The organism is Auritidibacter sp. NML120636 (assembly GCF_003185945.1).
GTDB lineage: Bacteria > Actinomycetota > Actinomycetes > Actinomycetales > Micrococcaceae > Auritidibacter > Auritidibacter ignavus.
Map to the genome: position 1 here is coordinate 1 of NZ_QHLO01000001.1, position 230,686 is coordinate 230,686.

Below are 230,686 nucleotides of genomic sequence, written 5' to 3' on the forward strand. Positions count from 1 at the left end.
TTCGCAGCGTTATTGCGGATCGCGGTGGTGTAGACCCAGCCGATGCGCACATCGGTGAAATTGACACTGCGCACAAATTCGCCTTTGAGCGTGGGCCCGCAGTGGGCCACCGTGTCGACTTCAAACAGTCCGGGTTCGTCGTCGAGCTCGTCACCGGCTTTACGAATCGTGATCGAATTGCGCAACAGGCTATCGGGTTTGGTAGCGGCTTTGCCTCGGATCGGGTCCTTGGCCCGCACCGGTTGCAAATACCGGTCAATCGTGGCAGCACTCATCGCCAATAACTCTGCTCGTACTGTGGCGCTGTAGCGGTTGTGACCGGCCACCAGCCCACCGTAGGCCTCCAGGCCTTCGAGCCAATCAGCCATCGAGGCAGCCAAATATTTGCCCGATAACCCACCCGAGACCGACCACACCGACTGCAAGACTTTCACGGCGTCATAGGAGTATTTGCGGGCCTTGGTCTTGCGCCGATCGATGACCGCCACCGTCGCGGTGGCCCGACCCTTAGGCTGAGCTAATCGGCGCTTGAGCTGCTGACGGGCATGATCCCGGTGCCAGCCAGTCAGCTCCACCACCGTATCCAGAATCTGACCCTTGACCTTCTTGGAAGCCGCAGCATACCTGGCCGCATAGTGCTTGGTGACTTCAATCCGAGTCTGCATCGAAACATCCTTATGCGTCATACCCCATCGTCGCCCCACCCCAGCCCACCGGTAAAGACATTTCGCGGGGAAACTACCTGAGGCACGGCCCCTGCCTACGCGGGGACTTTCTATGAGTCTCGTCGATCTCTGGATTTAGCCTGTGCTCGGCATGTAGAATCTCGTCATACCCTGCCAGTTGGTGACGCCCGTTAATCGAGGAGTGTGCAGTTCCGGTGAACATGTGATCTCCACTCAGCCCTGCTGAGAAGTGACCCAAGCTTCTACCCCCCGGAGATCACTATGCCCGCAATTGCCCTCGATGATGTTTCTTTTTCCTATGGCTCCCGTCTCGTCCTCGACCGTGTGAGTCTGCACGTTTCTGCCGGTGAGCGAGCCTTCTTAATCGGCCCGAACGGGGTCGGTAAATCAACGCTGCTGAAAATTCTGACCGGTGATCTGATACCCGTTTCGGGAGGAGTTGTTTCTGGCGTTGTTCCTCAGCGTATTCCCGATCCGGAGTCTTTCGACGGCAGCGTTGCGCAGTTCCTCGACTCGGCACTGGCACCGTTCAGGGAGCTGTTGTTGCGTTTTGAGCAAGTCACTGAGGCCATCGCGTCTGGGCAGGATGGTCTTGCGGGCGAGTACGATCAGATCCTCGCTCGGTTGAACGCGCTGGATGTATGGTCATTGGATTCACGCGTGAACGAGACTCTTGCCGGGCTGGGTCTCGTCGAACTGACTGGGTCTGGTGCAAATCGGATGTTGGTCAGACTTTCGCCCGGCCAGCGTGCGCGGTTGGAGCTAGCTGTGCTGCTGATCATCCGGCCTGAGGTGCTGATCCTCGATGAACCGACCAACCACTTGGACGGCGAGGCCATCGAATTCCTGGCAACTGTCGTCAATAACTGGGACGGTCCAGTGCTCGCCGCCAGCCATGACCGGGCTTTCATCGAGAATTCCGCCACCGTTATCTACGACATGGATATCACCGTGTGGCAGGAATTAGCCAAAGTAGACGGTGAGGAGCTAGTGGGCGTTTACCGCAACGCGGGCAACTACACTGACTACCTAGCCGCCAAGGCGACCGCCCGAGAGAAGCACCTGCAGATCCACGCCGCGCAACAGGACGAAAAGCGCGAGTTGCACGAGCACCGGCACGAGAGCATGAAGATTGGCCGCGGTGGTGTCCGGGTCGAAACAGCGGTTGGCAAGCAGAAGAAGTTCTTCACGGACCGGGCGGCAGCGACAGCGGTAAAGAGAACGCGTGCAGATGATGTTCGCTTGGAGCGCCTTGTCCAGCGCGAGGTACGAAAACCCCGTCACTACGATTTGGAGTTCCCCTCCCTCGAAACTGACCCTCGATCTGGTCTGGCCGTTTCAGCCAGGGACGCGACGGTGGTAGGTCGGCTTGCGCCGGTCACGTTCGATCTCAGCAGAGGCGAACACCTCCTCGTGACGGGGACAAACGGGGCAGGGAAATCAACCCTGCTGAGCTGGGTTGCTTCCGGTAACCCGCCGACCAAGGTGACCAGCAAGGGCACCATTACCCGCGATGAACCCGTCGGTCAGGTGCTGCAGAGGCTTCCAGCTGAGTCAGACCCAGGCTTTGAATCGCAGACGTGGAGGAACGGGGTTGGCTCGGCTGGGAAAGGAATCTTGCATCCGTCTATGTGGCGCACCCCAATTCCCGACTTGTCGGCAGGGAATCAACGCCGCGCCCAACTCGCAATCGCATTGGCCCGTCGTCCAACCGTGCTAATAATCGACGAACCTACCAACTACCTCGATTTGGAGACGATGGACGCGCTTGAAGAAGCGCTGCGCAATTGGCAAGGAACCCTAATCATCGCCAGTCATGACCGTTGGCTGATTGAACACTGGCACGGACGCCATCTCCACCTCAAGCCTATGCGCCAGTCACCATCAATATGAGAATTGGGAACCGTCATTGAAGCTTTGGCAGAGCTGATGGCTGCTGCTAAGGAGATGGGGGAGCTGGACGAATAGCCCCCTAAAGATTTTGTCGGACTGACAGGATTTGAACCTGCGACCCCTACACCCCTAGTGTAGTGCGCTACCAAGCTGCGCCACAGTCCGCCGCCACCCTTTAAAAAGGGCAACGGCGATAAGGGCGCTGATGAAGCCCGCGCAGATGAGTGTCATGACCAGTACGTAGGCGCAGGCCGATGGAAAACAGCATGAGGGTCACGCCGATGACGGCGAGAAGATCGAGGGACTCGACATGTTTCACACCCGCGGCATTGAGTGCGAAGCCGGAGGCGACGAACCCAATGAAGGGCGGCAGTCGCACGGCCCAGGCGATGAGGCCGCAGGCGAAGAGTGAATCGAGGAGACGAGCAGGTCCCGGAGATGGGGGGTCTTTTCGAAAGATTCTTCTCAAAACGGGAAGCTTCTTTTCTCGTATGGAGCGAAGGGGTAGTGCGTGGGGGAGTTCGATGCTTTGTTCGAGCGTAACCGGGTGGTGTCTATCCGTGGTGTTGCAATAGAAGACGAGACGGAATGTGCGTGTCCCGAGAATGTTTTTGGACAGTACGTTTACCGTAGGGATTTTAGCCCCAGGGAAGCATGCTCGGAGGGGTACAGCGAGGAAATGATTGATTGGGAGGTCCAAAGCAAGTTCGGTTTGTCCTTCTTCAATACCTCCCGGCTGAACTTGACCACCATTGCCAAGCTCGACGATCACGTCTACGACGCGCTGATGGACTACGTTGGCGCGTTTTCTTCCTCCGTGCGCGACGTGTTGGATGCCTTCGATTTCGCAGTGAAGATGAAGACCCTTGACACTGCGCACCGCTTGTGGCCGGTTGTGAAGCACTTCGCCACCATCGACATGAGCATGCAGGATCTGCCCGACGTACAGATGGGCGACCTGTTCCAGCACGTCATGTACAAGGCCTTTGACACGAAGGGTAACGCTGCGGGTGCGTTTTATACCCCGCGTGATGCGATCCGGCTGATGGTGGATATTCTATTCGCTTCCGACGACGTTGGCCTGACCTCCGACGGCGCTTCTCGCACTGTCTATGATCAGACAAATAGTTCTAGACGCAGACTCGAGGAAACTACCCAAACTCGGTGTTCCTCAAGTTTCTAGACGGCGCAGGATACGCGGGGGCTTTGCGTGGCGACCTTGGACACATGTTGAACTTCGAATCCACTCAGGATTTCATACAGGTTAAGTCAATCCTGGTGCGCTTACGCAGAGCACTTCAGCAGATTTGTTTCCTTACCCCTCGCGAAATCGAGCATGCAGTGATGCTCTCACCAGAAGGGGATTTACAAAGAGTCCAGCAGTACCTGAAGAGCGAAGGCTATCCCCCCGACGAGGTCGCTCGAGCCATTCAATCTGCAGTTGCTAGGGGAATCATCCGCCGTGAAACAAATCGGCTCGTCATCTCGTCAGAAAGGTTGCCGATCGCACGTAGCCTCCGTCTCCTAGATCTTGTCGTTCTTTCGTCAGAACATCTCGAGGTTCCGCTAGGGGGCTCAGAAACGGTCTACATGGTCCCTGGATACGGAGCCGACTTCGGCTGCACCCATAGAAAGCTGACTCAGAAGATTCAACTAGCTGGTACAAGCGCCTTATGGCCTGACGACACAGCCGTGCAGCAAGACCTTGAGTGGCTAATGGTCGAGCAAGTGCTTAGTAAGCACCCAATCGATGACGACTAGGTGGGTACGCCTCCTCTGCGCTGCCCGAGACTTCAGTCGTGTGGCGGTGAGCTCGGAATGTATCCGCTCATTCAATGGGCTCTTGGGTGCCCAAGCTCACCAGAAGAGAATTGACCAAGCGGTAATGAATCCAGAGTGGCTAGTCCGTTGATCATCGTTTTTCATGGCGTCGGCTTCTTTCGTGTTACGTACGAACACCATCTGATTAGGCTAATAGCAACTCGTTGACGGCGATACCATTCGGCGACTTCTAGGCCTTTTGGCGCTCCAAGAGCAGTCGGAGGTTTTGTCAGTTAATACTGCTGCGGCCAGCTGCTGCCCCGCTATTGTTGCGCGCGAAATCCCGACTGGTTCACCCCTCTACGGGCACCAGCCGAAGTGGAGGCGTGCCGGACACTCAGCGGTTCAGCAGGTTAATCTCCAAACGACGACGCCGGTACGAATTCCCAGGTCATAGCCGGTAATGACGCTATCCGATGGCACCACTCTGCACTTGGGTCTTGTATCCATCGTGATAAGTTGTGCGATGGTTATGTTTGATGTCGGATACATCCCGGTTTCTGAATATGAGGGTGAAACGGCAGACGACAAGGCGCGAGAGCGAATGAGATTGTTCCTGGACCAGTATCCCGAGGTTTAGACCGACTACTTAACACCTTGTTCGCTGAGGATTTCACGGAGCTTCGTGCGAGCGCGGTTAATGCGGGATTTGACGGTTTGAATGCCGATTTTTTGGTGTGTCGCGATCTCTTCGTAGGTGAGACCACCATATTCGCGCAAAATCAGGGCTTCCCGAAAGTCTTCCCCTAGCTGGGCGAGGCCAGCTCGGACGACCATGACGGTACTGACTTTCTCGTCGGCAGTGGGGCTAGTATCGGCCTGCGTCATCCCGATCTCGTCGTCGAGGACATCGCGTCGTGCACGAATAATCTGTCGGGCTGCGTTGGCGGCGATCCGGTATGCCCACGTTGAGAACTTGGCGCGCGGTTCAAATTGGTGCAAATTTCTCCATGCTGACGTTAGTGCATTCTGCATGGCGTCTTCAGCATCGTGCTGATTGCCAGTGATCGAATAAACCACTGCCCACATTCGACGAGAAGCGCCCTCGACCAAGGTGGCGAAGGCGCTTTCGTCCCGTGTTGAGCACGATGGATGAGATCGAGTTGAGCAGGATCAACAGGCATGAAGCTACTTTCTACAGCTGGGGGTCTGAAACATCCTCCTCGGACCACAGATCAGCGCTGTTGGCCATGTCTGCGTCTAAGTCTTGTTCTGGCACGGCGTCGTCAGGGACCAACTCGTCTTCTGGTTCAGGGGTTTCTGGGTTGGTCGCAACAGACAGCATCTGCTCTAGCTGGGAACCAGACAGTTCAGGGATGGCTTCAGGATCTCGATAATCCGGCAGGACGTACTCGTCGGTCTCGTCAAATTCATCGGTCAGGTCTGGGATTGCGTGATTACGTGGTGACATCGCTGATGTCCTCCTGAGACTCGAGCGTCGCTACTGTGTCAATAGTGCAATAAATGCACTGTCGAATTTGTTCCCGTATGTCTTACTGTGATGAAGAGGTCGTGCTAGACGATGACGTGCTCGCCTCGCTCGACGAGGAAGTTGACGACGAGTCCGTTGAGCTCCGAGAATCGTTCCGGTAGAAGCCGGACCCTTTGAAACTAACCCCCACGGAGCCGAATTTCTTGCGTAAGACGCCACCGCACTTGGGGCAGGCTGTCAGGGAGTCCTCGGAAAAAGACTGGTGAATATCAAAAGCATGAGAGCAGTCTCGACAAACATATGAATACACCGGCATAGTAAGGCACTCCTGATCCTGGCCCGAATGAAAAAAATAACGAGAAGATAACGTCGCTAGTTTACCCGCAGATTTCGCGTCTCATTTTTCGTGTCGGACACGGTCCAATGGATTCCAGCGGTGGTGACCGCGCCGTTGACGGGTTGATCGTGGTCATCGGTTGGAATCGGCGAGAAATCCGGGTAATACTCGTGCGAGAACACGGGACTGAGGGTTACGACAGGCTGATCGAGAGTCTGTGCAAGGTGGGAAAGAACACGGTCATAAAAGCCGCCACCCTGCCCCATGCGGTGGCCGTGAGAGTCCACGGCGAGCGCTGGAACCTGGATCGCTTCCACCTCGGTGAGAATGTCGTGATCAAAACGCTTGCCAACGGGCTGGCTGAGTCCTTTCAATTCGGTTTCTTCCAGCTCGACATCGGGAGTCCACACAGCCCACCGCATCGTGTGATCGGCGTAGGGAACCGGGACAATTACCTGGATCCCGCGCTCATGAAGTCCGGTGACGAACTCGGTAGTATCCGGCTCAGTGCCGTAGCTGATAACCGACGCTACCCGGCTAAACGGTGTTAAACCGGCATCCCGCTGTGCGTCGTACCAGCCCAATAACTGTTCGCAGATCAGGTGTGACTGTCGCAGACGTTCAGCGTTGCCCAGTGCGACACGGCGTTGTCTCATCAAGGTTCGGAAAGCTTTTTTGTCCATTCTCCTCCTTCGCTGGCTACTCGACCGCACCTAGCTGTCGTCTCCATTGTCTCACCTTCTCCCAGCGTGAACGGGAGCGAGCGTGATCTGCGGACATACTCGTGAGACCACTGATAGCGAGCTATGTACTGGGGCATCAGGGAGGGGTGTGTTCTACCATGGGGAAGGTGCAGATCTTTGAAGGCGTCTCGGCGCAATGGCCGGTCGCGTTGCGGTGGCAGAACCTCGTGTTGCGTCCTCTCAAACGACGCGACGGCGCCGAGTGGGATAGCGTCAGAGCTGCGAACGCCCAATGGCTTCAGCCGTGGGATGCTACCCATCCACCGGTATGGGGCGAAGCTGACCGATTGCCGACCTTTGGCCACATGGTGCGGGCGATGAATCGTGACGCCCGCGCGGGGCATTCTTTTCCCTGGGTGCTCTGTGTTCAACAACCCGGTCAGCACCATGCCCGAGTGGCCGGCCAAGTGGTGGCCGCGCCGGTACAGTGGGGTTCGGTCCGGTCAACCGCGTTGGGGTATTGGGTCGATCACCGCCTCGCCGGGCGCAATATTGTGCCTACTGCGGTTGCGCTGGCGATCGATTATCTGTTTGATCGGGTGGGATTACACCGGGTGGAGATCAATATCGTTCCGCAGAACATTGCCTCACACCGGGTCGTCGAAAAACTTGGTATGCGGTATGAGGGGTTGCGAAAAAACTATCTGCACATCAATGGCATGTGGACCGATCACGATAGTTTTGCCATCAGCACTGAAGAGTGGCCGTTAGGTGGACTTGTGGCCCAGTTACAGGCGGATTTTCCGCTAAAGCAGTGACACACCACCGGTGAATCACACCGGTGTGATTCTGGGCGAGTACTCTCAAAGAGTGGACCATCGGATAACCCAGCTCGAGGAATCCCTGTCGCAGGCGTTGGGATACCTGCCCGAGCTGCAGATTGCAACCTCCGTGGTGGTGGTGCTTGCAGTTCTGGTGTGGATGATCATGATGGGTCGTCGCGAAGACGTCCGAGTCCGCCGGCCGAAGGTGACCGCCACCGCTCCAAGGAGAATCATGGCAGAACAGACATCAACCCCGACGTTCACGATCCGGTGGGGGAGAACAGCAATTTTTGCTGTGGCCGTCTTGGCGACCCTGGTCTTCATCGTGACTGCTGTTGCCGGACTATTTGGTGCCGCTATGTGGGCCTGGGCCTTGCTGTCGCTTGTGGTCTCCGTGGCGTCCTTGGCCAGTCTGCGCGCCCTGGCGATCCGCGATCAGTACCGTCGGGCCGATGCTCAGCGTCACAGCGAACGGCCTGCCACGACGGTGGAAGCCGGATCGTCAGCTGACACCGACACCGAGCACGACGCTGATCGCACACCTGAGAGCTCGGCCAAGGTTGAGCACAACCATCCGGTCTTTGATCGTCAAGCACAGGCCGGTGCCGTAGCAGAGCGCACTACTGACGAGCCGGGCCGGTCTGAGGAACAGGACCACACCCCGCTGGTTGAGCTCAGGATCAAAGAAGCCCCGGTGCCGAAAAAGTCAGTCGCCCGCCGGGGTATTCCACGGCCGATGTATCTGGACGCTGCCGAAATCGTTCGCGAACAACCCGAACCGTTGGCGACCGAGGTTACTCCGCAACCGTCGGCCGATACGCACCTGAAAGACGGCGTTTCCCCGCAGTATCAGGCCAAGGTTACTGCCAAGGCCCACCGCAAACTCGACCTCGACAAAGTCTTGGATCGGCGCCGGGCGATCTAGTCTGGCGGGGACATTTGCCGACCGTCGCGAACCGATACGGCTGGGATTTGGTAGCCTAATCCGCTATGAACAGCCATGACTTGATTGAGCTCTTGCGCGATTATTGTGCGCGTAAGGGGTTTCGTCTCGATCGAGCCGCGGTGATTGACACCCAACGACGCGGGCCCGAGCTGACCTGGCTAATCGAAGGTTTTGTGGTGGACGGTGGCCGGGAGAGTCGCCGGTACTGGGGTATCACCACCGAGATCTTGCCGGTGGGTGTGGCAGAGATGATCACCGCAGACGATGGCACCGAATTGGAGCTCTGGGAGCATCCGGCTGACCCGTTGTTGCCCGGATTGAAACTGGCCAGTACTCCCAGTACCGTCCAGCAACGTTTCGAACACCTGGGAAAATTGCGGAGTCTGCGCATGGTGGCCTACCGTCCGTTGCGGCGCGCGGTGCTACGGGCGGATTTCCACCTCGGTCGAGGACTGGACCATAGCTTCTTTCTGAAGGTGTTGCCGGAAGGAGAAGCTGACCAGATCTACCAGAAGCATCTGGTGTGCGCAGACGCCGGCGTGCCAGTGGTGCTTCCCGTGGCTGAGCCGTCCCGCGACATCCTGGTCCTGGACGCCGGGTGCGGAATCTCGCTGACCGAACTGGTCAATTCGGGTCGTGGCGAGGCCTTCAGCCTGTGCGAACTGCGCGCGGTGTTGGAACAACTTCCCGACCAGCTAGTGGATCTGCCCCATCGTGCTTCCTGGGCCGAGCGGGTCAGTGAATTCGCGGTCGGGGCACAGCATCAGTTCCTCGGTCAGGCTGGCCGGATCGAACAGCTCAGCACCGAAATTCATCGCCGTCTGGATGCCACCGATCCCGGCCCCCAGGTTGCTGTCCACGGTGACCTCTATGAAGCGCACCTGCTGCTGGACCCCACCACCGGTGCGATCCGATCGATTCTCGACGTGGATGCGGCCGGACCGGGTCACCACATTGACGATTTGGCCTGCTTGATCGGTCACTTGGCGGTCTCTGAGACGAGCGTGACACTACACCAGCGCTGGCGCCTGGTCGAGACGTACTTCGACCAGCTCACACACCCAAACCTTATGGCCCGAACGGCTCCGTTTCGGGATCCGGTCGACGCCTCTGGGTTGGGTGGGCGAGCCGCCGCGGTAGTACTGAGCCTGTTGTCCACACTGTCCGAGCACGACGTCCAGGCGGCCGAGCAGCGCTTGGAGTTGGCCGAGCGACTCCTTGAGCACTCGTGAGATCAGCTACTCGATCAAGTTGCTCACGCTAGCACGTACTCTCATCACGACGATTCAGCGCCTGGGCTTCCAATTCTTCGACCCGCCGTCGGCTCTGTTGGGCGGCCATATTGTCTCCCGTGCGTTCCTGAGCTTCTGCCAAGCCCATCAGTGCAGCAATGCGGGCACCGGTATCCAGCGTCTCGGTCTCGAGCAACTGAGACAATAGGGTGGCCGCTTCGACCTCGCGATCCTGTTCCAGCAAGACGTGGCCGGCAAAAAGTTCCGCGCGGGCCGCGCCGTCGGGATCGTCGGCCGTGGTGAACAGATCGGCAGCGTTCAGCGCGGTGGCTACCGCGTTGACGCCGTTGTGCAACGACCAATACCCGCGGGCCTGAGTGTCCATGTAGTCAGCCTGATACCAGGTGGCCCCGGTATGCTGGGCAATCTCAATGGCCTCGTTGAGATGCAAAATGCCCTCATGATCGCCCTGGTCACACATTAAATGACCCAGCGCGTTCAGAGCCTGCGCCAAGACCATATTGGGTGTAGGCAGTTGACGGGCTACTGTCACGGCGTGCTGGACGGCGGTGCGCGCACGCCGGGGCTCGTCTTCGGTCGAATGCAGTGCGCCCAGGGCCAAATAAACGTGCACCGCCTCCTGGCGGGCCCCAGTCGATAGCATCAGCTCAATGGCCTGGTGCCAATGCTCGATGGCCTCCTGGGTCCGGTGTTGACGGCGCAGTGCTTGCCCTAAATCCACCAGCACCTGAGCCTGAGAGGCACGGTCGCCGGAGATCTCGGCTCGCCGGACCAGACCGGTGAGTACCTCTTCGGCGTCCTTATACTCCTCCGCCTCTAACAACTGATGCCCCAAGGCAAAGAGCAATCCGCCGGACTCGGGGATTTCGCCTTGCTCGGCTTCGGCCGCGGCAATCTTCCAGGCGGTGACTGCCACGGAGGTCTCGCCCAGCTGGGAGGCCATGGCAGCGCACAGCCCCGCTGCCGAGGCAGCGCCAGATCGGGCTCCGATCCGCACGTAGGTCTCGAGGGCTTGCACGGCGTACTCGGCGGCTAAGGCAGAGTCTTCCCGGTGGTGGGCCACTGCGGCCTGTACCATCCACATCGCAGCCCGAATCGCGCGGTGGCAACCGGTCGAGAGTAGCTCGCCGGCGGTAGCGGCAGCGGCGCTGAACTGTTCGGTCATCAAATAAACGTGGGCGGCAAACATGTGTGCAGTATCGGTCGCGGACCGGGAAACCACCAATCCCTCGTCGCGTCGCCATCGGATGACGTCCAGAGCCTCGGTAATCAACTCCAGGGCTTCCTCGGTGGCGTGTTCGCAGACCCGAATCGTTGCCAGGGCAATCAAGGCATCGGAGAGGACTGTGTCGTAACGGTGGCGTTGGAGCGCCTCCCGTTCGGTATCGACGACACCCTGCAGGACCGTGGCCGAGAACGAATCCGGTTCAGCAAACAACATGGTCCCCAGTTGCTCTTCCAGATCCGCTTGATGGTACTGGCCTACCGAACGCAATACCTCGGCACGTGCTGTCACATCTTGTTCGGCCCGCTGGGTCTCACCCAGCGAATGTAGCACGGAGGCCCGAGTGCGATAGGCAGCCAACCGTACCTCCGGTCGATCAGACCCCGGGGCGTGCTCGAGCTGAGTCAAGGCCTCTAAGCACTGTTCCACTCGCTGGGCGTAGGCGGCTTCTTGAGCTAGGTCCAACCAGCCACTGGCGGTATCGGCATGGTGGCGCACCAGATGGTGGACACGGCCGTGCAAGATATCGTCGAGTTTTCTGATCATCGAGAACGGAAGCTTCCGTCCCGAATCAGACGACGTCGTTTCTGCCATACTCCCAGTGTAGTAACTGTGGTGAGGTGTTGTGATTCAGCACGTGGTCGGGCGAAACCTTTAGACTGGTGGGCATGCCCCGTAGCCTCCGCGCGCTGTCGATCACTCTGGTAGCGGTGATGGGCCTGAGCGCCTGTGGCGATCAGAAAGCCGTCGATCCTGATCCTTCGGTCGCTACCGTCCGCGTGCTTGCCGGCCCGGACCCCCTGGATGAAGCCATGGCCGTGGCCACCGTGGAGTTTCTGAGCACCCGCGGTATTGCCGCTGAGCGCCATGGGTTGGAATCCAGTTCCGGGCAACAACTCTCGGAGGCGCTGGAAGCCGAGAACACCCTGGTCGTGGCCAACTCGGTGCAGCTGGTCGCCGCTGACGACCCCGAACAGGCCATGAAGGACACGTCCGGAGACGAATCGGTCGACTCGGCGGATCAGATCGTCAATTCCACATCCGCCGATATTCTGTCGACCTCAGAGGCCACCCTGCGTATCCAGCCGGTGGTTACCCGCGCCACGGCTGCTTACCACGAACTGGAATCAGCCGACGATCTGCACAACTCGGTTGACATCGACTCCGCTGTCTCGCCGGCTACCTCCTCGCAGAGCGCTGAGGAGTCTTCCTTGCGGTGTGAGCACCTACAGATGGGAACCGGTGCGCTGACCGATGAGCTGGTGGAGGTTGTGGCAGCCGAGCTGGAGCCCTGTGATCAGGGGTGGTCGGAACCACCACAGTCCTTTGCGGGATACCAGCAGGAGCTGGCCCGGTTACAGTCTGAACCAGATGCCCTGACGTGGCTGTACGCGCCCGATCCAGCCATCGCTGACCTGTCTTTTCGGGTGCTGGAAAGCCACGACTACCCGGAAGGTCGGATGTTGGTGATCGGTGACCCGGAGTCGATTCAAGCATCGGTGGAAGAACCACTCCATGAGCTCTACCAGGCGGTGAGCGGGGAAGAACTTGCCAACCTGAGCCGGATGGTGTACCAGGCCCGGCGGCCCGCTGAGGGATTGGACCTCGACGAGGCCTCAGCGGCGCGGTCGTGGTTGTCGTCAGCGGGTTTGCTGGAGGCCTCCGACATTTTGGACGAACCGTCCGCAGCACCCAGTACTCTCTAATCAACACAACCCCTTAGACCCTGGAGGTCGGTCCCGATGACACCAGCACGACCGCGTGAAATTCGCCAGTCATCCAAGTTGCATAATGTTCGCTACGATGTGCGCGGACCGATCCTGGAAGAAGCTCAGCGTCTCGAAGCCGCCGGGCATCGGATCATGCGACTGAATATTGGGAACCCGGCCCCCTTCGGTTTTGACGCCCCCGGGGCGATCCTGAAGGATATGGTCTCCCATCTTCCCCATGCCCAGGGGTACTCCGATTCTCAGGGTATCTACTCGGCCCGCACCGCCGTCTCGCAGTACTATGAGTCCCGTGGCATCCGGGATATCTCGGTTGATGATGTTTTCATCGGTAACGGGGTCTCAGAGATGATCTCCATGGTCCTCCAAGCCCTGATCGATGACGGGGACCAGGTACTGATTCCCGCGCCGGATTATCCGCTGTGGACCGGGGCCACCACGCTCTGCGGTGGTGAAGCCGTGCACTACCGGTGTGTGGAAGAGGAAGGCTGGGTCCCCGACACCGAGCACATCGAGTCTCTGGTCACCGACCGTACCAAGGCTCTGGTGCTGATCAACCCGAATAATCCCACCGGGGCGGTGTATTCGCGCCACGTACTAATGGAAATGGTCGAGATCGCTCGCCGGCACGGGCTGGTGCTACTCGCCGATGAGATTTATGAAAAGATTCTCTACGATGGAGCACGCCACATTAACGTCGCCGGGCTGTCTGATGATGTGCTCACCCTGACGTTCTCCGGGTTGTCGAAGGCGTACCGGGTGGCTGGATACCGGGCCGGTTGGGTTGCCGTGTCCGGGCCCAAATATCGCGCTCAAGACTTCCTTGAGGGGCTGACTCTGCTGGCCAATATGCGCATGTGCGCCAACGTTCCGGCCCAGCACGCGATCCAGACGGCGCTGGGCGGGTATCAATCCATCAACGACCTCATTCTCCCGGGTGGACGACTGCTGGAACAGCGCAACCTGGCCACCGAAATGCTCCAGGCCATCCCGGGGGTGAGCGTGCAACCGGCCCACGGCGCGATGTATCTGTTCCCGAAACTCGACCCTGAGATGTATCCGATTGACGATGACGAGAAGTTCGTGATCGACCTGCTTCGACAACAAAAAATCCTGGTCTCACACGGTCGGGCCTTCAATCTTGACACGACCGACCATTTCCGCTTGGTGACCTTGCCGGCCGTGCGTGATCTCGAAGAAGGCATCCACCGGATCGCCGAGTTTTTAGAGGGCTACCGCCACGGCTGAGTCCTACTCATCGGTCTCATCGGTCTCGTTGGTGCTGGCCGTCGTCTCGGACTCGGCACGGACCTGGTCAATGCGTTGCTGGGCCTCGGTCAGCCAACGTTGACAGTGTTGTGCCAGGGCTTCACCGCGCTCCCAGAGTTGTAAGCTTTCTTCTAGTTCCACCCCACCGGATTCCAGCCGGGTCACGGTCTCAATCAGTTCAGTGCGGGCCTGCTCGTAGCTCAGCTGGGCAATATCGGAGGTATCGGCGGTCGAGAATCCTTGTGTCATCATCATCCTTCGTCGTCTGTGCTGGGGTTGATTGAGGTGACTTCGGCGTGGAAGTCTCCCCTGGAGAGCAAAATGTTGACCGGGGTGCCGACCTGTAGCTGATCGGCCCGTCGAATCAAGCCCTGCTCAGCCTGCACCACCGCATAGCCACGGTTGAGTGTGGACTGCGGAGACAGCGAACGCACCCGAGCCATCACCTGCTCGACTACCTCTCGCTCGCGAGAAATCAGCTGACGCATCGCCGTCCGTGCTCGTGTCAGCACACCGGTGAGTTCCTCGTGGCGGGTGGTGATCATCGTTTCAGGATGCAGTAGCACCGGCCGGGAACGCACCGTAGCCAGGTGGGTGGCCTGCTCGGTGACGAGCCGCTGCACCGCAGCGGCCATCCTTAACCGGGCCTGAGCGATGCTCTCGGCCTCCACCGTCGCGTCGGGAACAATACGCTTGGCCGCATCGGTGGGAGTGGAAGCCCGCAGATCAGCCACATCATCGAGCACCGGACGGTCGGCTTCGTGCCCGATTGCCGAGACCACCGGGGTGGTCGCTGCCGCCACCGCGCGCACGAGCCGTTCATCCGAAAATGGCAGGATCACCTCTTCTAAGGCCCCACCGCCACGGGCTATCACGATCAGATCCACCCGCTCATCGGCATCAAGCTGGTGCAGGGCCTCGATGATCTCGGTGGGCGCCTGGGCGCCTTGGACGGCGGTGTGCACCACGGTGAATTCGGTGGCCGGCCAACGCAAGAGCGTATTGCGCATGACATCTTTCATCGCGTCGGAGTCTTTGCCGGTAATCAGACCGATGCGTGCCGGCACCAGGGGCAACGGTTTCTTCTGGGCAAACAGGCCTTCTTCGGCCAACGCGTGTCGCAAGCGCTCGACTCGGGCCAGCAAGTCACCGATGCCTACCGGGCGAATATCCTGGGCAATCATCGACAACCGACCGGTCTTGGTGTAAAAGTTGGGCTTCACCCAGGCCACCACACGCGCGCCCTGTTGCACTCCAGGATCCAGGTGCGAGGCCACATTGCGCCAGGCAGTGACCGGCAGGGAGATCTCGGCTTCAATATCGCGCAGTGTCATCCACGCATTGCCACGTACCACGCGATGCTCGATCAGCTGACCCTCCACCCAGGTCGCCGGGGCCCGATCAATATAGTGTTTGAGATTCTCCGACAGTAAGCGCACCGGCCAGGGGCGATCCGCCGAGGTCTGCGCCGCTGTGGCCGGTAGTGCAGGTTCATCGATCACCATGCGCTCACCACACAACCACCACTCACATTGCCTCCGTTACAGTAGTCTAGGGACGTCCCCCAGACTACTACCGCCGGGATAGAAGGACACCATGAGAACGCTTTTTGCCAGCATTTTTGCGTTGGTTATCGGCATCGTCACTGTGATCGGTTTGACCGGATGGCGAGCTGATGCATTGTTACACACCGCAGAACCATTACGGGAGATTTCTGGTGATGAGCAGGTGCTCGACGCGGTCCCGGCATTAGTGGCCGATCAGGTGACCTCGAATGCGGAATCCCAGTTGCCCTTCTCCGATGCGCTGGGTGGGGTGACCGAGAATTTTGCGTCCTTGGTAGTGGAGGACTCCCGGTTCGCTCAGGCGTGGGGCGAAGCCGTGGAGATGACCCGTCAGGACTGGGTTGAGGGGCTGCAACAGGCCTCCACCCCGGCCGAACCCGATGCCGGATACCTCTCGATCCATCTCACCCCGGTGGCCCAACTCGCCGGTGTTGTGCTGGGCGAGCAACTCGACCAGATTTCCCTGCTCGACGGTGTTGATCCCACTGGCTGGGTACCCAGCGAGTTGGTGATCGACACGCAAGTTCCTCCCTCAGAACTCATCTCGGCCGATGACCTGGTGTTGATCGAACAGTACGTGACTTACTGGCCACTGGTCCTGGGCGGGGCCGCGGTGGCCTTCGTCCTAGCGCTGTTGCTGGCCGCCCCCGGAGCCCGCTGGAGCGTCTGGCTGATTTCCGGGGCGGTGATTGTGCTTGGCGGAGTCACCTTGCGTACCGGCATCGGCCGGCTGGTGGACGACTCGATCGCTGCCACAGTCGAAGACGGCACCGTGGCGATAGTCGAGCCCCTGATGCATGCGTTCGCCAATTGGAGCTATCCCCAACTGAACGTGATGATGATCGGTGGCGCGGTGGTGGCCGGCGTGGGCTTGATCGGCGCGTTGATTGCGATGGGGCGCGAGACCAGTAGCGCCTAGTTCGTGCCCCGTTGCTGAACCTGCTAACGTGAGATAAATAACGTCAGTATTGACTAACGCCAGTATGAGAAGATGACAGGAATATGTAGCAACAGCGTGTGCGCTGGCGCGTGATGCGCTGAGGACCGTTGGGGGACAGTCCGATGAGTTCAGAGAAGTCGACACGTCATTACGCCTCGTCGCATTACACCAAGACTCAACACGCTTCGTCACAATATCCGTCCACGCAGTATCGCTCGACCCAGACCGAACTCTCTGAGGGGATGAAAGCTCCGGCGGACGGTGACTTGATGCGTCGGTTGATCGGACTTGGTCTCGGCATCGTGCTGGCACTGCTGGTGTACTTCCTGCTTCCCGCAGACACGGGAGTGTGGCCCCGGCTGACCGGTGCCACCGCGGTATTGATGGCCGTGTGGTGGATGACCGAGGCGATCCCGATTCCCGCCACCGCTTTGTTGCCACTGGTGATCTTTCCGGTGTTCGTTCCCGCCGAGGAAACTCCAGAGGGCGAGGGCGTCAGCTTTGATACGGTCGGGGCCAACTACGGCAATAATGTCATCTTCTTGTTCTTAGGTGGCTTCTTGCTCGCTCTGGCGATGCAACGCTGGAATTTGCACCGTCGCATTGCCTTGCTGGTGTTGCGCTCGATGGGATCAAATAGTTCGGCCTTGGTCGGCGGTTTCATGATCTCCACCGGTTTCCTGTCGATGTGGGTCTCCAACACCGCAACCGCGGTGATGATGTTGCCTATCGGTGTGTCGGTGCTGGTGCTGGTCAATCAAGTGACACAGGAAGGCGACGCCGAGGCCAGCGTGGAGTCGATGGTGAAAACGAAATTCGGCACCGCGCTGATGCTGGGCATTGCCTACGCGGCCTCCATTGGCTCGGTCAGTACCATTATTGGAACTCCGCCCAATGCACTGTTGGCCGCTCACATGTCCAGTAACGAGGACATGACCATTGGCTTTGGGCAATGGATGCTGGTCGGGGTGCCCTTGGCTGTGGTACTGATGCTGGCCACGTGGTTCATCTTGGTCAAGGTGCTGTTCAAACCCGAGATCAAGCACATTCCCGGTGGCCGTGAGATGTTGCAGAAAGAGTCGGAGAAACTCGGGCCGGTGAGTTCCGGTGAGCGCCGAGTGCTGATCATTTTTATTCTGGCGGCGGTGAGCTGGGTCTTCATCCCGTTGCTGTCGGAGTACGTGCTCGGCTTGGAAGATGCTTTCATCTCCGATGCTGGGATCGCCATTGCTGTCGGCCTGTTGCTATTCCTGTTGCCGGCCGGTCCGGACGCCGAGTCGGGGGTGCGGCTATTGGATTGGGAATCTGCCGTGGAACTTCCCTGGGGTGTGCTACTGCTCTTTGGCGGTGGCCTGGCACTGTCGGGTCAGTTCAGCGATTCCGGACTCTCGGAATGGCTGGGTGAACAAGCGACCGGTCTGAGCGGGATGAGCCTGTGGATCCTGGTGGCGTTGGCGGCCGTGGCGATTTTGCTCCTGACCGAAATGACGTCCAATACTGCCACCGCTGCCACGTTCTTGCCCGTAGCCTCCGGCGTGGCAATGGGGACCGGGGTGGAACCACTGATGCTGTGTGCACCCGTGGCGCTGGCCGCAACCTGTGCGTTCATGCTTCCGGTGGCTACCCCGCCGAACGCTATCGCCTACGGTTCCGGCTACGTCACCATCGGTCAGATGGTGCGAGGAGGCGTGCTGGTCAATATCGTCGCTGCCATCCTGATCACTCTAGTCTCGATGACCCTGCTGGTATGGGTCTTCCTCTAAAACCAGCTCTACAACCAGCCCTGGTCCCGGGCGTATCCGGCGGCCTGGGCGCGGTTCTTCGAGCCGGTCTTGCTGATTGCCTCCGAGAGCAGGTTCCGCACCGTCCCCGCGGAGAGGTGTAACTGCTCGGCAATGTCCCGGACTGAACGACCGGTCAGCGTCGCGCGCAACACGTCCTGTTCCCGGGAGGTGAGAGGGTTTTGCTGCGTGAGGGCCTGGACAGCCAAGGCCGGATCGACTACGGTCCGACCGGCCATGATCGACCGGATGGCTGCGGTGAGCTCCTCAGCGGGGGAATCCTTGACCATAAACCCCTGTGCCCCGGCATCCAGTGCGCGTTGCAAGTATCCGGCGCGACCAAAGGTGGTCAGGATCAGAATCTTGGCCTGCGTCTGCTCGCTGACCTGAGCGGCAGCGGCCAATCCGTCCGTGCCGGGCATTTCAATGTCGAGGATGGCCAGATCCGCGCCGTGGTCTGCAATGGCTTCCACCACCGAGGCGCCATCGGGCAGTTGTGCGACCACCTGAAGATCCTGTTCCAAATCTAACAAGGCCGCCAGCCCCTGACGAACCAGCGCCTGGTCATCGGCCAGCACAATCTTAATCGGATTCACTGACTCACCTCCAACACAGTGCCACGGTCCGAGGACGAGATGGTCAAAGTCCCCTTGGCTGCTTCGGCTCGATGGCGAAGCCCAGCCAGACCATATCCGGTGGTGGGACGAGTGATCCCGATCCCGTCATCGCTGACGCGCAACCGATGGGTGGTGATCTCAATATTCACGGTGCTCGCCTGCGCATGCCGGAGCACATTGGTGACCGCTTCACGCAGGCACCAGGCGAATAGTTCCGCGGTGGCCGGGGCGATCTGTCGCGGGATTTCTGTGGTCGTGACGTGGATTCCTTGGTTACGGAGCATCTCCAGTGCGACCTCCAACTGGTTGCCTAAATCCGGGGCTTCCAGAGTGGTGATCGCAGTGCGGACATTGCTAATGGAGGACCTGGCCAATCCCAGGATACTCTCCAGCTCCGCGCGGGCGGCCTGGTGGTCAGTGTCGAGCAATCGCATGGCTAACTGCGTCTTGACCGTGATGGCGGTCAGCGACTGGCCTAAGACATCGTGGACCTGGCGATCTAATTCTTCCCGTTGGGCGGCTAGTGCGTCTCGCTCCGAGACTTGGCGCTCCACTTCCTGACGTTCGACGACATAGCGGATGAAAAACAACATGAGCCAGGCCAAGGTCAGTGACAGCAGCAGGGGCCACCAGAGATCCATTTGGTCGCTGATCATCAGTAACGCTGTGCCGGCCAGTGTGGTCGAGACGAAGGAACCAATTGCCCCGGGAACAAGATTGTGCGTGAACAGCCACAGCGCTGCGACAAATGTCAGGCTCATCCCTGCATCCGCTCCGGTCAGCAACGCCACTGGGACCACGAGTAGACCCAGCACCAGGGTGTAGACAAGGGTCGTGGCGACCCGGGGGAGCAGTGGCCACGGGCGCGGATGGGTCAACATCCACAGATAGCACCCGGCGAACAGGACCAAGCAGGCGATGCCGGCGATCTTGGCCCACAGCGGATGATCTGACAGGACGACGCTCGTAGCCGGGATGAGCAACAGCGCGAGCCAACCGCCGCCGTAGCGCAGTTGTTCGCGTTGCTCGTCCCGACTGAGCTGATCTGGATACATCGACTCTTATCTTATCGGCGGGTAGAGCCTAGGGTGGACAGCCAGCACAAGCCGGCGAAAATCACCGTCCAGGCCAGGGAGATCCCCAGAATCCAGGCCAGGGAATCGGATTCAAACTCGCCGGTGACGAAAGCTTCCTGATCCAGAATGAGACCCTCAGCCTGGGGATAGTGAGCCAGCTGGCCGGTACCATACATTGGCGTGAAGCGACCGATCTCCAGCAGTGTTCCGCTCAAGGGTATAAACAGGTTACCGAGGAAGGCCAACACGACCAGGAAACCAGACCCAATGGCGACCGCGGACTGGGCACGGAAAATCATCGCCACGGCGAGCCCATAGAACACGAACGGGATGGTGCCAACAATGGTCAGTGCTGCCGTAGCTATCCAATGCCCCACTGTATCGAATTCCGCTCCCGTGGTGGCTCCTAGAATCAGAATCAGCGTGGTGGGCAGAATGGCCAAAATCATGCCCATCAGCATTTTGGACACCATAAACAAGGGGTTAGACAGCCCCGTGAGCGCTAACACTCGATTCCAGCCGTGTTGCTTTTCCACTACCGCGGAACTACTGACCGCCGTAGCAGCGATCACCGAACCGTAGCAAGCCATGGAGGTCATCACCCAAGCGGTCATATTGCCGTCGCCGAAGTTCAACTCGGCAACATCACCGGCCACCCCAAACATCAGGTACAACATGGCCGGTAAGACCAGGATGAAGAAGGTCGACTCCCACATCCGTAGGGACCGCCACGTGTCCCAGGCCAGGTAGTGGACGAAAATGCTCAGGGTGGACCGAGCTGGCGAACCCCCGTGTGAAGGTTTCGTGGTGGTGTGTGAAGCTATGGCGGTCATGAGGGGTCTCCTTCCAACAGGTTTTCCAGCCCGTGTTGAGTAATCTGAACGTTGGAAATCCATCCGTGATTTAGCAATTCGTTAGCCAGCTGATCGGACCGATCGGTTCGGATGCTGATCCGTCGTTTTGCTGGGTCCCAATCGAGTGCGGTTTTTTCCGGTAGTACCTCGAAGGGTTCTTGAGAGTGGCGCCATGTTCCCGTGATGGTGCTGGTGCCTCCGAGTTGGTCAGCCGGTGCGTCGGCGGTGATGGACCCAGATTTCATCACCACGATGCGGTCGGCGAATTCTTCGGCCTCTTGCAAATAATGCGTGGCAAAAATGATGGTTCCCCCACCACGCGCCCAGCTCGTCATCGAGTCCCAAAACCCTCGACGCGAGGTGATGTCCATGCCGGAGGTGGGCTCATCGAGTAGCAGAATCTCCGGGTCGGGAAGGATCGCCAGGGCGAACCGGAGTCGTTGGACTTGCCCGCCCGAACACTTGCCGACCTTGGTCTTCTTGAAAGCAGTGACCCCAGCCTTTTCCATCACCTCCGGTATCGGGAGGCTGTGTCGATGCAGACCAGCAATCATGCGTAGGGTCTCTTCGACCGTGAGGTCTTCCAATAGGCCTTTGGTCTGGAGCACGGCACCGATACGGCCACTGGCCTCAGTCGGCGGGCCTGCTAGGACCTTAACGGATCCGCTTTGTGGCGTGGTGTAGCCCAGAATCATATCGAGCAGTGTCGTCTTTCCGGCCCCATTAGGGCCCAACAAGGCCAGGATCTCGCCAGAATGAACACGCAGTGAGAGGTGGTCCACGGCGGTTAACTGGCCGAATCTTTTGGTGACATTTTCGATGTCGATCGCTGGAGTAGTCATGACATCCACTTTTCCGTACCGGCTCGTTGTGGTGCAGTGTCGCCGATCAGGACTCTCGAGTGACAAAAGTCAGTTCCACCACCGTGGGCGTTATCTGTAACCAGGTTATCTCCGCCGGCTCTGACAGCGGTAGGCTATGGGTGTGCCTCAGATCACTTCGGCTGTGTTGAGAAAGGACACCACGATGACTCACGAATCATCCAACATTTTGAGCGGCAAGACCGTTATTCTCTCTGGAGGGTCACGGGGTATCGGTTTAGAGATCGCCAAGAAACTAGCGTCCGACGGGGCCCAGATTGCTTTGCTGGCCAAGACTGCTGAACCTCATCCAAAGCTACCGGGCACGGTCTACACCGCAGCCGATGAGATCCGTGAGGCAGGTGGGAAAGCGCTTCCTCTCGTGGGGGACGTGCGTGAGGAATCCAATGTCGTCGAGGCAGTTAACAAGACGGTGGCTGAATTCGGTGGAATCGATATCGTCATCAATAACGCCTCCGCTATTAATCTTGAGCCTTCGGACAAGATCGAGATGAAACGGGTGGATCTGATGCATGACATCAATACCCGTGGGACGTTCTTGTTGACTCGGACGGCGTTGCCGTACCTGAAGAAGTCCTCCGACCCGCGGATCTTGACCCTGTCGCCACCGCTGAACACCTCGCCGAAGTGGCTAGGTGTAGCCCCGGCATACATGCTGGCCAAGTATGGGATGACCCTCGCTGCGTTGGGCATTGGCGCTGAACACCGTATCCCCTCTACCACGCTATGGCCTGAAACCACCATCCAGACCGCGGCAGTACAGTATGCCTTGGGCGGAGACGAGATGATGAAGGTCTCCCGCACGGCAGATGTATACTCGGATTCGGCTCATGCGATCCTGACTTCAGCACCGCAGAAGTACGCCGGAGCCACCGTGCTGTGTGAAGAGGTCTTGCGCGATCACGGCGTGACGGACTTTTCCAAGTACAGCCCGGGCGTGGATGAGAAGGACCTGCAAAAAGATCTCTTTGTGGACTAGATCAGATGAACGCTGTTCTTGGCCCTCACCCCGTCCTGGCGCTGATTGATTTTCAGCGGGTCTTCCACGACCCTGAGCTGGGGTGGGGGTGTCCGGGATACCTCGAGGCCGAGGCCCATGCTGGGCAGATCGCTCAAGCCATTCGCGCTCGCGGGCTGTCAGTGATCCGTACTCGATTCGTCCGTGATCCCCACGAAACCGGAAGTTGGCGGGCCTACTACGATCGCTGGAACCAATTTCGGCTCGATCCCGACGACCCGGTCTGGGATTTGACGAGCCCTTCGGATGACACCGTAGTGGATCGTCCCACGTTCGGGAAATGGACCGAGGGGCTTGAGCGCCATGTCGATCGCGATTCCGCATTAGTGGTGTGTGGTGTTGCCACGGACTGTTGCGTGCTCTCGACGGTATTCAGTGCCATCGATGCTGGGCAACGCGTCGTGGTGGTGGAAGATGCTTGTGCCGGAGCGACACCGGAACTGCATCGTGAAGCGATTCGTCTGATAGAGCTCCAATCACCGCATGTCACCACCGTCTCAACGAGCGAGGTGCTTCGGTTGCTATCGGCAGATCACTGAAGGAAATAGCCGTTGCGACGTAAGGTGAGGTCGGGAAGATGCCACGGAGCGGCGGCGTACCAGACACCGTCTCGATCGATCCGGGCAATACTCCATTTCCCTTGGTGAATTTCCGTGTGATGTCGCGAGCAGACCAGTGCGGCGTTATCGATTCGCGTTGCTCCGTGGTTTTCCCATTCCACGATGTGATGCACCTGGCACCAGGACGCAGGCATGGTGCATCCGGGGGCTGTGCACCCCTTGTCCCGTGCGACCAAGGCTCGGTGTTGGGCAGGGCTAAAGTCCCGGCGTTCTCGTCCGTAGTCCAGAATGTCGTTTCGTCCGTCGAAAAGTATCGGAACGATTCCCGCTTCACAGGCCAGCGTTCGGAGTCTGGATGGGTGAATGCTTCCGGTGAACTGTCCTTCAGATCTAAAAGCGTGTCCGTTTTCTCCGGGCCGATCCGGGCCATCTGACCCCGGTGGCTTTGATCTGAGGAACTGCTCGGCCCCGGTGCGAGGTTGTTCTGGTCGATACCGTTCGGGAAGTTGTTTGGAGAAGGTCTCGTAGTCCATGGTGACAAGGACCTTGGTGACCTGTCCGCGGGTATGCGCTAAACCGTTCTTTTTCTGTCCCACACCAATGCCTGCGATTAACACTGCCATGAGAGCTTCGAAGCTACGCCGTTTACGGGTTGAATGATTGAACAGAGCGTGCTCGGCATAAAGGATCTCTCGGGAATTTTCGTCGATGGCAGCTACTGCTTCGGGGTCGACTTGCGGGAAGTTGGCTTTGAGCGCAGTGGCGATAGGACTCTCAGGCACCCTGGTCTCTGGGTTTGCGTTTCCAGCACCAGCGCCACGATGATTTTTCAACACGGCGTAGTTATTGGCCGCGTGGTCCAAAGTTGACAATAGCTCTGCACTCAAGCCGAAAGCTCTGCCCCCGAATTCCACGCCACCGCCGGATAGTGGTCGCACCCAAAATTCATCCGTGGCCTTCTTGGGGTCGAGTTCTTCTTCGGGTGCGGGGCCATCTTCGTCCAAGTAGTAGGTGAGTGTTTGTAGCCGGTTTTTGCAGACTTTGCTGAACTCAGAGACGCTCATCGACGCTGCATCCTCAATCAGAATGGGCAAGATCGCATGAATGACCTCTGTGATACGCTCCTGATCAACCTGGCACTGGCGGCCGTAACGCTGGAGATCTTTGAGAAGCTTAATGAGCCGGTCGGCGTTATCAACACAGATGCGACCGGTACTGAATGCTTCGATGAGCTCGGGATATTGGACTGGCTGTGCCTCACCCAAGCCTGGCGGAGGAGCTGGGACCAGATATTCGCTTCGAGTTTGACGCCGTTTGAGATCGGGCTTACCCAGACCGAGTGCTTCGAGGTAGAAGATTCGCCCGTTTCCATAAGTCATTGATGAACCTGTGGGGACACCGAGCAGAGCTCGTTGATCCTCCGGGCTTCGTGTGGCCTGATGGGCGAAGGACAGTAGCCGAGTTTGAACGCTGGTGAGCAGGGTTGCTGATTGTTCAACGCGACGCGCGACCTCTGGGAATGCATTATGCGGTTCCTCTGGGGCGAGGAGATCTTCCGGTTCTTGAGGGTGTTGTGGTTCAGAGGAGCCAGCCAGAGACGTATTCCAGTCGGAGACTTCTGCGGCACGAGACCAATGCGCGAACATCTCATAACTGTCCTCGGCATCCAATTTCGCGTTAAAAGCCGATAGCAGTTGAGTGAGCCCGTGAGCGAGCTCGCCTAAGGAGGCTTGATCGGCGGCTTGCAGATCAAGGAACGCGGTGATGTCCGGGCCGTGCGGTGGGGCTGAACTGGCGGTGCGCACCATGTTCGACTCCTCCTTTCTTGCCATCCACTCTATAGAACAGATATGCCAAGATAAGGTGAGATCGAGTGAATTGTGGAGAGTGACTAGAATAAGCGTTCTATATCCATGAGGGTGGGGCGAGACGGTGTGCGCTGACAGTATCTCGACAGTTGGCGGGTTGTTCCCTTGTCGTTAAGAAAAAGCCGGGGTGGCGAATCCGTGAGGACTCTCCGCCCCGGCGCGGTTCGGTGCCAGGTTGTCGACCCGGCGACGAGAGAGGCTGTTACTGGTCGCCCTTGATCAGATCGGAAGCCCGCTCACCGATCAGGTAGATGGTGATGTTCGGGTTCACGGCCACGATCTGAGGCATCACCGAGGCGTCGGCAACGCGCAGGCCATCGACACCCTTGACCTTCAGGTCCGAGGTCAGCGGTGACATCTCGTCATCGTCAGCACCCATGCGGACACTGCCGGCCGGGTGGTAGACGGTGTTGTGGGTCTTGTGCACGTAATCGGCGATGTCTTCATCGGAGGTGACATCTTCGCCCGGGAACAGCTCGCGCCCTTTGAACTGGGCCATGGCCGGCTGATCCATGATCTTGCGGGCCAGTTTGATGCCTTCGACGGCCACGCGGGTATCGTGGCCTTCTTCGTCGGTGAAGTAGCGGGGATCCACCTTCGGTTTGTCCCGATAGTCCATCGAACGTAGGCGAACGGTACCGCGCGACTTAGCGTGGGTGATGTTCGGGGTTAGTACGATGGCCTCGTCAGCGGTGGGGTAGCCCTGACGGCGGGTGTGCATATCGAAGGGGACCGAACCATAGTGCATCATCAAATCGGGCAGATCGTGCTCACCGGTGGTGTCCTTGAAGATGCCGATCTCCCACCACTGAGTGGCCTCACGGGTCATGGTGACGTTGGACTCCCAGGAGATGACAGCTTCGGGGTGATCCTGCAGGTTCGAGCCCACACCGGGGGAATCCACGACCACGTCGATGTTGAATTCCTTGAGGTGCTCGGCTGGGCCAATACCGGACAGCATCAGCAGCTTCGGCGAGTCGATCGCACCGGCGGAGACGATGACTTCGCGGTCGGCACGCATGGTCTTCAACCGGCCGAAGGCGTTGTCTTCATACTCGACCCCAACGGCTTTCTTCTTGGACCCGGCAACATCGTCGAACAGCACCCGGGTGACCCGATGGCCGGTGAAGATGTGCAGATTCTCGCGATCCATGTTTGGGTGCAGGTAAGACACAGAGGACGAGGCACGGGTGCCGTCCTTCTTGGAGTTGATCTGGAACCAGCCGGCACCATCACCGACGGTGTCGGCGGAATTGTGTTGCACGGTGGGCAGCCCGGCCTGTTCGGCAGCTTCGAGGATGGCCACACCGACCTGATCTTTGGGTGGGACGTTCATGATCTCCACCGGACCGTCGGAGCCGTTGTGATCATAGTCGTTGTCGTTGGTTTCCATGCGCTTGATCAGCGGACGCACCTCGTCGGGGCCCCAGCCGGCGGCACCCATCTCCACCCAGGCTTGCAGGTCTTCTTTGGGCGGGTGGAAGGCGATGCAGGAGTTGTGCGAGGAACAACCGCCCAGTACCTTTGCACGGGCGTGGCGCATGAAGCTGTTGCCAACTTCCTGTGGCTCGATGGGGTAGTCCCAGTCAAATCCGGATTCCAGCAACTCTGGCCAGCGGTTCAGGGTCAGCACCTCGTCGTGGCCCTGGTCGGTGTCGCCACCTTCCAAAAGCGCGACCTGAATGCTGGGATCTTCGGAGAGTCGAGCGGCGATCACGGCACCGGCGGAACCGCCGCCGACGACGATGTAATCAAAGTGTGGATCGGTATGGTCAGCCATGAATACTTCCTTCACTTCTTCGGTTGGGTGGTCCAATGGACCGGGATCAAAGAACCGGGATTTTTAGTGGCGAGGGAACCAGTCGGCCGGGGCCGGCTCGGTGTTGTGGTAGATGTGCTTGGCCTCGACGTACTCACCCAAGCCCATCTGGCCCAGTTCCCGGCCGATGCCGGAGCGCTTGAACCCGCCCCACTCGGACTGCGGGACGTAGGGGTGGTAGTCGTTGATCCAGATCGTACCGTGACGCAGAGCGCGGGAGACACGGTTGGCGGTCCCCATATTTTGCGTCCACACGGCCCCAGCCAGACCATATTCGGTGTGGTTGGCGATGGCGACGGCTTCTTCTTCGGTGGTGAAGGTCTCCACGGTGATGACCGGGCCGAAGCCTTCTTCGATCACCGCGGGGTTCTCCTGGGTGCAGTTGTCCAAGATGGTGGGAGCATAGAAGAACCCGTGCTCGTGCTCTGCACCGCCCCAGTGGCCACCCACGCGTAGGGTGGCGCCGGCTTCCACACCACGCTTGACGTAATCGGTGACCTTCTCGCGGTGTTCGGCGGAGATCAGCGGACCGGTCTCGGCATTCTCGTCGAAGGGGCCGCCCATCACGATCTTTTCGGCCCGGGCAACCAGCTCGTCGACGAACCGATCGTGGATGGACTCTTCCACGATCAATCGGGTGCCAGCCGAGCACACCAGCCCGGAGTCCAAAAACGCTGCGGTCAGGGCGTTGTCGACGGCGGAGTCAAAGTCGGCGTCGGCGAAGACCACGTTGGGGTTCTTGCCGCCCAGCTCCAGGGCGACCTTCTTGACGGTCTTGGCAGCTTCTTGGGCGATCGTGGTGCCGGTCTTGAGCCCACCGGTAAACGAGACCATGTCAATGTCGGGGTGAGAAGACAGTGGGGCACCGGCGACCGCACCGGAGCCGAGCACCAGGTTGGCCACGCCGGCCGGCAGGCCGAGCTTGTCGTAGACGTCGATGATCAACATGGTGGTGTGCGGGGTCAGCTCGGCGGGCTTGATGATGAAGGAGTTCCCAGCGGCCAGGGCAGGGGCCATCTTCCAGGCGGCCTGTAGCAGCGGGAAGTTCCAGGGGGTGATCATCCCCACGACGCCGACCGGCTCGTAGACCACGCGGTCGATCACTGAGGCGTCGCCGGTGTCGACCAGTCGACCCGGGTTGGCATCGGCGATCTTGCCGAAGTAGCGATAGCAACCGATAATGTCGTCCATATCGCCTTCGGCCTCGACCAGGCGCTTGCCGGTATCCAGGGCTTCAGCCCGGGCGAACTCGTCCTTACGTTCGGTGATCGCATCGGCGACCCGAAGCAGGAAGTCACCGCGTTCGGCGGCGGGCACTGAGCTCCACACTCCGGAGTCGAAGCAGGCGCGGGCGGCGGCGATGGCTTCTTCCACGTCGGCGGTGGTGGCTTCAGAAACCACATCCACCTCGGTGCCATCGGCCGGGCAGATCACGGTGCGGGTACCGCCGTCAGAGGCTGGCTTCCATTGACCGTTGATGTACAGGGTTGTCGGTTCGGTTGTGCTCATAGAGTGTTACCTAGCCTTGCGGAATCCGTCGGAGATGGTCAGGAATTTTTGGAGTTGGTGTCCTGGGCGCTGGTGGGCTCAGGAACCGGTACCTGGTCAATAGAACTCGTATCAGCTTGGTCGGTGTCGTTCCAGGTCTCGGGGGTGAAGGTCTCATCGGCTGGTACCGGTGCCCCGTCCTCACCGGCCATGGACATGTACGCCATGTGGGTGTCGTAGGAATCCAACACGTCGGAGATGACCTGGTCCTTGCTCAGACCGTAAATATCACGCCCGCGAGAGCCGGTATTGGAGAAGACCTCCAGCTTGAAGAAGACCTCCTGAACGGTGCGGATGTTGGTGGCGAAGCTCGGCACAGGGTATGCGACCGGGTAGGCCTGGTACTTGAAGTCTTCCTGATCGGTGAAGTGCACGACCAGATCCACATAGGGTAGCCCATGCTCGGGGTGCTGGCCACGGTGGCACTGGACATCTCCGCCCAGGGCCTCGATTTCGGCGGCGACCTCTTCGATCGCCGGAGCAGCGACGGTGTTGACGTACTCGGTCAACTGCTTGTGGCTGGCGAAGCTCATCCGATGACGCAAACGTTGCTGCCACTTGATGCGCTCACCGGACTGGTTCGTGCGCGAGGAGAGCGCGGTGGGTAGCGCCCGGGCCTGCGACAAGGCGACCAGGCGTTCATGCCGCAACATCTTCCACAGGCTGTACATCACCAGGTAGAGCATGATCGACAGCGGGAGACCCACGATCACGGTAAAGGCCTGAAGCGTGTAAACGCCATCAATAAACAGCATCGACAGGGTCAGTGCACCGGTGACCACCGCCCAAACGATACGCAACCAGCTGGGGCCGTCGGAGTCGGCCATGGTGGCCTTTGAGGTCATATTGGCCATCACTAGCGAACCGGAGTCTGCCGAGGTGACGTAGAAGAACAGGCCGGTCAGCACGGCCAATCCGATCGTGAAGAGCGAGCCCGGGTACTGCTCCAGCAGGGTAAAGAACCCAGATTCGGGAGTGTTGTAGGTCTCTTCGAGGAAGGTGGGATCGGACTGGAAGAAGCCCAGCGCGGCGTTGCCCAGGATGGAGACCCACAGCAGGATGAAGGCAAAAGGAATCAGTAGCACGCCGACGACGAATTCGCGTAGCGTGCGACCGCGGGAAATACGCGCCAGGAACAGGGCAACGAACGGCGCCCAGGCGATCCACCATGCCCAGAAGAACAAGGTCCAGTCGGCCATCCACTGATCAGCGGGTAGCTCAGGTGCCTGACCATCGGTGTAGGCGAAGGTGTTCATCAGCATCGAGGGCATGGACGAGAAGAAATCCCCGATGTTTTGGACCAGGGCGTTGAGTAGCTGGGTGGTGTTATCGGCAATCAGTATCCAAGCCAGCAGAGCGATGGCCAGGTAGATGTTCAGCTCGGAGAGCAGGCGAATACCCTTATCCACACCGGAGACGGTGGAGACGATGGCGATCAGCACCGAAATGGCCATCAGTGCGATCTGTACGGTCATGGACTGGGGGATGTCGAACATGGCCGACAGGCCGTAGTTCAAAAACACCACGCCAATACCTAGGGAAACGGCAATACCGGAGATGGTGCCGATCGTGGCGGCGATCTCGACGGTGTGGCCCACCGGGCCGTGGATGCGTTTGCCGAAGATCGGGGCCAGCGCCGAGCGGATACTCAGCGGCAAGTGGTAGCGGTAGGCAAACAGGCCGAAAGCCATACCCAGAAGTGCGTACATGGCCCAGCCGGGGATGCCGTAGTGGAAGATGGTCCAGATCGGGGCCATCCGAGCGGCCTCTTCAGATTCGGGAGCGACATCCGGGGGAGTCAGATAGTTCGTGGCCGGACCGGAGATGCCGAAGAACATCAGGTCCACGCCAATACCGGCGGCAAAAAGCATGGCCGCCCACGTGAACATATTGTATTTCGGGCGGGCATGGTCCGGGCCGAGCCGGGTATGTCCGGACCGGGTGAGCGCCACAATCAGTACGAATACCACAACGATGGCCGCGGTGAGTACGTAGTACCAGCCAAAGTTCTCCGAGACCCATCCCATGGCCCCAAAGATGGCATCTTCGGCGGTGGATGGCCAGATCGATGCAAACAACACGAAGGCAACCAGGATGATCAGGGCGCCCCAAAAGACCGGCCAATTGACCTTTGACGGTGCGGAAGAGTCGGAAAGATCGTCTTCTGGTGACTGTTGTGCTTCAGTCACTGAAGTGGCGGCTGACATGCAGTCGGACCTCAACTTTCTGTGGTGTTGTGTCCTGCGACCCCGGTGGTACCTTGCCCTGAGCCGGGCACGCAGGTGATCGAGTATGGATAAGCGACACACAACCGCCGAGCGTGATCGATGAAACGCAAGCACAGCCGATCTGTCTCGACGGTAACCTACGTTAGGCTACTCTGACCGAATAACGCCCTCAACATCTCACCAGCGGTTGCGATATGACCTTGACCACGGGTCTTGGCGAGCGGGACATATCATGCCTGGAGACGAAACCGCGACGCGGTAGAGTGATACACCGTGGCTTTAACTATTGGATTCGTCGGACTTCCCAACGTGGGGAAATCAACCCTGTTTAATGCACTCACGCGACAGACCGTGCTAGCAGCGAATTACCCCTTCGCGACTATTGACCCGAACGTGGGCGTGGTCAACCTCCCCGATCAGCGCTTGTACCAGCTGGCGGAGATGTTTCACTCGGAAAAGATTCTGCCGGCCACGGTATCGTTCGTGGATATCGCTGGAATCGTCAAAGGCGCCTCGGAAGGCGAGGGGCTGGGTAACCAGTTCTTGGCCAATATTCGTGAAGCTCAGGCCATTGCCCAGGTGGTGCGGGTCTTCGAGGACTCCGATGTGGTTCATGTCGACGGACAGATCAACCCGACCTCCGATATGGAAACCATTAACACCGAGCTCATCCTGGCGGATTTGCAGACTCTCGAGAAGGCTATTCCTCGAGTGGAAAAAGAAGTCAAAGGCAAGAAACGCCCGCAGGCGGAACTGGATGCCATGGTGGCGGCCCAGAAGGTGCTGGAACGTGGCGAGACGATCTTCTCGGTCATCGAGTCGGAGAAACTTGATCTCGAGGCGCTCAAAGAGCTCAATCTGCTCACTGCCAAGCCGTTCATCTACGTGTTTAACTCCGATGAGACGGTCCTGAACGATGAGGCCAAGAAAAAAGAACTAGCTGAGCTGGTCGCGCCGGCGCAGGCAGTCTTCTTGGATGCCAAGTTCGAGGAAGACCTGGTTGAACTGGACGAGGAAGAAGCCCAGGAGATGCTGGCCCTGAACGACCAAGAAGAGTCAGGACTGGACCAGCTAGCACGCGTTGGTTTCGACACCTTAAAATTGCAGACCTACCTCACCGCCGGCCCGAAGGAAGCCCGGGCCTGGACCATTAACCAAGGAGACACCGCTCCACAGGCTGCCGGCGTGATTCACACTGATTTCCAGCGGGGCTTCATCAAGGCCGAGATCGTCTCCTTCGACGATTTGATGACGGCCGGATCAATGAACGAGGCCAAGGCTGCCGGTAAGGTCCGAATGGAGGGCAAAGACTACATCATGCAAGACGGCGACGTGGTCGAGTTCAGGTTCAACGTGTGATCGGCGCTCTCTGCGATGATCCGAGCACCGCCCCGGTTGCCTCGTCATGAGAGGACCGGGGCAGTGCCGTACTTGGAGGGCCCTCGCCTCTGTCGCGGTTGCTAGGTGCTCTGCTATCATGATTGATATCAGAGGAGGTGTTCGCAGATGTCATCCATCATCGTTCGCGGTCTCGACGACGCCGTGAAGCAGCAACTCGCTGCACAGGCGAAGGAGCACGGTCGGTCGATGGAAGCCGAAGTTCGCGCCATCCTGACCAAAGCTGCACGCCGGCCGCACATAGGAATCGCTCTGCTGGCAGCCGCGCAGGATGTCGGGGGAGTCGAGGAGCTACCGATCCCGGTGCGCGATGACGTCGCGCGGGCGGTGGACTTCGAGTGATCATCCTCGACACAAACGTGATCTCGGAGATCTTTCGACCCTTGCCCGAGCCACGCGTAGCGGACTGGCTCACGTCCCTGGAGGGTGACGTAGCCATCACGTCCGTCACGCTCGCAGAACTGCTGGCAGGTTTGCGGCGGTTGCCGGATGGTCGGCGCAGAGATGCGCTGACCAGACGAATTGACGTGGCGCTCGCACCGTACAGGGGCGGCCGCGCTGTGTTGCCGTTCGATGACGTGGCCGCCGACCGCTATGCCGACGTGCTCGTGGCTCGAGAGCGCGCGGGAGCGCCGATCAGTACCGCCGACGCGCAGACCGCCGCGATCTGCCTGGCGCACGGAGCAACCTGCGCTACGCGCAATGTGAAGGACTTCCAGCACACCGGCGTAGAACTGGTGGATCCGTGGAAGGTCGATGCGTGAAGCATCATTCGATTGAGGTCATCGCCCATCAGCAACGCACTGAGGCAGATCTGGCGTGAGCTTCGAGAATTCTTCGGTAGTGAGTATCTCGAGGAGTTCGGAGAGTGGGATCCGCAGCAGTCCTACGGCTACGCGTCACATGATGTCCACGTCAGGGCACGGGCCGAGAACCGCGTCGTCGACCACGTGGGATGGGTGCGCGGCGAGATCGCTGTCGGTACGGAGGTCGTCGCGATCGTGGGAGTCGGCGGTGTCTTGATCTGCGCTGACGCAAAAGGGGTGCGTCTCGGGGGTGAGCTCATGGGGTGGGCTGAGCAGTCGGTGCGGGATCTTGACCAACTCGCGTTCGACTACTTGTGCTGTCGAGAGCAAGTCGTCCCGTTCTACGCTCCATGTGGTTGGCCTCGGATCTATGCCCGCGAGAAGTCGATCGGACGTGACGGCGAATCTGTCGTGGATGAGCTCGGCCCGTCGATCCTCATCCTGCCAATCGCCCCGCTCGAGTCGTGGCCAAAGGGCGACGTCGACCTGCGCGGACGGGCTTTGTAGTCGCTGACTGCAGATGGCCGTACGTGCCGGAATGCGGTCGAGTTCCGCTTTAACGTGTAGCGGATCAACCACCGGTGCGAAGAAGTAGCGATGGCGAACGAACGGATCACCGACCGAGGATTTCGTCGAGGCTCAGCTTCGATTGCTAGGCTTCTACGACGGTCCGGACGAAATTGTCGTCGAAAAGCCTGTCTTCGCTGAGATCTAAGACTCGTACCCGGCCGTCGACCTGCCGAAGCTCTGGATCCAGTGTGTCAAGAAGATCATCGACAAGGCCCGCCTGCCTGTCGCGAAGCTGGAAAGCACGACCCAGCTTCAGGTCCACCCCCGAGCTACGCACGCCCACCAAGGGCTACCCACAGGGAGTGCTGAACAAGATCGTGACGCTGCTCCCCGAGAAGGTGATTCTCTTCCTCACGGTGTACCAGGACTTCGACGTCGTGGCATCCGTCATGTCGGAGTCCTCAGGCCAGTAACTCCCTTCTATCCGAACAGATGGTGGGGATGCTTAAAATGTGACGGGGCTTCCTTCAGACTTAGGTCATGGCGAAGCTCGACACCGGCTGGGCGATCATTGAGATCGACCGATTCTCGCCCATACCGGCGCAGGTCCACCCGGGCACGGGTTCAGGGCTTGCATTTGTCGGCACCGTCATGCGTGGCCCCAGGACCGAGGCGTCAGAGCGAGCGCATGTTATCCAGCAAATCCTTGATCGGGCGTTGCCGGGGTGGTCGCGGAACCGTTCGGACAAGGACAAGGACTACTCGTGGCTGCGCGATCAGGCGTCTCGGGCGAAGGTCGCACTGCGGAGGCAAGTAGGGCTCGCCGAGAAGCTCGAGGACAACGCCCCGGATATGGACGCAGCCAATGTCCACCCGTGGGCATGGGAGAATGGGCGCTTGTACTGGAAAACCCGGCACTATCATCAGACTGTCATGCACGTCGCCATCCGGATGAACGTCGAGTCACAGGCCAAGCTTGGCCGGAAGGATATCTCGGAGACTGCGCTGTTCAACGAGGCGTTCTCGCTGACCCCTCCAAATCTGAAGCCACTAGGTGGCGACTGGTCGAGGATGACGGCAACAAGACGTACGAAAATCTCCACCGTGGGGCTCGTGCCTTTGCCGAGGGGCTCTACGCTGCCCTCGGCAACCCTTGAATGCGCACCCGTGAAGAGGGCATCGGACCGGGGCGGAGATTTGTCGATGCGGACGGCAATGGAAGGACGAACTCTCGTTGTATGCGTGGCGAGCTCTCGCGGAGCATAGGAAAAGTTGCCGAAATATGGGGTGGCGATTTTCGCTCTAATCTCTGGGAGCACTCCCAGTCCCTATGAGAACTTGAGTGTAGAACTTGCAGGGTCTATGGTGAGGGCATGTGGAGCGTCGACATTGAGCCAATTGAAGAGTGGCTCGCTTCACTGGATGACGGTTCGCGTGTGCAGGTGGTCGCCGCGATCGAGTTGCTGGAGGATTAAGGGCCCCAGCTCGGTCGACCGATCGTCGACAGTGTAGCCGGGTCCCGGCATAAGAATATGAAAGAGCTCAGGCCCGGCTCGTCTGGCCGGTCCGAGTTGCGCGTTCTGTTCGCGTTCGATCCAGAGCGAGTGGCGATCATGCTGATCGCCGAAGATAAGATCGGCGATTGGAAACGCTGGTATAAGAAGCACATTTCGTTGGCCGACGACCTCTTCGACGAGCATCTGGCCCGACTGAGAAGAGAGTGATTGAAATGCCAAAGAACCTGAAGGATTTCGTCGCCGAGCATCCTGTTGACCGGGGACGGGTTGAGGCGCACAAGAAGCGGATGCTTGCTGAGGTTCGCGCCTACCGTCTGCGAGAGCTACGGGAGCAGGCCGGACTGACGCAAGCGCAGCTGGCAGAGCGCATTGGCGTCGGGCAGCGGCAGGTTTCGAAGATCGAGCAAGGCGACCTCGACAGCGCGAAGGTTGGCACCATCCGCAGTTACCTTGAGGCCGTCGGTGGCGAACTCTCCCTTGAGTACGTGATGGGAGACCAGCGAATGAAGGTCGCCTAACGGCAGATGTTTGTCCGTGCCAGAACATAGTCGAGTTCCGCTTTAACGTGTAGCGTTGGAGGGTCTCGGTCGCCGTCTCGTTGCAAGATTAGGTGACGGTTGTCTCCTCACTTCCTGGATGATCCGTTAGGATCGGTTTACAGTACTGATATGTCCTCGGCCGTAACGCGGGATCCCTCGTTCACGTCGCCCGGAAAATTTAACTGGATCGCCGATATTGGCCAACAGCTCTTGGTATATATTGCAACTCTCTTGGTGCTGGCCCTCCTGGTTGTCCTGGCCGCCGCGGACGTGCTGAGGGGTGATGTGGGCAGTGATGATCCCGTACCTGCGGAATTTGTGTTACTTTTTTGGGGCGGGATTATGGGATGCTACCCCGTGTAACACAGGGCCCTTGCGGTGTAAAAGATGACTATATTGCGCAAAGCCCTCGCTTTATTCCGACGTTGCTGTTCTCGCAGATCATCGGTGGGGTCTTGTTCACCGTGGTGGCTGTCCTTCTCGTCACCTGGCAAACGGCCGAATATTCACCAGGAACTGTGATTGGTTCAATTTCTCGCGAGCCACAAGCATTGGCCACGGTGGTATTTTATTGTGTCACGCTCTGCGTTCGGCCACATGCCGTGGCCCATTTCCTGATCAAGGTGACCTCGAAACCAAACACACAGGTTCTCGGCCTGATTGTCGGGCTTCCGGCATTTTTGGTGACTTTATTGGGTGGTCTGATCTTGGCAGCCGTCTAACGCACTCCGGACTCCGTGGATCTGGCCCAACAATTTGCCCTCTGGGGTGGACTCGCTCTCTGTGGCCTGGCTGTTTATCTGGTGACACTCATCTGGTGGATCGTCCCGGTGCGTAACCAACGGCTCAGTCCACCGCCGCGTCATCCGGGAATGTTCGTTGGGGTGTTTCAACGGGGCCGGGATAACGACGCAAAGGGACAGCACTAGAGCTCTCGTGCACGCCTGAGACGACGGACACTTGTCGATGTTAACCTACTGTGGAGACATGAACGCTTGGACCATCGTCACCATCACGGTGATAGCCGTACTGGTCGGCACGATCCTGCAACGGCTATCGGGAACCGGTGTGGGCCTAGTTGTTGCCCCCGCACTGTCACTTGTGCTCGGTCCGGCCTTCGGCGTACTCCTGACCAATATGACCACGATGGTGTCCGGGTTTCTGATCATGCTCAGCATGTGGTCGAGCATCAGCTGGCGTCACTATGGGTGGATCATTATCCCAGCTGTTCCCGGTGCATGGGCGGGAGCCTGGCTGGTGAGCCAGCTCTCTGCCGCCTGGCTGTCCATCGTCCTGGGAGCGATCGTCGTGCTTGCCATAGTGGTCACCGTGTCCCTACGTCAGCTACCAGAGTTGACGGGGCGCCCCACAACAGTGGTGGCAGGTGCACTGGGAGGACTGTTTAATTCAACGTCGGGAGTCGCCGCGCCGGTGATGGTAATCTACTCCCGGCTCTCACGGTGGGACCAGCGCTCTTTTGCGGCCACGCTCCAGCCGATCTTCATGACCATGGGAGCACTCTCGGTCGTGATGAAACTAGGTATGGGAACGGTGATGGACGGCCCAGAACCAGACATCCCGCTGGTGGTGTTGTTGGTCTGTATTGTGGTCGCGGTGGGATTGGGTTTGACGGTCGCGCTTTTTCTCTCCCGCTACGTCTCCGCTCTGACAGCACGCAGAATGGCCATGACACTGGCCGGCCTCGGTGGCGTCAGTGCGATAATGCGGGGAGTGTTTCAGCTAGTGGCTTGACCATGAGCCTCGATCTGCATGGTGAAAAGACGAATGGCGTCACGAGCACCGAGCAGCAGTGGTGGAAGACGGGTGCAACGTGGCGCAATGATCGAGCGTTGTGCGCAGGTGTGCGAGAGTTTCGCACACCAGTTGGTTGGTCACGCGATTGCTCACCATCAGCACGGCTCGGCAGATAGGGGAGACATCCAGCTCCCGCGCTGAGGCCGGCAGGATACTGATTAGGAGAAAATCTCGTTCAGTTGCTGGTAATGAGACAACCGGCCCCTATCATCTGCAACTGTTCATCATGACTCGTGCTCGAACCAGGGTATAAGAAATCCTCAATCAGGATGTCGACTTGGTTGAAGGGATATCAGATACCGTTGTGTCTTTGATGTCGGATATTAGATTCGACGGATCTGGGTGGTACCACGGTGCGCTTGGTCGTCGACATCAGGACAAGAGCAAAACTCTGTATCTGTCTGATATGGCCTTCGACGACCGTAGTTATACTGTTCTGAGTCTTCTGGAATGTGACGGTCGAGTAGATTCCGCAACGGCGAGTCGGCGTCTGAACCTCGGGCCTGCTCAAGCTCGCCGTATCGTACGGCGGTTGCTCGGGTCCCGGCAGATAGCCCAACGAGTTGAAGCAGCTCATATGCAAGATCAGTGGCCAGGAGTCCTGGTGCTGTGGATGATGGTCTCAGCACATCGCCTCCTGGACGTTTCGAGGCGAATCGAACAGATACCAGGTGCCAGATTATGCGCAACACTCGTGGGCGGAGGCGCGAATTTGTATGTTGTCACGTGGTTGAAGTCCCTCCGTGATGCTGCTGAGACAGAAGCTGAGATTGTCTCCGATCTTCCGGTACGGGTTGTAGACCGGAGCCTCGTGCTGCAGTACTTCAAAAGGATGGGCGTGCTCATCGACCACAATGGGCGACGCATTGGTCATGTGCCGTGGGTCCAAGACTCCAGTCAACCGGTTCATGAGGGGCGGTGTCTCGCTGAAAGCGTGCAACACATCACATAGTTTTCGGTGCTGACATACGATGAGATCGTGGGCACGCTTATCATCATCGTGCTAGCCGTGATGGTTGGCACGGTCCTGCAACGATTGTCAGGGACCGGCGTGGGATTGGTCGTCGCTCCGGTACTGTCGTTGGTTCTTGGGCCGACCGCCGGGGTGTTGCTGACCAACATGACCACGACGATTTCTGGCTTTCTGCTTATGCTCAGCGTGTGGTCAAGAATTCGTTGGCGCCAGTATTGGTGGATCATTATCCCGGCCCTTCCAGGTGCGTGGGCGGGCGCCTGGCTGGTGAGTCAGCTTTCTGCCGCGTGGTTGTCCATCCTGCTCGGGACAATTATCGTTCTAGCATTGCTGATCACTGTGTCCTTGCGAGATCTACCAGAGTTCACTGGGCGCACCGCCACGGTCGTGACAGGAACTCTTGGAGGATTATTTAATTCAACCTCAGGGGTCGCTGCCCCGGTCATGGTGATTTATGCTCGAATCTCACGTTGGGACCAGCGCTCATTTGCCGCCACCCTGCAACCGATCTTTATGACCATGGGAGCGCTGCCGGTGGTGATGAAACTGTGGACGGGGGCGGTGGAGGATTCCCCAGAGGCCGGAGTCTCGTTAGCCGTGTTAGTGGTCTTTCTTGTGGTGGCAATAGTGGGCGGGCTGGCGATCGCACTTTTATTGTCCCGCTATGTTTCCGCTCTCTTAGCACGACGAATGGCCATGACGCTGGCGGGACTCGGCGGGATCAGCGCGATCGTGCGCGGGGTGTTTCAGCTTTCGTTTTAGACTTGAGCCCCGACCTGCATGTCGAAAATAAACACAATATGCAGGAAAATGAAGACAAAAAATTCTCCTTGACCTTACAAGCTTCGTGTGTGATACTTTTCATGTCTCTTCGTCTGGGGAGACATGATGCAAAGGAGCCCGCAATGAGCGCAGTGAAAGTATCGCAGAAGAACTCGTCATATATCCCCTCTAAGCGACCTTTTGTCGTGGTGACGTATACATTTTTAATGATCTTTGGATTGATGTTTTCTGGAATACATCCGGCTGAGGCAGCAAGCCGGAATCTTGGCGGAAAATCTTGTACAGGTGGCACGGTGGCGACCACGGCTACCGGTAACCGCACCATCGTTCACACGGCACTTCGTGGCGATGTGAGATACGAAAAATCCTTCAAAGGAGGGGCCAAGTATCGTCAGACGACTTTTTACACCAAACAAAAGATCATCACCTCTAGCAATGTCAGTAATGGTGCTGGAGGACGGTTTACAGCTGCCCGGATCTTTTGCGATCACTAAGACAGAGCTCTCATGAGATTGCAAAAATAACGGATAGGTTATGATGTTCTGTCTATTTAATACTAGAAAAATATTGACTCGCTGTGTCCAAGGTACTGCTACTGTCCTGCTGGTTGCAGGATTGTCCGGCTGTGGGACTACTAACGAGGATGGCTCCGATGGGGCCCAAAAAAACCCTTCGGCTGAAGCAAACCAAAATAGCAAGGCAGAGATCACGGACATTGAGCGAGTTGGGAACTGCATGAAGGACCGTGGATGGGATGTCACGGTTGACGTCCGCGAGGGGTCCATGGAGTTCCCGAATGGGTACCACGAGGACCAGGCAGAAGCAGTAGAGCGCGATCGTGAAGCCTGCTTTGACCAATTTGGTGACGATAATGTGCCTTTATCTGAAATGAGCGACGAGCAGTGGCGTGATGAATATGACACTGCAGTTGCAGTCTCAGAGTGCATGGTGGAACACGGTCACAACGTGGCTGAACCGCCGAGCTTCGAAGTCTTTAAAGAAGGAGTGCTCAGTGGTACCAGTGATTGGGACCCGCGTGCTGATCCCGATAATCCCGATATGTCGAGTGAAGAGCACTATTCTCGCTACGAGGACTGCCCGTTCTCGAAATTTGAAGGCTAAGTCACACGTGAGCAGTAGGGTTCTCTGACGTGGGATCCCATAATATTCGGTCCCTGACGTCCCGAAGGTCACCCATGACCTGGTTGAAGCTGGCGTTGGGCGCGGTGCTGGTGCTAGCCGTAGGTGTTGGCGTTGGATGGGGGCTGAAAACGGTTCTTCAACCCCCATCAGAAGTTCTTCAGGAACGCGCCTACACTCTGACGGAGACAAGCTCTGGTGAAGTTGGCGATGAGCTCAGGCTGAACACCGCCGCCGTATGGCGCGCTCAACCTGTAGCTCGTAATCAAGCCGTTGGCACGCTCACGAGTATTGATATCAGTCCGAATCAGAGTGCCGGCAACGGCGCTCGCGCCTACACGGTGGATGGGCGTGCGGTGAGCATTGCTCAAGGTGACGTGCCGATGTATCGGGAGATCAAAGAAAAAGACAAAGGTAAAGATGTTCGGCAACTCCAGGTGATGCTCGGAGCGTTGGGCTACTATCACGGCAGAGCAGATGGTGAAGTCGGTTCCGGAACAGTCGACGGGATTAAGGCGTGGCAGAAGGCCCTGGGAGTTGACGATAACGGAGTGGTTGGTCAAGGTGACATCGTCTTCGTTCCGACCTTGCCCGCCCGCATGAGCATCGCGGGTGATGGTCTCACCGTTGGTTCGTCTCTGAACGGTGGTGAAGAAATCATCAATGCGTTGCCGACTGCGCCTCGGTTTGCGTTACGCGTCACATCTGAACAGGCCGAGATGATCGCCACAGGAACTGCCGTGAAAATTAGTCACGAGGACCAGGTGTGGGAGGGAGTTGTCGGTCAGCGAAATGACCAAGCTGATGCTGAAACCATTGAATTAGCCGTTGTCGGAGCAGATGACAAACCGGTGTGCGGCGATCAATGTGCGACGCTGTCGACGCAGAGCGAAACGTTATTGGATACGGTCGTCGAACTCGTTGAACCAGTACAAGGTGTCACCGTTCCTGACGCTGCCATTTCAACAGATGCCTCTGGTGAGCAGTATGTGACGGACGAGAGTGGTGTCAAGCACTCTGTGACGGTCAAAGCCTCGGCGCGAGGCATGTCGGTCATCGACGGGGTTGACGAAGGGATCAGGGTGCGTTTGCCGGGTGAACAAGGATGACTGACGTTTGCCTGGCAACCGAATCACTGAGTTTTGGGTACAAAAATTTTGCGCTCTTATTTGAGGACTGGTCGTACGAGTTCGAACCCGCTGCTACCACCGCCATCACCGGTCCATCAGGTTGTGGAAAATCCACGCTCCTCTATTTATTAGGGCTGATGCTGACACCATCTGCTGGCAGCATTCAGTTAGCTCATCAACGGGTAGATAACCTCTCCGATGCGTCCCGGGCGAGACTTCGAGCGCACTGCTATGGCTTCGTGTTTCAGGATGCAGCGTTGGACCACTCGCGAACAATTATGGCCAATGTCACTGAGGCGGCGGTTTATCGCGGCCAACGGCCAAGTCGATATCGTGAAGCGGCAATGACATTACTAGATCGGTTTGGTGTTGAATTGCGTGCAGATCATAAGCCTGGGCAAGTTTCAGGTGGACAAGCTCAACGCATTGCCCTGTGCCGAGCCCTGCTGGGAGATCCCCAAATTGTTTTAGCTGATGAACCGACGGGAAATCTTGATCCCAGCTCTGCGGAGGTCGTGTTCTCGGCGTTGCAACAGCAGGCAGATTCGGGAGCGACCGTGGTGATAGTGACCCATGACCATGCGCTGGCAGCTGCGTGCAACCAACATCTCAGCTTCTCAGAAGGAGACTGACCGGTGACATCTTTCACAAGTAAGCGGACGGGTCCGGGCATCCTGACCCTCATCCGCGAAGCTGATGCGATGAACCGTAGCCAACCGGTGATCACCATCGTCACAATCTTGATGGTTTGTGGAATGATGATTGCGGTCCTGCTGACCACCGGCCGGACCGTCGGGGCAGAAAAGTCTGTGGTGTCTACCCTCGATGATGTCGGAACCAAATCTTTGACAATTTACGCAGAACCGGATGCGGGATTGACGACGAAGTCGTTGGAAAATATTCAACGCGTTGAAGGCGTTGAGTGGTTCGCAGCTTTCGGCCCGGTCCAAGACGGATATAGCACATTGTCACCGAGCGGGGGTCCTGTCGCGGTTCGACAGTTCTGGGGCATGAGCATCCCCGGCATTCCCGAATATCACCAACGCTCTGATGGCCAGCTCGAGGGCTATGCCGCCCGGGACGCGGTGCAACAAATGCGACTCGAGGCAGCCATCGGGGGAGCACAGTTGACCGATGGACGGGTTTATTCCCTCATGGGAAGTTTTATACCACCAGAGAACCTTGGCCACTTGGGTTCGAGCGTGCTCGTACCGGCACCGGCAGAGGACCACGAAGGCCGTCACCAAACCGTATCCATGATGACGGTCGTTGCTGAAGATCCGGGGTATATTGGGGCACTCAATGACGCTATCCCTGCGGTCTTGGAAGTAACCGACCCACAATTCATCAGGGTCGAAACCAGCCAGCAAATGGCACAACTTCGTTCTGCTGTGCAAGGACAATTGGGACAATTTGGACGATTCTTAGTTCTGGCCATTCTCGGATTAACCGGCTTATTGACGGCCGTAATTCTATCGGGGCTGATGATGTTGCGTCGCAAGGACTTCGGCCGTCGTCGCGCATTGGGAGCATCCCGGTGGATGATTCTGACTCTCGTCTTATGTCAATTCACCGAACTGTCGGTGATCGGTTCCTTGGTCGGCACGCTGATAGGCGGTGGAGCGCTATGGCTACTAGGCGATCCACTGCCGGACTGGAGCTTTTTCCTGGCCTTGAGCATCTTAGCGATCATCACATCCTTATTAGCTGCACTGATTCCTGCGATGATCGCCTCTCGGCGTGATCCGCTCCGAGAACTCAGAGTGCCCTAAGGGGCCACGGCCTGGTGACCATCAGTGGCTTCGTACGGCACAACGCTGATTAGGAGAAAATCTCGTTCAGTTGCTGGTAACGAGATGCATCGAGACGTTGTTTAGCCTCGAGTGCTTTCATGTTTTCCTGCACCTGCGCGACCGAACTGGCGCCGGTAATCACGGTGGAAACACGCGGGTTATGGAGGATCCACGCCAGAGAAAGCTGCGCCGGAGTGACCTGGAGTTCCTCCGCAAGAGATCCCAATCGTGCCACTTTCTCTGCAACGTCTGGTGCTGTGGCGGTGGCAACCAAGTGGCTGTGTTCCGCACTGGATCCCCGGCTACCTGAAGGGGCTCCCTGGCTATATTTGCCGGTGAGGATGCCTCCAGCCAAGGGGCTCCACGTAGTAAGACCGAGAGCGAAGTCTTCGTAGAGCCGCGCGTACTCTGTTTCGACGCGCTCGCGGTTCAGCAGGTTGTACTGGGGCTGTTCCATATACGGCTTGTGCAGGTGGTGTCGCTCGGCGATCTCAAAGGCGCCACGAATCTCTTCGGCTGACCATTCTGACGTGCCCCAATAAAGAGCTTTGCCGGAAGACACCATGTCGCTCATGGCCCAGACCGTCTCTTCAAGCGTGGTAGCGGGATCCGGACGATGACAGAACACCAAGTCGACGAAGTCCAAACCCAAGCGTTCTAAGGAGCCCTCAATTGCGTGGAAGAGGTACTTGCGGTTCAGTGTGTTCCGCAAGTTGATGTTGTCCTCGATGCCCCAAAAAAGCTTGGTCGAAATGAGGTAATCTTGCCGAGCCCAGCCCAGTTCCGAGATGGCCTGGCCCATGATCGTTTCCGAGGCACCACCGGCGTACACCTCGGCGTTGTCAAAGAAATTGACCCCGGATTCGGCGGCGACCTGGAGGCATTCCTTCGCCAAGCCGGTATCCAGAGTGGAGCCGAAAGTCACCCAGGAACCGAAAGACAGCTCACTGACCTTAATACCGGCTCGTCCTAAACGGTTGTATGTCATTAACTGCTCACTCATGAGGACCTGCTTTCTCTGGGGTGGGTTAGGGGCTCGACAGCCCAAGAACAATCTCAATTGCTCACCATTCTGGTACGTCGATGTCCACGTTGGCTAGGTGTTTTGGACCAGCCTTGTCATTCCGGTTAACCTGTCGCGGTATCCTGAGCAGCGCCTTAGCTAACTCGCCACCACAGCAACCGATGAATTCAGTAGGGAGACCATGACAGAATGAGACTATGTCTGAGACCGTTGAACTGCACCTGAGCCAGAATGAATCCGCGGATCGTTTACTGAGTTCCAACCCACTCGCGCTGATGATTGGCATGTTGCTCGACCAGCAAGTATCCATGGAACTGGCTTTTGCTGGACCAGAGAAAATTGCCGATCGAACAGGCGTCATGGAGGCCGAAGCCCTGGCTAGTTACGACCCGGACGAACTGGTGGAAGTCTTCCAACAGTCACCTGCGGTCCATCGTTTCCCTGGTTCCATGGCAACACGGGTGCAAAAGTTCTGTCGCGTGATCGCCGACGAATATGAAGGTGACGCCTCCGCCATCTGGACCCAAGGAGACCCCGACGGGGCAACGGTGCTCAAGCGGTTGAAGAAACTCCCTGGTTACGGCGACCAGAAAGCCAAAATATTCTTGGCACTCTTAGGCAAACAGTTGGGATTCTCTGGATCCGGATGGCGCGAAGCCTCCGGAGAATATGGAGACCCGGAGGCAATGCGCTCGGTGGCAGACATTTATGACGAACAATCTCTGGCTGCGGTCCGCGAAACCAAGAAAGCTATCAAAGCTACCGCCAAGAAAAAGAAGCAAGATACTCCAGACTAGGCGGCCAATGCCAGTCGCGATTGCAACGTGGCGATGTGTAGCGACGCCTCGGAGCTCTTCATATTACCGTTCAGCTCTCGCTGAGTGAGATCAAGGCAGGTAATTGCATCCAGGCTCGTAACGGTGTGACCTTGCAGTTCTGTGGCCAAACTCAAGAGTTGATTTAACTGTGCGGTCGTTGCGTTCATCATAATCCTTTCAAAAGTTCAATAACGTTCAGTGGGTCGTAGCGTTTTGCGCGAGGCAAATTCGTCTCAAGGACGCCAACAGCAGGGGCTGGAATGTCGTTTCCACGCGTGCAGGTGAGATCCGTGCACGTTAGCGGGACGGATATCTGGTGGCACAGCCTAAGGATGGAACCGGTAGGGAGTTTTGTCTAAAACCGGTGGTGCGCCCGCTGTTGTGATATATCGAGCGCGAGAATGCTACATCGTCAGGTTCACGATGTTTGCGCGTCGCGTGCTGGAACATGACCTGGGTGCGATTTCCAGCGAGACGAGTGATTCATTAAAACAGCTTTTGCGCAGAATTGCAAGTTAATGAATGCGGCCATAGCTGGCCTCGTTTCTTGAGCGAGGCATAGTGCGGTGTGACCGCTGTTCCCGAATAGCGTGCCAGTGAACTGTTCGCTACAACAGGGAAACGAGATAGCGCTGACGGTGAGGGCGTCAGACTGTGCGGCGATGATTTGAGCAGTGCATCCAGTAATGGGTAGTTATCCTGTCACTCTTTCGGACGGTGTATGACATCGGGTGCCAGGGCACGTGATGGTTTTTCCGTCCTCGAAGGACGCCAACGCTACACTACTGAGACGGTGGGGCGGGAAAGTTTCGAAATGTCGTTGCGCTCGTGATGGAGATGTGCTGAATACTTCGAGACGACTGGCGCCTCATGGCCGACCGCAACACGGATACGGAATAAGGCACCACACATCTGGAGTCCTAGATGTCTATGGCTCCTGGATCTTTTAGGTCGTGTGACTGTACTGGCGCGCTGACTGGCATCAAGATGCCCTTGATATGGATAGGATTACGCCTGGTCTTGGCAAGCTCACGTTTAACACAAAAGGTTGGTGCCCACCGAGCCGGCGGGCACCAACCTTAGCTCAGGGGATGAACAATTACTGCGCCGTCTGGCCACCGTCTACTGGAAGAACTGTGCCAGTGACAAAGCTCGCTAGAGGCGATGCTAGATAGAGCGCTACTTGACCAATTTCTTCAGGTTCCGCGGCACGGCCGATGGGGGTATCTCCAATAACCTTGTCTCGGGTCTCCGGGTCGTCAAGCCACTCTTGAGTCATGGGAGTGGCAACAAGTCCGGGAGCTACCGCATTGACGCGAACGTTTTGATCGGCGAATTCGAGGGCCGTGGCCTTGGTGAGTCCAATGACACCGTGCTTACTGGCAACATAGGGAGACATGTTGTAATTTCCGATCAATCCGGCAATGGATGCGGTGTTGACGATGGCTCCGCCACCGTTGTCTTTCATGTACCCGACCTCGTGCTTCAAAGCTAAGAAGACACCTTTGAGGTTGACCGCGCTCACCTTGTCAAAGGCTTCTTCATCCATGTCCGGGACGGAAGCGTCCGGAGCGGAAACACCAGCATTGTTGAAAGCTACGTCCAGTCCACCGTAGGTGTTGACCGCGGTTGCCACTGCGTTTTTCACCGAATCGGAATCTGTCACGTCGGTTTCGACAAATGTTGCGGTGCCACCATCTTGAATAATCAGGTCAACTGTTTCTTCGGCTTCGGAAGCTACATCGGCCACTACGACATTGGCACCCTGCTGGCCGAAAACTCGCGCAGTTGCACGACCGATCCCGGTTGCGCCACCTGTGATCAGGGCGGTCTTACCAGTGAAGTCGAGTAGGTTCTCTGCCATGGTTTATATCCCTTCAGTTGTTCTTGTGATCGCAAGGACACTTTTAAGGATATTCGTTTAATCACGTGACACCAGGTCTCATCCGCGATCTGGCGGACAGTTTTTCCGGTGGATAAAAATACGACGTAGTAGGTCACAACAGTTGTAGGACCAGCCGTTGACATGCACGGATGCCACGCTCGATTGCGACCTTGCGAGACGTTCGGTCGCTTCCATCTGCATCGAATCCGCTAGGTTGGAAATATGCACATTGCCACGCATCGAATCGAAGGCGGACCGCGTCGAATCGCCTTTATGCATGGACTGATGGGACGCGGTCGAAATTTCACCTCGCCGGCGAAAGCACTGGCCGATGATGCAACTAGCTTATTGATTGACCTGCCCAATCACGGGCGCAGTGATTGGACCCGCGACTTCGACTACGTAGAAATCGCTGACGAGGTCGCCGAGATGCTACGGGCGGATTTCGGTAGCGAGGAACCGATCGTGCTACTGGGTCACTCTCTGGGTGGCAAAGTGGCCATGACTCTTGCGCTCCGGCACCCTGATCTCCTCAAAGCACTGATTGTTGAAGATATATCTCCTACCGATACCGGCAACTACTCGACCTTTGATCATTTGTTAGGGTCCTTGCGATCGGTTGACTTGCAATCGGTGTCTGAGCGCTCCGAAGTCGAAGAGCAACTAGCCGAGCCTATCCCGGAAGACTCGATTCGGCAATTTCTCATGCAAAACCTGCGACGAACCGATCGCGGATACCAATGGCAACCCAACTTGGAGATGCTGTATCAGAACCTGGACGCCATCGCAGGGTTCCCAGAGCTCACCGCAAGCTATGAAGGGCCGGTGCTGTGGATCAAAGGGGAGCAGTCGAACTACATCGACGACGACAGTGCGGTGGTGATGCGGGAGCTATTTCCCAAGGTGCGAAAGTCCACTGTCCGCGGCGCCAACCACTGGGTGCATTCCGAAAAACCGCAAGAATTCGTGGCCCTGCTTAAGTCCTTTCTCGATAGCTTGTACCCCACTGACGCCTAACAACGACCCGAGGGCATACCGTGAAGAGACGACTGCCTACACTATTTGATAACCTCGCACATCGTGACCACACCAACTGATAGAAAAGATACGACCGCCTCGCAACGATCAGACATTCCACGGGTCCCCGTCGGCCCCGGAGGCAAACCGGCGTGGGTCAACCGGCGTGTCTTCGCCTCGCCGCTGTTGCGCCGAATCTGCTATGCGGTGGTTTTCGAGGGATTGGCCGTCGGATTCACGACCCTGATTTTGTTCTTGCTGGGTCACGCGTCCTCATCCAGTTTTCTGGTCGGGGTGGTGTCCTCTACGGTCGCGTTGACGTGGAACCTGGTGTTCAACTGGATCTTTGAAAACCTCGAGCGTCTCAACGGAATCACGCATCGACCCTGGTGGGTCCGCGCATTGCACACGGTCCTATTCGAGACAGGGTTGCTGAGTATCCTGATTCCCGCCGTTGCCGTGATCTTAAACGTCTCCATCTGGGAGGCCTTGGCTCTCGAAGCGGTGCTGTTGGTATTTTTCCTGATTTACAATCCGGTCTATGCCTACTTCTTTGACCGAGTCTTTGGACTTCCCGAACCAGCGGAAAATTACCGTTAGCCTGGGAACCAAGTCTCTAGCGTAGGTCGAGGAATTCCTGAATAGCGGGAAGCTCCCGCTGAGCCTGTCGGTAGCCACGCTCGTATGTTTCACGAAGTAGGCGCAAATCTCGGGTACCACTGCTAACCGGCATGACCTCGGGGATGAACAGATAGGCTTTGCCTTGATCCCGCAATTCGAAGAGCTTTTCTTTGGTTTCGTTATAGCGTTCGTGCCGGGTCAGCATGGCGTCAATGACAGCCGGATAACGTGGGAACCAAGATCGAATCACCGGCTCGAAGCGTTGCTTGTCTTTCCAGTAGCTTTCTTCCCGGGTCATAACCACGAGTAGCTTCTCATAGCCGTGCTCCAGTGCCGTCGACAGTGGCACCCCACCGTCAATCCCGAAAGCACCGTCGAGGAACAGCTCGCCATTGACGTTCACCTTCGGCATTAAGATCGGGATGGTCGAGGATGCTCTCACCCGTCGCATGAGCGCAGCCTCCGTGCTGGTGGCTTCTTTGTCCCACCATACGGTTTCGCCGGTAGCCATTTTGAAACCACCCAGCTGAATTTGAGCGGGGTTGTCCCGGTAGACCTGAAAATCAAAGGGTAGAACGCCTTCAGAACGGCAGGAATCTTCGTAGATGTATTTGGAATTCAGCACACCGTGGCCCTGCAACCAGGTCCACCAGCTACCCAACCGAGGATCACCTGCGAATTCCACAAAGCTCCGACGGGTCCGCAGGGGGTCCTGTGCGACGTAGTTGACGGCCAGGGTGGAGCCCGCCGAAATGCCAGCAACAAAGTCGAAAAGAATGTTCTGCTCCAACAGGCTGACCACCAGCCCAGCGGTATAGGAGGCACGCATTCCTCCGCCTTCGAGAACTAGAGCAGTGTCGGTGATATTGCTGTGTTGGGCAGTGCTAGCTAGTTCCACGCTTCAGACCATATGCTAATTGTATGGCAACAATCAATATGAAGGGCCAGCCCATTCAGACCAGCGGTGAGCTCCCCGCCATCGGAGACCTCGCCCCCGATTTCACGCTGGCCGGAACCGATCTGTCGGATATCAAACGCGATGATTTTATTGGCAAGAAATTGCTCATCTCGACCTTCCCCTCGCTGGATACGGGAGTGTGTGCAGCCTCGGTCCGTCGCTTCAATCAAGAGGCAACTTCTTTAGATGGCACCGTGGTACTCAACGTCTCGATGGACCTGCCCTTTGCGCACAGTCGCTTCTGCGCCGCTGAAGGAATCGACCAGGTTACCAATGCCTCAGCATTCCGTTCTCGTTTCGGAACGGACTATGGGATCACCATTGCGGATGCCCCTATGGCTGGTCTGCTAGCCCGTTCAGTCATAGTGCTCGATGAAGAAGGTAAAGTCAGCTACGTACAATTGGTATCGGAAATGTCTTATGAGCCCGATTACGAACAGGCGCTCGCCGCATTGCAGTAATCGGTGAGTGTAACGGAGCTAACTCTGCACTTTTCAGATCAGAACCGCCGGAACGAAGCGGGGTCACCTCACGGTGATCCCGCTCATTTGTACGATCCGACACCGACCGCCCAACTACCGCAGGTTCCGCCTCGGTCGATCGCTCCAGCACGGTCACCGCAGCCCTCTTCACACGGTGCAGGCTATTGGACCGTCATTGTCTTGGGCTTTATCGCGGCTGCGGTGTTGGCTTATGGGGTCTTGTTGGTGGGGTTCCAAACGTTCCAAGGAATGACCGCCGACTCCGCCGTCAATACTCAGCACCGGAATCAGCCACTGGCGGAGGATTATGCAGGGCCTCAGCAGGATCATACTGCGACGCAATTGGCTGACGAGCTGGAGTTGGCCCATGAGGGGATTCCGGTGGATTTTTCGGTCCCGGGTAGTGCTACGGGATGGGGTAGTACTGAGATTGATTCAGGGCAACGTCTCGATGAAGCGCCGGGGGTGCTTTTAGTGGAGACTACTCACCTGGCGGCCTTTGGGGCCGGTACCGGTTTGGTACTCAGCGAGGAGGGGCTGGCGGTGACTAACTACCACGTGGTGGAAGGCTCGTCGCAGGTTTCGGTAACTGTAGCGGATACGGGCGAAACGTATACGGCCACGGTGCTGGGCCGAGATGCTGAGCATGACGTTGCGGTGTTGCAGATCGTGGATGCTCCCGCCTTACAGGTGGCCTCCATTAACACTGAGACCCCAGATATTGGTGATCGAACCGCTTCGGTCGGCAACGGGGGTGGGCAGGGGTTCTTGACCTCTGTTGTGGGGGAGGTCTCGGACCTGAATGTCACGATCCTGGCGTCGTCAGAGTTCAGTGAGGGCGGTGATCCCTCCCGCATCTCCGGGGTCATGCAGATGACTCAGGACGTTGTGCCAGGATATTCTGGCGGACCGTCTGTGGACGGAGATGGGCAGGTGATTGGGCTGACCACGGCCGTCTCAGAAGGGACTACCAGTGAAGAGGTCGAGGGTTTCGCCGTGCCCATTACCCAGGTGTTGTCTGTGGTGGAGCAGGTCTTGGCTGGTGAGGAGTCTGAGACTGTTTCGATCGGAGCTGACGGTGCGTTGGGCATTATCATCAGTGGTGCCGATCATCAGGTGATGGTTGAGGACGTGCTGTCCGGATCGGTTGCTGAAGAAGCCGGTCTCCGTGCCGGCGATCGACTTATTTCGGTTGATGGCATAGTAGCCAATAGCTCAGATCACATCTCGACAGTCATTCGGTCTCGCAATGTCGGCGACGAGGTCGAGGTGGTCTGGGAGGACTCCTCAGGGCAACGCCAGACGGGTATCGTGGAGCTACAAGAAGCGGCGACCAACTAATCGAGCGTAGTTGGTTTTGTGGCGGTCTGGTTACTCGGTGTCTGCAAGACCTTCCACGTCCGATAGTTCGGCGTGAGGAGTCTCTGGCGGGACAGGTCCGTTGATACGTAAACCGGTCTGTGCATCGAAAATCTTCAGGTGTTCCGGGTCTGGGGAGACCCGAATACGATCTCCGGGCTGTGGTGGACGACGTCCCGGCACGCGGACTACGACGGGCTGGTGGGTTCGAATCCCCTCCAACGTACCGTAGACGTGGGCGTCAGCGCCCAGCTGCTCGGTCAGCTCGACAATCATCTCCAGCCCGTTGGTGGGGTCTACATGCAGGTCCTCCGGGCGGAAACCAACAGTCACGGAATCACTGGTGGCATTGTTCAACGTCTCCGCAGCCACGGGCACGGTGGTGCCACCAAGCTGGATGGACTGAGCATCGTGGCGGGCTGCCACGAGGTTCATCGCAGGGGAACCGATGAAGCCCGCGACAAAGACGTTGGCAGGATTCTCGTAGAGGTTACGTGGGGTATCAACTTGCTGCAGGACCCCTTCCTTGAGTACGCAGACACGGTCACCCATGGTCATGGCTTCGACCTGGTCGTGGGTGACATATACGGTGGTCGTTGCCAGCTGACGGGTCAGTGCAGCAATCTGAGTACGGGTTTGTACGCGTAGCTTGGCATCCAAGTTCGACAGTGGCTCGTCCATCAAGAACACTTTGGGCTCACGCACGATCGCCCGGCCCATAGCCACGCGCTGACGCTGACCACCAGAGAGCTCTTTGGGCTTGCGATCGAGATAGGGGAGTAGGTCCAAAATTCTGGCGGCTTTTTCGACCTTCGCGCGTCTCTGCGACTTTGACACACCGCTGATTTTCAGGGAGAAGGCCATATTATCGGCCACGGTCATGTGAGGATACAAAGCATAGTTCTGAAACACCATGGCAATGTCGCGTGCCTTAGCGTCTTGGTGCGAGACGTCCTCGCCACCGATGAGAATGCGCCCCTCGTCAACGTCTTCCAAACCGGCCAGCATCCGGAGTGCAGTTGACTTGCCACACCCTGAGGGGCCCACCAAGACGAGAAATTCACCATCGTCGATGGCCAGGTCGAGCTGATTGATGGCCGGACGGGATCCGGCAGAGTAGATCCGGCTGGCGTGGTCATAAGTCACTGATGCCATAAGTAGGTGGCTCCTTGAGGGCTATACCGGGGCCATCCTGAATGGGCCAGGATGACCCCGGTGAGTGGGATAGTGAAGCAGAACGCGGACTCTCGGTCCGGATCAGTTCTCGATATCGTCGGCGATCTCGGTTTCGTACAGGCCCTCGAGCTCCTCCTGCAGGCTCTCGAGCCTGTCGCGGACATCGACGTCGTCGTTGGTCAAAATCTCCTGCAAGGCGCCACTGATAGCCAGGTCGCCACCGGGCAAGAACACGCGAGAATAGTCCTGAACGCGAGCGCGCTCAAGCTGGTCAACAGCCGTCTCAAATTCGGGAGTTTCATCATAGACGTCGCTCATCTCAGCATCGGTGCGCACCGGAACGTAACCGGTTCCGGCCGAAAATTCGGCGGTATTCTCCGAGTTGGTGACAAAGCCCAAGAACTTAGCTGCTGCCAGTTGCTCTTCCGGGGTGGACGAAGCCGAAATCATCAGGCCGGCACCACCGGTGGGGGTTTCACCTTCTGCTTCCGGACCCGAAGGGAGGAAGGCAACGCCAACTTCGAAGTCAGCGCTCTCCAGGACACCACCCAGGGAACCAGTGGATTGGATCATCTGGCTAGACACACCGGCGCTGAAATCATCGGCCTGGTCTCCCGATGCCACCGAGGCCCAATCACTGGTTGATTCTTGAGCAAATTCGAGAGCCTCAACGTTAGCGTCAGAGGACATGATCTCGAAGTCCCATTCCTCTGACCAAGCGCCACCATAACCCCACACGAGGTTAGCCATGGTCCACGCCGGGTACTCTGGCTGAGGCGGGTAGACGAAAGCGGAATCGGCGACATCAGCTTCCATGAGCTTCTCGGAAACCTCGGCGACTTCCTCCCAGGTCTCAGGAACTTCCTCGATGCCGGCCTCTTCGTAATGGTCAGCGTTGTAGTAGAACAGCGGGGTGGAGCGAGCGTAGGGCACACCATAGTGGGAACCCTCGTAGTTGTAGTCCTCGTAAAGGGCTTCCACATAGGTATCGGTATCGACTTCGGCTGCTTCCAGTACATCATCCAGCGGCAACAGCGAATCGTTGAGGTAGTTCGGGAACCAGGTGGCGTCTGAGAGCACCACGACGTCGGCGGTATCGCTACCACCAGTCTGATACCACTGCGAGGTTTCTTCGTAGTTACCGCCGGAATTGATCAAGTTGACCTCAATGCCAGTTTCCTCCGTGAAAGCCTCAATCATGCTTTCTTCGATGTCGACGGAAGCACCGGGGTGGTTGGACGCAAAGGTGATCTCATCGGCTGGTTCGATGCTGGACCAATCGATGTCGCTGGGTTCTTCCGGTCCGTCTCCGGAGGTGTCGGGACCGCATGCGGTCAGCGCCAGGGCGCAGATGCTCAGGGCGGCAACACCGCTGAGGACTCGGGGGGATCGAGGGGTCTTCATGGGTATTCTCTCCTTTAGTGGGTAGGGGTGAGGATGACTATTTGACCGCGCCCTGGGTCAGCCCGGCAACGATATAGCGTTGGAGCGCGGCGAAGATCAGTAGCATCGGAACGATAACCAGCACAGCTCCGGCCATCAGGATGCCGTAGGATCCGGGGGAATTTTCGATTGACTGCAACAGGTTGAGCCCCACCGGCAGGGTCATTTTCTCGGGGGTGTCAACGATGATCAGCGGCCACAGGAAGTTGTTCCATTCGTTGACCACGGTGACCAGTGTGACTGTCGCAATGGCAGGTAGGGAGACAGGCACGGCGATTTGCACCAGCTTGCGTAGGTGCCCGGCACCGTCGAGTTCTGCGGCTTCAAAGAGTTCCTTCGGTAGCGCCTTGAAGTTTTGGCGTAACAGGAACGTCCCAAAGGCCGTGCCCAAGCCGGGCAAGATAATTCCCCACAGGGTATCCCGGCCACCGAGGCTCGTGATGGTCAAATAGTTTGGTAACATCGAGACTTCTGGTGGCACCATCAGGGCGACCAGCATACCGAGGAAGATCAGATTTGCACCCGGGACCCGGATGAAGACCAGAGCGTATGCGGTCGTAATCGCCAAAATGACTTTGATCGCAGCGCCGATCGCGGTGACAATCACACTGTTGCGTAGCACTGTCAATAGCGGGACGCGATCGGCCACCGTGCTGTAGTTGTCCAGGGTCGGGTCTTGGGGAAGAACGGTGGGATCGGCGGTAATGATCTCCGCGGGTGGTTTGAAACTAGAAGAGACCATCCAGGCCAGCGGGAGCACAATGATCAAGAAGGCAATAAGCAACGGCAGGTAACCGGTCAGCAGGGTGTCGGCGAGATGACGAGGGGCAAAGGCTTTGCGCCAACTCATCGTGTCGGTTTCTTGGTTCACTGGTAGTGCACCTTTCGCTCGACGAACCGCATCTGAATCACGGTGATCAAGAACAGCGTGAAGAACAGGACCACCGCGATGGCGGCAGAGTAGCCGGCGCGCTGATAGGCGCCGAAGGACTGCAAATAAACCTCAAAAATAATCGTGTTCGTTCCGTGCCCGGTGGGTGTCATGGTCCGCAGGATGTCGAAGGCATTCGTCATCGAGAAGATGATGTTGGTGACCAATAAGAAGAACACGGTGGGGGTGAGCAACGGCAGCGTGACAGAGAAGAACCGGCGAATCGGACCGGCGCGGTCGATAGTAGCGGCTTCGATAAGGTCTTGGGGGATTGATTGCAGACCGGCGAGAAACACCACGGCGCAGAAACCCAGGTTCTTCCAGACATAGACGATGATGACCATCAACAGTGCCCAGTCTTCATCCAAATACCATTGCGGCGAGTCCAGGCCGAACCAGTCGAGAATGTGGCTCAGTGCGCCGCGCTCTGGGTTGAAGATGAAATTCCAGACCAGGGCGACACCCACGCCAGAAAGAACATAGGGCGAAAACACCGCGGTGCGGGCGACAGTGCGTCCGGGAATCTTTTTGTTGAGCACCAGGGCGATGAGCAAGCCCAGAATCATGGACCCGGCCACTGTTCCGAGTGTGAAGATCGCGGTGACCCGCCAGACCTCGAGGCCGTCATCAGAGGTGAAGAAACGAACGTAGTTATCGAGCCCGATCTGCGTCGCGGTGCTGGAGCCCAAACGCCAGTCCAAGGTGGAGTAATACATATTGCTGATCAACGGATAATAAATAAAAGCCAAGATCAGCAGGATATTTGGGCCAGCGAAGAGGAGAAAGAAGGTCCAGTTCTTGGACAGTCGTTTACGCCTGGCTTTGCGTCGTTCTGTTGCCAGTTCGTCTTGGTCGGAATCCTGCGATAACGCTGTTTGTTCCGGATCCCGGACGCGTACTGTGGACATTCCTGCCTTCCCCGTACGGTGTGAGTAATTGGCGCATTCGCACGCCAGCTACACAGTGTGAGGAACGGAGTTAACTATGGGATCACCAGGAGGTAAACGGTAGATGTAATACGTGTTGGTAGGTCGTGAATCGATCAAGGTGAAGAATGTGCCGACGCTGTTTATGATTTTGTGGTGACGATATCAAGCCTCGATAATTGAGATTCGATAGTTGTTTTTCGGGCGACGAAGAACCCGCAGATCAGGAGCACCATGATAGTGGCCATCATCACGATTAAGGGCGTTGTCCAGGAGCCCGTCGCGGAAAAAAGAGCCCCGATGCTCACCGGTCCGGTGGCGGCAATCATATAGCCGATGGGTTGGACGAAGTCGGAAAGTCGCGCGATGGCGGTGGGGAAGGCCCAGCCACCGAAACCGAAGAATATCGCCCAGATCCAGGCGCCGCCGGCTGGATCGATTAAGAGCCCAAGATATCCTGTTGCGGTACTGAGCCCGAGAGCGATGATCCAGCCACTGATGTTCTTGCTCCGGGAAATGATCCACGGCATGACGAACCCGCCAATGATAGGCACGGCGGACATGATCGAGACCAAGGCTCCGGAAACAGCGGGAGAGACCCCGGCGTCCTGATAGATCTGTGGGAGCCACCCGAATTGCACATAAGCGTTCATGGATTGGAACGCGAAGAACCCGGTCATGGCCCACGCCAGGGGGCTGCGGTAGATCTTCACGGAGGTAGCGGATGGGGTGACCGCCCGAGGCCGATCCCGACCCGTGTGCACCCACAGGAGGATGCCCATGATCCCCGGCACGATGGCTGCTACAGCCCAGAATCCCAGGGTTGCACGCCATCCGGTGATCTCCAGCGCTGCTCCCAGGCTCTGTGCTAAGGGGACTGCCGTCAGTGAGCCGAGTGCTCCCGAGGCAGTGACCACGGCAGAGTAGGTGCCCATTAAGCCCACCGTGGCGGTGCCGGCGTGGGTTTTGATCCAGGCTGGCGCCAGCACATTGCCGATTGCAATCCCGGACAAGGCCACAACGGTACAGAAGAGGAACAACCAGGCGTTCCCGGTAAGCGCTCGGGCCAGTCCGCCGATCAAGATCAGTCCACACCCCATGGTCAAACCTCCGGTGAGCCCGAATTGTTGGGCGAACCGGACGGCAACGAAACCCAGTGCACCGAAGCACAGTCCCGGTAGCGAGGTTAACACGCCGGCGCCCACCGCGCTGAGCTCCACCGACTCGGCAATATCGTTGAGAACCGGTCCCACGGCGGTAGCGGAGGTTCGAAGATTCAGCGCGAGGAGAATCATGAACCCCACCATTGCCCCCAGGCTCAAGGGCACGATCTTGCCCGCACCGTGGTCAAAAGTACCGGGGGAACTCGAGGTCGTGGAAGGTGTCGTCATAGCGGATTCCCTCTGTAGCGAGGCGTTGTGGCACCAGCACTGGTAGTCTCGGTGCTCTCCCGTATCATGGACAGGGCGAACCGGCCTTCGGGGCAGACCTGATAAAATTTGCACGGCTGTTGTGGCCAAATTTTACTGACTTTCCACTGTGAAGGAATAACCCGCTGATGACCCTAGCTCACCGCGAAGACCTCCGAAATGTTGCCATCGTTGCCCACGTTGACCACGGTAAAACCACTCTGGTTGATGCCATGTTGCGCCAGACCGGGGCGTTTGATGAACACGGAGAGACCGAAGATCGCGTGATGGATTCCGGGGAGCTGGAGCGCGAAAAAGGCATTACGATTCTGGCCAAGAACACCACTGTGTTCTACTCAGGCCCCTCAGCGACCGCTGAGACCGTGACCATTAACGTCATTGATACTCCCGGCCACGCCGATTTCGGTGGCGAAGTAGAACGTGGGCTGTCGATGGTCGATGGTGTGGTATTGCTCGTGGACGCCTCGGAAGGCCCGCTACCGCAGACCCGTTTCGTCCTGCGCAAAGCGCTGGAAGCCAACCTGCCGGTGATCCTGGTGGTCAATAAGACTGACCGTGGCGATGCGCGTATCGACGGTGTGGTTTCCGAATCGATGGACCTGCTGTTGGGGCTGGCCTCCGATATTGCCGAAGAGCGTGAAATCGACTTGGATGCGGTCTTGGACGTGCCGGTGGTCTATGCCTCGGGTAAAGCCGGTCGCGCCTCGCTGAATCAGCCAGCCGACGGCGACTTGCCGGATAGCGAAGACCTTGAGCCGCTGTTCGACACCATCATGAAGCGCATCCCGGCCCCGACCTACCACGAGGACGAAGTCCTGCAGGCGCACGTGACCAACCTCGACTCCTCGCCCTTCTTGGGCCGGTTGGCGCTGTTGCGCGTCTTCAATGGCACCCTGCGCAAAAACCAACAGGTCACCTGGGCGTACCAGGGTGGTTCACAAACCGTGAAGATCACCGAACTATTGGCCACCAAGGGATTGCAACGTGTCGCTGCCGAGGAAGCCGGACCCGGTGAGATCGTGGCCGTGGCTGGTATTGAGGACATTATGATTGGTGATACGCTCACTGATCTGGATCACCCCAAGCCGCTACCACAGATCACCATCGATGAGCCGGCGATTTCGATGACCATCGGTATCAACACCTCCCCGTTGGCCGGACGGGTCAAAGGCGCGAAGGTCACGGCCCGACAGATTAAGGACCGTCTAGACCGCGAGCTGATCGGTAACGTCTCCCTACGCGTGCTCCCCACCGACCGTCCCGACACCTGGGAGGTGCAGGGCCGTGGGGAACTGGCACTGGCCGTCCTCGTAGAGCAGATGCGTCGTGAAGGCTTTGAGCTCACGGTGGGTAAGCCCCAGGTGGTGACCAAGACCATTGACGGCACGATGCACGAGCCGATTGAACGGATGACGATCGATATCCCCGAAGAGTTCATGGGCGCGGTAACCCAGTTGATGGCCTCGCGCAAGGGCATTATGCAGGAGATGACGAATAACGGCACCGGCTGGATGCGCATGGAATTTACCGTCCCCGCCCGCGGTCTGATCGGATTCCGCACTCGGTTCCTGACTGACACCCATGGTGCCGGTATCGCCTCCTCGTATTCCGACGGTTATGCGCCCTGGGCCGGAGACATTAGCTACCGCTCCTCGGGGTCGATGGTTGCCGACCGTAGTGGGGTGGCCACCCCGTTCGCCATGATCAATCTACAAGAACGAGGCACCTTCTTCGTCCAGCCCGGTGCGGACGTCTACGAAGGCATGATCGTCGGAGAAAACTCCCGCAATGAAGACATGGATGTCAATATCACTAAGGAAAAGAAACAGACCAATATGCGTGCTGCCTCGGCGGAATCCTTTGAAGGGCTGACACCGCCGGCCACCTTAACCTTGGAAGAGTCCCTGGAATTCGCGCGTGAAGATGAATGCGTGGAGGTCACGCCCGAAGACATTCGTATTCGGAAGGTCGTGCTGGATGCCCATGAGCGCATCAAGATCTTCCGCGCTCGCCAGCGGGCCAAAGACTAAACCACACCACACCCAGGACGCATTCAGTTCATGACCGTTTTTCCACCCGAAGAGAACCCACCGGCACCGCCGGTCGCAGGCGAAACCGATCGAGATCGTCCCAGTCTCCGCCAGCCCATCGTGACCGCTGTGGGTGCGGTCTGTCTCGGAGCGCTTGTAGGGTTCCTCGGCAATGTCGTGCACTTCAACGTGGTCTGGATTGGGTCCGTTGCCCTGCCGTGGGGCGTGGTACTTGCCCTGGGTCTGGTGGTGCTGGCTGCTTTCTGGCTGACGAGTCTTACTGATCGGCTTTGGGCATCGGCAGTGACCATCCTGGCCAGCTACGGGATGGCCTGCCTGATGGCCTTTTGGCCCGGGGCAGATGTGTTCTCGGTGCCGGTTTCGGCCCTAGCCTGGCAGATGATGCCGGTGGAAGTGATTGCTGAAGCCGCGTGGTTGCTTGGTATTCCGGTTGTTGGCGTGGTGACCATGGTGATCCTGCGGGTGCAATTGTTCTCCCCACGTGGGGCAAAAACACAGCAGTCAACAGCCCAGCATGAGTCCGAGCCATGCTCCAGTACCAGCCCTGACACCTCGGCTTCACACGGGGCTCATCGGCCACAACAGCATTAGACTGGGTTGTCGACACACCCCTTCGAGCGAGGACACGTTGTCGCTGATCTTCGCTCCGCTCAGGTTCCCGAAGGATGATTCATGACTTACGTCATCGCGTTGCCATGCGTCGATGTGAAGGACCGTGCCTGCATCGATGAGTGCCCCGTCGACTGCATTTACGAAGGTGAACGGAGCCTCTACATTCACCCAGACGAGTGTGTGGACTGTGGGGCGTGTGAGCCAGTATGCCCGGTCGAGGCCATCTACTACGAAGATGATCTTCCCGAAGAATGGGAAGACTATTACGACGCCAACGTAGAATTCTTTGACGATCTCGGCTCGCCCGGAGGTGCTGCCAAAATGGGAGTCATCCCGAAAGATCACCCCCTTATCGCGGCACTTCCGCCCCAAGCCTAAAGAAGCCACAGATGGTCAAACTTCCGGTTTATCCTTGGGAAGAACTCACGCCCTATCGGCAGCGGGCAGAACAACATCCTGACGGCGTCTGCGATCTGTCGATCGGCTCCCCAGTCGATCCAGTCCCGGACTTTATCCAGCAGGCGCTGGTGCAGGCCAGTAACTGGCCTGGATACCCCGTTGCTGGCGGAGACGACCACCTGCGTCGAGCTATTGCTGAGTGGTACGCCCGACGCCGCAACGTTCCAGAGCTTGGTCCCGAACACACCGCGGCGACCGTTGGGTCCAAGGAACTAGTGGCCTGGCTACCCTTGATGTTAGGACTAGGGCCCGGTGATGTCGTGGTCCGCCCTCGGATCTCCTATCCGACTTATGACATCGGTGCACGACTGGCTGGAGCAGTCTCCATCCCCACCGACGACCTCGCAACGGTGGACGCTGAGACCGCAGCGCGGGTGAAACTGGTCTGGCTAAATTCTCCAGCCAACCCCACCGGGGACGTTCTGGACCGCGACCAGCTGTCCCGCACCGTAGACCACGCCCGCCAGCTCGGCGCAGTGATCGCCAACGATGAGTGCTACGCCGAACTGGGCTGGGACCACTGGGAAGATCATCGCGTTCCCTCCATTCTCGACCCCGTTGTGACACAAGGTGATCTCCGTGGGGTTTTGAGCGTGTATTCCTTATCAAAGCAGTCCAACATGGCCGGCTACCGAGCAGCCTTCATTGCCGGGGACCCCACGCTGATCGCTGAGCTGATCAATATTCGCAAGCATGCCGGAATGGTCGTGCCCGGCCCACTGCAAGCCGCCATGGTGGCGGCCTTGAACGACGACGAACACGTGGCGGTGCAAAAGGCCCGCTATCGAACCCGTCGCGGTCAGCTGATGTCGGCTCTGCGCCAGGCTGGGTTGGAGGTTCACGGCTCCGAAGCCGGGCTGTACCTCTGGGTGTGCCAACCGGGACGAACCGCGGATTCGGCGACCTCGCAAGATTCTTGGGACTTAGTGCGACGCTTCGCTGATGCCGGTATCGTCACCGGGCCAGGAGTCTTTTATTCTGAGGCTGGCAATGGGTACGTGCGGTTGTCGATCACCGCCCCGGACGACGTGGTGGCGGTCGCAGCTCACCGTATCAGCGTGGGCCTTTAGGACTCCGGCTGTCGAACTCGGTCAAGATGACCTAGATGACGGAGTAAGAATCGTTATTTTCTACCCATTGTTGGTAAGTTATACATGTTGAATGTGTCGTGCCCAACAATGTCTGTGGCACATCGTGATCCTCAAACACACCTGATGAGGGAGAAGCACCAATGAGTGGGAATGATCAAGCCACGCTGAATCTCGGCGCTGACAACCTCGAGCTCAACCTCGAGAAGGCGACCGTCGGAAACAACGGCATCAACATCGCACCGTTGCTCAAAGAAACCGGGACCGTCACCTACGATCCTGGATTCATGAACACCGCAAATACCCGCTCAGAGATCACCTATATCGATGGTGACAACGGAATTTTGCGCTACCGGGGCTATCCGATCGAGGAACTAGCCAAGCACTCCTCGTTTTTGGAAGTCTCGTACCTGTTGATCTACGGCGAACTGCCCTCAGCCAGCCAATTGCAGGCCTGGGACGACAATATTCGCCGTCATACGATGTTGCACGAAGACATCAAGGATTTCTTCTCCGGCTTCCCGCGGGACGCTCATCCGATGGCCGTGCTGTCCTCGGCTGTTTCAGCACTGTCCACCTTCTATGCTGATTCACTGGATCCCTTCGACGAGGAACAGGTCCACATCTCCACCATCCGCTTGATGTCGAAAGTTCCGGTGATTGCCTCTTACGCCTATAAAAAGGCGATTGGCCAGCCGATGCTCTACCCGGATAACTCGCTAAACTACGTGGAGAACTTCCTCCGACTATGCTTTGGCGTTCCGGCTGAGCCCTACGAGCTGGACCAGGATATGACCGACGCTCTGGACATGCTCTTGATCCTGCACGCTGATCACGAGCAAAACTGTTCGACCTCCACCGTACGTTTGGTCGGCTCGGCCAATGCCAATATCTTCGCTTCGGTCTCGGCAGGTATTAACGCCCTGTTCGGCCCGTTGCACGGGGGTGCTAACGAAGCAGTGCTGAACATGCTGCGTGAGATCCAAGCATCTGGGGCTACCCCTGAGCAGTTCATGGAAAAGGTCAAGAACAAAGAAGACGGCGTCCGTTTGATGGGCTTCGGTCACCGTGTCTACAAGAACTACGACCCGCGTGCCCGTATCGTAAAGTCCACCGCCGAGAAGATCTTGTCTAAGCTGGGCGGTAATGACGAGTTGCTCGACATTGCCATGCGCCTGGAAGAAAAGGCCCTGGCTGATGACTACTTCATCGAGCGCAAGCTGTATCCCAACGTGGACTTCTACACCGGTCTGATCTACAAAGCTATGGGCTTCCCAGAGCGGATGTTTACTGTTCTGTTTGCGCTAGGTCGCTTGCCCGGCTGGATCGCCCAGTGGCGTGAAATGATGCAGGATCCGGTCAAGCGCATCGGTCGCCCACGTCAGATCTACGTGGGCGAAGACGAGCGCCATTACCCGGGCGCCTAGGGGCATCTTCCGCGATACTTTGTCAGGCCCCGACTGTCCCGTGCCTCGACCGCACCGGACAGTCGGGGCTTACTCGTTAATCCGGGCTGTATGTTATCGGTCACATCTCACCGTGGGCTAGGACATCCCGAAACTGAGTAGACCATCAAAATATGCTGAGCATCCGGGTATATTTTTCTGTGATTTGACCCCCTTTTTCTCAGGGAATGTGTAACAAACTGGTCACATTCGGCTCGATTTTGGCTATCTGAGTCGCTGAGTATCCGCTGAAGACAGCCGATCACAAGGCATTATGTGAATTACCTGAACTTGGCAGGTGGGGGTGGATTGTCACATTTTGATAACGACTAGATCGCATGTAGTGTGGCCATTCGAGTTCAGCACAACAGGGCAAGCCGGTGGAACCGCCGTGTTCACGTCTTGTCCGCCGCGAGGACACCGCGTCTCGAGGCACGTGCTCGAACAGACCTAGACCCAACGCCAAATGGCGCAGGAAGGAAACAAAGACCGTGAACACCACTACTGAGAATCGTGTCGCTACCCAGCCGAAGAAGCGTCGCGGTAAGTTCGCTGCGACCTCCGTTCTGGCCGCAGCAGCTCTAGCCGCTCCGTTGCTGGGTACGATCGATACGGCCTCCGCAGCCCCGGATTCAACCTGGGATGCCCTGGCCGAGTGCGAGTCCGGTGGTAACTGGTCCACCAACACCGGCAACGGCTACTACGGTGGTCTGCAGTTCAACCCGAACACCTGGCAAGCCTATGGCGGTTCTGGTAACCCGGCTGATGCTAGCCGTTCCGAGCAGATCCGCGTCGCAGAAAACGTCCTGGAGGGCCAGGGCTGGGGTGCATGGCCAGCTTGCTCCGCCAAGATTGGCGCCTCCGGCGAGGCCGAGCCACGTCAGGCTACCAGCGAGACCGAGTCCAACCAGAGCTCTTCGCAACAGCAGACTCAGCAGCAGTCCCAGCAGGCCGAGCAGCAGGCTCAGCAGTCGCAGCAGGCTCAGCAACAGCCTCAGCAGGCTCAGCAGCAGCCCCAGCAGGCTTCGACTGGCAAGCACGCTAACCAGTCCACCGGCTACGATGCTCCGTCCAGCTCCGCAAAGGCTGGTTCCGGTCCTCAGCACGCAGCCGGTTCGGCAAACTACACCGTGCAGGCCGGTGACACTCTGGGCAAGATCGCACAGCGACACCAGGTGTCTGGCGGTTGGGAAGCCATCTACCAGGCTAACTCCGGAACTATCGCTGATCCGGAGCTGATCTACCCGGGCCAGACCCTGGTTATTCCGTAAGGAGCGACCGTCCCGCAGGGGTAGACGCGTTGTTTCAGGCCGTGTTCCTTGGTAGCCCACTTCGATGGCGGGTCAAGGGCACGGCCTGAAGTGTATCTAGAACAATAGCCGCGTTGGACCGTGGCTACTTCTGCTCATCCTCATCGGGTGTTTCTGAGCAGTATTCGGTGGTGATATCAGTGGCCTGAGGTAGTTGGAGAGTGTAACCACCAGGGAACCCGGAGTGGTCGAGGAGTGATTCGAGCTCTCCGTCGGTCAGATCCTGACTGATTGCCTGGGTGGTTGCGATACAGCCGGTGGTCTCCGGTGCGAATCCGACCCAATAGAACGACGACTCAGTCAACTCGTCGGGAAGTGCATCCACAGGATCCTCGTTTCCAGCGCTCTGCGAGGCCTCGAGCAGTTCGTCCCAGGAATAAAAATAGGCTTCGGCAGGAAGTGCATCCTCAGAAAACAGGCCAGCCAAGGCCAGGTCGTCCCCGGCCACGGCGTCGTATCGACCCGATTCCAACCCGGCGGCGCACTCACCGTAGGTATTCTGGACCGTGATTTCGCGACCGGGGTGATCATCAATGTCAGCGCTTGATCCTGCCACAATACACACACTGGCGTCATTGAGATCGGACAGATCTGAAATCGTGACCGGACCAATCAGTTGCTCCGATTCCTTGGAAGAGCTCGTGGCAGTTGGTGTCGCGTTATCGTTGGGCACTGGCTGAGACGCGGTGATTAATGCTGGTGAGATCGTGGCGTAAGGGCCAGCCCACTGGACGCCATCGCTGGTGTCAGGAACTCGTTGGCGCGCGATGACCAGATCCGCCTCGCCGGTGGTGAGCATGGAGGTAGCCTGCTGGCTGGTGGCGTGGGCTAAGCGAGCCCACGACAGTTCTGATTCGTCGTCCACGACCTGTTTCTCAGTGACCAACCGGGAGGCTAAATCCGCTTCGGAACCGGTGACATTAGATGGCTCTGTCCCCGAGCTCAAGCCGGGCGCGTCGACTCCCACAGCCACTACCACGCTGTCCTCTGGGGCTGGGCCTGGAGTCAGCGGTTCTTCGGGATCGCCACAACCAGTTAGCACGAGCGCCAGAAGCGACCCAAGCGCAGCCAGCGCCTGTGCTGAGGACATAGCAGGGTGGGGTGAGCGTAACATCGGCTGAGAGGTTGGCAGGCTCAATGAGGACGGATCAAAAGGCACGGTTAAAGTATGTCAGATCTCGCTAAAGTGGCAGTCATGACTACTTGCTCTTCCCGAGGATCTGCCGACGATGAACTGTCCCAGCAACGGGTTCGCCGTGGCCCCCAGGTGTTAGGGCACCAACGACGAGACGAACCGACGTTTGACGAGTTGTTATTCGAATCCGAGGGAGCCAAATCGTCCCACAGGCATAGCATCGATCCGCCGTCCTCAGACGCCTGGCGCGTCTTGCGTATGCAGGGAGAGCTGGTTGAAGGTTTCGGGGCGTTGGCGGGAACCGGCCCTGCTATTTCGGTCTTTGGCTCCGCTCGCCTCTCCGAAGGTAGCCTCGGGTATGAGTTGGGAATGGAGATCGGCCAGATGCTGGTGCAAGAAGGCTACGCCGTGATCACCGGTGGGGGACCTGGCGTGATGGAAGCAGCCAACCGGGGCGCTTGGCAGGCCGAGGGGGATTCCATCGGGCTCGGCATTGAATTGCCCCGGGAACAGGGGCTCAACCAGTACTTGAGCCTTGGGATCAACTTCCGATATTTCTTCGTCCGCAAGTTGATGTTTTTGAAGTATTCCCGGGGATTCGTGGTGCTACCGGGCGGAATGGGGACCCTTGACGAGCTCTTTGAAGCGCTCACGTTGGTTCAAACCGGAAAGGTCAGGGCGTTTCCCGTCGTGTTAGTGGGACGCGAATTCTGGGGATCATTGGTGGAGTGGATGGAGCATCAACTTGTGGGATCGGGAACGATCGACCCCACTGATCTGGACCTCTTCTGCGTAGTGGACACCGTCGATGAAGTTCGAGAACAGCTCCGTGCCCACAATCAGGTAGCGATATCCAAGGGGAGTTCATGAGATACTAGGAACATGGGCGTAAATCTGTTCTTGATTGAAATCCTTGCACTGGGGGTCGTGGCCGTTGCTGCGATTGCGTTGGCGCTGGCCAAGCCGCAGGTTCGCCATCTGGTTCGCCCGTTGGCCGAACCCGAGCGGGCCCTTCCACCGGTGTTAGTCCCGCCGGCTGATCGGCTCCGTCCCGACGACATTGACCAGATACGTTTTTCGACGGCGTTGCGAGGATATCGGGCAGATCAAGTGGACCAGGTGCTGGATCGACTAACTGAGGCTCTGGCCGAACGCGACCGTAAGATCATTGAGCTGGGTGGAACTGTACCGGTTACCGACGAACGCTCGGCAACTCCCCAGTCGGATCAGTAGTCGCCAGCGCTGTGAGTAGTAAACTAGAAGGGAACTGAGACTGTATGGCAGCGATGAAACCACGAACCGGAGACGGTGTATTGGAAGTAACCCGGGAGCCCCGCAAACTCGTGATGCGGATCCCTGCTGACGGGGGAGGCCGTCTCGTCGTGGAACTCAACGACGAAGAAGCTCAAGCGCTCAAAGACGCCCTGGAGCAGGTCCTGGCGAAGTAGCAGCATCTCATCCCTGCGTAGCTACAGCGCGGATTGCGATCAACACACCAGAACCTGTGGGAATCACCGTGGAATGCGACCAGACATCGGTCTGTTCAGCCAGTGTTTTACCCGCCTGACGTAAGGCTACGGTGGTCTGGTCACGGACCGCAGGACGTGGCACGCGATCACCATCAAAGGCGTCGTTGATCACCAATAGTCCGCCCGGACGCAAAAGTCGGGCGGACTGTTCTACATGGAAACCCAAGACCAGCGGGTCGGTATCAATAAAGACCAGGTCATAAGCACCCGTTGATAGCCGGGGTAAAACGGTGCGACCGCGACCGGTAATCAACCGGGTTCGCGAAGGAACGTACCCATCGGCGACGAAGCTCTCCCGAGCACTGCGTTGAGCCTCAGCGTCGGGATCCAATGTGGTCAGAACTGCACCTCGTGGTGCTCCACGCATCAACGACAACCCGGACACCCCAGCGCCGGTACCTAGCTCTACTATCGTCCGGGGGGCCTTGGTGGCCGCGAGAACAGTCAACAACGAGGCGGTGCCTTCGGTCACGGCCCGGATTCCGAGTTCTTCGGAACGTTCACGCGCTGTGAGCATCACCTCGTCCTCGACAGGGCGGGCTTCTGCAAAAGCCCAGCTGGCGTGTTTATCGGTCTGATGCGGGCTCAGCGCCTTCATGAGGGGAGACTCCTTTGGCTTCGCTCGTGAGTGTTGTCAATGAATCGGACGAGAGGTACGTGACGATTCCCAAGACACTGCCCCCTTATTGTACGGGCTTTGTCCTCCGAGCCACCGAGATCCGAAATGAGGCCGGCTCAGTTCAGAGTTTTCTCAGATTTCAGCACGAGAATAGCCCCATGGCCAACTCCGCGATTTCTCATCAGAGAAAGAAGAGGCGTGCCTAAATGTCGAAAACGCTCACCCACTTCACGGTTCACCCGACGATGCGCATCGATGCGTATCTGGAGGGGGCGCTGTCACCACACGCCGAGGCGAAAGTGCAACATCATCTGGCGCATTGTCCCCAATGTCGCGAGCTGTGCCGGGAGCGGGCTTTAGCCCTCGACGTGGTTGAACGTGCAGCGAAGACCCAAGAACGCGTCAATCCCTCACGAACTGTCTTCGAGGTTGAGTCGGCTGAACCCGAGGATTCCAGCCCGGAGACATCCACGCAGGACTATGTCGCTCGCCTGAAGACACAGGACGGCGTTCCCGGGTGGAAAGTCGTGATCGGGCTGGGAGTGATCTGTTTAGTGGCTTCCGGAATATTACTGACGGCGTGGTTTATGGGCGGACAGAATACTCAGGCTTCGACGGAAGTAGCAGATGATGAGCTGTTGCCCCACAATCTGCGGGTGTCTCCACTATCGTACAGCACGGCCACAACCGGTGGTCGTTCTGCGCTGGACACCTGGTCCTTAACCGAAAGCGAACATGATGCTGCCTCGGCCATGACTGGCTCGAGTGCGCCTTTAGACATGATCGGCCGGCGAGTGGCAACCAGCTCTGTTCCAGAGCTACGAACGACAGGATGGTCAGTACCCCGCCTTGGACAGTTGAATATGACCCAGGGACCAACCGTGGTCAACCGTGGCGAACGTTGGGCAACCATTTCGACAACCTATACTTCCCCCGGAGCCCTCAGCGATCAGCCCGGCGACAACAGTATCGATGCGCAGAACCAAACGGTGGTTCGACAGTGCAAGATGCTCGATGAACGCGACGGGGTGTCTGGCTGTGCCGTCGATGAGAGCTTATTAGATTCGGATCAACTCAGCCCGCTGGAACCCAGCGCCGAAGATGCAGTGATCCACGTGTACCCCGACGAGTCCTGGACAGCGCTGTTTGCTACAGATCAGACTCTGTACCGGGTCGATTCCAACACCCCCAAATCTGAGGCATCTGGCATGATTCGAACTATTGCGGTGTTCCAGCGTTCTCTGGTTTCTGACGCCCAAGGAGCCGATGACTCTGTTCTGGACCGTGTCGATGACGGGCTGACGCAGATGTTTTCGTCGTCAGAATGACACCGCAAACACTGCTGATGCTTGGCTACTGAGCTAGGCTAGGAGAATGAATTTTTTCGGTATCAACGGTAGCGAGCTCCTCGTTCTGGTGGTGCTCGTGCTTCTGCTGTTGGGGCCGGAAAAAATCCCAGAATATACACGGTCGTTACGAGATTGGATTCGGAAGCTCCGCCAGATGGCAGAGGGGGCTAAAAACTCCTTCAAAGAAGAGACCGGAACCGATTTCAATGATATCGACTGGGCGAAATATGATCCTCGGCAGTACGATCCCCGGCGCATCATCCGTGAAGCGCTAGCAGAACCCCTCGATGATTTCGGAGCCTCCAGCACCCAACTGGAGACGCCGGCCAGCAAGAAATCGTCGTCTCAGAATCAACCAGCCTCGATCCAGCATGCACAGGTGTCTGGAACCGCGACCGGTCTGACGGCTGTCTCTGACGAAGACGTCGCCTCTGCACAGAACCCCGAAGATACCGACGAAAATCCGTCCACCCCTTTTGATAACGAAGCCACCTAAAGGTTTCGACGTCACGTCCTGCCACCCCGAATGACGGCTTCTGTGTCGTCCCATGAAGGAGACAAGACATCATGGTCAAACGTCAGCTACCTAAGATCAACGAGCTTGCTGAACTGATGCAATTCAAGAAGCCGCAGCTTAACCGCAGGAAAGCCCGTTTGGACAAGGCCCTGACCATCTGGGATCTGCGCGAGTTGGCCAAGAAAAATACGCCGGTAGGACCATTTGACTATACCGACGGTGCCGCAGAATCAGAAGTGTCCATTCAACGAGCTCGTCAAGCTTTCCAAGACATTGAATTTCACCCCGGAATTCTGCGTGATGTCTCCCAGGTCGATACCTCCACAACCATCACCGGTGGGAAATCTGCGTATCCGTTCGGGATTGCCCCGACAGGGTTCTCACGCATGATGCAGACTGAGGGAGAAGTTGCCGGTGCCCGTGCGGCAGCCCGCTGTGGAGTGCCCTTCTCGCTGTCCACGATGGGCACCACCTCGATAGAAGATGTGGCAGCAGCGGCTCCCAACGGGCGGAACTGGTTCCAGCTGTATGTGATGAAAGATCGTGATGCCACCTACGACCTGGTCCATCGTGCTTACTCGAGTGGTTTTGACACGCTGTTCTTCACCGTTGATACTCCGGTGGCCGGTCAGCGGCTACGCGACACCTATAACGGTTTTTCGATTCCACCTCAGCTGACTCCGATGACGGTCATTGGCGCGATTCCGAAATACCACTGGTGGTTCGATTTCCTGACCACTCCGACTTTGGAATTTGCCTCCCTCACCAAGACCGGTGGTACCGTTTCCGAACTGATTGACACGATCTTCGATCCCTCGATCAACGACGAGGATTTGCGCATAATTCGCGACCTATGGCCCGGAAAATTGGTGGTCAAGGGCGTACAGACCCTCGAAGCAGCCACAAAGCTTGCCGACTTCGGGGTGGACGGGATCGTGTTGTCGAACCACGGCGGACGGCAACTAGACCGTGCCCCCGTGCCCTTTGAGCTACTTCCCACAGTCGCTCGTGAGGTCGGAGCCCAGACCGAGATCATGATCGACACCGGCATTATGCACGGTGCCGATATCGTGGCCTCCATCGCGTTAGGCGCCGACTTCACACTGGTAGGTCGCGCTTGGTTGTACGGATTGATGGCCGGTGGTGAGGCCGGGGTGGACCGGATGCTTGAAATCCTCACTAAACAGCTGACCCGGACTATGCAATTGTTACAGGTTACCAGCGTGGACGAGCTGGGACCCCAGCACGTGACCCAGCTAGAGCGACTCAACGTGCGGCAACGGATTTCTCGCGAGGAAGAAGTCAGTCGCCCCTGATGAGTGCGAGATCTCGTGCAACCGTGTGACGGCCCTTAGACGTATGCTATGACTCAGCGTGTAGATTCCGAGGCATCAAAGACCCACCGGGGGTACCGTGCTATTGGGATCATTTCGGTGGGGGCTGGCCTTGGGCGCCACTTGTACGGTACCTTTACCCAGAAATCCAGCTGATCAGCTCATCATGGGTGAGCCTATTTGGGCGGTTTCGACCAAGCGCTCGCTGATAATCTGTAACGACCTTCCGCTGGGAGAGTCTGGATGAGAAATGATCGTGGGCTGACCTTGGTCAGCATCGGTGCGAAGAATTGGGTCCAGGGGGATTGTCCCTAAGAGTTCGACCGGGTCGTGCAGATGCTCCGCCAGATGCTGGGCAACCTGTTTGCCACCGCCGGCTCCAAAAACGTCCATCACGGTGCCATCCGGGAGGGTCATCGGCCCCATATTCTCAATGACTCCGGCTACCGCCTGATGGGTTTTGGTGGCTAGTTCTCCGGCTCGAGCAGCAATATGGGCAGCAGCATACTGCGGTGTGGTCACCACCAGAAGCTGGGCCTGGGGGAGTAGCTGTGCAACTGAAATAGCAATGTCTCCCGTCCCCGGTGGTAAGTCCACCAGCAGGACATCGAGCTGGCCCCAATGGACATCGCCAATGAACTGTTCCAGGGCACGGTGGAGCATCGGTCCCCGCCAAGCCACCGGTTGGTCGGTGTCGAGAAACATCCCAATCGAAATCGTTTTGACTCCATAAGCCACCGGTGGCAAGATCATCTCTTCCAAGCGAGTGGGGCGGGTCGTGATCGAGAGCAAACGCGGGATGGAAAAACCGTGAATATCGGCATCAATTAAGCCCACCCGGTAGCCACACTTGCTCAACGCGGTGGCCAGATTTGCGGTTACCGTTGACTTACCGACTCCACCTTTGCCCGAAGCTACGGTGAGCACCAGTGGCTGGTGGGGATCCCCAGCGCTCGCGGCGGTTAAACTCGAGGAATGGCGTGAACGCAGGGAATCAACGAGTTTTCGGCGTTGCGTGCTGTCCATGGGACGTAGAGCTACCTCGACGCTACTCACCCCGGGCAAGGAGACCAGGGCGTTGAAGACCTGGTCTCGTAGCGTGTCTTGCATCGGACACCCGGGCGTGGTCAGCAGGATCTCGGCGCGAAGGTGATGCGCAGGAACTTCTTCAGATGCGGGTGCCTGACCGGAAGTGTCGTCCACAGATGCCGTCACCGCAGACACCATCCCCAAATCAGTAATGGGGACGCGAATCTCCGGATCCTCGATGTGACGTAAACGAGCCAGGGCAATCTGTTCAAGTTCGCTGATGTTCCTGGACATAGTTCTACTGTAGGTCAAGGCTAGACTCGACGCTATCAGCCAAACAATGTGCGTTGACTTGGATTCACTTCTGAAAAATGGGGAGAATAGAACTATGTCTATGAATGCCGGTTTTACCGACCCCCTCGGCCAAGGTCTGCCCCAGGGACAATTATTGGGAAATTATCGTCACTTTGACGATGCGCAGAAGGTTGTCGACCGGTTGGTCGAAGCCGGTATTAATGTGGATCATTTTCATATTGTTGGACGCGACGTGCGCCTGGTGACGTCCTTGCGCAATCGTTCAGGATATCCTGCCGTGGTCGGCAGGGCCGCCTTGCAGGGGGCATTTTTTGGCCTGCTTATCGGGCTGTTGATCTCGACCTTGATGCCAGCCCAAGCCCCATTCCAAATTCTAGCCTCGGTTGCTTTGGGCGTAGGTGTGTGGGTGATCTTTGGTGTCATCGGGCATGCACTGCGTCGACGTGCTGGTAAGTACGACTACATACCCCGATTCGCTGCCGTGAGTTTCGACTTGCTGTGCGACTTTGCCGTTGCTCACCAAGCCAAACAAATCATCGGGCCCCAACCGATGCCAACCAGTCCGACACCGGCCCATCAGCCTGGCTCGACCGGTACCACCGCCCCCGAAACACCACCGCCAAGTGGCCAGACCGGTTCTTCTCCCACCACCGCGCAGACCCCGGTCCAGGAGCCCTCGGAGGCCTCCACCACCCGGTCCGGGTTCCCAGACCTTCCCGACGGCCGGCCACAGTTCGGTGCCCGGATTGATGACGCCTCTCAACCCCGACGCGAAACAGAACCCCATGGTGATGCCAGCGCTGATCCATCCGCACCATCGGAGCCATCCGAGTCATCCGAGGCATCAGAGAAAAAGGCCAGCGACGGAACCCAGAGCTCCCTATCTGAGCAACCTGAGCCCCGTCGCAAGACTTCGCAGGAGGATCACTAGCTTATCCCCTGCACCGAACTATTGCCGGTTGTTTTCTCCCAGCAGTGATGCCATCCAAGCTTCCACCTCGTCGACGGTGCGTGGAATGGTGGCACTGAGGTTCTCGGCGCCCTGGTCGGTTACGAGAATATCGTCCTCGATCCGAATGCCAAGACCCCGGTATTCTGCGGGAACGGCCAGATCTTCGTTTTTGAAATACAGGCCCGGTTCGATGGTGAACACCATGCCCGGTTCCAGCACGCCGTCCATATAAAGCTCGCGACGCGCCTGCGCACAATCGTGAACATCTAACCCCAGGTGGTGGCTGGTCCCGTGTGGCATCCAACGGCGATGCTGTTGTCCGGACAAGGAGACAGCCTCGTCAACACTGACCGGAAGAATTCCCCAGGCATCCAGGTGCTGTGCCAGAACTTCGGTGGCACGATCGTGAACATCACGGAATCGGATCCCCGGCCGCACGATCTCGAAAGCCGCATCGGCAGCTGCCAGCACAGCGTTGTAGACCCGGGCCTGAAGCTCGGAGAACCGTCCATTAATCGGTAGTGTGCGGGTGATGTCAGCGGTGTACAGGGACTCGGCTTCCACACCGGCATCTACCAGCAACAACTGCCCGTCGACAATCGGACCGGTGTTCCGAATCCAGTGCAGGATGGTGGCGTTGTTGCCGGCAGCGGCAATGGTGTCATAACCCAGGTCATTCCCCTCGAGCCGAGCTCGAGAAAAAAATGCGGTCTCGATAACCCGCTCGCCCCGTTGAACCTGCTTTGCGGCCGGTAGCGCCCGAATAATGTCGTCAAAACCTCGGGCCGTGGCGTCCACGGAGCCACGAAGTTCCCCGATTTCCCATTCGTCTTTGACCAGGCGGAGTTCGGACAGATATTCGGAGAGCTCGGCGTCGAGTCGGTCGGAGGCTTCTAGATCAACGCCGGTGTTGATCCGGGAGGTGTCAACCAGAGCCTCCATATTCAGGTCAGCGCCACGCACCACGCGCAACCGGGTGCCACCAATCTCCACGGCTCCGGCATCGACGGTGACCGCATATTCCAGTTCGTCGAGACTCTTGGTCTTCAGTCCGGTGCGAGCTTCTAATTCACGCAAGGTTGGTCGAGGTCCCACCCAAAACTCGCCGATTTTGGCGTTGGCATAGAATTCTTCGGAGTCCCGGGTAGCCAGGGGACGGAAATACAGGGTCGAAACGTGCCCGGACCCTTGGTCCCCGGTACCCGGCTCAACCGGTTGCATCACCAACGCCGCATCGGGCTCGTGGTCAATACCGAGTCCGGTCAGGTGCGTAAATGCCGAATGAGGCCGGAACCGGTAGTCGGTGTCATTGGATCGGACTTTCGGGGCGCCGGCCGGAATGATCAGGCGTTCACCCGGGAACCGCTCCGAGACCGCTTTTCGGCGTGTAGCAGCGTAAGAGGCCACCGCATAGGCGGAGAATTCTGGGTGCTCGACCGGAGCCCATTGGGAGCCCATGAAGTCTTTAAATGCCTGGGACTCTGGGCGACGGGAACGGTTCTCACCCCGCTGAGAGAGAGCCTGCTCTGGTTGCTCGTCGAGCTGGTCCCGGGAGGTCGAAGAACGATGTTGTGCAGAAGAAGCGGATGATTCAGTCATGGTTCCATGCTCTCATGAATCCCCAGCACCCCGCCGGGGAGGTTACCTGTCTGTTGTATGACGTTTACACTTATGAGCATGGCCTTTGATCTGCACACGCATTCAACCTGTTCGGATGGTACCCAGCCACCGGCAGAGGTCGTGCGTTTAGCAGCAGAGGCAGGATTGGAAGGACTTGCGCTGACCGATCACGACACCACGGCAGGATGGGATGAGGCGATCTCAGCCGCGCAGCGTCACAGCATCAGCTTGGTGGTTGGCATGGAATTATCGTGCGTGACCGATGAAGGGATCAGCGTTCATGTGCTCAGCTATTTGCATGACCCACAGCACGCGGGTTTGTCAGCTGAAATTGCTCGAGCCCGAGAGGCTCGCATCATTCGAGCCCAAGAAATGACCGCTCGGATCGCCCGAGACTATCCGGACTTGAGCTGGGAGTTAGTGCTCAAACATACCCACGACGATGCCACCGTGGGGCGGCCGCATCTCGCCGATGCACTCGTGGACATCGGCGTGGTCCCGGACCGCTCGGCAGCGTTTACCAGCCTGCTATCGAGTGACTCGTCCTACTATGTGCCTCACTATGCTCCTGATCCAGCACTCGGAGTAGAGCTGATTAAAGAAGCAGGTGGGGTAGCAGTCTTCGCACACCCGATGGCTGCGAAGCGAGGACGTACCGTATCAGACCGTACCTTCACCGAGATGATCGAGGCTGGCCTAGACGGCGTTGAAGTTGACCACCGCGATAATTCGGCTAAGGGGCGGGATAAGCTTCGTCAGCTGGCCAGGAAATATGGTTTGTTGACGACCGGTTCTTCGGACTTTCACGGCAACGGTAAACCCAACCGGTTGGGTGAATATACCACGGCGGTAGAAACGGTTAAAGCGCTGGAGCCTCGAGCGAGCTCAGGACTCCAGGTGCTGTGGCACACCGACTAATTGCGGTTGTTCTGCTGGTTTGTGCTCTGTTTCCTTCTCGAGGAAACCACTTTACCGTTCTTCCAGCGAGTGCGCTGACGCCTCCGCGAAGAACCCGAGGCCTTCTTGGCCTGGGCCTTGTGCTTCGACGAGGAAGACCGTTCTTGGCTCTGGTCTTGCTGGTGTCCAGCCGAACGACGCCGGGAGCGTCCGCGACGATGCTGTCGACCATTGCGGGACCGCGATCGAGAATCCTTACCACCAAGATCTTCACGATCTTCGGCGTCGAGACCAGCGTGAGTGCGTTGTGACTTTGGGAGTTTTCCTTTGGTTCCCTCTGGGATATCCAAGTCTTCGAACAGGTGGGGGGAGGCGGAGTAGGTCTCAATGGGCTCGGTTTGGTCTAGGCCTAGCGAAGCGGCAATCAGCTTCCACTGCGGGATGTCTTCCCAGTCCACCAGTGTCACCGCAGTGCCCTTATGCCCGGCCCGACCGGTCCGACCGATCCGGTGTAGATAGGTCTTTTCATCTTCGGGACACTGGAAGTTGATCACGTGGGTGACATCATCGACGTCAATACCGCGGGCAGCGACATCGGTGGCGACCAGCACATCGATTTTCTCATTGCGGAAGGCCCGTAAAGCTTGCTCGCGCGCGCCCTGTCCCAAGTCGCCGTGGATCGCACCAGCTGCAAAGCCGCGCCGGGTGAGCTCATCGGTCAACCGTGCTGCTGCGCGCTTGGTACGAGTAAAGATAATCGTGCGACCTCGCTCCCTGGCCTGTAGTACCCGCGCGATCAGCTCATCTTTGTCCAGATGGTGAGCACGGTAGATCAGCTGACGGATGTCCTTTTTGGTGGCCTGAGTGTCGTCAGGATCTTCGGCACGAATATGAGTGGGGTGCGTCATGAACCGGCGGGCCATCGCCACCACCGGACCCGGCATGGTGGCCGAGAACAGCATGGTCTGACGCTTATTTGGAACGGCCTGCAACAAGGTTTCAACATCCGGCAAGAAACCCAAGTCAAGCATTTCGTCGGCTTCATCCAGAACGACGGTCTGCACATGGTCGAAGCTCAGGTGACGCTGACGCATCAAGTCGATGAGTCGTCCCGGGGTTCCAACAACGACTTCTGTACCGCGATTGAGTTCTTCAACTTGTGGTTCATAAGCTCGACCACCGTAAATGGTCGTCACCCGCACGCTACGACGTGAGGCCGCCAATCCGAGGTCCTCACCGACCTGGGTCGCCAGTTCGCGAGTCGGCACGATCACCAGAGCCTGGGGAGCACCGGGGGAGGGCAGAGAGTCGCTACCAGGCTCATCGGGGCCAATGACACGCTCCAGGACCGGAAGACCAAATCCCAACGTTTTACCGGTACCGGTCTTAGCTTGACCGATGATATCCTGGCCTGCCAAAGCAATCGGCAGAGTCATGGCCTGAATAGGGAATGGGGAAACGATCCCCTTGGCAACGAGGGCCTGGACCATATCGTCGCGCAGGCCGAAATCTGCGAACGTCTTGTCTGAGGTAGACCCATGCGGCGAGGTGTCGGACACGAGTTGGTCGTCCGGATCGGCCTGGTTTACACCGGGCTGTTGGTGAAGAGAATCTGACATCTGAGATGAACTTTCTCGTGGTACCCCACAACCCAAGGTATGTGTCAGTCGGATTGTAGGGTGCCACTGAATCGAGGACTATACGAGCGGGTCAACACAATGGACAAAAAAGTGGAGCCGATCGCGGTTTAGTCTTCTGAGCTGTATTAAGCGGTAGCGTTCTATCGCAGACGACCGGTCATCCAGGGGCGTCAATGACACCGGGGACGTGGTGTCGTAGTGAGGAATGGTCGAGTCTAGCTGGCGACAAAACCGACCGGGCCAGACGTGGTGTCTCCTACCTCGACATAGCCTACAACATTGCCGGGGACCAGGATCGTACGACCCTTAATATCGTCGATCTGAACCATACCTCCATCCTTGATGGCGGTTTGGACTTGCTCGACCACTTTCTCAGCCGGCAAATCTGTCTTGAACACAATTTCACGGGTGACGTGTTGAACACCGATACGAATTTCCATGTCTCTCCTTCACAAGCCGTGAACGCGGTTAGTGTTGTTTCGGGAACCCAGCTTAGCGGAGATGCCCTCGGCTCCGTGCGCTCTCAGCCCTGTCTGCCGCGGGCTTCGGCCAGTGGCGTAATTGTCAGTTCCGAAACACAGAAATGCCCTCACGCAACATGTCGGTCACGATCTCGGCGGTCTGGTTCGGGCCCAGTTCCTCGGTCTGTTGCTGATCCTTGGACATATAGGTCCAACCGTGGGCTGCGCTAATCACGGTAATCGTGACCATGGAAGAGACAAGTCTGGTCTGCTGGTCGGTGAGATGGGAGTCGTCAACCAGTAAGGTGTGGATTTTGTCGGTGATCTTTCCGAGAAACTCCCGACGGACTCGGTCGAGCTCACCCTCCAGAGGAGTCGAACGGTCCAGAATGACTCGGAATGGACGATCAGGGCGCGAGGCGAATTCAAAGGCTGCGGCAACGCACTTGTAAACGCACTGTCGCTCTGAGTCGCTTTCTTCGTCGAAAGCTTGGGTGAGTTTCTCGCCGAGCATTTTGAGATGGTCATTGAAGATGGCGCGGTAGATGTCTTCTTTGCCCTCGAAGTGCTGATAGAGAACTGGCTTGGAAATTGCGGCTTCCTTGGCAATGGCGTCCATAGAGGATCTGACGTAGCCGTTGATTCCAAAATGTTGAGCAGCGATGGTGAGAAGTTGTTCTCGACGCTGGCTTCTAGGTAGACGTGTCACGAGTTGCTAACCGTCCTTGACGTATCGGTGTGGTCTGCACCATGGAGAGTTCGCCATCCTTCCACGGTGATGAATGTCTGTCGTATTTCTACTGAAATTACGAGTGATTGTCATCCCTCGAAAAAAACGTAGTTAACGATTCTCATACTTTACTGATGGAATCGCAATATTGCCAGTGACTTGGGAGTTTATCGGAAGTCTTTTGCCGTGAGAGGCAACTCTCTTAACACACTCGACGCTATGCTGGGAAAATAGATGAAAGGTAAAATATAAGTGATGAATGCGCGTCCAAGAGAGCACAAAGCCAGTGAAAACTGTGCACCGAGCTCTTGGATGAGAAGTGTCGCAGGTGAGCGAAAGAGGTGGCCGGTGGTGAGTGCTTAAGCGCTCTCGGCACGATGATCGGAGTGGGGGCACGTGGGATCGGCTACCGGTGTCTGCTCGGGTGTCTGTGCACGCTTGCGTGCTGCTTGACGCTCAGCTTTCTTGCGCTGTCTTTCAGCGGTTTCGGCGGCCACGTCGAGACCGAAAATGGTTTCCAGTGCGAGCTCGTAGTCCGCTAGGCGCCCTTCTTCGGCCAGGTGACGTGCCCGCACTGTTGGTTCGTGCAAGAGCTGACGCACCATGCGACGCATGGCGAATTCCACTTCCTCGGCGGCTGCGGTACATCCGTGGCGTTGCCGCACGCGAGCAATTTCGTCCTCGAGTACGGATTGAGTGTGCTCGCGCAAGGTCACAATGGCATCGGAGGCAGAGCGCTGTTTGGACTCACTGAGGAAATCTTCGACGGCTTGGTCCACGAGGCCTTTGGCCCGAGTAATGGATTCTTGTTGCTCGTCTGGCGCCGCCATCTTGACCGACTCGAGCGTAACCACGTCAACCCCGTCAAGATCGGCGATATCGGGATCGAAGTCATGGCTGAGCGCTAGATCGATAATGGTCAAGCGATGCGGGAGGCCGGAACGCAGTCGTTGCAACTCAGGTTTGGAGATGGTCCGCTCTTGCCCAGAAACGCCAATCACGACGTCTGCTTCGGCAAAAGCCTCATGCACCATGTCACTATCTACTGCCATGGCCCAGTCACCACGATCGGCGACAAACTGCTCGGCTCGGCCCGAGGAGGAATACACTGCAACGTTGCGAGCGCCGAGTTGCTCCAGCTGGGCGATGGTGGTTCCGGCGTATGCACCGGTACCCACCAGCAACACATTGGCATCTTCCCAGAACCGCTTGGTCGCCACGACGGTTGACCCGGCTCGGATTTGGGTTGCTAGCTCCAGCGCCACAGACACGACCGACCGTCCAGTCGATCCCAACGCGGTTTCGGTACCGACTTGTTTGGCGGTCCGGGACGCAGTTTCGAAAAGTTTGGTGAGATTGCCCGTGGTGGTGTTGGCTTGCTTGGCCTCGGTGAGGGCCCGGCGCACCTGTCCGGCGATCTCGCGTTCACCAACGACAGCAGACTTGAGTCCGGCGCCGACTTCGAAGAGGTGTCGTACCGTCTCGTCGTGCGGAAGGATATGGAACGCATCCCGAACCTGGTCTAGGCGCAGACCGGTCTGGTCGGCGATGCTCTGGAGGATGTCAACCTGGGCTTGTGCCGCGTCGGCTCCGGTAGCGATTTCTGCATACACTTCGACACGGTTACAGGTCGAAAGAGACACTGCCCCCTGTAAATGGGGAGAGTTTTCTACCGTGGAGGCGACCCCTGGAACTCCGTTGCTTAATTCCGCCACCGTCTCGAGGTCAAGCCAGGTGTGCGCAGCAACCAACGAAAATAATGCCACAATGACTTCCATGCTAGGCCAGTGCACTCACCGATTAAAGTGAGCGCACCCTAAGTATGATGCCTCACGGTTTGTCATCTTTGCCTGAACAGTCCGGGGTGCCATCGCGATGGTTTTTCTTCTGACGGCTGATCACCACGTCTTACATTCAGGGGCATGAGGTTCAACGTGGGAGAATGGGGTCATGACTCAAGAATCCCGTGGTGGCTCCAGCGTGTGGGCAAATCACCCGTTGCTCACCGACGATGCGCGACGATCGACCGCACAGTCCGATCTGATTCGAGCCTACCGAGGGCAGATGCCTAGTCGCCGTCCGGTGTGGTTTATGCGTCAGGCCGGCCGGTCGCTTCCCGAATACCGACGCTTAAGGGAAGGCACCACCATGCTGGATGCCTGCGTGAACCCCGAACTGGCCAGTGAAATCACTCTGCAACCGGTGCGACGCCATGACGTGGACGCTGCGATCTTTTTCTCCGATATTGTGATCCCGCTCCGTTTGGCCGGAATTGGCGTAGAGATCCAGCCCGGTGTGGGGCCAGTGCTCGAAAAACCGGTCCGGACTGCACAGGATGTGGCAGCGCTACCAGATCTGGATCAACTCGGCCCCGAAATTTTTGCTCCAATTGCCGAAGCAGTACAGCGTACCGTTGCTGAGCTCGGGCCTCGCCCCCTCATTGGTTTCGCTGGAGCGCCGTTCACCGTGGCCGCTTATATGGTGGAGGGCAAACCGAGCCGGGATCACCTGGGGCCACGGGCCATGATGCACCGGGAACCGGAGACTTGGGAGGCGCTGATGCGCTGGGCCGCCCACGCCTCCGGTCTGTTCCTCGCCGCCCAGGTGCGCGCGGGGGCTTCGGCGGTCCAACTCTTCGATTCCTGGGCTGGGTCGTTATCGCGGACTGACTATCAGCATTCGGTGATGCCGTACTCAGCGCTAGCCTTGGCGGAGCTCGACAGCCTGCGAGCCGAACTCGACCTGCCGGTGGTGCACTTTGGGACCGGCACCGCTGAGATTTTGGACCTGATGCGTGAGGCAGGAGCGTCGGTGATCGGCGTGGACTACCGCATCGGGCTGGACGAGGCCTATCGACGCCTGCAAGCCCGCCGTGGTGAGCAGGCCCAGCCACTACGCGCCCTGCAAGGCAATATCGATCCGGCCTTCCTCGATGCCGGATGGCCCACCCTTGAAGCCCACACCCGCGCGGTGCTGGCCGCCGGCGAGTGCGCCCCCGGGCACGTGGTCAACCTGGGGCACGGGGTCCCACCCAGCACCGACCCGGAGGTATTGACCGAGCTCGTCTCGTTCATCCACTCCATCTCGGTGGGAGTGCGGTCCGCTGAGGATTCCCAGGGCGTGGTGTTACCCCATGAGTGAGCTACCCGGGTTGCAGGGGAACCACTACGACGTCGTGGTTATCGGCGGTGGCATCGCCGGACTCACCGCGGCCCGGGAGCTGAGCATGGCCGGGGCTCGCGTCGCGGTGCTGGAGGCCGCAATGCATCCTGGTGGTGCGTTGGCCGGTCTGGAGCTCGGTGAGGCGATCAATCCGACGGATGAGCAGGTGAGACACGACCCGAACGTGTCGTTGCGGGTGGACGCTGGCGCGGAAGCTTTTGCCACCCGTGGTCCCGCCGTGGCGGAGCTGATCACAGAACTGGGGCTAGGCGAGGAGATCGTGGCACCACAGGCCAGTGGCTCGTGGCTGTACACCCGCGACCGGGGGGCGATTCCTTCCCCGACAGTGGGCGTGCTCGGCATTCCCGGAGATCTGCACAGCCCCGATGTAGCCACAGCTCTCGGTCCTGAAGGGATCGCTCGGGCCCAACAAGACCTCTCGGCCCCCGTGGATGACTACCGACAGGTGTTAACCGACCAGACACCGATCACCCTCGCCGAGGTAGTCGCAGACCGTATGGGCCCGGCTGTGGTCGATAACCTTGTGGCCCCGGTGGTCGCCGGCGTGCTCTCCACTGACCCGGCGAGCGCGGACGTGCGTCAGCTGATCCCCGGTCTCTTGGACGCGATGGTGGAACAGGGGTCGCTGGCGGCGGCCATTACGGCGCTGAAACGGTCCGGTCGGCCCGGGGCCGCGGTGAACTCTTTACGTGGTGGTATGCACCGGATCATCGACGCCCTGACCGCGGAGCTAGCTGAGAGGGGAGTGGATCTGGTGACCTCAGCCCCGGTGACCTCGCTCGCGGACGCTGAGACCCCCGGCGGCTCTGGTTACCGAGTACTCATCACCGCCGCTGAGGCATCCGAGGTCGAGCTGAGCGGCGACCGCCTCGTGCTGGCCTGTGACGCCGTGACGAGCTACCGGCTGATCACCACGTTGCGCGCGAGGCGCCAGGCACCCGAACTTCCGACCGAGGCGCAACCGGCCACCGGAACCGGTGTGGGCCTGGTGACACTGCTAGTCGACCACCCCGAACTGGACGCTGCCCCGCGCGGGACCGGGTTGCTGGTGGCTCCTGACGTCACGGATGTGGCCGCCAAGGCGATGACCCACGTCTCGGCCAAGTGGGCCTGGCTGCATGAACGACTTAACCCCACCGGTGCTACCCACCGACATGTGCTCCGGCTCAGTTACGGCCGCATCTCCGATCCCGTTGCCGGGCACGCGTTGGGGTATCACAGCACCGATGACCAGCTCATCACCGCCGCACTGACCGACGTGCCCCGATTGCTCGGTGTTGACACGGAAAACTTTGCCGCCCGGGTGCGTGCCTCAGCGGTGGTGCGCTGGCGCGAGGCCTTGCCTTCGCCGACTCCAGCCCATACCCGCGCGGTGAATGCGTTGCTGGAGGCGATGGAGCCCGAGTCCATGATGGCCGCCGGCCCGTGGGTGTCGGGCACGGGACTGCTGGCGATCATCTCTGATGTGCGTCAGCGGGCCCGCCAGCTGATCAAATCACCACCGCCTGTGAGCACCCCGACAGATCAATCCTGACGTAGTGATCATCCGACACGAGAGGAAGTGAGACCGTCATGACAGAACAGACGGAGAACAGCACCCCAGCCCCCGGTACGGTGCAACAACAGGCCAGCTCGGTCCCCGAATTGGACACGAGTTGGTTCACCACGTACACGGTCTTTGCCCGCAACCGTCACGAGAACTCCGTGGGCTCGGCCCGGTCGGCCTCGGAAAAACAGCGTGATGCCGAGGCCTTCCGCGCCTTAGTTGCTGATCTGTCCGAACAGGGCATCACCGTACGGGGTCTCTATGACGTCTCCGGTATGCGAGCCGAAGCCGATGTGATGGTGTGGATGTGGGGTAAGGACCCGGTTGCCCTGCAACAGGCCATCCGCCAAGTGCGTCGCGCCGATCTGTTTGCCGGAACCCACGTAGCCTTTACCGCCATGGGGGCCGACCGGATGGCGGAGTTCAATAGGGACCACGTGCCGGCCTTCGCGATGGGCCGTAAACCCCGCAAATGGCTGTGCTTCTACCCGTTTGTGCGCTCCTACGACTGGTACACCATGGATCCGGCCAAACGGCGTGACTTGCTGCGCTCCCACGGCCAGCTCGGCCAAGACTTCCCGGATGTCTGGGCCAACACCGTTTCGGCCTTCGGCCTGAACGACTGGGAATGGTTGTTGGGCCTGGAAGCGCCCCGACTGGATATGCTCGTTGACATGATGCGGCATCTGCGCAATAACGAGACCCGGCACTATGTGCGCGAAGAAGTCCCCTTCTACACCGGTCACTACATCGAGATCGATGACGTCGCCGAGGTGTTGGCCTAAATGACCGTTACCGACTCCGTGCCCGGCCGGATGTTGTTGATGGGCACTCGCGGTTCCGCGCTGGCCCGCACGCAGGCCCAGCAGGTTGCCGATCAGCTCAGCGACTGGCTACCCGGGGTGGAGATCACCTCCCAGATCATCCGCACCGAAGGTGATGTGACCACCGGCTCGCTGGCCTCACTGGGTGGCACCGGAGTGTTCGCTGCAGCGTTGCGGACCGCTGTGGTGCAGGGTCGGGTGGATCTGGCCGTGCACTCGCTGAAGGACCTGCCAGCGATCCAGCCCGAGTCCTTGCGCATCGCGGCCGTACCCGTCCGAGCTGATCCCCGCGATGCGCTGTGCGCCCGAGACGGCATGAGCCTGGATGAGCTCCCGGCAGGGGCCCGTATTGGGACCGGCTCACCCCGGCGCGTGGCGCAATTGCTCCACTACCGGCCCGATCTGCAACCGATCGATATCCGTGGCAATGTCGCCACCCGCTTGGCGCGGGTGGTCGGCTACGAACACCACCACGACAACGCACCGGCCGCTGCCGGATCGGACCGTGGCGATCTGGACGCGGTTATCCTAGCCTGTGCCGGGCTCGACCGAGTGGACATGGACTGGGCCATTACCGAACGGCTCGACCCCTCGGTCATGCTACCGGCCCCCGGTCAAGCAGCGCTGGCGGTCGAGGTCAGTACCACTCGCCTGCTCGGATCGGCGGTCGAAGACGCCTTGGCACAACTCAATGACCCCGCCACCCTGCTCCAAGTCACTGCCGAACGCGCGGTGTTGGCCCGGTTGGAAGCCGGCTGTGCGGCCCCGATCGGGGCCCTGGCCACCGTGGACGCCCACTCCGGCACGCTCGCATTACAGGCCATGGTCGCCGGGATGGACGGGGTTAACCTGATCCGCGCCAATCGGTCGGTACCGGTCTGTGTCGACGGTGACCAGCTGATCGATGACGACCACTCCCGGGCCGATGCGTGGCAACTGGGTACGGCCGTTGCCGAAGAACTCCTGGATTCCGGGGCTGAGCTGTTGCCCGAAGCACCGCCGCGCGGAAACGGTGGGAGTAGCCTGTCGTGATGACCGAGGTGATCACCGACACGGTGGTGATCACCCGGCACCCGGCCCAAGCGTCGCAATTAGAGGCCGGACTGGGTGAGCACGGTATCAGCGTGCAGTTCTGCCCCCTGACCGATTTCGTGCTGGCCGAGGACCGCGTGCCGGGCCTGCGTCTCGTAGCAGGGCTCCACGCTGGCGTGTTCGCCGGCGTGGTGGTGACCAGCCCCAATACCGTCCGCGCGCTGAGCTTGCTGGGGCTTGATTGGGCCCGGCTGGCCGACGGCGATACTGTCGTGGTCGCTACCGGGGCCGGCACCGCCCGGAAGGTGGGCGAGCACGGTTACCCGGGCACGGTCTGGACCCCCACCACCGAAGCGTCCGCGCACGGCATTCTCACCGACCTGCCTGGGTCCCGGAAACTGCCGGTCGAGCCGGCGCGGCCGGTGGCACTACCCCAATCAGCTGCAGCCACTGAGACGTTGGTGACGGGACTGCGTGGGCTCGGCTATCGGGTCGATCACGTGCCGATCTATCACACGGTGGTCTATCCCGGACCGGCAGGGCGACGGTTATTGGCCGCCCCACGCCCCGAGAGCGCTCAGCGGCTGGTGGACCTGCACGCGTTGAACCCGCGTACCCCGGTGGTGCTCACCGCCTCCTCAGCGGTGCGCCAGCTGGCCGAGCGGGCAGGTGAGCTTCCGGCGCCGCTAGCGCACTACCGACTCATTGCCCTGGGGCGCCCAACGGCCAGTACCGCCACCGAACTGGACATCACCATGGCCGGCACCGCGACCGCCCCGAACGCTGCGGGCATCCTACAGATCTTACGCAACCTTTAAAGTCCTGTGTCAGTGCTTTCCAGCTACCCTAAAATGTGATCTATGGCATACTTTGCGGATGGATTCGAAGCCCTCGTCGTCGGTCACGGTCTGGCCGGTCTGGTAGCCGCCTGCGAGCTGGCCGAGGCTGGACACCGCGTGGCGGTGATCGACCAAGAGAACGCAGGCAATATTGGAGGCCAGGCGTACTGGAGCTTTGGTGGATTATTCATGGTCGACAGCGCCGAACAGCGTCGCATGCGGATCAAAGACTCCCTTGAGCTCGCCCTGCTCGATTGGCGCGCCAGTGCCGGCTGGGACCGGCTGGAAGGGCACCATCCCGAAGATCAATGGGCCCAAGCCTGGGGTGAGGCTTTCGTGCACTTCGCCGCCGAGGAACTGCGCGAGTGGATCACCGGCCACGGCGTGAGCTTCTTTCCAGTGGTGGGCTGGGCTGAACGTGGTGGCAGTACCGCCACCGGCCATGGGAATTCTGTTCCCCGATTCCACATCCCCTGGGGCACCGGAACCGGACTCGTCGCGCCCTTCGCCCGCAAGCTGCAACGCTACGTCGACCGTGGCCTGGTGCGGTATTACCATCGCCACCGGGTTGACGAGCTGATCGTCGAGAACTCTCGGGTTGTCGGTGTCCGCGGCGCTGTCTTAGCTACTGACGATGCTGAACGCGGTGTGGCAACCAATCGTGCGGTGATCGATGATTTTGAGTTCCGAGCTACAGCGACCCTGCTCGCCACCGGCGGGATCGGCGCCAACCCCGAGTTGGTGCGCTCTTTCTGGCCCGAACGGTTGGGCACCCCACCGCAGCGGATGATCAGCGGGGTCCCGGCGCACGTGGATGGGCGCATGCTGGCTATTGCCGGTGATGCTGGAGCCCGACTAGTCAACCAAGACCGCATGTGGCACTACGTGGAAGGCATAAAAAACTGGAACCCGATCTGGGAGCGCCACGGTATCCGAATTCTGCCCGGCCCCTCGTCGCTGTGGCTGGATGCGACCGGACACCGGCTCAGCCCGCCGGCTCTGCCCGGTTTTGACACGCTGGCCACCCTAGCTGAGCTACGGGCCACCGGATACGACCACTCCTGGTTTGTTCTGAACCAGAAGATTATTGAAAAAGAATTCGCGCTCTCCGGCAGTGAACAAAACCCCGACCTGACCGGCAAGGATCTGAAGCTGTTACTGAAACGGCTGGGCCCCGGTGCCCCAGGGCCGGTGGAAGCGTTCAAAAACCACGGCGAAGACTTCGTGGTGGCCGACACGTTGGATGAGTTGCTGACCCTGATGCAAGAACTCGAACCAGAGGTGCCGCTGGATACCGAACAGGTCCAGGCCGAAGTCCGCGCCCGCGATCTGCAACTGGACAACCCGTTCTCCAAAGACGCGCAAATCACCTTTATCCGCTCCCACCGGGCTTCGTGGGGAGATAAGCTCATCCGAGTCGCTCCCCCCGGCAAACTTACCGACCCGGCCAACGGGCCACTGATTGCTGTGAGACTGAACATCCTGACCCGCAAAACCCTGGGCGGGATCCAAACCGACTTAAACTCCCAAGCCCTGGATGCCACCGCAACCCCGATCCCCGGGCTCTATGCTGCCGGCGAAGCCGCCGGATTCGGCGGAGGTGGATCCCACGGCTATCGGGCGCTAGAAGGCACCTTTGTCGGCGGGTGTTTATTCACCGGACGCACCGCCGGCCGGGCCATGGCCGCTGAACTATAACGACGAGATGACGACTAGAGTGGACCGTAGGAACGCGGTGACCAGCTGTCATCAGCCTGTCACCAGCGCCGAACCCACACTGCCGACCCCCCATAGCAGGGGAGAAGGAAGGACCATGTCTTTTCCGCTCCAACGTCCCCGGCGCCTGCGTCAAAATTCTGCCGTGCGTCGGATGGTCGCACAGACTCGGCTTCATCCCTCCCAACTCATTCTTCCCGTCTTCATCAAAGAGGGCCTGACCGAGCCGAACCCGCTGGTCTCGATGCCCGGCGTCGTCCAGCACACCGAAGACTCTCTCAAACAGGTTGCCACCCAGGCCGCCACAGCCGGACTGGGTGGCATCATGATCTTCGGGATCCCGCAAAAACTCGACGCCACCGGATCCGAAGCACTCAACCCCGACGGCATCCTCAACCGTGGCATCCGCGCGGTTGTCTCGGCAGTCGGTGACGATCTGGTGGTGATGTCCGATCTCTGCCTGGACGAATTCACCGAGCACGGCCACTGCGGCGTCCTCGACGAGACCGGACGGGTCGATAATGACGCCACCCTGGAGCTCTACGGCAAAATGGCCCAAACCCATGCCGAAGCCGGGGTGCACATGGTCGGCCCGTCTGGCATGATGGATGGCCAAGTCCGGGTCATCCGTGAATCCCTCGACGAGGTCTCCGCCCAACACGTCGGGATCCTGGCCTACTCGGCCAAATACGCCTCCGCTTTCTACGGACCCTTCCGCGAAGCGGTAGACTCCAGCCTGACAGGCGACCGTAAAACCTACCAGATGGACCCGGCGAACCGGCGCGAAGCTCTGCTGGAGACCGAGCTCGACCTAGCAGAAGGCGCTGATATGGTGATGGTCAAACCTGCGATGAGCTATCTGGATATCCTGCGCGAGGTGGCCGACTTCTCGGACGTACCGGTTGCGGCCTACCAGATCTCCGGAGAGTACGCGATGATCGAAGCAGCTGCCGCTAACGGGTGGATCAACCGCGACGCCGCCGTGGCCGAGTCGGTGCTGTCCATCCGTCGGGCTGGAGCTGACCAGGTGCTGACCTACTACGCCCTAGAACTCGCCGATTGGATCCACCGTGGCCTGATCTAAGGCCCAGTGAGTTCCAACCAGACCCGCCCGACCCCGTCCAGCTCAGAACAGGACTGTGAGAATCCCATGACCGACCAGCCTACGTCTTTCACCAGCAACCAGCAGGCCTTCCGCGCTGCCGAAGCCGCCATGCCCGGCGGGGTGAATTCTCCGGTGCGCGCGTTCGGATCCGTCGGACTGACCCCGCCGAGCATCGTCAGTGCTCGGGGTGCCTACCTCACCGACGTCGAAGGTAACGAGTACGTTGATCTGGTTGGCTCATGGGGGCCCATGCTCCTGGGGCACCAACATCCGGCGGTGGTGGAGGCCGTGCATGCAGCGGTCGACCGTGGCCTGTCCTTCGGTGCGTCCACCCCGGACGAGACACACTTAGCCGAACTGGTGAAATCCATTCTGCCGATCGATCGCATCCGGTTTGTCTCGACCGGGACCGAGGCGACCATGACCGCGCTACGCATCGCGCGCGGTGCCACCGGACGGGATCTGATCGTGAAATTCGCCGGGGGATACCATGGCCACTCCGATGGGCTACTGGCCTCGGCGGGATCGGGTGTGGCGACCCAGTCACTTCCGGGCTCGGCCGGTGTGACTGCTGCGGTGGCCGCCCAAACGCTGGTGGTGCCCTTCAATGACCGGCAAGCCCTGGAAGAAGTCTTCGCTGACTACCCCGAGCAGATTGCTGCGGTGATCACCGAAGCCGTGCCGGCCAATATGGGCATTGTGGCGCCTGAGCCAGGGTTCATGGGCTTCTTACGTGAAATCACCCAGCGCCACGGGGCCAAACTCATTTGGGATGAAGTCCTCACCGGATTCCGCGCTACCCCTACCGGAGGCTGGGGGTTAACCGGTCAACCCGAGGGCTGGACTCCGGATTTGTGGACCTTTGGCAAAGTGATCGGCGGGGGTATGCCGGTGGCAGCGGTGGCCGGCAACGCCGAGATCATGAGCCTGTTGTCCCCGTTGGGGCCGGTCTATCAAGCAGGAACCCTGTCGGGAAACCCCGTGGCTATGGCTGCCGGTATCGCGACTCTCAGCAATGCTGATGAGCAGGTCTACCAGCAGGTGACTCATGCCTCCCGGCAGATTCAGCAACTGGTCTCTGAGGCCTTGGATGCTGAAGGCGTGGACCATTCCCTGCAAGTGGCGGGAACGATTTTCTCCGTGGCCTTTGGCACCAGCGACCACGGGGTGCGCAACTACCACGACGCGCAGAACCAGGAGGTCTTCCGATTCGCGCCGTTCTTCCGCTCGTTACTCGAACAAGGTATCTACATCGCGCCCAGCGTGTTTGAGGATTGGTTTGTCTCCGCGGCTCATGACCAGCAGGCCATCGACAGGATTGCCGAGGCGCTCCCGGCAGCAGCCAAGGCTGCCGCGGCCGCTACCGAGTAGAACCGTCGAGGTCTTCGACTGGCCAATGGCGCGACACTGTCGCCTCAGGATCCTTACTCCGGCGCAGGTAGGCTTCAAAACTTTCTGCCTGGGCGGATTTCCACCGTTTCTGCAATTCGAAGAGCTCGGACAAAGGTACGGATAGCTTAGGGTACTTCTCGGCGATGGCGTAGGCGATCTCCACACCAGCCAATGCATCGGCGGCTGAGGCGTGCGCATTATCGAGCCGGACCTGGTAGATCTCAGCGACTTTGCCCAACGTGCGTCCACCCTTGCGGTAGGTGTCGACCTGTTTATCCAAGACGTAGGGATCAACGACCCCGGAGATCGTCAAGGTCTCTAGCCCGTGGCGGGCAATTTCTGCGGTTAATACCGTGAAATCATAAACCCCGTTATAGGCCACCACGGGGAAACCTGCTGCCATGAAGTCAGCCAGCGTGCCGGCGATCTGGTCAATTCCCTCCCGCGCAGCGGTCCCGTGCATGTGGGCATATTCAGTGGATATCCCATGCACTGCGGTTGCCTCAGCAGGAATCTCCACACCGGGATTGAGTAACCACTCAGCATTGGCCCGTTGGACCCGCTGCGGATCCACGACGACTAATGAGGCCGTGACAATCCGGGCTTGGCGCGGGTCCCGACCGGTCGTTTCCAGATCAAACCCCACCATCGCACCGCAGTGCCACGGCTGATCGGGACGTGGGGCAATCGATTGTAGAGCTTCGTTCACCTGTCTTACGCTACGTGGTCGACGCCTCCGGGGGAACCCACCGCCTTGCGGTGGTGGAAACAACACCGCGACAATTCTGCCAAGGCTTAACTTGTCCTTGGTGGTGCGGTTAGATGGACACTATGTCTGAGCCACAGCCTGGGTTTGAACTCCTCCAGCCTCTCCAGCCCGTCGCTTCCGCTGTTGAACTTGATGCTGACCAACGCCGTGTTGTCACGCTGCCAGCCGGTCACGGGCCCGTCCTGGTGATCGGCGCGCCCGGGTCCGGGAGGACAACCACCGCGATTGAATACGCGGTCCAGCGAATGATCACCGACTGTCAGCCAGACGAGGTAGTCATGCTGGCGGGTTCGCGCCAAGCAGCCAGCCAGGTTCGAAACGCTTTGACCGCGCGGTTGCAGGCCGAAGGGTTGGGTACACGGGCAGAGACACCGGTGCGCAGCGTGGCATCATTTGCCTTTGATGTGATTCGGCGGATGCGTGCCGAAGGCTATCTGGAACATGTGGAGGAACCACCTCGGCTGTTAGCTGGTGCTGAACAGGACCGAAAGATCGCGGAGATTCTGGAGACCTACCGGGAAGAAAACACCGGGCCACAATGGCCCGAGTCATTGCAACAGGCCGTGGGGCTGGCTGGATTTCGGCGTGAGGTTCGCGAACTGATCGATCGTTGCAGCGAATACGGTATTGAACCGGGCCAACTCCAACGGTGGGGAGAAGAGTATCATTACCCCGAATGGGTAGCTGTTGCTGAGCTGTTGCAGGACTATCGCGATGACCTTGATCTGCGTTCAGCATCGGCCTTCGACCCAGCGGGACTGATTACCCGGGCGGCCGATTATCTCGCTGACCCAGCCCACCGCTCTTTTCTCGACGCAGAGCGTCAACGGCGTCCGGTGGTGATCATCGACGACATCCAGGACGCCAACCCAGCGGTCTACCGCCTTCTAGAGATCTGGGCAAGTGACCTGGATGTGGTGATGACGGCCAGCCCGACCACGACGGTGCAGGGCTTCCGCGGAGCGACACCGCAGTTGCTCTCCGAGCTACCGCAACGGATGATCAGGGGCGATCTCTCCGGCGAGCAACGTCGCCAGCGGATCATCGAACTGACACATCAGCACCGCATGGCGGCACCGGTTTTCCAAGCCTGGCGTCGGGCCGCTCAACGTATTCCCGTCACCATGGGGTTGCCCTCAACGGTGCCTGCCACTCCCACCTCGGAAGAGGCCGAGACCACAACAAACCACAACGATGAGCGTGCCGAAGTACGCTGGGTGGCCAGTGCTGGCCAAGAAAAACTGTTGGTGCACCAACAACTGTTGCAACTGCATTTAGAACATAAGATTCCTTATTCGAACATGGCCGTCATTGCCCGCACCGCGAGCCGGGTCGATGCCATCGCCCGTTCGTTGAGCTTAGAGGGGATCCCAGTGCACCGACGCATGGCCGACGTCATGCTCAACCAGCAGGCAGCGGTCTCACCGCTGCTCACCCTGGTGGCCGTTGCCAGCAGTCCGGCACCACCGCGGGGGACCGGTCTTGCACCGGAGCGGTTGAGCTGGTTACTCACCGGTCGCTACGGCGGTGCCACCGCGGTACACGTGCGCCAGTTACGACGCCGTTTACTGCAAACCGAGCAAGCCCAGGGCGGAAGCCGAGGCTCACATGAGCTACTGGATATACTGGTCGACTCTCCGGAGCTGGTATACCAGATGTTGAGTCTGGACCCTGAGCGTGCCCTTCCGGATTATGCTCGTTCCGTGGTGCGCATTGGCACGATGCTCAACGCTATGCGTGGTGCCGTGGAGTCAGACTCACCTGAACCGAGTCAGGTTTTGTGGGCCGGATGGCAGGCAGCTCGCGTCGCGACATCGTGGGAAACTACCGCGTTGGAAGGTGAGGCGCAACAGGCGGCTCAGGCCCACCGCGACCTTGACGCCGTGATCGCCGTTTTTGACGCCGCCGAACGATACGAAGATCAATTCCCCGGCGAAACGTCCGCCGGATTCGTCGAATACTTGGAAAACCAAGACCTCCCCATGGACTCGCTATCGGAGACTCACCACCTTGATGAGGCGGTCTCGGTGCTGACCCCGTCGTCTGCGGTCATCGGTGAGTGGGACGCAGTCCTCATTGTGGGAGTCCAAGAAGGCATCTGGCCCAACACCCGAGTGCGTGGACAATTGTTGAAAACCGGGGACCTCGTCGACCTCGTGCGTGGTCGAACGACCCATGACAGACTGGTAGACCGGATCGCGGAAGTTCGAACCGACGAAATGCGCACCTTCGCCGCGGCCATCTCCCGGGCACGCAAGATCGTGATCGGTTCAGCGGTCGCTACCGAAGAATCTCAACCTAGTGCTTTCCTTGATCGAATCCAGCCCTGGCACGTCACTGAGGACCAGCCAGTACGGCCGATAACCTCGGTGCCCACACCGTTGACGCGGAGGATGCTGGTCGCCACCCTGCGTCGAGAACTGGAGAACTCAGCCCGTCAGAAACCAGAACATCGCGATGAAAGCCGGCAACGTGATGCAGCAACTGCGTTGGCCGTGCTAAGCGACCACGGCGTCTCCAGCGCCAACCCCAACTTCTGGTGGGGGCTGGCACCGTTGTCCAGTACCCACCCGGCAGCCGTTGCCGAAGATCTCGAATCTGGTCGGCCCATGATCTCCTTGTCGCCTTCAAGCCTCGGTACCGCTCTGGAGAACCCAGCCGAGTGGTACTTCGATAAGATCGGAGCCTCAACCTCCTCGTCAGAGCCTTTGAAGCGCGGCACCTTCGTGCACGCATTGGCTGAAAAATACCACCAGGGACGAGCCGAAGACCTGCAAGCCGGACTGGAAGAATTGTTCCCGGTTTTACTCCGCGCCCTGGAGCTTGACCCCGAAAGCTGGCAGGCCGAGGGAGAACGCCAGCGGATCAAAGATATGCTGAGCTTTTTCAGCGAGTATGTCATCGCCATGCGTCACGACGGCCGGAGTCTGGTTGCTACCGAATTGGGCGTCAACGCCACCTTCACGGTTGAGGATCTCGACGTGAAAGTTAACGGAAAAATTGACAGGCTGGAAAAAGACCCACAGGGACGTCCAACCGTGGTAGACCTCAAGACCGGCAAGTCGATGCCTCGAAGCGAAGAGGTTGACCGCCTGCCACAATTGGCCACCTATCAGGCCCTGATCATCTCCGGCGTCTTGAAGGCAACGAAGCTCGAGTCGGCCGAGTTTTCTCAGCCCACCACCCCAGGTGGAGCCATGCTAGTCCAGCTGGGCACCACCAACCAGAACCTAAAAGTCCAACACCAACAGCCGGTTGTTCCCGAGGATCCCAAGCACCCGGAAGAAAACTGGGCTAGCCAACAGATCCGGGACGCGGCGCGACGCGTCTCTGGAGCGAGCTATCTGACCTGGTGGGACCCTGGGGAGTTCCAGAAATCGTCCTACCAGATCCTCTCACCCATCACACGGCAAGGAAGGCAGATCACAGAGTGGAACCTTTAGCAGCTCAACCGCAACGAAACACCTGGGGAGACGTTCGGTTTAGCGCTGAAGAACTGGCCGATATCCTTCAGTCCGCGAAGCCACCCCAACAGCGGATGTATCCCACGAAACAACAGCGCGCCGTCATCGAATACGGTCCAGACCCCCTCCTGGTGGTCGCTGGTGCTGGCTCGGGCAAAACGCGCACCATGACAGACCGAGTCATCTGGCTGACTGCCAACGGTTTTGTGCGTCCCGAAGAAATTCTTGGCGTCACTTTTACTCGCAAAGCCGCTGGTGAATTAGCAGCACGCGTGAACGCCGCCATTGAAAACCTCGCGAGCCACGAGTCACTAGGCTTGACTCTCGACCGCCACGACCCGGGACAAGCCAGCGTTTCCACCTACCACTCCTATGCGAATGCGCTGGTAGCAGACTACGGGCTACGCATTGGTGTCGAACCCGATTCAGAAATGATCGGAGAGGCCCGATCATTCCAGATCATCGCCGAGATCGTGGCAAACTGGGAAGCTGATGTGTCCGAACTGGACTTTACCGAGAGTTCGTTGATCTCGGCGGTCAAAAAACTCGCCGCGGAAGCCAACGAACATCTTGTGAAACCACACGAGATCAAAGAGCACGTGATCGAAATTTTGGAGTCCGGCCAGCGTCTAGACACCGGGGCAAAACGGCCCAAATACGCCACGGAGATCTTTAACAGCCTCCGCGTGAAAATGACCATGGCCGATATCGTTGCACGTTACGCCCAGGTGAAAAAGGACCATAACCTCATGGATTATGGGGACCTGGTTTATTATGCCCAACTGATCGCCTCCACGATTCCCGAAGCTGCCGCCAGCGAACGCGAGAAGTATAAGGTCGTCCTCCTCGACGAATTCCAAGACACCTCGCACGCCCAAATGATGCTGTTCTCTTCGCTGTTCGGCCCCCAATCCTCCCAGGGAGCAGGTCACTGTGTCACAGCTGTGGGGGACCCCAACCAGTCGATCTATGGATTCCGAGGTGCCTCCGCCGGTCAGCTGGGTCTTTTTCCCGAATATTTCCCAGCCGTTAGGCGTGCCGATGACGACCGTGTTGACACACGGGCTCCAGCCGATATCTTGCCCCTGAGCGTGGCATGGCGAAATAGAGAGCGCATTTTGCGCGGTGCCAATGCCATTATCGGGCAACTGGATGGAGAACCGACCACCGGCAGGCCCGTCCCGGTCCAAGAACTCTCGGCAGGAGTGACCGGTGAACCCGGACGCGTGGTTATCAATTGGTTCAAAGACTCCGAAGACGAAGCACGCACGCTGGCCGACACCGTCGCAGACTGCCTGGGGATTACCGATCCCGGCTCGAACCAGCCACATCACACCGAGAAGTCGGCTGCCATTCTTTGTCGTCGCAAGGCAGACTTCCTGCCTCTGGTTGAAGCACTCGAAGCGCGAGGAGTCCCCTATGAAATCCTGGGGATGACGGGGCTTGTCGAGGTTCCCGCCGTCGTCGAGGTGCTGTCGTTAGCTCGTGTGGTTGCCGCTCCGCAGGAAAACGAAGCTCTAGTACGTATCTTGAGTAATGCGCGCTGGAGAATCGGAACAGCCGACTTGTGGGCACTTAACCGTTATGCCCGAGGACTCGTGCGTCATGGACGTGACGCTCAACCTCCGTCGGAACTCCGGTCTGATGACCCAGAACAGATCTGGAATGCTGAGAAGCTCGCCGAGGCACTCGTCTCCGAAGATGCTGAAGAAGTGTCACTGATCGAAGCACTTTATAAGTTACCGCCGATTGAGGAGGCAGCCCATCACGGATTCACCGAGGAAGGGCTCCAACGACTGCACCGTGTTGCGGACCTATTAGTCTCGCTCCAAGAGTTGCGTTCACTGGATCTTCCGGAATTCTTCCGGATGATTGCCCGCCGTAGTGGGATTGAGGCAGAAGTTCTGGCACATCCAGGAACCGAACTCTCCGAGGCACTGCAACACCTGGAAGCCCTTTACGATGTCGTCGACGAGTTCTCACAAGGGTTGAACGACTCCCTGACGTCTGATTTGTCGGGCTTTCTGGCATGGATAGAAACCGCTGAGGCAGAAGAAAAAGGGCTGGCACTATCCGCCGTTCAACCACGCCCCGGAGCCGTCCAGTTGCTCACCGTCCATTCTTCCAAAGGATTGGAGTGGGACGCCGTGTTCGTTCCCGGACTGAGCGCAGGAAAATTCCCGTCGGAGAAACCCGAGAGATGGACTTCCACCTCCAGCGGGGCATTACCCTGGGGGCTTCGCCACGATATTCCAGACGAGTATCAGTGGCCTTTCGACCAGGCCGAAACCCTAAAAGAGTGGAGTGCAGGAGCAGGCAACACCACGTTCTCCACGAAAGATCAGGATCGGGTGACCTATCATCGGTTGTCTGAGAACGTGAAGATCCGCAATGGATTCGAAGAAAAGCGACTAGCTTATGTTGCCTTCACCCGCCCCAAGCACTTGTTGTGGCTCTCAGGAAGCCACTGGGTGGGAACAAAGAAGAAAGCCGTTGAACAGTCCGAGTTCTTGACCATTTTTCAGGGACTAGACGGGGTCGAAACTGGACACTGGGTTGATTCAACAGACCCCGAAGTCGTCGGAGATAAGAACCCGCGGGCTGAGAAGATCCTGGTCTCCACCTGGCCTGTCGATCCTCTCGATGGCGCATCGATTTACCAAATCAATGCAACGGACTTCTATGACGGCGTTTACTGGATCGATGACCGGGCCGGAAAACCTCTGGTTCGCCACTACCCACGTCGCCAAGCGGTGACACAAGCGGCACAATGGGTGACCGATGCGCGTGAAACATCTGTCACGGATATTGAAGACCACGAGCTGGCTCAACGCGTGCAGTGGGCCCAACCCGACGAAGATATGACGCAGAGCAGTGAGGTTCACTTGCCAAGTCACCTCTCGGCCTCAGCATTTATAAGTTTGGTAGACGACCCGCACACCGTAGCGAAGTCACTGAAACGTCCGATGCCACGTCGACCGATCAAAGCAGCCCGAACAGGTACGCTCGTCCACCAATGGATTGAGGAACATTTCGCCAGTCAGCGTTCTGGCATCACGGGCATGCTCGACTTCGAGGACCCGGTCGAGGATGCCGACCAGGTCTGGGACGAACAAACCGGTGTGACGACCCTGCGAGAGAACTTCCTGAACACCAGATGGGCGCAACGCTCACCAGCGTTCATCGAAGCCGGGGTGGAAACGACAGTCGGGTCGGTGACCATTCGTGGCCGTATTGACGCTGTTTTTCGGAACGGGGGAGACCACCCGGATCAGGAATTCGACCCCACCGCGCAGTGGGAGCTCGTTGACTGGAAAACGGGTATGGTGCCGTCGACCCCAGACGACTTGGAACATAAAGGACTTCAGCTGGCGCTGTACCGTTTGGCCTGGTCACGGCTACATGATATTCCCCTGGCGAATATCTCGGGACGTTTTGTGTACCTTGCACATGGCGAAGAACGAACTCCGGTCAACCTTGCTGACGCCGAGCAACTGGAAGCGTTGCTGGCTCAAGCGCTGGAAGCCACCGAACCCCACGGAGCAGATTGAGTGGCTATCGTCGCGGTGATAGGGAACACTGCCAATGCGACGGAGGAGGACTAGTTGCGAGATGATGAATCCTCGGCCTGCGACGCGGAGTCTGACTCGCGGTCCTCTGTCATCTGACGAATGGCGTCTAACGACACCGGTTCGGTGACAACGCCGGCATCGTCATCGACCTGATCACCGTCGTCTGCGTTGTCTGCTTCCGGTGGCGAGGCCTCAGATGCTTTGGGATCATCTCGGACTGGATTCTCGTCTTCGGTCGCGTCATCGTCGTCAGCATCGACATCGGCGTCGGTCACCACGGCACCATCCTCAGCGTTGAGGTTAGCGTTGATGGTGCTGATAGGGGCAGTGACCTCTTCTGGCTCGTTGACCTGCTGGACCTGTTCAGCAGAGGTGCCGTCGTCCGCTTTGGCCATGGAATGTGCCGGATTAGTTTCATCGGGCGCCGCGACCGAGGAGTGATGAGGCTTTGACAGCTCCGAGCCCACGTCCTGGCCACCGGTTTCTGCAACGTCGGCGGCCAAATCGTCCAGCATCGACACCGCATCATCGATCATACGCTGATCATGACTGTTGATGCCACGCATCAGCCATTGGGCCAGAGCAAATTCAGCGCTCAATGATGCCCGTCGCATCAGGTGGAAATCCCGCTCATCGGCGGCAGCGCCCAGATATCGGTAATAGGCATCGATGATCTGTTCACCGAAGACTGGATCCTCGACTGAAGCTAACCAGGAAAAATCGACCGCAGGATCCCCAATATGAAGGTCAGTCCAGCCGATCAAACCCACTGCTCGACCACGGTCGAACAACAAGTGTTCTTCGTGCAGATCTCCGTGAACAACCGTGGGAGTGAACCCCCACATTTGGGTTTCTTCCAGAGCATTTTCCCACCGTCGCAAGAGTATCGAGGGGATTTTTCCGGTCAGCGCGACTTGGTCCAATTCGTTGAGACGACGGGTTCTATGTTCCTCAGCGGTATACACCGGCAGATCGGCAATTTCCACAACCGAACGTGGTAATTCGTGGATTGCTGCGGTGATCCGTCCGAGGTCATCCCGAACGATATCGGGCAGGCAGACAATGGTGTCGAGGTCCAGTTCCTCGCCGGGGATCTGGTGATAGACAAAAGTTCGACGACGATCCAGTTGCACAGCTCCGGCAACAGAAGGCACGCGGAAAGGTAACTTCGCCCGAATCGTGGGAGTAAAACCAGACAGCACCTCCAATTCGGTTTCCAACCTCATGCCGGCTTGGTCAGTGCGCGGCGAGCGGACCCGCCAGATGGTGTTATCTCGGTCGGTCACCAGGGCATTGTCGAACTCTGGGGATTGTTCGCCGGTGGAAGCTACACCCACAATATCTAGTCCCGGCATAGCTGCGGAGGCGAGGGCGGCGAGTTCCATGGGTGTGCGTTTCACAGCATCCAGCCTACTGAATATCCACCTTTACCGGCCCGCTTGTGATTTGGCGAGTCCACAATTTGGCTGGAATACTCAGCCAGCGTTCAGCGACGCACCGTTATGCCCTGAGGAATGACTCCCCAGAAGCGAGCGCGTTTCCAGTACCGTAGAAACCATGAGCAATCAGCAGACTTTCCCTCCTCTTGGTGCTTTGCCACTAGCTCGTGAAGACCTGGACCGAGGGTGCCTGCAACGGGAGGACCCTGCCTGGTTGCCAACCCTCTGGTCAGCTCCTGAAACCAAAGTCCTCAGACTTCACGCCCGTCAGGTTCCGGTCTATCGGGGCGCACTCGTGTTCGACCACCCCCAAGGCCCGCTTCCAGAAGAAGCGGTCTATCTGGGACGCGGTGAACGAGTAGTAGACCTGTCCCCCGAGGACCTAGACGGGATCAGCCCCAACGACATTGTCCTGGTGCCTTCCGGGTCAAAAGATACTGCACCACAGTTACTCAACCCGCACCGCTGGGATGGGGCGGAGGTTAATCCGGCGCGAGTGCAATGGCTCTCGGTTCGAGAAGTCGCAGCGGGGCTTTCTGGCAAAGAAGCCGGCCTTTTCGTGGAGGCGGTGGCGATTGCCAACTGGCACTCCCGGACCCGGTTCTGCTCGCATTGTGGACACCGGCTGGTCACTGAGCAATCCGGCTGGGTTAAAACCTGCCCCGCTGAAGGAATTGAGCACTTCCCCCGCACCGATCCGGCCATCATCGTGGCCATCACCGATGACGATGACAGAATACTGCTGGGAAATAATACGGCATGGGCCCCGAACCGGTACTCCACACTGGCGGGGTTCGTTGAGCCCGGAGAATCCCTCGAGGCAGCGGTGATCCGAGAAGTCTACGAAGAAGCCGGGGCGCACGTGGCTGACCCACAGTATCTCGGTTCGCAACCGTGGCCGTTCCCGCAATCGTTAATGCTAGGTTTTCGGGCGCGTGCCACCAACGTGGAGACAATTCGAGCGGATAACAAGGAGATGCGGTCGGTGACGTGGTTTACCAAAGCCGAGATGTGGTCTCAGGCTGAGCGTGGCGAGATCTACCTACCCGGGTCCGCATCGATCGCACGAATGCTGATCGAGCACTGGTATGGCGGGCCTCTTCCGGACCCACACGTACTGCAAAACTGAGCGCCTTAGCGTGCTACGTTTCTGAGGTGACCGCTGAAGCCACGTAGCGACGTTGGGCCGGACGTTGCACAATCTATCGAGTCAAGGAGGTGCCACGGTGAGTTCACCCGAGGAGATGCTTGAAGGCCTCGACGTGGAGCAACGCCGGGCAGCCACCGCCTTGCACGGACCCGTGTGCATTCTGGCCGGGGCCGGGACCGGGAAAACTCGAGCCATTACCCACCGGATTGCTTACGGAGTGGCCACCGGAGCCTATAGTCCGTTTCACACGTTGGCGCTGACCTTCACCAGCAAAGCCGCTGCGGAAATGCGAGCTCGTCTCCGGGTGCTAGGCGCTGGGGGAGTACAAGCACGCACATTTCACGCCGCGGCGTTGAAGCAGCTGAGTTATTTCTGGCCCCAAGCAATTGGTGGACCAATGTTTGGGCTATTAGAGCATAAGATCCGACTGATTATTGATGCGGCTAACCGGCTGCGGATGAGTACCGATCGAGCCACGGTCCGAGATCTTGCCGGAGAAATCGAATGGGCCAAGATCTCGATGCTCACCCCGGAGACTTACCAACATCAGGCAGGTCACCGCCCGTTGCCTAGCGGGTGGGACCCGTTGTTGTTCTCTCGGCTCTTTCAAGCCTATGAAGATCTCAAAGCCGACCAGCGATTGATGGACTTCCACGATGTGTTGCTGTTGATGGTTGGGATCCTCGAATCTGAGCCAGCTATTGCAGCCGAAGTACGTCGTCAGTACCGGGTCTTTATCGTCGATGAGTATCAGGACGTCTCCCCGCTCCAACAGCGGTTGCTAGAGGCCTGGCTGGGCGACAGCCATGAATTATGCGTGGTGGGTGATGCCTCGCAGACCATCTACTCTTTTACCGGGGCCACGTCACGGTTCTTGTTGGAGTTCACAACGACCTATCCGCAGGCTCAACGTATCGAGCTGATCCGGGATTATCGGTCCACCCCGCACATTGTGGCCTTGGCCAATCGACTCTTGGAACAACGGACCCAACAGGGCCAACAAGCCGGAGGAAGAATGCCTCCCTGGCCTCGTCCGCTCGAGTTGGTCTCTCAGCGAGATAATGGTCCGGCGCCGGTGTTTTGGGAATGTGAGGATGAACAGACCGAAGCAGACCAGATCGCCAGCCATATCCATCAGCAAATCACCGACGGAAAACTCCCGGAAAATATTGCGGTACTGTTCCGTACCAACGCCCAATCGGTGCATTTCGAACAGGCTCTGACCCGACACAGCGTTCCCTACCAGCTCCGAGGCGCCGAAGGGTTCTTCCAACGCACTGAAGTTCGGGAAGCTGTCTTGCAACTACGCTCCGCCGCTCAGGCCTCACCTGCGGTGCGGGGCGAACAGGTGGTGGAGCTGATGGAAGCGATCCTGACCTCATTGGGATACAGCACTGATCCGCCCCAAGCCACCGGTGCAGTGCGACAGAAGTGGGAGTCCCTTGACGCACTAATTACCTTGGGTCGCCGAATGCTGGATGATCACGGTGCACAGCTCAGTCTCGACCAGGTGGTCCAGGAACTACAGCACCGAGACACCGATGAGCATCCGCCCACCGTTTCGGGGGTGACCTTGGCGTCGTTGCACTCAGCTAAAGGATTGGAATGGGACGCGGTTTACTTGGCCGGACTCACCGAGGGAATGGTCCCGATTGGTTTTGCTCAAACCCAGAGCGAGATTGATGAAGAACGACGACTGTTCTATGTGGGTATTACGCGTGCACGGAATGAAATTTTTTTCAGCTGGCCGCGTCACCGCAACGGAAGAACTGGCAACAAGTCCAAGCCCTCACGGTTCCTCTCGGCCCTGATCCCGCAAGCGTCATCGACGCAGACGATTCCTTCACCGCACACGGGTGTGTCGGCATCGAACCAGGCCCAGCGGTCCTCTCCGGGTGACTTCCACGGTAAGCGTCGCGGGCGCTCACAGGTGGCACAGTGTCGGGTCTGTGGCCAGCCACTGGAAACACCGGTGGCCCGGAAACTGGGCCGCTGTCAAAACTGTCCAGCCACCTATGACCAGCACCTTCTGGACACACTCAAAGAGTGGCGCTCCACCACCGCCAAGTCAGAAAAGTTGCCGGCGATGATGGTGTTTACAGACGCGACCTTGGTGGCCATCGCTGAAAAGGTGCCACAGACAGCGAGCGCATTGCGCCAGGTCCCCGGAATCGGGGATGCCAAATTGTCGAAATACGGGGATGCGGTGCTCCACCTCGTCAGTTCCGCCCCCAGGGAGGAAGACCAGAATGGCTAGCTGCGTGTCAGGAGTAGGCGACCGCGCCACAACAGCGGGGATGCTCACTGATCGTGAAGCTTGATACGGCACCGGTTCGGGCCGAGACGCTGAGTACTTGACCGGGTACAGCGCCGGGGACTTCGCCGGCATCGGTCAGCGTCAGGACATCTCGAAGCGGTGTGGCATCGATCCAATTCAGCACTTGAATGCCCACTAATCCAGCGACAGCGTAGGCCAAACCTAGAGGTTCACGACCTGCTGCTTGCGCTCGCAACGCATGCTGTCGATCCGCGTAAGAGGGATCGAGCTCCGCTTCGCGTGCCATCCAGCAGTGAGGGCACGGCGAGGTTTGGGGCAAAAGCCAGGGGCCGATGACGACGCGATCGTCGTGAAGGGTGACTGGTAGCACTGGTTGAGCTCGACGTTGGGCCTGGGCGAGAAACTCCGTGGCCAGTCCGCCTCGTGTGATGCAGACAGACAGGTCACCGCACGGTTGGGGCGCGACGGGGTGTGACTGGGGCAAAATCTCGATGTCAGGAAACTGGTGACGTAACTGTTCGGCGGTGGCGACACCCCGGCACCGTGAAAGATCTTCGGGCAGGAACCCGGTGCCGAGATCACTGACTGTGACAGGTTGGGGATCCCACACCCACATCCTTGCGACGCCGGCGTTGGCAAGCAGGAGTGCCAAGGCGCGCCCACTGCGACCAGTCCCCAGTATCTGCACGGAGGACTGAGCGCGTCGAGTGTGCAAAGTGGGTGCATCAACTGGACAAACCTGCACCGAAGTCTTCTCGTCAGCGTCATGCTGCGAGCTGGGCTCCACGGTTACCGCCTGCAGGGTGGCCGTGGCCGTGGCAACGTCACAGTCGGTGCTTGGTTCTGGGGACGGCTCGGCCGGGGAGTTCAACAAGACTGGGTCGAGGGTTGAGATCAGTCGCCAGGTTTCCTGAGTGCTGAGCCCGGCCTGTTTGCCGTGACGTGGTTCGCTACCATCCGGAATTCCGCGACGCAGTTTCTCCAGTAGCGCGGTGATTTGCGGTGTGGCGCCAGAGATCTGCAGAGATCGTTCACCTGAACCGATTTGGACCAGGCCAGCTGAAATTTTCACGAAAGACAGGCCGGGGTTGATTTGCATGAAGTAGCTCCTGGGACGACGATGATTCGGGCCAGTACCGGCTGACCGGAAGGGTCCGGACTGCCATCATCGCAAAGACCGTGAGCTCGTGCAGACGGTTGTCCACAACTGGTTTGCTCAGGTGTTGTTGTCCACAGTCCAACACGCCTTGTTGGGGTAGGGTTGCCGTGACCGAAGAATGGACACCATGACATCACTACCACAGCACAGCACCCAGCATTCGCCCTCAACATTACACGGCTTTCGGCACCTAGACGGTCCCTTCCGGTTGGGTCGTGGCCGCGTCGCCGAAGTCTATGAGTATCACGGTCGAACCGTACGAATTATTCGTTCGCTCCGGCGCACGAGAAGCTTCCAAGCCTCTTACGAAGACGGAATGTTGCACATCGCTGCACCGGGCCGGCTGAGTCAGGAAGCAATCTTTCATGCCAGCGCTGACCTGATCCAGCGTCTGGAGAAAAAACGCGACAACCGCATGAAAACCAGCGACCAGGACCTCTACGACCGGGCGGTGTTTTTAGCCAAAACATGGTTGAATTCCGAGGTTGTGCCGGCGAGTGTCAGGTGGTCGAGCCGGCAGACCAAAGTCTGGGGGTCGTGCACCTCGGCTACCGGAGAGATTCGGTTGTCCACCCAGCTGAAAGGTATGCCTCAGTGGGTCATTGACGGTGTGCTGGTCCACGAATTGGTTCATTTAGCCCACGGCGGGCATGACGCAGATTTTCACCGGATGGCTGCTCGCTATTCTCGGATGGATGAAGCGATGGCCTATCTGGAGGGTTTCAGCCATGCACGACGTTTCGCAAGTGCGTGCTCACCGCAACTGGGTTGGACGACTGGGGACGACGGTGACGAGGATTAACGATCCTTTCCCGGTGTTTGGCCGTCGTCGTTGAAGCCACCATCGAGTAGCTTGCGGAGCTCCTCATCCATCTGTTCGGTCTGCTCGGCCTGAGCCTGGCGACGTGCTTCGTATCCGTCGGGATCGTCAAGATCTTCAGCGGTCGGAATCCACAGCTGTTCTTCCCAGATCGAATCGCGGTATTCCGTGCCCTTCTCGTCGGTAATCTTCTGCCAGAATGCAGCAGCCTCCCGCAATCGACGAGGACGAAGGTCCAGGCCGACCAACGAGCCAAAAGCATGTTCTGCTGGCCCACCGGTGGCACGGCGACGATTAATCATCTCGCGCAGTGCAGCTTCTGATTCCAGTGCCTGAGCTGCCTGAGTGGTGACGACATCGACCCAACCCTCGATGACGGCCAAGGTGGTTTCCAGCTGTTCCAGGGCAGCCTTCTGGGTCCCGGTGGGTTCAGGGACCAACATTCGGCCGGAGAAGACCTCTTGCATAGACTCGGGGTTCATGGGGTCAACCGACTGGGCAGCATCTTCAATGGAGCTCAAATCAATGGTTAAACCGGCCGCGTACTGTTGCACGGCGGCCATCAAATCACGCTCCAGCCACGGTGAATGGACAAACAGACGCATTCGGGCCGCTTCCCGCAAGGCGAGATAAATTCGGATTTGATCTTCTGGAACCTGCAGGCCATCACCGAATTCTTCGACGTTGACCGGAAGCATGACCAGCCGGTGGCCGGCCACCGGGAAACCGGAATCGGTTCCCGAAAGAACTTCGCGGGAGAGCTCGCCCAAGGCTTGGCCGAGTTGCAGACCGAAGATGGTGCCACCCATGTTCTTCATCATCGGACCGATGTCGCCCATGGCAGCTCGCATCTCTTCGGGAAGCTGGCCGGGAAGCTGTTCGGACAAAGCCCGAGACAGGGCCTGTGAGACCGAGGTGGCAACCGGCTCAGTCATCTCTTTCCACTGGTCAAGAGTCTTCTCGACCCATTCGGCTCGGGACCACGCCACGCCGGAATATCCGGTGGATTCCATAGTGGTGGCCTGATCCAACCATAGCTCCGCCAGGCGCAAGGCATCTTCGATTTCCCGTCGTGCGAAGGTGCCCACCGATGGGTCGTCGCCGGCGGCAGCCTGCCGGGCGGTTTGGCGTACCAGTGCCCAGTTCACCGGTTCATCAGAATTACCCGAGGACATCATGGCCTGGAATTGTGACATCATCTGTTGCATCATGGCGGGGTTAAACATGGCCGGATCCAACGGCATCGCGGACTGGCCGGACATCTGTTGCATGGCTCGACGAATTTCTTCGGGGTTAGGAGCCTGCTCGCCAAACATGCGACGCAACATCTCGGAAAACGGATCGTTATTGTCCGAACCGTCGTCGCCGTGGTCATTCCGTGGTCCATCCGGGGGAGTAGTCATGAGTTATAGACTACCGATTCCGGTCGCACCATGACAGCTTCGCGCGGTAGTTGCCGTTGAGGTTCGCTGAAGGCACACCGGCGTCTCGTGCCGATGTCACGAGGCTCAACGCTGTCGTACAGATGTTATTTCTTCTTCTAGAATAGAAGGGATTGGGAGACCTCTCTTCTCCGCCAGCGCGCACTGTCAGGAAGGCTCGGACAACATGTCTTTATCACCGGATGATCTCACCCCCTTGCGGGTGAATGACTCAGCCGACGTGCGCCCTGAATCGCCACGCGAGGTGAAGCGACGCCGCATGGTGTGGATTTCAGGTCTTCTGCTGGCTGCAGCACTGTTGGCTGGGGTCGTATTTCCGGTGTCCTACGTTGCCGAGCACCCCGGCCCGACCGTCAACACCATCGGGGACGTTGATCTTGGTGAGGGGGAAGAACCGGTTTTGTCGATTGAGGGTACCGAGACTTATCCCGTCGACGGTGCGCTGGATATGACAACCGTGTCGGTTCAAGGTCCGCCCACCGGAGCGACTTTTGCTATCGACGTGTTGTTTGGCTGGATGTTCCCCCACGTTTCTCTGACTCCTTCGGCCACAGTTTATCCCTCGAACGTGTCATCCTCTGAGGTTCAAGAGACCAACACGGTGGCGATGAATACTTCTCAGTCGTGGGCGATGGCTGCGGCGTTGGAGTATCTGGAGATCGATTACACCCAGCATCTGTTCGTCCACGACTTTGCAGAAGGCGCTGAGGCCACTGACCTGTTGCGTCGAGGAGATCAGGTGATTGCTGCCAACGGTCACCCCATTACCGGTCTGCAAGGACTCAAGGATGCTGTTGACGACTCCGCGCCGGAGCCGGTGACGCTCACCATTGAGCGGGACGGCGAGCAACACAAGATCGACGTACCCGTCACTGAGGCTGAGGACGGTAGCTACCAGATCGGGATCTACTTAGATTCCGAGTTCGACTTCCCCTACGACTTTGAAGTGTCCCTCGGTGATGTTGGCGGTGCCAGCGCGGGGATGATGTTTGCGCTGGGCATTATTGAAAAACTCACCGAGGAGAACCTGGTCGACGGTGACCATATTGCCGGCACCGGTACCATCGACCCCGATGGTACTGTCGGCCCCATTGGCGGAATTCTCCAAAAAGTCTATGGTGCTCAACGCTCTGGAGCCACCGTGTTTCTGGCCCCAGAGGCTAACTGTCCAGAACTTGACGATAAGGTCCCCGACGGGATCACCGTGTATTCGGTGTCGAGCCTGGAACAGGCTGTGGAGATCGTGAAATCTCACGACACACCAGAGGCAGAAAACGTCACCACCTGCGGATAGCAGGACTACTCAACACATCACCCAACATTCGACACAAGTCGGGCGTCCAACGCCTGCAGATAAGGAACAAACGTGAGTTTCGGGCAAAGTTTTGGCGACCTGTTCTCAGGCCGTTCCTCGGGCTCGGGTTCATCCGGTGGCTCGTCGGGGAATAACAATTCCTCCTCGGGTTCTTCGGGTGGACCGGGTGGCTCGTCGAACCGACAGCAACAGAACAATTCACGTCGTCCCGGTGCGCTGATCATTACGATCATTATTCTCGCTGCCCTGGTGGCGCTGTTCGTACTGTTTGCGATGATCTACACCGAAGTGCTGTGGTTCAGCCAGCTCGATTTCACCTCGGTGTTTTGGATCGAACACCTGACGCGCGGTGTACTATTTGTCATCGCCGGGGGTGTGATGGCATTCGTCACCTGGCTGGCAATGTGGCTTGCCTGGCGGAAGCGCCCCGATGCGGACGCAACCTCGATGCGCGATGGCGTCTACCAGTTTCGAAAGCAGATTGAATCGGTCCGCCGGCTCGTGCTCATCGGTGTTCCGCTCTTGATTGGTTTCTTCGCCGGAGCGGCGGCGATGAACTCCTGGCAACAAGTCCTATTGTTCCTCAACCAAGAGCCGTATGGTGAAACTGATCCAGAGTTCGGCCTGGATCTGACCTTCTATATGGCCACTCTGCCGATGCTCGGCACGATTGTCAGCTTTGCGACGTCGGTGGTCTTGGTGGCTGGCATTGTCGGACTGGTGGTGCACTACCTCTTCGGTGCGATCACCATCCAAGAACGCGGTGGTATTCAGATCTCGCGCACCGCACGCTGGCACATCGTGATCTTCGCGTCGCTGTTTATGCTCTTGCAGGGTGTCAACTACTGGCTGGATCGGTACCGCACTTTGCAGAACCAAGAAGGCAACTGGGCCGGTGCGATGTACACCGATGTCAACGCGGTGATTCCGACCTCTACCATTTTGGCTGTGGCTGCCGTTTTGGTGATCGCGCTGTTCATTCTTACCGGGCTACGCGGTCGGTGGCGGTTCGGCATCATTGGTGCAGCCGCGTTCATTGTGGCGGCTCTGGTGGCCGGGGTGGCCTACCCCTACCTGATCCAGCAGTATCGGGTGCAACCGACCGAGCGGGCCTTGGAAAGCGAGTTCATTGAGCGCAACATCAACTACACCCGTGAGGCCTATGGGCTCTCCGATATGGAATACACCAACTATGCCGGTGAGACCGAAGCGAGCGCGGGAGCGCTGGCTGGCGAATCGGCCACCACGGCCAATATTCGTTTGATGGACCCAAACCTGCTGTCCCGGACCTTCGGACAGTTGCAACAGTTCCGTCCGTACTATTCGTTCCCCAATACGTTGCACGTGGACCGTTATGAGGTTGACGGCGAAGTGCGCGACACCATCATTGCACCCCGTGAGGTCAACGTGAACCCGGACTCCTCCTGGGTGAACCAGCACATTACCTATACCCACGGGTATGGCCTCACCGCCGCGGACAGTTCGGAGGTAGGAGGCGGTGGACGCCCGGCTTTCTTGCTCTCGGGTATTCCCACCGACGGTGAGCTGGCATCTGACCAGGATTACGAGCCACGCATTTACTTCGGGATGAACTCACCGCAGTACTCCATCGTGGGTAAGGAAGATGGCGATCCGGACCAGGAACTGGACCGTCCCCAGGATGCCGAATCGGAAGAAGACACTACCTACACCTTCTCCGGTGATGGTGGCCCCTCGGTGGGTAATATCTTCAATCGGTTATCGTATGCGATCCGCTTCGGTTCCACCGAAATCATGTTCTCGCAGAACGTGACCTCGAATTCCCAGATCCTCTACGACCGCCACCCAGTCGATCGTGTGGAGAAGGTTGCCCCGTACCTGGAGGTTGACTCCAACGCGTTCCCGGCCATTGTGAACGGGAGGGTCAAGTGGATTGTCGATGCCTACACCACCTCGGATGCCTTCCCGTACTCAGATTCTCAGGACTTCGACTCGGTGACCGTCGACTCGCTGAACACCAACCCGAATACCAACCCATCGGGACAGGTGAACTACATTCGCAACTCAGTCAAGGCCACCGTGGACGCCTATGACGGTTCGGTCGACCTCTATGCATGGGAGCCCGAGGACCCGTTGCTTCAGGCCTGGCAGAAGGTCTACGGCGGTCACATCAAGCCATACTCTGACATGAGTGCGGAATTGATGGATCACGTGCGTTACCCCTCGGATATGTTCAAGGTTCAGCGTGAGCTGTTGGGTCGCTACCATGTGACCGACCCGGATGACTTCTACGAAAACAACGACGCCTGGTCGGTGCCGGTCGACCCCACGATCTCGACTAACGCTGAGAATAACGATCAGCAGACGGGTGCTCAGGATGTTTCCATCCCGCCGTATTACATGTCGATGCAGCTGCCGGGCAAGGAAGAACCCGCCTTCCAACTGACCACACCGTTCATCCCGCAGGTCACCGAAGGTGCCGCACAGCGCAACGTGCTGTATGGCTTCTTGGCAGCCAACGGTGATGCCGGTACTGGCGAGGATGGCCAGAAGGCCGAGGACTACGGTCACCTCCAGTTGCTGGAGTTGCCGCGTCAAACCACGACACCGGGTCCCGGTCAAGCCCAGGCTAACTTCGACTCCAATGACACCGTGTCGCAGGAGCTGAACCTGCTCCGTCAGGGTGCTTCGGATGTGATCAACGGCAATATGATCACCCTGCCTGCTGCGGACGGTATCCTCTACGTCCAGCCGGTCTATGTGCAGTCCACCGGTGAAACCTCCTACCCGGTCTTGCGGAAGGTCCTGGTGGCCTTCGGTGACGAGGTTGGCTTCGCCGATACCTTGGCTGAAGCGCTCGACCAGATCTTCGGTGGAGATTCCGGCGCTGAAACCTCTGCGGAAGGTCAGGCCGGTGCCGGAGATACTCCGCCACCTGAAGCCGGTGATGAAGAAGGAACCGAACCTTCCGACCAGCCACAGCCACCTGAAGCAACCAGCCCGCAACAGCAGTTAGAAAAGGCCCTGCAAGACGCACGGGATGCGATGCAGGCTTCAGAAGAGGCTATGGCGGATGGTGACTGGGCTGCCTACGGCGAAGCACAGGACCAGCTCAACGACGCATTGAGCCGGGCTCTAGAGGCTGAAGGCGTGGATTCGGATTCCAACGCCGACGATGCTGAGGACTCGGATGAGAACACCGCAGAGGAGGACAACTCCGAGGCAGAGTAAGCATCACACCACCGTGTGGTGAACGGTACACCACGCTAATTTGAACTGCTCCACCCTCCGGCGTATAGTAGATACCTGTCGCCGCGGGGTGGAGCAGTTCGGTAGCTCGCCGGGCTCATAACCCGGAGGTCACAGGTTCAAATCCTGTCCCCGCAACGAGAAAACGGCACCTGACTAGGCACGATCCTAGGCAGGTGCCGTTTGTGTATCCACGCAAAGACGGCCATGCGGTGAGTGGCCGGCCGGTACGGTGAGCTCTTGCGAGCCTCCCGTCGCAATGGGCGATACTCTTCGTGTTGTTTTTTCGGTAAAAGGCGAACACCGCCTGTGTCTGTTGGTCTGGTGGTATTGGTCAGAATGGGGTGACGCTGGTCAACTGATCTCTACCAGGCAGTTTCTTGGCTACAGGGAGCCCAATCCTCAGGACAGGTAGTACGGTCCGATTCAAACGGGGATGAAATCCACGACATACCTGCGCACAACGTACCTGCATGTGGCGCCCTGTGAGCCCTTCCACTGTATTCAGCTCGTGCTCCAAGTGACGTGATTTGTGCGGCTGGGGACCACGCCTTGGGGTGTCAGGATGTCATGTATCAGTCATAATTAATGGTAATGATTCGTATTAGCTATACTGACGGAGTACTCATGATCACCGAGGCGTTTAACGCTAGAAAAGAATGAGACTATGCAAAATCACTCATTACAGGCTCGGCCTCAGGCCGGGCGCTCGCACCGAGCACTCACGACAACCGCCGTTGTGAGCGTGCTAGGTCTGTTGATGGCGCTGCTGGGACTCACCAGTCTCCCGGTTTCGGCAGCGACCGCTACCCCCTCACAGCCTGAGGAAACATCTCGTCCAGTCGTGCTCGATAAAGGGCACGTGGACGCGTTCTACCTCCACGCCAAAGATGGCAAACCCACACTCTCGTTGAAAGAAGACGTGACCGGTCATGGCGTGATGCATGACCCGGAGACAGTCCAGTTGGACGTTGTGGAACAGGCGAAGATGACTCTCCCCGCCGTTCCAGCTGTGCCGGAGGCCCTCCATGAAGCCGAGGTGTACTACCTGCCGTTGAACCAGAACCCCCAGATTGTATGGCCGGGCTGGGACAACCAAGGGCTGCGCGGAACGGGCTACGACCAGTCTGATATCGAAATTCTCGACGTGTCGGGACCGGGCGAGGTTTACCTGTGGACCCAAAAAGGCCTGGGCGAACTGGATTCGTTACTGACCGACGATGGGTATAAACTTCCCGGTACCATTCACCAGGACTATCACGCCCACGTGCATGCGAACTGGGCGTTCACCAAGGCTGGCTACTATGACTTGACGGTCCGCGGTGTGGCGATCAACTCCGAGACTGGAGAGCGGGCCCCCACCGAGGAAAAAACCTACCGTTTCCGCGTCGGGGACTTCCAGGAGTCTACCCCTGAACCAATCCCTGACCCGGAAAACACTCCCACGGTGGAACCGACGACCCAGGCGCCTACTCAGCCGGAAACACCGTCGCAACCTACAGACTCGCAGACTCCGGGTGATGACGGTACCCCCGGCCAGGACACCTCTCCATCGCAACAGCCGAGCGAGTCACAGCAGCCCTCACCGTCTGCATCGGACAAACCCAAGCCCTCACCGAGTCAGGGTAAGCCCGCTGACGACGAGATCTGCTGGGATGGACTCAAACTGGACCACGGCCACGTCGATATGTTCAATTTGGAAATGATCGACAAGAAGCCGACCTTGACGCTGAAAGAAGATGTCACTGGGTCGGGTGTGATCCATGACCCAGCAGATGTCGAACTCAACGTCAAGGACAAGGCTCAGACCACCTTGCCCAAGTCTGATGGCATCCCCGCTGAACTTGCCGGCAAATCCGGATACTATCTGCCTCTTCTTCAGGACGATTCGTTGATCTGGCCTGGCTGGGATAGCCAAGGACTCAATGGTACCGACTACAGCTCAGTGGACTTCAAGATTGAACAGGTCACCGGTCCTGGCGAGGTTTACTTGTGGAGCTCGGGGGGCCTGGGAGGAGTCCAGTCGCTTCTGACCGGGGATTCCTACAAGCTGCCGGGTACGATCCACCAGGATTACCTTGCGCACGTTCACGCCAATTGGTTCTTTACCAAGCCCGGGGCCTACTTCCTCCGCGTCTCAGCTGAGGCCCACAACGAAAAAACTGGTCAGTCCGAAAAGACCAATGCCGCTACCTATCTGGTGACCGTTGGCGCGGACCTTCCGGAGGGTTATAACAAGTGCCCGAAGCACCGTGACGACAAGGTGGGCACCACTCCTGACAACAAGCCGGCAGACCAGGGCAACGACAGCTCGAAGAAGCCCGGAAACGGTTCCGGCGGCGGCTCCGGAGAGGATTCCGGCCCAGCCGGAGGTAGCGACGGTGACCATGGTGGCTCCAACGGGGCTGGCTCTGACGATGCCGGCGACCAGGACTCTTCCGGAACCGGTGCTGACGGCGCTGGAACCGGTACTGGCGGTGAAGCTAGTGCCGGTAACGGTGGAGGATCGGGCGGTGCTGGGGCAGGTTCGGCCCAGCAACAGGCTCCTCAGTGCTTGCCGGTTGAAGAATGGAACCGCCAATACGGTCAGGGCCGCGAGGTCGTGCCTCCGGGCGATGCCAGTGGCAGTCAGGATGGCACTGCGAAGGACGGTGCTACCAGGGCCGAACAGGGTGAGCAGGCTACTGGTCTGAGCGCCGGCGAAGGACACTTCGATCTGGGCCCGGTTGTCGAAGATGGCAAGTTTGTTGCCAAGATGAAGGACGATCGGACGGCTCCGCCGGTATGGCGCAATGCTGAGGACCTCACGTTTGTTCTCGGTGATGCTGCGTTGCGTTCAGCTGATAGTCTTCCGGGCGATCTGGAATATGTGGCAGAGTCTGGCAAGGACGTCTACATGATTCAGCAGGTTCAAGAACCCGGCGTGCCGTGGGTGGGATGGAATACTCAGCACGAATCTGTGGTCAATGGTCCTGGCTCTCAGGGTGTGACCATGAGTTTGGAGAATGTGGAGGGCCCTGGTGAGCTGGCGGTGTTCCTTAACGGGAACTTCGGGCAGCTGGTTGGTGAGAAGGTGTTCGACACTGTTGGTGGCCCCAAGAGCTACCAGATTCCGGCCAACACCCACCAACATGGCAACTGGGTGTTCACCGAACCGGGTACCTATAAGGTCTCGCTGAAATTCGAGGCCAATGGCCAGTCTGCTACCGGCACCTACACCTTCCAGGTGGGAGCTGAGACCGCTCGCAGTGCGTCGGTAGCTACCCCGAAGGACGAGAATACCGACCAGGATCTCGCCCAGGGTGACCAACAGGACGCCGAGCAGAAGAGCGACGAGAGCTCCGCGCCGGCTACCTCTGTGGCTCCTAACGGTCAGGAATTGACCGCCGGTCAGGGGCTGACTCCGGAGGGAACTCCGTGCACCTTGGCGAAGACTGGTGCTGACGAACAGGTATTGAGCATGGTCGGGATCGGTGCGGGTGTTGTGGCACTCGGAACCGCCGCGTTGCTCTACGCGCGTCGACGCGCAACACTGAACGCTGTCGGTACCGTGGACGAGCATGCCCAGAGCTAAAGCCTGGGTTGCCACGGCGATCACCGCCGCACTCGCACTGACCGGGTGCGGCGGTGTATCGACCGGCAGTTTGTCCACGCCCGAAAAGCCTTCGGTTGTGACCACGACCGGTATCCTGGCTGATCTGACCCGCAATGTGGTCGGTGACCGGATGGATGTGGAACAAATCGTGCCTGAAGGCGCCGACCCGCATAGCTACGAGCCCACGCTACGAGACGTGCGTCAGATTGCCTACGCTGATGCGGCGTTTTCGAACTACATGTTGCTTGAGGACCAATCGGTGATCCGCACCTTGGACGCCTCGATCCGAGAGGATGTCCCGAACGTGGCCCTGGCAGAATCGGCGATCAAATATTCCGCAGAGGTTATTCCGCTGGTGGAAAATGTCTCCTTGGACACCATCTGGCTGGGCATGCGCGCTCAAGGCGACGGCTTACAGAACCCCGAGCTGTCCGGGGTGACGCGCAGTTCCACTGTCGAACTAACGGCCACCGATTTCTCAGGACCAGGAGATCTCGTTGCCTATCTGACAGAGTCTTTCGGCAACCCGCGGTTTTACATCGACACCTCCGATGGAATTGACCACCAGGATCACGCCCAGCTTCCTCTCGATGCCCACACGCATATGTCGTGGGCGTTCAACGAGCCTGGCGTGTACCAGCTCACCGTCAACGCTACGGTGAACATCGACGACTCATCTGAGGCACAGCCCCTGGCGGAGGACAAGACCGTCACTTTTGCTGTCGGCGTCAATCCGCACGAGGTCGATGACAGCGCGCAGGTGTTGGACGAGGGACACGCTGATATATCCGCCAATGTCGACACCGGCGAGATTGAGGTGCTCTACGACCCCAGTGGGGGAGGCGAGCACGTACAACAAGCCTATGACCCCGAAGACGTGGTCATCAGTGTTCCCACTCAAGCGCTGGAAGAAATTCCACCGGACCCCTCCTTCCGATTCCTGGGGCGGACCGGAGAACAGATCTACCAGTTGCCCCAAGCCGTCCTGGGTGCTCACGTCCACGGTGAGATTGATCCGCACCTGTGGCATGACGTGTCCAACGCCATCGCCTACGTCAAGGTCATTCGCGATACCGTGGTCGAGATCGATCCGGACAACGCTGAGTACTATCGCGCTCACGCCGCAGAGTACATTGCCGAGCTCGAAGAGCTTGACGAACAGGTAGCAACCACGATCGAGGAGATCCCGGAAGCTCAACGTCATCTGGTGACCACACACGACGCGTTCGGATACCTCGGACATGCCTATGACGTAGACATCGCGGGATTTGTCACCCCTCAGCCCTCGACCGAGCCTTCTATTCAGCAACGTCGCCGGCTGGTGGAAACCATCCAGAACCTTCAAATTCCGGCGGTATTCCTCGAGCCCGGCCTCATTTCACGGTCCAACGTGCTGGTCCAAACAGCGCATGACTTGGATGTGGAGATCTGCACGATCTACGGTGACGCCTTCGACGAGGAAGTGAACACCTACGTGGACATGATGCGCTTCAACGCCGACTCACTGAAAGACTGCCTGGGCTAAACCGGGCTCCACCGCACGAGACGAAAGAACACGACCAGTGATAACCCTTCCGACCCCTGCTAGCCCGCACGACGGGAACCTCACTTTTTCTCATGCCCTCCACGCGGTCCGTGGCATCAGCCGATCCCTGGCGACAGTGGTGCTGGGATTGTGCACCCTGGTGTCTTTCGGTGCAGTACCGGCTGTCCCGGCGCATGGGGCCACCGAAGATGCGGCGTTGGAACAGCATGTGGACGCCGATGAAAATATTGGCGAGGACCAAACCGTCATCACCTCCGGCCACGTGGACGTCGGCCCCCGGGTGATTGATGGGCAGTGGCAGTTGATGGCCCGTGACGATACCGCCCAACCGGCCACCTGGCGGTACTTCGACGATATCGTCTATCACCTCCCAGACGACGCAAGGCAACCGGCGCCCGAGGACGAGAACTATAGCTTCGTCCCCGCAGAGCCCGGCCAAGATGTATACCTGATTCCTCAAACCGAGAACCACCAGGTGCCCTGGCTGGGCTGGAACACCCAAGATCCGGCGGCCGTGGCACAGATGGCCCGTGGCATGACCTTGCGACTGACCGGTGTGGAGGGTCCCGGGGATTTCGTCTTGTTCCTGCAGAACGGTAATTTCGATCCACCGCAGAAGCTATGGGACTCCACCACGATTGGCGAGGAAGAACAAGAGATCTGGGCCGATACCAATACCCACGTGCATGCCAACTGGGTCTTCACTGAGCCCGGCGTCTACCTGTTGCACGCTGAGATTGACGTCCCCTTAACCGACGGAGAGACCGTGACCACCGCAGGAACGTTGCGCTTCGCTGTCGGCAGTCAGACCAATCCCCAAGAGGCCTTTGATGCCCAGCCAGCGACCACATCTGACGGTGAGGGTCAGCAGGCAGCAGAACAGTCCGAAGCCGATGGGGAGACTGCCGCCGGCGCTCATGCCTCCGAGGAGGGTAAGGGTGATCAGACCACACTTATTGCCATCGTGGTTGGCGTGGTGGTGTTGGTGCTGATCGTAACCATCATCCTCACCGTCGTTCGCACCTCCCGGGCACGGCGCCAGGCTGAGCGACAGGACGCTGAGGCATGACCGAGGCAAAACAGAAGGCTGACGCAACGCGACTCACCGTCGAGAATCTTTGGGTGGATCTCGGTTCACGTTCGGTGTTGAACAACATCTCGATGCGTGTCGAGGGCGGGGAGCAGGTCGGTCTCATTGGCCCCAACGGGGCCGGTAAGACCACCCTGATGCGCTCGATCCTCGGCCTGGTTCCCACACGCCAAGGGCAGGTGAACTACACCGACTCACACGGCAACACGACACTGCGCAACCGGGTGGGGTATGTGCCACAACGTCATGAATTTTCCTGGGACTTCCCGCTGAGCATTCAGGACGTGGTGCTGTCCGGACGAGTCGGGACCATCGGGTGGTTCAAACGCCCCACAGTCAACGATTTTCGGGCGGTCAACCGGGCTATCGCCCGGGTTGATCTTAGCGATCTGGCCCACCGCCCCGTCGGAGCGCTCTCGGGCGGTCAACGACAGCGCGTGCTAGTGGCCAGAGCTCTCGCGCTGGAACCCGAGCTGTTGTTATTGGATGAGCCCTTCACCGGCCTGGACATCCCCACTCAGGAACTCCTCCTGGACTTGTTTAGCGAGCTCGCCCAAGAAGGCAGAGCGTTGTTGATGACCACCCACGACCTCGCGAGCGCATTGCATACGTTTGATCGTCTCTACCTGATTAACCGCACGGTGACCGCCTCGGGTACTCCGGCACAGCTCAGGGATGAGAACATTTGGCGCTGCACGTTCGGGTTCAGCGAGAATTCGCAATTGCTGCAAGCCCTCGGCCTCAACTCCGAGGCCTCTGCCCGTTCTGCCGTGTAGCACACCGTCTTGAAGGACCCTTCATCATATGGACTTTCTCAGCTTTCCGGAGTTTCTACAGGACCTCACCAACCCCTTGTTGTCATTTCTTCCCAAAGCCCTACTCGTCGCGGTTCTCTCCGCGCTGGTCTGTGGGATTGTCGGGAACTACGTGGTGTTACGTGGCATGGTCTTTATCGGGCACGCCGTGGCTCACTCGGTGTTCCCCGGACTGGCCATCGCCTTTATCCTGCAGGGATCACTGGTCTTGGGAGGCATGATCGCTGCGGTGATCACCGCGATCCTGGTGGCCGTGTTCTCACAGAACCGGCGGTTGAAAGAAGATTCGGTGATCGGTATTTTTTTCGTGGCCGCTTTCGCCCTGGGGATTGTGATCATCTCGTTCTCACCGGCGTACTCGGGCTCCCTGGAATCATTCCTCTTTGGCTCGATTACCGGCATCCCGACTTCTGATATCTACGTGGTCGCCGGAGCCGCCGTGCTGATTCTGGGTACCCTATTCCTCTTGCATAAAGAATTGGTCGCGGTATCCCTAGACCGGGAAATGGCTGCGGCAGCAGGCTTGCCTGTGCTGGTACTCGACGTGATTCTCTATGTGCTGGTCTCGGTTGCTGTGGTGGTCTCAGTCCAGGTGATCGGCAATATTCTCGTGGTCGCTCTGCTCGTGATCCCGGCCGCCAGCTCACGACTGGTGACCGACCGTCTCGTGGTGATGATGGTGCTTTCCCCGGTGATCGGGGCAGTCTGTGCCTTTCTGGGACTCTATCTGTCCTGGGCCGCCGATTTGCCTACCGGGGGAACGATCGTCTTGGTGGCCACCGCCGTCTTCCTCTTGCTGTGGCTCGTGGCTCCACACCATGGACTACTGGGCCGATTGCTGGCCTCTCGTAAGCCCACAGCACGCAGTGTCGAATCCAGCACTGCTGCCACGGTTTAAGAGCACGACCCAGGCGTGCTTCGGAGTCGGGCTCAGTTCCTGAGCTCGCCACGCCACGGCCCCGAGAACAGTACCAGCGCTGTTCTCGGGGCCGAAGCGTGAGAAAAGGATGAGATCAGATAAGAGAACCTTAGGCGTTCTTCGTCTCTGAGTCCGGGGTGTATTCCAACTGAGCGAAGAGTTCCTCTTCGGATTCCCCACCCTGCAACGCCTGAGAACCATTGGAGGACTGACCGGCCTTCAACGCTGCCAGCCGGGCTTCCACCTCGCTCTTCTCACCTAAATCCTCCAAGGCTTCAAACTGGGCGTCCAGACTGGAGGAATTCAGTTCCTCCATGCCTCGTACGCGGGCTTCTTCGCGCCGGATCTTCTCTTCGAAGCGATCCACCTCACTGGTGGCATCATAGGAGCTCAGCGAACCAATGGCTTCCTGGACCTTGGACTGGGCCTGCGCCGACTTCGCACGAGCCACCAGCTCATCACGCTTGGAGGTGATCTCGCTGAGCTTCTTATTCATCTGCTGCAAACCGGACTTGAGCCGATCAACGACTTCACGCTGAGACTCAATAGCCGGCTCCGAGCGTTTGGCCGCTTTCTCAGCGTGCATCTGACGTTCCAGAGCGATCTTGGCGAGGTCATCGAATTTATCCGCTGAGGAGCCATCGCTGTCTTGACGGAACTGATCAGCTCGTTGCGAGGCAGCCAGTGCCTTCTGTCCCCAGGATTTTGCCTGGTCAATCTCTTCCCGGTGGTCATCTTCCAGCATCCGCAGGTTGCCGATGGTCTGGGCCACGGCGGCTTCAGCTTCTTTAATGGAGGCGGTGTAGTCACGCACCATCTGGTCCAACATCTTTTGCGGGTCCTCTGCTCGGTCGAGTAACGCATTGATGTTAGCCTTCGCTAGGGTCGCGATACGACCGAAAATTGATTGCTGTGCCACAGGAAACCTCTCTAGGGTATCGGGGTCAGGGATACGATATTGATGATTGCTTTAACTCTACGAAGCCAGACGACAAAGGACCAGAACCAATCTCGTGGTTTAGCTGAGGGCCTCAGCCTAGCGACGACGTCGCGACGCTCGACGACTCCGTGAACCCGCCCGATGTTTCATGGGGAAGGGGATGCCACTGCTGATAGACCCGGTGGAGCTTCGGTCCCATCTCGTGCGCCCCATCCCGATCGGGTACGTAGGACCGAAGCCATCATCGGGCTCGTTGTGAGCGATCTCGGCGGCCTGATCAGCTAATTGAGAAGCGCGGCGGGCGTTGTTCAAGGCATCGATGGGATCTGTCTCGGCCCGTTGCTCGGCGGTTTGGAGTGCGGACTGGGCTTCATTGAATTTGGCACGAGCGCTATAGCCGATATATCGACCACGCCTGCCAATGTAGTCAGAGCTACCGCGCACTTTGGCTCGAGCTTGTTGCAACTCTTTACCCAGCGCGGTCCGGGCGCGGGCCAGTTTATCGTGGTAGTTCTGGATAAGCTCGAGTCGCTCAGCGAGCCGCTGGTGAGCCTGGGACAACCGGTCCAAGAGCTTCTCCGGATCGATCTTGTCCTGCTGGAGCCCAGCTTTCACTTCATCGATCGCCTGACGTAGGCCTGTCGTCGGGGGGCGCAAATTGCTGTAGTCGCCCTGCTCCATCAGCGCCTCAGCAGCCAAGATATCTTGTTCTGAGTCGACGAGTCCGGCGTTGAGATTCTCCACCGCTGTGGAAAGTTGGACCTCTTTGTGCAGGATCCCTTCGGCAAGCGAACGGAGATTCACGGCACGGTCCCAGCCCTGCCGAATAGCCAGTGTTGCTTGAGACCGATCCCCGGCGTTCAACAATTCGGCGGCCTGATCGATCGTGCCACGCAGTTCAGCGATCCCGCTGATGAGATGACGATGATTATTGGAGACCTCTTCTAAACTCGGCCCCTGATACTGCTCGGTCAGTCGCTCTAATACCAGGCGCCCTGGTTCAATCTTCAGGTCAATATCGTCGGCCTCGTAGCGGAGCTTGCGTAGCCCCTCTTCGGCAGAATCCTCTAGGCCCCGCAACTTGTCGAAGAACGCCTCTTGCTGTTCCAAGACCTCATCAACTCGGTTGGCGGTGGCCAGAACTTCTTCGAGTTGCTGACGGGCTTGGTGCTCTGGGATCTCCGTGAGCTGACGTTCCACCTGTTGACTGGTCCGAAACGCTTGCAAGAGTGATTCTTTGGCCTGTTGGACCTTCAGATGGAATTCCTCGACCGCCTCTTCACCATAGGAAGCCATCGCGAAACCGACCTCTTCTTCAGCGCGATGGATACTGTGATCGGCCTCGAGTAGCTCGAGATTGGCCTGCTGAAAAAGGTCGTCTAGTGGGATCCGAGCTTTACTCTCTGGGCGAGTGCGCCGCGACCGCTGGCCGGATCTACCCTGGCCGAAACGTTGATCCGACCACAATTTCGGGCGGCGAAGGATTCGCACCAAGCCTCCCACCACGACGATCAGAAATACCGCCACAACGATCAGGCTAAACATCGACACGGTGAAGGAAGCCAGGGGCATTACTGGAGTCACATTATTCACTCCTTCGGACCGGACAGGTTACCTGACGTCACCTGGCCTACTGTGACATCAGGGTGGACTGGTGACCCTTTAGAGTGTACGGGGTAGCGCTGCTAAAGTGCACGCTCCACAGTATCGAGACAGCATCCAGCTAACGTCCAGTTGCTACTCTCAGAACCTCCAGAAACGTAGGGGAGAATGATCTCCAGCTCACCTGAGTCAAGGCCCTGAAATGGAAGGACATCAACAACCCATGAGCGAGTCTGGCAATCTGAATAACTCTCAGAACCCGGAAAACAGTTCCTCCCAGCCTGGTGGCAACATGCCACCGTTTCCGTCGCAACGACCTGCGGGTGCCCCGGCCACGCCATCCGAGGCCGATGAATCCACCGGCCCGGTCTTTCCACCGGCTGGTGCTGAGCAGAACGCTCAGTCCCCGGGACAGCCACCGTATGCGACTGCACCCCTCGACGGGGCTTCGGCGCTTGGCCCATCCGACCAGACTGGCTCAGCTCAACACGGTCACGACGCGCCCGAGCAACAGCACAAAAAAAGTTTCGGTTTACCGGCAGTGCTGACCATTGCGTTACTGGCCGGCTTACTCGGCGGCGGGATCGGCGCAGGCGCACTGTACGGGTTTTCTGCGCTCAACGATGATTCCTCAGGCGTGTTTAGCGCTGAGGACCGCAGCGGGGATCGCTCCGGGAACACCGGCGGGGTCAACCGTGAGGAAAACACCACTCTGGTCACCGACGCGGCAGCGACGGCATCGCCTTCGGTGGTGACGATTTCGGCGGCGTCTTCCTCCGGGGCGGGGAGTGGCTCCGGGGTGATATTGGATGATCAAGGCCATATTCTGACCAATACCCACGTGGTCACCCTCGGGGGTGCCACCGGTGATGCCGAGCTCAGTGTGCAAACCGCAGACTCCCGTGTTTACACCGCAGAAGTCGTGGGCACCGACCCGCTCAGCGACCTGGCTGTCATCAAGATCGATGCTGAGGGACTCACGCCGATTGAGATGGGATCCTCCTCCGATCTCAACGTCGGAGATCAAACCATCGCGATCGGTGCTCCGCTGGGTCTTTCGGGGACCGTCACTGACGGTATCGTCTCCCAAATGGATCGCACCATCGCGGTCCAGTCTTCGGCGGCTCCGGAACCAGACAGTGGGCCGGGATCCGGAGGTGACGACGATGGGCTGTTCGAGTTCCATTTTCCTGGACAGCAAGAACAGTCGCAGTCCTCGGGCGTCATCCACATCAACGTGATTCAGTCCGATGCTGCCATTAACCCGGGTAACTCCGGTGGCGCGCTGGTGGATTCTCAAGGACGGTTGATCGGTATTAACGTCGCCATCGCCTCGGCCGGTGGCTCATCCGGTGGTGAACAAGGCAATATCGGTTTGGGCTTTGCTATTCCGGTCGATTACGCCCAGCGTGTGGCCGGTGAACTGATCGAAAACGGTGAAGCCACTCACGGTGCCCTCGGTGTGTCGGTCACCCCTGAGGCTGCACGCACCGACGGGTCAGAATCCGCCGGTCCGTTGGCCCCCGGATCTGGCGGTGGGGGAGCCTTCGCCGCTGGCGCTCGCGTGGTGGATGTCGCCGACGGATCGCCGGCCGATGAAGCCGGTATTCAAGAAGGTGATGTCATTACCTCCGCCGACGGTAAACCCACCGCGGATTCTCAGGCGCTGACTGCCACGGTTCGTGAGCACGCCGCCGGGTCGGAAATTACCTTGGGTGTTACCCGTGACGGCGAACAGCAAGAAGTTCAGGTGACCCTCGGTGATGAATCCCAGCTGGGCAACTAAGCTAGTCTGAGATCTGCGCTGAGACGGCGCACCGGAACACACGAGTAGAAGACAGGCCACTGTGAGCGCAGATTTGTTGACACTTGATCCCGCCACGTTCGTGCAACAGCACACGATTAGATCGGTGTTGGCCATTGGAGCTCATCCCGACGACCTGGATTTCGGGGCAGCCGGAACCCTAGCGGGTTTGGTAGCCTGCGGGGTCCAGGTTCGTTATGGGATTGTCACCGACGGCGACGCCGGGGGCTTCCACGACCAGGAACGCAGTGCCCTGGCAACTCAACGCCAACACGAACAACGAGTGGCTGCCGAGACGATCGGGGTCAGCACGGTGGACTATTTAGGGTATCGGGACGGGGCAGTGGTCCCGGGCCCGGACCTGGAAGAAGATCTGGTGCATCTGATGCGTGAGATGAGACCGGATCTGGTGCTGGCCCCGCACCCGGAGCGCGACTGGTCGTCCCTGCAGAAGTCTCATCCGGATCATCTGGCCACCGGAGAAGCGGTCACTCGTGCCATCTATCCGGCGGTCGAAAACCCCTTCGCATTTCCGCGTTTGGCTCAGCACGGGTGGGACGCGGTCAAGATCCGTTATCTCATGCTCTACGGTGCACCCGCTACACGACATACCGTGCGCATGGATGTCACCGATTTTGTGGGGCAAAAATTGGCGGCCTTGGACTGCCACGCATCACAGCATCCGGATCCGGAGTGGATGCATCAGCGGGTCGCCGAGCAACTCGAGGCAAATCACCCAAATCCGTCGCGAGCCGCTGAACTCTTTCACCTGGTGACCGTCAACGGGGAGCTGACCTTCGCTGGCTTTTAGCGACTACTAATGCAAATCGATCTGGACCAGTGGCTCGGTGGTGGGGTAGTCTGAGCCGTTCTCAGGCTCAATGGTGACCCAGAGCTGCTCGTAGCCGTTGACCCCACGGAATTGGACATGGCGGTCTTCCATTTGGGTGGCATCGTACTGGCCGAGCGAAGAGGGAGAGTCGCCGGCAGATGCAAAGAGCCAGACCTGATAGGTTTGGTCAGCTCCCAGATCTGGCACCGAGGAGAAGGACAGGTATGCCACGTCTTCATCCCGGGAGAGGTGGGCTTGCACGGTACCGCCGGCGTTGAGATCTTGAGGCGAGGTCAGCTGGGTATCGTGGGCGTCATCGACGGTGGAAACGATATCGTCGCTGGAGGCCAGAAGCGTCGAGATGGCAATGACGGCAGCCAGCAAGAGGGCAATGACCACCGCCCAGATGATTTTACGCTTAGTACCGCTGGCCGGCTCAGGTTCGGGTTCGTGCGTATCAAACTGCTCGACGAAGCCGACCCCAAGATTCTGCTCTGGCAAGGATTCCAGTAGCTGATCGAGCATCCAAGACTCCGGTTCGGTAGTCAGTCGGCGGAACCCCCACGCTAGGCTGCGTTGCAAAAGGCTGATGCGTAGTTGCCACTGTTCTTTTTTTTCCCGGCCCAGCCGGTGAACGTGGCTATCAATGGCGATGCGCTCGTCTTCATCGATTGAGTTGGTGGCCACCAGAGCAGCCAATTCGTCGACCAGGCCAGACTCCAAATCGGTGGTAATCGATTGTGAAAAGGTGGGACTCTGGCCGGTGCGTGCGGTGACCTCCGGGGTAACCGGTTTTGCCAGAATCGGATCTTGAGTGGTGTCAGAGACCCCGGTGACCGCTGCAATATAGCGTTGTGACAACCGCGAACAGGTATCACGTAACCGTGATTTTAGGGTGGGAACTCCCACTCCTAGCTCCCGAGCTGCTTCCGGGTAGGAGCGGGCTCCTAGCCAGATGATGGTCAACGCGCGCAACTGGGCCTCAGACAGTCCGTGCAACTCCGGCAGTTCGGCGGCCAGGGGGAGCAACCCGGCTTCGTCGTTGATCTCGGTGAAATGCCCGGCATGAATGAGCTCAGCGAAGGTGCGCTGGGCGAGTGAAATAATCCAGGTGGCAGCAGTACGGTTCCGGGCGGTTTCATCGCTAGCGTCCAGAGTGAAATCGAGATTAAAGTGGGGCGCTTGCTCCCATAAGGTGGTGAACACCGAGACGGTAGCTTCGCCGGCCTGTTCTTGGGTGGTCAGCAGAGCGCGAGCAAAACCATAAACCGAGGGTGCGGAGGTATCAAAAAGTGCTGCGAAGGCCGCACGGTCGCCTTCACCGGAAAGCTGGAGGAGTCGGGCAATACCCGGTGTTTCAGTCTGCATCGTCATTCCAGCATAGAAAGATTTCGCCACCTGCGTCGCTAGGCCACGCCCTGAAACCTTAATTCATTCGTGATGTTTAGGCTCCACCGGCGAAGCCGAACTGGCGCCAGGCCTCATAGGTGACAATGGAGGCCGAATTGGCCAAATTCAGGGAGCGTCGTCCCGACTGCATCGGGATCCGGACCCGATCGGTGATGCCAGGATATTGCAGTGTTGTTTCGGTCAGCCCGGTGGATTCTTTGCCAAAGAGTAAGACATCCCCGCGACGGTATTGAATCTCGGTGTACAGACAGGTGGCGTGGGAGGTGAAGGCAAAGACCCGCTCGGGGGCCAGTGCGTGGAAGGCGGTGTCCACATCCGGATGGATCGTGACGACCGCCAAGTCGTGGTAATCCAGGCCTGCCCGGCGGAGATGGGCATCGGCGAAGTTGAATCCCAGTGGTTCGATCAGGTGCAACTCGGCACCGGTAATGGCCGCTAACCGGATGGCATTACCGGTATTACCGGGAATTTCGGGGGCTTCGAATACGATCCGGAATCCCGGGTTGGCGGTGTCGGGATGCAGACTGGCCTGGGTGTGCGGGTTGGTGTCGTGCCGGTCGGGAGCGGACATGGCGGGTGTTTCTTCTTCCTATGGAGTCATGACTACTGTGTCATCTCTACGGAGTCTGGTGTCGCTGTCTAGCGCGCGGGATGGGAGCGGTCTTTCGGGAACGGCGACATGGCCACCAGCGATCCCAACAGGTTCCGATCGAGCACATGGTGTTGGTGGTCGACGCCGAGGAACATTTTCAGATGTCGGATGGTGTTATTCAGGTTTGCCGGCACATCTTCGAGCCCGCAGGAAGTCTGGTGCGGCCCGGTACTGGTGACGTCCGGGGCAAACGGGTGCTGATCCGATGGGATGAGTGCGACAAAATGGCCCACGGTCAATTCCGGGAACAAGGTGGCTAGCTCAGCCAGGGCAGAAGGGGACCGGGTGGCATCAGCTGGCAGAGAGACCGGTCGATTCTCGGCGAATAATCGTCCCCCGTCCCACTGGTAGACTCCCGGCGATGCTTTCATCAGCCACACACAGGCCAGCCGATAACCGCACAACACTACCATGGGGATCTGCGTCGACGGGGGAAGGTTTGTTCCGAGCAAGGACCTAGCATTATCGCGACGGTGGTTTTTCAAATGACGGGTGAGTTCCTTGGTTTTCAGGCCCAGCACGATGCGGGCCGCCGGTAGTGCTTGACGTAGCGAGGGGGCCACGGTGCTGGCGACCTGCACGTAGGCACCGCTGCGACCAGAGGAAAATAAACCGGTAGGAACACGGCCGATCACCGAGGATTCGACCAGGGTGGCATCGACGATCACGCTGGTCTTTCCCAGCTGAACCGTCACCGGCCCCTGAGCCAAAGACGGTACGACGGTGACCGGTTTCGGGGTCTGGCGGGAGGACTGTTGCCTCGTGGTGGACGATGTCGCCGAGGTGCCTGTGGCCCGTGAGGAACCCGCTGACCGTGGCGAGCGCGTCCGGGCATCGCGGTGAAACTCTGCCCGGGCTTCGGCGGTTCCGATCAGTTCCCAGGCACGGGTGACGAGGTCGAACTGTGCCGGATCACCGCCCAGATCCGGGTGGGCCTGACGTTGCGCCTTGCGGTACCCGGCCTTAATTTCGTCCTGACTTGCGTCAGCACACACCCCGAGTACCTCATAAGGGTTGGGGGAATTCGGGAAATCAGAGGTTGACACGGTGAGAATCATACCGAAACCCGGTGCGCTATCCCGCTAGGTTGCTCTGTTGCACACCACGGCAATCGAGGGTGATGGTCCAGGAGTTTTAGACTGGAGACTGTGAATACTTCCGCAGATCGTGTCTACCTTGACCATGCCGCCACCTCGCCCACCCGGCCCGAGGCGATCGAGGCGTTTGTGGATCAATCCCAACGGATCGGCAATGCCTCGTCACTGCATACCGCTGGGCGTGGCACCAAGCTTCGGGTTGAAGACGCCCGAGACCGCCTGGCCGCCGTGTTGGGAGCTCACCCCACCGAGGTCATCTACACTTCCGGGGGCACCGAATCGGACAACCTGGGCCTGCAGGGCCTTTATCATGCTCGCCACCGCCGAGATCCCCGACGCCATCAGATTCTGTTTACCGGGATTGAGCACGCCGCCGTGATCGACACACTCGAAGCCCTGGAGGCCCACCACGGCGCCGAGCTGATTCAAGTCCCCGTCGATGCCACCGGCCGGGTAGAGGTCGAGGCATGGAAGGACGCCATTGATCAGCATGCCGATCAGCTGGCGCTGGCAACCATGATGTATGCCAATAACGAGATCGGTACCGTCCAACCGATTGCCGAATTGGCCGAGGCCACCGCAGCCGCGGAGCTACCCTTCCATGTGGATGCGGTGCAGGCGTTTGGTGCCCTGGAGTTACATTTCGACCACCCGGGGGTGACCACCATGGCTATTTCCGGACACAAAATTGGGGCGCCCATCGGTATCGGCGCGCTTCTGGTGCGTCGCGACGCCCAGGTAGCGCCAGTACTTTTTGGCGGGGGCCAAGAGCGCGATATCCGCTCCGGAACCATGGCCTCGGCACTGATCGTTTCCTTCACCGCAGCCGCCGAAGTTGCCACCGCCAACCAACAGGTCGAGCGCGAACGACTCAGCGGACTTCGGGATCGGTTGATCGCCGGAATCCAGCAGGCCATTCCAGAGGCACAGTTGCAAGGTGACCAGGACCGGGACCCGGAGACCGGGCAGCACGTGCCGGTGGGGACTCGTCGTCTGCCCGGCAACGTGCATTTTTGTTTCCCCGGTTGTGAGGGAGACTCGTTGCTGTTTGGACTGGATATGGCCGGCATTGAGTCCTCGACTGGTTCGGCCTGTACCGCTGGTGTGTCCCGTCCCTCTCATGTTGTGTCCGCCACAGGAGCCGATGAGCAGATGGCACGCTCAACCCAGCGGTTTTCGCTCGGCTACACCACCACCGAGGCTGATATTCAGGCCGTGCTCTCCGTCCTACCGGGCGTCTACGCCTCCGCTCAGCGGGCCGGAATGGCCGGGCAGGATTCTCATATTGTGACCGCCAACTCCCATCGGGGCTGACCGGGAATAGGTAGGGTGCTGGTGGTGTTACATCGAGCTGTTATGGTAGAGGCCCGGTGCCACACCATACGCAAGATCCGCACCATTCCACCACGGGAGAGAAAGGGCAAGAATCGTGAAAGTGCTTGCAGCCATGAGTGGCGGTGTCGACTCCTCAGTCGCTGCTGCCCGGGCGGTCGATGCCGGTCACGAGGTGGTCGGCGTACACCTGGCACTGTCAAGAATGCCAGGCACCCTCAGAACGGGGTCTCGCGGTTGTTGCACGATTGAAGACTCCCGTGACGCCTGGCGTGCCTGTGAGAAGCTGGGTATTCCGTACTACACGTGGGATTTTTCCGAGCGGTTCAAAGAGGATGTGGTCGATGATTTCATCGCCGAATATGCCGCCGGACGAACCCCAAACCCGTGCATGCGGTGCAATGAACGCATCAAATTCGCTGCCCTGTTAGAAAAGGCCCTCGCCCTGGGATTTGATGCGGTGTGTACCGGACACTACGCCAAGGTGATCGAAAACGACCAAGGCCACCTGGAGCTACACCGTGCCGCTGACGATGCCAAGGACCAGTCATATGTGCTCGGTGTGCTCACCGCAGAACAGCTCGAACACTGTCTGTTCCCCCTGGGGGATACCCCCTCGAAGTCGTTGGTGCGCGCTGAAGCCGCCGACCGCGGACTGTCGGTGGCGCAGAAACCAGACTCCTATGACATCTGCTTCATTCCCGAAGGTGATACCCGCGAGTGGCTCGAAGAGCACATTGAGATGCGTCCGGGGCAGATTGTCGACACCGCTGGGACCGCGCTAGGCCAGCATCGCGGTGCGCAGGCCTTTACGGTTGGACAGCGCAAAGGCCTGGGAATTGGCACGCCGGCCCCGGACGGCAAGCCACGGTTCGTCCTTGAAGTCCGGCCGAAAGAAAATGAGGTTGTGGTTGGTCCCCGCGCGATGCTCAACATCGACCGGATTACCGGAATCCGGCCATCCTGGGCGGGACAACCGCTCGACGAAGAGGCCACCGGTGAGTGGTTCGACTGCCAGGTGCAGGTCCGTGCTCACGCTGACCCGGTGCCTGGACGCGTCCGCGTCGCCAGCGATGAGGTCGATGGCGCTGAAGCCACGGTATGGCAGATGAAACTGGATGAGACCATCTCCGGGGTAGCCCCAGGTCAGACGGCGGTGGTGTATCAAGGCACCCGCGTGGTGGGACAAACCACCATCCACCGTGCGGTCAATGCAGAGCGTATGGGTGCTTGGGTATAACCTGTCGGCGACAGATCCGCGATACGTTGACTACAGTGAGTGATATGAGCACATCCGAGCATGCCTCACCTCACGAGCTGGCCGAACCCGCAGTTCTCGAGCAACTCCTGGCCATTCGTGGCAGTATCGATAACTTCGATGCTGCTCTGGTTTATTTACTGGCCGAGCGGTTCAAATGCACCCAGCGGGTCGGCAAACTCAAAGCTGAGAATAATCTGCCACCCTCTGATCCGGAGCGGGAAAAAGCCCAGATTGCCCGGTTGCGTCGGCTGGCTGAGGACGCGGATCTGGACCCGGCATTTGCCGAGAAGTTTTTGAACTTCATCGTCTCCGAAGTGATCCGGCACCATCAGGCCATCGCCGATGACCAAAAGAGCGACACTGCCCAGGGCGCGGAGGACCATGAGACGACCAGGTGAGGCGACCGTGTCCAGTGAGGCACAGAAACCCGATCTCCCTGCTCTGCGCGTTAGTCTCAGCACCCCGGACCCTGGCCCCGGGGGTCCAACCGCGTGGGGTGAGACTCTGGGCATCCTGCTTGATGAGTTGCCCGGTCCCCACCTGCCTCAGTTGCCGTACTGGCAACCACTGTCCGAACTTGCTGTCGGATTACCCGGGTTTCTGGTGGCCAATCGTCGCAGCTACGGCTGGCAAGTACAAGCCACCGAAGCGACCCCGGGCAAAGAACAACGCCGATATGCTACAGCCCTGCGTGAGCAGTTCCAGCGGGTGGCCGATTACCAGCAAGAGCGTCCCCTGCCAGAGTTGATGCTCGAGGTTCCCGGCCCGGTGACCCTGTTCTCCGTGCTGATGGGCCCCGGCGGTCAGAAGATCATCCGAGATCACGGCGCTCGTCGCGATGTTGCCCACGTGTTGGCAGAGGCACTGGCCGAGCTCGTCCAGATCAGTGCCCGTATTCTGCCGGAGACTACCTTGCGTTTGGTGGTTCGAGACACCGATGTTGTTGCCGGACTACGAGGAGCGATCGCCACGGCCTCGGGGTATTTGACCGAACGGAGCCTCGATATCGCCGAGCTCGAGACGTACTGGGCACTACTTGCCGACCAGCTTTGTCCCACCGGGTCCGAGCTGGTTTTCCAGGTCGATCTAGACACCCACCACCTCGGGAAAGACGACAGGCTACTCACCTCATTGCACACCCTGGCCACCAACGACCAAGACAGTCCACCACTTGGCGTCAGCATCAGCTTTCCGGCCCTGGAAACCGATCCGGTGGGACGTTGGGCCAGCTGGCGGTGGGAATGGATTGAACGGTTCCGCCACTCCCAAATCCCCTTACACCTGGAATGCGACCTCGAGCGACTCGACGGCATTGACCCGCCCCGGGCTGGAGTAGAGCTGGTGGAAACCACTGAACGCGTCGGGTTGGACCCCTGGGACCTGGCCTCGAGCGTACTGGTAGCCCGAGCGACCAGGCCGATGACGGGAGTAGGACTGGGACGTTGCATCGAAGCATTACGCGGTGTGGCCGATGAGTTCTCCCAGCGGGTGCCCGGCCCATCATGACGCGACTACAACCGTCCCGCAGCTTTGAGATGCAGATAGGTATCGGCTAACCGGGGCGGGAGATCCTGCGGATCGGCTTCGACCACTTCGGCGCCAAACCGTCGTAGCTGGGCAATCAGACCGGCTCGACGATGTTCGTCTTGTTCTGCCGAGGCGGCCTGAAAGACCGTCTCGAGGTCTTCGCGTTCGGCCGCCATGGCCTCGAGCTCCGGATCGGTGACCGAGGCCAGCACCACCTGATGTTTGCGCGCAATCGTCGGTAACACCGGGAGCAAACCTTGCTGAATGGCTGCGGTGTCCAGGGCCGTAATGAGTACCACCAGTGCTCGTTGTTTCACGGTCTGAGAGATGAGCGAGGACACCTGGGTGAAATCGGCAGCCACCAGCCGCGGGAATACATCGGTCAGCGCCGTGACAATCTGGTGCAAGAGTTTCCCACGACGGGTGGAAGAGGCCCGGGCCTGAACTTTCTGGTCCAGGGCGATAACTTCGACACGGTCACCGCCAGCATCAGCCAGTGCCGCTAATAGTAGCGCGGCCTCAATGCCGGTATCCAGTCGGGTGCCGTCTTCGCTCCGCACGGCCGAGGTGCGGGAGGTATCGATGAGGATCAACACCCGACGGTCCCGTTCCGGTCGCCAGGTGCGTACCACCAGTTCTTGGGCGCGGGCCGTAGCCCGCCAATCAATATCGCGGACGTCATCGCCACGGACATATTCGCGCAAAGAATCAAATTCGTGGCCGGCCCCGCGGGTCAAGACCGCCGACCTCCCGGCCATTTCCCGCAGCGAGACTAGCTTCGAGGGCAGGTGACGCCGGGAGTTGAACGGTGGAATCACCGTGATCGCACCCTCGGCGCGATGCGTGTATTGTTTGCCCGCCAGCCCCAACCAGCCCCAGCTACGGACCGTGACGATTCGGGAGCGCAGTGTGCCGCGCCTAGTGGGGGTCAGGTGCATGGAAAGCCGGCGGGGCTCCTGGCCCGGAATCGTGACCGGTTGTTCCGGGCTGTCGGCCTGAGCGGTGGGTTGCCACCCATCCCGGACCGAACCGCGCAATGTTCGGGAGCTCTGATTGGTCACCACCAGCTGAACGGTAGTCGTTTCACCCAGCCGAATACTGCCTTGCGCGGAACGGGAGAAGGACACCCGGCGAGGCGAAACGGCGGTCAGTGCGTCCGCACACAGCACCACGATCAGCCCGAGCACACACAACCCCAGCGTTGACCAGCGCGGAAACAGCAGGATGGGAAACAGGCCGATAATAGCCAGAATCATCGCGCGCCAGGAGATGACCATAACTCGTAGCTACCTGCCTTTGGTGTGTCGAGGATGGTGGGAGAGGACGGAAAGAGACGGTGTTTAGCGGGGGACCGGCACACTGGAGAGTAGTCCGGTCAAGACTTGGTCGGTATCGACACCGTCCAATTCGGCCTCCGGGCGCAGCAACACCCGGTGGCGTAGGGTCGGTAGCAACAGCGACTGCACGTCGTCGGGGGTGACGAAGTTGCGGCCCGATAGCCAAGCCCAAGCCTTGGCACAGTGCATCAGAGCGGTACCACCGCGCGGGGAAGCACCCAACTGGAAAGAGGGGGATTGCCGCGTGGCGCGGACAATGTCCGTGATGTAGCTGAGCATCTCTGGACCGGTGGCGACTTGTTGCACCGAGGCGCGGGCTTTGAGCAAGGTCGTTTCCTCGGCCACCGGCTGGATGCCCACGGCGTCGAGATCTGCGGCCGAGAAACCCGCCGCATGACGGCGCAGGATCTCTCGTTCCTGATCGCGCTCGGGAAGATCCATCACCACCTTGAGCAAAAACCGATCCAGTTGGGCTTCCGGAAGGGGATAGGTTCCCTCGTGCTCGACCGGATTTTGAGTGGCTGCCACCATAAACGGGTCCGGCAACCGCCGGGTTACCCCGTCGGTAGAGACTTGGTATTCGGCCATGGCTTCCAACAAGGCAGCTTGGGTTTTCGGTGGGGTGCGGTTGATTTCGTCGGCGAGCAGCACGTGGGTAAACACCGGGCCCTTGCGGAATTCAAACTCCCCGGTTTTGGAATCATAGACCAGCGAGCCGGTGACGTCGCCGGGCATCAAATCCGGGGTGAATTGCACTCGGTGGGAGTCTAGTTGCACCGATTTGGCCACTGACCGGACCAAAAGCGTCTTGGCTACACCGGGGACCCCTTCGAGCAACACATGCCCCCGACACAAAATACCGATGAGCAATGCAGTCACGGCCTGGTCCTGGCCCACGACGGCTTTAGCCACTTCGCCACGCACCTGGTTGAGTGCCTCCCGCAGGTCGTCTGCCGACTGTGCCCGCGCAGACTGGTCCTGTGGGGGGTGACCCTGGGGTGGCTGGGATGGCGGAAAAGCCGGTGGCTGGTGCATCATGACGTGCTCCTCCCGTGATCGGGGCGTAGTACCTGGTCGATGAGATGTTCAAAATCTGTGAGTTCTTGGGCAGTGGTCACCATCTCCTCGGGGGAAACGTTGTGGCTACCGTGGGCTGGGACGAGTCCGGAGCTGATCTTGAAGAGCTGCTGGATGTCCTGGACCGGCTGGTTGGTGTGGAGTGCAGCCTGGCGCATGATGGTTTGCGGGTCGGTGTTGCGCCCTAATCGCATGCTGTGGGCGATGCGACGCAACGTGGCCTGTTCCAAGGCCTCGAGAGCTTGAAGGTGGTGTCCGGCACGTCGGTGCATGCGGGCTCGGCCCACCGTGGTTTCGGCCGGCTTGACGACCGAGGGCAATGGCTCGCGCACGATCGGGCCGTGGCGACGTCCTAACCAGAACATGGCCAGCACGGCCAGCACGACCGCCCACCAGATTCCAAAGACCACGAAACGAGGCAGTTGCGCCTCAGACAGCGGAGCATCGGAGTCCAAGAGCTCGGTGAAGTCCGGGGTATACCAGATCAGGTCCTCGCGCGAGCCGGCCAGGCGTAAGGCCAAGGCGGCATTGCCTCGCTCGTCGATCCGTTCATTGGTGAAGATCTTCGGAGAGGTCAGTACCGTGATCCCGGTTGCTGTTTCGGCCAGGAGCGCCGTGGCTTGGTCGGAGGATGCGTTCTCGGGTACGGGAAAACACGTGGAGATCTGGCCGGACTCACGCTGCGTGCGGGGGACCGATACCGCCCAGGAAGAGCTATCAATCTCACCGGCGACCCGCCCGTGCTTCAGCTGGCAGTCCTCGGTCGTGCCCGCAGTGATCCCGCCGTCGTGACTGGACACGGTGGCGTAGTCCCGCGAGAACTCGTCGGTGAAGTGTTCGAGTAGCTCCGGGGATGAGGTTGAAATCACCAGCTGGGATGGTGGAATGGCCTCCGCGGCGCGTTGCCGTGAATCATGGGGCGCCGAAGCCAGGTTGTTGTTCTCATCGATCAATACCACCGTGGCGTCCGGATGCTGGTTGAGTTGACCTTCCAACTGATCAACCGTTGCAGCGGTGTGGACCGAGACACCGCGATCTTCCAGGATGCGTGTCATGGCCTGGGAACCATAACGGCCGGGATTGTCGGTGGAATAGGGGATCCCCTGAGTGGTGCTGGGGAGCAAGGCATAAAACACCACGCCGGCGAGCACCAGAATTCCGGCGATGACCGACACCACGATGATACCGGTTTTACGGGAACCGGTCTGTGAGGTACGTGCCGAAGACTGTAGAGAGGATGCTGCGGTCATCGGGGCACCAGATCCTTGGCGTGCTGAGCGGGGACGCTGTCATCGCGGGGTGTGGCAGGGGCCGGCTTGGCTTGGTGGAGCTTTTCCGCCAACTCGATCATCTGCGTGGCATCTGTGGCGCTGGGGGATTGGTGGGCGTAGAACGTGGTATTGAAGCGAACGGCGGCTTGTTCCAATTGTTCGGTGAATGGGGGGAAGGCCTCGGCGAGTTCCGTCGTGGCAAACGTCGCGGTGAGGGAAGGACGTTCTGAGACCAGATCCCGTTGTTGCCCGTCGCGGATCATCGACCGTAACGCATCGGCCAGTGCGTGGGCATAGTCCTGCTCGGCCACATGTCGGCGGGCCCGGTCGAGATACTCCGTGGCCGTAACGTCAGCGGCGACCTCAACCTCGTCGGTTGATGTTGTCTTGACCCGACCGGTACGGCCCGGCCGTAACCACAACACTAAGGCAATCAGCAGGGCGACTAACGCCAGGGCTAGCACGATCACACCCAGTTCGCCGCTACCGGAGAATTCGACGGCGGCCAGGTCTTGAAACCACTCAACCAGGTTATCGATCAGCTCAATGATCGGGCCGGGATCTGCCTCCGCGTATTCGGGTTTGGACAGCTCCTCTTCGGCCCACTGGCGGGCTTGCTCAGCGTCTGGGGTCAGTGGCGGGGACATCATGACCATGTCGGCGGCCCCATGGGTGGGTTAGATGGATTGGGCGGATGTGGCGGATAGTAGGGAGCATTCGGTCCCGCCGGTCCGGTGAATGGTGCACCTGCCGGTGGCGGTGTGGGCTGCCAATGCACGTCGCGACCCGGCACGAGATCGGCCGACTGAGAATCGCTACGGCGTTTGGTCGGATCAATACTGAACTCATCGATGGGACCCGAGATGGATTCAGCATCGTGGGCTAGCTGGGCACCAATGCCTTCACGTCGGATCCTCAAGTCAGTGTAGAGCAACGCAATGAAGATGGTGAACAGCGCATACAGTACCCCGGAGACCACACTGCTGACCCCGACGATGACCACCTGAGCCAGCAGGAAGCCGGTCAGCGCTTCCGCTTCGTTTCCGGCCGAAGCCAGAAAGAGTGGAGCCAGCATAGCCAAGGGAATAGAAATCACCCATCTGGCGATAACGATGCAGACAGTGACCAATAAGGTCATCCCCAAAGAACGCCAAAAATTATTATTGGTCAGCACCCAGGAACGACGAAGCGCGGTCAACGGGCCTACTTGTTCGACCGCGATCACCGTCGGGGCCAGCATCAGCTTGATCGTCAGCCAGACTATGGGAATCCCCCCGGTGAGGATGACAATAATCATGATCACGGCAAAGAGCTCCGCAGGGATCTCCAGGACGGCAACAGCGAAAACGATCAAGAGGAACGCGAGCACCGACAGCGCGATGACGGCAATATTGATCAGTACCGACAAAGCAATGAGCTTCCAGTAGCTACCGTGCAACAGGCGGAAGGATTGAAAGAATCCGGTCCAGGTACCGATCGTACCGCGCATGGTGACGATGGCTACCAGCCCCGGGAAAAATACCGACGCGAGGAACAGCAACACCAATGCCAGCATTGGAAGGACGATTATCGCCACACTTCCGGATGCGATCTGTTCCGAGGTGGGTAGGCCCCCATCAAGCACCGTGGTGAACGCGACGTACATGGTGACGAAAGCCGGGGCGACTGCCATCAGGTACAAAAGAAACGTGACGAGACCGTAGCCGAGCCCATGCAACAACACGGCCCCAGGTGCGGTGCGCAACGTTGCGAAAACCCCGCTAAACAAATCGCCGATGCTCAACGGAGTCAGCGGGATCGTGCCGGGACGGGACACCGTGAGCATCAATTGTGGTTGCGGTGTGGCGTATGGTCCCCACCCCGAGGGTTGCTGGTGTTGTGGGTACCCTCCATAGGGTGTGCCGGGGCCTTGGCCCGGGGGTGGATAGAAGCTCACGATCTCTCCATTTCTGGGGACTCGGCCCGCTCAGACTCGGACTAGTTCATATGTTATAGGACAACTTTGCGGTGCAAACAGGGTGAGTTGCGGGGCGCGCGCATGCAACACGCCGCGGCGAAATTGGCCGGCTCGGTTATGCTGGTGGTCTGGGATCATATAGTCCGAGCCGGGAGGGAAGCGGTGGCTACACCCAAGATTTTGGTCGTCGATGATGACGAAGCCCTAGCCGAAATGATTGGTATTGTTTTGCGCAACGACGGGTTTGAACCGTATTTCTGCGCTGATGGCAACCAAGCTAACGAGATGTTTCGTCAGATCCGCCCGGAGCTGGTGCTGTTGGACCTGATGCTTCCCGGCAAGGACGGCATTGACATTCTGCGCGAGATCCGCATGGAATCAGACGTGCCGGTGGTGATGTTGACCGCTAAATCTGAGACCGCCGACGTGGTTCGTGGGCTAGAAGCTGGAGCCGACGACTATGTGCCCAAGCCCTTTAAGCCCGCCGAGTTGGTGGCCCGTGTCCGTGCCCGGTTGCGCGAAACCGACCACCGTGCTCAGGAGAGCCTCACTATTGGCGATCTGACAATTGATATTTCTGGTCATGAGGTTTCCCGCAACGGTGAACGCATTTCGCTGACACCGCTGGAATTCGATCTTTTGGCCGCGTTAGCCCGTCGTCCCGGGCAAGTGCTGACCCGCGAAACGTTGTTGGAGGAAATCTGGGGATACCGGCATCAAGGCGATGCCCGGTTGGTCAACGTCCACGTGCAACGCTTGCGCTCCAAGGTCGAAAAGGATCCAGATAATCCCGAAGTTGTTCTCACTGTTCGTGGCGTGGGCTATAAAGCCGGCCAGATTTGAGCGCAGCCTTGTCCGTCGAGTCAGAAGAAACGACCTCCGAAGCAAACACCGCCCGACCGGCAGCGCCTGAGGCCCAGCGGGCAGAAAAACCGCGCAAGAATCGCTTCCTTTCTCGGCCGTTCAAAACTTTTTGGCGACGTTGGCAGTCCTCGTTGCAGCTACGCACGGTGATGATTACCGCTTTGCTCTCGGTGATTGCCGTGCTGATCCTGGCGCTGTTCTTGACTCATCAGGTGACCACGGGTCTGTTCCAGTCCCGGTTTAATCAAGTGCAGGCCGAGGCTAATCACGGGCTGAGCCAAGCACGAGAAGTCTTTGACTCCGCGGCAACCGCTGACGAAGAATCCACGGCCTCTTTGGTCAACGACACCCTGGCAGCGTTAAGTGGCAATACCTCGGGGGCCATTGCCCGCGATTTCGTGTTGGTTCCCCTCGATGATGACGAGAACCAATTCGTTGGCTCGATGTCCTCAGCCGGCGTGAGTGAAGACATCATCACCGATGACTTGGCGAGCCAAGTCGAACAAGGCGATGGGATCTACTGGCAGTCGGTGGCCATTCCCTCTGACACCGGCGGGGCAACAGATCCGGGGCTGGCCTTCGGTACTCAGGTCGTGTTGCCGCCGGGTAACTACTATGCGTTGTATTTCATTTACGACATCTCTGAAGTACAAGGCACGCTGGATTACGTGATGAGCGTGCTCCTCATTGCCGGTGCGATTTTGATCTTGCTCAATGTCGTGATTGCCGTGGTGACGACCCGCTCGGTGGTACGCCCCATCCAGCAGGCGGCCGAAACCGCCCAGTGGTTGTCGTCGGGTGACCTCTCGGTGCGCATGAATGTCAACCGGGAAGATGAAGTCGCGACGTTGTCTCGGTCGTTCAACTCGATGGCCGACAGTATTCAGGACCAGATCACCCAGCTGGCGCATCTGTCTCAGATTCAACAGCGGTTCGTCTCCGATGTGTCTCACGAGTTACGGACACCGCTGACCACGGTGCGGATGGCAGCAGAAGTGCTCTATGACTCACGTGATGATTTCGATGCTGTTAATCGTCGCTCCACCGAGTTGCTCTATCACCAAGTGGAGCGCTTCCAAGCGTTGCTCGCTGATCTTTTGGAGATCTCGCGGTTCGATGCCGGGGCAGCCCAGGTGGCCAGTGAGTCCACCGACCTGTTGCATTTGGTCGCCGACGTACTACTGACTGCCCAGCCACTGGCCGATAATAACCAGACCGAACTATCCATTGTGCCCCAAGGGGACCAATTCACCGCAGAAGTCGATTCCCGTCGCATCGAACGCATTCTGCGCAATCTCATCAATAACGCCATTGAACACGGCGAATCGAAACCGGTCGATGTCATCGTGGCCGGAAATAAGACAGAGATTGCGATCGTGGTGCGTGACCACGGGCTGGGCTTGAGCGAAGATGAACTCGAGCGTGTTTTCGACCGGTTCTGGCGTGCTGACCCGGCCCGGACACGCACCACCGGAGGCTCCGGTCTGGGCCTGGCCATTGCCGTGGAAGATACGCGCTTGCACCACGGCGAACTCGATGTTTGGGGCGAACCCCACCGCGGCGCTGCCTTCCGTCTTGTCTTACCCCGCCAGGTTGGTGGAGAACTCGTCAAGCCCTACCCGCTGCAACTGCCTCCCGAATATGAGTGCTCGGAGCGTCGTAGCGCTTCCGAAATCGGCCCCGGCCCAGACGAACCTGCGAACGGCCACGAAATGCCAGACCGGGTGAATGAGCAAGCCTTGGTGCCACGATCTCGGAGGGGGCTTGATGACTAGAACACTCAGAGCACTGGTCGTGCTGGTGGCGTGTGCGCTGGTGCTGGCTGGGTGTTCCCGATTGCCGCAGTCTGGTCCGGTCGGAGAATCTGAAGACTTGGGTACGACAGGGGAATCGGTCACCCACACCTTTAACCCTGCCGGACCGGCCGAGGATGCCTCACCCGAGTCCATCATTAATGGGTTCATTGTGGCAGCGACCGGGGTTCAAGATGACTTCGCTGTGGCGCGGAGCTACCTGACAGACTCGGCGGCTGAGCAATGGGACCCGCTGGCCCGTACCTTGGTGTATCAAGGATCTCCGGCGGTGGTCTCGACTGAAGACACCGATACCTACACGGTGCAGCTTGAGGTTGATTCGGCGGTGGATGCACAGGGGGTGATGTCCCCGCTCCCATCGGAGACGACTGAAGCCCTGGAAATCAAGCTGACTGAGGTCGACGGCCAGTGGCGGATTTCTGAGCTACCCGACGGCATTGCCTTAGACAGCGCACAGTTCTCGGCACTGTTTGTCTCCCAAACTCTGTACTTCTACGACTTCGACTACCACAATGCCGTGCCGGATACCCGGTGGTTCCTTGACCGTCCCGGTCAAGCCACGGCCATCGTCGAGGCCTTGATTACCGGTCCAGCCAGCTATCTGGAGGGTGCTGTGGCCAACCCAATGGAGCAGGTCGAACTTGCTCGCCCATCGGTACCGATCAGTTCCGGCACAGCCTCGATCGATGTGAAGGCCGATTCGCTGGCGGGCACCAGCGCCCTACAGCGTCAACGCATTGAGCATCAATTGCAGATGACCTTGGGCACCCGGCCACGGATTTCGGATGTGAAACTTACCGTGGGGCTGGAAGATGTGGATACAGGAGAGCCTGATCCGCAGTTCCGGGAGACCCCCACGACGTATTCCGTTGGAGCTCGTCAAATTGCCATCAACCATGACACCAACCAACTGGTCTATTACCAGGGCTCCAACATCACCGAGATCCCTGGCGTTGCAGACGTCAGTAGTCTGGGGCCCCACGAGCCGACGATGAACGTGGAAGGCAACCGCTTTGTGTTCTTGAATGAGGACTCCACCCAGATGGTTGGGGCCACCAACGGGTCGGCGGTTCAGGAACTGGCGTCTGGAACCGATCTGTTGGCTCCTTCACTTGACAACAGGGGATGGGCCTGGACTGTCTCCAGCGTTGAAGATGAGCATTCCGAGGATGCTGGGGAGTCAGAGAACGCCGAAGCCGCTGTCTCAGGTGGCGAACAGACATTGCTCGCCAGCGAATTCGACGGCGAACAGGTTCAGGAAATCAGTGTCCCGTGGTTGATGGATGGGGAGATTAAAGCCGTACGGGTTTCTCCTGAAGGATCTCGGATCGCGATGATTTTAGAGCGGGACAACTCCCAGCAACTCTTTATTTCCGGTATCGTCCGCGATGATTCGGGTAAGCCGTTGGGTTTGGTGGAACCACTCGTGGTTGAAACCGCAGCCCCGGCCAACCGGGTGCAGTGGTACTCCATGAACGAGGTCCTGATCGGCGAGGTCTCCAGTAGCGAACGCGTCGAGCTGGAAATGATTGGATTGGCTGGCACCAGCGTGACCTTTAAACCCATGCTCGGTATGCGTGGCTTTTCGACCGGGGCCGGCAACGCCACGGTGTACGCCGAAACCGACGACGAGGTGTATATCCGCGTCGGGACCAATTGGCGTGCCCAAGAGGATAACGCCGACGACTTGTCCTACCCCGGCTAACATTCTCCACAGTCTCTGAGTGTAGCTGGGGTTGCAACCAGCAAAGCGCGAGACTGGGAAGATGAGATCTTTCAGGCACGAACCACCCAGGCCACCGGCGCCGAGGCCTCGTCTGACGCGATGGGCAGGCCGTCTTGATCGACTTCGCGAACACCCTGGCGCGCGCTGGGTGAGCACTGCAGGCCGTGAATTGGCCGGAATCCTCATGCCTCGCATCTGCGTCGTCTGTCAGCGCCGCGACGCCACCGCCGAGCACCTCTGTCACCACTGTCGGCAGACCGTGATGCCACAACTCCTTCATCCGGAACGTGCTGAGTCCTGGGCACCATCCCTTCCCTTTATACCCGGCACCGACCGCCCCTTGCCGGTGGTGGCAACAGGACAATACACCCGTGAGTTAGCCCGCATGATCCTGGCGTTCAAAGACCACTCCCGGACCGGGTTGCATCGGCTTCTTGCACCCGCACTGGCTAGGTCGATGCTGGTAGCCCGGGACCTGGTGTGGGACGCTGTGGCACAACAATATGGCACCAGCGCAACGCAGCTGCCGGTCGTGGCGGTGCCGATCCCGAGCTCTGCGGCTAGTTGGCGCCGTCGGGGTTTCGACCCGCTTGACACACTGGTGACCAGAGCGCCCGTGCCCGGCATCATACGCCAGCGACAGTTTTTACGACATCGTTGGAGATTAAACGCCCGCACATCGCACGCTGGTCGCACCGCGGCCCAACGAGTCACCGCGGCAGAACGAAAATTCTGGGTCAGACGCGGAATTGCGCAACAACTCACCGGGTATCCGGTGATGATCGTTGATGATGTGCTCACCACCGGGGCGACGCTGGCCGGGGCCACACGAGTTCTGGAAGCCGCGGGATGGGAGGTGCTCGCAGCAGCGGTGATCGCTACGGTTGAGAAACATTCGCACGACGATTTGAGCTAAACCGGAGATGGCAACGTGAACAGCTGGCAATCAATGGGTAGACTCGGCATTACCAACAGAGCACGGTGGTGAAGGGAGGTTAAACTTCTCTTACCACCGTGCTTGTTTTAGCTAAGGAGGACATTATGGCCATCGACATCTCCTATGTAGCCCGCGGCGCTTCCATTAAGGAATCGTTCCGCGATTATGTTGAAGAACGCCTCGAGAAAATCGAGTCCCTACTTCAAGAAGCCCAACGGGTCGAAATCAAGCTCGGTGCTCAGCCATCTCACACCGGCGCCTCCGGGTCGATGACCGTGGAACTAACCGTACATAGCCCCAAAAACGTAGTGCGTGCTGAAGCTTCCGACGACGACCAAATGGTGGCCTTCGATAAGGTATTCCATAAGATTCAGGAACGACTGCGCCGGCTACGGGAACGGCGCAAGTCTCACCGCAAACGTGTTTCGGTCCGCGAAATCACCGCCGATTCGGTGCCCGTGGACAACTCTGTGTCGTTGGTGGAACAGGTGCTAGAAGCCCAGCGCGAGGAAGCTGAGCGTGAAGAACAGGAACGGCACCTGGCAGAAAACGGTGAGGCACCGGTGACCATCCGTCAGAAGGTTTTTCCGCCAGAAAGCATGTCGCTCGACGATGCCGTGGACAACATGGAGCTACTGGGCCACGACTTCTACTTGTTCATTGATGCAGAGTCGGGACGTCCCTCTGTGGCCTACCGGCGACGTGGCTGGTCCTACGGCGTGATCAGCCTGGGTGAAGACACTGAACCTGAAGGTTCCGACGAACAAATCCGGGCTTACCGAGATCAGCAAGCTAGCGCTTAAACGTCTTGGCCCACTGAGGGTCTGTGATAGACCTCGAAGTGGCCTTGTTGCACACGCAACAAGGCCACTTTTTCATCCCTGAACTGTAGATCTTGGTCACTCATGGACAAAGCCCATACTAAGGATTCTTCCAGGTTAAACCACGTAGACTAGTCTGGTTGAATGCTTTGTTCCTGGACCTGTGACGACTTCGTCGTTGAGGGTCTGAGACGATTTGTGAATTTGGAGTCAACACTGTGGTCTCTTTCATCGAGAAGATCCTCAAGACCGGTGAGAAGAAAGTTCTCAAACGGTTGAGGGCCTATACCGATGCTGTCAACCAGCTCGAAGATGACTATCGGGACATGTCTGATGCCGAACTTCGGGCAGAAACCGATCGCTTCCGTGCTGAAATCGAAGACGGTACATCGCTGGATGCACTTTTACCCGAAGCATTTGCCACGGTGCGTGAAGCATCGTCCCGTACCTTGGGACTTCGCCACTTTGACGTGCAACTCATGGGTGCTGCTGCCTTGCACCTGGGAAACATCGCTGAGATGAAAACCGGTGAAGGTAAAACTCTAGTCGCCACAGCTCCCAGCTACCTGAACGCGTTGAGTGGTCAAGGCGTCCACGTGGTGACGGTTAACGACTACCTGGCCGAGTACCAATCAGACTTGATGGGACGGGTTTTCCGGTTCCTTGGGATGGAAACCGGCGTCATTCTGTCCAACCAGCGTCCTGCGCAACGGGCAAAACAGTATGCAGCTGACATCACCTACGGGACTAACAACGAATTTGGGTTCGACTATCTGCGCGACAATATGGCCTGGTCGCTCGACGATTTGGTGCAACGCGGACACAACTTCGCCATCGTCGACGAAGTCGACTCAATCCTCATCGACGAGGCACGTACTCCGTTGATTATCTCCGGACCGGCTCAGGGCGACGCCTCGAAGTGGTATTTACAATTCGCCAAATTGGCTCCGCGGCTGAAGCGCAATACTGACTACGAAGTGGACGAGAAAAAGAGGACCGTTTCGATCTCCGAAGAAGGTATCGATAAGGTCGAAGACTGGCTCGGAATCGACAACCTGTACGAATCGGCCAACACCCCGCTGATTCAGTACCTGAATAACGCGCTGAAAGCCAAGGAACTCTTTACCCGCGATAAGGACTATGTGGTTCTCAAAGGCGAGGTTCAAATCGTCGATGAGCATACCGGACGCGTGTTGGCAGGACGCCGTTACTCCGAGGGAGTTCACCAGGCGATTGAGGCCAAAGAAGGTGTGAAGATCAAGGCTGAGAACCAGACTTTGGCCACGGTGACGTTGCAGAACTATTTCCGCCTCTACGACAAGCTGTCGGGGATGACCGGTACGGCTGAGACTGAAGCTGCAGAGTTTATGAGCACCTATAAACTCGGCGTTGTCCCGATTCCGACAAATAAAGATGTTCAGCGCATCGATAAAAAAGACATTGTCTACGCCAGCGAGAAGGCGAAGTTTAATGCTGTCGTGGATGATATCGAGGCCCGTCATAAATCTGGTCAGCCGGTTTTGGTCGGGACCACCTCGGTTGAAAAATCTGAATATTTGTCGAAGCTGTTGGCCAAAAAAGGCGTACGTCACGAAGTGCTTAACGCGAAAAACAATGCGCGAGAAGCTGCCATTGTTGCTCAAGCCGGTCGTAAAGGTGCGGTGACGGTGGCAACGAACATGGCCGGACGTGGTACCGACATCATGCTCGGTGGTAACGCCGAATTTAATGCGGTCGCGGAGATGCAGGCACGCGGGCTCGACCCCGAAGAAAATGCTGAAGAATACGAGCAAATCTGGGACGAAGTCTTTGCTGAGCAAAAGGTGAAGACCCAGGCGGAGCGCGAAGAAGTTGTGGAGGCCGGTGGCTTATATGTGCTGGGAACTGAACGCCACGAATCCCGACGGATTGATAACCAGCTACGAGGTCGTTCCGGACGTCAAGGGGACCCCGGCGAGTCTCGGTTCTACTTGTCCCTGACCGATGATCTGATGCGACTGTTCAACCCGGGTATGGCGCGGAAGATTCTGCAACGCACCGGTGATGACGACCAGTTTGCCCTGGAATCCGGTCTGGTGACGAAGGCGATTCAGAATGCGCAGTCCAACGTGGAATCGCGCAACACCGAACAGCGCAAGAATGTCCTTAAATACGACGACGTGATGAACCGTCAGCGTGAGGCCATCTACGCTGACCGTCGTCAGATTTTGGAAGGCCAAGATCTGGCCGAAAAGGTCGAGCACTTCATCGAGGACTCCATTAGCGATGCCGTTGATGAAGCCACGGCCGGGGAACGAAGTTCCGAATGGTCCCCAGAGACGTTGTGGGAAGATCTGCGCTTGATCTATCCGGTCGAGTTGACCCCCGAAGAACTCGAGGAACAGCTCGGTGAATTGCACCGGGCGAAGCCTGCGGATTTGAAGCGTGAGTTTGTCTCCGATGCAAAAGTGCTGTATCAGGACCGCGAAGAAGAGATCGGCTCCGATAATATGCGTGAACTAGAGCGCAAGGTGGTGCTCAATTCCATCGGGCGAAAATGGCAAGAGCACCTCTACGAGATGGACTACCTTAAAGAAGGTATTGGGTTGCGCGCCATGGCCCAACGTGATCCTCTGGTCGAATACCAGCGTGAGGGCTACACGATGTTTGAAGCCATGATGCAGGCAATTCGCCAGGAATCGGTCCACAATCTGTTCACTCTCGACGTCAAAACCCAGCCACAGAAGGCTAGCCTTCCAGGCGTCACCGATTCTCGTGAGGTGACCATGGCGCCACAGCTGAAAATTAAAGGTCTGGACACTGACACACAGCCCGGCAAGTTGCAGTACACGGCCCCGTCCTCAGAAGGAACCGGGACTGCGAAAACCGAGGTTCGTCGCACAGACGACGGTAGTGAGAGGACGCAATCTCGAGCGGAGCGCAAAGCTGCCGAACGAGAGAAAAAGAAGGCCGCGAAGAAAGCCCGCGCCCAGAAAAAATAACATGTGTCGCCTCTGACGGCTTGGCTGAGGCCCGCGATCCGGTAGGGTTGCGGGCCTCAGCATGTGAGAAGTTTCGGCACTGGCGCATTTGGGATGAGTAGCTAGGTTTGGGCAACGGTGTCTGTTACCCAGGTGAGGGTTACCCCAACTCGAAATCACACACTTTCCACCTGTCGCGGTGCTTCTCAAAACGAAGTGCCATCGCCCGCAATCGGTTGCCAACAATAATGGTGGCACTGGATTCGTAGCACTGCGAAGGGGTTCGCTGTAGTCGCATTCGGTGTACCCGAACATTCATCGGTTTTTGACCGTCCGATTCCTGGGGTCGACCCTGCTGGGCGAGTTGGGCCCGAAACCTCATCTTCTCGATCATCTCCAGCGACATCCACCCTTGAAGTTGGTGGTAGCTTCGCAACCCATATTCAATCTCCACACAAGCTTGGCCGAGCACTCGGGTCATGGTTTGCAGGTGGCGTTCGGTGGCTCGACGCTGTTCTGCCAGGGCCCGTTGGGCTATCTGCCGTTGGCGGTTGGCGACCGGATCGTCCTGGGGAGTGGCGTCGGGCAACTGAGCGGGAGTCCGGTGCGAAACAGGCTCCGTGTCTGCAGGAGTTTGGTCTGGTGTGCTAATGGCCGGGGTGGACACCGTACCGGGTTTGAAGTGAATGAGCGGAGAGCGGGTGTTGGTCCACGCCGCTAGTTTCTCGTCGTGAAATCCCGTCAGCGCTGACGGGACGGGACTGACGGAGACTGAAGCTGGTTTACTGACCGGAGAATTGGACTGTCGGGGGAGTGCGCGCTGTTGGACGGACTGAGGGCCAGCAGTCGCAGAGACGGAGGGGAGCGTCATGATGGGGTTATCTCCTCATAAGGATAGGCGGTGGGAAGAACAGATCGTGGGCGGACAAAACGGGTTTAGGAGTGAAAAGGTGGGGAGGACAAAACCGTTCCTGGACTAACAGTGTGGGGGTCGGATCCGAGCACATCTTGGTTGTGGGACCACCACTGGCGCCAACGGAGATCAATTTCATGTATGGTCGCATCTGCCCCGAGCTCTTCATGGGCGATATCCCACAAACACTCACCGGTACCGACGATGACGGTTTTGCCGGGGACATCAGGGACTGCATCGGAGCTAGCGTCGTCTCCCGACGTGTCGTAGTTGAGATTGGGAATCCAGCCAGGAACAACGTCAGTCGGAGTGTGCAGTCCGGTGTGTTCACGGTCGGGAGAGACACGGGCGCTCACGTCCCAGCCGGCAATGTGCTCTCGTTGAGAAGATTCAATTGCTCTTGTATCAGACAAGGCTAAACCGTCGTGGGTAGTCTCGCCGGCGATGGCCGGCGAGGCGATGAGGAGATTGATCCCACATAACGTCGCGATGAGTCGCCGACCAGCCACGGGCACGACCTGCAAGGTCGCGACACCTTGAATGCGGTGACCGCAACGGTAGAGGGTGACTCCAAGAAGACTCACCACAGCATAGATGACGCAGAGCGCACAGATGCCGATCCCAATCACCGAGCATGCTGTGGCGATGAGGTATTCCAGGGTGGACAATGCGGTCTGCGCCGAGGTGGGGCTGATCGCAGTACTGAACCACCACAACAGCGGGCCGGAGATCACGCTCATCAGCACCAAGCAAACATCGGAGGCGCGAAGACCCGATTGACCGGAGGACGATGAGCTTTTCACCACTGCCATGGGCTCTCCTTAGGGCTTGAAAACTGTCTAAGTACCCAAAAAATTATCAAACATCATCAAACGCGGTCAATGGTGCTGAAAGGAAAATGGTGATGATTGCCACGAAAGAGGTAAGCAGGAATAATGAGGCACCATGCGCTGGGACGAATTTTTTGCTGATCTCGAACACCAAATGAGCGTGGAACTGCGGCAGGTTCGTGATGCTGAGGCCGCTGATTTTACGCGCGGTCACTGGGCGGAAACCTCTTTTGCGGACCGGTTGAGAGGACACCGGGGAGAGACAGTGCAGATGACATTTGCCGATGGAGAACATCAGCGGCTGTTGGTCTCTTCAGTTGGTCCAGACTGGATTGGTGGTCGGACGCAGTCCGGTGCAGTCGTTATACCGCAACGCGCCATAGCGGGCCTGGAAGCAGAAACGCGAACAGCTCGACCGCCGGAATCGACCTTACGAAGCGGACCGCGACTCACGAGCGTGTTGCGTCAACTAGCGCGTCGACGAGAGCCGGTGTCTATCACGGCCGGGTGGGGAAGAATTTATGTGGAAGGAACGGTCGATCGGGTGGGACAGGACTACTGCGAGGTAGCCATACATGCCCGAGACGAATTCCGCAGGCGACCTGCAGTGCGGGGACTACGGCTGATTCCCGTGGACCAGATACAAATGATCGCCACGTCTGCTGTGGCTCTCGACGACCGATAGTGGCCGAGGACAATTACGTACTGCCTCAGACAGTTAGTTCTGGTGAGCTGACTTTTGTTCTTCGATCTTGGCGTGCTGTTCGTCGTGTAACCGCTGGATGAACGCTTCAAAACGTTCTGAATCCACCCGCCATTGTCCGCGGCCCCCAATTTGAAATGCCTCGAGTTCCCCACTCTGGACGAGGTTGCGAGCGGCACCGACAGAAATCTGCAACTCTTCAGCGACATCTGGGAGGGTCAGAAAGCGTGGCATGTCACGTCCTTTCCAGCGAAGTCGTTTTAGAGGTTTAAGACCCTAAACAGGATCGCTCTCTGTTGCTCCTATTGTGACACGTTGCGTCATAGACGAGGCGAATTGTCCACATTTTTCCCTCATTGAGTGCATTCGGTCACATAAATCCCTACGGTGGACAGGGGGCCGGCACCGGCATGATCGTTTTTCGTACTCGTAGATGCCAATGGTTCTTTGCTCCCACCAACTCATGACTCAGCATCGAAAGAGACGAGACACAGAAAGACCCCCATGGCCACAGACCCTCGCCCCATCGCAGCGCGGATCCGACGTCCCGGATTCAAAGACCCCAAACTGGTGATTGGCATCCTCTTGGTGGTGTTATCAGTGGTCGCCATGGTGTTTGTGGTGCAGGCGACAGACTCTCGGCAGGGGTACTGGGCCGCCTCGGCTGACGCAGCACCCGGTGAACCGATCACCGCTGAGAATTTTACCGTGGTGCAGGCGCATTTGTCGGAAGCAGATGGACACTACTGGTCGGCCGATGAGCCGTTACCGGAGACTTTTGCAGTAACCTCCACGATTCGTCAGGGCGAGTTCTTACCCCGTGCTACGGTCTCGGAACACGACCCGGAAGATCGCCAGCAGTTCGCTATTCGGACTGCGGAAGATGTCCCCGATGCCGTGCAACCTGGCTCCCGAGTCGACTTATGGGTGTCCCAGCCAGACGACCAACGCCAAGGGTATACCAACGCCGAGCTCACCGCTGAGTCCGCCGAGGTTGTCGCTGTCGAGGACCAACGCAGTGGGTTAGGTGCCTCTTCCACGCTGACGGTCTATGTCTTGCTCACTCCTGAGCAATTACCAGCCATCATTGATGCCCAGGCAGCTTCAGCCAAGATCAACATCGTCCCGGCTAGCCCAGGTAACGAACGGTAGGAACACGATGACTGCTGTGCGTGTTGCCACGACTTTTTCAGCCCGTTTCGATCACATCGCCGCGATTGAGTCAATGCAATCTGAGGTGATGGTCTCTCACCGGTGCCGATCGGTGGCCGAACTGATTGCCCTGGCCCGTAGTGGGATGATCGATGTGGCACTGATCGCCGAGGATTATCACGAGGTGGGTCTGGAAACCACCGACGCTTTCGCCGAGTCGGGGATGGAACATCTGCGCTGGGGAGTGGTTTGCGATATGCCCGCCGAGCGTCACCGGCTCCAAGCCTTAGACATTCAGGTCATCAGGGCCGAAACCACCGGTGAAGAACTGATCGAATGGATTCAGAACCTCCAGCCCACCTTGCCACGGGCACGCGATACCGAACCCTTGAGACCTCATGAATCCCGCGATGCCACCGACCACGCATTGCGAGCCTTATTGCAAACGGATCCCACCAGTGGTGTAACGCACCAGACGGATCCAGGCCAGCAGGAGCACCCAGAGGACCTGGGTTACGGGGCGAGGTGTCAGGCCGGGAACGTCATCGCCGTGTGGGGGCCACACGGTGGCGTGGGACGTAGCACGGTTGCGGTCAACCTGGCCGTAGAACTGACGACATGGGGCAAACACGTGCTGCTGATCGATGCCGACACCCACGGCGCCAGTGTGGCCACCATGCTGGGGTTATTAGACGACTCGGCCGGAATTGCTCAGGCCTCGCGAGCGGCTGAGCATCACCGGCTGAGCGTCGAGGAACTCAGATCGCATTGCCACAGGGTCGGTGTGGGCGGTCAGTATCTCGACGTGTTAACCGGCCTGACACGACCGGACCGGTGGGCAGAGTTGCGCCCCAGCTCCTTGCAGACAATCTTTGCCCAGGCCCGAAGCGGCTGGGACCTGGTAGTGATCGATGCCGGATTCGGGCTGGAAGAAGATGAGGAGCTCAGCTTCGACATTCCGGCCCCACAACGTCATGCAGCCACGCTGAGTGCCATCCACGCCGCCGACACCGTCGTCGCGGTCGGGACCGCCGACCCAATTGGGCTACCGCGCTTGATCGGCGGGATTGAGCAGATCGGCGAAAAGCAGATTTCCGGGGAGGTGATTCCAGTGCTCAACCAGGTCAGTTCGGCCAGTTCTGGATTCAACCCGAAACGAGGCATCACCGAGGTGTGGCAACGTTTTGGGCCGCAGCTGAAGCTGGAGGTTTTCTTGCCGGATCAACCCCAGCAGTGTCGTACCGCCTTATTGCGGGGGCAGGCACTGATCGAAGTCGCTCCGAAGTCGCCGTTGCGACGCGCGGTAAACGAACTCGCGCGTCGGCTGTCGCCACAACCGCCTGACTCGCGCTCGCGACAACACACTCACCATCAAGCTCAGCATCGGCAACAGCAGTTCTCGCCGGAAGCGGGGAGACACCATGTACTGTTTGCCTCGGACTCCCACGCTCCCGAAGCGGGGCAGTGCAGACAGCAGGAGAACCAGGACCATGTAGACCAACCCCGGACCCGTCGGCAACTCCGGAGGGCCCGTCATCGCCGTTAGCTGAGAAATCTTCGTCATCCGGGATATGCCTTCCATGGAGTCTTTCATCGGCTGAGAGAACTCTCTAGGGTGGAAGATGGTTGCAAAGGCGTGACCATCTTTCTCGACCGGTCAGAGCCGGTGAAAGACCAGACCCGTTCTATTGATAGAGGACTGAATGACTCGGACACAACCGCTGTGGACAAAGGAGTCCACCGGAACGGAAGAACTCGCACAAGCCTATTTTCATGATCTCTCAGCAGAGGACCGAGAGAAACTGGGCGATGCTGATGCCCGCTCGATTCTGGACCACCACCTCGAGCTCGCTATGGCTCGTCCCGCGCACGAGGCCAGCGTTGACATTCACAATGCGGGACACGTCACCACAGTGTACGTGGTCCAACAGGATATGCAGTTCCTGGTGGATTCGGTGACCGCGGTGCTCAGTGGCTCCGGCCACGGGATTGAGCTGATCAACCACCCAATGTTCATCGTGCACCGTGACGCTGAGACAGCTGAGTTGCAGTCCGTGTTCCCGGTTCCTAGCACCGGTCCCCGCCTCAGCGGTGAAACAGCCGAAAACATCGCATCCGACGCATTGCTGGGTCCGAAAGGAACCACGGTCAGTATCGAGTCCTGGATGAGCATCCGGCTTTACGAAAAGGTTGACGAACAGGAAGTTGCAGAGCTGGAGCAACAGTTGTCGGACAGTCTGGAAGACGTCTCGCTGGTCGCTCGGGACCAGGAAAAAATGCGGACCCGGGCGCTACAGGTTGCTGACCAACTCCGTCAGCAGGCACCGACTTCAACAAGTGGTGTCGATGAGACGGCAGCACTGCTGGAATGGATGGTCAAGGGCGGATTCATTTTCCAGGGATACCGTCGCTACGATCTGGAACACACCGCCGATGGCGACGTGGTGCTGGCCGGGGAGAGTGCCAACAGCCTCGGTATCCTGTCGCGACGTCAAGGAACGGGAAGGCGGCCGCTGACCCAGTCCGGTCAGCAACAGATCCAGGTACCCAATCCGCTGATCGTGACGAAAACGAACGCCGTCTCGCGGGTGCAGAACCAGGTTCCGATGGACTACGTGGCCATCAAGACCTACGACGAGAACGGTAAGGTGACCGGAGAGAACCGGTTTATTGGTTTGTTCACCGCGAAAATTCGTACCACCCCGGTTCAGGAGCTACCTGTCGCTCGTGAAACAGCGCGGGCAGTGGTGCGGCTTTCAGGATTCGGTCCCCACTCCCACTCGGAACAGCAATTACTGGACCATCTGGAGACCTACCCTCGCGAAGAGCTCTTGCAGTCCGGCTCAGAACAGGTTTGGGCAACCTTGGAATCTGTTCTGCATATCGGCCAGCGACGTCGTAGTGCCGTTTATGTCCATCAGGATCCCTTCGGACGCTACGCCCGGGCTATGGTGTATTTGCCCAAAGACCGCTACAACACCTCAGTGCGCAAGCGCATCCAGAACATCTTGATGGATGTCCTCCACGGTGAATCCCTTGAATACCAGGTGCTCCTCGGCGAGGCAGTATTGGCTCGGGTCACCTTCCGAATCAAAATTGCCAGCCAGTACCAGGACACTGGCGTCGTGGAATCGCTGGACATGAGCCAATTGCGCCACGACTTGGCTCAGGCCATCCGGTCGTGGAAAGAAGGCATTGATATAGAAGCCGTGGCCGTCTTCGGCGAAGAGAGCGGCGTTGATGCAGCTCAGATCTGGGACGAGGCCTTCCCTCCCGGATACCGAGTCCGCTACGAGGTCGAAGACGCACTGGAGGACATCTCCCGGTTCACCGCCCTGAACGATAACGAACCCACGGTCTATGCCATCCCGGATGCTTCCGATAGCTCGCAGGCGCGGGTGAAGATCTACTCCAAAGAGTCTAAAGACCTCTCGGATGTGCTCCCGGTCTTCCGCGATATGGGGCTACGCGTCATTGACGAATACCCGTTCATGATCAGCCCGAGTGATCAACGCGAGTTCTTCCTCTACGACTTGGGGGTCCAGGCCGAACACGAACTCGACCTGACCGTGGTGTCCAGCCTGCTGGAAGAAACCGCAGCGGCCACGCTGATCGGCACCAACTCTTCCGATGGGTTCAACCGACTGGGTATTGAACTCGGACTGCCACTGGGCCAAGTCGCCATCCTGCGCGCCTACGCCCACTACCTGCGTCAGCTGTCATTCCCCTCCTCGCTCGAGTTGGTGGCCACCACCCTGCTGAACAACCCGGTGGCAACCAGCGGTCTGGTGGAACTATTCGCTACCAAGTTCGATCCGCAAGCAACCGAAGCTGAAGGCGAAGAAAGCGACGGGGAGGCCAGCCAGGCCCGGGTGGAGGCCACCGAGCAGGCCCGGGACAAGGTCTTAGCATCCCTGGACGATGTCGCCAGTCTGGACGCCGACCGTATTTTGCGGGCCTTCATCACCGTGATCGACGCTACCGTTCGGACCAATGCCTACTTGGATCCCCACAACTCCTCGGCGGCTCGTGGTGGCCCTCGCTTGAGCTTTAAGATCCTGCCGCAACGGATCAACTTCGCTCCACAACCGCGCCCGGCCTTCGAGATCTGGGTCCACAGCCCCCAGGTTTCTGGTACCCACCTGCGCTACGACAAGATTGCCCGCGGTGGTCTGCGCTGGTCGGACCGCGCTGAAGATTTCCGTACCGAAGTCCTCGGCCTGGTGCAAACTCAGCAGGTCAAAAACGGCGTGATCGTCCCGGCTGGCGCCAAGGGCGGGTTCTTTGCCCACGGTCTGCCGGATCCGTCCCAAAACCGTAACGCCTGGTTCGAAGCCGGTCGTGATGCCTATCAGACCTTCATCCGCGGTCTGCTGGATCTTACCGATAACCAGCAGTTAGGCGCCGAAGAGACCACGGTGATCACCCCAGAGCGGGTGATCCGCCACGACGGCACCGACCCATATCTGGTGGTGGCTGCCGATAAGGGCACCGCATCCTTCTCCGATACCGCGAACGCCATTTCGGCGGAATACGGATTCTGGCTGGCCGATGCCTTTGCCTCCGGCGGGTCGGTCGGCTACGACCACAAGCAAATGGGTATTACCGCCCGTGGTGCCTGGGAGTCCGTACGCTCCCATGCTGCTGCTCTGGAGCTAGATGCCGATCACGACCCGATCACCGTGGTCGGAATCGGTGATATGTCCGGTGACGTGTTCGGTAACGGACTGCTACGATCGCAGCATCTGAAGCTCATCGCAGCGTTCAACCACCTGCACATCTTTATTGACCCCAACCCGGACCCCGAGGCGTCCTACACTGAGCGTCGCCGGCTGTATGACACCCCTCGTTCGACGTGGGCTGATTACGATCGCGACCTGATTTCCGCCGGTGGTGGCGTCTTCGACCGCGGGTCGAAGTCCATTGAGATTACCGAGCAGATGCGTGAAGCCCTGGGCCTGGAGGAATCGGTGACCTCGGCGTCCGGAGAGGAGTTGATTCACTATATCCTCCAGGCACCGGTTGACCTGCTCTACAACGGCGGTATCGGAACCTACATCAAGGCCGAGTCCGAAACCAGTGAGGACGTCGGGGACCGTGCCAATGACGTGATCCGTATCAACGGTTCCCAGGTTCGGGCACGCATCATCGGTGAAGGCGGAAACCTGGGTGCAACCCAGGCCGGCCGCGTGGAAGCTGCCGCCCACGGCGTGCGCGTCAACACTGACGCGGTAGACAACTCCGCGGGTGTGGATGCCTCCGATCACGAGGTGAACATCAAGATCCTGCTGGAGAACATGATCGCCTCCGGGGATTTGACAGCTGAGGATCGCGAGGAGTTGCTGGCCTCGATGACTGATGAGGTCGGGCACCTGGTGCTAGACACCAACGCCAGCCAGAACCGGTTGCTTCGCGTGGAAGAATCGCTCAGCCTGAACTGGATGCCAGCACTGATCCGGTATGTGAGCTGGTTGGAAGAGCACGGTGGGCTCAACCGCGAGCTGGAATCAATCCCCTCCCATGCCACACTGAACCAGCGGTTGAAGGACGGCAAACCGGTCTACACTCCAGAACTGTCCATCCTGCTGGCGTACGCCAAGAACACCCTGGCACGGCAGCTACAGGAAACCGATATCGTCACCGATCCCTGGTTCAGCCGGTGGCTGGTGCGCTATTTCCCCGAACGGCTACAAGAAACCGGTGAGAATGCGATCCTGCAACACCCGCTGGGTGCCCAGATCATCGCCACCCGCCTAGCCAACCACGTCATCGATTCCGGCGGCATCACCGTCATCTTCCGGGCCGAGGAAGAAACCGCCGCGGACCTGTCGACCCTGGTACGCGCCTTCATCGTCGCCGAAGAAATCTACCAGCTACCGGCCCTGCAACAACAGATCAATGATCTTCCCGCCACGCTGGACCACCGGGTGCGGATGCAGATGTTGCAAGATGTCCGCCGGCTCACCGACCGGCTGATGCGTTGGCTGATCCACCACCAGCTCACCACCGAGCCGATGCACTCCCGTATTGAACGGTTCCAGGACACCGTGGCAGCCGTCCAACCAAAGATCGGGCAGTTGCTCACCGGCGATATGCATCAGGCGGCCACCAGCCGTGCTACGAAACTCCGCGAGGCTGGCGTCGGCGACGAATTGGCAGAGACCGTGGCAACCCTGTTCGAATCCTACAGTTTGTTGGATATCGCCGGCATTGCCGACCGGTTCGATCAGGATCCTGCCGGTATCGCACGGGTCTACTTCCACGGTCAGGATTACTTCGACGCTGAGAAGCTACTGGAGTTGATCACCGATCTGTCCCGCCGGACCCGCTGGGATGCCCTAGCCCGCGTCTCCATCCGTGAAGACCTCTACGGGTGGCTGTCAGATTTGGCCTCGGTCATCGTGGAACAGACCGCCGAGGCGTTCACCTACGACACCCACGAAGAGGTCTCAGCTGCCGTGGAAGACTGGCGGGCCCACAACAAGCGGCGTGTGCACCGTGTCAAGGGCTTCTTCGACGAAATCAGAGCGCAGTTGCAACCCGAAGAAGGCGAGCACACCGACCTGGCGATGCTCACGGTGGTTCTGCACCGTTTGCGGACCCTGATCGTCTAGGAGTACTCCCCGAGTCCGCCCCGGTTCGGTGTGACACGCCACCACTGGTCAGCCCCGCCCGTCGGTGGGGCTGACCAGTGTGCGTTTCGGTCTTGGTTCCCGGGGCGTCGTCGCGTCCCGCTAGGCTGGCATCATGCACCACGAACGGTACCCCGACCGATCTGATCGTGCCCAGCCACCGGCCTCGGCTGGCCCGGATACGGCGGCTCTGCGACTGCCACCCGCGGTCAGCCGGCTACCTCGGGACTGGCAGATCCTCTCCGATCTCGCCTTCTCTGACCTGGTCCTCTGGCTCCCGAGTATTAACACCCGGGATGCGACGGGAAAACCCGACCAAGCAGACTTTGTGGCAGCAGCCCAAGCCCGCCCCTTCACCGCCCAAACCACGCTGATCCGCGATCTGATCGGCTCCGCCCCACGCACCGGACTTCAGCCGTTGCTGATGCAGGTGCTGCGCACCGGCATCCCCGTCAACGGATCCGAACAACTGCAAGGCTCGGCAGCTCTTGGCGTCACGGTCTGGCCGGTGGTCGACGGCGACGAGGTACTGGCCGTGCTGTCGGTGCACAAGAACCTCGCGCGACAACGTCATTCTTCCCGGCTGGAACAGGCCTACCACCGGTCGGCCCAAGATTTATTAATGATGATCTCCAGGGGACTGTGGCCAGAACCCGATCAACGCCATGGGCCATCGTTGTCAGATCTCAGGGTCGGTGACGGGATGATTCGATTAGACGCCCAAGGCCTCGTTAACTTCATCTCGCCGAACGCAGTGTCCGGGCTCCGGAAACTCGGAATCCGGCAACCGCTGGAAGGCCGACAACTTTCCCGCGTCGTGACCGACTACCTGCCCCCGCGAGGCCACACCGACCACCTGCTACCTAGCGTTCTTTATGGTGTCAGCACGGAGACCACAGAGATCGAAACTCGAAAAGTGTCTCTGTCGATACGGTCGATCCCGCTACGAGATCGACACCGAGAGCGTTATGCCGCCGTATTACTCATTCGAGACGTCACCGAACTGCGCCATCGTGATCGACAGCTGATCGGTAAGGACGCGACCATTAAGGAAATCCACCACCGGGTGAAGAATAATCTGCAGACCGTCGGGTCGCTGTTACGCATGCAATCACGTCGCATGACCTCCCCGGAAGCCAAACATGAGTTGCTACTAGCCATGGGGCGGGTTGATACCATTGCCCGGGTTCACGAAACCCTGTCACAATCGGTGGATCGTCGCATCGACATGGACGAGTTGCTCTCCCAACAATTCACGATGGCGGTAGACATCGCTAACACCGGGCGGGACATCCACACCGAAATCTCCACGGCCTTCGGGCAACTCTCGAGTGAACTGGCCACCCCGCTGGCATTGATCGTCAACGAGCTTGCCACCAATGCGGTGGAACACGGCCTCGACTCCGAACTGGGGGGAACGGTATGGTTCCGGGCCTACTACAGCACCCAAATCCCGGAAAATTTGCCCGGAACCGAGCTCACATCACGACCCGTTGAGCACCTGATCGTCGAGATTGAAGACTCGGGTCGTCCTGGCCGGCCCGGCTACCAGGGCACGCGCGGTCCAGATCGTCCGGAGCATACCTCAGCGACGAGTGCCGGAGGGCTGGGCACACAAATTATCCGCACGTTGGTGGCCTCGGACCTGCACGGAACAATCTCATGGCAACTGGCAACCCCCGGCGGTCGTGGCACCTTGGCTCGGGTTAGTATCCCGGTTGAGTAGGAGTGAGAAAGACCGAAGTGGGCCAACAGGGCTCCGGAGCCCTGTCCTACGTGGCCTTCGTGTACTGCAGACAAACACCGGTCGTTTCAGGCTCTGGCAGATTGCTCAGGGCGGTGAAACGACCGGTCAAAGATCAGTCTCGGTGGCACTGATTCAAAAGTGTGGTCTGGGCCTTTTCTCAAGGGTGCTGGCTCTTCGGCTTAGGAAGCCCGGCGGGCACGAGCCTTACGGCGCTTCAGTGCGCGACGCTCGTCCTCGCTCATACCGCCCCAGACACCGTAATCCTGACCGGTGCTGATGGCCCACTGCAAACACTGTTCCATGACAGGGCACTGGTTGCAGATTGCCTTAGCTTCTTCGATCTGCAACAACGCGGGACCGGTGTTGCCCACCGGGAAGAAGAGCTCTGGATCCTTATCCAGGCACGCTGCCTTACTACGCCAATCCATAATGAATTGCTCCTTTTCGCTGCTGGTATGGCTCGCGACCGCTGTCCGTAAGAAACAGTTCAGCTTGTCAGAGGAGACAATGAGAAGAACTCGCGAGAAAACGGAGAGGGTGCGACGCTGTGAGCCCGGCCTGTACCGGCTCGTCGACTGTTGTTAATAATGTTTTCATGTGGTTTTGCTCCGTGCAAGAGACTAAAGTCACCGAAATGTCAAATTTGAAGAGATATTTGTCACAACAGCACTCTCAATTTGCGTCCACTGTGGCATGGGGCATAACATTCCGTCTTTTTAGTGAGCGCTCTTGACAGTGCGCCTTTTAGCCTGTTAGTTCACCTGAAGTTTGCCTACGTGGGGTGGAGAGTAGGCCGGTGGGCCCGTGATGGTATGAGACAATGATCCGGAAAGGGGCACAATCAGGGGTGGTCATCATCGAAGACAATCGCGTGGATAGTCGTGCACCACTGGTGTGGTTGCTCAGCCTCATTGTGGGTTGCCAAGGGCTTGTCCTTACGGTCTCGGCTGTGCTGGCCGTACTGAACATCGGAGATGGCACCTTAGGCCTGGGGGCAGAGCTATTCCTCGCCTTTCTCTTAGCCATCGGAGCGATCTGGTTGATCGTAGCAGCCTATGGCGTCGTAAAAGGTAAAGCCTGGACCAGGGCAGCGGTCATGGTGATTGAGCTGTTCGCCATTGTCCTGTCTTTTAACTACTTCTCCACGGCTGACTGGTGGTATGGCATCGCGTTCCTTGTCCCTGCGGCCGTAGCGTTAGTCATATTGTTTAGCCCGGCAGTGAATGCCCACATCACCCGACGAGAACCTGAACGGTAGCCAAGTTGACGCTAGCTCAAGCCCACTACCGGCCTGGTATATACCGGGTAGGTAGCGGGGATGAGAATAGATTCGTAGCGTGAGTCAACCGTAGACGGGGCCGGTAAACTTCTCGCCAGGGCCTTTGCCGTGTTCATCTGGGACGGTTGAGGCCTCGCGGAAAGCGAGTTGCAGGGTGCGCAGTCCATCACGTAGGGGAGCCGCGTGTGCCCCACCGATTTCCGGGGCAGCTGCCGTGACCAGACCGGCCAAGGCCGTGATGAGCTTGCGGGCCTCATCGAGGTCAGTTTGTTCTGCGGCATCGGGCAGGTCCGCCAGTCCGCATTTCACCGCTGCTGCGGTCATCAGGTGGATTGCGGTGGTATTAATGAGTTCCACGGCAGGAACGTCCTGAATTTCGCGAACCTGATCCTCGACCCCGTGCTGGAGGTCGTCGAGTTGCTCGTCGGACAGGTGGTCGTGGGAGTGTGGTTCTGTCATAGGTCTAAGCTTGGCATAGCTCTATGGATATTGCTCAAGGTTTACCCCGCGGGTCGCCGGGACTGCGTTGGATATCGAGGCGAGACCTGCTACCATAGGTCGGTAGACAAGTGGAGGTTTGCTCCCACCCGCGCTAGCAGGAAGTATCGCGACGATACCGAGTTTCCGGGTTATGCCAAGGGTATTGCTGAGCAGTCCCTTGAAGAGACGTCACGCTTTCAACATCTCAGAGTGACGTTTTAGCCTCCACTGTCTGACAGGGAGGCATTTTTTGTGTCACGATTCCGCGAGGTAACGCGGTGGCCCTGTGCCGTTGCGACAGACTATTTGAGGAGAACAGCATTAACGAGCCTAGAATCAATGAACGCATTCGCGTGCCAGAGGTCCGCCTTGTCGGCCCGCAGGGTGAACAAGTCGGAATCGTGCGTGTTGAAGACGCCTTGCGTCTGGCGGTCGAAGCGGATCTGGATCTTGTTGAGGTTGCTCCTAAAGCCAAACCCCCTGTGGCTAAACTCATGGACTTTGGCAAATGGAAATACGAAGCTGCGGTCAAGGCCCGTCAATCGAAGAAGAAGCAAGCCTCAACAACACTCAAAGAGGTGCGGTTCCGTCTGAAGATTGATACTCACGACTATGAGACCAAGACTGGCCGGGCCAAAAAGTTCCTGAAATCTGGGGACAAGGTCAAGGCGATGATTCAGTTCCGTGGCCGTGAACAACAGCGCCCAGAGTTGGGGATCCAGCTCTTGGAGAAGTTTGCTGAAGACGTAGCTGAGTATGGCGAAGTTGAATCTGCTCCGCGACAGGACGGTCGCAACATGGTGATGGTTGTGGGTCCGTTGCGTAACCGCAGAGATAAGAAAGACGCGAAGAAGCCGTCGTCACCGCAACGCTCTGGCGGTGGCTCTCGTCGCGACCGGGCTGCTGCTGCAGCGAAGGCCGCCAGAGAGCAACAGGCCAAGGACCGCGAGGTCAAGAATTTGGTGGGAGACGCCATGCCCGAGGAACTGAAGAAGATGGGTTCCTCAGCAACGTCTTCCTCCCAGGCTCCGAAGCCGGGGCCCAAGCCGCGGGCACCTCGGAAGAGCTAGCTCAGCGGTCACGATGAACCCGTACCCGCATCGATCACGCGATGAAGGGCAACAGAGTTTGGTGGAGGGCACCGAGCTCAGTCTGACTTCCTGGGGGAGTCAGCACAACCACGAAGGAGAACGGCAACTATGCCGAAGATGAAAACTCACAAGGGTGCCGCAAAGCGCTTCCGCGTGTCCGGTACCGGAAAGCTGATGCGTCAGCGTGCCAACCGTCGCCACTACCTGGAACACAAGTCGTCGCGACTGACTCGTCGTTTGAAGGGCGATGTCGCGGTGACCAAGGGTGACACTCGTCGTATCCGGAAAATGCTGGGTATCTAAGCATTCTTTTTACACACAACTTTGTGGTGGGGCCGTGTAGCTAAGACCCCGCCGATCATCGACTACTGAAGGAGATACGCGTGGCACGTGTGAAGCGGGCGGTTAACGCCCAGAAGAAACGCCGGACCGTCTTGGAGCGGGCTTCCGGCTACCGCGGACAGCGCTCTCGCCTGTACCGCAAGGCCAAAGAACAGCTGTTGCACTCGTATGTATACAACTACCAACACCGGCACAAGCGTAAGGGTGACTTCCGCCGTCTATGGATTACCCGTATTAATGCTGCTGCTCGAGCGAACGGAATGACCTACAACCGTTTCATCCAGGGCGTACGCTTGGCGGGCCTTGAGCTGGACCGTCGTATGCTGGCTGAGATTGCTGTTTCTGATGCAGCTACTTTCGCCAAAATCGTCGAGCAGGCTAAGAACGCTCTGCCTGAGGACGTCAACGCCCCGGCTGCCAGCTAGTCCGTTGGTATTCTGCGTCTACCGTAACGACCTGCATACCGATGAGCACTGAATGCCCCGTCCCGTTCCTGGACAACGCTCGATCCGATCGAGTTAAACACGTCGCAGGTTTGGGGGGGCGTTCTGCTGTGCGTCGTCGCCAAGGGCTGTTTCTGGCTGAAGGACCGCAAACCGTCCGGGAAGCGCTCAAAGCAGAAACCGGGCAACTTCAGGCAAAGACACCGTCGGCATCACAGCGTCGTGCGAGCTGGAGACCGGGATGTGTGATTGATCAACTTTACTGGACCTCGGAGCTCGAATCCTCTGATCCGGCATTATTTGGTCTTGTCCAGGACGTCGTCCGGCGACGTAATGTCTATGCTGCAGAGATTTCTCAGGACGTCTTAGAAGCCATGTCCGATACTCAGTCACCGCAATCGATCTTGGCTGTTTGCGCAATACCTGAACAGCCAGAGCAGCTTGACTTAGCCGGGTTGCATTTGGTCGCGGTGCTGTGCCGAGTACAGGATCCTGGAAATGTCGGCACGATTATCCGTGTGGCCGATGCGGTGGGTGCTGATGGGGTGTTTCTGACTAGCGGTAGCGTGGACCCCTTCAGTCCGAAGGTCGTCCGCTCCACGGCTGGTTCTTTATTTCATCTCCCCGTCTTGTCTCGCCTTGATATCGGAGAACTGGCACCCGAACTGTCCGCGACCGGAATGAAATTATTGGCGGCTGACGGGTACGGACAGACCACACTAGACATGCTGAGCGAGGCACAATTGGCCGACCCGACGGCCTGGATGTTTGGTAATGAGGCACAAGGGCTTAGCGATGATGAGCGACACCTGGCCGTCCAGTCGATCGCGGTGCCGATGTATGGCCAGGCTGAGTCTCTAAATGTTGCTACCGCCGCCACCGTGTGCATGTATGCCTCGGCCATGCAATATCATTCAGCAAGCTGAATTTCCAGGCCTTGTACAGGCCATCCTCGTCCCACGAGGACACCACGATATGGAATATGTGGGGCTTGACGTATCCGTGGCCAGACCATACGGTGTTCCTCGGTTGAGCCGAACCCCAGATATATCCGGTCGGTAATCAGCCCCACGGTGCGCCCCGCGGCCAATTCTCGGCCACCATGTATCAGGATTTTCAGTGTGTTGGGGAAGTTGCGGATCAGCGTCATTAAACGGTCTTCAAAACTCTCGAAGCCTCGACCAGGGATTCTTGAGGCCCACGCCGAAAAATGTCGAATAATGATGGTGAGCTGTTGGCCAGCTTGAAGGATTTCTCTCAAGGTCGCTAGAGCCTCTTCGAGTTCTTCACCGGTGCACTCAGCATGGAACGACCATCTGTTCTGAGAACTCTCCGTTATGTGGATTGCTCGTTCCACTGAGGATTCTTCTCGATGGGGGCGACCATCAAAGAGGGCCACCTTGTTGGCAATCCTTGGCGAAGGGTCCCCTTGGTGGTGCTGGGTGAAGAACGCCGGGACTGCCCGATCTAGCAGTTTTTCGGCACCAGATCCGCTGGCGCCGATGACGGCTAAAGAACCGGTTAGGATCCAGGGTTTTCGTCCGCTCTGAGGCGTTGCCTCGGAAGAAGTTGTCTTGGGGTTCCACCATATCGGAGCTTGCATCCGTTCGGTTGGGTGGTCGACGAGCCCTAGGATCATGCCTGATGTCGGTGTTAACGGGTCTGTGCTCTGAGTGCTAGGATTCCAGTGCTCGGGTAGCGAAGGCAAGACAATGGGGTCAGGACATAACAGACCGGCCTGTTCATGGGCTTGGGTAATCATGGATACCACCCGTGGCCACTTCGTGGTGGCGACAGTCTTTGTCGACACCGGGCGATCGGCGGAGACTGGGGTGAGCGTGACCGGTTCAGAAGGTAGTCGCATAATAGGAGTCTGAAAGATCTCGGAATCGGCCGGTCCGCGACGCAGAATCCCACGTCCTGGCTGAGAAGCGCTGATGCGATAGGCCGAGGCATCACCGATCAGGTCCCAGGAATCTTGTTCTGTTGCTGTGCGAAGACAGAGTACCGAGCCCAGATTCGCCCGCACGTCAGAGGTCACGGTCCCCTGAGCCCGCTGTGTTGCCAACACCAAATGGAATCCCAGTGAGCGTCCCGTGGAGGCGAGGCGGATCAGAACATCTTGGGCTTGACGGTGGTCTTCGATTAGCATTTTCAGTTCATCGATGGCCACCACAAGCCGTGGCAAGACGACATGGGGCACGTTCTGTCGGAACGATGAGTAATCGGGGACCCGATACTCAGCAAAGAGCTTCTCTCTGCGGTGTAATTCGGCTTCGATAGCTCCCAAAGATCGCAAAGATAGTCCGGCGCTGAGGTTGGTTTCCACCGCCATCACATGTGGCAGGTCCTCGAGGACCGCGAAGGAGGAACCACCTTTAAAATCGAGGAGTACCATCGATAGCTGGTCCGCAGGGTAGTTCATCGCTAGTTGGGCTAGAACAGTCAGTAAGAGCTCAGATTTTCCCGATCCGGTCGTGCCGGTAATCAACACATGTGGTCCGTCTGCGACCAGATCTAAAGCGTCGGCGCTATCTCTGGCATCGATCTCCACCCGCAGATCTCCCGCGCTATGAGCGGTAAAAAATGTAGACGGAAGGCTCAACAGCGGGCTATGACTCCTGGTTGCCGGTAATTGGCTGAGTAGGCGTGAAGTAACCAAATCTAAAGTGGTGACACTTATCCCAAAGAAGTTGATCTGCGAGATATCTTGGCCCAGACCTGATACTGAGCCATCGCTAACATCAAACACCACCTCTTGGCTGGCCGGAGGTCTGGGACAGTTCTCGTCTACCTGTTCAATCCGTACCAGGGGAGTACGGGCGAATTTTTGGTCCAGGTCGTCCCGAGTGAGCGTACCGGTCGTATCAATGATTGTTGATGGTAGGACGGAATCGATCAGTTCCTTGTCCCGTTCGGAATTCGTATGGACCCAGACACGTTGTTGGGTGGCCGCTGCGTGATGGTGGCACTGTGCCAGCAGCCAGTGTGTGACCGAGGCAAGCTGTTCGGGTAGCCCGCGGACCACGGTGGTTGAGCCTGGAGCCAGATGTTGGGCGATAGCGGTATGAACTTGGGTATGCTGCGCCCATTTCTCGTCGGCGTCACTCCGCACAAGCTTGACCGCGAGGATCCCGTCTCCCCAGCGGATGGTTGGAGTTGCTAAATGCGGTCGGAGCAGCCCGAGCGGATCTGGGGCGATAGATCGCAGAGCGAAACGCAGTTGGTCTGGAGTGTATGTTTCATTCAGTCGGTGTTGTCCCTGTTCGGTAGATAGTCGGGTGATCGTTGCGATAAACTTCCGGCGTTTCGCGCGATATTGACTGATCATGACCACGGCGACGATCACCGAAATCGCGCTGAAGAGCAGGAAATACCACATTCCTGTGACAACCATCATCACCAGTCCGATGATCATCGGACTGGCTGCCATTACCAGTTGAAGCACAACATTCGGCGGCTGAGGCTCCGGGCCCGGATCAATCTCCAGTACGGCTGGGGCCCTTAACTCTGGCAGCCGGGGATAGTGCGGGGAGACGAGACGAAAACTTGTCTGCCCTCTGGACAGAGTCTCTTGTGCCGGCCACTGCGATGAAACCGATCTCTCGTGCGACGTTTCGGCAGGTTGTGTTAGCGGGCTGTAGGTTGTCAACTGGGTGGTGTGCTGCGTCAGATGCACGCTGAAATCACGATCGAGCAGATACGGATCGTTGATTTGATAGTGCGCGTGCTGTCGGCCCACGGACAATGGTTCTCGTGTGACCGGCACAAGACGCCCGGCGTCAGGTCCGGTAGTAGTCACGAGATTCAACCCAGGATGATCTATCCGTTCCTTTGGTATTGCGTGGTCAGGCCGGGCAATCAGCCGCAGGACATGACCGGCCGAGGGCACATGCTCGCAACATTGGGTGAGCTGAGTGTGATCGAGGTCCGCCAAGCGACGTTGCTCGAACCACAACTGGTAGTCCCGTAGCTGGGCTTCTGCGTGCTGTCTGATCAGCTGTTCCAATTCAGCACCGCCACCCGCGGGAAGGTTTTCAAGCACCCATCGGGGCGGTTGCGGAGTTGCTAGTCCGAAGAGCTCAAGAAGCATCGTCAATCCGGTGTGTCATGGGTTTCTGGTCGGTTCTATCTTCGTCGCCGGGTACGAATGCGTCGAGAGTATTTGTAAGACCTGTGGATAATATAAATTATCCAGAAATTTCAGGAACCACTGTTTTCTCAGCTCAATTTATTGTTTACAGTGAGTGGGGTCACAGTTTTGTGATGTCAGACGACAGTTTTGGTTGCTGAAGGGGAGCAATGATTCGATGGACGCTTTGCGCATACTGGAAACAGAAGTTCGCGAAGAGATACGCCGATCCAATATTGACCCTTCTAAAGATCTCACTGCAGTTCGAGACCTCGTCTACCACGTCACACAGAACTATGATGCGCGTTCACTGACAGGCAGCGTGCCGGTTTTGGCCGATCGTGAGGTTGCTCAAAAAGCCGTGCTAGACGCTGTCGCTGGTTTCGGACCGCTGCAACGGCTGCTGGACGATGATTCTGTCGAAGAAATCTGGATCAACTCTCCCGACCAAGTTTTCTGCGCTCGCGGTGGCACCACAGAGTTGACCAATGTCTCGTTGAGTGCGCAACAGGTTCGAGACTTGGTCGAGAAGATGCTGAAAAGTTCGGGGCGTCGACTCGACCTGTCCTCACCGTTCGTTGACGCTGCCTTACCCGACGGATCACGGCTCCACGTGGTTATTCCGGAGATTACGGCACAACACTGGGCCGTTAACATTCGAAAATTCGTTGTTCGAGCGCACAACCTTCAGGATTTGGTCCGTACCCGCTCGCTAACCGCTCAAGCCGCCATGTTTTTAGAGGCTGCCGTGACTGCCGGGCTGAACATTCTGGTGTCCGGTGCCACTCAAGCCGGGAAAACCACTCTGTTGAATTGTCTATCCGCTGCCATCGGGGCCAGAGAGCGAGTGATTACCGTTGAGGAGATCTTTGAACTGCAGATACCGGTTCGTGACGTGGTGAGCATGCAGTGTCGGCAGGCCAATCTGGAAGGTTATGGTGAGATTTCGTTGCGTCGCCTGGTAAAAGAAGCCCTGCGGATGCGTCCGGACCGGATTATTGTCGGAGAGGTCCGCGAGGCCGAAAGCTTGGACATGCTCATTGCGATGAACGCCGGACTGTCGGGAATGTGCTCGGTGCACGCCAACAGTGCCCAGGATGCACTCACCAAAATCTGCACGCTACCTTTATTGGCAGGGGACAATATCACCTCACAATTCGTGGTCCCGACGGTGACCAGTTGTTTTGACCTGGTGGTGCACTGTGAAAAAGACCGCCGAGGACAGCGACGGATAGCTGAGATCCGTGCGGTCGGGCAACGTGTCGAAGCCGGTGTGATCGAATCGGCTCCAGTCTTTCATCGACCAGAGCACGAACTAGTTTTTAACCCCAGCGGCTTGGTGGATAGCAAAAAGTTTCGTGACCACGGTATGGACGTCCGCGCTTTGATGGGCGCGAACGCATGAGCGTGTTGCTCGGGCTCATCCTAGGGGTCGGGCTACTCCTGATTTGGCTGTCATGGTGGGCCCAGCCTGCCCAGGAGAGTCGCAAGCCCTCTCGCGTGTCAGGACTTCAGCACCTGGTTATTCGTTCTGGGATCGAACGCATTACCGTCCCCACTGTCGTGGCTAGTTCGGCCATTTTGGCTTTGGTGGTGGGGCTGGTCATGATTGCCCTGACGAGAGCGGTTCCGTTGGGGATCTGCTTTGGACTCTTCGCAGCTCTGCTTCCATTTGGCATCTTGAAATCGTCAGCCAGAAAACGGCAAGCGACGATGCGCGAGGTATGGCCCGAGGCGGTAGACCATTTACGGTCCGCGATTCGTGCCGGATTGACGTTGCCCGAGGCGTTGTCACAATTGGCGATTCACGGTCCCGAAGAACTCAGACCCGCGTTGGAAGATTTCACCGCAGATTATCGGGCCGGAATGCGATTCTCTGGTGCCCTAACACGCCTTAAGGAGCGTCTGGCCGATCCAGTAGCCGATCGGCTGGCGGCATCGTTGATGATGACCCGGGATGTCGGTAGCGCAGATATTGGTGCAGTACTGGAGACCTTGGCGGACTTTTTGCGTGAAGAGGCACAAACTCGAGCTGAACTGGAAGCGCGACAGTCTTGGACTATCAACGGGGCGCGTCTGGCTGTGGTCGCGCCGTGGGTCGTGCTACTACTTTTGGCAACACAACCGCAGGCGTTGGCTGCTTATCAAACGATGGCAGGCATGCTCGTGTTGCTGTTCGGCGTGGTGGTTAGTGCCTTGTGCTATTGGCTAATGCGCAGGATTGGGGCTCTTCCGGCTGAGAGGAGAGTTTTATGAGCGTGCCAAGTTGGTTGGCCTTAGGGTGCGGGGCACTTTTAGGTACCGGTCTTGTATTGATCATGTTGGTCGTGTGGACAGGTGGGTCGCCCTCGCTAGTCCAGCGCGTCCAACCTCAGCTCCGGGGATTTGCTCCTGCGACGGCACCGGTGACGGCTCGGCCCAGTGGGGTCCTCGGTACGATCTACAAATTGGCCGCCCCGTTGCTGGGTCGAGTGGCCAGACTGCTGGATATGATGAACCTCGGTTCTGACCAATTACAGAGAAAACTGTGGAGCGCTGGCCTCGAGATGACCGTGGCACAGTATCGCACAGAGCAACTCATGTATGCCCTACTTGGAGCATCCGCCGGAATGGTGGTCAGTATCGGGCTTGCCGTGAACTACTCACTCACGCCCCTGCTAGGCGTCATCGTGGTTCTTGGTCTTGGCGTCCTGGGTTTCTTCTTGCGGGATAATGTTCTCAGCTCCCAGGTATCTCGTCGCAAAGCCCGTATCTTGGCGGAGTTTCCCACCGTGACCGAACTAGTTGCTTTGTCAGTATCGGCCGGAGACACTGCACAGGGTGCCATCGAACGGGTGGCCAACTCCGCTGAGGGAGAGCTGGCTACCGAATTTGATCGCGTGATGCGAGATCTCCATGCCGGTTCCAGCTTCGCTACTGCCCTGCGGTCCTGTGACCACCGGGTCCAGATACCGGCCGTCGAACGATTCATCTCTGGGCTCTTGGTGGCCTTGGAACGCGGTACTCCGCTGTCGCAGGTCTTAAGGGCACAAGCCCATGATGTCCGTGAGATGTCGAAACGAAACTTGATGGAAGTCGCGGGCAAGAAAGAGATCGGCATGATGGCCCCATTGATCTTCGGCATCCTGCCCCTGACAGTCCTCTTTGCCGTCTACCCGGGCCTCTCGCTATTGAACCTCGGTGTTTGAGAGTCTCGAGCAATACAGACTAGATCACCCCCCAAAAAACAAATGACCAGAAATCCACGACGAGTAAGTCACGACAAGAAGGAGACACACTATGAAGAGCCTGATCACGTTGATGATCTGGATGTCCAATTCACTCCAGCGCCTGGGACGAGATGAACGAGGAGATGTTCCAGGCTGGGTGATGATTACCCTGATGTCGGCTGTGCTGGTGGCTGGCCTGCTGGCACTTGCCGGCCCGGCTCTGGCAGACCTCTTCAACCAGGCGATCGATCAAGTTTCAACAAACTAAGATGTGGGAATCCATCGGCTCGTTGCGACGTGAGCGTGGCTCCGCCGTGGCGGAATCAACCATGATCATCGCCGTCATTGCGGTGCTGATGGTTTCGATCATGCAACTAGCGGTCATTATTCACACGCGCAATACGATGATTGACGCGGCCTCAGCAGGCGCCCGTTATGCGGGGCTAGCTGATAAGTCCGTCAGCGACGGCGTGGAGCGGGCCGAGACGCTACTGACCGAGTCGATACCGGGGGCTTCGCAGGCTCAGGTGAGTGCTCAGGTTTCCGCAGTACCCGGTGGTGATGGAGCGGAGTTGATTACCATCACCGTCGAGCACGGCATTCCCATGGTTGGGTTCGTCGCCGCTCCTGTCACGTGGGAGGTGAGTGGCCATGCGTATAGCTTCACCCAATAGATGCGACCATCGCGCCGATGAGGGGTCTTCGACCGTGGAATTCACGGTACTTGCTGCCGTACTACTGGTGCCGGTGATCTATTTCTTAGTACTCATCGCCCAGATCCAATCCGCCGGCTACGCCACCGTTGCAGCGGCTGATCAGGGCGTGAGAATGCTTGCGCAGGCTTCGGACGATGAACAGGGCGAGCAACGAGCCAGAGCCAGCATTGAGCGAACCGTGGAGGATTACGGCGTTGATCCAGACCAAATTACCGTCGCCATTCACTGCTCACCAGACAGTTGCACCGCTCCGGGCTCACTAGCGCAGATCGAAATATCCACTAGTGTGGGTCTTCCGCTGGTTCCCAGTATCTTAGGTAACCCGACCAGCGTGGCCACGTTGAACTCAGTCGCTGACTATCAAGTGGGTGAATTTGAGTAAGGTACTAGCTCGATGGCGTGTCCGAATGTGCGAAGATTCAGGACAGACCAGCATTTTGCTGGTGGGGATATGCGCCGTCTTGTTGTCCTGTGCGGTCACGATCTTGGCAATCACACAGGTCAATCTCCAGTCGCGCAAGCTCCTATCGACCGCCGACACTGTGGCATCCGTGGCGGCCGCCGACTTTCGTCTTGATGCACCTGCCATCTCAGAACCCAATAGCAACAGCGTGGTAACCCAAACGCCAAGACTCAATGCCCGGTCGGCCCGGGGGCGGGTTGAAGACTATCTCAATTCTTCGGGGGCCTACCAGCGGTTCGGCGACCTTGACGTCGTCGATGTCCGAGTCCTTGGCGGGGATACAGTGGTGGTGGAGTTGACTGCACAGGCGGAGGTCCCGGTGGTGAGTTGGTTTCTTCCCGATGGGGTAGAGGTTCACGCAGAGTCCAGCGCTCGCACCAGTCTGCAACGCTGAGTCGTTTTCTGCCCTCCGGCTCAGATGACGTAGGCTTGGAGGGTCATGGCTGAAATTGATTTCCCCGCTGAGATCGCGGGTCTACGTTCTACCTATGCCTCGATTGCGGAAGTCTCCGACTTGCCGCAGATTCGCGCTGACGTCGAGGAGCTATCCGGTCAGGCTGCGGCACCTGATCTATGGGACAACCCTGATGAGGCTCAAAAAATCACCTCCAAGCTCTCGAGGCGTCAGCACGAACTGGAACGGTTGACCACCATGGAATCACGCATTGACGATCTCGAAGTCATGGTGGAATTGGCCAGGGAAGAGTCAGAACCGGCCATTTTGGATGACGCGGCCAGTGAGCTCTCCAGCATCCGCGATGCACTTAGCCAGCTAGAAACTGTCACGCTACTCAACGGTGAATATGATGAGCGCGAGGCGGTGGTGACTATTCGCTCTGGTGCCGGTGGTGTGGATGCTGCCGACTTCGCCGAAATGCTGATGCGAATGTATTTGCGCTGGGCCGAACGCCACGGGTACCCGACCAAGGTGATGGACACCTCCTATGCAGAAGAAGCCGGGATGAAGTCGGCAACTTTTGAGGTCAATGCTGAATACGCATATGGAACGTTATCGGTTGAAGCCGGAACGCACCGTTTGGTCCGTATTTCTCCTTTCGACAACCAGGGACGTCGACAGACCTCCTTCGCCGCGGTTGAAGTCGTGCCGGTGATTGAATCCGATGACTCGCTGGAGATTCCCGAGACAGAGCTGAAGATCGATGTGTTCCGTTCCTCAGGCCCTGGTGGTCAGTCGGTCAACACCACCGACTCTGCGGTGCGTATGACCCATATTCCCACCGGGATCGTGGTGTCGATGCAGAACGAGAAGTCTCAGATTCAAAACCGCGCTGCTGCCCTGCGGGTCTTGCAGTCGCGGTTGCTGTTGCTACGCCAGCAGGAAGAAGATGCCAAGAAGAAAGAACTCGCCGGTGACGTAAAAGCCAGCTGGGGTGATCAAATGCGCTCTTATGTGCTCAATCCCTATCAGATGGTGAAAGATCTGCGGACCGGGCACGAGGAAGGTAACCCCGACAAGGTCTTCAACGGCGAAATTGATGACTTTATCGATGCTGGCATCCGGTGGCGTGCCGGTGACCGGCATGACGGCGAGGACGAGAACTAATCGACTTCGGCGACACAGCATCTCTCATGGCTCAGCCTCCCACAACGGTTACCAATTCGTGACTATTCTTGAAGGGCCGGCGCTGGAAGACTTCCCCGATTAGGCCACACCGCCGGCGGGTATTCTGCCCGGTCGGAGTAGAACATGATTCGATTCGAAGATGTCACGAAGGTTTATCACCGTACCTCGCGACCAGCACTCGAAGACGTGACCGTTGAAATAGAACGCGGTGAGTTCGTCTTCTTAGTTGGTGCCTCCGGATCCGGTAAATCAACTTTTATCCGACTGGTCCAGCGAGAAGAACGTGCAAGCTCCGGTTCCGTCTACGTCTCAGGAAAAAACGTCGCCAAACTGCCGAGCTGGCGGGTTCCTCACCTGCGACGCGGTTTGGGCGTGGTCTTTCAGGACTTTCGGTTGTTGCCGAACAAAACCGTGTTTGCCAACGTGGCCTTTGCAATGCAAGTGTTAGGCAAACGTAATGCCTTGATCAGCCAAAACGTGCCCGATGTGCTCGAGACCGTGGGGTTGGCGGGGAAAGAGAAGCGGATGCCACACGAGCTATCCGGTGGTGAGCAACAGCGCGTGGCGATTGCTCGTGCGGTTGTGAACCGCCCGGCGATTCTGTTGGCCGATGAGCCCACCGGTAACCTCGACCCCGAAACGTCCTGGGGAATTATGGAAGTTCTGGACAAGATCAACCAGAACGGCACTACCGTGGTGATGGCGACCCACGATCACGACATCGTTAACTCGATGAAAAAGCGTGTGGTGGAACTTGTGGATGGTCGTATTGTGCGTGATGAAGCCGAAGGCGGTTACTCTCCCTCCATTAGTCCTGAACACGAGCGCCAGCTGCAGGCCTATGGAGATGACCAGCCGATGCCACGTCGTGCCACACGGCGCGGTGAGGCAGTTCAGGAACAGATCGTCCAGGAGGGTCAGCAGTGAGAGTTAGGTTTATTTTCGGCGAGACTTTCTCTGGTATTCGCCGAAACCTCTCGATGGTCATCTCGGTCATTCTGGTGACTTTTGTGTCCCTGACCTTCGTCGGAGCCGCCGGTCTCCTTCAGCAACAAATTAACCAGATGAAGGGCTATTGGTACGACCGGGTTGAAGTGGCGATCTTCTTGTGTACCGAAAATTCCCTGTCGGCGGCCTGTTCGGCGGGCGCGGTGACCGATGAACAACGCCAGGCCATTGAAGACCAGCTCGAATCGCCGCAAGCAGCAGAGTATGTCGACAGCTACGAGTACGAGTCTCAAGAGATGGCGTTGGAGATTTTCCAAGAGCAGTTTGCCAACTCCGAAATGGCTGAGGTAGTCACGGCTGACCAGCTCCCGGAATCATTCCGGGTGAAATTGGTAGACCCCGAACAATACGAAGTGATCAACGAGATGTTCGCCAATATGCCGGGCGTTGAGGAGGTCTCAGATCAGCGAGAATTGCTGGAGTCGTTATTTGCAATCATGAACATCGCCTCAGTCGTTGCGGTCGGACTGGCCGTGGTGATGTTGGTGACAGCAACGCTTTTGATCGCGACCACCATCCGGCTCTCCGCCTTCTCCCGCCGACGCGAGACCGGGATTATGCGCTTGGTCGGCGCCTCCAAATCCATGATCCAACTCCCGTTTCTGGCAGAAGGTGTGTTGGCGGCGGTCCTTGGCGCGGTGCTGGCATCGGTGACGACGTGGGCACTGGCAGAGTTCTTTGTTGGTAACTGGTTGGCCACCCAATATCCAGACACTGGCTTTATATCCGGGCAAGATGCCCTCGTTCTCATACCATTGTTGATAGTGATTGCCGTGGTTCTGGCTGCGGTCTCGTCCTGGTTGACATTGCGGCGATACCTCAAGGTCTAGCTCGGCAGTGGCCTGCTTGAGTCCTTCGTCTTCCCCCGTTCCGTGAAGGAGTACTTTTCATGAGCCGTAACCGGCTACCTCTGTGTGTTATTGCGACTGGCTTGATGGCGGTGCTGACAGTCAGCAGTATCGCGCCAGCCCATGCGCAGGACAAGGTCGATGAGTTGCAACAGCAGCTGGACGAATCGCGTCAGCAGGAATCAGACTTGTCTGATTCCTTGTCGGATTTGGAAAGCCAAAAGCAAAAACTGGAGTCTGACCGGGGCGACTTGAATGCCAACCTGGAAGGGCTCGATGAGGACATCCGGAAAAAGGTCACGGAGCTCAACGAGTTGCAAGAGCAGTTGCCCGGTGCGCAACAGGCTGTTGAAGACGCAGAGTCTCGAGTGCAAGCTGCCGTGGATGAAGTGCAGTCGCTCAAGAGTCGATTGACCTCAGCCCAGCAACGTCGTCAGGAAATTCAGGCCGAGATCGATGACTCGGAACAACAGGTTGCACAAGCGCGCGAGGAAGTTGGCCAGATTGCCCACCAGGCCTACCGGCGTGGCGGGGTCTCGCAAGATCTGTCGTTTATGCTCGGTGTTTCTGATTCCTCCCTGCCCGAGACTATGGGACTGACTCAGCAGGCGCTACGCATCCAATCCTCACGGTCTTCCCAGGCCTCCCAGCAGGCAGCCACCGACCGTAATACGGACGCACGTCTCGCCGGTGTGGAACAAGAAATCGAAGAGCTACAGGCACAGGCCGAGGAAGCTCTCGAAGCTGAAGAAAAAGCCCGTGACGAGGCTCGAGCCGCAAAGAAGGAGTTGGACACGATGGTGTCCGACACCGAGCGGCTCACGGAAGAACTGAAGGCCGAACGTCCGAAGATTCAGAAGCAGATCGACGAGAACCGCGCCGAGCAATCTTCGGTGAACGAAGACATCGCTCAGCGTCAGCGGGAGTTGCTCGATCAAGAATCAGCAACCTCGGACTTAGAAGGCCAATACCAAGAGGCAGTCGAAGAGGCTGAACGCAAACGCAAGGAAGCAGAAGAAGCGGAACGTAAGGCTCGTGAAGCAGAGGAACGAGCAGCGGCCGCTAAGGCGTCGGAACGTCAGCGCAAGGAGGCTGAAGAAGCACGGAAAAAGGCCGAAGAAGCCTCTAAGGCCTCGCGTGACGCAGACCAAAAAGTCACAGAAGAGGCTGCGGCCAACGAGTCGTCCAAATCATCGGGCTCCTCGGGATCCTCGAAACCTTCCAGCAGTTCCTCGGCGTGGGGTCTGGTTCCTCCCCTCAATACCTACCAGACTTCTGGATTTGGGTGGCGTCCCACCCCAGCCGGAACTTTTGACTATGGAGGAGCTGGCGGATACGTTCACACCGGAATCGACTATGGCGGTGGCTGTGGTCTACCGATCAAGGCCGCCGCGTCCGGCACGGTCATGAACGCTGACTGGGCCGTGTGGACCTCGGGTCGTCGCGTCGTCATTTCGCACGGGCAGGTTAACGGTCGGCTATTGGCCACAAAGTACCATCACATGACCCGTTACGTCGTCAGTCCAGGTCAGAAGGTCAACCAGGGTGACGTCATCGGTTATACCGGCACAACCGGTAACTCCACCGGGTGCCATTTGCACTTTGAAACGCTGTTAGACGGGACCGCGGTTGACCCCGAGGGCTTGCTCTAACTATTTCCACGTCGCGACCCTCTCTGACCCGTTAGATGACTTCGGAGAGGGCCGACGTGTATAATTTTTGGGTTGATCGACAAGATGTGCCCGGTATGTTCAACGAGATCTTGGGGAAGAGGTGAGGCTGACGATGGCGAAGAAATCGAACGGGAAAAAAACACCTGACCCCAATAGCCAGGTTGTTGCCTCGAACCGGAAAGCTCGTCACAACTACACGATCAAAGATACCTATGAAGCCGGGCTGTCTCTGATGGGAACTGAGGTTAAATCACTACGCGAGGGACAAGCCTCGATTGGTGATGGGTTCGCCCAGTTTACCAATGGTGAGCTCTACCTCGAACAGGTCTACATTCCTGAATACCTCAACGGTTCTTGGACGAACCATGCATCGCGACGCCGGAGAAAATTGCTACTACACCGTGCAGAATTGAATCGGCTTGAGCGCGCTGTCCAGGACAAAGGCGTTACCATTGTGCCACTTAAGCTCTATTTTAAGAATGGTATCGCCAAGGTAGAGATCGCCGTTGCCGAGGGTAAGCGTGACTTTGACAAGCGCCAAGCACTTCGTGAGCAGCAAGATGCGCGTGAGGCACAACGAGCGATGCGGCAAGCCAACCGGCGCGGGGTCTCCGCGTTGGAGTTTTAGCTCTTTGCAGAAGAACACAGCTCCCGGGCAATCAGGGAGCTCGCGTGACTTGCGGGCGGACTTTCGACGGGTTATTCTGGTGTATCCACGATTTCGTGGAACATAATCGAAGAGGGGACGATCGGTTTCGACGATGTGAGTTGAGGTAAGGGAAGCGTGCCGAGGACGCAAAGTCATCTCGTAAACGCCCTTTGCAATCAATTAAGTGCCGAATCTAAGCGCACTGACTTCGCTCTCGCTGCCTAATCAGTGATCGAGTCCGTCAGCCCGGGAATGCTATCGGCCCGGTGTCTGGCGTCGATTAGATAGCCACTGTTCGTTGACCCTGTCGGGGGAATCAACGAAGACCTGAAGCCGACTAGACCTGAACGATCGCCTGTCTGTGGGACGATCGAGGTCGATAAAACTTCAGAACAGACTGCGCACGGAGAAGCCTACTGAAGTTCACATCGGACCCGGGTTCGATTCCCGGCGTCTCCACCCTAGGCCCGCTAACTCGTTGAGTTGGCGGGCTTTTTCGTTGCACATAAAGGGAAGTAGCGGAATCACGCTCATCCTCAAACAAAGGGTCCACGTTCGACATGTCACGGATTGCAGGGAAGAACTCGGCAGGATGGGGGCTAACTGGGAATAAGACGACCGAGCCCCGCTCATGTCATCGATTTGTGAACAGGGTCTTTGCGTCAAAGGCGAGCCTCTAGGAGCGATTCAGTGCCTGGCTCGTGTCGGACGATGGCGTCTCATCTCTTTGGAGAGGGTCGCGGATTTCTCCTGAGACGAGGTCATCATCTCGGGTCAGGCCGCGCTGCATATCGAAGATGAAGGCAATGGTTGCTGCCACGACGGTGGGGACCATCCATCCCAGTCCCGCTGAGAACAACGGGATGATCGCCAGTGGCTCGGCCAGGACCTCAGCACCGAACAGATTGTTGGACACGATCAGATCAAGGGCCGAGAAGATCAGCGCGACATAGACACCGGTGCGGTAGGTCAGTGGTAACTGGCGACGCGGGACCAGCAGGTGGACCAAGCTGGTGACGATTAAGGCTATTGCGGGTGGGTAGATCAGTCCGATGATGGGTGTCGAGAACGTCAGGATGCGTTCCAGGCCGAGATTAGCAAGAGTGAATGCGATCACGGTGAAGATCATTGCCCAGCTACGGTAGGACAGCTGGGGGAGTAGTTCTTCAAAGAACGACGCTGAGGCAGCAATCAGACCAACCGCGGTGGTCAGGCATGCCAGCAGAACCACAGCGGAGAAGATGATGTCTCCGGTCAATCCCAAAGTCAGCTTCGACGCGCTGGACAGAATTTCTGCGCCATCGGAATAACTTTCTTTATTCGGCATGCGCGTGCCCATAAAGCCCAGACCGAGGTAAACCAGCATGAGGAAGAAGCCGGCGATACAGGCCGAGATTGCGCTGAGCTTTACCACTCTCTTGTGGTTGGTTATGCCAGCAGCGCCGAAGCTGGAGACCACCACGATGGCGAATGCCAGAGCGGCAATGGAATCCATGGTGAAGTAGCCCTGAAGAATTCCGGCGATCAGCGGGCTGGAAGCGTATTCCTCGGTGGGAGCTACCGGGGGATTATTCATGGACGCAATAACGGCGATGGTCATCACGGTCAACAGAATGAGCAGGGCGGGGGTGAGGACTTTACCCAAGGAGTCGGCCACCTTGCCTGGGAATAGCACAATGACGAACGCGACGGCAAAGAAGAGCCCGGTAAAGAACACGCGCCAGCCTGTACCGGATAGTCCAAAGGTGGATTCAATGCCGAGTTCGTAACCGATCGCTGCCACGCGTGGCATGGCGTAAAACGAACCGATGGAGAGATAGACAACCACTGAGAAGATGACACCGAAAATGACGCCAGCTCGAGAGGCCATATCCCTGACGCCGGAACCAGACACTGCGACAGCAATGATCGTGATGACCGGTAGGACCACGCCGGCCACCAGGAAGCCGGTGATTGCAGGCGCAAACCGATCGCCGGACTCGATACCGAGCATGGGCGGGAAAATCAGGTTCCCGGCCCCAAAAAACATCGAGAACAACATCAAACCAACGGCGAAGACTGTTGTGACGGTTTTCTTCGACGACAATGTGGTCGGTGAAGCCATAGATGGGGCCATCCTTGAGCGTCTGAGGTGCAGTGACTCACCTTAGGATAATGTCTGGTGGCTCACGCTACTGATATTGGTAGCTAGATTTCCCGACGTCTCGAATTGGTTAGAGGGTCAGTGGAGGAGTCGGTCTACGTGTCCATCGAATAACGTGTCCGGTCAGTACAGCCAACTAGCTTCACCTGTCTCGATCTGGGAGTTGGTCTTGTCAAGGGGTATTTGGCTCACCTAGAGTATGTGATGATGATCACATTCAAGCGCTCTTCTTTGAGGTGGGTCTCAGATGAGAGAAGGACTGGTCGCAAGCGGTGGTCCGAGTTACCGCGGGCTACCTCCGGAGTTGGAAGCCTCGTGGCGTCGCTCTCGCGCTCATTCTCTTGACGCCGAGTCGACTGACGCCCCGTTGTTCTACGACGGGCTGAAGTTGGATGACTATCGAAGAAACCACCCCCTTGCTGCTTTGTTACCAATGGTGCGGAGTGTGTTGACGGACTCCGTGGCTGAGTCAGGGTTAATTGTGGCCGTCGTCGATTACGCCGGCACCTTACTCTGGGTGGAGGGCGACCACCACACGCGGACTCTTGCGGAGGATCTATCCTTCGGTCCTGGCGCCAATTGGGCGGAGCAAAGCATGGGCACGTCCGCCCCTGCGGTTGCTTTAGTCACCGGACGTCCGGTTCAAGTGGCACGAACACAACATTTTGCCCTCCATATCCAATGCTTCTCGTGCACCGCAGTCCCTGTTCGCGACCCGATTACCGGAAAGATCTTAGGGGCCCTGGACATTACGGGCGGTGATCGTGCCGTTGCCGGGCATGCGCTGGCGTTGATGAAAGCCACCGGATTAGCTTGCGAAGGATACCTGCGAGAGCTCTACGCGGACCGCATGCCAACGTGTCTCTATCACGGTGGGGTGCAGGCGGGGCTTGGGCCCACGACACTGAGTGCGGTCGGCCGAGCCAAGCCCTTGCTGGTCGATGGTGCGGGAAATGCCGTAGAGCTGAGCCAACGTCATGCGGAAATTCTTTTCTTGTTGTGCTGGGAGGCACATCAGCGCGGTCGAGGCATGAGCGCGGAAGAGCTGAGTGAGCAACTTTTCGGCTCTGGTGAGCACGTGGTCACGGTGCGCGCTGAAATGACCCGCTTGCGAAAATTCCTAGCTGCGCGACCGGCGCTTGCTGTTGAAGTCGAGTCTCGACCCTATCGGCTTGTGGCGTCGCTGGAGCTTGATGTCGTGGAACTATGGAACGCCTTGCGCTCTGGTGATCTTGACCAGGCGTTGGGTTTCGGCAGTCAATCGTTCTTGCCAGAGAGTGGCGCGCCGGGGGTATTTGAGGTGCGCCATCGAGTGGCGACGTGGTTACGAGAGCTCGTTCTGGAGAGAGCCAATGCCGAGCAAGTGCTGAAGTATCTCGATACGTGTCACGACGAGGAAGACGAGCAAGTCATGATGCTTGCACTCAAAATTCTGCCCGAGCAGCATCCGCGCCGAACGGAAATTGTCTTGAACCTCGAGCGCACTGGTGAAATCGACGGGATGCGTTGCAACCCGCCTGCAACCGGCATGTGATTAGGATCATATTCAAGGAGTCTCTGAAGAGTAACCGTAACAACGGACTCCCGTTTTTAGGAGGTCAGGATGACACAATATGCACACCCCGGCCAGCCTGGCGCGCTGGTGGAATTTAAATCACGATACGACCATTACATCGGTGGCGAGTGGGTTGCACCAGTCAAAGGTCAGTACTTCGAGAATATTACTCCAGTGACCGGCAAAGTCTTCACCGAGGTCGCTCGCGGAACCGCGGAGGACATTGACGTCGCGATCGATGCGGCACAAGCTGCAGCATCAGCGTGGGGCAAAGCCTCGGCGGCCGAACGGGCCGGAGTTCTGTTGAAGATCGCGGACCGGATGGAGCAACATCTTGAAGAGCTTGCGGTGGCTGAGACCTGGGATAATGGTAAAGCCATCCGAGAACCCCTAAACGCAGATCTTCCCTTGGCGATTGACCACTTCCGCTATTACGCAGGGGCGATACGCGCTCAAGAGGGTCGGCTGTCCCAAATTGACGATGACACCACCGCGTATCATTTTCACGAACCGCTGGGCGTTGTCGGGCAAATCATTCCCTGGAACTTCCCGCTGTTGATGGCGGTGTGGAAACTGGCTCCAGCGCTGGCAGCAGGAAACGCTGTCGTGCTCAAGCCAGCTGAGCAAACTCCGGCTTCGATTCTGGTGCTGTTGGAGTTAATTGGGGACCTGCTGCCTGCGGGGGTCGTCAACGTGGTCAATGGATTTGGGCTGGAAGCCGGTAAGCCATTGGCTTCGAATCCGCGGATTCGAAAGATTGCTTTTACCGGCGAGACCACCACAGGTCGACTCATCATGCAGTATGCGTCAGAAAACATTATCCCCGTAACCCTGGAGCTAGGTGGTAAGTCCCCAAATATTTTCTTCGAGGACGTGATGGCTGCCGATGATGCGTTCTTCGACAAAGCACAAGAAGGGTTTGTGCTCTTTGCACTCAATCAGGGCGAAGTCTGCACCTGCCCGTCTCGAGCGCTCGTGCAGGAATCGATCGCCGATGACTTCTTGGAGCAGGCGGTAGCTCGCACTCAGCGCATTAGTCACGGTGACCCGCTCAATTCGGACACGGTCATTGGTGCACAGGCTTCCAATGATCAGCTCGAGAAGATCCTGTCTTACCTGGACATTGGAGTTAAGGAAGGCGCGGAAGTCCTGACAGGCGGTGGCCGTGCTGAACTGGAGGGAGACCTCGCGGAGGGGTTCTATGTCCAACCCACTATCTTTAAAGGGAAGAATGATATGCGTGTCTTCCAGGAAGAGATCTTCGGTCCTGTCGTCGCTGTCACGACCTTCGCGGATTACGACGAGGCAATCTCGATTGCAAATAACACGCTCTACGGTTTGGGCGCTGGCGTGTGGTCGCGGAATGGTACGAGAGCCTATCGGGCTGGTCGAGATATTCAAGCGGGCCGTGTGTGGGTGAATAATTATCACAGTTATCCGGCCCACTCGGCCTTTGGCGGGTATAAGTCCTCCGGTATTGGACGCGAAACGCACCTGATGATGTTGGAGCATTACCAACAAACGAAGAACCTATTGGTGTCCTATTCCGATTCCGCTTTAGGTTTCTTCTAAACGCGAGCGAAAGCAACTGAGTGAACAAGACCGGGCCTGCGGATGCTGTGGCGTTCTGGGCCCGGTCAACGCTTCTGTGAAGCATACCCTGAAAGGAGGGCACCATGTCGTCACATAGCGACACTGCCGAGAAGAACGCGGACCCAGAGATATTTTTGGTCGCCCGCCCAGAAATAAGCGGAGAAGATTTTTCCCGGGTATCGATGACTCGATCTGCCTTTGAGCTGTTGCAAAAGCTTTGGGCTTTTCATGGTCCCCTGCTGTTTCACCAGTCAGGCGGATGTTGTGATGGCTCCTCGCCGATGTGTTTCCCGATCGGAGATTTTAAGACGGGCGCCTCAGACGTTTTACTGGGCACGTTCGAGATGTCCGGCCCGCCAGGTGAAGGCCACCGACCTGACCGCGAAGGTCAGACGCTACCGTTCTGGATATCCGCTGAACAGTTTCAGGTCTGGAAACATACTCGGCTGTGTTTAGATGTTGTCGACGGCCGTGGCGCAGGCTTCTCGGTGGAAGCCCCGGAAGGCAAACGGTTCTTGATCCGTTCGAATTTATTGGATCAGTAGCGCTTGGCAACGTTGCGAATCTTTGGGGGTGCGAAATCAGCTAAACGACGTGATAGCCAGGGTGAATCCCAGAGTGGCCACGGCCAGACTGGCGACGATGTGAAGAGTCCAGGTGCCAACCGCTCGCCCAAGGTTTCCAGCCATGACGTGGTGGGCGGTGGACATGGAGACCGTGGAGAATGTGGTGAGCGAACCTGCTAACGCCGTAATCCAAATCAGCCTGGCCTGTTCGGCCAGATCCGCATAACCGAGCATCAAACCACCGACCACACCGGCGATGGCCGACCCAGCGATGTTAGCGAGCAAAATACCGTAGCGCGGAAGCAAAACATCCGCCACGTAGCGGGTAACGGCTCCGAAAAAAGCGGCTACCACGAACGCGATGGCGATCACGCCGACTCCTCTGTGCTGGGCGCCGGGTGACTTGGCCTTGAAGCACAGTGGCGGGAACCCAGCCGGTAGCCCCACAGCGCGACTGCGGTGCCGGCCACGAGCACACCGGCTAGCAGTAGCGCGCCACTGAGCATCGCGATGACAACAGTGGTGGCAGGTGAGGGCCCGACGACTGAGCCTAATACCCAGACTCCGGTGGTGTAGGAGACCATCATGGCGGAGACAGTGGTGAAGGACCCGAGAAAACCGGTGGTGAGTGCTGGTGGTAGCCAGCTGGGCAGGTGTTGGCGTTGCACTCGGGGTGAGGTCGCCAGCCTGCCGCTGACGATGCCGAGGAGAAAAGATCCGATGAGGTTAATGACGATCAGTTCCCAGATGGTCGAGGAAAACCCGAGTCCATGGGGGACTGTGGTCAGGCCACCGGGGGTGAGACTGGGGTTGGGGAAGACCACGGTGACCAGCCAGCGCACCACGGCTCCGGTCACACCGGCTAGCCCCACGGCCAAGAGGACGGCGGGGTGTAGTCGAGCTCGGACCCTGGTGCCGATAGTTTTCGTCATTGGGCTCGTTGTTGTCCGCGCAGGCTGGGGTTGAGACGCTCCAGGACCTCATCGTGCAGCAGGTCATTGGTGGCCAGTGCATGTCCGCCGTAGGGTCCGGGTTCTCCGTCCAGTGAGGTGAACCGACCACCGGCTTCGGTCACGATCGGCACGAGCGCGGCCATGTCGTAGAGTTCGAGTTCTGGCTCGCAGGCGATGTCGACTGCGCCTTCGGCCACGAGCATGTAGGACCAAAAATCCCCGTAGGCCCGCACCCGCCAGACTGTTGAGGTCAATTCCAAAAATTCGCGAATATTACCGCGGTGGCGCCAGCCCTCCAGCGAGGAGAAAGACAGCGACGCGTCATCAATCACGCTCACGTTGGAGGCATGAAGCTGGGTTGCTCGAGCCAGCGACCGACCGGTGAAGGCACCACTTCCTTGAGCGGCCCACCAGCGCCGGTGTAGTGCCGGGGCCGAAACGACGCCAACGACAGGGATCCCGTCTTCGACCAGGGCGATGAGCGTGGCCCACACGGGCACCCCTCGCACAAAGTTCTTGGTTCCGTCGATCGGATCGATGATCCAGCGTCGGGAGGAATTGCCCTCGGTACCGAATTCTTCACCCAAGATCGCATCGCGGGGGCGGGCACGGGCTAGCTGGTTGCGAATGTGCTGCTCGGCGGCTCGATCGGCATCGGTGACCGGGGTGAGGTCTGGCTTGGTGGAGACCTGAAGGTCTTGAGCGTGAAAGCGAGCGGTCGTGACGGCGTCTACGCTATCGGCAATGGTCAGCGCGAGATTCAGGTCATCACGGTAGCCTTGCCAGCTGTTGTCGAGTGCCATGCTCATTAGATTACCCTCTTGCTACCTCGTCGCCGGGGCTGGAAACACGGTTGGCGAGTAATCGGCGCAACGAGGCCAACCGGGCCGGCCCAGAACTTCCAGCGTGACCGGAGTCCACCCAGTCATCCAGGGCACACTCGCGGGCTTGCTCACGGTGGGTGCACCCGCGTGGGCAATCGGCAATAGCAGGCAGAAGTTCCTGGAATCCGGCCACCACGTCATCAGGATCGACCAGTCCGAGCCCAAAGGAACGGATTCCGGGGGTATCGATGAGCCAGGACGGTTCGGTGTCATCGGTGTGCTCGCCACGCAATGGGACCGCTACCGCCGAGGAGGAGGTGTGTCGGCCGCGTCCGGTGGTGGGATTGATGTGACCGGTGGCGCGGTCAGCGCCGGTCAGCGCGTTGAGCAAGGTGGACTTGCCGACGCCGGAGGGCCCCACAAGTGCGCTACGGTGTCCGGTGAGACGCTCAGCGAGCCGGTGGACGTCCTCGGCATTCAGCTCAGTGTGATCGGCAGTGTGTGGATCCCCTGAGGTGGTAATGATCTCCAGATCAACATCGGCGTAGTGGTCGACGAGGGGTTGGGCAGAAGCCACATCGGTTTTGGTTACACACAACAGGGGTGTAATGCCGGCATCAAAGGCTGCAACCAGGGCGCGATCGATAAAACCGGTGCGCGGTTCCGGATCAGCGGCGGCGACGACGATCACGAGCAGATCCACGTTGGCGACCACGATGCGCTCATAGGTGTCGGAGTCATCGGCCGAGCGGCGCAGTACGCTCTGGCGGTCTGCTAGGCGCACGATGCGGGCCAGGGTTCCGTCGGCCCCGGAGAGATCGCCGACCACAGCCACCCGGTCACCGACCACGATCGCGGTTCGGCGCATCTCTTTGGCGCGCATCGCGACCACAGTACGTGGCTGATGCAGGGTGGAGGAACGTCCTCCGGGTTGTTGTGCGGGCAGGTAGACCGTATAGCGACCGCGATCTACGGCGATGACTCGTCCCAACGCGGCGTCGTGGTGCTCAGGGCGTTGCTTAGTGCGCGGCCGGGAGCCCCGCTTGGATGGGCGAGTGCGGGCCGACGACTCGTCAAAATCGGAGTAATCAATGGTGAACCGGCTCATCCTTGTACCATCGTCCTCTCTGCCGTGGCCTCGAGGCCGAAGAGCTCCGACCAAGCCAGCGGGAACCGTGGCATGGTTTTGGAGGTGGTGGTGATATCACGGACGCTGACCCCGGGGATGTGCAAACCGGCCAGCGCGCCGAAGGTTGCCATCCGGTGGTCGGCCCAGGAATCCAAGGTCGCCGGGCGCAACTGCTCCGACGGGCTGAAGTACAGGGCGGTGTCGGTGGCATGAACCCGGGCGCCGAGTTTCGTGGCCTCGGTGACGATGGCGTGCAATCGGTCGGTTTCGTGGCCGCGCAAATGACCGATCCCGGTCAGTGCGGTCTCGGAATCTGCGACAAGGGCTAGGGCCGCAATGGTCGGCACCAACTCGGCGGCGCCGGCAATTTCCCCGGCACCGAGGATGATCGGTTTCCCAGTCGAATCTGTTTGACCGGTGACTGTCAGGGTGCCAGAGGCGTCATCCTCGGGGTTTGGAGCCCACTGCACATCGGCGCCGAACCGTGGCAGGATCTGCTGCCACCGGTCACCAATCTGGGTGGTCTCCCGGGGCCAGTGGGGGATGGAGACCCTTCCACCGGTGATCACCGCGGCGGCCAAGTACACGCCAGCGTTAGACAGGTCGGGCTCGACCGCGGTGTTGCGGGCTCGGATGGGGCCAGGGGAGACGATCCAGTGCCCGGGCTCCGGGGACGCGGTCTCGACGCCGACCTCGGCGAGGACCTTGAGAGTCATGCCAACGTGTTCTGGGCTGGGAACCCTGGACCCGGTGTGACGGATCGACAGTCCGCGCTCGTAGTGGGCCGCGCAGAGCAAAAGACCGGATACAAACTGGGAGGAACCGCTCGCGTCGATACAAACAGTGCCGCCGGGCACGGAGCCGGTGCCGTAGACCGTGAAAGGCAGATGAGCCACCGGGGTAGTCTCTGCGGTGATGCGCACTCCGGCCTGACGCAGCCCCTCCAGCAAGGGGCCCATCGGGCGGGCACTGGCTTCGGGGTCACCCACGCAGTGGACCTCAGCCTGCATCAGGGCGGCAACAGGGGGAATAAAGCGCATCACCGTCCCGGCCAGGCCCACCTCAATGGTGAGCGGTTCCGCGAAGTGGGTGCCGGGTTTCAGTGGGGTGATGCGATAGCTTCCCGGTGCATCGCCGGGGGTGATGGTTGCACCCAGGGCTTCCAAGGCGTCCCTCATCAGCGCGGTATCGCGGGAGTCGAGTACCCCGGTCAATTCGCTCGGGGCCTTAGCCAGAGCCGCTAGCACCAGATAGCGATTGCTTAGTGATTTGGAGCCGGGGATCTCTACGGTGGCCCGTACGGGGCCCCTGGCGTGGGGGGCCTGCCAGAGCTTGTCGGCGGGATGATCAGCAAGGGAAGGTGAGGACACGAACGATATCTCGTTTCAGCCGGTGACGTCTGATGAACTAGGTTCTAGCCTAGCGACTGTGGCATAGCGAACCGAATGCTGAGGAATATCTGAGACCGCCGGAGAGCTATACGGGTTAGTAGAACAGTGTCGGTCACCGCTCGCTGGGCGTATCGGACCTGACGGACAGAGAATGTGGAGGAGGAGCTCGATGCCAACGGCAGTAGCGAAGACACCGGCACGGCCACATGGCACGGGACGGACTCAACAGCGCTTAGACTGGGCTGTAATGAGTACGACAGATCCTGCCCCGTCCGCAGACTCCTCGCCAGACACCGACCGCATCGATCCGAAAACCGAGTCTCTCGAACAGCGCAAAGAACGCTTCGAGCGGGACGCCATGCAGTACGTGGACCAGCTTTATGCTGGCGCCTTGCGCATGACACGGAATCCCGCCGATGCTGAAGATCTCGTCCAGGAAGCCTTTACCAAGGCATTTTCCTCGTTCCACCAGTACAAGCCGGGCACGAATTTGCGGGCCTGGTTGTACCGGATTCTGACCAATACCTACATCAACTTGTACCGCAAGCGTCAGCGTTCGCCTCAGGAATCGGGCACCGAGGACGTCGAGGACTGGCATATGGTCCAAGCCGCCGAGCACTCCTCAACAGGGTTGCGGTCGGCGGAGACAGAGGCCCTGGATCGGTTGCCGGATGCTGATGTGAAAAAAGCTCTGCAAGAGATTCCGGAAGAGTTCCGGCTGGCGGTGTATTTCGCCGATGTTGAGGGATTTGCCTATAAGGAAATTTCTGAGATCCTCGATGTTCCCATTGGAACGGTGATGTCGCGACTGCACCGGGGTCGGAAAATGTTGCGGGAACGGCTTACGGACTATGCCGCGGACCGGGGGATCCGAGCAGCAGTGGAAGACCAAACGAAACAGAAGACGAAAAAGTAAGGAGGAAGGTTCGCTCATGGGGCAGACACCAGACGATGCACACTGCAATGTGACAGGCTGCCGGGAGAGTGGTAATCCTTCCGATTCCCGTATCCAACGAATTTATGAGTATCTTGATGGGGTGCTCTCCCACAGTGATATTGAAGATGTACAGGGGCACCTGAATGAGTGCGAAGAGTGTAGTGCAGAATATGACTTGGAATGCATTATTCGCTCGGTGGTCCGTCGGTCCTGTACTGAAAAGGCCCCGGATTCGCTGAAGTCGAAAATCATGGTGCGTATCAGTGAGATTCGGGCAGAAAGTTCACACTAACCCTTCGAAATACAACGAAGGTGGACGAAAAAATTCGTCCACCTTCGGGAAAATCTTGTGTGGCCTCACGCCACGTTAGCCAGCATTAGGGCGTTTTCCGCCATTGGCCTTATTCTTGCGACGATCCTTGCGCTTACGACCACGCTTACCCATGGCGCAACTCCTTTCTAGCGCCTCAAGACGGTGGTGAATGAATTCTTGGTAAATTTTAGCACCCGTGCCTGTTGCGCTTTGACGCGATTAGGATTGCGATCCGAGGTTCTCGGGTAGATTCATCCAGCGATACCACCCCCGGTGTAGCACCAGCCACGCCACCAGCCCGTAGGCAGACTGGCCGGGCAGACCCTGGTTTGATGCGAGATCCTGCTGGTACTGGTTATGGTCGACCAATGCTTCAAAGACATCAACATAGAATACGTTGCGGCGCTGGGCCACATTCCGGTAGGCAGCGTTAAGTTCGCGTAACTTCTGGTTGGCATCCTGATCCAGACCGGGCAAGGGACCAACAACAAATACCTCGAGGCCTTGTTGAGTCGCTTTATCGATGATGTTGGCCAAGTTCAGCCGAGCTCGTGCCGAGGTAGGCACATACTTCGTGTCGGAACTATTCAACGCGATGAGCAACCGGTTTTCAGTGTCGTTGCTGAACCGGGGTAGTGCTTCTTCTTCCCAACGATAGGACATCGCCTCGATGGGCTCTTGGGGGGCGGCCAGGACGTAGCTTTCTACCAAAACGTCGGGGTGATGACTCTTGGCGAGAACTCTGCCCAACCACCCCATGGCACGTGGATCGCCCAGCCCGGCGAGGTGTTCTCCACCCACTGAGGCCAGTCGTATCTGCCGAAATTCCATGCTGTTGGTATCTTTCTGTCTCAATCCGTTATTGTCTCAACGCTACCGCGGATTCGCGCAGAATCGATGAGCACTGCTATGTGCCGCGTGATCAGCCTGATGAGCGCAAACCGGCCAGCCGCTGTGGATGGTCAGCGAGCGTGGACGCGCTCAGCAAATGTTCCACAATTTCGGCAGCGGGCAGATGCTGAATGTTGCGGAAACCAGTTCCTGCCCAGAGATTTAGGTGTTCGGGATTGTGCTGCTGATCAGCCTGCTTGCGAATCCCTGAGGTGAGATAGTGCAACTGCGGGTATAGGTCGGGGGCCTGATCAGACAAAGCATCCGTGAATTGGTTGCGGATGGCCCGGGCTGGACGGCCGGTGAATGCCCGGGTGATCACGGTATCGCGATCGATCAGGTTGCGCAGTCCGAGACGGTGGGTCTGCTTGGTGCCAGCTTCTACTGCGTCCAAGAATAAGGTGCCAACCTGAACCGCTGTTGCGCCTTCGGCCAATAATTCGGCCACATCGTGGGGGCCGGCGATCCCACCTGCGGCGATAACGGGCACCCGGTGGTGTCGGGCCGCATAAGCGAGTAGTTCGCCGGTGCTGGGTGAGGCGTCGAAGTGATCGGCATCGGGGACACTGGCCCGATGCCCACCGGCATCAGGACCTTGGACGATGAGCAGGTCGGCCCCGTGGCGCACAGCTGCATCAATACCAGCACAGCTGGTGGCATTGAGCGCCACCCAGCGCCTGGCCTGGTGGACACGATCGATGACCTGAGCTGTCGGGTAACCAAAGGTAAAGGAGATGACCGGGATCGAGGAGCTCAGCGTCACGTTGAGCTTGTCATTGAAAGCGTCATCGGAGTAGATCGGCGCTTCTGGCAGGAGTTGTGGGTCTAGCTTCAGTTTCGAGATGATCTGGTGGCGGTACTTGAGGTACACGTCTTCGTCGATCTCTTGGGCCGCGGGGTCGGGGACGAACAGGTTCACACCAGCGGGTGCATCGGTGGCCTCGGTGTAGGCGTCCACTTGCGCTTTGAGCGCCTCGGCACTGAGATAGCCACCGGCCAGGAACGGAAACCCACCTGTTGCCGCCACGGCGATGGCAAGCTGGGCAGTGCTGGGGCCTCCAGCCATGGGGGCAACAACGAGCGGTCGTGTCAGGGTCAGCTCGGGCAACGATGGTATGGAGGGCATATCTTCGATGCTACGAATCAGGCCACGGTCACGGCAAGGGATACAGCTACGGCACGTGGCCCAATCAACCCGGTGATGGGAAGGTGAGACACGTGCCGTAGCTGGTCAGCAGGAGAACTTACTTTCCGAAGACCTCGTCGAGCAGTTCTTCCAGCTCCTGATCGTGCCGCGGCTTGCTGCCGGCTGCCGGGGAGGCTGAGGCTGGACGGGAGATGACGTTAATCTCGCGATCCAGTTCGGGGGCCAGGTTGACGGCCATGAACGGCCACGGCCCCTGGTTCTCCGGCTCATCCTGAACCCAGGTGAGATTTGCCTCGGGATATTTCTTCAGTTCTTCCTGGATCTCCTGGGTCGGCAACGGGTACAGCTGCTCGACGCGGACGATCGCGGTGGAATAATCCTCGTTCTTGGTGCGACGATCCAGCAGATCGTAGTAGAGACGACCCGAGACCAGCAGAACGCGTTGGGCGTTGGAGCCAATCTTGTCGTCTCCCATGACCGGACGGAAACCGTGCTGAGTGAAGTCGGCGATCTCCGAGCTGGCTTCACGGCGACGTAGTAGCTGCTTCGGGGTGAACACGATCAGCGGACGCCGTGGCGTGGAGTAAGCCTGCTCACGTAACAGGTGGAAGTGGTTGGCACCAAAGGAAGGCTGGACCACACGCATGTTGTGCTGTGCGCACAGCTGTAGGTAGCGCTCGATACGCGCCGAGGAGTGGTCAGGACCCTGTCCTTCGTAGCCGTGTGGTAGCAACATCACCAAGGAGGAGTGCTGACTCCACTTCTGTTCGGACGAGGAGATGAACTCATCCACAACGGTTTGAGCACCGTTGGCGAAGTCACCGAACTGGGCTTCCCACGCCACCAGCGCGTCGGGACGCTCCACGGAGTAGCCATATTCAAAACCAACGCAGGCAAACTCGCTCAGTGGCGAGTTGTAGATCCAGAACTTCGCCTGGTCCTCAGACAGGTTGGCCAGCGGGGTCCATTCGTCGTTGGTTTCGCGGTCGTAGAACACGGCATGGCGCTGTACGAATGTACCGCGTCGGGTGTCCTGACCGGTCACGCGCACCGGTGTACCTTCCATGAGGAGAGAACCGAAGGCCAGCAGTTCGGCAAAGCCCCAGTCGATGTCGCCGTCGACCGACATCTTCGCGCGCTTTTCCAGCATCGACTTGAGTTTCTTGTGAACGGTGAATCCTTCGGGGTACTCCGTGTGGGCTTCTCCGATCCGGCGCAACACTTCTTCGGAAATAGCGGTCTTTTCCGGAACGTATTCTTCGCTGGTTTCGTGAGAACCGTGCGCTGAACCCAAGATCGGGATCGGGGAGGTTTCGGCTTCGCCAATTTCGGCGAAGGCCCGCTCCAGACGATCCTTATAGTCCTGCATGGCCGAGTCGGCTTCTTCCTGAGTGATATCGCCACGACCGACCAGCGTCTCGACGTAGAGCTTACGGACCGAGCGCTTATTTTCGATCAGGTTGTACATCCGCGGCTGAGTCATCGAGGGGTCGTCACCCTCGTTGTGACCACGACGGCGGTAGCTGACCAGGTCGATCACAATGTCCTTGTGGAACCGCTCGCGGTAGTCGTAGGCCAGCTTGGCCACGTGCACCACGGATTCGGGATCGTCACCGTTGACGTGGAAGACCGGAGCGTTGACCGACTTGGCCACATCGGTGGCGTAGGTGGAGGAACGTCCTTGGGAGGGAGGAGTGGTGAAACCAACCTGGTTGTTGACGACCACGTGGATGGTACCCCCCGTACGGTATCCCCGCAATTGCGAGAGGGCGAAGGTTTCGTACACCACGCCCTGGCCGGCCATTGCGGCGTCACCGTGGACCAAAATCGGCATCACCGAGTAGGAAGTCGGTGAGTCAGAACCGCGGTCCAGACGATCCTGCTTGGCGCGCACGATACCTTCCAGTACCGGGTCAGCAGCCTCCAAGTGGGAGGGGTTAGCAGCCAGCGACACCTTGGTGGTGTTGCCGTTATAGGAGGTGAAGGTTCCTCCGGTACCGAGGTGATACTTCACGTCACCAGAGCCCTGCACGGTTTCCGGATCGATATTGCCGGTGAACTCGCGGAAGACCTGGGTGTAGGTCTTACCGGCGATATTGGTTAGCACGTTCAACCGGCCCCGGTGCGCCATAGCAATAGCGACCTCGTCGAGACCATCATCGGCGGCATCACCGATGGCAGCGTCCAACAGAGCGATCAGTGACTCACTGCCCTCCAAGGAGAACCGCTTCTGGCCGACGAATTTGGTCTGCAAGAAGGTTTCAAACGCTTCGGCGGCGTTAAGACGGCTGAGAATGTGTAGCTGCTCTTCCCGACTGGGCTTGGAGTAGGGGTGCTCCAGCTTGTCCTGGAACCACTCACGCTCTTCGGGGGAGTCAATGTGCATGTACTCCACACCGGTATTGCGACAATAAGCATCGCGCAAAACGCCCAGAATATCGCGTAACAGCATCGAGCTTTTGCCACCGAAATTTCCGGTTGCCCAAGAACGATCCAGATCCCACAGCGTCAGTCCGTGCTGGATAATGTCCAAGTCCGGGTGGGTGCGCATCCGGTACTCGAGCGGGTCCACATCGGCCATCAAGTGACCGCGGGTCCGGTAAGCGGCGATCAGCTGCTGGATGCGGGCGACCTTGCCGATTTCGTCACCGGGGTTGACCTGCACGTCGGGCTTCCAACGCACTGGCTCGTACGGAATACGCAAGGTCTTGAAGATCTCGTCGTAGAAGCCATCAGCGCCCAGCAAGTACTGGTGCACGTCGTTGAGGAAGGCTCCAGAGGCAGCGCCCTGGATGACACGGTGATCGTAGGTCGAGGTCAAAGTCAAGGTCTTAGACACCGCCCACCTCGACAACACTTCCTGCGAGGTGCCCTGGAAGGCCGCCGGGTAGTTCAGAGCGCCAACACCAATGATGGCGGCCTGACCCTCCGACAGGCGGGGCACCGAGTGTACGGTTCCGATACCACCGGGGTTGGTTAGCGAGACGGTGGTCCCGGAGTGGTCGTCCAGCGTGAGCTTGTTGTTGCGAGCCTTGGAGACGAGCTCTTCATAAGCTTCCCAGAACTCGCGGAAGTTCATCGACTCGACCTTTTTGATGCTGGGCTGAACCAGCACGCGCGACCCGTCGTTCTGGGGCAGGTCGATGGCCAGGCCGAAATTGATGTGTGCGGGCTGGACTGCGTACTTCTTATTGCCTTCTTCGCGGTACAGCGTGTTCATGCCCGGGTTTTTGACCAGGGCCTTGATGACGGCATACCCGATCAGGTGGGTGAACGAGACCTTGCCACCGCGTGCACGCTTCAGGCTGTTGTTGATCACCACGCGGTTATCAATGAGCGCCTTGACCGGCACATCGCGCACGGTGGTCGCTGTCGGCATCGACAGCGAGGCGTTCATGTTGGAAGCAATGGCCTTGGTGGCACCTTTGAGCTGGGTCCACGTGTCCTCACCCTGGTGGGACTCCTCGTCCTTTTTCTGCTTGGACTTCGGGGGCTCAGACGGGATGGCCTTTTCGCTGGAGCCCTCAGCCCGACGAACCTTCGGGCCGGAAGACTTTGAGGAGGAAGGCGAAGACGAAGAAGAGGACGACGATGCGGAGGATTGAGAGTTCGATTCCTTCTTGGTCGTTGACGTTGCGCTCGACTTCGTCGACGCGTTTTTCTGCTGTGGTTGAGCAGAGCGTGAGGTGCCCTTATCGCTGTCACCACCATGCCGTTTCTGCTGTGTTGCTGCAGTTCCTTCAAGGCGAGCGAAGATCTCGGCCCACTTGGGGTCCACAGATGAACGATCGGCCTTGTACTTTTCGTATATATCCGCCACTAGCCACTCATTGCCGGGGAATTCTTCTGACAGCTGGGCCGATGTCAGTTCTGGCACGGTGAAAGCCTCTTCCGTAGTCAGTTTGTGTTGGGGCGAGACGCTCTCAACGGGTGGCTGAGAAACAGTCCGCCACGTGTATTGTTCAGCTCTCTGCGCAGGTGCCTGCGGACATGTCATCGTCCGCGACACCGTGCCGAAAGCACGTTCTTTCATCATAGCTGTGATCGCGTCACGTAAGCCACAGCCAGGAGGTACTGTCCGACGAAGAAGTCAGGCTGTTTGCCAACAGCGCAAGTTCTAGACAATGGCGGTTTCACGGGCCCGAATAGCGGGATAAACCGGGGCAGCTGAAAAACGTGGTGCTCGCCCCAGGGATTATCGGTGTGGTGAGGTGGAGAGATGATGTGCGGTAGATCATGATAGAGGTATGCAGTTTTTAACCCAACCTCGGACTGATCTGACTTATTCAGATGTTTTCCTTGTTCCCTCCCGGTCTGAGATTACGTCTCGGACCGCTGTTGATATCTCGGCCCAGGACGGCACGGGCTCGCAGATACCGGTGGTGGCAGCGAATATGAACGCGGTCACTGGTCGGCGGATGGCGGAGACGATTGCCCGGCGCGGCGGGCTCGGCGTGCTCCCACAGGATCTGCCCCTGGATGAGGTTGCCTCAGTGACGTCCTGGATCAAATCTCGCCACCCGATCTTCGAGACCCCATTGTGGGTCACCCCGCAGGATCGGGTGTTGGACGTGCTGCATTTGTCGGCCAAACGCAATCATCCGGCCGTTGCTGTCATTGATGACCCCGAGAGCCGGACCTTCCGTGGTGTGGTGCTGGTGACCGACGTCGAAGGTGTTGACCACTTCACCTCAGTATCTGAACTGATGCGTGCACCGGTGATGACCTTAGGCGCTGACGAGCTTCCTGCCATTAGCACTCCCATGGCGGAACGCGCTGACGTTCTCAGTGAGCTATATCAGCGGATGCACCAAGCCCAGGTCGACTACGCCCCGGTCCTGGATGGGGACCGGCTTGTCGGGGTGATGACACTGTCCGGTGTACTTCGCTCCAGCCTCTACGCTCCGGGCGTTGACGATCAGCAACGCCTTCACGTCGCTGCCGCCATCGGCGTCAATGGTGATGTTAAAGGCAAGGCCGAAGCATTGGTGGAATCCGGTGTTGATTGTCTCGTGGTGGACACCGCACATGGTCACCAACAGAAAATGCTTGATGCCTTGAGCCAGGTTTCGCACCTGAAGGTGCCCCTGGTCGCCGGAAACGTTGTCACCGCAGATGGCACCAATGACCTGATCGATGCTGGGGCCGACATTATTAAGGTCGGTGTGGGTCCCGGGGCGATGTGCACCACCCGGATGATGACCGCAGTGGGGCGTCCTCAGCTCTCGGCGGTACTGGAATGTGCAGCAGCCGCGCGGGCTCGCGGGGCCTCGGTCTGGGCCGATGGAGGAGTAAAGCATCCCCGTGATGTGGCTCTTGCTTTGGCGGCTGGCGCCTCGCAGGTCATGATCGGCTCCTGGTTTTCAGGTACCTACGAATCTCCGGGCGACATCGTAGTGGACTCCTCGGGGCGTAAATATAAGGAAAACTTCGGGATGGCCTCGTCCCGGGCCGTCTCGGCACGCACCCGGGAAGATTCCGCCTACGAGCGCGCTCGTAAAGCGTTGTTTGAAGAGGGTATTTCCGGGTCGAAAATGTACATTGATCCCGACCACCCTTCGGTGGAGGACCTGCTGGATAGGATCACCTCGGGTGTGCGATCTTCGATGACCTATGCCGGCGCCTCAACACTGGAAGAATTCCACGAGCGCGCGGTCTTTGGAGTGCAGTCGGCCTCCGGGTACGAAGAAGGACGGGCAGTGGCTCAATCTTGGTAGTCCCGGCTGGTGGCCCTGTTGGTTGCGGGCAGGGCCACCGCAACCAGAATCAATGCTTATACTGTACTTATCATGCATAGATCCCCGCGTAAAAACTCTCACCGGGCAACGCAGCAGTCCGCCCGCGGATCGGAGCCTTCTAGTTGGCCGTGCGTGCCTCATGCTTTGATCCTGTCGGTGACCACCGTCCTACAAGGCTGGCGGTGATTTTTGATGGAATGGTTACTTTTCGGACTTGGCTTACTGCTGATCGGTGGTAACGGCTTTTTTGTGTCCGTGGAGTTCTCCATGATTTCCTTGGATGTTCCGACCGTGCAACGCATGGTCGATAACGGCAACCGCAAAGCCATTCCCCTGCTGAAATGCCTGAAGTCACTCTCCACCCAGTTGTCGAGTTGTCAGCTGGGGATCACGTTGACCACGCTATTGACCGGTTACGTTATGGAACCGGCGCTGGGCACCATTTTGGAAACCCCGATGCAGGCCTTGGGACTACCCGATGCGATCTCTTCCTCGGTCTCGCTGCTGATCTCTATGGTGATCGCGACAATCCTGTCGATGCTGATGGGAGAGCTGGTCCCCAAGAACCTGTCGATCGCGAAGGCTCTGGATGTCGGGCTCACGGTGGCTCGGGCACAGCTGATTTTCACCGCGATTTTCAAGCCGGTGATTCTGCTACTCAACGGCTTTGCGAACCGCGTGCTCAAAACCCTGGGGCTGGAAGCTGAAGAGGAGATTTCCGGGGCCCGGACCCCCGAGGAACTTTCCTCCTTGGTTCGTCGCTCCGCGGAGATGGGCACACTCGACGGGGACACCGCGCTCTTTGTGGACCGCACATTGCGTTTCGCTGACCGCACCGCCGCCGATGTGATGACACCGCGCATGAGAGTTGAAACTGTGGAGGTCGACCAATCGCTGTTGGAAGTCATCGATGCTGCCCGGCGAACCGGCGTCTCTCGGTTCCCGGTGATTGAGGATTCTGCCGACACGATTCGTGGCGTGTTGCACGTGAAGAAAGCAATCGCCGTTCCCAAAGACCAACGCGGTGACATGGTGGCTGCCGATATCATGACCGATTTGGCTCGGGTTCCAGAAACCATGCACCTCGATTCGCTGTTGACTGAATTGCGCGCGGTGAGTCTGCAGATGGTTGTCGTCGTTGATGAATACGGTGGCACCGCCGGTATCGTGACACTAGAAGACCTCGTGGAAGAAATCGTTGGAGAGGTTTCGGACGAACACGACAAAATTCGTCCGGGAGTGTTGCAGACAGCATCGGGGCACTGGTTCTTCCCTGCACTGTTGCGTCCCGACGAATTGATGGCTCAGATTCCAGAATTAAAAGTTCCCGAAAACGGCGCCTATGAAACCGTTGGCGGGTTCATCATGGCCGCCCTGGGGCGTGTGCCCGATATCGGGGATCAGGTGACCCTCGATGACGGCACTGTAGAAGTCATCAAAATGGACGGTCGCCGAGTCGACCGTTTGAAATATATCCCGGCGGTTCCGGATACCTCTAAAACGAAGACGGGTACCTCAATGTCAGGCGCTCCTTCCGTAGAGGCGGGTGAGAGCTAACGATGGATGAGCACGTCTCAGGTATCATCTGGCTCGTTGTTCTCTTGCTGGGCAACGCTTTCTTTGTGTCCGGTGAGTTTGCGGTCATGGGTGCCCGGCGCTCGCAGATTGAACCTAAGGCCGAAAACGGGTCAAAGCTGGCCAATACCGCCCTGTATGCGATGGAACACGTCACCCACATTCTGGCGGTCTGTCAGCTGGGCATTACGGTTTGTTCGCTGCTGATCCTCAATGTCTCCGAACCGGCTATCCACCATCTGTTTAGTATTCCGCTGCAGGCTACTGGACTCCCTGATCCGGTCGCCGATACCACCGCCTTTATCTTGGCGTTGTTGATCGTGACCTTCTTGCACGTGACTTTTGGTGAGATGGTGCCCAAAAATGCGGCTGTGACCCTGGCCGATCGGGCGATTCTGGTGCTTGCTGTACCGCTGGTGGCCCTGGACAAAGTATTACGTCCGCTGGTGTTGTTTTTGAACTTTGCGGCCAATGTCGTGCTGAAATTGTTCAAAGTCGAACCCCAAGACGAGGTCAACTCGACCTATACCTTGGAAGAGGTCCAATCCATCGTTGAAGAATCCACGCGTTCCGGGCTCTTAGACGACAACACCGGTTTACTCTCGGGCGCCCTGGAATTCTCTGACTACACCGCGGAACAAGTCATGCTTCCTTTGGACGATGTCATCACCCTGCCCCTGGGTTCCTCGGCGGAGGATTTCGACGACGCGGTGCGCCACACCGGGTTCTCTCGGTTCCTGATTGAAGACACCAACGACGGAGCCTATCTCGGCTACTTGCACCTGAAAGACGTGATGACCGTCCCAGAATTCCGCTACGAGGACCCGCTACCTCTATCAAAGATCCGATCGATGTCGAATGTGGCAGCCAGCGAAGAGATCGAAGATGCTCTGGAAGTGATGCAGCGCACCGGTTCGCACGTCGCGCGCGTGATTTCGCCGCAAGGAGAAACCATCGGTGTGCTGTTCCTTGAGGACGTCCTGGAAGTGCTGGTGGGTGAAATTCACGACGCTACTCAGCCCACGTCCGCCACTGACACGTCACAGTCCTCTTGAGGGCTTGACGAGGGTTGTTTTCTGATAATGAGAACTGTTTTCAATATGATAGTGTGTTCACGACTGGATACGAACCCCTCCATGAAGATGGTGCGGGGACTGTTTTATTTGTCAGATTGACGTGATTTCAGGAGGACACAGCATATGCGTCGCGATCACATTAACCTGCGCTCGCCTCATCGCCGGGCTGCTATGGCCCTCGGCTCACTGGGTATTATTGCTGCTCTCGGGTTGAGTGCCTGCTCCAACGACAACGCCGATTCTGAGGCCAACGCCGGGCAAGGAGAACAGAAAGAGGGACTGTCGGTCGTTGCTACCACGACCCAGGTTGGTTCCATTACCTCACAAATTACTGATTGCGCCGGTGGTGAAACCCAGGTCCTGATGGGCCCCGGTGATGACCCGCACCAGTTCTCGCTATCTTCCAAGCAGGTCACCGATGTTGTCGATGCAGACCTGGTGGTTTCCGTCGGCTTGGGCCTCGAAGCCGCTATGCAGGATTCTCTGGACAACGCGGAATCCGATGGTGCTGACATCTACGAGGTGGGTGAAGAGCTCGAGCCACTACCGATCGGCGATGATCATGTGCACAATGACGGCCACGATCATGATCATGGTGATGAAGACCATGACCATGATCACGAACATGGCCATGGTGATGAAGAGCACGACCATGATCACGACCATGATCATGGTGATGAAGAGCATGGCCATGATCACGACCATGATCATGGTGATGAAGAGCATGGCCATGATCACGACCATGACCATGGTGATGAAGATCCGCACGTGTGGATGGACGTATCTCGGATGGCTACCGCAGCCGAGCTGATCGGTGATCAGCTGGCTGAGCACACTGACGATCAGGAGCTGGCCGAGCAGTACACCAGTTGCGCCAGCGATGTTAAGGCTGACCTTGAGGAAACCGATCAAGAGGTTCGCGATATCCTCGACGAGATCGAGACTGACGAGCCCTCCTTGGTCACCGACCACGCAGCCTACCAGTACTTTGCTGATGCGTATGGTTTCGAGATTCGCGGTATCGTGATTCCTGGTGGTTCCACCGACGCGGAGCCTTCCAGCGCTGCATTGAGTGAACTTGCTCAGGTGCTAGAAGACGAAGACGCCGACGCCGCTGTGACCGATAAGCTTAGCCCCAATCCGACGTTGGAAGGACTGGCTGAAGACCACGGCGAGGTTCCGCTGATCCACCTGTACGAAGGTGGATTGGGTGAGCCCGATTCGGAAGCATCTACCTATCAGGACGCCATGATCTACAACGCAGAACAGTTGCGTGATGGATTGAACGGCGAGCAGTAGCCTTCCTCGCGCAACTGCGTGCCGGTGTTCAGGTGGTAACTCAAGAGAGGTGATCGACGGCGTGGAATGGTTGTTAGACCCGTTTGCGCTCGGATTCCAGCAACGCGCTCTCATCGGTGGCATGCTGGCTGCGGTGATGAGTGCCGTGGTTGGCGTGTGGCTGGTCTTGCGCGGGATGAGTTTCTTCGGCGACGCGTTCGTCCACGCCGTCGTTCCCGGCATTGCCGCCTCGGTGATTTTCGGTTTTTCACCTTACCTGGGGGCCGGGATTGCCGCGGTGGTGATGGTCACCGGCATGGAGCTGGTCCACCGCACCACCAGCTTGAAAGAGGACACCTCCATCGGGTTGTTATTTGTCGGCATGTTGGGCCTCGGTGTGGTGATGATTTCTACGCTCGAGTCTTTCGCCGGCTCGTTGACCACCATTCTGTTTGGTGATGCCTTGGGCGTCAGTCGCCAAGACATTATCGCTCAGTCAGTATTCTTGGTGGTCGTCGTGCTGATGTCCCTCATGCTTTATCGACCCTTGTTAGCGTTGAGCTTCTCTCCGCTGAAAGCCAAGTCCTTGGGAATGCGACCACAGCTGACGCACTGGTTGTTGTTGATCATGATTGCCGGAGCTGTGATCGGCAGTTTCCAAGCGGTGGGAACGGTGCTGGTATTCGGTCTCCTCGTCGGACCGGCAGCCACTGCGGCGTTGCTGACCCGTAGCGTGCCCCAAATGATGCTGGTCTCGGTGCTCATTGGGGTTACCTCGGTGGCTACCGGACTCATTATTAGCTACCACGCGGACACCGCTGCCTCTGCCACGATGGCAATGGTTCCCATCGTATTGTTCTTTGTGGTCCTAGCAATTCGAGATATCGTTCGCCGGATCCGCTCCCGGGCGTTGCGTTCGGAGTACGGCCCCGAGGACCCCGATGCTCCCGAGGCGGAGCCGGCTTTGTTGGCAGCTCAACACCCGGTGGCCAATCAGACGAGCACCCAACCGACCATGGCCCACGTCAAAGGTCCGAACGCATGATTTCACCATCGACAACGCACGCTTCGACCGCGCCGGACCAACGACTCCTTGTCCAGGCCCGGGACATCAAACTGGCCTATGGTCAGTATGTCGCCGTGGACCGGTCGAGTTTTCACATACCCGCCGGAGCCATTACCGCGGTGATAGGACCAAACGGGTCTGGTAAATCCACCTTGTTGCAGGCGATCGCCGGTGTTTTGCCGGTGGCTGCCGGTGAACTAACGGTGCTGGGCCGCTCACCTGAGAAAATGCGACCACACGTCTCCTTTGTGATGCAGTCGGTGGTCTTTCCGACCGGTACCCCAATTACGGTCAAGGACGTGGTGTCCATGGGGCGCTACCCCCAGACCGGCTGGTTTGGTCTGAGCACCGCGAAGGACCGGGTTGCCGTGGACCGGGCCATGGAGGTCATGGAGATCACTCACCTGAAGAAAAAGCATCTGGAAGAACTGTCCGGCGGTCAGCGTCAGCGCGTGTATGTGGCCCAGGGGATTGCCCAAGGTCATGAGATTCTCGTGCTCGATGAGCCGATGACCGGACTGGACGTCCGCTCGATGAAAGTCATCGACCAGGTGATTCACGAAGAGACCAAACACGGTCATTCCGTGGTGATGACGACGCACGATCTCGATGAGGCCGCTGTGGCCGATTATGTGGTGCTACTCAAAGGAAAGGTGCTGGCTTGTGGCATTCCCAGCGAGGTACTCACGCGCGAGAACCTGGAAACGGCCTACGGATTGGGTGCCCTGCATGATACAGCCAATCTCACCGAAGAGCTGAGTTCCCAGGGGATCGTGGCGTTGCCTCATACCGATAATGACAGCCACGGGCAAGAAAGAGCAGACGAGAATGACCACTCCTAACGCTAAGTTTCGGGTACTGATTCGTTAGTGAGGTTTTCTCGGCCCGCGAGCTGATCGCGCTGACAGTTCGGGCACAACCCGAATATTTCCAAGGTGTGATCCTGGGGGAGATATCCGAACCGACGTGCGGTCTCGTCGGCAACTTGTTCCAATTCGGGAGCCTCAAACTCTTCGGTGGCTTTGCACCGGGTGCACACGACGTGATGGTGGTGTTGAGGGCTAGTGCAGTGACGGTAGAAGGACTCTCCGTCATCACTGGTGAGCAGATCGACGGTTCCGGCTTCAACCTGGGCCTGGAGGACTCGGTAGACGGTCGCCAGCGAGACTTTTTGATCTTGACGCAATAAACCCTGGTGAATGTCTTGAGCCGAAACAAAATCGTCGGTTGCTGAGAGGAACTCCTGGATGGCTTGTTTCTGCCAGGTATTACGCGTTTTCGGCTGATTTGTCATGGCGATGCAACCTCGGGTTTAGGGTGGCGGTGAATATTGGCCGTGAGTAGGAATGATTCCGGGAAATGACAGCGGGTCGTGCCTCGACAGGCATCTGCACAAACACGGCTGTAACAGTTAGTGTAGGAGCGTGGACATTTCAGCTCAAAGTCGCCAGTCCGACATGAAACTCACAAAGTTTGGGCACTCGTGTGTTCGCCTGGATAGCACCGATCACCGCACCGTGATTGACCCCGGTGGTTTCACCGATGTGATCACCGCAGCTGCTGGAGCGGAGACCATTTTCATCACCCACGAACATCCCGATCATGTTGATGATGAGCTCGTCGTACAGTTGCTGGCCGGGCATTATTCGGTCCGGCTCTACGCGCCCGAAACGGTGATAGAACGACTCTCACACCGCGTTGCAACCGAAAAGCGCGATATTTCCGAACACCGACTTAAAGTGATCGCTGCCGGAGACGAGCTAGATTTACCTGGCTTTCACGTGCAAGCCGTGGGTGGCCAGCACGAGATCATTCACCCCCAGATCCCCCAAATCGACAACATCGGCTACGTGCTCAACGGGTCGGTATATCACCCCGGTGATAGCTTCATTGTTCCCGCCGGGGTCGAGATCGATACGCTGTGCCTACCGATTAACGCGCCCTGGGCGTCGTTGGAAGATACCTTAGACTTCATGATTAGCGTTCGGCCCCGCCAAGCGGTGCCGATCCATGACGGACTGTTGTCAGACAACGGCCACACCATTTACGACAAACAGGTTCAGGCCTTTGCTGAACGCTACGGCATTGAGCTGAATCTCCTAGCCGAAGGCGAACACGCGTGGACTCGATGACATCTTTAGGCCATACTGCCACCGAACAGCGCCCCGCCGCGCTGATCGCAGATCAGGTGCTGTCGTACTGGTTACGCCACGACGACGAGCAACACGTTCAAGAGGACCCCGGAACACAACCGGAAGGATTTGTTGCTACCGACCAAGCCCCGCAGGCCGGGCACCTGGTGATTCTCGATGTGCGCTGGTCGGCAACCGAACCCGGTGAAGGCCATGAACGCTACCGACAAGGGCACATTCCCGGCGCTGTGTTCGTCTCGATGTCCGGGCAACTCTCCGGGCACGGCGCCCCCTCAGAGGGACGTCACCCGCTACCGGATGCTTCCCGCTTCACGGACGCAGTGCGTATGCTGGGCATCAATGACGGCGACACTGTGGTGGTCTACGACGATGTGGCCTCGACCTCTGCTCCCCGCGCCTGGTGGTTGCTCCGCTATGCGGGTATGGAACGTGTTTATGTGCTCGATGGAGGCCTCCATGCTTGGCGTGAGGCCGGTCTGCCGCTGCAGGCCGGAGAAGCGCTACCAGCGATCGGTAAGGCCCACATCAGCTGGGGCAAAATGCCGGTTGTTGGCACCGAGGAAGTCGAAGCACTAGCAGCTGATGACAACGGGGTGTTGCTCGATGCCCGCGATTACCGTCGGTACACCGGTGAAGAAGAGCCCATCGATCCGGTGGCCGGCCACATCCCCGGAGCCGTCTCAGCCCCCGTATCTGAGCTGACCGATGAGACCGGGCGCTTTTTGCCTGCCCAGAAACTCCGTGAGCATTTCGCCTCCCGCGGCGTCGCACCGGAACATGCAGTGGGTGTTTATTGTGGCTCGGGTGTCACTGCGAGCGCGGAAGTGCTGGCTCTATATATTGCCGGCATGGACGTTGCCCTCTACCCCGGGTCGTTTTCGGCCTGGATTAACGCCGGGGATCGCCCGGTTGCCACCGGTGAGCATCCGTACTGATCCTGGCTGGGTGATCTTGAACACCGTGGCCGAAACGACGAGACTGGACGTGAGAGAGTTCGAGCCCGTCTGGCGCTGAGGACCCAGTGCCCAGTTGAGATAGCACGAGACAGGAGTCAGGACAATGTCCACCGTTTTTACCCGCGTCATCAATGGTGAAATCCCCGGCAGGTTCGTGTGGAAAGACGAACGCTGTGTGGGCTTTTTATCCATCGGCCCTATGGCACCCGGGCACACCCTCGTGGTGCCACGAGAAGAAGTGGATGTCTGGACCGACGCTGATCCGGATCTGCTCCAGCACTTGATCACCGTGGCCCAAAATATCGGCGCCGTGATGCCCAAGACCTTCAATGCGGTACGGGCCGGATTGATGATTGCCGGCTATGAGATCCCGCACCTGCACCTGCACGTCTGGCCCTCCAGCTCGTTGGAGGACTTCGACCTCGATAAGGTTGACAACAACCCTGAGCCCGCCGAGATGGACCAGGCCGCCGAGAAACTACGTGCCGCCCTCGTGGGGGCCGGCCACCAGGAATTCGTCCCCGAAGCATAAGCGGGGTCGACCACAGCCGGCACCATGCCGGGTGTGGCACAGACCTCAAGGTGAGGGCACGGCCTGTAGTGCAGCACGGACCTTCTTTTCCGACACCGACACGGCCGTGCCCAATTGCTGGGCAAAAAAGCTCACCCGTAGCTCTTGGAGGAGCCAAAACACCTGACTGAGCTCAGCGGGAATGAACCCGGCCTGTGCATAGTCATCCACCCGGCGCTGGTAGGCCTGCTCGAGATCGTGAATGACTTGCATCGACGCTGCGTCGGCCTGGAGACCGTGGGCTGAATTCTGCAATTTCTCAATCCGGACAGTGATGGCCTGGATATAGCGGGGTAGGTGCCGTAGCTGGCGCCACCCGGTTTTCGCCACGAAATGCTCGCCCAGTAACTCATCTAGTTGCGCGCGGATATCGGTCAGCACCGGCGCCATGGTCAAGGACTTAAGTGTCTTGGCGTCACGGCGTACGTGGCGAGCTGCGTGCAGCGCCTCGGAGACTACCGCGGTGACCCGAAAGTTTTGGTCTATCACCTCGGCGCGAACCTGCTCGTGCAATTGCTCAAACTGCTGGGCTGAGCGGGGGAGTTGGCTGTGCGAGGCTGGAACCAGCGCATCGATGGACGCGGTGAGACTGTCGGAGACAATCTCTTGCAGATCCGAATGCGGGGCACTGGTGAAGGTTAGCTTCTCCTCGTTGCTGAGGTGGTCGGCAATATAGCGTTGGGTATCGGGTAGCCCAGCCCGGAGCAACGCTACGACGCCGTGACGGTGCACGGATTGTGCCTCGCCCAGCGTTCGCATGATCACCAAATCAGCCCCCACCCCAGTGGTAGCGGGCGATAGCGCCGGGTAACCGGTCACCAGCTGGTGACCGGACCCGGTGGCCACCGGGGTTTGCACCTGTTCGGGGAGCTCGGGGATATCCCAGCGGGTCAACCCTTGCCGTGGCGTGAAGGACTCGGTCACGGTCCGGTCCTGGTCCCGTCGAGGTGGTTGCTTGCCGCTGTTGGATGCTGGCTGCCGTCGGGTGGTGTCCTTCCCGGGGCCAGGGGTGGGGTGCTGAGTGGTCTGAGCGAGGTCCACGCCTTGAGCCTGAGCCGCGCGGGTCAGTGATTCGGCCAGGGCGGTGCGGTTTTCGCCGGCCAGGTCTCGTTGCAACTGCCCGAGGTCTTCACCGACCCCCATGACCGCGCCACGGTGATCCACCACGGAGAACGTCATCCGCAAATGTTCGGGCAGGGCCTCGGGGCGCCACTGGTCCCGGGGCACCTTGACGTGCTTGACATCCAGTAAGACCGCCGAGAGGGCATCGTAGAAGTCATCGGTGAGCGGGTCGTAGTCGCGGTTGAGTATGGCCAGCGCCCGACGTGCGGTATCTGGGGCGGGAACCAACTGCTTGCGTAAGGCCTTCGGCACGTTTTTGATCAGTGCCGTAATCAGCTCTTCGCGTAGCCCTGGAATCAGCCAAGCGAAACGGTCGGGGTTCATCCGGTGCAAGATTTCGACCGCTATGGTCACCGTCACGCCGTCAGTTGGCGGTGGCGTGCCGGCGGAGTTGTTCTCGCGACGGGTCTGCGCCAGCGTCATCGGGGCAAAAGTGTAGTCCAGTGGGAGCTCGAGTTCACCGTGCTCGGTGGGGTGAATCAATACCGAGGGGTATTGTGCGGGGTCCAGTTGCTCGGGCTCGACGCGGATCAGGTCCTCGACCGCGATATCGAGCTGGTATTCATCTGTGCGACGTGCTTTTTTCCACCAGCGGTCAAAGTGCCGGACGGAGACCACCGAGGCTGGGATTCGGGCGTCGTAGAAGGCGAAGAGGTCCTCATCGGAGACTTTCAGATCGTGGCGACGATGTCGGGTCTGCAACTGGTCGACCTCGGCCATCCGCTCCCGGTTGCGCGCAAAGAACCGGTGCCGGGTGTGCCAGTCACCGTCCACCAGCGCGTGGCGGATAAACATCTCACGAGCCAGTTCACGGTTGACCCGGTAGTACTTGATCGGACGATCGACGGCCACCGGCACACCATAGACGGTGACCCTTTCCCGGGCCATCGCCGAGCCCTGACGGGTGGACCAATAGGGGTCCGAGACGCTGGATTTTGCCAACGGTCCAGCAATCTCTTCGATCCACTCGGGCTCGACTTTGGCCACCTGGCGTGCCCAGAGCCGGGAGGTTTCCACCAGTTCGGCAGCCATGACATAGTCGTGGCGCTTTGTGAACAGTCCGGACCCGGGGAAGATCCGAAATTTGGTGTTACGAGCACCAAGATATTCTTTCGTGCGTTGCTGATAGGTGCCGATCTGACTGAGTAACCCGGTCAGCACCGCCTGGTGGACTGCCTCATGGGTGCCGACCGGATCGACCGGTCCGGCCGAGACTTTCAAGCCCACCCGGTGCGCCATTTGCCGCAACTGCTGAACCAGATCCTGCCATTCACGTACGCGTAGGTAGTTGATGAATTCTCGGCGACACATCTTCCGGAACTGATTGCCCGAGAGCTGTTTTTGTTGGGAGCGTAAATACACCCACAGATTTAGCATCGCCGAAAAATCGGAATTCTCATCGGTGAAGCGCGCGTGGGCCTGATCGGCGGCATCTCGTTGATCGGCTGGGCGCTCGCGGGGGTCTTGGATGGTCATCCCGGCAGCCAGCACCATGACTTCGCGGGCTACCTTATGCTGGTCGGCTGCCAGAATCATCCGCCCCAGACGCGGGTCAATGGGTAATTGCGCTAGGCGACGGCCTAGGGGCGTGATGGTGCCACGGGTAAAGGTGCGGGTGCGCTTCGTGCCGGAGCGGTCGGTGACCTCCACCGGTGCCCCGGAGTTCAGGGCACCGAGCTCCAGCAATTGCTGAATACCGTCGGTAATTTGGCGGTGCTCGGGCGGTTGCAGGAAGGGGAACTCTTCCAGATCGGTGGGGGTTGTGGCTACGCCGGCGGCTAACATGTCCAGGATCACCGAGGCCAGCGAGGTTCGCAGAATCTCCGGGTCGGTAAATTCAGGGCGCTGGTTGAAATCTTCCTCGGAGTACAAGCGGATGGCCACCCCGGGGCTGGTGCGCCCGGCACGTCCGGCCCGCTGGTTCGCGGACGCCTGGGAAATGCGCTCGACCGGCAGCCGTTGCACCTTCGTGCGCTGGGAGTACCGTGAGATGCGGGCAGTACCGGTATCGATGACGGCCGTGATGCCCGGGACCGTCAGCGAGGTTTCGGCCACGTTGGTCGCCAAGACAATCCGCGGAGCCGAGGTGGAACTGCGCCGGAAGACGCGTTGCTGTTCAGCTAAGGACAACCGCCCGTAGAGGGGAAGAATGTCCGCGTGTTTGAGCCTTGGATGCGAGGAAATGGCAGCCTGGATCACTTCCTTGGCGTCACGGATCTCACGTTCTCCGGGAAAGAACACCAGGGTATCCCCACCGTGGTCGGTACCCAGCTCGAGCACCGCATCGGCCACCGCGTCCAACGGGTCCCGGGCGTCCTCGGCATCATCGGCGTCATCGTCGGGATCATCGGCGATGCGTGGATCGGTCAGTGGCCGGTAGCGGATCTCTACCGGATAGGTTCTGCCCGAGACTTCAATAATGGGGGCCGCTGCACCGGTGGGCGTGGAGAAATGTTCGGCAAAGGACTCCACATCGATGGTCGCTGAGGTGATGATCACCTTGAGATCCTGGCGTTGAGGCAGGATCTTCTTGAGGTAGCCCAGTAAGAAATCAATATTGAGCGATCGTTCGTGAGCTTCGTCGATGATCAGCATTGAGTAGCGGCGCAAGAGCGGATCATGCTGAATTTCGGCCAGCAAAATGCCGTCGGTCATGACCTTGACTGATGTCTCAGCTGACACCTCAGAGGTGAATCGCACCTGGTAGCCCACGTGTTCACCAACGGTTTCATTCAGCTCCTCGGCGATGCGTTCGGCCACTGACCGGGCGGCAATACGACGTGGCTGGGTGTGCCCAATCATCCCGTGCTGGTCCAGCCCCAGCTCCAGGCACATCTTTGGCAGCTGGGTGGTCTTACCGGACCCGGTTTCGCCGGCGACGATCACCACCTGGTGACCGGCCACCGCGTTCATGATCTGTTGTCGCTGGGAGCTCACCGGAAGATGTTCCGGATAGGTGATGCGCGCTGGAGGCAACAGGACATAGCCCGTGGAGGACGAAGAAGTGAACGGCGTCATCGTAGTTGGTGATCTCACTTTCGACGATCGCGGGTGGGCAGAAAGGCGGGCATAAAAAAATGCCTACATCCCCGATTCCAGATATCGGGATGTAGGCGGTGGTACCCCCGATAGGATTCGAACCTACGACCTTCTGCTCCGGAGGCAGACGCTCTATCCCCTGAGCTACGGAGGCGGGGCCAGATGATAGGGGCCATCGCCAGTGATCATCGGACGTGAATACTGTACCCTATTCTGACTCAGATCTCGAAACCACTACACTATGAGGGGTGACCCCAGAAGAACTCTCAGCAACCCTTTCGTCCGTATTGCACCAAGCCATTGCGGCCGGTGAGATCGATCTTGATCCGCAGCTGATTCCGCAGCCGGTGAAAGTTGAGCGCCCCCGTCACCGTGAACACGGAGACTGGGCATCGAACCTGGCGATGCAATTAGGAAAAAAGGCCGGGATGGCTCCCCGGGAGCTGGCCGAAATCCTGCGCACACGCTTGCAGGAGGAGTCGGGAATTTCCGCTGTAGAGGTCGCCGGTCCTGGGTTTCTGAACATTGTGGTGGAGGCAGCCGCGGCCGGACAGCTGGCGCACAGTATTGTCCAAGCCGGTGCTGAGTTTGGTCGTAACGACTCCTTGGCAGGCCAGGTCATTAACCTCGAGTTTGTCTCGGCTAACCCCACCGGTCCGTTGCATATCGGTCACACCCGCTGGGCGGCGTTAGGGGATGCCATCTCGCGACTGTTGCGGGCCAGCGGCGCTGAGGTGACCAACGAGTATTACATCAACGACGCCGGTAACCAGATGAATACGTTCGCGGACTCGGTCTATGCCCGGATCCACGACCAGCCGGTGCCTGACGGTGGTTACCCCGGTGCATATGTCACCGACATTGCCCGCCACATTGTGGCCGAGGCACCCGAGTTGGCAGAACAAGACCACGACGAGGTGTTACCGGAGCTACGTCGCCGGGCCTATCGGTTGCAGTTACAGGACATTCAAGACACCCTAGAGTCCTTCGGGGTCCACTTCGACGTCTGGTTCTCCGAACAGTCCCTGCACGATGCTGGCGCCATCGACTCGGCAGTCCAGCACCTGCGGGATCAGAACGAAGTTGATGACCACCAGGGCGCGGTCTGGTTACGCACCACCGACTTCGGCGACGATAAAGACCGCGTGCTGATTCGCGCCAATGGAGAGCCCACCTACTTTGCAGCCGATGCCGCCTATTATCTGTCGAAGAAAGAGCGCGGATTCGAACAGAAAATCTATTTGCTCGGGGCCGACCACCACGGTTATGTCTCGCGACTGAAGGCCATTGCCGCTTGCGCTGGAGACAACCCACGGCACCATATTGAAATCTTGATTGGCCAGCTGATCTCGGTCAACGGGGCGAAGCTGTCCAAACGCGCCGGCAACATCATCGAACTCAAGGACCTGGTGGAGTGGCTGGGACGTGATGCATTGCGCTACGACCTGGCACGGTATCCAGCCGATTCGCCGATCACTATTGATCCAGACCTGTTGCGTTCGCGCACCAACGACAACCCGGTCTTCTACGTCCAATACGCACACGCCCGGTCTCGTTCGGCGGCCCGGACCGCTGAAGCTCACGGCATCACTCGTGATGCGCTACCCTTTGATGCCGGTACCCTGACCGACCCGACCGAAACCGCACTGTTGGCTCAGCTCGGTGAGTTCCCCGCGGTCGTTGGACACGCCGCGGCGTTACGCCAGCCTCACCGGGTGGCACGGTACCTGGAGAATCTTGCCGGTGCCTATCACTCCTGGTATGGGGCGTGCCGGATCGTGCCGGCCCCAGATGAAGACGGGTCCGTCCCGGCAGCACAACTGGTCAATATTGCCCGGTTGTGGCTCAATGATGCCACCAGTCAGGTCTTGGCCAACGGCCTGGACCTGCTGGGCGTGTCGGCTCCAGAGAAAATGTAACCACCGATCACCGCGCGAAAGAGAACCCCGATGACTGAATCACCGTTGGCACCGTCTTGGTTGAGTTACCCCAGCGACACGTCGTATCTCAATCCCGTGATGTATTCGAACGGTACCACCCGTCAGGTTTCCGGGGAGGTCACCATCGGCACCGTGCCGGTCTCCGAGCTGGCCGCCACGTACGGTACTCCGTTGTTGGTGGTTGATGAGGATGATTTTCGCGCTAGGGCCCGAGGTTTCGTTGAAGGATTTAATCACGCCTTCGACTCCTTGTGTGGCGGGGTAGCTGTCTACTACGCCTCCAAGTCTTTGCTCACCGTCCAGGTCGCCCGCTGGGTGGCCGAGGAAGGTTTAAACATGGATGTGGCCTCTGGCGGTGAGCTTGCGATCGCGCTACGGGCCGGGTTTGATCCGGCCAAGATCGGCCTGCACGGCAATAACAAATCCGATCAGGAACTCACCCGGGCCTTGCAAACCGGGGTGGGGCGGATCGTGGTGGATTCCTTATCCGAGATACGCCGCTTGGCCGCGCTCGCCGAATCAGCCGGTGTGAGCGCACCGGTCATGTTGCGTTTGACCACCGGGGTTCATGCCTCAACCCACAGCTATATCGCCACCGCTCACGAGGACCAAAAATTTGGTCTGAGTATGATTCCGGCTCCGGGAGAAAAACGCTCCGTGGCCGAACAAGCGGTGCTGGCCGTGGCGGAACATCCCCACTTGAGGTACTTGGGGTTGCACTCACACATCGGATCACAAATTTTTGAAGCCGATGGTTTTACCGCCGCTGCCGACAGGATGCTGAACTTTATTGCAGCCCTGCAAACCCAGCACGGGATCACCACCGCCGAGCTGGACCTCGGAGGTGGCTACGGCATTGCCTACACCGAAGCTGATCGTCCCCGAGCCCCTGAAGATATCGCCGACTCACTGGCTGAAGGGATCCGCGCTACGCTCCAGTCACTCACCATTGACTGTCCTCGGATCTCGATCGAACCCGGTCGTGCGATCTCCGGCCCGGCCGGCTCCACCCTCTACCGGGTGGGTACCACCAAAACCGTGTGGGTTGATGACCCCACCGGGGCCGACCAGCCCGTGCCACGTCGTTACGTCGCTGTTGACGGCGGCATGTCCGATAACCCGCGTCCGGTGCTGTATGACGCCGACTACTCGGCCACCCTGGCCTCCCGGGTCTCCCAGGCCGATCCGGTACTGACCCGAATAGTTGGCAAACACTGCGAATCGGGCGATATTGTAGTGCGAGACACCTACCAGCCTGAGGACCTCGACGATCAGGACCTGGTACTCGTGCCGGCTACCGGCGCGTACTGTCACGTGATGAGTTCCAACTACAACGCATTACTGCGCCCTGCGGTGGTGGCCATCTCCGGAGGATCGGCCCGTCTGATTATTCGTCGAGAAACTGACCAGGACCTCTTCGCCCGCGAAGTCTAAGCCCCATGACGTTGTCTTGGGTCCCAGCCCAAGACAACACAAATTGTCGACAACTACGAACGAGCTCGGAGGAATATGACCGGCAAGCCCGCTGTACAAGAACTCAAAGTCGCTTTGTTAGGTGGCGGCACCGTCGGGTCACAGGTAGCCCGCATTTTGGTAGAAGACTCTGAGCTGATGACCGAACGGGTAGGTGTGTCGCTACGGTTGACCGGCGTGGCGGTGCGCAACCCCGAAGCCGAACGCGACTACCAGCTACCAGCCGAGTGCTACACCACCGATGCCAAGTCCCTGGTACGTGATGCCGACATCGTCATTGAACTCATGGGTGGCATCGCCCCGGCTCGCGACCTTATCCTCACGGCATTCGACTCCGGTGCCTCGGTAGTCACCGGTAACAAAGCATTATTGGCTACCCACGGGCACGAGCTCTATCAAGCAGCCGCCGATGCCGGAGTACAGCTGTCTTTTGAAGCCTCAGTGGCTGGGGCCATCCCCATTTTGCGTCCGGTGCGTGACTCGTTATCTGGCGACCGTATCACCCGCATCATGGGAATCGTCAACGGCACCACGAACTACATCATGGACCAGATGGATAGTACCGGTGCGAACTTCTACGACGCCTTGGCCGAGGCGCAACGGCTCGGTTATGCCGAAGCAGACCCCACCGCAGACGTGGGTGGCGCCGACGCCGCAGCTAAAGCCGCGGTCCTGGCTCACCTGGCTTTTAGTACCCCGTTCACCCTGGAACAGGTCTACTGCCAGGGAATGACCAACATTACTGACCGCGATCACCAGATGGCCGCGGAAGCCGGTTATGTGATCAAGATGTTGGCGATTATCGAACTGGTGCAGACCGCCGATGACCAAGAACCCGGTGTGGTCTTGCGGGTTCACCCCACCTTGCTGCCACGTGTGCACCCGCTGGCCACGGTGCGCGGGGCCTACAACGCAGTATTCGTGGAAGCAGAGAACGCTGGCGAGCTGATGTTCTACGGACCCGGTGCCGGGGGAGCCCCCACTGCCTCGGCCGTGATGGGCGATACGGTCTCTATTGCCCGTCGCATTCTGCGCGGTGGACCCGGCCGACCACACACCACCACGGGGCGTCTGAAAGCACTCGGCGTGGGCGATTCCATCACCCGCTACATGGTGGTACTGCGGACCGCGGATGTTCCCGGTGTGCTGTCTCAAGTCGCTGGCGTCTTTGCCGAGCGTGGGTTGTCCATTAAATCCATGAACCAGTCCCCAGATGAGGAGGCTGCCGCCGTGGGCAAACAGCGTGCCTTACTGCGGTTCATCACTCACCAGGCCCGGGAATCCGATCTGTCGCAGACGGTCAGTGCCGTTGAAGAACTCGACGTTGTTGACGCTGTCTTGGCCACGATGCGGGTGGAAGGTGACTAGTCCCATGGGTAGCGCAACTCCTGCTACGCAACGCCCCCCGGACCGGGTACCGGCCGGTATCACCGTTAGGGTTTCGGTCCCTGCCACCTCGGCGAATCTCGGCCCCGGTTTCGATGCCGCCGGTCTGGCGGTACAACTGTTCGACGAAGTTGAGATCATCTCGACTGAGGCCGGGTACTGCGTGGAGATCACCGGCTATGGCCAGGACTACTTGCCCACCGATTCCCGGCACTTGATAATCTCTACCATCCGTGAGTTGCTGGCCTCGATCGGCTGGACAGTACCCGGGTTGAAGGTCCGGGCGATCAATCGCATCCCGCATTCTCGTGGGCTCGGCTCGTCAGCAGCCGCTCACGTGGCGGCTGTTCTCGGGGCGCAGGGGCTTCTGCCCCGACACGCCCAGCGTACCCACGACGAGCTGTTGCAGTGGGCCGCGGAGCTAGAAGGCCACCCTGACAACGTGGCTCCGGCCCTGTTTGGTGGGCTGACCCTGTCCTGGTCAACCCATGCCCAGTTCCATACTGCTCGGTTCGAACCGGCCCCAGAATTGACTCCCGTGGTGGCCATTCCGGACAAACCGGTGGCCACTGCCACGGCTCGCGAACTTCTTCCTGAGGCCGTGCCTCACGCTGAAGCGGCTGCAAATGCTGCCAGCGCCGCGCTGTTAGCTCCAGCGATCACGACCGACCCCAGTCTGCTCTATGTCGCCACACGCGATTACCTGCACCAGGAATATCGATTCGCGGCAATGCCACATACCCTTAACGTGGTCCGTGTGATGCGCGCCCACGGCTTCGCTGCGGTCGTATCTGGTGCCGGTCCGACCGTGATGGTGTTGACTGCCTGCCCGGAGGAAGCCCGACGAGCTTACGCGGCGCTGGAAGAGACGGTAGCGCCCCAGCGTCGACACTGGGATCTCCACATTCTGGCAGTAAATCTCGAAGGTGCTAAACTGGAGATAGTCCGCCCGTGATGGGTTGCCGTGACACGACAGTCTGTGTCGACGGATTGCGTAGCCCATGACACAATACGGTTCGCGGATTTCTCCTCAACCGAGGGCTCTTTGTTCAGTGCATGAAAACGGCCGAACGAGTCATGTCATGGTCACTGTGCAATACCACTGCGATGGCATTCGCCGTGGCGACTGTCCTGCGTGCGGAGCACGTGCACAGAATGGCTACGACGCGGTCGCTAGACAAGAGTCCTGGCTGTCGGTGTAATCCAGAATTGAAGATGTCTGGGCACCGAGCATATTGAGGCGCTAAAGGCTCATAGACCAACGCAAAAAAGATGCGGACGAACACACAGTTCCCGCCTGACGAGGGAGAAGGATTACCTTCGTGACCGAAACCATCGATACCCAATCCCAGCAAGACTCCAACACTGCTGGGAACGCTAACGGTTTAGCTTCTCTGAAATTGGCCCAACTCCAGGCTCTCGCTTCCCAATTAGGCATCACGGGCGGCTCCCGGATGCGCAAGGCCGCTCTGGTCGAAGCGATCTCTGAGCACCAACGTGGGGGAGTGGCTGCTCCGAGCACTCAGCCACGTTCCAAGGACGACCAGACCGAACAGTCCGGCGACCAGACGCAGGAATCACCGGAGAAGGGCTCGTCCGAGGGCGCCGAGGGGCCCGCACAGCATGAGGACTCGGAGCACGCGGAGAACAAAGACTCACAACGCCGGCCGAGACGCTCACGGTCCCGGCGCGCTAACGCAACAGCGGGTGACCCTACCCACGGTGACACCTCTTCCGAGGAGCCCTCGACAGATCAGTCCGATGCGTCGGAGCAGTCCGACGAGTCTGACCAGTCAGGCCGGCGCGAGCGCACACACCGTCGCGGGAACAATCGCGATGACGACGAGAAGCGTCAGGACCGCAAAGACGGCGACGACCGCGATTCCTCCGAGGACGACGGCGAAGACCGGGACCGGAAGAAGGGCCAGCGTCACCAGCGTGAGGACCGGGACCAGAGCTCGGACCAGGATGACAACAACGGTGATGATTCTCAGAACAATCGCCAACGTCGTTCTCGGAACCGGGACCGCAATAACCGCAATAAGCGCAAGAACAACAATGATCGTCGCCAGCAAAACCGCGATGAGCAGCAAGACGTGCGTGACGATGAGGTCTTGCTTCCCATTGCCGGTATCTTGGACGTTCTCGACAACTACGCCTTCGTCAGGACCTCGGGATATTTGCCGGGCCCGAAGGACATCTATGTCTCGCTGTCGTTTGTGAAGAAATACGGCTTGCGCAAAGGTGACGCTGTACGCGGTGCGATTCGCCAGCCCGGCCAGGATAACGACCAGCAGCACCACGGCGGTGGTCGTGGCGGACGGGGTAAGCACAAGAACCGTCAGAAGTTCAATGCACTGGTCAGGATCGACTACGTGAATGGTCAGCCCGCCGTGGAGAACCCGGAGCGCGTTGAGTTCAACAAGCTCGTTCCGCTGTACCCGAACGAGCGGTTGCGGCTGGAGACCGATCCGAAGAAGATCGGCCCGCGTATCGTAGACCTGGTAGCTCCGATCGGTAAGGGCCAGCGCGGTTTGATTGTGTCTCCGCCCAAGGCCGGCAAGACTGTGATGCTGCAATCGATTGCCAACGCCATTAAGGAAAACAATCCCGATGTGAAGCTGATGATGGTGCTGGTGGATGAACGTCCCGAAGAAGTTACCGACATGGAACGCTCGATTGATGGCGAAGTCATCGCCTCGACCTTCGATCGTCCTGCCGACGACCACACCACCGTCGCTGAATTAGCGATCGAACGGGCCAAGCGCATGGTGGAGCTGGGCAAAGACGTGGTGGTGCTGTTGGACTCGATGACTCGTCTGGGTCGCGCCTACAACCTGGCCACCCCGGCATCCGGACGCATCCTGTCCGGTGGTGTGGACTCAGCTGCGCTTTACCCGCCGAAGAAGTTCTTCGGGGCTGCCCGCAATATTGAAAACGGTGGTTCGCTGACCATTTTGGCCACTGCCCTGGTAGAAACCGGCTCGCGGATGGACGAAGTGATCTTCGAAGAATTCAAGGGCACCGGCAATATGGAACTGCGTCTCTCGCGCGAGCTGTCTGAGCGCCGGATCTTCCCGGCTGTGGATGTCAGTGCTTCGGGTACTCGCCGCGAAGAGAACCTCCTCTCGCCGGAAGAGATCAAGATTATGTGGAAGCTACGCCGCGTGCTGTCTGGTTTGGAAACCCAGCAGGCGCTCGAGTTGCTCACCAATAAGATCAAAGAAACAGGGTCCAACGCAGAGTTCCTCATGTTGGTCTCTAAGACTACTCTGGGCGGCAAGTCCGACTCTTAGCGATTTTTTCAAGCCACCGCCCGCACAGCGCAGTGAACCGACTGACCTTTTCGGTTGTGTGCTGTCGGCGGTGGCTTGAGTGTGTCCCTGCCCGTCCACAGTCATCTGTTCAACAGAAAGTTCATCATGTTTGAATCCGTGCAGCACCTGCTGGAAGAACACCAAGAGGTCACCGAGGCCCTGGCAGACCCGGATGTGCACTCCGACCCTGGGAAATCCCGGAAGCTGGGCCGGCGATATGCCGAACTTAACGGAATTGTGGGCGCTTATCGCACCTGGTCGACGTTGCAAGACGATCTCTGCGATGCTCAAGAACTGGCAGCGGAGGACGAAGACTTTGCCGCTGAGGTCCCGATCTTACAAGAGCAGGTCGATACCGCGGCCGAACGTCTGCGCCGACTGCTGATCCCGCGTGACCCCGATGACGCCCGTGACGTGATTTTGGAGATTAAAGGCGGTGAAGGCGGTGAAGAAGCCGCACTGTTTGCGGCTGACCTGACCCGTATGTACATCAAGTACGCCGAACATAAGGGGTGGAAAACCGAGATCATCTCCGCGACCGAATCGGATCTCGGCGGGTATAAAGACGTTCACCTGGGGGTACGCGGTAACTCCAACGATCCAGCCGAAGGCGTCTTTGCACACCTGAAGTTTGAAGGCGGAGTCCACCGTGTGCAACGTGTGCCGGTCACCGAATCCCAGGGCCGGATTCACACCTCCGCTGCCGGTGTGCTGGTGTTCCCCGAGGTTGATGAGCCCGAAGAGATTGAGATCAACCAGAACGATCTGAAGATCGATGTGTATCGTTCCTCCGGTCCGGGTGGTCAGTCTGTGAATACCACAGATTCGGCCGTACGTATCACCCACCTGCCCACCGGCATCGTGGTCTCGATGCAAAACGAGAAGTCTCAAATCCAAAACCGTGAAGCTGCCATGCGCGTGTTGCGCTCCCGGCTGCTGGCCTACCAGCAAGAAGAACTGGCTGCGGCAGAAGCCGAGACCCGGGCTTCCCAGGTGCGAACTATGGACCGCTCGGAGCGGATTCGGACCTACAACTTCCCCGAGAACCGCATCGCCGATCACCGGACCGGTTATAAAGCCAATAACCTCGACAAGGTCCTCGAAGGTGATCTGGGGCCCGTCGTGCAGTCCTGCATCGATATGGATGAGGCCGAGCGACTTGAAGCGCTGGGCGAGCACGAAGGCTAGGATCCTGGTACATGTCGGACCAGCAGCATGACGGCTTTACGTTGCGTGAGACCCTGCACCACACACAGGCGTGCTTAGCTCAAGCTGGTATCGACCAAGCGGTAGCCGAAGCACGCTTGTTGCTCGCGCACGTCTTAGGGCTTGAACTCTCAGACGTAGCCAAGGCCAGCTTGCTGGGAGATCGGATCACCGGCGAGCAGTACCAACGACTCACGAGCTTGGTCGATCGCAGGATCCAGCGTGTGCCCCTGCAACACCTCACCGGGGCTCAGAGCTTTTACGGAGTCAGCCTGCGGGTGGGGCCGGGTGTATTTATCCCGCGTCCGGAAACCGAGGCGCTGGTGGAGCTGGCCCAGCAACTGCTGACCACACGCGACGGGGATTTAACCGTGCTGGATTTGTGTAGCGGATCGGGCGCGATCGCGGTGGCCCTGGAACATCACTGGAACCAACAGACTCCGCAGCACAGGGAGCATTCGACGCACAAGCTGCAGGTGATCGCCGTGGAAAAGGACCCGGTGGCTGTTCGGTATTTGCAGACCAACACCCACGCCACGAACATCACCACCGTGTGCGCTGATGCCACGGATGTCAACGCCCTGCTCATCGCGCACCCCGGGCTTCGCGAATGGATCGGCCACGTCGATCTGGTGGTAGCTAACCCGCCATATGTGCCCGAAGCCCACGCGGTCGTCCAGCCCGAAGCCGCAGCCGATCCACCGATCGCCCTCTACGGGGGCAACGCCGATGGCACTGCCATTCCGCTGGCCGTGGCCACAACAGCAGCTCAGTTTCTGGCCCCCGGCGGTTGGTTGGTGATGGAACACGACGCATCACACGCAGACCGCCTCCGGCAGTTGGCCTCCGAGCAAGGGATGTGGCAGACGGTAACAACCCTGTCCGACTACAACGACCGCCCCCGATTCCTCAAAGCCCACCGGGTCGATTCCAAGACTCACCCGTGCAGCGACCGGGGGCGACAGAAATAATGCGAGAATAGCAACGTGAGTACTCGATACGACGCCCAAGATCCGGCACAACGCTCAGCAGGCATTGCCGATGCGGTGGAGGCCATCAGAGACCGCCAATGCATCGTGCTACCGACCGATACCGTCTACGGCATTGGAGCTGACGCATTCTCGGCTCAAGCGGTCGCGGTCCTGCTCGCTGCCAAGGGACGATCGCGGGCCACCCCGCCCCCGGTGCTCATGGCACATCCCCGCGTATTGGATGCATTGGCTGATGACATTCCGAACCAGGCTCGTGCGCTGGCCGATGCTTTCTGGCCCGGAGCACTCACCCTGATACTGAACGCTCAACCCTCGCTAACCTGGGATCTGGGCGAAACCCACGGTACCGTGGGACTGCGCGTTCCGGACGACGAGCTAGCTCGCGATATTTTAGAACAAACCGGCCCGATGGCCGTGTCATCAGCTAATCGCCATGGCCAGCCCGCCGCCACCTCAGCGATTATGGCCCAAGAAGCGCTCGGGGAATCCGTTGCGGTCTACCTCGATGGGGGAGATCGCCAAACCCAAGCGCCCTCGACCATTGTGGACTGCACCATGAGCCCCCTGCGCCTGATCCGGGCTGGCGCCATTAGCATTGACACGTTGCGTGAGGTGGTGGAGGACCTCCTCGATGTGGGTGAGAGCGCACCTGATGCCCCTGACGATACAACGCAAGGCTAATGCGCTGAGAATCCATGAAGGTCTATTTACTGCTACTTCTCGTCACGGCGGCGCTCAGCTTCGTGTTGACCCCACTCGTCCGGCTGATCGGCATTAAAGTCCGGGCGTACACTCCCGCGCGGAAACGTGATATGCACCGCGATCCCATTCCGAAACTCGGCGGTGTCGCCATGGCTGTGGCGGTGATCATTACGCTAGGTGTAGCTGGAACTATCCCTTTCCTCGATGCCATCTTCGCCGATCCGGCCCCCGTGCGCGGTGTGTTACTGGCGATTCTTGTGATTGTGATGTTTGGTGTCGCTGACGACCTGTGGGACCTGCACTGGTCGCTGAAACTGCTCGGTCAAATCCTGGCCGGGCTGTCCCTGGGACTGAACAGCATCAAAGTTGAGGCCATGCCGGTGGGCTGGATTCACGTCGAGAGCGAAGGCCTGCAAATCGCCCTCACTGTCTTCGCGGTGGTCCTGACCGTTAACGCCTTCAACTTCGTCGATGGTCTCGACGGCTTGGCGGCCGGGGTCGCGCTGATTGGTGGCTCCGTTTTTTTCATCTATAGCTACGTACTGACTCGCACGATCAACGCCTATGACTATTCCAACCTCGCCACCTTGTTGATGGCCGTCTTGTTAGGTGCCTGTGTTGGGTTCCTTCCCTTTAATTTCAATCCCGCCCGCATCTTCATGGGAGAGGTCGGCGCCCAACTCATCGGATTGCTGATGGCTGCCGCCGCGGTGGCCGTCACCGCCGATGTGGGAGCGCTGGAAGGCTTTCGGTTCCGCAACGTACCTGCCTACATGCCTATCATGTTGCCACTGGCCGTACTGGTGCTACCGTTGCTCGATCTGCTCATGGCCGTGGTACGTCGCACCGCCCGACGCAGTAGTCCTTTCTCCGCAGACCGCGGCCATATCCACCACAAGCTGGTCGATGGTGGTTACACCCATCGCCAAGCCGTGCTGTTGCTGTATTTGTGGACCTTCGTGGTCGCCTACGGCACGGTGTCTCTGACCTTTTTCGAGCCCTGGATCGTTATGCTGATTACTAGCCTGGCCCTGGCGGTCACGATGTGGTTGACATTTCGGCCCTGGATCTTGCGCCGCGCCTACTATCGTCGGTTGAATCAAATACGACAAGCCCACCGAGCCCAACACCAACGGGAGCAACACCACGATGCAACAGACCACCGTCCGTCGACGTAACCGCTTGGTCAATCGCCACGGTTGGTGGGGAATCTTCTTTCATGCCAGCTGGGTCACGTTGCTCGCTGTCCTCGGAGCCGGGGTGCTGTTTGGCGGTCTGGATGGCATCTACGGGTGGTGGTCGGCCATCCTGGCCGGGCTGATTGTCTGGGTGCTGTCTGCCGTGAGCGTCGTGGTGATTGCGGTGGTGTGGCAAAATCATCGCGATCTGGCCATTCCTCTGGCCATGGGTGCCTTCGTCGTCAAGATCATTGTCTGCGCGATCCTGCTCAGCGTGGTGCCGACTCCCGATTGGTTGGTGGCCACGCCCGCGGCCTTGACGGCCCTGGGCGCCATCCTGGTCTGGCAAATTACCGAAGTGCTGGTCTTTACGCGCACCCGAGAGCAGATCTACCACGACTGACGCGCCAGCTTTGACGAGCTCGGCTCACTGGGTCTGGCCCACCGGTTTCTGCTGACATCATGGCGCTCGGTGGCCTGCCTGCCGCGCACCATCAGGTATGAGATGAACCACATGCAGTGGGTGAGGGCCATCGCATGAGTGATGCCACGTCAGCACCGCCCGGCGCCGAGGTGCCTCCAGTCCTTTTGGGCGAGACCATGGGGGAGAAGTAGAACACTCGACCGTGGTCCCGGAAGTGATGACCAAGGCCGAACCGTTGAGCGGGGGTTGCTAAGTCGGGAAAAATCTGGGTTGATTCCCCGACCAGGTGTCCGTAACCCCACTCTCATTTGATAGGCTGTTCTACGGACTGCAACGGGGTAGCCGTTGCGATGACTGTGTCAGCGTCACCACACCGTCTTCATCACACCTTGGCTTGTGGTGATCTATGAGGAGAGGATTCGCGTGCTTCCACTCGTGCTTGCTACTTCCACTGTCGGAAGTGAATTTGTGCCTCCCACGATTGAGGATACGCACCTCCCGGAAATTATTCCGTGGATGGCCGAATACGGGACCGGCTTCGGCAAGCAGATGCTGATGATTCTCCTCTCGATTGTGCTGATCTGGGCCTTCTTCGGTCTGGCCATGCGCAAGCCCACCATTGTTCCGGGCAAGGCACAGTTCCTGGCCGAATCCGGTTATTCCTTCGTTCGCAACGGTATCGCGCGCGACATTATTGGCGAGAAGCACTTTAAGTCCTGGGTGCCGTTCCTTTTTGCGATCTTCTTCTTTGTTCTCTTCAATAACCTCTTTGGAGCGATCCCCTTCCTGCAGTTACCCAGCTTCTCTCACGCGGGTGCTGCCTATGCCTTGGCGTTGATCGTCTACGTCACCTGGATTGCGACCGGTGTGCGTCGCCACGGCCTCCCATACTTCAAGCTGGCTGTCGTCCCGGCCGGAGTTCCCGGCTGGATTCTTCCGGCCCTGGTCCCGCTGGAGATCATCTCCAACTTCATTGTCCGTCCGCTGACTCACTCGCTACGTCTGATGGCCGTGATGCTGTCGGGTCACATGATTGTGATGCTGGCCGGTTCCGGTGCTGAATATCTCATCACCGAAACTGGAAACCTCGCCCTGCAGGCTACCGGCGTGCTGGTCATCGTCGGTTCGGTGGCTCTGTACTTCCTAGAATTGCTGATGATGGTCTTGCAGGCATTCGTCTTTACCTTGCTGACCGCGATTTACGTCCAAGGTGCCATCGACGCGAACGAACACTAGCTTGCGGTATACCGTATGCACAGTGTACGGCGTGCCGAAAGGAAAATAACCCCATAGGTTTATCGTCCATCCGGGCGATCAGGTGAGAGAAACACCTTTCAAAAACTTCCTGGTACCGGTCAATCATCGGAGCCTGCCGGGAACCCTCACAACCTGCCGACAAAGGCATCTTGAAAGGAACACAATGGAACTGCATGGTTCATTGAACATGATTGGCTACGGTCTGGCCGCTATCGGCTCCGCCATTGGTGTGGGTCTGATCTTCGCCGCTTACATCAACGGCGTTGCCCGCCAGCCCGAATCTCAGCGTATCCTGCAGCCGATCGCGCTGCTGGGCTTCGCTCTGGCTGAAGCCCTTGCGATTCTGGCACTGGTCTTCGCCTTCGTGATCGGCGCGTAGCCGTCAAACCATCCCGACCGGTCGCGAGTCAACCGGTCACTAATGTCAAGAACGTACACCAAAGGATGGTTTTCACATGAACGGTATGAATGTGATCATCGCGGCGGCTGAAGGTGCAAACCCGCTAATTCCCAACTGGTGGGAAGTCATCGTCACCTCAGCCGGCTTCTTGGTGCTGATGTTCGTCGTCGTCAAGTTCATCGCTCCGGCGCTGGAGTCCTCCTACACTAAGCGAGTTGATGAAATTGAAGGCGGTCTGGAACGGGCCGAGAAAGCTCAAGCTGAAGCCAACGCCATGATGGCTGACTATCAGCAGCAGCTCCAGGATGCTCGGGCCGAAGCACATCAGATCCGGGAAGACGCCCGTGAAGAAGCAGCACAGATTGTTTCGGAATCCCGCACCCGTGCCAGCGAAGAGGCAGCACGGATTAACGAACAAGCATCAGTACAGATTGCTGCCGAGCGTCAACAGGCTGTGACGTCGTTGCGCGCCGAGGTCGGTACTCTGGCAACCAGCCTGGCCTCCAAGATTGTCGGCGAGGCCCTGGACGATGATGCACGCTCGCAGCGGGTTGTCGACAGGTTCCTGGAGGACCTGGAGAACAACGAAGCTGCCCAAGGATCGACCACGAGTGCAGGTGCAACTGAGTGATGTCTCTAGCATCGAGTGATTCATTGGCCAATATCAGTCCCGAGCTAGAGAGTTTTCTCACCAGCAACGGACTGGACACCGCCCGCGAGCTGTTTGCCGCGCTTCGGGTGATTGATCAGCAGGGAGCGCTGCGGCGTAGCCTGGCTGACCCTACCGCAGAATCCACCAAACGACAGGGCCTCGTGGAGCGTATCTTCAGCGATCACGTCGGCGCGAACGCGTTAGGTGTGCTGCGATTGCTGGTCGGACAGCGCTGGTCGAAAGAACGCGAACTCGGCGATGCAATCGAGACCGCAGCGGCACAAGCCTCGGCTACCTCCGCCGAAGGCGAGGGCCTTGCCGGACTGCAACAGCTCACCGAACAGCTGTTGGGTTTCGACCAGCTGATTCAAGAATCCCACGAGGTGCAGTGGGCTTTGTCGGATCAGCAGGCACCAGCCAGTGCACGTGGCGATCTTGCCGTGAAACTGGTGGGTGTCAACGCCCGGGAAGAGACCAAAGCCTTGGTCCGCCAAGCGGTAGAAGCTCCTCGCGGTGCCAAGCCAGCTGCGGTGGTTCGTCACTTCGCTAACGTAGTGGCAACCCGGCAACGTCGATGGATCGCCGATGTCACGGTGGCAAAACCACTACAGCAGTCTCAGCAGGATCGTCTCGCGCGGGGTCTGTCCGCAGCCTTTGGCCGCGAGCTGACTCTCAACGTTGAGGTTGATCCACAGCTGGTCGGTGGTATTCGTGTTCAGGTTGGCGATGAGGTCGTGGACTCCTCGATCTCGGCGCGACTGAACGATCTCAAGACAAAAATGGCCGGCTGAGACCGGCACTCGACAAGATTGACAACCTGAGGTTGCCGCTAGCAGAGCAACCAGAGATGAAGAGAGCAGGGACTGCAGATGGCCGACTTGACCATCAACGCTGATGACGTCCGCAATGCCCTCAGCGAGTTCGCTGAGTCGTATGAACCTTCCGACACCGAGCGTGTTGAAGTCGGCTACGTCATTTCAGCTGCTGACGGAATTGCCCGCGTGGAGGGCTTGCCCTCCGCGATGGCCAACGAGCTACTACGTTTTGAAAACGGTGTGATGGGCCTGGCCCAGAACCTGGACCCCCGCGAAATCGGTGCGGTGGTGCTGGGTGAATTCCAGGGCATTGAAGAAGGTATGGAAGTACGTCGGACCGGCGAGGTGCTCTCGGTTCCCGTCGGCGACAACTTCCTCGGTCGTGTGGTGGACCCGCTGGGTAACGCGATCGATAACCTCGGTGAGATCACCGCGGAGACCACTCGTCCGCTGGAAGCTCAGGCTCCCGGTGTGACCGAGCGTAAATCGGTGGAAGAGCCCCTTCAGACCGGTATGAAAGCTATTGACGCGATGATCCCGATTGGCCGTGGCCAGCGTCAGCTGATCATTGGCGACCGTCAGACCGGTAAGACCGCGATTGCCGTGGACACCATCCTGAACCAGAAGGCCAACTGGGAGTCTGGTGACCCCACCAAACAGGTCCGTTGCATCTACGTAGCCGTGGGCCAGAAGGCCTCCACCATTGCCTCGGTTCGCCAGACCCTTGAAGAGCACGGCGCACTGGAATACACCACGATCGTGGCCTCCCCGGCATCCGACCCGGCAGGTATTAAGTACCTGGCCCCATACGCCGGTTCCGCTATTGGTCAGCACTGGATGTACAACGGCAAGCACGTGCTGATTATCTTTGATGACCTCACCAAGCAGGCCGATGCTTACCGTGCGGTCTCGTTGCTGTTGCGTCGTCCTCCGGGACGTGAAGCGTACCCCGGTGACGTGTTCTACTTGCACTCCCGGTTGCTGGAACGTTGTGCCAAGGTCTCCGATGAACTTGGTGGCGGGTCCATGACCGGCCTGCCGATTGTGGAAACTAAAGCGAACGACGTTTCCGCGTTCATTCCGACCAACGTCATCTCCATTACCGACGGCCAGATCTTCTTGCAGTCTGATCTGTTCAACGCTAACCAGCGTCCAGCTGTTGATGTGGGCATCTCGGTGTCGCGCGTGGGTGGTTCCGCTCAGACCAAGGCACTGAAGAAGGTCTCGGGCACCTTGAAACTGGACTTGGCTCAGTATCGCGACATGGAAGCTTTTTCGATGTTCGCTTCCGACCTGGACCCGGCAACCCGTCGCCAGCTGGCCCGTGGCGCCCGCCTGATGGAGTTGCTCAAGCAGCCGCAGTACACTCCCTACCCGGTGGAGGACCAGGTTGTTTCGATCTGGGCCGGCTCGCAGGGCCACTTGGACGAGGTGCCGGTCGAGGACGTGTCGCGCTTTGAGCGTGAGTTCATCGATCACATGCGTCGCCAGACCTCAGTTCCCGCACAGATCGCCGAAACCGGCAAGCTGTCCGACGAGATTGTCGATACGCTGAAGACCGAGGTGGAGAGCTTCAAAAAGAACTTCCTCGCTCAGGGCAACGACTCCCAGGTGCAGCCGGGTCACGAGGAACACGAGGCCATGGCCGATGAGAGCATCTCGCAGGAAAAGATCGTCAAGCAGAAGCGCTGAACAGCTAGCTAGTCACCTGGTCTGATCCAGACCCTCCTGCTAGTTAGCCAGAAAGGACAAGCATGTCAGCATCTGACATTCGGGTGTATCGCCAAAAGATCGCCTCGACAGGTTCCATGCGCAAAATCTTCAACGCGATGGAGCTGATCGCTACCTCGCGTATTGGTAAAGCGCGTGAGCGCGTGGCTGCTTCGACTCCGTACGCTAATGCCATTACTCGTGCGGTATCTGCGGTGAGCTCTCAGCAGGACATCGATCACGTGCTGACCTCCGAGGTGGAAAATCCCACCCGGTCGGCAGTACTGATCATGGCCGCTGACCGCGGTATGGCCGGTGCTTATTCGGCCAACGTACTACGGCACGCCGAGGAACTGCTAGAGCGGTTGAAGTCCGAGAACAAAGAAGCCGATCTTTACCTGATCGGCCGAAAGGCTCAGGCCTACTTCGATTTCCGTCGTCGCGAATACAAAAAGCTCTGGACCGGTAACACCGACAACCCAGAATTTTCCACCGCCAAAGAGGTGGGCGAAACTCTCGTTGATGCCTTCCTGACCGATACCGATCAAGGTGGTGTTGACGAGATCCACGTCGTGTTCACCGAGTTCAGGTCGCTGGTCTCCCAGGTCCCGACGGTCGTGCGGTTGTTGCCGCTGGAAGTTGTGGAAGAAGAGGTCACCGAAGAAACTGAGCTGTTGCCACTGTACGAGTACGAGCCCGATCCTGAGCAGGTGTTGGACGCGTTGTTGCCCAAGTACATCGAGTCTCGCATTTTTTCGGCCATGCTCCAGGCTTCGGCTTCCGAGCTGGCGTCGCGTCAGCGGGCTATGAAGTCGGCTGGTGACAACGCCACGGATTTGATCCGCGAGTACACGTTGGAAATGAACAATGCACGCCAGGCTTCCATTACTCAGGAACTCACCGAGCTGATCGCCGGTGCAGACGCTCTGGGCTAAGTTCGAACCCGAAAAACCTAAACTCCATCCACCAGTGAAGTGAGAGAAATGACTGCCACCATTAATGACACTGCAACAGGCCAGCAGGCCGGCGCGGTGGGGCGCGTTGCTCGAGTAACCGGTCCGGTGATCGATGCTGAATTCCCAGCTGACGCTATGCCGGAGATCTACAACGCCCTCACCGCCGAGATTACGATTGACGGCAAGACCCAAACTGTGACCTTCGAAGTTGCCCAGCACCTAGGTGAGAACCTGGTGCGCGCTATTTCGATGCAGTCCACGGACGGTCTGGTTCGTGGCGCCGAGGTGAAGGACACCGGAGCTGCGATCTCGGTTCCGGTTGGCGACGTCGTCAAAGGACATATCTTCAACGTGCTCGGCGAGTCGCTGGATGTGCCGGCCTCCGAACTTCAGGTAACCGAGCGCTGGCCGATCCACCGCCAAGCTCCGCCGATTGCAGACCTTGAGGGTTCGACCGAAATGCTGGAAACCGGCATTAAGGTCATTGACCTGCTGACCCCCTATATCAAGGGTGGAAAGATTGGCCTGTTCGGCGGTGCCGGTGTGGGTAAGACCGTGCTGATCCAGGAAATGATTACCCGTGTGGCGCGCAACTTCGGTGGTACCTCGGTGTTCGCCGGTGTGGGTGAGCGTACACGTGAGGGTAACGATCTCTGGGTTGAAATGGACGAGGCCGACGTGCTCAAAGATACCGCTCTGGTCTTCGGCCAGATGGATGAGCCACCGGGAACCCGTCTGCGCGTGGCCTTGACCGGTCTGACGATGGCAGAGTACTTCCGCGATGTGCAGAAGCAGGACGTGCTGTTGTTCATCGACAACATCTTCCGTTTCTCCCAGGCTGGTTCCGAGGTCTCCACGTTGCTGGGTCGTATGCCCTCTGCGGTGGGTTACCAGCCGAACCTGGCAGATGAAATGGGTGTGCTGCAGGAGCGGATTACCTCCACCCGCGGTCACTCCATTACCTCGATGCAGGCGGTCTACGTTCCCGCAGACGACTACACCGACCCGGCTCCCGCTAACGTGTTCGCCCACCTGGATGCGACCACCAACTTGACTCGTGATCTGGCCTCCCGTGGTCTGTACCCGGCGGTGGACCCGCTGGCCTCGACCTCACGTATTCTGGACCCGCAGTATGTCGGTCAGGATCACTACGAGGTTGCCAACCGCGTGAAGCAGATTCTGCAGAAGAACAAGGAACTGCAGGACATCATCGCGATTCTAGGTATCGACGAGTTGTCTGAAGAAGATCGCGTCACCGTGATGCGTGCGCGGAAGATCGAGCAGTTCCTGTCGCAGAACACCTACACGGCGAAGCAGTTCACCGGTGTTGACGGTTCCACCGTGGCCATCAAGGACACCATCGAAGGCTTCAAGGCGATCTGCGATGGCGACCTGGACCACATCGCTGAACAGGCCTTCTATAACGTCGGTGGCTTGGACGATGTGGAACGTGAGTGGGCCAAGATTCAGAAGGAAAACTAATCCATGGCTGACGAGAATATTCTCAACGTCGAAATCGTCGCTGAGGACCACCAGGTGTGGTCGGGGCAGGCACGGTCTGTCTCGGCTCGCACCATTGACGGTGAGGTCGGGATCCTTCCCGGCCACACCCCGATGCTGGCGGTGCTGGGTGATGGTGAAGTCGTTGTGGAGACCGCCGACGGGTCTGCAGTGGTGGCAGAGGCATCCGGGGGGTTCTTCTCTGTTCACGAAAATCGCGTCACCTTGGCTGCCACGCAGGCGCGCCTGCACGAGTCACAACCGAGTGCCTAACTCCACAACGCAGAAGAACATTCAGCTCAGTGAGGTGCCTTGGCCGATAGCGTAGGGACGATCGGGCTGGTGCTGGCCTGGGTTTTCGCCCTGGTGATAGCAATCAGCCTGGTGTTATTAGGGATCATCGCCTGGCGGCGACGAACCCTGCTGAAAACACCCGGTACCTTCCCGGCCAAGGCGCTCACTGCCGTTGGGGGCGAGAAGCTGGCGACGGCCCGAGGCGTGGTGGTCTCGTACCATGAGTCCAGCGTGGAAGTACTGGCGGTGTGGTCCATCTCGCCCCTACCGTATTTTATTTTTCGGTGGCTCGCCACGTCTTGGAACTACACCGTGACACCAGTGACCACCGCACCGGTTCAGATGTTCGCCTGGAACTACTGGACCTAGACTCTGGAGCCCGGATAACGCTGGCGCTCTCGGCTGATCACTGCGCTGAGCTGACGACCTGGCACGAATCCGGGCCAGCTGTTGGAATCGGTCACTGGCGTGAGGCCCCCGAGCGCGTCCAGCGTCGCAGGTATTTCTAAACATACCTTGTCCGTCCCGAGCCTGTGGCCGGCGTTGGGCACGCTTTAGAGCCGACACGCGGCAGCGGTCAGCTCTGCGTCCGGAATCCCTCCGGCCCGTCTGAGGCGTTGAAGCTGTTCGGGAACATCGCAGGCTCCCGAGGCCAACGTGTTGCGCCCGGCGACGGTCGCAAGATTGCGGTGGGGATCGCGGGAAAGCATAATCGGCCCCATATGATAGCCCGTTGTTTCCGCGAGGGTGTGACCACCAGCGGGAAAGGTTGCCGCTGAGGCATCTGAAACCAATGTGATGGCATCAGCAAACAGTTCAAAGCACCATTGCACGGCGCGCGGATGAACGTGATGGGTATCGGCGATGAGTTCCACGATGGCCTCCCCGCCGGTCGCGAGCCGATAGATAGCCGGCAGAAGACCGGGGTCGCGATGGTGGAACCTCGGCATCGCGTTGAACAGGTGCGTGATACGCACCGGTGCGTGCAGCTTGTCTGTGATCCGCTCACAAGCGGTCACAAACTCCCGCTCCGAACAGGCCGTGTGCCCAAGACTCGGCGAAATTCCCATGGCCAGCAGACGGTCGATCACTTCTTGGGCGCCGGGAAGCTCGGGAGCAATTGTCATGACGGTCACCGGCCGGTGAGCACGCTGCTGAATCACCTCGAGCTGATTCAGCAGTTCGCGGGCCTCGGGCTGGTCACCGGTCAATAGCAACGCCGACGGATGCGCTCCGGCTGCTGCAGGGCTGAGAAAAGGTCCTTCGAGATGAAGACCGGCTAGCTGTTGACGGTCAACCAGGGGGGAGAGCTGGACTACCCGGCGGAGCAGTGCCTGCGGGGCCATGGTGGGTAATGTTGCGATGATATGCCGGGTTCCGCGGTCGTTCAGGTGTTGGATGCAGTCCAGAACGCGCTCGAGCGGAGAGGTCGCAAAATCCACGCCCGCAAAGCCGTGAATATGGCCGTCAGCCACTCCGTGCCGAGCTGATTCGTGCTGAGAGGTGGCGTTAGAAAAGGCGGGATTCGGCATCGTCGACGCCTCGCATTGCGTCGTAGTCGAGAGTGACACAGCGGAAGCCACGGTCTTCGGCCAGCACCCGAGCCTGCGGTTTGATCAGTTGGGCAGCAAAGACGCCTTCGACCGGGGCCAAGAGTGGGTCACGGTTGAGTAGCTCCACATACCGGGTAAGTTGTTCCACACCGTCTATATCTCCCCGGCGTTTCAGCTCCACGGCCACGGTGGTTCCGTGGGGGGATTTCGCGACAATATCGATCGGTCCAATGGCTGTCATATACTCGCGCCGGACCAGTGTGTGTCCCGGGCCTAAGGTGTCGATCTGTTCGGCCAGCAGGCGTTGCAAATCGGCCTCGACCCCGTCTTTTTCCAAGCCCGGGTCGTGGCCTAATTCGTAGGTGTGGTCATCGAGGACCTCGTAGAGGTGGATCAGGAGCCGGTCGTCGGACTTAGTTGACTGCACCGTCCAGATCTGTTGGATGCCTTCTTCTCGTTGCGTGTTGTTGACCGGGGTCGGGCGGAGTGTTGCTGGGGGAGACATCCAATTGAGCGGTTTATAGCTTCCCCCGTCAGAATGGACGAGGACGGAACCGTCGGCTTTGAGCATCAGCACACGTTTAGCCCGGGGCAGATAGGCACGGAGCCGACCCTGGTAGATCACGGAGCATTCGGCAATTACTAAGCGCACGCAGGCCAGTGTACCGCGGGGCCACCACCTGCACGAGTCGGCAGAGCGGGCGGCGCTGGGCGCGCACGGGTGAATATGACACAATGGGCATCGTGCCCCGCAGAAACCGCCCGCGCCAGTCTCAGCGCCACAAGTCTGGCCGGGGTGTCAAGCGTACCAAGCAACACGGGCATCGCCCAGAGTGGGGAATGAAAGGGCTGGACCCCAATTATCGGCTGGAACACAGTGCCAGCGGGGACTGGCATGTGCGCGAGATTCCGTCGTGGCGGGCCGTGAAGACTTATACCTGCCCGGGATGTCTCCGCCGGATTCCGACCGGTCAAGCCCACGTGGTGGCCTGGCGGGCGGATTGGATTATGGGCGATGAACAGGCCGGGGAATACCGTCGGCACTGGCACCGAGCGTGTTGGACAAATCGTCGCCAGGATCTCGGACTTTAGTGCGCATCTTGCCGAGGGATGAGCACCTCTTTGATCAGCGTCATGATCGCTG

Annotated in this window: 202 protein-coding genes, 3 tRNA genes, 1 other RNA gene and 3 pseudogenes (1 of these 209 cut by a window edge); 136 read left to right on the top strand and 73 right to left on the bottom strand. The window is 58.7% G+C overall.

Annotated features, from left to right (window positions below; all coding sequences use genetic code 11):
- A pseudogene (locus DCC25_RS00005) lies at positions 1-665 on the bottom strand (integrase); the annotation flags it as partial.
- A 282-nt stretch (positions 666-947) separates the two neighbouring features.
- Here DCC25_RS00005 and DCC25_RS00010 point away from each other — a divergent pair.
- A complete protein-coding gene (locus tag DCC25_RS00010) occupies positions 948-2,579 on the top strand; it encodes an ABC-F family ATP-binding cassette domain-containing protein (RefSeq protein ID WP_110100170.1) in 1,632 nt (543 codons plus the stop codon).
- 91 nt (positions 2,580-2,670) lie between these two features.
- Here the strand turns inward: DCC25_RS00010 and DCC25_RS00015 are convergent.
- Positions 2,671-2,744, bottom strand: a tRNA-Pro gene (locus DCC25_RS00015).
- Between the two features lie 10 nt (positions 2,745-2,754).
- Complete coding sequence (locus tag DCC25_RS00020) at positions 2,755-2,958, bottom strand: hypothetical protein (RefSeq protein WP_199445853.1); 204 nt, start codon at positions 2,956-2,958, stop codon at positions 2,755-2,757.
- 132 nt (positions 2,959-3,090) lie between these two features.
- On the opposite strand from DCC25_RS00020, the gene DCC25_RS00025 reads away from it, so the two are divergent.
- Positions 3,091-3,762, top strand: coding sequence for a type I restriction-modification system subunit M N-terminal domain-containing protein (locus tag DCC25_RS00025; RefSeq protein WP_199445854.1), 672 nt, complete (start codon positions 3,091-3,093; stop codon positions 3,760-3,762).
- A gap of 1,223 nt (positions 3,763-4,985) precedes the next feature.
- Here DCC25_RS00025 and DCC25_RS00035 read toward each other — a convergent pair.
- The 4 genes and pseudogenes from DCC25_RS00035 to DCC25_RS00050 form a co-directional block, all read right to left on the bottom strand.
- Complete coding sequence (locus DCC25_RS00035) at positions 4,986-5,453, bottom strand: RNA polymerase sigma factor (protein WP_255410727.1); 468 nt, start codon at positions 5,451-5,453, stop codon at positions 4,986-4,988.
- Between the two features lie 82 nt (positions 5,454-5,535).
- Complete coding sequence (locus DCC25_RS00040; protein WP_110100173.1) at positions 5,536-5,811, bottom strand: hypothetical protein; 276 nt, start codon at positions 5,809-5,811, stop codon at positions 5,536-5,538.
- 196 nt (positions 5,812-6,007) lie between these two features.
- Positions 6,008-6,148, bottom strand: a pseudogene (locus DCC25_RS11840) (FmdB family zinc ribbon protein); the annotation flags it as partial.
- Positions 6,149-6,204: 56 nt separating this feature from the next.
- The gene (locus DCC25_RS00050; protein WP_110100175.1) at positions 6,205-6,852 is read right to left on the bottom strand and encodes a 5-formyltetrahydrofolate cyclo-ligase; all 648 of its coding nucleotides are present in this window, start codon (positions 6,850-6,852) and stop codon (positions 6,205-6,207) included.
- Between the two features lie 158 nt (positions 6,853-7,010).
- Here DCC25_RS00050 and DCC25_RS00055 point away from each other — a divergent pair, with 158 nt between their 5' ends.
- The 3 genes from DCC25_RS00055 (at position 7,011) to DCC25_RS00065 (ending at position 9,854) form a co-directional block, all read left to right on the top strand.
- Positions 7,011-7,670 carry a GNAT family N-acetyltransferase gene (locus DCC25_RS00055; RefSeq protein ID WP_110100176.1) on the top strand — a complete coding sequence of 220 codons (660 nt, stop codon included), beginning with the start codon at positions 7,011-7,013 and terminating at the stop codon, positions 7,668-7,670.
- Positions 7,671-7,680: 10 nt separating this feature from the next.
- Positions 7,681-8,601, top strand: coding sequence for a UbiA family prenyltransferase (locus DCC25_RS00060; RefSeq protein WP_110100177.1), 921 nt, complete (start codon positions 7,681-7,683; stop codon positions 8,599-8,601).
- 65 nt (positions 8,602-8,666) lie between these two features.
- Positions 8,667-9,854, top strand: a complete 1,188-nt coding sequence (locus DCC25_RS00065) for a phosphotransferase (protein ID WP_110100178.1) — start codon at positions 8,667-8,669, stop codon at positions 9,852-9,854.
- 28 nt (positions 9,855-9,882) lie between these two features.
- Here the strand turns inward: DCC25_RS00065 and DCC25_RS00070 are convergent, their stop codons facing one another.
- On the bottom strand, positions 9,883-11,694 hold the full coding sequence (locus DCC25_RS00070; RefSeq protein ID WP_110100179.1) for a tetratricopeptide repeat protein: 1,812 nt from the start codon (positions 11,692-11,694) through the stop codon (positions 9,883-9,885).
- A 74-nt stretch (positions 11,695-11,768) separates the two neighbouring features.
- Here DCC25_RS00070 and DCC25_RS00075 point away from each other — a divergent pair, with 74 nt between their 5' ends.
- Positions 11,769-12,806, top strand: coding sequence for a hypothetical protein (locus DCC25_RS00075; protein ID WP_110100180.1), 1,038 nt, complete (start codon positions 11,769-11,771; stop codon positions 12,804-12,806).
- Between the two features lie 36 nt (positions 12,807-12,842).
- Positions 12,843-14,075 (top strand): pyridoxal phosphate-dependent aminotransferase, encoded by a 1,233-nt coding sequence (locus DCC25_RS00080; RefSeq protein ID WP_110100021.1) that lies wholly within the window; start codon positions 12,843-12,845, stop codon positions 14,073-14,075.
- A 3-nt stretch (positions 14,076-14,078) separates the two neighbouring features.
- Here DCC25_RS00080 and DCC25_RS00085 read toward each other — a convergent pair whose 3' ends face one another.
- Positions 14,079-14,351, bottom strand: a complete 273-nt coding sequence (locus tag DCC25_RS00085) for an exodeoxyribonuclease VII small subunit (RefSeq protein WP_233487795.1) — start codon at positions 14,349-14,351, stop codon at positions 14,079-14,081.
- A complete protein-coding gene (xseA, locus tag DCC25_RS00090; RefSeq protein ID WP_110100182.1) occupies positions 14,348-15,601 on the bottom strand; it encodes an exodeoxyribonuclease VII large subunit in 1,254 nt (417 codons plus the stop codon). Before xseA ends, DCC25_RS00085 begins: the two co-directional genes overlap by 4 nt.
- A gap of 91 nt (positions 15,602-15,692) precedes the next feature.
- On the opposite strand from xseA, the gene DCC25_RS00095 reads away from it, so the two are divergent.
- Both DCC25_RS00095 and DCC25_RS00100 read left to right on the top strand, forming a co-directional pair.
- The gene (locus DCC25_RS00095) at positions 15,693-16,580 is read left to right on the top strand and encodes a hypothetical protein (RefSeq protein WP_110100183.1); all 888 of its coding nucleotides are present in this window, start codon (positions 15,693-15,695) and stop codon (positions 16,578-16,580) included.
- A 143-nt stretch (positions 16,581-16,723) separates the two neighbouring features.
- Positions 16,724-18,364 (top strand): DASS family sodium-coupled anion symporter, encoded by a 1,641-nt coding sequence (locus DCC25_RS00100; RefSeq protein WP_199445855.1) that lies wholly within the window; start codon positions 16,724-16,726, stop codon positions 18,362-18,364.
- An 8-nt stretch (positions 18,365-18,372) separates the two neighbouring features.
- Here DCC25_RS00100 and DCC25_RS00105 read toward each other — a convergent pair whose 3' ends face one another.
- The 4 genes from DCC25_RS00105 to DCC25_RS00120 are packed head-to-tail and all read right to left on the bottom strand — an operon-like array spanning position 18,373 to position 21,771.
- Positions 18,373-18,978 (bottom strand): response regulator transcription factor, encoded by a 606-nt coding sequence (locus tag DCC25_RS00105; protein ID WP_110100184.1) that lies wholly within the window; start codon positions 18,976-18,978, stop codon positions 18,373-18,375.
- Complete coding sequence (locus tag DCC25_RS00110) at positions 18,975-20,054, bottom strand: sensor histidine kinase (protein WP_110100185.1); 1,080 nt, start codon at positions 20,052-20,054, stop codon at positions 18,975-18,977. Before DCC25_RS00110 ends, DCC25_RS00105 begins: the two co-directional genes overlap by 4 nt.
- A gap of 11 nt (positions 20,055-20,065) precedes the next feature.
- Entirely contained in the window at positions 20,066-20,908 is an 843-nt protein-coding gene (locus DCC25_RS00115) for an ABC transporter permease (protein ID WP_110100186.1), read from the bottom strand.
- Complete coding sequence (locus DCC25_RS00120) at positions 20,905-21,771, bottom strand: ABC transporter ATP-binding protein (RefSeq protein ID WP_110100187.1); 867 nt, start codon at positions 21,769-21,771, stop codon at positions 20,905-20,907. Before DCC25_RS00120 ends, DCC25_RS00115 begins: the two co-directional genes overlap by 4 nt.
- Before the next feature lie 184 nt (positions 21,772-21,955).
- Here DCC25_RS00120 and DCC25_RS00125 point away from each other — a divergent pair, with 184 nt between their 5' ends.
- Positions 21,956-22,789, top strand: coding sequence for an NAD(P)-dependent oxidoreductase (locus DCC25_RS00125; protein WP_110100188.1), 834 nt, complete (start codon positions 21,956-21,958; stop codon positions 22,787-22,789).
- Positions 22,790-22,794: 5 nt separating this feature from the next.
- Positions 22,795-23,367 carry a cysteine hydrolase family protein gene (locus tag DCC25_RS00130; RefSeq protein WP_110100189.1) on the top strand — a complete coding sequence of 191 codons (573 nt, stop codon included), beginning with the start codon at positions 22,795-22,797 and terminating at the stop codon, positions 23,365-23,367.
- Here DCC25_RS00130 and DCC25_RS00135 read toward each other — a convergent pair.
- The 4 genes from DCC25_RS00135 to betT form a co-directional block, all read right to left on the bottom strand.
- On the bottom strand, positions 23,361-25,220 hold the full coding sequence (locus DCC25_RS00135; protein WP_110100011.1) for an HNH endonuclease signature motif containing protein: 1,860 nt from the start codon (positions 25,218-25,220) through the stop codon (positions 23,361-23,363). The genes DCC25_RS00130 and DCC25_RS00135 overlap by 7 nt on opposite strands.
- Positions 25,221-25,458: 238 nt before the next feature.
- Positions 25,459-27,036, bottom strand: coding sequence for a GMC family oxidoreductase (locus DCC25_RS00140; protein WP_110100190.1), 1,578 nt, complete (start codon positions 27,034-27,036; stop codon positions 25,459-25,461).
- A gap of 63 nt (positions 27,037-27,099) precedes the next feature.
- Positions 27,100-28,584, bottom strand: coding sequence for an aldehyde dehydrogenase family protein (locus DCC25_RS00145; RefSeq protein ID WP_110100191.1), 1,485 nt, complete (start codon positions 28,582-28,584; stop codon positions 27,100-27,102).
- A 38-nt stretch (positions 28,585-28,622) separates the two neighbouring features.
- A complete protein-coding gene (gene betT / locus DCC25_RS00150) occupies positions 28,623-30,812 on the bottom strand; it encodes a choline BCCT transporter BetT (RefSeq protein ID WP_233487797.1) in 2,190 nt (729 codons plus the stop codon).
- A 312-nt stretch (positions 30,813-31,124) separates the two neighbouring features.
- Between betT and ychF the strand changes: the two genes are divergently transcribed.
- The 4 genes from ychF to DCC25_RS00170 all read left to right on the top strand — a co-directional run bounded on the left by ychF (position 31,125) and on the right by DCC25_RS00170 (position 33,562).
- Positions 31,125-32,210 (top strand): redox-regulated ATPase YchF, encoded by a 1,086-nt coding sequence (ychF, locus tag DCC25_RS00155; protein WP_110100193.1) that lies wholly within the window; start codon positions 31,125-31,127, stop codon positions 32,208-32,210.
- Between the two features lie 147 nt (positions 32,211-32,357).
- Complete coding sequence (locus DCC25_RS00160; protein ID WP_110100006.1) at positions 32,358-32,591, top strand: Arc family DNA-binding protein; 234 nt, start codon at positions 32,358-32,360, stop codon at positions 32,589-32,591.
- Positions 32,588-33,013, top strand: a complete 426-nt coding sequence (locus tag DCC25_RS00165) for a type II toxin-antitoxin system VapC family toxin (RefSeq protein ID WP_110100194.1) — start codon at positions 32,588-32,590, stop codon at positions 33,011-33,013. The genes DCC25_RS00160 and DCC25_RS00165 overlap by 4 nt, the downstream gene beginning before the upstream one ends.
- Before the next feature lie 12 nt (positions 33,014-33,025).
- Entirely contained in the window at positions 33,026-33,562 is a 537-nt protein-coding gene (locus DCC25_RS00170) for a GNAT family N-acetyltransferase (protein WP_158524689.1), read from the top strand.
- Positions 33,563-33,707: 145 nt separating this feature from the next.
- On the opposite strand, the gene DCC25_RS00175 is transcribed toward DCC25_RS00170, so the two are convergent.
- A complete protein-coding gene (locus DCC25_RS00175; protein ID WP_110100196.1) occupies positions 33,708-33,908 on the bottom strand; it encodes a hypothetical protein in 201 nt (66 codons plus the stop codon).
- Between the two features lie 197 nt (positions 33,909-34,105).
- On the opposite strand from DCC25_RS00175, the gene DCC25_RS00180 reads away from it, so the two are divergent.
- The 12 genes and pseudogenes from DCC25_RS00180 to DCC25_RS00240 all read left to right on the top strand — a co-directional run bounded on the left by DCC25_RS00180 (position 34,106) and on the right by DCC25_RS00240 (position 43,234).
- Positions 34,106-34,831 (top strand): hypothetical protein, encoded by a 726-nt coding sequence (locus DCC25_RS00180; protein WP_110100197.1) that lies wholly within the window; start codon positions 34,106-34,108, stop codon positions 34,829-34,831.
- 221 nt (positions 34,832-35,052) lie between these two features.
- Positions 35,053-35,289: pseudogene (locus DCC25_RS11390) on the top strand (type II toxin-antitoxin system RelE/ParE family toxin); the annotation flags it as partial.
- A gap of 5 nt (positions 35,290-35,294) precedes the next feature.
- Positions 35,295-35,600: a helix-turn-helix domain-containing protein gene (locus DCC25_RS00190; protein ID WP_110100392.1), complete on the top strand. Its 306-nt coding sequence runs from the start codon at positions 35,295-35,297 to the stop codon at positions 35,598-35,600.
- A gap of 150 nt (positions 35,601-35,750) precedes the next feature.
- Positions 35,751-35,984: a hypothetical protein gene (locus tag DCC25_RS00195; protein WP_110100198.1), complete on the top strand. Its 234-nt coding sequence runs from the start codon at positions 35,751-35,753 to the stop codon at positions 35,982-35,984.
- Positions 35,969-36,343: a hypothetical protein gene (locus tag DCC25_RS00200; RefSeq protein WP_146206389.1), complete on the top strand. Its 375-nt coding sequence runs from the start codon at positions 35,969-35,971 to the stop codon at positions 36,341-36,343. The genes DCC25_RS00195 and DCC25_RS00200 overlap by 16 nt, the downstream gene beginning before the upstream one ends.
- Before the next feature lie 265 nt (positions 36,344-36,608).
- Positions 36,609-37,373, top strand: a complete 765-nt coding sequence (locus DCC25_RS00205; protein ID WP_110100200.1) for a sulfite exporter TauE/SafE family protein — start codon at positions 36,609-36,611, stop codon at positions 37,371-37,373.
- A gap of 1,021 nt (positions 37,374-38,394) precedes the next feature.
- Positions 38,395-39,171, top strand: coding sequence for a sulfite exporter TauE/SafE family protein (locus DCC25_RS00215; protein ID WP_233487801.1), 777 nt, complete (start codon positions 38,395-38,397; stop codon positions 39,169-39,171).
- A gap of 143 nt (positions 39,172-39,314) precedes the next feature.
- Complete coding sequence (locus tag DCC25_RS11205) at positions 39,315-39,686, top strand: hypothetical protein (protein ID WP_146206390.1); 372 nt, start codon at positions 39,315-39,317, stop codon at positions 39,684-39,686.
- 241 nt (positions 39,687-39,927) lie between these two features.
- Positions 39,928-40,314: a hypothetical protein gene (locus DCC25_RS00225; RefSeq protein ID WP_110100203.1), complete on the top strand. Its 387-nt coding sequence runs from the start codon at positions 39,928-39,930 to the stop codon at positions 40,312-40,314.
- Positions 40,315-40,388: 74 nt separating this feature from the next.
- A complete protein-coding gene (locus tag DCC25_RS00230; protein WP_110100204.1) occupies positions 40,389-41,441 on the top strand; it encodes a peptidoglycan-binding protein in 1,053 nt (350 codons plus the stop codon).
- Positions 41,438-42,094, top strand: coding sequence for an ABC transporter ATP-binding protein (locus DCC25_RS00235; RefSeq protein WP_110098528.1), 657 nt, complete (start codon positions 41,438-41,440; stop codon positions 42,092-42,094). The genes DCC25_RS00230 and DCC25_RS00235 overlap by 4 nt, the downstream gene beginning before the upstream one ends.
- Positions 42,095-42,097: 3 nt before the next feature.
- The gene (locus DCC25_RS00240; RefSeq protein ID WP_110100205.1) at positions 42,098-43,234 is read left to right on the top strand and encodes an ABC transporter permease; all 1,137 of its coding nucleotides are present in this window, start codon (positions 42,098-42,100) and stop codon (positions 43,232-43,234) included.
- 49 nt (positions 43,235-43,283) lie between these two features.
- On the opposite strand, the gene DCC25_RS00245 is transcribed toward DCC25_RS00240, so the two are convergent.
- Positions 43,284-44,258, bottom strand: a complete 975-nt coding sequence (locus DCC25_RS00245) for an aldo/keto reductase (protein ID WP_233487803.1) — start codon at positions 44,256-44,258, stop codon at positions 43,284-43,286.
- A 218-nt stretch (positions 44,259-44,476) separates the two neighbouring features.
- Between DCC25_RS00245 and DCC25_RS00250 the strand changes: the two genes are divergently transcribed.
- Positions 44,477-45,076: an HhH-GPD-type base excision DNA repair protein gene (locus tag DCC25_RS00250; RefSeq protein ID WP_110098531.1), complete on the top strand. Its 600-nt coding sequence runs from the start codon at positions 44,477-44,479 to the stop codon at positions 45,074-45,076.
- Here the strand turns inward: DCC25_RS00250 and DCC25_RS00255 are convergent.
- Entirely contained in the window at positions 45,073-45,267 is a 195-nt protein-coding gene (locus tag DCC25_RS00255) for a hypothetical protein (protein ID WP_110100206.1), read from the bottom strand. The genes DCC25_RS00250 and DCC25_RS00255 overlap by 4 nt on opposite strands.
- Before the next feature lie 929 nt (positions 45,268-46,196).
- A complete protein-coding gene (locus DCC25_RS00260) occupies positions 46,197-46,961 on the bottom strand; it encodes an SDR family NAD(P)-dependent oxidoreductase (RefSeq protein ID WP_110100207.1) in 765 nt (254 codons plus the stop codon).
- A gap of 243 nt (positions 46,962-47,204) precedes the next feature.
- Between DCC25_RS00260 and DCC25_RS00265 the strand changes: the two genes are divergently transcribed.
- Both DCC25_RS00265 and DCC25_RS00270 read left to right on the top strand, forming a co-directional pair.
- A complete protein-coding gene (locus DCC25_RS00265) occupies positions 47,205-47,999 on the top strand; it encodes an alpha/beta fold hydrolase (protein ID WP_110100208.1) in 795 nt (264 codons plus the stop codon).
- Between the two features lie 63 nt (positions 48,000-48,062).
- Positions 48,063-48,599, top strand: a complete 537-nt coding sequence (locus tag DCC25_RS00270) for a PACE efflux transporter (protein ID WP_233242915.1) — start codon at positions 48,063-48,065, stop codon at positions 48,597-48,599.
- 16 nt (positions 48,600-48,615) lie between these two features.
- Here DCC25_RS00270 and DCC25_RS00275 read toward each other — a convergent pair whose 3' ends face one another.
- Complete coding sequence (locus DCC25_RS00275) at positions 48,616-49,518, bottom strand: patatin family protein (RefSeq protein ID WP_233487805.1); 903 nt, start codon at positions 49,516-49,518, stop codon at positions 48,616-48,618.
- A 23-nt stretch (positions 49,519-49,541) separates the two neighbouring features.
- Between DCC25_RS00275 and tpx the strand changes: the two genes are divergently transcribed.
- Both tpx and DCC25_RS00285 read left to right on the top strand, forming a co-directional pair.
- A complete protein-coding gene (gene tpx / locus DCC25_RS00280; protein ID WP_110100209.1) occupies positions 49,542-50,039 on the top strand; it encodes a thiol peroxidase in 498 nt (165 codons plus the stop codon).
- Between the two features lie 201 nt (positions 50,040-50,240).
- A complete protein-coding gene (locus DCC25_RS00285; RefSeq protein WP_158524691.1) occupies positions 50,241-51,401 on the top strand; it encodes a S1C family serine protease in 1,161 nt (386 codons plus the stop codon).
- A 30-nt stretch (positions 51,402-51,431) separates the two neighbouring features.
- Here the strand turns inward: DCC25_RS00285 and DCC25_RS00290 are convergent, their stop codons facing one another.
- The 5 genes from DCC25_RS00290 to DCC25_RS00310 form a co-directional block, all read right to left on the bottom strand.
- Entirely contained in the window at positions 51,432-52,574 is a 1,143-nt protein-coding gene (locus DCC25_RS00290; protein ID WP_110098539.1) for an ABC transporter ATP-binding protein, read from the bottom strand.
- Positions 52,575-52,676: 102 nt separating this feature from the next.
- Positions 52,677-53,999 carry an ABC transporter substrate-binding protein gene (locus DCC25_RS00295; protein WP_110098540.1) on the bottom strand — a complete coding sequence of 441 codons (1,323 nt, stop codon included), beginning with the start codon at positions 53,997-53,999 and terminating at the stop codon, positions 52,677-52,679.
- Between the two features lie 37 nt (positions 54,000-54,036).
- Positions 54,037-54,888, bottom strand: coding sequence for a carbohydrate ABC transporter permease (locus DCC25_RS00300; RefSeq protein WP_110098681.1), 852 nt, complete (start codon positions 54,886-54,888; stop codon positions 54,037-54,039).
- A 17-nt stretch (positions 54,889-54,905) separates the two neighbouring features.
- Positions 54,906-55,877, bottom strand: coding sequence for a carbohydrate ABC transporter permease (locus DCC25_RS00305; protein ID WP_110098541.1), 972 nt, complete (start codon positions 55,875-55,877; stop codon positions 54,906-54,908).
- 161 nt (positions 55,878-56,038) lie between these two features.
- A complete protein-coding gene (locus DCC25_RS00310; RefSeq protein WP_110100211.1) occupies positions 56,039-57,286 on the bottom strand; it encodes an MFS transporter in 1,248 nt (415 codons plus the stop codon).
- A 167-nt stretch (positions 57,287-57,453) separates the two neighbouring features.
- Here DCC25_RS00310 and typA point away from each other — a divergent pair, with 167 nt between their 5' ends.
- The 6 genes from typA (at position 57,454) to DCC25_RS00340 (ending at position 64,251) form a co-directional block, all read left to right on the top strand.
- Positions 57,454-59,355, top strand: coding sequence for a translational GTPase TypA (gene typA / locus DCC25_RS00315; RefSeq protein ID WP_110100212.1), 1,902 nt, complete (start codon positions 57,454-57,456; stop codon positions 59,353-59,355).
- Positions 59,356-59,385: 30 nt separating this feature from the next.
- The gene (locus DCC25_RS00320) at positions 59,386-59,967 is read left to right on the top strand and encodes a hypothetical protein (RefSeq protein ID WP_110100213.1); all 582 of its coding nucleotides are present in this window, start codon (positions 59,386-59,388) and stop codon (positions 59,965-59,967) included.
- 81 nt (positions 59,968-60,048) lie between these two features.
- A complete protein-coding gene (gene fdxA / locus DCC25_RS00325) occupies positions 60,049-60,366 on the top strand; it encodes a ferredoxin (RefSeq protein WP_110100214.1) in 318 nt (105 codons plus the stop codon).
- 11 nt (positions 60,367-60,377) lie between these two features.
- The gene (dapC, locus tag DCC25_RS00330) at positions 60,378-61,517 is read left to right on the top strand and encodes a succinyldiaminopimelate transaminase (protein WP_110100215.1); all 1,140 of its coding nucleotides are present in this window, start codon (positions 60,378-60,380) and stop codon (positions 61,515-61,517) included.
- Between the two features lie 161 nt (positions 61,518-61,678).
- The gene (locus tag DCC25_RS00335; protein ID WP_110098547.1) at positions 61,679-62,962 is read left to right on the top strand and encodes a citrate synthase; all 1,284 of its coding nucleotides are present in this window, start codon (positions 61,679-61,681) and stop codon (positions 62,960-62,962) included.
- 509 nt (positions 62,963-63,471) lie between these two features.
- Complete coding sequence (locus DCC25_RS00340; protein WP_110100216.1) at positions 63,472-64,251, top strand: transglycosylase family protein; 780 nt, start codon at positions 63,472-63,474, stop codon at positions 64,249-64,251.
- 124 nt (positions 64,252-64,375) lie between these two features.
- Here DCC25_RS00340 and DCC25_RS00345 read toward each other — a convergent pair whose 3' ends face one another.
- Positions 64,376-65,380, bottom strand: a complete 1,005-nt coding sequence (locus DCC25_RS00345) for a transporter substrate-binding domain-containing protein (protein ID WP_110100217.1) — start codon at positions 65,378-65,380, stop codon at positions 64,376-64,378.
- Positions 65,381-65,485: 105 nt separating this feature from the next.
- On the opposite strand from DCC25_RS00345, the gene DCC25_RS00350 reads away from it, so the two are divergent.
- Genes DCC25_RS00350 through DCC25_RS00360 form a run of 3 tightly spaced genes read left to right on the top strand, consistent with a single transcriptional unit; the run spans position 65,486 to position 66,873 of the window.
- Positions 65,486-66,295 carry a TIGR00730 family Rossman fold protein gene (locus DCC25_RS00350; RefSeq protein ID WP_110098682.1) on the top strand — a complete coding sequence of 270 codons (810 nt, stop codon included), beginning with the start codon at positions 65,486-65,488 and terminating at the stop codon, positions 66,293-66,295.
- Positions 66,296-66,307: 12 nt separating this feature from the next.
- Positions 66,308-66,658 carry a DivIVA domain-containing protein gene (locus DCC25_RS00355; protein ID WP_110098550.1) on the top strand — a complete coding sequence of 117 codons (351 nt, stop codon included), beginning with the start codon at positions 66,308-66,310 and terminating at the stop codon, positions 66,656-66,658.
- Between the two features lie 44 nt (positions 66,659-66,702).
- Positions 66,703-66,873 (top strand): DUF3117 domain-containing protein, encoded by a 171-nt coding sequence (locus DCC25_RS00360; protein WP_110098551.1) that lies wholly within the window; start codon positions 66,703-66,705, stop codon positions 66,871-66,873.
- Positions 66,874-66,880: 7 nt separating this feature from the next.
- Here the strand turns inward: DCC25_RS00360 and DCC25_RS00365 are convergent, their stop codons facing one another.
- Positions 66,881-67,552, bottom strand: coding sequence for an O-methyltransferase (locus DCC25_RS00365; RefSeq protein WP_110100218.1), 672 nt, complete (start codon positions 67,550-67,552; stop codon positions 66,881-66,883).
- A gap of 227 nt (positions 67,553-67,779) precedes the next feature.
- Between DCC25_RS00365 and DCC25_RS00370 the strand changes: the two genes are divergently transcribed.
- The 3 genes from DCC25_RS00370 to DCC25_RS00380 all read left to right on the top strand — a co-directional run bounded on the left by DCC25_RS00370 (position 67,780) and on the right by DCC25_RS00380 (position 70,755).
- Positions 67,780-68,901, top strand: coding sequence for a zf-HC2 domain-containing protein (locus DCC25_RS00370; RefSeq protein ID WP_110100219.1), 1,122 nt, complete (start codon positions 67,780-67,782; stop codon positions 68,899-68,901).
- 46 nt (positions 68,902-68,947) lie between these two features.
- Positions 68,948-69,418 (top strand): twin-arginine translocase TatA/TatE family subunit, encoded by a 471-nt coding sequence (locus tag DCC25_RS00375; protein ID WP_110100220.1) that lies wholly within the window; start codon positions 68,948-68,950, stop codon positions 69,416-69,418.
- Between the two features lie 71 nt (positions 69,419-69,489).
- A complete protein-coding gene (locus tag DCC25_RS00380; protein WP_110098556.1) occupies positions 69,490-70,755 on the top strand; it encodes an alpha-hydroxy acid oxidase in 1,266 nt (421 codons plus the stop codon).
- 174 nt (positions 70,756-70,929) lie between these two features.
- On the opposite strand, the gene DCC25_RS00385 is transcribed toward DCC25_RS00380, so the two are convergent.
- Positions 70,930-72,096, bottom strand: a complete 1,167-nt coding sequence (locus DCC25_RS00385) for an Mrp/NBP35 family ATP-binding protein (RefSeq protein ID WP_110100221.1) — start codon at positions 72,094-72,096, stop codon at positions 70,930-70,932.
- A gap of 94 nt (positions 72,097-72,190) precedes the next feature.
- Here DCC25_RS00385 and DCC25_RS00390 point away from each other — a divergent pair, with 94 nt between their 5' ends.
- A complete protein-coding gene (locus tag DCC25_RS00390) occupies positions 72,191-73,048 on the top strand; it encodes a general stress protein (protein WP_117328622.1) in 858 nt (285 codons plus the stop codon).
- Between the two features lie 18 nt (positions 73,049-73,066).
- Here DCC25_RS00390 and DCC25_RS00395 read toward each other — a convergent pair whose 3' ends face one another.
- Positions 73,067-74,668, bottom strand: a complete 1,602-nt coding sequence (locus DCC25_RS00395; protein WP_110100222.1) for an aminopeptidase P family protein — start codon at positions 74,666-74,668, stop codon at positions 73,067-73,069.
- Between the two features lie 78 nt (positions 74,669-74,746).
- Here DCC25_RS00395 and DCC25_RS00400 point away from each other — a divergent pair, with 78 nt between their 5' ends.
- Positions 74,747-75,607 carry a PHP domain-containing protein gene (locus DCC25_RS00400; RefSeq protein WP_110098560.1) on the top strand — a complete coding sequence of 287 codons (861 nt, stop codon included), beginning with the start codon at positions 74,747-74,749 and terminating at the stop codon, positions 75,605-75,607.
- On the opposite strand, the gene DCC25_RS00405 is transcribed toward DCC25_RS00400, so the two are convergent.
- From DCC25_RS00405 to DCC25_RS00420, 4 genes are all read right to left on the bottom strand, one after another.
- A complete protein-coding gene (locus tag DCC25_RS00405) occupies positions 75,604-77,205 on the bottom strand; it encodes a DEAD/DEAH box helicase (protein WP_110100223.1) in 1,602 nt (533 codons plus the stop codon). The two genes, DCC25_RS00400 and DCC25_RS00405, sit on opposite strands and share 4 nt — an antisense overlap.
- Positions 77,206-77,441: 236 nt before the next feature.
- Positions 77,442-77,666 (bottom strand): DUF3107 domain-containing protein, encoded by a 225-nt coding sequence (locus DCC25_RS00410; RefSeq protein ID WP_110098562.1) that lies wholly within the window; start codon positions 77,664-77,666, stop codon positions 77,442-77,444.
- Between the two features lie 124 nt (positions 77,667-77,790).
- A complete protein-coding gene (locus DCC25_RS00415) occupies positions 77,791-78,396 on the bottom strand; it encodes a TetR/AcrR family transcriptional regulator (RefSeq protein WP_110098563.1) in 606 nt (201 codons plus the stop codon).
- A 380-nt stretch (positions 78,397-78,776) separates the two neighbouring features.
- Entirely contained in the window at positions 78,777-80,183 is a 1,407-nt protein-coding gene (locus DCC25_RS00420; RefSeq protein ID WP_233242814.1) for a glutamyl-tRNA reductase, read from the bottom strand.
- 184 nt (positions 80,184-80,367) lie between these two features.
- Between DCC25_RS00420 and hemE the strand changes: the two genes are divergently transcribed.
- From hemE to hemL, 8 genes are all read left to right on the top strand, one after another.
- Positions 80,368-81,558, top strand: a complete 1,191-nt coding sequence (gene hemE / locus DCC25_RS00425) for a uroporphyrinogen decarboxylase (RefSeq protein ID WP_110100225.1) — start codon at positions 80,368-80,370, stop codon at positions 81,556-81,558.
- Positions 81,551-83,134, top strand: coding sequence for an NAD(P)/FAD-dependent oxidoreductase (locus tag DCC25_RS00430; protein ID WP_110100226.1), 1,584 nt, complete (start codon positions 81,551-81,553; stop codon positions 83,132-83,134). Before hemE ends, DCC25_RS00430 begins: the two co-directional genes overlap by 8 nt.
- A 38-nt stretch (positions 83,135-83,172) precedes the next feature.
- The gene (gene hemQ / locus DCC25_RS00435) at positions 83,173-83,931 is read left to right on the top strand and encodes a hydrogen peroxide-dependent heme synthase (protein WP_110100227.1); all 759 of its coding nucleotides are present in this window, start codon (positions 83,173-83,175) and stop codon (positions 83,929-83,931) included.
- Positions 83,932-85,002 (top strand): hydroxymethylbilane synthase, encoded by a 1,071-nt coding sequence (hemC, locus tag DCC25_RS00440; protein WP_233487807.1) that lies wholly within the window; start codon positions 83,932-83,934, stop codon positions 85,000-85,002.
- Positions 85,002-85,820, top strand: a complete 819-nt coding sequence (locus DCC25_RS00445) for a uroporphyrinogen-III synthase (protein WP_110100228.1) — start codon at positions 85,002-85,004, stop codon at positions 85,818-85,820. Before hemC ends, DCC25_RS00445 begins: the two co-directional genes overlap by 1 nt.
- 42 nt (positions 85,821-85,862) lie before the next feature.
- Positions 85,863-87,539 carry an FAD-binding dehydrogenase gene (locus tag DCC25_RS00450; RefSeq protein ID WP_110100229.1) on the top strand — a complete coding sequence of 559 codons (1,677 nt, stop codon included), beginning with the start codon at positions 85,863-85,865 and terminating at the stop codon, positions 87,537-87,539.
- Between the two features lie 115 nt (positions 87,540-87,654).
- The gene (gene hemB / locus DCC25_RS00455; protein ID WP_110098570.1) at positions 87,655-88,641 is read left to right on the top strand and encodes a porphobilinogen synthase; all 987 of its coding nucleotides are present in this window, start codon (positions 87,655-87,657) and stop codon (positions 88,639-88,641) included.
- A 66-nt stretch (positions 88,642-88,707) separates the two neighbouring features.
- Positions 88,708-90,033, top strand: coding sequence for a glutamate-1-semialdehyde 2,1-aminomutase (gene hemL / locus DCC25_RS00460; RefSeq protein ID WP_110100230.1), 1,326 nt, complete (start codon positions 88,708-88,710; stop codon positions 90,031-90,033).
- On the opposite strand, the gene DCC25_RS00465 is transcribed toward hemL, so the two are convergent.
- Complete coding sequence (locus DCC25_RS00465) at positions 90,023-90,703, bottom strand: exonuclease domain-containing protein (protein WP_110100398.1); 681 nt, start codon at positions 90,701-90,703, stop codon at positions 90,023-90,025. The genes hemL and DCC25_RS00465 overlap by 11 nt on opposite strands.
- A gap of 182 nt (positions 90,704-90,885) precedes the next feature.
- On the opposite strand from DCC25_RS00465, the gene DCC25_RS00470 reads away from it, so the two are divergent.
- Together DCC25_RS00470 and DCC25_RS00475 are read left to right on the top strand one after the other, a co-directional pair.
- A complete protein-coding gene (locus DCC25_RS00470; protein WP_158524692.1) occupies positions 90,886-94,266 on the top strand; it encodes an ATP-dependent DNA helicase in 3,381 nt (1,126 codons plus the stop codon).
- Positions 94,254-97,838: an ATP-dependent DNA helicase gene (locus DCC25_RS00475; RefSeq protein ID WP_110100232.1), complete on the top strand. Its 3,585-nt coding sequence runs from the start codon at positions 94,254-94,256 to the stop codon at positions 97,836-97,838. The genes DCC25_RS00470 and DCC25_RS00475 overlap by 13 nt, the downstream gene beginning before the upstream one ends.
- Positions 97,839-97,888: 50 nt before the next feature.
- On the opposite strand, the gene DCC25_RS00480 is transcribed toward DCC25_RS00475, so the two are convergent.
- Positions 97,889-99,259 carry a phosphotransferase gene (locus DCC25_RS00480; protein WP_146206391.1) on the bottom strand — a complete coding sequence of 457 codons (1,371 nt, stop codon included), beginning with the start codon at positions 99,257-99,259 and terminating at the stop codon, positions 97,889-97,891.
- Positions 99,260-99,416: 157 nt separating this feature from the next.
- Here DCC25_RS00480 and nudC point away from each other — a divergent pair, with 157 nt between their 5' ends.
- Both nudC and DCC25_RS00490 read left to right on the top strand, forming a co-directional pair.
- Positions 99,417-100,427, top strand: coding sequence for an NAD(+) diphosphatase (gene nudC / locus DCC25_RS00485; RefSeq protein WP_110098575.1), 1,011 nt, complete (start codon positions 99,417-99,419; stop codon positions 100,425-100,427).
- A 97-nt stretch (positions 100,428-100,524) separates the two neighbouring features.
- Positions 100,525-102,705 carry an ATP-dependent DNA helicase UvrD2 gene (locus tag DCC25_RS00490; protein WP_110100234.1) on the top strand — a complete coding sequence of 727 codons (2,181 nt, stop codon included), beginning with the start codon at positions 100,525-100,527 and terminating at the stop codon, positions 102,703-102,705.
- A gap of 7 nt (positions 102,706-102,712) precedes the next feature.
- Here the strand turns inward: DCC25_RS00490 and DCC25_RS00495 are convergent, their stop codons facing one another.
- Positions 102,713-103,825: a ThiF family adenylyltransferase gene (locus DCC25_RS00495; RefSeq protein WP_110098577.1), complete on the bottom strand. Its 1,113-nt coding sequence runs from the start codon at positions 103,823-103,825 to the stop codon at positions 102,713-102,715.
- A gap of 187 nt (positions 103,826-104,012) precedes the next feature.
- On the opposite strand from DCC25_RS00495, the gene DCC25_RS00500 reads away from it, so the two are divergent.
- Positions 104,013-104,687: a SprT-like domain-containing protein gene (locus DCC25_RS00500; RefSeq protein ID WP_158278510.1), complete on the top strand. Its 675-nt coding sequence runs from the start codon at positions 104,013-104,015 to the stop codon at positions 104,685-104,687.
- Here the strand turns inward: DCC25_RS00500 and DCC25_RS00505 are convergent.
- Positions 104,684-106,108, bottom strand: a complete 1,425-nt coding sequence (locus DCC25_RS00505) for a zinc-dependent metalloprotease (protein WP_110100236.1) — start codon at positions 106,106-106,108, stop codon at positions 104,684-104,686. The genes DCC25_RS00500 and DCC25_RS00505 overlap by 4 nt on opposite strands.
- 205 nt (positions 106,109-106,313) lie before the next feature.
- Between DCC25_RS00505 and DCC25_RS00510 the strand changes: the two genes are divergently transcribed.
- From DCC25_RS00510 to DCC25_RS00545, 8 genes are all read left to right on the top strand, one after another.
- Positions 106,314-107,441 carry a PDZ domain-containing protein gene (locus DCC25_RS00510; protein WP_110098580.1) on the top strand — a complete coding sequence of 376 codons (1,128 nt, stop codon included), beginning with the start codon at positions 106,314-106,316 and terminating at the stop codon, positions 107,439-107,441.
- Between the two features lie 72 nt (positions 107,442-107,513).
- Complete coding sequence (locus tag DCC25_RS00515; RefSeq protein ID WP_334228145.1) at positions 107,514-110,672, top strand: UPF0182 family protein; 3,159 nt, start codon at positions 107,514-107,516, stop codon at positions 110,670-110,672.
- An 82-nt stretch (positions 110,673-110,754) separates the two neighbouring features.
- Positions 110,755-110,828, top strand: a tRNA-Met gene (locus DCC25_RS00520).
- A gap of 529 nt (positions 110,829-111,357) precedes the next feature.
- Entirely contained in the window at positions 111,358-114,264 is a 2,907-nt protein-coding gene (locus DCC25_RS00525; protein WP_110100237.1) for a TIGR03773 family transporter-associated surface protein, read from the top strand.
- Positions 114,251-115,810: an anchored repeat ABC transporter, substrate-binding protein gene (locus DCC25_RS00530; protein ID WP_110100238.1), complete on the top strand. Its 1,560-nt coding sequence runs from the start codon at positions 114,251-114,253 to the stop codon at positions 115,808-115,810. The genes DCC25_RS00525 and DCC25_RS00530 overlap by 14 nt, the downstream gene beginning before the upstream one ends.
- Positions 115,811-115,847: 37 nt before the next feature.
- Positions 115,848-116,900, top strand: a complete 1,053-nt coding sequence (locus tag DCC25_RS00535; protein WP_110098583.1) for a choice-of-anchor M domain-containing protein — start codon at positions 115,848-115,850, stop codon at positions 116,898-116,900.
- Positions 116,897-117,697, top strand: a complete 801-nt coding sequence (locus tag DCC25_RS00540; RefSeq protein ID WP_110100239.1) for an anchored repeat-type ABC transporter ATP-binding subunit — start codon at positions 116,897-116,899, stop codon at positions 117,695-117,697. The genes DCC25_RS00535 and DCC25_RS00540 overlap by 4 nt, the downstream gene beginning before the upstream one ends.
- Before the next feature lie 28 nt (positions 117,698-117,725).
- Positions 117,726-118,634, top strand: a complete 909-nt coding sequence (locus DCC25_RS00545; RefSeq protein ID WP_110098585.1) for an anchored repeat-type ABC transporter permease subunit — start codon at positions 117,726-117,728, stop codon at positions 118,632-118,634.
- A 130-nt stretch (positions 118,635-118,764) separates the two neighbouring features.
- On the opposite strand, the gene DCC25_RS00550 is transcribed toward DCC25_RS00545, so the two are convergent.
- Positions 118,765-119,574, bottom strand: a complete 810-nt coding sequence (locus DCC25_RS00550; RefSeq protein ID WP_110100240.1) for a PspA/IM30 family protein — start codon at positions 119,572-119,574, stop codon at positions 118,765-118,767.
- Between the two features lie 117 nt (positions 119,575-119,691).
- Positions 119,692-121,179, bottom strand: a complete 1,488-nt coding sequence (locus DCC25_RS00555) for a hypothetical protein (protein ID WP_146206392.1) — start codon at positions 121,177-121,179, stop codon at positions 119,692-119,694.
- A 241-nt stretch (positions 121,180-121,420) separates the two neighbouring features.
- Between DCC25_RS00555 and DCC25_RS00560 the strand changes: the two genes are divergently transcribed.
- Both DCC25_RS00560 and DCC25_RS00565 read left to right on the top strand, forming a co-directional pair.
- A complete protein-coding gene (locus tag DCC25_RS00560) occupies positions 121,421-122,983 on the top strand; it encodes a S1C family serine protease (protein WP_110100399.1) in 1,563 nt (520 codons plus the stop codon).
- A gap of 61 nt (positions 122,984-123,044) precedes the next feature.
- On the top strand, positions 123,045-123,812 hold the full coding sequence (locus DCC25_RS00565; RefSeq protein WP_233242796.1) for a PIG-L deacetylase family protein: 768 nt from the start codon (positions 123,045-123,047) through the stop codon (positions 123,810-123,812).
- A gap of 6 nt (positions 123,813-123,818) precedes the next feature.
- Here the strand turns inward: DCC25_RS00565 and DCC25_RS00570 are convergent, their stop codons facing one another.
- The 3 genes from DCC25_RS00570 to DCC25_RS00580 all read right to left on the bottom strand — a co-directional run bounded on the left by DCC25_RS00570 (position 123,819) and on the right by DCC25_RS00580 (position 126,941).
- Complete coding sequence (locus DCC25_RS00570) at positions 123,819-125,201, bottom strand: anti-sigma factor domain-containing protein (RefSeq protein WP_158278414.1); 1,383 nt, start codon at positions 125,199-125,201, stop codon at positions 123,819-123,821.
- A gap of 76 nt (positions 125,202-125,277) precedes the next feature.
- A complete protein-coding gene (locus DCC25_RS00575; RefSeq protein ID WP_110100243.1) occupies positions 125,278-125,814 on the bottom strand; it encodes a tRNA (cytidine(34)-2'-O)-methyltransferase in 537 nt (178 codons plus the stop codon).
- Between the two features lie 68 nt (positions 125,815-125,882).
- Positions 125,883-126,941 carry a J domain-containing protein gene (locus tag DCC25_RS00580; RefSeq protein WP_158278415.1) on the bottom strand — a complete coding sequence of 353 codons (1,059 nt, stop codon included), beginning with the start codon at positions 126,939-126,941 and terminating at the stop codon, positions 125,883-125,885.
- Positions 126,942-127,043: 102 nt separating this feature from the next.
- On the opposite strand from DCC25_RS00580, the gene DCC25_RS00585 reads away from it, so the two are divergent.
- From DCC25_RS00585 to DCC25_RS00600, 4 genes are all read left to right on the top strand, one after another.
- Positions 127,044-128,306: a cysteine desulfurase family protein gene (locus DCC25_RS00585; RefSeq protein WP_110100245.1), complete on the top strand. Its 1,263-nt coding sequence runs from the start codon at positions 127,044-127,046 to the stop codon at positions 128,304-128,306.
- 115 nt (positions 128,307-128,421) lie between these two features.
- Positions 128,422-129,564 carry a tRNA 2-thiouridine(34) synthase MnmA gene (gene mnmA / locus DCC25_RS00590; RefSeq protein WP_110100246.1) on the top strand — a complete coding sequence of 381 codons (1,143 nt, stop codon included), beginning with the start codon at positions 128,422-128,424 and terminating at the stop codon, positions 129,562-129,564.
- 44 nt (positions 129,565-129,608) lie between these two features.
- Positions 129,609-129,983, top strand: a complete 375-nt coding sequence (locus DCC25_RS00595) for a chorismate mutase (RefSeq protein WP_110100247.1) — start codon at positions 129,609-129,611, stop codon at positions 129,981-129,983.
- A complete protein-coding gene (locus DCC25_RS00600; RefSeq protein ID WP_110109978.1) occupies positions 129,967-131,091 on the top strand; it encodes a hypothetical protein in 1,125 nt (374 codons plus the stop codon). Before DCC25_RS00595 ends, DCC25_RS00600 begins: the two co-directional genes overlap by 17 nt.
- Positions 131,092-131,096: 5 nt before the next feature.
- Here the strand turns inward: DCC25_RS00600 and DCC25_RS00605 are convergent, their stop codons facing one another.
- The 5 genes from DCC25_RS00605 to DCC25_RS00625 all read right to left on the bottom strand — a co-directional run bounded on the left by DCC25_RS00605 (position 131,097) and on the right by DCC25_RS00625 (position 136,733).
- The gene (locus DCC25_RS00605) at positions 131,097-132,389 is read right to left on the bottom strand and encodes a DUF58 domain-containing protein (protein ID WP_110100249.1); all 1,293 of its coding nucleotides are present in this window, start codon (positions 132,387-132,389) and stop codon (positions 131,097-131,099) included.
- A gap of 63 nt (positions 132,390-132,452) precedes the next feature.
- The gene (locus tag DCC25_RS00610; RefSeq protein WP_110100401.1) at positions 132,453-133,484 is read right to left on the bottom strand and encodes a MoxR family ATPase; all 1,032 of its coding nucleotides are present in this window, start codon (positions 133,482-133,484) and stop codon (positions 132,453-132,455) included.
- The gene (locus DCC25_RS00615) at positions 133,484-134,776 is read right to left on the bottom strand and encodes a DUF4350 domain-containing protein (RefSeq protein ID WP_110100250.1); all 1,293 of its coding nucleotides are present in this window, start codon (positions 134,774-134,776) and stop codon (positions 133,484-133,486) included. Before DCC25_RS00615 ends, DCC25_RS00610 begins: the two co-directional genes overlap by 1 nt.
- Positions 134,773-135,447 (bottom strand): hypothetical protein, encoded by a 675-nt coding sequence (locus DCC25_RS00620; RefSeq protein ID WP_146206393.1) that lies wholly within the window; start codon positions 135,445-135,447, stop codon positions 134,773-134,775. The genes DCC25_RS00615 and DCC25_RS00620 overlap by 4 nt, the downstream gene beginning before the upstream one ends.
- A complete protein-coding gene (locus tag DCC25_RS00625) occupies positions 135,444-136,733 on the bottom strand; it encodes a hypothetical protein (RefSeq protein WP_146206394.1) in 1,290 nt (429 codons plus the stop codon). Before DCC25_RS00625 ends, DCC25_RS00620 begins: the two co-directional genes overlap by 4 nt.
- A 183-nt stretch (positions 136,734-136,916) precedes the next feature.
- Here DCC25_RS00625 and mtrA point away from each other — a divergent pair, with 183 nt between their 5' ends.
- From mtrA to secA, 6 genes are all read left to right on the top strand, one after another.
- Positions 136,917-137,597 (top strand): MtrAB system response regulator MtrA, encoded by a 681-nt coding sequence (mtrA, locus tag DCC25_RS00630; RefSeq protein WP_255410730.1) that lies wholly within the window; start codon positions 136,917-136,919, stop codon positions 137,595-137,597.
- Positions 137,594-139,393, top strand: a complete 1,800-nt coding sequence (gene mtrB, locus DCC25_RS00635) for an MtrAB system histidine kinase MtrB (protein WP_233487810.1) — start codon at positions 137,594-137,596, stop codon at positions 139,391-139,393. Before mtrA ends, mtrB begins: the two co-directional genes overlap by 4 nt.
- Positions 139,386-141,137: an LpqB family beta-propeller domain-containing protein gene (locus DCC25_RS00640; protein ID WP_158524693.1), complete on the top strand. Its 1,752-nt coding sequence runs from the start codon at positions 139,386-139,388 to the stop codon at positions 141,135-141,137. The genes mtrB and DCC25_RS00640 overlap by 8 nt, the downstream gene beginning before the upstream one ends.
- Positions 141,138-141,306: 169 nt before the next feature.
- Complete coding sequence (locus DCC25_RS00645; RefSeq protein ID WP_158524590.1) at positions 141,307-142,074, top strand: ComF family protein; 768 nt, start codon at positions 141,307-141,309, stop codon at positions 142,072-142,074.
- A gap of 125 nt (positions 142,075-142,199) precedes the next feature.
- Positions 142,200-142,898 (top strand): ribosome hibernation-promoting factor, HPF/YfiA family, encoded by a 699-nt coding sequence (gene hpf, locus DCC25_RS00650; protein ID WP_110100253.1) that lies wholly within the window; start codon positions 142,200-142,202, stop codon positions 142,896-142,898.
- A 236-nt stretch (positions 142,899-143,134) separates the two neighbouring features.
- Positions 143,135-145,897: a preprotein translocase subunit SecA gene (gene secA / locus DCC25_RS00655; protein WP_110100254.1), complete on the top strand. Its 2,763-nt coding sequence runs from the start codon at positions 143,135-143,137 to the stop codon at positions 145,895-145,897.
- Between the two features lie 139 nt (positions 145,898-146,036).
- Here secA and DCC25_RS00660 read toward each other — a convergent pair whose 3' ends face one another.
- The 4 genes from DCC25_RS00660 to DCC25_RS00675 form a co-directional block, all read right to left on the bottom strand.
- Positions 146,037-146,747 (bottom strand): Rv3235 family protein, encoded by a 711-nt coding sequence (locus tag DCC25_RS00660; RefSeq protein WP_110098605.1) that lies wholly within the window; start codon positions 146,745-146,747, stop codon positions 146,037-146,039.
- 65 nt (positions 146,748-146,812) lie between these two features.
- Positions 146,813-147,601, bottom strand: a complete 789-nt coding sequence (locus DCC25_RS00665) for a LysM peptidoglycan-binding domain-containing protein (RefSeq protein ID WP_110100255.1) — start codon at positions 147,599-147,601, stop codon at positions 146,813-146,815.
- A 46-nt stretch (positions 147,602-147,647) separates the two neighbouring features.
- Positions 147,648-147,833 carry a hypothetical protein gene (locus tag DCC25_RS00670; protein ID WP_110098607.1) on the bottom strand — a complete coding sequence of 62 codons (186 nt, stop codon included), beginning with the start codon at positions 147,831-147,833 and terminating at the stop codon, positions 147,648-147,650.
- 504 nt (positions 147,834-148,337) lie between these two features.
- Entirely contained in the window at positions 148,338-148,556 is a 219-nt protein-coding gene (locus tag DCC25_RS00675) for a helix-turn-helix domain-containing protein (protein WP_110098608.1), read from the bottom strand.
- Between the two features lie 270 nt (positions 148,557-148,826).
- Here DCC25_RS00675 and DCC25_RS00680 point away from each other — a divergent pair, with 270 nt between their 5' ends.
- From DCC25_RS00680 to DCC25_RS00695, 4 genes are all read left to right on the top strand, one after another.
- Positions 148,827-149,474 (top strand): hypothetical protein, encoded by a 648-nt coding sequence (locus tag DCC25_RS00680; RefSeq protein ID WP_110100257.1) that lies wholly within the window; start codon positions 148,827-148,829, stop codon positions 149,472-149,474.
- Between the two features lie 7 nt (positions 149,475-149,481).
- Entirely contained in the window at positions 149,482-151,020 is a 1,539-nt protein-coding gene (locus DCC25_RS00685) for a P-loop NTPase (RefSeq protein WP_158524694.1), read from the top strand.
- 157 nt (positions 151,021-151,177) lie between these two features.
- Positions 151,178-156,088: an NAD-glutamate dehydrogenase gene (locus tag DCC25_RS00690; protein ID WP_110100259.1), complete on the top strand. Its 4,911-nt coding sequence runs from the start codon at positions 151,178-151,180 to the stop codon at positions 156,086-156,088.
- A 133-nt stretch (positions 156,089-156,221) separates the two neighbouring features.
- Positions 156,222-157,832, top strand: coding sequence for a sensor histidine kinase (locus DCC25_RS00695; RefSeq protein WP_110100260.1), 1,611 nt, complete (start codon positions 156,222-156,224; stop codon positions 157,830-157,832).
- A gap of 200 nt (positions 157,833-158,032) precedes the next feature.
- On the opposite strand, the gene DCC25_RS00700 is transcribed toward DCC25_RS00695, so the two are convergent.
- On the bottom strand, positions 158,033-158,281 hold the full coding sequence (locus DCC25_RS00700) for a WhiB family transcriptional regulator (RefSeq protein WP_110098613.1): 249 nt from the start codon (positions 158,279-158,281) through the stop codon (positions 158,033-158,035).
- Positions 158,282-158,724: 443 nt separating this feature from the next.
- Between DCC25_RS00700 and DCC25_RS00705 the strand changes: the two genes are divergently transcribed.
- The gene (locus DCC25_RS00705; RefSeq protein ID WP_146206275.1) at positions 158,725-159,111 is read left to right on the top strand and encodes a hypothetical protein; all 387 of its coding nucleotides are present in this window, start codon (positions 158,725-158,727) and stop codon (positions 159,109-159,111) included.
- Between the two features lie 84 nt (positions 159,112-159,195).
- Here DCC25_RS00705 and DCC25_RS00710 read toward each other — a convergent pair whose 3' ends face one another.
- Entirely contained in the window at positions 159,196-159,591 is a 396-nt protein-coding gene (locus DCC25_RS00710) for a DUF1844 domain-containing protein (protein ID WP_110123387.1), read from the bottom strand.
- A 374-nt stretch (positions 159,592-159,965) separates the two neighbouring features.
- Between DCC25_RS00710 and infC the strand changes: the two genes are divergently transcribed.
- From infC to DCC25_RS00730, 4 genes are all read left to right on the top strand, one after another.
- The gene (gene infC, locus DCC25_RS00715) at positions 159,966-160,682 is read left to right on the top strand and encodes a translation initiation factor IF-3 (RefSeq protein WP_233487812.1); all 717 of its coding nucleotides are present in this window, start codon (positions 159,966-159,968) and stop codon (positions 160,680-160,682) included.
- 129 nt (positions 160,683-160,811) lie between these two features.
- Positions 160,812-161,006: a 50S ribosomal protein L35 gene (rpmI, locus tag DCC25_RS00720; RefSeq protein ID WP_110098615.1), complete on the top strand. Its 195-nt coding sequence runs from the start codon at positions 160,812-160,814 to the stop codon at positions 161,004-161,006.
- An 80-nt stretch (positions 161,007-161,086) separates the two neighbouring features.
- Entirely contained in the window at positions 161,087-161,470 is a 384-nt protein-coding gene (gene rplT, locus DCC25_RS00725; protein WP_110098616.1) for a 50S ribosomal protein L20, read from the top strand.
- 41 nt (positions 161,471-161,511) lie between these two features.
- Positions 161,512-162,414, top strand: coding sequence for an RNA methyltransferase (locus DCC25_RS00730; protein WP_110100261.1), 903 nt, complete (start codon positions 161,512-161,514; stop codon positions 162,412-162,414).
- On the opposite strand, the gene DCC25_RS00735 is transcribed toward DCC25_RS00730, so the two are convergent.
- Entirely contained in the window at positions 162,399-164,936 is a 2,538-nt protein-coding gene (locus DCC25_RS00735) for an FtsK/SpoIIIE domain-containing protein (protein WP_158524695.1), read from the bottom strand. The genes DCC25_RS00730 and DCC25_RS00735 overlap by 16 nt on opposite strands.
- A 225-nt stretch (positions 164,937-165,161) precedes the next feature.
- Between DCC25_RS00735 and DCC25_RS11255 the strand changes: the two genes are divergently transcribed.
- The 14 genes from DCC25_RS11255 (at position 165,162) to ssrA (ending at position 176,233) form a co-directional block, all read left to right on the top strand.
- Entirely contained in the window at positions 165,162-165,461 is a 300-nt protein-coding gene (locus DCC25_RS11255) for a hypothetical protein (RefSeq protein ID WP_158278497.1), read from the top strand.
- A gap of 337 nt (positions 165,462-165,798) precedes the next feature.
- A complete protein-coding gene (locus DCC25_RS00740) occupies positions 165,799-167,025 on the top strand; it encodes a CpaF family protein (protein ID WP_110098619.1) in 1,227 nt (408 codons plus the stop codon).
- A complete protein-coding gene (locus DCC25_RS00745) occupies positions 167,022-167,876 on the top strand; it encodes a type II secretion system F family protein (RefSeq protein ID WP_110100263.1) in 855 nt (284 codons plus the stop codon). Before DCC25_RS00740 ends, DCC25_RS00745 begins: the two co-directional genes overlap by 4 nt.
- Positions 167,873-168,808: a type II secretion system F family protein gene (locus tag DCC25_RS00750; protein WP_110100264.1), complete on the top strand. Its 936-nt coding sequence runs from the start codon at positions 167,873-167,875 to the stop codon at positions 168,806-168,808. The genes DCC25_RS00745 and DCC25_RS00750 overlap by 4 nt, the downstream gene beginning before the upstream one ends.
- 91 nt (positions 168,809-168,899) lie before the next feature.
- Positions 168,900-169,097, top strand: coding sequence for a hypothetical protein (locus DCC25_RS00755; RefSeq protein ID WP_110098622.1), 198 nt, complete (start codon positions 168,900-168,902; stop codon positions 169,095-169,097).
- 1 nt (position 169,098) lies between these two features.
- Complete coding sequence (locus DCC25_RS00760) at positions 169,099-169,503, top strand: TadE/TadG family type IV pilus assembly protein (protein ID WP_110100265.1); 405 nt, start codon at positions 169,099-169,101, stop codon at positions 169,501-169,503.
- Positions 169,481-169,927: a TadE/TadG family type IV pilus assembly protein gene (locus tag DCC25_RS00765; RefSeq protein WP_146206276.1), complete on the top strand. Its 447-nt coding sequence runs from the start codon at positions 169,481-169,483 to the stop codon at positions 169,925-169,927. The genes DCC25_RS00760 and DCC25_RS00765 overlap by 23 nt, the downstream gene beginning before the upstream one ends.
- A gap of 25 nt (positions 169,928-169,952) precedes the next feature.
- Positions 169,953-170,402, top strand: coding sequence for a hypothetical protein (locus DCC25_RS00770; RefSeq protein WP_110100266.1), 450 nt, complete (start codon positions 169,953-169,955; stop codon positions 170,400-170,402).
- 45 nt (positions 170,403-170,447) lie between these two features.
- On the top strand, positions 170,448-171,572 hold the full coding sequence (gene prfB / locus DCC25_RS00775; RefSeq protein ID WP_110100267.1) for a peptide chain release factor 2: 1,125 nt from the start codon (positions 170,448-170,450) through the stop codon (positions 171,570-171,572).
- Between the two features lie 144 nt (positions 171,573-171,716).
- A complete protein-coding gene (ftsE, locus tag DCC25_RS00780; RefSeq protein ID WP_110100268.1) occupies positions 171,717-172,520 on the top strand; it encodes a cell division ATP-binding protein FtsE in 804 nt (267 codons plus the stop codon).
- The gene (gene ftsX / locus DCC25_RS00785) at positions 172,517-173,431 is read left to right on the top strand and encodes a permease-like cell division protein FtsX (RefSeq protein ID WP_110098628.1); all 915 of its coding nucleotides are present in this window, start codon (positions 172,517-172,519) and stop codon (positions 173,429-173,431) included. The genes ftsE and ftsX overlap by 4 nt, the downstream gene beginning before the upstream one ends.
- Before the next feature lie 59 nt (positions 173,432-173,490).
- Positions 173,491-175,101, top strand: a complete 1,611-nt coding sequence (locus tag DCC25_RS00790; RefSeq protein ID WP_110098629.1) for a M23 family metallopeptidase — start codon at positions 173,491-173,493, stop codon at positions 175,099-175,101.
- A gap of 133 nt (positions 175,102-175,234) precedes the next feature.
- On the top strand, positions 175,235-175,750 hold the full coding sequence (gene smpB / locus DCC25_RS00795) for an SsrA-binding protein SmpB (protein WP_110098630.1): 516 nt from the start codon (positions 175,235-175,237) through the stop codon (positions 175,748-175,750).
- A 113-nt stretch (positions 175,751-175,863) separates the two neighbouring features.
- Positions 175,864-176,233, top strand: a transfer-messenger RNA (tmRNA) gene (ssrA, locus tag DCC25_RS00800).
- A gap of 214 nt (positions 176,234-176,447) precedes the next feature.
- Here the strand turns inward: ssrA and brnQ are convergent.
- Entirely contained in the window at positions 176,448-177,875 is a 1,428-nt protein-coding gene (brnQ, locus tag DCC25_RS00805) for a branched-chain amino acid transport system II carrier protein (RefSeq protein WP_183145568.1), read from the bottom strand.
- Between the two features lie 286 nt (positions 177,876-178,161).
- Between brnQ and DCC25_RS00810 the strand changes: the two genes are divergently transcribed.
- From DCC25_RS00810 to DCC25_RS00820, 3 genes are all read left to right on the top strand, one after another.
- Entirely contained in the window at positions 178,162-179,448 is a 1,287-nt protein-coding gene (locus DCC25_RS00810; RefSeq protein ID WP_110100269.1) for a helix-turn-helix domain-containing protein, read from the top strand.
- A 69-nt stretch (positions 179,449-179,517) separates the two neighbouring features.
- Positions 179,518-181,041 carry an aldehyde dehydrogenase family protein gene (locus DCC25_RS00815; RefSeq protein ID WP_110100270.1) on the top strand — a complete coding sequence of 508 codons (1,524 nt, stop codon included), beginning with the start codon at positions 179,518-179,520 and terminating at the stop codon, positions 181,039-181,041.
- A gap of 104 nt (positions 181,042-181,145) precedes the next feature.
- Entirely contained in the window at positions 181,146-181,607 is a 462-nt protein-coding gene (locus DCC25_RS00820; protein WP_110098635.1) for a DUF779 domain-containing protein, read from the top strand.
- Between the two features lie 36 nt (positions 181,608-181,643).
- On the opposite strand, the gene DCC25_RS11260 is transcribed toward DCC25_RS00820, so the two are convergent.
- From DCC25_RS11260 to aroA, 5 genes are read right to left on the bottom strand one after another with little or no spacing between them, the layout of a single operon-like run.
- On the bottom strand, positions 181,644-182,000 hold the full coding sequence (locus DCC25_RS11260; RefSeq protein ID WP_158278408.1) for a CrcB family protein: 357 nt from the start codon (positions 181,998-182,000) through the stop codon (positions 181,644-181,646).
- On the bottom strand, positions 181,997-182,560 hold the full coding sequence (locus DCC25_RS00830; RefSeq protein WP_110098637.1) for a CrcB family protein: 564 nt from the start codon (positions 182,558-182,560) through the stop codon (positions 181,997-181,999). The genes DCC25_RS11260 and DCC25_RS00830 overlap by 4 nt, the downstream gene beginning before the upstream one ends.
- Positions 182,557-183,390, bottom strand: coding sequence for a histidinol-phosphatase (hisN, locus tag DCC25_RS00835; RefSeq protein ID WP_233242778.1), 834 nt, complete (start codon positions 183,388-183,390; stop codon positions 182,557-182,559). Before hisN ends, DCC25_RS00830 begins: the two co-directional genes overlap by 4 nt.
- Before the next feature lie 4 nt (positions 183,391-183,394).
- The gene (rsgA, locus tag DCC25_RS00840; RefSeq protein WP_110100272.1) at positions 183,395-184,513 is read right to left on the bottom strand and encodes a ribosome small subunit-dependent GTPase A; all 1,119 of its coding nucleotides are present in this window, start codon (positions 184,511-184,513) and stop codon (positions 183,395-183,397) included.
- Positions 184,510-185,904: a 3-phosphoshikimate 1-carboxyvinyltransferase gene (gene aroA / locus DCC25_RS00845; RefSeq protein ID WP_110100273.1), complete on the bottom strand. Its 1,395-nt coding sequence runs from the start codon at positions 185,902-185,904 to the stop codon at positions 184,510-184,512. Before aroA ends, rsgA begins: the two co-directional genes overlap by 4 nt.
- A 268-nt stretch (positions 185,905-186,172) precedes the next feature.
- Here aroA and DCC25_RS00850 point away from each other — a divergent pair, with 268 nt between their 5' ends.
- Both DCC25_RS00850 and rsrA read left to right on the top strand, forming a co-directional pair.
- On the top strand, positions 186,173-186,841 hold the full coding sequence (locus tag DCC25_RS00850) for a sigma-70 family RNA polymerase sigma factor (protein ID WP_233242779.1): 669 nt from the start codon (positions 186,173-186,175) through the stop codon (positions 186,839-186,841).
- A 49-nt stretch (positions 186,842-186,890) separates the two neighbouring features.
- Positions 186,891-187,154 carry a mycothiol system anti-sigma-R factor gene (gene rsrA, locus DCC25_RS00855; protein WP_110098691.1) on the top strand — a complete coding sequence of 88 codons (264 nt, stop codon included), beginning with the start codon at positions 186,891-186,893 and terminating at the stop codon, positions 187,152-187,154.
- Positions 187,155-187,229: 75 nt separating this feature from the next.
- Here the strand turns inward: rsrA and DCC25_RS11845 are convergent, their stop codons facing one another.
- From DCC25_RS11845 to DCC25_RS00870, 4 genes are all read right to left on the bottom strand, one after another.
- Complete coding sequence (locus DCC25_RS11845) at positions 187,230-187,307, bottom strand: 50S ribosomal protein bL37 (RefSeq protein WP_369859877.1); 78 nt, start codon at positions 187,305-187,307, stop codon at positions 187,230-187,232.
- A gap of 87 nt (positions 187,308-187,394) precedes the next feature.
- On the bottom strand, positions 187,395-188,006 hold the full coding sequence (locus tag DCC25_RS00860) for a GDSL-type esterase/lipase family protein (RefSeq protein WP_110098642.1): 612 nt from the start codon (positions 188,004-188,006) through the stop codon (positions 187,395-187,397).
- Between the two features lie 91 nt (positions 188,007-188,097).
- A complete protein-coding gene (locus tag DCC25_RS00865; RefSeq protein WP_110100275.1) occupies positions 188,098-189,192 on the bottom strand; it encodes a nitronate monooxygenase family protein in 1,095 nt (364 codons plus the stop codon).
- A 118-nt stretch (positions 189,193-189,310) separates the two neighbouring features.
- Positions 189,311-193,090 carry a multifunctional oxoglutarate decarboxylase/oxoglutarate dehydrogenase thiamine pyrophosphate-binding subunit/dihydrolipoyllysine-residue succinyltransferase subunit gene (locus DCC25_RS00870; protein ID WP_110100276.1) on the bottom strand — a complete coding sequence of 1,260 codons (3,780 nt, stop codon included), beginning with the start codon at positions 193,088-193,090 and terminating at the stop codon, positions 189,311-189,313.
- Between the two features lie 370 nt (positions 193,091-193,460).
- Between DCC25_RS00870 and DCC25_RS00875 the strand changes: the two genes are divergently transcribed.
- The 6 genes from DCC25_RS00875 to DCC25_RS00900 all read left to right on the top strand — a co-directional run bounded on the left by DCC25_RS00875 (position 193,461) and on the right by DCC25_RS00900 (position 200,788).
- Complete coding sequence (locus DCC25_RS00875) at positions 193,461-194,930, top strand: GuaB1 family IMP dehydrogenase-related protein (RefSeq protein WP_110100277.1); 1,470 nt, start codon at positions 193,461-193,463, stop codon at positions 194,928-194,930.
- 213 nt (positions 194,931-195,143) lie between these two features.
- Complete coding sequence (locus DCC25_RS00880; RefSeq protein WP_110100278.1) at positions 195,144-196,508, top strand: hemolysin family protein; 1,365 nt, start codon at positions 195,144-195,146, stop codon at positions 196,506-196,508.
- A gap of 2 nt (positions 196,509-196,510) precedes the next feature.
- Positions 196,511-197,581: a hemolysin family protein gene (locus DCC25_RS00885; RefSeq protein ID WP_110100279.1), complete on the top strand. Its 1,071-nt coding sequence runs from the start codon at positions 196,511-196,513 to the stop codon at positions 197,579-197,581.
- 144 nt (positions 197,582-197,725) lie between these two features.
- A complete protein-coding gene (locus DCC25_RS00890) occupies positions 197,726-198,901 on the top strand; it encodes a metal ABC transporter substrate-binding protein (RefSeq protein WP_110100280.1) in 1,176 nt (391 codons plus the stop codon).
- 61 nt (positions 198,902-198,962) lie between these two features.
- Positions 198,963-199,925 carry a metal ABC transporter permease gene (locus DCC25_RS00895; protein WP_110100404.1) on the top strand — a complete coding sequence of 321 codons (963 nt, stop codon included), beginning with the start codon at positions 198,963-198,965 and terminating at the stop codon, positions 199,923-199,925.
- Positions 199,922-200,788, top strand: coding sequence for a metal ABC transporter ATP-binding protein (locus tag DCC25_RS00900; RefSeq protein ID WP_110100281.1), 867 nt, complete (start codon positions 199,922-199,924; stop codon positions 200,786-200,788). The genes DCC25_RS00895 and DCC25_RS00900 overlap by 4 nt, the downstream gene beginning before the upstream one ends.
- A 2-nt stretch (positions 200,789-200,790) precedes the next feature.
- On the opposite strand, the gene DCC25_RS00905 is transcribed toward DCC25_RS00900, so the two are convergent.
- Positions 200,791-201,240, bottom strand: a complete 450-nt coding sequence (locus DCC25_RS00905; protein ID WP_110100282.1) for a Fur family transcriptional regulator — start codon at positions 201,238-201,240, stop codon at positions 200,791-200,793.
- A 163-nt stretch (positions 201,241-201,403) separates the two neighbouring features.
- On the opposite strand from DCC25_RS00905, the gene DCC25_RS00910 reads away from it, so the two are divergent.
- The 3 genes from DCC25_RS00910 to DCC25_RS00920 all read left to right on the top strand — a co-directional run bounded on the left by DCC25_RS00910 (position 201,404) and on the right by DCC25_RS00920 (position 203,587).
- Positions 201,404-202,078: an MBL fold metallo-hydrolase gene (locus tag DCC25_RS00910; protein WP_110100283.1), complete on the top strand. Its 675-nt coding sequence runs from the start codon at positions 201,404-201,406 to the stop codon at positions 202,076-202,078.
- Positions 202,075-203,034 (top strand): sulfurtransferase, encoded by a 960-nt coding sequence (locus DCC25_RS00915; protein ID WP_110098693.1) that lies wholly within the window; start codon positions 202,075-202,077, stop codon positions 203,032-203,034. Before DCC25_RS00910 ends, DCC25_RS00915 begins: the two co-directional genes overlap by 4 nt.
- 124 nt (positions 203,035-203,158) lie before the next feature.
- Complete coding sequence (locus DCC25_RS00920; RefSeq protein WP_110100284.1) at positions 203,159-203,587, top strand: HIT family protein; 429 nt, start codon at positions 203,159-203,161, stop codon at positions 203,585-203,587.
- Positions 203,588-203,632: 45 nt separating this feature from the next.
- Here DCC25_RS00920 and hrpA read toward each other — a convergent pair whose 3' ends face one another.
- Together hrpA and DCC25_RS00930 are read right to left on the bottom strand one after the other, a co-directional pair.
- On the bottom strand, positions 203,633-207,766 hold the full coding sequence (hrpA, locus tag DCC25_RS00925) for an ATP-dependent RNA helicase HrpA (protein ID WP_110100285.1): 4,134 nt from the start codon (positions 207,764-207,766) through the stop codon (positions 203,633-203,635).
- Positions 207,767-207,865: 99 nt separating this feature from the next.
- Positions 207,866-207,941 (bottom strand) — tRNA-Arg (locus tag DCC25_RS00930).
- A gap of 94 nt (positions 207,942-208,035) precedes the next feature.
- On the opposite strand from DCC25_RS00930, the gene argS reads away from it, so the two are divergent.
- From argS to DCC25_RS01025, 19 genes are all read left to right on the top strand, one after another.
- Positions 208,036-209,706: an arginine--tRNA ligase gene (gene argS, locus DCC25_RS00935; protein ID WP_110100286.1), complete on the top strand. Its 1,671-nt coding sequence runs from the start codon at positions 208,036-208,038 to the stop codon at positions 209,704-209,706.
- Between the two features lie 30 nt (positions 209,707-209,736).
- Positions 209,737-211,161 carry a diaminopimelate decarboxylase gene (gene lysA / locus DCC25_RS00940; protein ID WP_110100287.1) on the top strand — a complete coding sequence of 475 codons (1,425 nt, stop codon included), beginning with the start codon at positions 209,737-209,739 and terminating at the stop codon, positions 211,159-211,161.
- 75 nt (positions 211,162-211,236) lie between these two features.
- Entirely contained in the window at positions 211,237-212,568 is a 1,332-nt protein-coding gene (locus tag DCC25_RS00945; protein ID WP_110098656.1) for a homoserine dehydrogenase, read from the top strand.
- A gap of 4 nt (positions 212,569-212,572) precedes the next feature.
- Positions 212,573-213,541, top strand: coding sequence for a homoserine kinase (thrB, locus tag DCC25_RS00950; RefSeq protein WP_110098657.1), 969 nt, complete (start codon positions 212,573-212,575; stop codon positions 213,539-213,541).
- A 367-nt stretch (positions 213,542-213,908) separates the two neighbouring features.
- Positions 213,909-215,882, top strand: a complete 1,974-nt coding sequence (rho, locus tag DCC25_RS00955) for a transcription termination factor Rho (RefSeq protein WP_110100288.1) — start codon at positions 213,909-213,911, stop codon at positions 215,880-215,882.
- Positions 215,883-216,008: 126 nt separating this feature from the next.
- Positions 216,009-217,091 carry a peptide chain release factor 1 gene (gene prfA, locus DCC25_RS00960; protein ID WP_110098659.1) on the top strand — a complete coding sequence of 361 codons (1,083 nt, stop codon included), beginning with the start codon at positions 216,009-216,011 and terminating at the stop codon, positions 217,089-217,091.
- Positions 217,092-217,102: 11 nt separating this feature from the next.
- On the top strand, positions 217,103-218,080 hold the full coding sequence (gene prmC / locus DCC25_RS00965) for a peptide chain release factor N(5)-glutamine methyltransferase (protein WP_110098660.1): 978 nt from the start codon (positions 217,103-217,105) through the stop codon (positions 218,078-218,080).
- A 15-nt stretch (positions 218,081-218,095) separates the two neighbouring features.
- Positions 218,096-218,782 carry an L-threonylcarbamoyladenylate synthase gene (locus DCC25_RS00970; protein WP_110098661.1) on the top strand — a complete coding sequence of 229 codons (687 nt, stop codon included), beginning with the start codon at positions 218,096-218,098 and terminating at the stop codon, positions 218,780-218,782.
- Between the two features lie 14 nt (positions 218,783-218,796).
- Positions 218,797-219,981: an MraY family glycosyltransferase gene (locus DCC25_RS00975; protein WP_110098662.1), complete on the top strand. Its 1,185-nt coding sequence runs from the start codon at positions 218,797-218,799 to the stop codon at positions 219,979-219,981.
- Entirely contained in the window at positions 219,953-220,384 is a 432-nt protein-coding gene (locus DCC25_RS00980) for a hypothetical protein (RefSeq protein ID WP_110098663.1), read from the top strand. The genes DCC25_RS00975 and DCC25_RS00980 overlap by 29 nt, the downstream gene beginning before the upstream one ends.
- Positions 220,385-220,828: 444 nt before the next feature.
- Positions 220,829-221,641: a F0F1 ATP synthase subunit A gene (atpB, locus tag DCC25_RS00985; RefSeq protein WP_110098664.1), complete on the top strand. Its 813-nt coding sequence runs from the start codon at positions 220,829-220,831 to the stop codon at positions 221,639-221,641.
- A 184-nt stretch (positions 221,642-221,825) separates the two neighbouring features.
- The gene (locus DCC25_RS00990; protein WP_110098665.1) at positions 221,826-222,041 is read left to right on the top strand and encodes a F0F1 ATP synthase subunit C; all 216 of its coding nucleotides are present in this window, start codon (positions 221,826-221,828) and stop codon (positions 222,039-222,041) included.
- 76 nt (positions 222,042-222,117) lie between these two features.
- Positions 222,118-222,693 carry a F0F1 ATP synthase subunit B gene (locus DCC25_RS00995; protein WP_110098666.1) on the top strand — a complete coding sequence of 192 codons (576 nt, stop codon included), beginning with the start codon at positions 222,118-222,120 and terminating at the stop codon, positions 222,691-222,693.
- Entirely contained in the window at positions 222,693-223,505 is an 813-nt protein-coding gene (locus DCC25_RS01000) for a F0F1 ATP synthase subunit delta (protein WP_110098667.1), read from the top strand. Before DCC25_RS00995 ends, DCC25_RS01000 begins: the two co-directional genes overlap by 1 nt.
- Positions 223,506-223,583: 78 nt before the next feature.
- On the top strand, positions 223,584-225,221 hold the full coding sequence (gene atpA / locus DCC25_RS01005) for a F0F1 ATP synthase subunit alpha (protein ID WP_110100289.1): 1,638 nt from the start codon (positions 223,584-223,586) through the stop codon (positions 225,219-225,221).
- A 62-nt stretch (positions 225,222-225,283) separates the two neighbouring features.
- The gene (locus DCC25_RS01010; protein ID WP_110098669.1) at positions 225,284-226,174 is read left to right on the top strand and encodes a F0F1 ATP synthase subunit gamma; all 891 of its coding nucleotides are present in this window, start codon (positions 225,284-225,286) and stop codon (positions 226,172-226,174) included.
- Positions 226,175-226,222: 48 nt separating this feature from the next.
- Positions 226,223-227,677: a F0F1 ATP synthase subunit beta gene (atpD, locus tag DCC25_RS01015; RefSeq protein ID WP_110100290.1), complete on the top strand. Its 1,455-nt coding sequence runs from the start codon at positions 226,223-226,225 to the stop codon at positions 227,675-227,677.
- 3 nt (positions 227,678-227,680) lie between these two features.
- On the top strand, positions 227,681-227,968 hold the full coding sequence (locus DCC25_RS01020) for a F0F1 ATP synthase subunit epsilon (RefSeq protein WP_110098671.1): 288 nt from the start codon (positions 227,681-227,683) through the stop codon (positions 227,966-227,968).
- Between the two features lie 39 nt (positions 227,969-228,007).
- Complete coding sequence (locus DCC25_RS01025; protein WP_110100291.1) at positions 228,008-228,358, top strand: hypothetical protein; 351 nt, start codon at positions 228,008-228,010, stop codon at positions 228,356-228,358.
- A 185-nt stretch (positions 228,359-228,543) separates the two neighbouring features.
- Here DCC25_RS01025 and DCC25_RS01030 read toward each other — a convergent pair whose 3' ends face one another.
- Positions 228,544-229,521, bottom strand: a complete 978-nt coding sequence (locus tag DCC25_RS01030) for a hypothetical protein (protein WP_110100292.1) — start codon at positions 229,519-229,521, stop codon at positions 228,544-228,546.
- On the bottom strand, positions 229,499-230,194 hold the full coding sequence (gene nucS, locus DCC25_RS01035; protein ID WP_110100293.1) for an endonuclease NucS: 696 nt from the start codon (positions 230,192-230,194) through the stop codon (positions 229,499-229,501). The genes DCC25_RS01030 and nucS overlap by 23 nt, the downstream gene beginning before the upstream one ends.
- Before the next feature lie 92 nt (positions 230,195-230,286).
- On the opposite strand from nucS, the gene DCC25_RS01040 reads away from it, so the two are divergent.
- Positions 230,287-230,634 (top strand): hypothetical protein, encoded by a 348-nt coding sequence (locus tag DCC25_RS01040; protein ID WP_110100405.1) that lies wholly within the window; start codon positions 230,287-230,289, stop codon positions 230,632-230,634.
- Here the strand turns inward: DCC25_RS01040 and DCC25_RS01045 are convergent.
- Positions 230,631-230,686, bottom strand: the end of a protein-coding gene (locus tag DCC25_RS01045) for an AI-2E family transporter (RefSeq protein ID WP_233487814.1). 1,057 nt of this gene lie beyond the right edge of the window; the window shows 56 of its 1,113 coding nt (coding positions 1,058-1,113); the start codon falls outside the window, past its right edge; it ends in the stop codon at positions 230,631-230,633. The genes DCC25_RS01040 and DCC25_RS01045 overlap by 4 nt on opposite strands.

Bases quoted from the DNA above. Each gene is read 5' to 3' on its own strand.
- DCC25_RS00390 (WP_117328622.1), top strand. From the start codon at position 72,191: ATGTCTATGAATGCCGGTTTTACCGACCCCCTCGGCCAAGGTCTGCCC.
- hemE (WP_110100225.1), top strand. From the start codon at position 80,368: ATGACTCAAGAATCCCGTGGTGGCTCCAGCGTGTGGGCAAATCACCCG.
- DCC25_RS00065 (WP_110100178.1), top strand. From the start codon at position 8,667: ATGAACAGCCATGACTTGATTGAGCTCTTGCGCGATTATTGTGCGCGT.
- DCC25_RS00200 (WP_146206389.1), top strand. From the start codon at position 35,969: ATGCTACCCCGTGTAACACAGGGCCCTTGCGGTGTAAAAGATGACTAT.
- DCC25_RS11845 (WP_369859877.1), bottom strand. From the start codon at position 187,307: ATGGGTAAGCGTGGTCGTAAGCGCAAGGATCGTCGCAAGAATAAGGCC.
- smpB (WP_110098630.1), top strand. From the start codon at position 175,235: ATGGCGAAGAAATCGAACGGGAAAAAAACACCTGACCCCAATAGCCAG.
- DCC25_RS00570 (WP_158278414.1), bottom strand. From the start codon at position 125,201: ATGCAGACTGAAACACCGGGTATTGCCCGACTCCTCCAGCTTTCCGGT.
- DCC25_RS00620 (WP_146206393.1), bottom strand. From the start codon at position 135,447: ATGATGTCCCCGCCACTGACCCCAGACGCTGAGCAAGCCCGCCAGTGG.
- DCC25_RS00255 (WP_110100206.1), bottom strand. From the start codon at position 45,267: ATGATGAACGCAACGACCGCACAGTTAAATCAACTCTTGAGTTTGGCC.
- DCC25_RS00850 (WP_233242779.1), top strand. From the start codon at position 186,173: ATGAGTACGACAGATCCTGCCCCGTCCGCAGACTCCTCGCCAGACACC.
- DCC25_RS01030 (WP_110100292.1), bottom strand. From the start codon at position 229,521: ATGCCGAATCCCGCCTTTTCTAACGCCACCTCTCAGCACGAATCAGCT.
- DCC25_RS00180 (WP_110100197.1), top strand. From the start codon at position 34,106: ATGGCGAAGCTCGACACCGGCTGGGCGATCATTGAGATCGACCGATTC.
- DCC25_RS00195 (WP_110100198.1), top strand. From the start codon at position 35,751: ATGTCCTCGGCCGTAACGCGGGATCCCTCGTTCACGTCGCCCGGAAAA.
- thrB (WP_110098657.1), top strand. From the start codon at position 212,573: ATGGGTAGCGCAACTCCTGCTACGCAACGCCCCCCGGACCGGGTACCG.
- DCC25_RS00040 (WP_110100173.1), bottom strand. From the start codon at position 5,811: ATGTCACCACGTAATCACGCAATCCCAGACCTGACCGATGAATTTGAC.
- lysA (WP_110100287.1), top strand. From the start codon at position 209,737: ATGACTGAATCACCGTTGGCACCGTCTTGGTTGAGTTACCCCAGCGAC.
- DCC25_RS00355 (WP_110098550.1), top strand. From the start codon at position 66,308: ATGGGCGTAAATCTGTTCTTGATTGAAATCCTTGCACTGGGGGTCGTG.
- DCC25_RS00685 (WP_158524694.1), top strand. From the start codon at position 149,482: ATGACTGCTGTGCGTGTTGCCACGACTTTTTCAGCCCGTTTCGATCAC.
- DCC25_RS00675 (WP_110098608.1), bottom strand. From the start codon at position 148,556: ATGCCACGCTTTCTGACCCTCCCAGATGTCGCTGAAGAGTTGCAGATT.
- hemC (WP_233487807.1), top strand. From the start codon at position 83,932: ATGACCGTTACCGACTCCGTGCCCGGCCGGATGTTGTTGATGGGCACT.
- ftsE (WP_110100268.1), top strand. From the start codon at position 171,717: ATGATTCGATTCGAAGATGTCACGAAGGTTTATCACCGTACCTCGCGA.
- DCC25_RS00600 (WP_110109978.1), top strand. From the start codon at position 129,967: ATGAGACGACCAGGTGAGGCGACCGTGTCCAGTGAGGCACAGAAACCC.
- DCC25_RS00400 (WP_110098560.1), top strand. From the start codon at position 74,747: ATGGCCTTTGATCTGCACACGCATTCAACCTGTTCGGATGGTACCCAG.
- DCC25_RS00700 (WP_110098613.1), bottom strand. From the start codon at position 158,281: ATGGATTGGCGTAGTAAGGCAGCGTGCCTGGATAAGGATCCAGAGCTC.
- DCC25_RS11205 (WP_146206390.1), top strand. From the start codon at position 39,315: ATGAGCGCAGTGAAAGTATCGCAGAAGAACTCGTCATATATCCCCTCT.
- fdxA (WP_110100214.1), top strand. From the start codon at position 60,049: ATGACTTACGTCATCGCGTTGCCATGCGTCGATGTGAAGGACCGTGCC.
- DCC25_RS00530 (WP_110100238.1), top strand. From the start codon at position 114,251: ATGCCCAGAGCTAAAGCCTGGGTTGCCACGGCGATCACCGCCGCACTC.
- DCC25_RS00810 (WP_110100269.1), top strand. From the start codon at position 178,162: ATGAGAGAAGGACTGGTCGCAAGCGGTGGTCCGAGTTACCGCGGGCTA.
- atpD (WP_110100290.1), top strand. From the start codon at position 226,223: ATGACTGCCACCATTAATGACACTGCAACAGGCCAGCAGGCCGGCGCG.
- DCC25_RS00295 (WP_110098540.1), bottom strand. From the start codon at position 53,999: ATGAAGACCCCTCGATCCCCCCGAGTCCTCAGCGGTGTTGCCGCCCTG.
- DCC25_RS00310 (WP_110100211.1), bottom strand. From the start codon at position 57,286: ATGACGACACCTTCCACGACCTCGAGTTCCCCCGGTACTTTTGACCAC.
- DCC25_RS00665 (WP_110100255.1), bottom strand. From the start codon at position 147,601: ATGGCAGTGGTGAAAAGCTCATCGTCCTCCGGTCAATCGGGTCTTCGC.
- DCC25_RS00640 (WP_158524693.1), top strand. From the start codon at position 139,386: ATGACTAGAACACTCAGAGCACTGGTCGTGCTGGTGGCGTGTGCGCTG.
- hrpA (WP_110100285.1), bottom strand. From the start codon at position 207,766: ATGACGCCGTTCACTTCTTCGTCCTCCACGGGCTATGTCCTGTTGCCT.
- hemL (WP_110100230.1), top strand. From the start codon at position 88,708: ATGACCGACCAGCCTACGTCTTTCACCAGCAACCAGCAGGCCTTCCGC.
- DCC25_RS00660 (WP_110098605.1), bottom strand. From the start codon at position 146,747: ATGACGCTCCCCTCCGTCTCTGCGACTGCTGGCCCTCAGTCCGTCCAA.
- DCC25_RS00320 (WP_110100213.1), top strand. From the start codon at position 59,386: ATGACCGTTTTTCCACCCGAAGAGAACCCACCGGCACCGCCGGTCGCA.
- DCC25_RS00095 (WP_110100183.1), top strand. From the start codon at position 15,693: ATGAGAACGCTTTTTGCCAGCATTTTTGCGTTGGTTATCGGCATCGTC.
- DCC25_RS00760 (WP_110100265.1), top strand. From the start codon at position 169,099: ATGTGGGAATCCATCGGCTCGTTGCGACGTGAGCGTGGCTCCGCCGTG.
- DCC25_RS00120 (WP_110100187.1), bottom strand. From the start codon at position 21,771: ATGACTACTCCAGCGATCGACATCGAAAATGTCACCAAAAGATTCGGC.
- prfB (WP_110100267.1), top strand. From the start codon at position 170,448: ATGGCTGAAATTGATTTCCCCGCTGAGATCGCGGGTCTACGTTCTACC.
- DCC25_RS00495 (WP_110098577.1), bottom strand. From the start codon at position 103,825: ATGCAAATCAACCCCGGCCTGTCTTTCGTGAAAATTTCAGCTGGCCTG.
- DCC25_RS00610 (WP_110100401.1), bottom strand. From the start codon at position 133,484: ATGCACCAGCCACCGGCTTTTCCGCCATCCCAGCCACCCCAGGGTCAC.
- hemQ (WP_110100227.1), top strand. From the start codon at position 83,173: ATGACAGAACAGACGGAGAACAGCACCCCAGCCCCCGGTACGGTGCAA.
- DCC25_RS00680 (WP_110100257.1), top strand. From the start codon at position 148,827: ATGGCCACAGACCCTCGCCCCATCGCAGCGCGGATCCGACGTCCCGGA.
- DCC25_RS00505 (WP_110100236.1), bottom strand. From the start codon at position 106,108: ATGACTACTCCCCCGGATGGACCACGGAATGACCACGGCGACGACGGT.
- DCC25_RS00100 (WP_199445855.1), top strand. From the start codon at position 16,724: ATGAGTTCAGAGAAGTCGACACGTCATTACGCCTCGTCGCATTACACC.
- atpA (WP_110100289.1), top strand. From the start codon at position 223,584: ATGGCCGACTTGACCATCAACGCTGATGACGTCCGCAATGCCCTCAGC.
- DCC25_RS00540 (WP_110100239.1), top strand. From the start codon at position 116,897: ATGACCGAGGCAAAACAGAAGGCTGACGCAACGCGACTCACCGTCGAG.
- DCC25_RS00335 (WP_110098547.1), top strand. From the start codon at position 61,679: ATGAGTGGGAATGATCAAGCCACGCTGAATCTCGGCGCTGACAACCTC.
- DCC25_RS00300 (WP_110098681.1), bottom strand. From the start codon at position 54,888: ATGAGTTGGCGCAAAGCCTTTGCCCCTCGTCATCTCGCCGACACCCTG.
- DCC25_RS00605 (WP_110100249.1), bottom strand. From the start codon at position 132,389: ATGGTCATCTCCTGGCGCGCGATGATTCTGGCTATTATCGGCCTGTTT.
- dapC (WP_110100215.1), top strand. From the start codon at position 60,378: ATGGTCAAACTTCCGGTTTATCCTTGGGAAGAACTCACGCCCTATCGG.
- tpx (WP_110100209.1), top strand. From the start codon at position 49,542: ATGGCAACAATCAATATGAAGGGCCAGCCCATTCAGACCAGCGGTGAG.
- DCC25_RS00815 (WP_110100270.1), top strand. From the start codon at position 179,518: ATGACACAATATGCACACCCCGGCCAGCCTGGCGCGCTGGTGGAATTT.
- DCC25_RS00890 (WP_110100280.1), top strand. From the start codon at position 197,726: ATGCGTCGCGATCACATTAACCTGCGCTCGCCTCATCGCCGGGCTGCT.
- brnQ (WP_183145568.1), bottom strand. From the start codon at position 177,875: ATGGCTTCACCGACCACATTGTCGTCGAAGAAAACCGTCACAACAGTC.
- DCC25_RS01020 (WP_110098671.1), top strand. From the start codon at position 227,681: ATGGCTGACGAGAATATTCTCAACGTCGAAATCGTCGCTGAGGACCAC.
- typA (WP_110100212.1), top strand. From the start codon at position 57,454: ATGACCCTAGCTCACCGCGAAGACCTCCGAAATGTTGCCATCGTTGCC.
- DCC25_RS00920 (WP_110100284.1), top strand. From the start codon at position 203,159: ATGTCCACCGTTTTTACCCGCGTCATCAATGGTGAAATCCCCGGCAGG.
- DCC25_RS00135 (WP_110100011.1), bottom strand. From the start codon at position 25,220: ATGGCAAGAAAGGAGGAGTCGAACATGGTGCGCACCGCCAGTTCAGCC.
- DCC25_RS00345 (WP_110100217.1), bottom strand. From the start codon at position 65,380: ATGTCCTCAGCACAGGCGCTGGCTGCGCTTGGGTCGCTTCTGGCGCTC.
- DCC25_RS00405 (WP_110100223.1), bottom strand. From the start codon at position 77,205: ATGTCAGATTCTCTTCACCAACAGCCCGGTGTAAACCAGGCCGATCCG.
- DCC25_RS00360 (WP_110098551.1), top strand. From the start codon at position 66,703: ATGGCAGCGATGAAACCACGAACCGGAGACGGTGTATTGGAAGTAACC.
- DCC25_RS00365 (WP_110100218.1), bottom strand. From the start codon at position 67,552: ATGAAGGCGCTGAGCCCGCATCAGACCGATAAACACGCCAGCTGGGCT.
- DCC25_RS00880 (WP_110100278.1), top strand. From the start codon at position 195,144: ATGGAATGGTTACTTTTCGGACTTGGCTTACTGCTGATCGGTGGTAAC.
- DCC25_RS00865 (WP_110100275.1), bottom strand. From the start codon at position 189,192: ATGCCCTCCATACCATCGTTGCCCGAGCTGACCCTGACACGACCGCTC.
- DCC25_RS00690 (WP_110100259.1), top strand. From the start codon at position 151,178: ATGACTCGGACACAACCGCTGTGGACAAAGGAGTCCACCGGAACGGAA.
- DCC25_RS00230 (WP_110100204.1), top strand. From the start codon at position 40,389: ATGACCTGGTTGAAGCTGGCGTTGGGCGCGGTGCTGGTGCTAGCCGTA.
- DCC25_RS00465 (WP_110100398.1), bottom strand. From the start codon at position 90,703: ATGGTGGGGTTTGATCTGGAAACGACCGGTCGGGACCCGCGCCAAGCC.
- DCC25_RS00885 (WP_110100279.1), top strand. From the start codon at position 196,511: ATGGATGAGCACGTCTCAGGTATCATCTGGCTCGTTGTTCTCTTGCTG.
- DCC25_RS00070 (WP_110100179.1), bottom strand. From the start codon at position 11,694: ATGGCAGAAACGACGTCGTCTGATTCGGGACGGAAGCTTCCGTTCTCG.
- DCC25_RS00250 (WP_110098531.1), top strand. From the start codon at position 44,477: ATGTCTGAGACCGTTGAACTGCACCTGAGCCAGAATGAATCCGCGGAT.
- DCC25_RS11255 (WP_158278497.1), top strand. From the start codon at position 165,162: ATGCACGCTGAAATCACGATCGAGCAGATACGGATCGTTGATTTGATA.
- DCC25_RS00790 (WP_110098629.1), top strand. From the start codon at position 173,491: ATGAGCCGTAACCGGCTACCTCTGTGTGTTATTGCGACTGGCTTGATG.
- DCC25_RS00205 (WP_110100200.1), top strand. From the start codon at position 36,609: ATGAACGCTTGGACCATCGTCACCATCACGGTGATAGCCGTACTGGTC.
- DCC25_RS00875 (WP_110100277.1), top strand. From the start codon at position 193,461: ATGCAGTTTTTAACCCAACCTCGGACTGATCTGACTTATTCAGATGTT.
- hisN (WP_233242778.1), bottom strand. From the start codon at position 183,390: ATGAGCATGGCACTCGACAACAGCTGGCAAGGCTACCGTGATGACCTG.
- DCC25_RS00055 (WP_110100176.1), top strand. From the start codon at position 7,011: ATGGGGAAGGTGCAGATCTTTGAAGGCGTCTCGGCGCAATGGCCGGTC.
- prfA (WP_110098659.1), top strand. From the start codon at position 216,009: ATGTTTGAATCCGTGCAGCACCTGCTGGAAGAACACCAAGAGGTCACC.
- DCC25_RS00470 (WP_158524692.1), top strand. From the start codon at position 90,886: ATGTCTGAGCCACAGCCTGGGTTTGAACTCCTCCAGCCTCTCCAGCCC.
- DCC25_RS00740 (WP_110098619.1), top strand. From the start codon at position 165,799: ATGGACGCTTTGCGCATACTGGAAACAGAAGTTCGCGAAGAGATACGC.
- DCC25_RS00560 (WP_110100399.1), top strand. From the start codon at position 121,421: ATGAGCGAGTCTGGCAATCTGAATAACTCTCAGAACCCGGAAAACAGT.
- DCC25_RS00235 (WP_110098528.1), top strand. From the start codon at position 41,438: ATGACTGACGTTTGCCTGGCAACCGAATCACTGAGTTTTGGGTACAAA.
- DCC25_RS00190 (WP_110100392.1), top strand. From the start codon at position 35,295: ATGCCAAAGAACCTGAAGGATTTCGTCGCCGAGCATCCTGTTGACCGG.
- DCC25_RS00575 (WP_110100243.1), bottom strand. From the start codon at position 125,814: ATGTCCGCTCCCGACCGGCACGACACCAACCCGCACACCCAGGCCAGT.
- DCC25_RS00915 (WP_110098693.1), top strand. From the start codon at position 202,075: ATGACATCTTTAGGCCATACTGCCACCGAACAGCGCCCCGCCGCGCTG.
- DCC25_RS00710 (WP_110123387.1), bottom strand. From the start codon at position 159,591: ATGACAGAACCACACTCCCACGACCACCTGTCCGACGAGCAACTCGAC.
- DCC25_RS00730 (WP_110100261.1), top strand. From the start codon at position 161,512: ATGAGCACTGAATGCCCCGTCCCGTTCCTGGACAACGCTCGATCCGAT.
- DCC25_RS00225 (WP_110100203.1), top strand. From the start codon at position 39,928: ATGAAGGACCGTGGATGGGATGTCACGGTTGACGTCCGCGAGGGGTCC.
- hemB (WP_110098570.1), top strand. From the start codon at position 87,655: ATGTCTTTTCCGCTCCAACGTCCCCGGCGCCTGCGTCAAAATTCTGCC.
- DCC25_RS00430 (WP_110100226.1), top strand. From the start codon at position 81,551: ATGAGTGAGCTACCCGGGTTGCAGGGGAACCACTACGACGTCGTGGTT.
- DCC25_RS00900 (WP_110100281.1), top strand. From the start codon at position 199,922: ATGATTTCACCATCGACAACGCACGCTTCGACCGCGCCGGACCAACGA.
- DCC25_RS00245 (WP_233487803.1), bottom strand. From the start codon at position 44,258: ATGAGTGAGCAGTTAATGACATACAACCGTTTAGGACGAGCCGGTATT.
- DCC25_RS00595 (WP_110100247.1), top strand. From the start codon at position 129,609: ATGAGCACATCCGAGCATGCCTCACCTCACGAGCTGGCCGAACCCGCA.
- DCC25_RS00375 (WP_110100220.1), top strand. From the start codon at position 68,948: ATGAATTTTTTCGGTATCAACGGTAGCGAGCTCCTCGTTCTGGTGGTG.
- DCC25_RS00075 (WP_110100180.1), top strand. From the start codon at position 11,769: ATGCCCCGTAGCCTCCGCGCGCTGTCGATCACTCTGGTAGCGGTGATG.
- DCC25_RS00010 (WP_110100170.1), top strand. From the start codon at position 948: ATGCCCGCAATTGCCCTCGATGATGTTTCTTTTTCCTATGGCTCCCGT.
- DCC25_RS00265 (WP_110100208.1), top strand. From the start codon at position 47,205: ATGCACATTGCCACGCATCGAATCGAAGGCGGACCGCGTCGAATCGCC.
- DCC25_RS00750 (WP_110100264.1), top strand. From the start codon at position 167,873: ATGAGCGTGCCAAGTTGGTTGGCCTTAGGGTGCGGGGCACTTTTAGGT.
- DCC25_RS00910 (WP_110100283.1), top strand. From the start codon at position 201,404: ATGAAACTCACAAAGTTTGGGCACTCGTGTGTTCGCCTGGATAGCACC.
- DCC25_RS00905 (WP_110100282.1), bottom strand. From the start codon at position 201,240: ATGACAAATCAGCCGAAAACGCGTAATACCTGGCAGAAACAAGCCATC.
- DCC25_RS00410 (WP_110098562.1), bottom strand. From the start codon at position 77,666: ATGGAAATTCGTATCGGTGTTCAACACGTCACCCGTGAAATTGTGTTC.
- DCC25_RS00385 (WP_110100221.1), bottom strand. From the start codon at position 72,096: ATGTCCAGGAACATCAGCGAACTTGAACAGATTGCCCTGGCTCGTTTA.
- DCC25_RS00050 (WP_110100175.1), bottom strand. From the start codon at position 6,852: ATGGACAAAAAAGCTTTCCGAACCTTGATGAGACAACGCCGTGTCGCA.
- DCC25_RS00370 (WP_110100219.1), top strand. From the start codon at position 67,780: ATGTCGAAAACGCTCACCCACTTCACGGTTCACCCGACGATGCGCATC.
- DCC25_RS00770 (WP_110100266.1), top strand. From the start codon at position 169,953: ATGTGCGAAGATTCAGGACAGACCAGCATTTTGCTGGTGGGGATATGC.
- DCC25_RS00755 (WP_110098622.1), top strand. From the start codon at position 168,900: ATGAAGAGCCTGATCACGTTGATGATCTGGATGTCCAATTCACTCCAG.
- DCC25_RS00140 (WP_110100190.1), bottom strand. From the start codon at position 27,036: ATGGCTGACCATACCGATCCACACTTTGATTACATCGTCGTCGGCGGC.
- DCC25_RS00395 (WP_110100222.1), bottom strand. From the start codon at position 74,668: ATGACTGAATCATCCGCTTCTTCTGCACAACATCGTTCTTCGACCTCC.
- nudC (WP_110098575.1), top strand. From the start codon at position 99,417: ATGAGCAATCAGCAGACTTTCCCTCCTCTTGGTGCTTTGCCACTAGCT.
- DCC25_RS00995 (WP_110098666.1), top strand. From the start codon at position 222,118: ATGAACGGTATGAATGTGATCATCGCGGCGGCTGAAGGTGCAAACCCG.
- DCC25_RS01000 (WP_110098667.1), top strand. From the start codon at position 222,693: ATGTCTCTAGCATCGAGTGATTCATTGGCCAATATCAGTCCCGAGCTA.
- DCC25_RS00445 (WP_110100228.1), top strand. From the start codon at position 85,002: ATGACCGAGGTGATCACCGACACGGTGGTGATCACCCGGCACCCGGCC.
- DCC25_RS00500 (WP_158278510.1), top strand. From the start codon at position 104,013: ATGACATCACTACCACAGCACAGCACCCAGCATTCGCCCTCAACATTA.
- DCC25_RS00450 (WP_110100229.1), top strand. From the start codon at position 85,863: ATGGCATACTTTGCGGATGGATTCGAAGCCCTCGTCGTCGGTCACGGT.
- DCC25_RS00125 (WP_110100188.1), top strand. From the start codon at position 21,956: ATGACTCACGAATCATCCAACATTTTGAGCGGCAAGACCGTTATTCTC.
- DCC25_RS00745 (WP_110100263.1), top strand. From the start codon at position 167,022: ATGAGCGTGTTGCTCGGGCTCATCCTAGGGGTCGGGCTACTCCTGATT.
- DCC25_RS00830 (WP_110098637.1), bottom strand. From the start codon at position 182,560: ATGACGAAAACTATCGGCACCAGGGTCCGAGCTCGACTACACCCCGCC.
- prmC (WP_110098660.1), top strand. From the start codon at position 217,103: ATGTCGGACCAGCAGCATGACGGCTTTACGTTGCGTGAGACCCTGCAC.
- DCC25_RS00695 (WP_110100260.1), top strand. From the start codon at position 156,222: ATGCACCACGAACGGTACCCCGACCGATCTGATCGTGCCCAGCCACCG.
- DCC25_RS00160 (WP_110100006.1), top strand. From the start codon at position 32,358: ATGTCATCCATCATCGTTCGCGGTCTCGACGACGCCGTGAAGCAGCAA.
- DCC25_RS00545 (WP_110098585.1), top strand. From the start codon at position 117,726: ATGGACTTTCTCAGCTTTCCGGAGTTTCTACAGGACCTCACCAACCCC.
- DCC25_RS00350 (WP_110098682.1), top strand. From the start codon at position 65,486: ATGACTACTTGCTCTTCCCGAGGATCTGCCGACGATGAACTGTCCCAG.
- DCC25_RS00290 (WP_110098539.1), bottom strand. From the start codon at position 52,574: ATGGCATCAGTGACTTATGACCACGCCAGCCGGATCTACTCTGCCGGA.
- DCC25_RS00085 (WP_233487795.1), bottom strand. From the start codon at position 14,351: ATGATGATGACACAAGGATTCTCGACCGCCGATACCTCCGATATTGCC.
- DCC25_RS00110 (WP_110100185.1), bottom strand. From the start codon at position 20,054: ATGTATCCAGATCAGCTCAGTCGGGACGAGCAACGCGAACAACTGCGC.
- DCC25_RS01010 (WP_110098669.1), top strand. From the start codon at position 225,284: ATGTCAGCATCTGACATTCGGGTGTATCGCCAAAAGATCGCCTCGACA.
- DCC25_RS00305 (WP_110098541.1), bottom strand. From the start codon at position 55,877: ATGTCCACAGTACGCGTCCGGGATCCGGAACAAACAGCGTTATCGCAG.
- DCC25_RS00130 (WP_110100189.1), top strand. From the start codon at position 22,795: ATGAACGCTGTTCTTGGCCCTCACCCCGTCCTGGCGCTGATTGATTTT.
- DCC25_RS00860 (WP_110098642.1), bottom strand. From the start codon at position 188,006: ATGGAATTTCGGCAGATACGACTGGCCTCAGTGGGTGGAGAACACCTC.
- DCC25_RS00260 (WP_110100207.1), bottom strand. From the start codon at position 46,961: ATGGCAGAGAACCTACTCGACTTCACTGGTAAGACCGCCCTGATCACA.
- DCC25_RS00615 (WP_110100250.1), bottom strand. From the start codon at position 134,776: ATGACCGCAGCATCCTCTCTACAGTCTTCGGCACGTACCTCACAGACC.
- DCC25_RS00510 (WP_110098580.1), top strand. From the start codon at position 106,314: ATGTCTTTATCACCGGATGATCTCACCCCCTTGCGGGTGAATGACTCA.
- DCC25_RS00765 (WP_146206276.1), top strand. From the start codon at position 169,481: ATGCGTATAGCTTCACCCAATAGATGCGACCATCGCGCCGATGAGGGG.
- hpf (WP_110100253.1), top strand. From the start codon at position 142,200: ATGGCCATCGACATCTCCTATGTAGCCCGCGGCGCTTCCATTAAGGAA.
- DCC25_RS00980 (WP_110098663.1), top strand. From the start codon at position 219,953: ATGCAACAGACCACCGTCCGTCGACGTAACCGCTTGGTCAATCGCCAC.
- rsgA (WP_110100272.1), bottom strand. From the start codon at position 184,513: ATGAGCCGGTTCACCATTGATTACTCCGATTTTGACGAGTCGTCGGCC.
- DCC25_RS00115 (WP_110100186.1), bottom strand. From the start codon at position 20,908: ATGACCGCCATAGCTTCACACACCACCACGAAACCTTCACACGGGGGT.
- DCC25_RS00145 (WP_110100191.1), bottom strand. From the start codon at position 28,584: ATGAGCACAACCGAACCGACAACCCTGTACATCAACGGTCAATGGAAG.
- DCC25_RS00820 (WP_110098635.1), top strand. From the start codon at position 181,146: ATGTCGTCACATAGCGACACTGCCGAGAAGAACGCGGACCCAGAGATA.
- xseA (WP_110100182.1), bottom strand. From the start codon at position 15,601: ATGGTGATCGATGAACCTGCACTACCGGCCACAGCGGCGCAGACCTCG.
- DCC25_RS00990 (WP_110098665.1), top strand. From the start codon at position 221,826: ATGGAACTGCATGGTTCATTGAACATGATTGGCTACGGTCTGGCCGCT.
- DCC25_RS00975 (WP_110098662.1), top strand. From the start codon at position 218,797: ATGAAGGTCTATTTACTGCTACTTCTCGTCACGGCGGCGCTCAGCTTC.
- rpmI (WP_110098615.1), top strand. From the start codon at position 160,812: ATGCCGAAGATGAAAACTCACAAGGGTGCCGCAAAGCGCTTCCGCGTG.
- DCC25_RS00525 (WP_110100237.1), top strand. From the start codon at position 111,358: ATGCAAAATCACTCATTACAGGCTCGGCCTCAGGCCGGGCGCTCGCAC.
- DCC25_RS00380 (WP_110098556.1), top strand. From the start codon at position 69,490: ATGGTCAAACGTCAGCTACCTAAGATCAACGAGCTTGCTGAACTGATG.
- DCC25_RS00945 (WP_110098656.1), top strand. From the start codon at position 211,237: ATGACCGGCAAGCCCGCTGTACAAGAACTCAAAGTCGCTTTGTTAGGT.
- DCC25_RS00080 (WP_110100021.1), top strand. From the start codon at position 12,843: ATGACACCAGCACGACCGCGTGAAATTCGCCAGTCATCCAAGTTGCAT.